This is a genomic window from Xanthomonas sp. NCPPB 3218, from assembly GCF_056725185.1.
This window is the reverse complement of sequence record NZ_CM161516.1, coordinates 2,800,507-3,030,616: the sequence shown is the minus strand read 5'-3', so window position 1 is coordinate 3,030,616 and position 230,110 is coordinate 2,800,507. Positions and strand designations below refer to the sequence as shown.

194 protein-coding genes, 2 tRNA genes and 4 pseudogenes (2 of these 200 running past the window's edge) are annotated in these 230,110 nt (G+C 66.5%); 107 read left to right on the top strand and 93 right to left on the bottom strand.

Annotated features, from left to right (window positions below; all coding sequences use genetic code 11):
• The 5 genes from queA to secF all read left to right on the top strand — a co-directional run.
• Positions 1-499: the final stretch of a tRNA preQ1(34) S-adenosylmethionine ribosyltransferase-isomerase QueA gene (queA, locus tag AC1PLS_RS12495; RefSeq protein ID WP_154832196.1), read on the top strand. Its footprint begins 572 nt before the window's first position; the window shows 499 of its 1,071 coding nt (coding positions 573-1,071); the start codon falls outside the window, past its left edge; the stop codon is at positions 497-499.
• A 69-nt stretch (positions 500-568) separates the two neighbouring features.
• Positions 569-1,714: a tRNA guanosine(34) transglycosylase Tgt gene (gene tgt / locus AC1PLS_RS12490; protein WP_016903293.1), complete on the top strand. Its 1,146-nt coding sequence runs from the start codon at positions 569-571 to the stop codon at positions 1,712-1,714.
• Between the two features lie 131 nt (positions 1,715-1,845).
• Positions 1,846-2,199, top strand: a complete 354-nt coding sequence (yajC, locus tag AC1PLS_RS12485; RefSeq protein ID WP_016903294.1) for a preprotein translocase subunit YajC — start codon at positions 1,846-1,848, stop codon at positions 2,197-2,199.
• Positions 2,200-2,385: 186 nt separating this feature from the next.
• Positions 2,386-4,230 carry a protein translocase subunit SecD gene (gene secD / locus AC1PLS_RS12480; RefSeq protein ID WP_184431381.1) on the top strand — a complete coding sequence of 615 codons (1,845 nt, stop codon included), beginning with the start codon at positions 2,386-2,388 and terminating at the stop codon, positions 4,228-4,230.
• A gap of 112 nt (positions 4,231-4,342) precedes the next feature.
• Positions 4,343-5,311: a protein translocase subunit SecF gene (gene secF / locus AC1PLS_RS12475; protein WP_104537010.1), complete on the top strand. Its 969-nt coding sequence runs from the start codon at positions 4,343-4,345 to the stop codon at positions 5,309-5,311.
• A gap of 479 nt (positions 5,312-5,790) precedes the next feature.
• Here the strand turns inward: secF and AC1PLS_RS12470 are convergent, their stop codons facing one another.
• The 4 genes from AC1PLS_RS12470 to ptsP all read right to left on the bottom strand — a co-directional run bounded on the left by AC1PLS_RS12470 (position 5,791) and on the right by ptsP (position 12,575).
• Complete coding sequence (locus AC1PLS_RS12470; protein WP_184431379.1) at positions 5,791-7,068, bottom strand: carbohydrate porin; 1,278 nt, start codon at positions 7,066-7,068, stop codon at positions 5,791-5,793.
• A gap of 185 nt (positions 7,069-7,253) precedes the next feature.
• Entirely contained in the window at positions 7,254-8,990 is a 1,737-nt protein-coding gene (locus tag AC1PLS_RS12465; RefSeq protein ID WP_440583972.1) for a PTS fructose transporter subunit IIC, read from the bottom strand.
• Between the two features lie 112 nt (positions 8,991-9,102).
• A complete protein-coding gene (gene pfkB, locus AC1PLS_RS12460) occupies positions 9,103-10,059 on the bottom strand; it encodes a 1-phosphofructokinase (protein ID WP_481103745.1) in 957 nt (318 codons plus the stop codon).
• Positions 10,056-12,575, bottom strand: coding sequence for a phosphoenolpyruvate--protein phosphotransferase (gene ptsP / locus AC1PLS_RS12455; RefSeq protein ID WP_184577211.1), 2,520 nt, complete (start codon positions 12,573-12,575; stop codon positions 10,056-10,058). Before ptsP ends, pfkB begins: the two co-directional genes overlap by 4 nt.
• A 162-nt stretch (positions 12,576-12,737) precedes the next feature.
• Here ptsP and AC1PLS_RS12450 point away from each other — a divergent pair, with 162 nt between their 5' ends.
• Positions 12,738-13,727 (top strand): LacI family DNA-binding transcriptional regulator, encoded by a 990-nt coding sequence (locus tag AC1PLS_RS12450; protein WP_126966035.1) that lies wholly within the window; start codon positions 12,738-12,740, stop codon positions 13,725-13,727.
• Here AC1PLS_RS12450 and AC1PLS_RS12445 read toward each other — a convergent pair.
• The 4 genes from AC1PLS_RS12445 to AC1PLS_RS12430 form a co-directional block, all read right to left on the bottom strand.
• A complete protein-coding gene (locus AC1PLS_RS12445) occupies positions 13,724-13,855 on the bottom strand; it encodes a hypothetical protein (RefSeq protein ID WP_481103744.1) in 132 nt (43 codons plus the stop codon). The genes AC1PLS_RS12450 and AC1PLS_RS12445 overlap by 4 nt on opposite strands.
• 452 nt (positions 13,856-14,307) lie before the next feature.
• Entirely contained in the window at positions 14,308-17,478 is a 3,171-nt protein-coding gene (locus AC1PLS_RS12440) for a multidrug efflux RND transporter permease subunit (RefSeq protein WP_065031636.1), read from the bottom strand.
• A gap of 12 nt (positions 17,479-17,490) precedes the next feature.
• Positions 17,491-18,798, bottom strand: coding sequence for an efflux RND transporter periplasmic adaptor subunit (locus tag AC1PLS_RS12435; protein WP_046343141.1), 1,308 nt, complete (start codon positions 18,796-18,798; stop codon positions 17,491-17,493).
• Positions 18,799-18,812: 14 nt separating this feature from the next.
• Positions 18,813-19,472 carry a TetR/AcrR family transcriptional regulator gene (locus AC1PLS_RS12430; RefSeq protein WP_024940186.1) on the bottom strand — a complete coding sequence of 220 codons (660 nt, stop codon included), beginning with the start codon at positions 19,470-19,472 and terminating at the stop codon, positions 18,813-18,815.
• A gap of 289 nt (positions 19,473-19,761) precedes the next feature.
• On the opposite strand from AC1PLS_RS12430, the gene AC1PLS_RS12425 reads away from it, so the two are divergent.
• A complete protein-coding gene (locus AC1PLS_RS12425) occupies positions 19,762-24,771 on the top strand; it encodes an NAD-glutamate dehydrogenase (RefSeq protein ID WP_481103743.1) in 5,010 nt (1,669 codons plus the stop codon).
• Between the two features lie 267 nt (positions 24,772-25,038).
• Here AC1PLS_RS12425 and AC1PLS_RS12420 read toward each other — a convergent pair whose 3' ends face one another.
• The 3 genes from AC1PLS_RS12420 to AC1PLS_RS12410 form a co-directional block, all read right to left on the bottom strand.
• Positions 25,039-26,166 carry an NADP-dependent oxidoreductase gene (locus AC1PLS_RS12420; protein ID WP_311736829.1) on the bottom strand — a complete coding sequence of 376 codons (1,128 nt, stop codon included), beginning with the start codon at positions 26,164-26,166 and terminating at the stop codon, positions 25,039-25,041.
• A gap of 98 nt (positions 26,167-26,264) precedes the next feature.
• The gene (locus AC1PLS_RS12415; protein WP_167764102.1) at positions 26,265-27,053 is read right to left on the bottom strand and encodes an SDR family NAD(P)-dependent oxidoreductase; all 789 of its coding nucleotides are present in this window, start codon (positions 27,051-27,053) and stop codon (positions 26,265-26,267) included.
• 48 nt (positions 27,054-27,101) lie between these two features.
• The gene (locus tag AC1PLS_RS12410; RefSeq protein WP_184431366.1) at positions 27,102-28,184 is read right to left on the bottom strand and encodes an alkene reductase; all 1,083 of its coding nucleotides are present in this window, start codon (positions 28,182-28,184) and stop codon (positions 27,102-27,104) included.
• 131 nt (positions 28,185-28,315) lie between these two features.
• On the opposite strand from AC1PLS_RS12410, the gene AC1PLS_RS12405 reads away from it, so the two are divergent.
• From AC1PLS_RS12405 to AC1PLS_RS12390, 4 genes are all read left to right on the top strand, one after another.
• Positions 28,316-28,891: a TetR/AcrR family transcriptional regulator gene (locus AC1PLS_RS12405; RefSeq protein WP_024940190.1), complete on the top strand. Its 576-nt coding sequence runs from the start codon at positions 28,316-28,318 to the stop codon at positions 28,889-28,891.
• A gap of 140 nt (positions 28,892-29,031) precedes the next feature.
• A complete protein-coding gene (locus tag AC1PLS_RS12400; RefSeq protein ID WP_184625194.1) occupies positions 29,032-29,886 on the top strand; it encodes an oxidoreductase in 855 nt (284 codons plus the stop codon).
• A 180-nt stretch (positions 29,887-30,066) separates the two neighbouring features.
• Entirely contained in the window at positions 30,067-30,423 is a 357-nt protein-coding gene (locus AC1PLS_RS12395) for a hypothetical protein (RefSeq protein WP_481103742.1), read from the top strand.
• Complete coding sequence (locus AC1PLS_RS12390; protein WP_054593010.1) at positions 30,420-30,842, top strand: hypothetical protein; 423 nt, start codon at positions 30,420-30,422, stop codon at positions 30,840-30,842. Before AC1PLS_RS12395 ends, AC1PLS_RS12390 begins: the two co-directional genes overlap by 4 nt.
• A 194-nt stretch (positions 30,843-31,036) precedes the next feature.
• On the opposite strand, the gene AC1PLS_RS12385 is transcribed toward AC1PLS_RS12390, so the two are convergent.
• From AC1PLS_RS12385 to aptA, 6 genes are all read right to left on the bottom strand, one after another.
• Positions 31,037-32,473, bottom strand: a complete 1,437-nt coding sequence (locus AC1PLS_RS12385) for a DHA2 family efflux MFS transporter permease subunit (RefSeq protein ID WP_184613686.1) — start codon at positions 32,471-32,473, stop codon at positions 31,037-31,039.
• A gap of 326 nt (positions 32,474-32,799) precedes the next feature.
• Positions 32,800-33,792: an HD-GYP domain-containing protein gene (locus AC1PLS_RS12380; RefSeq protein ID WP_046343123.1), complete on the bottom strand. Its 993-nt coding sequence runs from the start codon at positions 33,790-33,792 to the stop codon at positions 32,800-32,802.
• Positions 33,793-33,824: 32 nt separating this feature from the next.
• Positions 33,825-37,919 carry a CHASE domain-containing hybrid sensor histidine kinase/response regulator gene (locus AC1PLS_RS12375; RefSeq protein ID WP_184431362.1) on the bottom strand — a complete coding sequence of 1,365 codons (4,095 nt, stop codon included), beginning with the start codon at positions 37,917-37,919 and terminating at the stop codon, positions 33,825-33,827.
• Between the two features lie 152 nt (positions 37,920-38,071).
• Positions 38,072-39,376, bottom strand: coding sequence for a DUF445 domain-containing protein (locus AC1PLS_RS12370; RefSeq protein ID WP_184431359.1), 1,305 nt, complete (start codon positions 39,374-39,376; stop codon positions 38,072-38,074).
• Between the two features lie 145 nt (positions 39,377-39,521).
• Entirely contained in the window at positions 39,522-40,379 is an 858-nt protein-coding gene (locus AC1PLS_RS12365) for a plasmid replication/partition related protein (RefSeq protein ID WP_481103741.1), read from the bottom strand.
• A gap of 111 nt (positions 40,380-40,490) precedes the next feature.
• Positions 40,491-41,843: an omega-aminotransferase AptA gene (aptA, locus tag AC1PLS_RS12360; RefSeq protein WP_481103740.1), complete on the bottom strand. Its 1,353-nt coding sequence runs from the start codon at positions 41,841-41,843 to the stop codon at positions 40,491-40,493.
• 411 nt (positions 41,844-42,254) lie between these two features.
• Between aptA and AC1PLS_RS12355 the strand changes: the two genes are divergently transcribed.
• The 5 genes from AC1PLS_RS12355 (at position 42,255) to AC1PLS_RS12335 (ending at position 49,702) form a co-directional block, all read left to right on the top strand.
• Entirely contained in the window at positions 42,255-43,934 is a 1,680-nt protein-coding gene (locus tag AC1PLS_RS12355; protein ID WP_481103739.1) for an OFA family MFS transporter, read from the top strand.
• Between the two features lie 6 nt (positions 43,935-43,940).
• Positions 43,941-44,786 (top strand): formate dehydrogenase accessory sulfurtransferase FdhD, encoded by an 846-nt coding sequence (gene fdhD, locus AC1PLS_RS12350; RefSeq protein ID WP_184431351.1) that lies wholly within the window; start codon positions 43,941-43,943, stop codon positions 44,784-44,786.
• Positions 44,783-47,131 (top strand): FdhF/YdeP family oxidoreductase, encoded by a 2,349-nt coding sequence (locus tag AC1PLS_RS12345; protein ID WP_481103738.1) that lies wholly within the window; start codon positions 44,783-44,785, stop codon positions 47,129-47,131. The genes fdhD and AC1PLS_RS12345 overlap by 4 nt, the downstream gene beginning before the upstream one ends.
• The gene (locus AC1PLS_RS12340) at positions 47,121-47,399 is read left to right on the top strand and encodes a hypothetical protein (RefSeq protein ID WP_184378383.1); all 279 of its coding nucleotides are present in this window, start codon (positions 47,121-47,123) and stop codon (positions 47,397-47,399) included. The genes AC1PLS_RS12345 and AC1PLS_RS12340 overlap by 11 nt, the downstream gene beginning before the upstream one ends.
• 1,010 nt (positions 47,400-48,409) lie before the next feature.
• On the top strand, positions 48,410-49,702 hold the full coding sequence (locus AC1PLS_RS12335) for an MFS transporter (RefSeq protein ID WP_184456154.1): 1,293 nt from the start codon (positions 48,410-48,412) through the stop codon (positions 49,700-49,702).
• Between the two features lie 59 nt (positions 49,703-49,761).
• Here AC1PLS_RS12335 and AC1PLS_RS12330 read toward each other — a convergent pair whose 3' ends face one another.
• From AC1PLS_RS12330 to AC1PLS_RS12315, 4 genes are all read right to left on the bottom strand, one after another.
• On the bottom strand, positions 49,762-50,223 hold the full coding sequence (locus tag AC1PLS_RS12330; RefSeq protein WP_102581531.1) for a bacteriohemerythrin: 462 nt from the start codon (positions 50,221-50,223) through the stop codon (positions 49,762-49,764).
• 181 nt (positions 50,224-50,404) lie between these two features.
• Positions 50,405-51,703, bottom strand: a complete 1,299-nt coding sequence (locus tag AC1PLS_RS12325; RefSeq protein ID WP_024940515.1) for a diguanylate cyclase — start codon at positions 51,701-51,703, stop codon at positions 50,405-50,407.
• 97 nt (positions 51,704-51,800) lie between these two features.
• Positions 51,801-53,117 (bottom strand): NAD(P)/FAD-dependent oxidoreductase, encoded by a 1,317-nt coding sequence (locus AC1PLS_RS12320; RefSeq protein ID WP_104568327.1) that lies wholly within the window; start codon positions 53,115-53,117, stop codon positions 51,801-51,803.
• Positions 53,117-54,496: a glutamine synthetase family protein gene (locus AC1PLS_RS12315; RefSeq protein ID WP_481103737.1), complete on the bottom strand. Its 1,380-nt coding sequence runs from the start codon at positions 54,494-54,496 to the stop codon at positions 53,117-53,119. The genes AC1PLS_RS12320 and AC1PLS_RS12315 overlap by 1 nt, the downstream gene beginning before the upstream one ends.
• A gap of 289 nt (positions 54,497-54,785) precedes the next feature.
• On the opposite strand from AC1PLS_RS12315, the gene AC1PLS_RS12310 reads away from it, so the two are divergent.
• The 10 genes from AC1PLS_RS12310 (at position 54,786) to AC1PLS_RS12265 (ending at position 67,442) form a co-directional block, all read left to right on the top strand.
• Positions 54,786-55,541: a gamma-glutamyl-gamma-aminobutyrate hydrolase family protein gene (locus tag AC1PLS_RS12310; protein WP_481103736.1), complete on the top strand. Its 756-nt coding sequence runs from the start codon at positions 54,786-54,788 to the stop codon at positions 55,539-55,541.
• Positions 55,542-55,547: 6 nt separating this feature from the next.
• Positions 55,548-56,933: a glutamine synthetase family protein gene (locus AC1PLS_RS12305; protein ID WP_481103735.1), complete on the top strand. Its 1,386-nt coding sequence runs from the start codon at positions 55,548-55,550 to the stop codon at positions 56,931-56,933.
• Positions 56,934-57,133: 200 nt separating this feature from the next.
• Entirely contained in the window at positions 57,134-58,510 is a 1,377-nt protein-coding gene (locus tag AC1PLS_RS12300; protein ID WP_481103734.1) for an aspartate aminotransferase family protein, read from the top strand.
• Between the two features lie 207 nt (positions 58,511-58,717).
• Entirely contained in the window at positions 58,718-59,833 is a 1,116-nt protein-coding gene (locus AC1PLS_RS12295; protein WP_024940509.1) for a polyamine ABC transporter substrate-binding protein, read from the top strand.
• Positions 59,834-60,029: 196 nt separating this feature from the next.
• Entirely contained in the window at positions 60,030-61,232 is a 1,203-nt protein-coding gene (locus tag AC1PLS_RS12290; protein WP_016901634.1) for an HlyD family secretion protein, read from the top strand.
• On the top strand, positions 61,229-62,815 hold the full coding sequence (locus tag AC1PLS_RS12285; RefSeq protein WP_184613708.1) for an MDR family MFS transporter: 1,587 nt from the start codon (positions 61,229-61,231) through the stop codon (positions 62,813-62,815). Before AC1PLS_RS12290 ends, AC1PLS_RS12285 begins: the two co-directional genes overlap by 4 nt.
• Positions 62,816-62,819: 4 nt before the next feature.
• Positions 62,820-64,310: an efflux transporter outer membrane subunit gene (locus tag AC1PLS_RS12280; RefSeq protein ID WP_166764475.1), complete on the top strand. Its 1,491-nt coding sequence runs from the start codon at positions 62,820-62,822 to the stop codon at positions 64,308-64,310.
• A gap of 251 nt (positions 64,311-64,561) precedes the next feature.
• Positions 64,562-65,692 (top strand): ABC transporter ATP-binding protein, encoded by a 1,131-nt coding sequence (locus tag AC1PLS_RS12275; protein WP_184431334.1) that lies wholly within the window; start codon positions 64,562-64,564, stop codon positions 65,690-65,692.
• Complete coding sequence (locus AC1PLS_RS12270; RefSeq protein WP_102251860.1) at positions 65,689-66,597, top strand: ABC transporter permease subunit; 909 nt, start codon at positions 65,689-65,691, stop codon at positions 66,595-66,597. Before AC1PLS_RS12275 ends, AC1PLS_RS12270 begins: the two co-directional genes overlap by 4 nt.
• Entirely contained in the window at positions 66,594-67,442 is an 849-nt protein-coding gene (locus AC1PLS_RS12265; RefSeq protein WP_104626286.1) for an ABC transporter permease subunit, read from the top strand. Before AC1PLS_RS12270 ends, AC1PLS_RS12265 begins: the two co-directional genes overlap by 4 nt.
• A 156-nt stretch (positions 67,443-67,598) precedes the next feature.
• Here AC1PLS_RS12265 and AC1PLS_RS12260 read toward each other — a convergent pair whose 3' ends face one another.
• A complete protein-coding gene (locus tag AC1PLS_RS12260) occupies positions 67,599-68,009 on the bottom strand; it encodes a hypothetical protein (protein WP_102256702.1) in 411 nt (136 codons plus the stop codon).
• Positions 68,010-68,279: 270 nt separating this feature from the next.
• Here AC1PLS_RS12260 and AC1PLS_RS12255 point away from each other — a divergent pair, with 270 nt between their 5' ends.
• Positions 68,280-69,644 carry an NAD-dependent succinate-semialdehyde dehydrogenase gene (locus tag AC1PLS_RS12255; RefSeq protein ID WP_102256701.1) on the top strand — a complete coding sequence of 455 codons (1,365 nt, stop codon included), beginning with the start codon at positions 68,280-68,282 and terminating at the stop codon, positions 69,642-69,644.
• Between the two features lie 177 nt (positions 69,645-69,821).
• On the opposite strand, the gene AC1PLS_RS12250 is transcribed toward AC1PLS_RS12255, so the two are convergent.
• The 10 genes and pseudogenes from AC1PLS_RS12250 to AC1PLS_RS12205 all read right to left on the bottom strand — a co-directional run bounded on the left by AC1PLS_RS12250 (position 69,822) and on the right by AC1PLS_RS12205 (position 78,490).
• A complete protein-coding gene (locus AC1PLS_RS12250; protein WP_016901627.1) occupies positions 69,822-70,823 on the bottom strand; it encodes a magnesium and cobalt transport protein CorA in 1,002 nt (333 codons plus the stop codon).
• Between the two features lie 14 nt (positions 70,824-70,837).
• Positions 70,838-72,109: a lipoprotein N-acyltransferase Lnb domain-containing protein gene (locus tag AC1PLS_RS12245; RefSeq protein ID WP_184456134.1), complete on the bottom strand. Its 1,272-nt coding sequence runs from the start codon at positions 72,107-72,109 to the stop codon at positions 70,838-70,840.
• Positions 72,106-72,984, bottom strand: coding sequence for an HlyC/CorC family transporter (locus AC1PLS_RS12240; RefSeq protein ID WP_024939270.1), 879 nt, complete (start codon positions 72,982-72,984; stop codon positions 72,106-72,108). Before AC1PLS_RS12240 ends, AC1PLS_RS12245 begins: the two co-directional genes overlap by 4 nt.
• A gap of 98 nt (positions 72,985-73,082) precedes the next feature.
• A complete protein-coding gene (locus tag AC1PLS_RS12235; protein ID WP_481103733.1) occupies positions 73,083-73,601 on the bottom strand; it encodes a hypothetical protein in 519 nt (172 codons plus the stop codon).
• Positions 73,601-74,086, bottom strand: a complete 486-nt coding sequence (ybeY, locus tag AC1PLS_RS12230) for an rRNA maturation RNase YbeY (protein ID WP_016901623.1) — start codon at positions 74,084-74,086, stop codon at positions 73,601-73,603. Before ybeY ends, AC1PLS_RS12235 begins: the two co-directional genes overlap by 1 nt.
• Before the next feature lie 24 nt (positions 74,087-74,110).
• Positions 74,111-74,665: a hypothetical protein gene (locus tag AC1PLS_RS12225; RefSeq protein ID WP_481103732.1), complete on the bottom strand. Its 555-nt coding sequence runs from the start codon at positions 74,663-74,665 to the stop codon at positions 74,111-74,113.
• Positions 74,662-75,651, bottom strand: coding sequence for a PhoH family protein (locus tag AC1PLS_RS12220; protein ID WP_481103731.1), 990 nt, complete (start codon positions 75,649-75,651; stop codon positions 74,662-74,664). Before AC1PLS_RS12220 ends, AC1PLS_RS12225 begins: the two co-directional genes overlap by 4 nt.
• Positions 75,652-75,959: 308 nt before the next feature.
• On the bottom strand, positions 75,960-76,373 hold the full coding sequence (locus tag AC1PLS_RS12215) for a hypothetical protein (RefSeq protein WP_481103730.1): 414 nt from the start codon (positions 76,371-76,373) through the stop codon (positions 75,960-75,962).
• A 35-nt stretch (positions 76,374-76,408) separates the two neighbouring features.
• Positions 76,409-77,863 carry a tRNA (N6-isopentenyl adenosine(37)-C2)-methylthiotransferase MiaB gene (miaB, locus tag AC1PLS_RS12210; protein ID WP_026064129.1) on the bottom strand — a complete coding sequence of 485 codons (1,455 nt, stop codon included), beginning with the start codon at positions 77,861-77,863 and terminating at the stop codon, positions 76,409-76,411.
• A 38-nt stretch (positions 77,864-77,901) separates the two neighbouring features.
• Positions 77,902-78,490: pseudogene (locus AC1PLS_RS12205) on the bottom strand (glutathione S-transferase family protein).
• 156 nt (positions 78,491-78,646) lie between these two features.
• Between AC1PLS_RS12205 and AC1PLS_RS12200 the strand changes: the two are divergent.
• The 7 genes from AC1PLS_RS12200 (at position 78,647) to AC1PLS_RS12170 (ending at position 85,222) form a co-directional block, all read left to right on the top strand.
• Positions 78,647-79,615, top strand: coding sequence for a helix-turn-helix transcriptional regulator (locus AC1PLS_RS12200; protein ID WP_184431328.1), 969 nt, complete (start codon positions 78,647-78,649; stop codon positions 79,613-79,615).
• Between the two features lie 49 nt (positions 79,616-79,664).
• The gene (locus AC1PLS_RS12195; protein ID WP_184431326.1) at positions 79,665-80,651 is read left to right on the top strand and encodes a lytic transglycosylase domain-containing protein; all 987 of its coding nucleotides are present in this window, start codon (positions 79,665-79,667) and stop codon (positions 80,649-80,651) included.
• Between the two features lie 375 nt (positions 80,652-81,026).
• Positions 81,027-81,671, top strand: coding sequence for a ubiquinol-cytochrome c reductase iron-sulfur subunit (petA, locus tag AC1PLS_RS12190; protein WP_026064126.1), 645 nt, complete (start codon positions 81,027-81,029; stop codon positions 81,669-81,671).
• Complete coding sequence (locus AC1PLS_RS12185; RefSeq protein WP_024939276.1) at positions 81,671-82,930, top strand: cytochrome b; 1,260 nt, start codon at positions 81,671-81,673, stop codon at positions 82,928-82,930. Before petA ends, AC1PLS_RS12185 begins: the two co-directional genes overlap by 1 nt.
• The gene (locus AC1PLS_RS12180) at positions 82,923-83,681 is read left to right on the top strand and encodes a cytochrome c1 (RefSeq protein ID WP_065031608.1); all 759 of its coding nucleotides are present in this window, start codon (positions 82,923-82,925) and stop codon (positions 83,679-83,681) included. Before AC1PLS_RS12185 ends, AC1PLS_RS12180 begins: the two co-directional genes overlap by 8 nt.
• A gap of 386 nt (positions 83,682-84,067) precedes the next feature.
• A complete protein-coding gene (locus AC1PLS_RS12175) occupies positions 84,068-84,703 on the top strand; it encodes a glutathione S-transferase N-terminal domain-containing protein (protein WP_024939278.1) in 636 nt (211 codons plus the stop codon).
• 78 nt (positions 84,704-84,781) lie between these two features.
• Positions 84,782-85,222 carry a ClpXP protease specificity-enhancing factor gene (locus tag AC1PLS_RS12170; RefSeq protein WP_016901612.1) on the top strand — a complete coding sequence of 147 codons (441 nt, stop codon included), beginning with the start codon at positions 84,782-84,784 and terminating at the stop codon, positions 85,220-85,222.
• Positions 85,223-85,429: 207 nt separating this feature from the next.
• On the opposite strand, the gene AC1PLS_RS12165 is transcribed toward AC1PLS_RS12170, so the two are convergent.
• Positions 85,430-85,810, bottom strand: a complete 381-nt coding sequence (locus AC1PLS_RS12165; protein ID WP_039516191.1) for a DUF3301 domain-containing protein — start codon at positions 85,808-85,810, stop codon at positions 85,430-85,432.
• Between the two features lie 366 nt (positions 85,811-86,176).
• On the opposite strand from AC1PLS_RS12165, the gene AC1PLS_RS12160 reads away from it, so the two are divergent.
• Positions 86,177-90,571: a DEAD/DEAH box helicase gene (locus AC1PLS_RS12160; RefSeq protein WP_481103729.1), complete on the top strand. Its 4,395-nt coding sequence runs from the start codon at positions 86,177-86,179 to the stop codon at positions 90,569-90,571.
• Here the strand turns inward: AC1PLS_RS12160 and AC1PLS_RS12155 are convergent.
• Positions 90,511-91,131 (bottom strand): DNA-3-methyladenine glycosylase, encoded by a 621-nt coding sequence (locus AC1PLS_RS12155; RefSeq protein ID WP_104645864.1) that lies wholly within the window; start codon positions 91,129-91,131, stop codon positions 90,511-90,513. The genes AC1PLS_RS12160 and AC1PLS_RS12155 overlap by 61 nt on opposite strands.
• 300 nt (positions 91,132-91,431) lie before the next feature.
• Between AC1PLS_RS12155 and AC1PLS_RS12150 the strand changes: the two genes are divergently transcribed.
• Complete coding sequence (locus AC1PLS_RS12150; RefSeq protein ID WP_054592737.1) at positions 91,432-93,090, top strand: methyl-accepting chemotaxis protein; 1,659 nt, start codon at positions 91,432-91,434, stop codon at positions 93,088-93,090.
• 11 nt (positions 93,091-93,101) lie between these two features.
• A complete protein-coding gene (locus tag AC1PLS_RS12145) occupies positions 93,102-93,611 on the top strand; it encodes a chemotaxis protein CheW (protein WP_024939283.1) in 510 nt (169 codons plus the stop codon).
• Positions 93,612-93,833: 222 nt separating this feature from the next.
• Here AC1PLS_RS12145 and AC1PLS_RS12140 read toward each other — a convergent pair whose 3' ends face one another.
• From AC1PLS_RS12140 to rnd, 5 genes are all read right to left on the bottom strand, one after another.
• Complete coding sequence (locus tag AC1PLS_RS12140) at positions 93,834-94,913, bottom strand: sensor domain-containing diguanylate cyclase (protein WP_481103728.1); 1,080 nt, start codon at positions 94,911-94,913, stop codon at positions 93,834-93,836.
• A gap of 204 nt (positions 94,914-95,117) precedes the next feature.
• Positions 95,118-95,294: a hypothetical protein gene (locus tag AC1PLS_RS12135; RefSeq protein ID WP_440584004.1), complete on the bottom strand. Its 177-nt coding sequence runs from the start codon at positions 95,292-95,294 to the stop codon at positions 95,118-95,120.
• Positions 95,295-95,456: 162 nt separating this feature from the next.
• Positions 95,457-95,532, bottom strand: a tRNA-Ala gene (locus AC1PLS_RS12130).
• An 88-nt stretch (positions 95,533-95,620) separates the two neighbouring features.
• Complete coding sequence (locus tag AC1PLS_RS12125) at positions 95,621-96,022, bottom strand: H-NS histone family protein (protein WP_024939285.1); 402 nt, start codon at positions 96,020-96,022, stop codon at positions 95,621-95,623.
• Between the two features lie 473 nt (positions 96,023-96,495).
• Complete coding sequence (rnd, locus tag AC1PLS_RS12120; protein WP_104607961.1) at positions 96,496-97,590, bottom strand: ribonuclease D; 1,095 nt, start codon at positions 97,588-97,590, stop codon at positions 96,496-96,498.
• Positions 97,591-97,687: 97 nt separating this feature from the next.
• Between rnd and AC1PLS_RS12115 the strand changes: the two genes are divergently transcribed.
• Together AC1PLS_RS12115 and AC1PLS_RS12110 are read left to right on the top strand one after the other, a co-directional pair.
• Positions 97,688-99,553 (top strand): SUMF1/EgtB/PvdO family nonheme iron enzyme, encoded by a 1,866-nt coding sequence (locus AC1PLS_RS12115; protein ID WP_481103727.1) that lies wholly within the window; start codon positions 97,688-97,690, stop codon positions 99,551-99,553.
• A gap of 244 nt (positions 99,554-99,797) precedes the next feature.
• A complete protein-coding gene (locus AC1PLS_RS12110) occupies positions 99,798-101,054 on the top strand; it encodes an AcvB/VirJ family lysyl-phosphatidylglycerol hydrolase (protein ID WP_481103726.1) in 1,257 nt (418 codons plus the stop codon).
• Positions 101,055-101,288: 234 nt separating this feature from the next.
• On the opposite strand, the gene xseA is transcribed toward AC1PLS_RS12110, so the two are convergent.
• The gene (gene xseA, locus AC1PLS_RS12105) at positions 101,289-102,629 is read right to left on the bottom strand and encodes an exodeoxyribonuclease VII large subunit (protein WP_481103725.1); all 1,341 of its coding nucleotides are present in this window, start codon (positions 102,627-102,629) and stop codon (positions 101,289-101,291) included.
• Between the two features lie 54 nt (positions 102,630-102,683).
• A complete protein-coding gene (gene queG, locus AC1PLS_RS12100) occupies positions 102,684-103,751 on the bottom strand; it encodes a tRNA epoxyqueuosine(34) reductase QueG (RefSeq protein WP_046343068.1) in 1,068 nt (355 codons plus the stop codon).
• A gap of 24 nt (positions 103,752-103,775) precedes the next feature.
• Between queG and AC1PLS_RS12095 the strand changes: the two genes are divergently transcribed.
• From AC1PLS_RS12095 to AC1PLS_RS12070, 6 genes are all read left to right on the top strand, one after another.
• Entirely contained in the window at positions 103,776-105,263 is a 1,488-nt protein-coding gene (locus tag AC1PLS_RS12095) for an NAD(P)H-hydrate dehydratase (protein WP_184431306.1), read from the top strand.
• A complete protein-coding gene (gene tsaE, locus AC1PLS_RS12090; protein WP_054592731.1) occupies positions 105,260-105,760 on the top strand; it encodes a tRNA (adenosine(37)-N6)-threonylcarbamoyltransferase complex ATPase subunit type 1 TsaE in 501 nt (166 codons plus the stop codon). The genes AC1PLS_RS12095 and tsaE overlap by 4 nt, the downstream gene beginning before the upstream one ends.
• A 70-nt stretch (positions 105,761-105,830) precedes the next feature.
• Positions 105,831-107,528, top strand: a complete 1,698-nt coding sequence (locus AC1PLS_RS12085) for an N-acetylmuramoyl-L-alanine amidase (protein ID WP_184431302.1) — start codon at positions 105,831-105,833, stop codon at positions 107,526-107,528.
• Positions 107,529-107,665: 137 nt separating this feature from the next.
• Positions 107,666-109,519: a DNA mismatch repair endonuclease MutL gene (mutL, locus tag AC1PLS_RS12080; RefSeq protein ID WP_184431300.1), complete on the top strand. Its 1,854-nt coding sequence runs from the start codon at positions 107,666-107,668 to the stop codon at positions 109,517-109,519.
• Complete coding sequence (locus tag AC1PLS_RS12075; RefSeq protein WP_184431298.1) at positions 109,519-110,457, top strand: DUF1684 domain-containing protein; 939 nt, start codon at positions 109,519-109,521, stop codon at positions 110,455-110,457. The genes mutL and AC1PLS_RS12075 overlap by 1 nt, the downstream gene beginning before the upstream one ends.
• 28 nt (positions 110,458-110,485) lie before the next feature.
• Complete coding sequence (locus AC1PLS_RS12070; protein WP_184431296.1) at positions 110,486-111,436, top strand: TraB/GumN family protein; 951 nt, start codon at positions 110,486-110,488, stop codon at positions 111,434-111,436.
• 47 nt (positions 111,437-111,483) lie between these two features.
• Here AC1PLS_RS12070 and phaR read toward each other — a convergent pair whose 3' ends face one another.
• From phaR to gluQRS, 3 genes are all read right to left on the bottom strand, one after another.
• Positions 111,484-112,047, bottom strand: a complete 564-nt coding sequence (phaR, locus tag AC1PLS_RS12065; protein ID WP_184431294.1) for a polyhydroxyalkanoate synthesis repressor PhaR — start codon at positions 112,045-112,047, stop codon at positions 111,484-111,486.
• A 158-nt stretch (positions 112,048-112,205) separates the two neighbouring features.
• Complete coding sequence (gene phbB / locus AC1PLS_RS12060) at positions 112,206-112,946, bottom strand: beta-ketoacyl-ACP reductase (protein WP_024939297.1); 741 nt, start codon at positions 112,944-112,946, stop codon at positions 112,206-112,208.
• 84 nt (positions 112,947-113,030) lie between these two features.
• Complete coding sequence (gene gluQRS / locus AC1PLS_RS12055) at positions 113,031-113,930, bottom strand: tRNA glutamyl-Q(34) synthetase GluQRS (protein WP_184431292.1); 900 nt, start codon at positions 113,928-113,930, stop codon at positions 113,031-113,033.
• A gap of 97 nt (positions 113,931-114,027) precedes the next feature.
• On the opposite strand from gluQRS, the gene htpX reads away from it, so the two are divergent.
• On the top strand, positions 114,028-114,906 hold the full coding sequence (htpX, locus tag AC1PLS_RS12050) for a protease HtpX (RefSeq protein WP_184431290.1): 879 nt from the start codon (positions 114,028-114,030) through the stop codon (positions 114,904-114,906).
• Positions 114,907-115,009: 103 nt separating this feature from the next.
• On the opposite strand, the gene AC1PLS_RS12045 is transcribed toward htpX, so the two are convergent.
• From AC1PLS_RS12045 to AC1PLS_RS12030, 4 genes are all read right to left on the bottom strand, one after another.
• Positions 115,010-117,079, bottom strand: a complete 2,070-nt coding sequence (locus AC1PLS_RS12045) for a GGDEF/EAL domain-containing response regulator (protein WP_184431288.1) — start codon at positions 117,077-117,079, stop codon at positions 115,010-115,012.
• 118 nt (positions 117,080-117,197) lie between these two features.
• Complete coding sequence (locus AC1PLS_RS12040; protein WP_039813694.1) at positions 117,198-118,379, bottom strand: BaiN/RdsA family NAD(P)/FAD-dependent oxidoreductase; 1,182 nt, start codon at positions 118,377-118,379, stop codon at positions 117,198-117,200.
• Complete coding sequence (locus AC1PLS_RS12035) at positions 118,376-118,924, bottom strand: YaeQ family protein (protein WP_024939301.1); 549 nt, start codon at positions 118,922-118,924, stop codon at positions 118,376-118,378. The genes AC1PLS_RS12040 and AC1PLS_RS12035 overlap by 4 nt, the downstream gene beginning before the upstream one ends.
• 62 nt (positions 118,925-118,986) lie before the next feature.
• On the bottom strand, positions 118,987-119,466 hold the full coding sequence (locus AC1PLS_RS12030; RefSeq protein WP_184431286.1) for a YaiI/YqxD family protein: 480 nt from the start codon (positions 119,464-119,466) through the stop codon (positions 118,987-118,989).
• Between the two features lie 267 nt (positions 119,467-119,733).
• Between AC1PLS_RS12030 and AC1PLS_RS12025 the strand changes: the two genes are divergently transcribed.
• Together AC1PLS_RS12025 and AC1PLS_RS12020 are read left to right on the top strand one after the other, a co-directional pair.
• Positions 119,734-119,943 (top strand): cold-shock protein, encoded by a 210-nt coding sequence (locus tag AC1PLS_RS12025; protein ID WP_006451993.1) that lies wholly within the window; start codon positions 119,734-119,736, stop codon positions 119,941-119,943.
• Between the two features lie 175 nt (positions 119,944-120,118).
• On the top strand, positions 120,119-120,817 hold the full coding sequence (locus AC1PLS_RS12020; protein WP_024939303.1) for a glutathione S-transferase: 699 nt from the start codon (positions 120,119-120,121) through the stop codon (positions 120,815-120,817).
• A 106-nt stretch (positions 120,818-120,923) separates the two neighbouring features.
• Here the strand turns inward: AC1PLS_RS12020 and AC1PLS_RS12015 are convergent, their stop codons facing one another.
• Entirely contained in the window at positions 120,924-121,799 is an 876-nt protein-coding gene (locus tag AC1PLS_RS12015) for an alpha/beta hydrolase (RefSeq protein ID WP_126966153.1), read from the bottom strand.
• A gap of 169 nt (positions 121,800-121,968) precedes the next feature.
• Between AC1PLS_RS12015 and AC1PLS_RS12010 the strand changes: the two genes are divergently transcribed.
• Both AC1PLS_RS12010 and AC1PLS_RS12005 read left to right on the top strand, forming a co-directional pair.
• Positions 121,969-123,525, top strand: coding sequence for a protein adenylyltransferase SelO (locus tag AC1PLS_RS12010; protein WP_184431284.1), 1,557 nt, complete (start codon positions 121,969-121,971; stop codon positions 123,523-123,525).
• Positions 123,526-123,619: 94 nt separating this feature from the next.
• Complete coding sequence (locus AC1PLS_RS12005; protein WP_024939306.1) at positions 123,620-124,180, top strand: adenine phosphoribosyltransferase; 561 nt, start codon at positions 123,620-123,622, stop codon at positions 124,178-124,180.
• 146 nt (positions 124,181-124,326) lie between these two features.
• Here AC1PLS_RS12005 and dbpA read toward each other — a convergent pair whose 3' ends face one another.
• Positions 124,327-125,703 carry an ATP-dependent RNA helicase DbpA gene (gene dbpA, locus AC1PLS_RS12000; RefSeq protein WP_184431282.1) on the bottom strand — a complete coding sequence of 459 codons (1,377 nt, stop codon included), beginning with the start codon at positions 125,701-125,703 and terminating at the stop codon, positions 124,327-124,329.
• Positions 125,704-125,812: 109 nt separating this feature from the next.
• Between dbpA and AC1PLS_RS11995 the strand changes: the two genes are divergently transcribed.
• Positions 125,813-127,705, top strand: a complete 1,893-nt coding sequence (locus AC1PLS_RS11995; RefSeq protein WP_481103724.1) for an ATP-binding cassette domain-containing protein — start codon at positions 125,813-125,815, stop codon at positions 127,703-127,705.
• A gap of 208 nt (positions 127,706-127,913) precedes the next feature.
• Here the strand turns inward: AC1PLS_RS11995 and AC1PLS_RS11990 are convergent, their stop codons facing one another.
• Together AC1PLS_RS11990 and AC1PLS_RS11985 are read right to left on the bottom strand one after the other, a co-directional pair.
• Complete coding sequence (locus tag AC1PLS_RS11990) at positions 127,914-128,339, bottom strand: barstar family protein (RefSeq protein ID WP_102581562.1); 426 nt, start codon at positions 128,337-128,339, stop codon at positions 127,914-127,916.
• On the bottom strand, positions 128,336-128,785 hold the full coding sequence (locus tag AC1PLS_RS11985) for a guanyl-specific ribonuclease (RefSeq protein WP_184431278.1): 450 nt from the start codon (positions 128,783-128,785) through the stop codon (positions 128,336-128,338). The genes AC1PLS_RS11990 and AC1PLS_RS11985 overlap by 4 nt, the downstream gene beginning before the upstream one ends.
• A 257-nt stretch (positions 128,786-129,042) precedes the next feature.
• Here AC1PLS_RS11985 and AC1PLS_RS11980 point away from each other — a divergent pair, with 257 nt between their 5' ends.
• On the top strand, positions 129,043-129,654 hold the full coding sequence (locus AC1PLS_RS11980; RefSeq protein WP_016904847.1) for a superoxide dismutase: 612 nt from the start codon (positions 129,043-129,045) through the stop codon (positions 129,652-129,654).
• Positions 129,655-130,327: 673 nt separating this feature from the next.
• On the opposite strand, the gene AC1PLS_RS11975 is transcribed toward AC1PLS_RS11980, so the two are convergent.
• Positions 130,328-131,161: an inositol monophosphatase family protein gene (locus AC1PLS_RS11975; protein ID WP_039521909.1), complete on the bottom strand. Its 834-nt coding sequence runs from the start codon at positions 131,159-131,161 to the stop codon at positions 130,328-130,330.
• A gap of 116 nt (positions 131,162-131,277) precedes the next feature.
• Between AC1PLS_RS11975 and AC1PLS_RS11970 the strand changes: the two genes are divergently transcribed.
• From AC1PLS_RS11970 to AC1PLS_RS11960, 3 genes are read left to right on the top strand one after another with little or no spacing between them, the layout of a single operon-like run.
• Positions 131,278-132,045 (top strand): RNA methyltransferase, encoded by a 768-nt coding sequence (locus tag AC1PLS_RS11970; protein WP_054593068.1) that lies wholly within the window; start codon positions 131,278-131,280, stop codon positions 132,043-132,045.
• 51 nt (positions 132,046-132,096) lie between these two features.
• Positions 132,097-133,026, top strand: coding sequence for a phosphate/phosphite/phosphonate ABC transporter substrate-binding protein (locus tag AC1PLS_RS11965; RefSeq protein ID WP_481103723.1), 930 nt, complete (start codon positions 132,097-132,099; stop codon positions 133,024-133,026).
• Positions 133,023-135,140, top strand: a complete 2,118-nt coding sequence (locus tag AC1PLS_RS11960; RefSeq protein ID WP_024940418.1) for a putative bifunctional diguanylate cyclase/phosphodiesterase — start codon at positions 133,023-133,025, stop codon at positions 135,138-135,140. The genes AC1PLS_RS11965 and AC1PLS_RS11960 overlap by 4 nt, the downstream gene beginning before the upstream one ends.
• A gap of 96 nt (positions 135,141-135,236) precedes the next feature.
• On the opposite strand, the gene epmB is transcribed toward AC1PLS_RS11960, so the two are convergent.
• Positions 135,237-136,265, bottom strand: coding sequence for an EF-P beta-lysylation protein EpmB (gene epmB, locus AC1PLS_RS11955; RefSeq protein WP_481103722.1), 1,029 nt, complete (start codon positions 136,263-136,265; stop codon positions 135,237-135,239).
• Positions 136,266-136,368: 103 nt separating this feature from the next.
• Here epmB and efp point away from each other — a divergent pair, with 103 nt between their 5' ends.
• The 6 genes from efp (at position 136,369) to AC1PLS_RS11925 (ending at position 141,392) form a co-directional block, all read left to right on the top strand.
• Complete coding sequence (efp, locus tag AC1PLS_RS11950; RefSeq protein WP_007962665.1) at positions 136,369-136,935, top strand: elongation factor P; 567 nt, start codon at positions 136,369-136,371, stop codon at positions 136,933-136,935.
• Positions 136,936-136,987: 52 nt separating this feature from the next.
• Entirely contained in the window at positions 136,988-137,788 is an 801-nt protein-coding gene (locus AC1PLS_RS11945) for a PA3715 family protein (protein WP_481103721.1), read from the top strand.
• A gap of 18 nt (positions 137,789-137,806) precedes the next feature.
• Entirely contained in the window at positions 137,807-139,144 is a 1,338-nt protein-coding gene (locus tag AC1PLS_RS11940; protein ID WP_184431272.1) for a TRZ/ATZ family hydrolase, read from the top strand.
• A 29-nt stretch (positions 139,145-139,173) separates the two neighbouring features.
• Positions 139,174-139,893: a bifunctional 2-polyprenyl-6-hydroxyphenol methylase/3-demethylubiquinol 3-O-methyltransferase UbiG gene (gene ubiG, locus AC1PLS_RS11935; RefSeq protein ID WP_024940414.1), complete on the top strand. Its 720-nt coding sequence runs from the start codon at positions 139,174-139,176 to the stop codon at positions 139,891-139,893.
• A gap of 115 nt (positions 139,894-140,008) precedes the next feature.
• The gene (locus tag AC1PLS_RS11930; RefSeq protein WP_184431270.1) at positions 140,009-140,674 is read left to right on the top strand and encodes a phosphoglycolate phosphatase; all 666 of its coding nucleotides are present in this window, start codon (positions 140,009-140,011) and stop codon (positions 140,672-140,674) included.
• Between the two features lie 28 nt (positions 140,675-140,702).
• Positions 140,703-141,392 (top strand): isoprenoid biosynthesis enzyme family protein, encoded by a 690-nt coding sequence (locus AC1PLS_RS11925; RefSeq protein ID WP_104607973.1) that lies wholly within the window; start codon positions 140,703-140,705, stop codon positions 141,390-141,392.
• Between the two features lie 175 nt (positions 141,393-141,567).
• On the opposite strand, the pseudogene AC1PLS_RS11920 reads toward AC1PLS_RS11925, so the two are convergent.
• Positions 141,568-141,789: pseudogene (locus tag AC1PLS_RS11920) on the bottom strand (putative acyl-CoA thioester hydrolase); the annotation flags it as partial.
• Positions 141,790-141,821: 32 nt separating this feature from the next.
• Between AC1PLS_RS11920 and AC1PLS_RS11915 the strand changes: the two are divergent.
• Both AC1PLS_RS11915 and AC1PLS_RS11910 read left to right on the top strand, forming a co-directional pair.
• Positions 141,822-142,205: a hypothetical protein gene (locus AC1PLS_RS11915; RefSeq protein ID WP_481103720.1), complete on the top strand. Its 384-nt coding sequence runs from the start codon at positions 141,822-141,824 to the stop codon at positions 142,203-142,205.
• A 263-nt stretch (positions 142,206-142,468) separates the two neighbouring features.
• A pseudogene (locus tag AC1PLS_RS11910) lies at positions 142,469-142,569 on the top strand (transposase); the annotation flags it as partial.
• A gap of 175 nt (positions 142,570-142,744) precedes the next feature.
• Here AC1PLS_RS11910 and AC1PLS_RS11905 read toward each other — a convergent pair.
• On the bottom strand, positions 142,745-142,942 hold the full coding sequence (locus AC1PLS_RS11905; protein WP_164738893.1) for a hypothetical protein: 198 nt from the start codon (positions 142,940-142,942) through the stop codon (positions 142,745-142,747).
• A gap of 65 nt (positions 142,943-143,007) precedes the next feature.
• Entirely contained in the window at positions 143,008-143,877 is an 870-nt protein-coding gene (locus AC1PLS_RS11900) for a tetratricopeptide repeat protein (protein ID WP_184431266.1), read from the bottom strand.
• A 20-nt stretch (positions 143,878-143,897) separates the two neighbouring features.
• Between AC1PLS_RS11900 and AC1PLS_RS11895 the strand changes: the two are divergent.
• The 3 genes and pseudogenes from AC1PLS_RS11895 to AC1PLS_RS11885 form a co-directional block, all read left to right on the top strand.
• Positions 143,898-144,450 (top strand): annotated as a pseudogene (locus AC1PLS_RS11895) (transposase); the annotation flags it as partial.
• A 271-nt stretch (positions 144,451-144,721) separates the two neighbouring features.
• Positions 144,722-145,210: a pyridoxamine 5'-phosphate oxidase family protein gene (locus AC1PLS_RS11890; RefSeq protein WP_024940409.1), complete on the top strand. Its 489-nt coding sequence runs from the start codon at positions 144,722-144,724 to the stop codon at positions 145,208-145,210.
• Positions 145,211-145,386: 176 nt separating this feature from the next.
• The gene (locus tag AC1PLS_RS11885; RefSeq protein WP_046343030.1) at positions 145,387-145,677 is read left to right on the top strand and encodes a hypothetical protein; all 291 of its coding nucleotides are present in this window, start codon (positions 145,387-145,389) and stop codon (positions 145,675-145,677) included.
• Positions 145,678-145,686: 9 nt separating this feature from the next.
• Here the strand turns inward: AC1PLS_RS11885 and eutC are convergent, their stop codons facing one another.
• The 6 genes from eutC to yidD form a co-directional block, all read right to left on the bottom strand.
• Positions 145,687-146,538 (bottom strand): ethanolamine ammonia-lyase subunit EutC, encoded by an 852-nt coding sequence (gene eutC, locus AC1PLS_RS11880; protein WP_481103719.1) that lies wholly within the window; start codon positions 146,536-146,538, stop codon positions 145,687-145,689.
• Positions 146,535-147,944: an ethanolamine ammonia-lyase subunit EutB gene (locus AC1PLS_RS11875; RefSeq protein ID WP_039521883.1), complete on the bottom strand. Its 1,410-nt coding sequence runs from the start codon at positions 147,942-147,944 to the stop codon at positions 146,535-146,537. Before AC1PLS_RS11875 ends, eutC begins: the two co-directional genes overlap by 4 nt.
• Positions 147,941-149,305: an ethanolamine permease gene (gene eat, locus AC1PLS_RS11870; RefSeq protein ID WP_481103718.1), complete on the bottom strand. Its 1,365-nt coding sequence runs from the start codon at positions 149,303-149,305 to the stop codon at positions 147,941-147,943. The genes AC1PLS_RS11875 and eat overlap by 4 nt, the downstream gene beginning before the upstream one ends.
• A gap of 198 nt (positions 149,306-149,503) precedes the next feature.
• Complete coding sequence (locus AC1PLS_RS11865; protein WP_160954545.1) at positions 149,504-150,343, bottom strand: M23 family metallopeptidase; 840 nt, start codon at positions 150,341-150,343, stop codon at positions 149,504-149,506.
• Positions 150,343-151,692, bottom strand: a complete 1,350-nt coding sequence (locus tag AC1PLS_RS11860) for a dihydroorotase (protein WP_046343021.1) — start codon at positions 151,690-151,692, stop codon at positions 150,343-150,345. Before AC1PLS_RS11860 ends, AC1PLS_RS11865 begins: the two co-directional genes overlap by 1 nt.
• A complete protein-coding gene (yidD, locus tag AC1PLS_RS11855) occupies positions 151,689-151,976 on the bottom strand; it encodes a membrane protein insertion efficiency factor YidD (RefSeq protein WP_046343020.1) in 288 nt (95 codons plus the stop codon). The genes AC1PLS_RS11860 and yidD overlap by 4 nt, the downstream gene beginning before the upstream one ends.
• Before the next feature lie 90 nt (positions 151,977-152,066).
• On the opposite strand from yidD, the gene dksA reads away from it, so the two are divergent.
• Positions 152,067-153,110 carry an RNA polymerase-binding protein DksA gene (dksA, locus tag AC1PLS_RS11850; protein ID WP_481103717.1) on the top strand — a complete coding sequence of 348 codons (1,044 nt, stop codon included), beginning with the start codon at positions 152,067-152,069 and terminating at the stop codon, positions 153,108-153,110.
• Between the two features lie 197 nt (positions 153,111-153,307).
• Here the strand turns inward: dksA and AC1PLS_RS11845 are convergent, their stop codons facing one another.
• The 3 genes from AC1PLS_RS11845 to cysS all read right to left on the bottom strand — a co-directional run bounded on the left by AC1PLS_RS11845 (position 153,308) and on the right by cysS (position 156,715).
• Complete coding sequence (locus AC1PLS_RS11845; RefSeq protein WP_481103716.1) at positions 153,308-154,558, bottom strand: MFS transporter; 1,251 nt, start codon at positions 154,556-154,558, stop codon at positions 153,308-153,310.
• Positions 154,555-154,992 carry a SufE family protein gene (locus AC1PLS_RS11840; RefSeq protein WP_016903219.1) on the bottom strand — a complete coding sequence of 146 codons (438 nt, stop codon included), beginning with the start codon at positions 154,990-154,992 and terminating at the stop codon, positions 154,555-154,557. The genes AC1PLS_RS11845 and AC1PLS_RS11840 overlap by 4 nt, the downstream gene beginning before the upstream one ends.
• A gap of 298 nt (positions 154,993-155,290) precedes the next feature.
• The gene (cysS, locus tag AC1PLS_RS11835) at positions 155,291-156,715 is read right to left on the bottom strand and encodes a cysteine--tRNA ligase (RefSeq protein ID WP_481103715.1); all 1,425 of its coding nucleotides are present in this window, start codon (positions 156,713-156,715) and stop codon (positions 155,291-155,293) included.
• Positions 156,716-156,901: 186 nt separating this feature from the next.
• Here cysS and AC1PLS_RS11830 point away from each other — a divergent pair, with 186 nt between their 5' ends.
• From AC1PLS_RS11830 to AC1PLS_RS11770, 13 genes are all read left to right on the top strand, one after another.
• Positions 156,902-157,399 (top strand): glycine zipper 2TM domain-containing protein, encoded by a 498-nt coding sequence (locus AC1PLS_RS11830; RefSeq protein WP_065031573.1) that lies wholly within the window; start codon positions 156,902-156,904, stop codon positions 157,397-157,399.
• Positions 157,400-157,711: 312 nt separating this feature from the next.
• Entirely contained in the window at positions 157,712-158,737 is a 1,026-nt protein-coding gene (locus AC1PLS_RS11825; RefSeq protein WP_104569960.1) for an N-acetylornithine carbamoyltransferase, read from the top strand.
• 71 nt (positions 158,738-158,808) lie between these two features.
• Positions 158,809-160,053, top strand: coding sequence for an argininosuccinate synthase (locus tag AC1PLS_RS11820; protein WP_481103714.1), 1,245 nt, complete (start codon positions 158,809-158,811; stop codon positions 160,051-160,053).
• A gap of 325 nt (positions 160,054-160,378) precedes the next feature.
• Positions 160,379-161,479, top strand: coding sequence for an acetylornithine deacetylase (locus AC1PLS_RS11815; protein ID WP_024940004.1), 1,101 nt, complete (start codon positions 160,379-160,381; stop codon positions 161,477-161,479).
• 49 nt (positions 161,480-161,528) lie between these two features.
• Positions 161,529-162,872 (top strand): acetylglutamate kinase, encoded by a 1,344-nt coding sequence (locus tag AC1PLS_RS11810; protein ID WP_024940003.1) that lies wholly within the window; start codon positions 161,529-161,531, stop codon positions 162,870-162,872.
• A 5-nt stretch (positions 162,873-162,877) separates the two neighbouring features.
• The gene (locus AC1PLS_RS11805) at positions 162,878-163,489 is read left to right on the top strand and encodes a GNAT family N-acetyltransferase (RefSeq protein ID WP_481103713.1); all 612 of its coding nucleotides are present in this window, start codon (positions 162,878-162,880) and stop codon (positions 163,487-163,489) included.
• On the top strand, positions 163,486-164,436 hold the full coding sequence (gene argC / locus AC1PLS_RS11800; protein ID WP_065047278.1) for an N-acetyl-gamma-glutamyl-phosphate reductase: 951 nt from the start codon (positions 163,486-163,488) through the stop codon (positions 164,434-164,436). The genes AC1PLS_RS11805 and argC overlap by 4 nt, the downstream gene beginning before the upstream one ends.
• Before the next feature lie 127 nt (positions 164,437-164,563).
• Positions 164,564-165,859 carry an argininosuccinate lyase gene (locus AC1PLS_RS11795; RefSeq protein ID WP_102581581.1) on the top strand — a complete coding sequence of 432 codons (1,296 nt, stop codon included), beginning with the start codon at positions 164,564-164,566 and terminating at the stop codon, positions 165,857-165,859.
• Positions 165,859-166,212, top strand: coding sequence for a cupin domain-containing protein (locus AC1PLS_RS11790; protein ID WP_181109564.1), 354 nt, complete (start codon positions 165,859-165,861; stop codon positions 166,210-166,212). Before AC1PLS_RS11795 ends, AC1PLS_RS11790 begins: the two co-directional genes overlap by 1 nt.
• The gene (locus AC1PLS_RS11785; protein WP_102251902.1) at positions 166,212-166,472 is read left to right on the top strand and encodes a YciI family protein; all 261 of its coding nucleotides are present in this window, start codon (positions 166,212-166,214) and stop codon (positions 166,470-166,472) included. Before AC1PLS_RS11790 ends, AC1PLS_RS11785 begins: the two co-directional genes overlap by 1 nt.
• A gap of 13 nt (positions 166,473-166,485) precedes the next feature.
• Positions 166,486-167,640 carry a glutamate 5-kinase gene (gene proB, locus AC1PLS_RS11780; RefSeq protein WP_481103712.1) on the top strand — a complete coding sequence of 385 codons (1,155 nt, stop codon included), beginning with the start codon at positions 166,486-166,488 and terminating at the stop codon, positions 167,638-167,640.
• A gap of 158 nt (positions 167,641-167,798) precedes the next feature.
• The gene (locus AC1PLS_RS11775) at positions 167,799-169,043 is read left to right on the top strand and encodes a glutamate-5-semialdehyde dehydrogenase (RefSeq protein WP_481103711.1); all 1,245 of its coding nucleotides are present in this window, start codon (positions 167,799-167,801) and stop codon (positions 169,041-169,043) included.
• A 127-nt stretch (positions 169,044-169,170) separates the two neighbouring features.
• Positions 169,171-171,084, top strand: coding sequence for a CocE/NonD family hydrolase (locus AC1PLS_RS11770; protein ID WP_481103710.1), 1,914 nt, complete (start codon positions 169,171-169,173; stop codon positions 171,082-171,084).
• On the opposite strand, the gene AC1PLS_RS11765 is transcribed toward AC1PLS_RS11770, so the two are convergent.
• From AC1PLS_RS11765 to AC1PLS_RS11745, 5 genes are all read right to left on the bottom strand, one after another.
• Complete coding sequence (locus AC1PLS_RS11765) at positions 171,065-172,291, bottom strand: CynX/NimT family MFS transporter (RefSeq protein WP_481104495.1); 1,227 nt, start codon at positions 172,289-172,291, stop codon at positions 171,065-171,067. The two genes, AC1PLS_RS11770 and AC1PLS_RS11765, sit on opposite strands and share 20 nt — an antisense overlap.
• A gap of 123 nt (positions 172,292-172,414) precedes the next feature.
• Positions 172,415-172,491: transfer RNA gene (locus AC1PLS_RS11760), tRNA-Pro, on the bottom strand.
• Positions 172,492-172,551: 60 nt separating this feature from the next.
• On the bottom strand, positions 172,552-172,662 hold the full coding sequence (gene cydX / locus AC1PLS_RS11755) for a cytochrome bd-I oxidase subunit CydX (RefSeq protein WP_024939993.1): 111 nt from the start codon (positions 172,660-172,662) through the stop codon (positions 172,552-172,554).
• Between the two features lie 92 nt (positions 172,663-172,754).
• A complete protein-coding gene (gene cydB, locus AC1PLS_RS11750; RefSeq protein ID WP_481103709.1) occupies positions 172,755-173,906 on the bottom strand; it encodes a cytochrome d ubiquinol oxidase subunit II in 1,152 nt (383 codons plus the stop codon).
• A 16-nt stretch (positions 173,907-173,922) separates the two neighbouring features.
• Positions 173,923-175,545: a cytochrome ubiquinol oxidase subunit I gene (locus tag AC1PLS_RS11745; RefSeq protein ID WP_481103708.1), complete on the bottom strand. Its 1,623-nt coding sequence runs from the start codon at positions 175,543-175,545 to the stop codon at positions 173,923-173,925.
• 148 nt (positions 175,546-175,693) lie between these two features.
• On the opposite strand from AC1PLS_RS11745, the gene cydD reads away from it, so the two are divergent.
• Together cydD and cydC are read left to right on the top strand one after the other, a co-directional pair.
• Positions 175,694-177,439 carry a thiol reductant ABC exporter subunit CydD gene (gene cydD, locus AC1PLS_RS11740; RefSeq protein ID WP_481103707.1) on the top strand — a complete coding sequence of 582 codons (1,746 nt, stop codon included), beginning with the start codon at positions 175,694-175,696 and terminating at the stop codon, positions 177,437-177,439.
• Complete coding sequence (gene cydC, locus AC1PLS_RS11735) at positions 177,436-179,112, top strand: thiol reductant ABC exporter subunit CydC (RefSeq protein ID WP_481103706.1); 1,677 nt, start codon at positions 177,436-177,438, stop codon at positions 179,110-179,112. Before cydD ends, cydC begins: the two co-directional genes overlap by 4 nt.
• A 57-nt stretch (positions 179,113-179,169) precedes the next feature.
• On the opposite strand, the gene AC1PLS_RS11730 is transcribed toward cydC, so the two are convergent.
• From AC1PLS_RS11730 to ccmA, 11 genes are all read right to left on the bottom strand, one after another.
• On the bottom strand, positions 179,170-179,592 hold the full coding sequence (locus AC1PLS_RS11730) for a DUF1294 domain-containing protein (RefSeq protein WP_184431238.1): 423 nt from the start codon (positions 179,590-179,592) through the stop codon (positions 179,170-179,172).
• Entirely contained in the window at positions 179,586-180,788 is a 1,203-nt protein-coding gene (metX, locus tag AC1PLS_RS11725) for a homoserine O-acetyltransferase MetX (RefSeq protein WP_154832119.1), read from the bottom strand. Before metX ends, AC1PLS_RS11730 begins: the two co-directional genes overlap by 7 nt.
• 576 nt (positions 180,789-181,364) lie before the next feature.
• Positions 181,365-182,378 carry a tetratricopeptide repeat protein gene (locus AC1PLS_RS11720; protein ID WP_481103705.1) on the bottom strand — a complete coding sequence of 338 codons (1,014 nt, stop codon included), beginning with the start codon at positions 182,376-182,378 and terminating at the stop codon, positions 181,365-181,367.
• On the bottom strand, positions 182,378-182,812 hold the full coding sequence (locus AC1PLS_RS11715) for a cytochrome c-type biogenesis protein (RefSeq protein WP_039527010.1): 435 nt from the start codon (positions 182,810-182,812) through the stop codon (positions 182,378-182,380). The genes AC1PLS_RS11720 and AC1PLS_RS11715 overlap by 1 nt, the downstream gene beginning before the upstream one ends.
• Complete coding sequence (locus AC1PLS_RS11710; protein ID WP_024939984.1) at positions 182,809-183,411, bottom strand: DsbE family thiol:disulfide interchange protein; 603 nt, start codon at positions 183,409-183,411, stop codon at positions 182,809-182,811. The genes AC1PLS_RS11715 and AC1PLS_RS11710 overlap by 4 nt, the downstream gene beginning before the upstream one ends.
• Entirely contained in the window at positions 183,404-185,341 is a 1,938-nt protein-coding gene (locus AC1PLS_RS11705) for a heme lyase CcmF/NrfE family subunit (RefSeq protein WP_046342982.1), read from the bottom strand. The genes AC1PLS_RS11710 and AC1PLS_RS11705 overlap by 8 nt, the downstream gene beginning before the upstream one ends.
• A gap of 171 nt (positions 185,342-185,512) precedes the next feature.
• Positions 185,513-185,983: a cytochrome c maturation protein CcmE gene (gene ccmE, locus AC1PLS_RS11700; protein ID WP_481103704.1), complete on the bottom strand. Its 471-nt coding sequence runs from the start codon at positions 185,981-185,983 to the stop codon at positions 185,513-185,515.
• A complete protein-coding gene (locus AC1PLS_RS11695; RefSeq protein WP_024939981.1) occupies positions 185,980-186,150 on the bottom strand; it encodes a heme exporter protein CcmD in 171 nt (56 codons plus the stop codon). Before AC1PLS_RS11695 ends, ccmE begins: the two co-directional genes overlap by 4 nt.
• Entirely contained in the window at positions 186,147-186,899 is a 753-nt protein-coding gene (gene ccmC, locus AC1PLS_RS11690; RefSeq protein WP_104554234.1) for a heme ABC transporter permease CcmC, read from the bottom strand. The genes AC1PLS_RS11695 and ccmC overlap by 4 nt, the downstream gene beginning before the upstream one ends.
• A 94-nt stretch (positions 186,900-186,993) precedes the next feature.
• Positions 186,994-187,689 (bottom strand): heme exporter protein CcmB, encoded by a 696-nt coding sequence (gene ccmB, locus AC1PLS_RS11685; RefSeq protein ID WP_481103703.1) that lies wholly within the window; start codon positions 187,687-187,689, stop codon positions 186,994-186,996.
• A complete protein-coding gene (gene ccmA / locus AC1PLS_RS11680; protein WP_039527017.1) occupies positions 187,686-188,330 on the bottom strand; it encodes a heme ABC exporter ATP-binding protein CcmA in 645 nt (214 codons plus the stop codon). Before ccmA ends, ccmB begins: the two co-directional genes overlap by 4 nt.
• A 198-nt stretch (positions 188,331-188,528) precedes the next feature.
• On the opposite strand from ccmA, the gene AC1PLS_RS11675 reads away from it, so the two are divergent.
• Positions 188,529-189,677, top strand: coding sequence for a pyridoxal phosphate-dependent aminotransferase (locus AC1PLS_RS11675; RefSeq protein ID WP_104574746.1), 1,149 nt, complete (start codon positions 188,529-188,531; stop codon positions 189,675-189,677).
• Between the two features lie 145 nt (positions 189,678-189,822).
• Complete coding sequence (locus AC1PLS_RS11670; protein WP_481103702.1) at positions 189,823-190,623, top strand: amidohydrolase; 801 nt, start codon at positions 189,823-189,825, stop codon at positions 190,621-190,623.
• Between the two features lie 94 nt (positions 190,624-190,717).
• Here AC1PLS_RS11670 and AC1PLS_RS11665 read toward each other — a convergent pair whose 3' ends face one another.
• A complete protein-coding gene (locus AC1PLS_RS11665) occupies positions 190,718-191,488 on the bottom strand; it encodes a glutaminyl-peptide cyclotransferase (RefSeq protein ID WP_481103701.1) in 771 nt (256 codons plus the stop codon).
• A gap of 165 nt (positions 191,489-191,653) precedes the next feature.
• Between AC1PLS_RS11665 and AC1PLS_RS11660 the strand changes: the two genes are divergently transcribed.
• Complete coding sequence (locus AC1PLS_RS11660) at positions 191,654-192,091, top strand: hypothetical protein (RefSeq protein ID WP_016904973.1); 438 nt, start codon at positions 191,654-191,656, stop codon at positions 192,089-192,091.
• A 201-nt stretch (positions 192,092-192,292) separates the two neighbouring features.
• Here the strand turns inward: AC1PLS_RS11660 and AC1PLS_RS11655 are convergent, their stop codons facing one another.
• From AC1PLS_RS11655 to AC1PLS_RS11645, 3 genes are read right to left on the bottom strand one after another with little or no spacing between them, the layout of a single operon-like run.
• The gene (locus AC1PLS_RS11655) at positions 192,293-193,921 is read right to left on the bottom strand and encodes a pseudouridine synthase (protein WP_481103700.1); all 1,629 of its coding nucleotides are present in this window, start codon (positions 193,919-193,921) and stop codon (positions 192,293-192,295) included.
• Positions 193,914-195,179, bottom strand: a complete 1,266-nt coding sequence (gene scpB / locus AC1PLS_RS11650; RefSeq protein ID WP_481103699.1) for an SMC-Scp complex subunit ScpB — start codon at positions 195,177-195,179, stop codon at positions 193,914-193,916. Before scpB ends, AC1PLS_RS11655 begins: the two co-directional genes overlap by 8 nt.
• Positions 195,157-196,062, bottom strand: a complete 906-nt coding sequence (locus AC1PLS_RS11645) for a segregation and condensation protein A (protein ID WP_024940608.1) — start codon at positions 196,060-196,062, stop codon at positions 195,157-195,159. The genes scpB and AC1PLS_RS11645 overlap by 23 nt, the downstream gene beginning before the upstream one ends.
• A 350-nt stretch (positions 196,063-196,412) precedes the next feature.
• Here AC1PLS_RS11645 and AC1PLS_RS11640 point away from each other — a divergent pair, with 350 nt between their 5' ends.
• From AC1PLS_RS11640 to AC1PLS_RS11595, 10 genes are all read left to right on the top strand, one after another.
• Positions 196,413-196,712: a YciI family protein gene (locus AC1PLS_RS11640; protein ID WP_024940607.1), complete on the top strand. Its 300-nt coding sequence runs from the start codon at positions 196,413-196,415 to the stop codon at positions 196,710-196,712.
• Positions 196,709-196,978 carry a BolA family protein gene (locus AC1PLS_RS11635; protein WP_016904540.1) on the top strand — a complete coding sequence of 90 codons (270 nt, stop codon included), beginning with the start codon at positions 196,709-196,711 and terminating at the stop codon, positions 196,976-196,978. The genes AC1PLS_RS11640 and AC1PLS_RS11635 overlap by 4 nt, the downstream gene beginning before the upstream one ends.
• 326 nt (positions 196,979-197,304) lie before the next feature.
• Entirely contained in the window at positions 197,305-198,327 is a 1,023-nt protein-coding gene (locus AC1PLS_RS11630) for a LacI family DNA-binding transcriptional regulator (RefSeq protein WP_046342967.1), read from the top strand.
• Between the two features lie 121 nt (positions 198,328-198,448).
• Entirely contained in the window at positions 198,449-201,427 is a 2,979-nt protein-coding gene (locus AC1PLS_RS11625) for a TonB-dependent receptor (protein WP_102581593.1), read from the top strand.
• Positions 201,428-201,528: 101 nt separating this feature from the next.
• Positions 201,529-203,148, top strand: coding sequence for a glucoamylase family protein (locus AC1PLS_RS11620; protein WP_039527041.1), 1,620 nt, complete (start codon positions 201,529-201,531; stop codon positions 203,146-203,148).
• Between the two features lie 3 nt (positions 203,149-203,151).
• Positions 203,152-204,510 (top strand): sugar ABC transporter substrate-binding protein, encoded by a 1,359-nt coding sequence (locus AC1PLS_RS11615; RefSeq protein ID WP_184431216.1) that lies wholly within the window; start codon positions 203,152-203,154, stop codon positions 204,508-204,510.
• Positions 204,507-205,391: a carbohydrate ABC transporter permease gene (locus AC1PLS_RS11610; protein ID WP_024940601.1), complete on the top strand. Its 885-nt coding sequence runs from the start codon at positions 204,507-204,509 to the stop codon at positions 205,389-205,391. The genes AC1PLS_RS11615 and AC1PLS_RS11610 overlap by 4 nt, the downstream gene beginning before the upstream one ends.
• Positions 205,388-206,224 carry a carbohydrate ABC transporter permease gene (locus AC1PLS_RS11605; protein WP_016904891.1) on the top strand — a complete coding sequence of 279 codons (837 nt, stop codon included), beginning with the start codon at positions 205,388-205,390 and terminating at the stop codon, positions 206,222-206,224. Before AC1PLS_RS11610 ends, AC1PLS_RS11605 begins: the two co-directional genes overlap by 4 nt.
• A gap of 26 nt (positions 206,225-206,250) precedes the next feature.
• Positions 206,251-209,388 carry a discoidin domain-containing protein gene (locus AC1PLS_RS11600; protein WP_481103698.1) on the top strand — a complete coding sequence of 1,046 codons (3,138 nt, stop codon included), beginning with the start codon at positions 206,251-206,253 and terminating at the stop codon, positions 209,386-209,388.
• Complete coding sequence (locus AC1PLS_RS11595; RefSeq protein ID WP_260300017.1) at positions 209,385-210,335, top strand: endonuclease/exonuclease/phosphatase family protein; 951 nt, start codon at positions 209,385-209,387, stop codon at positions 210,333-210,335. Before AC1PLS_RS11600 ends, AC1PLS_RS11595 begins: the two co-directional genes overlap by 4 nt.
• Before the next feature lie 116 nt (positions 210,336-210,451).
• Here the strand turns inward: AC1PLS_RS11595 and AC1PLS_RS11590 are convergent, their stop codons facing one another.
• The 6 genes from AC1PLS_RS11590 to ykgO form a co-directional block, all read right to left on the bottom strand.
• Entirely contained in the window at positions 210,452-211,684 is a 1,233-nt protein-coding gene (locus AC1PLS_RS11590) for a TraB/GumN family protein (protein WP_039515126.1), read from the bottom strand.
• Positions 211,677-212,204 (bottom strand): GNAT family N-acetyltransferase, encoded by a 528-nt coding sequence (locus tag AC1PLS_RS11585; protein WP_054591964.1) that lies wholly within the window; start codon positions 212,202-212,204, stop codon positions 211,677-211,679. The genes AC1PLS_RS11590 and AC1PLS_RS11585 overlap by 8 nt, the downstream gene beginning before the upstream one ends.
• 4 nt (positions 212,205-212,208) lie before the next feature.
• A complete protein-coding gene (locus AC1PLS_RS11580) occupies positions 212,209-213,093 on the bottom strand; it encodes a carbon-nitrogen hydrolase (RefSeq protein ID WP_016904714.1) in 885 nt (294 codons plus the stop codon).
• 80 nt (positions 213,094-213,173) lie between these two features.
• The gene (locus AC1PLS_RS11575) at positions 213,174-214,208 is read right to left on the bottom strand and encodes an agmatine deiminase family protein (RefSeq protein ID WP_184431215.1); all 1,035 of its coding nucleotides are present in this window, start codon (positions 214,206-214,208) and stop codon (positions 213,174-213,176) included.
• Between the two features lie 263 nt (positions 214,209-214,471).
• Positions 214,472-214,801 carry a hypothetical protein gene (locus AC1PLS_RS11570; protein ID WP_039515118.1) on the bottom strand — a complete coding sequence of 110 codons (330 nt, stop codon included), beginning with the start codon at positions 214,799-214,801 and terminating at the stop codon, positions 214,472-214,474.
• A gap of 238 nt (positions 214,802-215,039) precedes the next feature.
• A complete protein-coding gene (gene ykgO / locus AC1PLS_RS11565; protein ID WP_005913193.1) occupies positions 215,040-215,165 on the bottom strand; it encodes a type B 50S ribosomal protein L36 in 126 nt (41 codons plus the stop codon).
• Positions 215,166-215,337: 172 nt separating this feature from the next.
• Between ykgO and cmk the strand changes: the two genes are divergently transcribed.
• The 9 genes from cmk to AC1PLS_RS11520 all read left to right on the top strand — a co-directional run bounded on the left by cmk (position 215,338) and on the right by AC1PLS_RS11520 (position 225,666).
• Positions 215,338-216,021 (top strand): (d)CMP kinase, encoded by a 684-nt coding sequence (gene cmk, locus AC1PLS_RS11560; RefSeq protein ID WP_184431213.1) that lies wholly within the window; start codon positions 215,338-215,340, stop codon positions 216,019-216,021.
• 183 nt (positions 216,022-216,204) lie between these two features.
• Positions 216,205-217,890 (top strand): 30S ribosomal protein S1, encoded by a 1,686-nt coding sequence (gene rpsA / locus AC1PLS_RS11555; RefSeq protein WP_016903550.1) that lies wholly within the window; start codon positions 216,205-216,207, stop codon positions 217,888-217,890.
• Positions 217,891-217,978: 88 nt separating this feature from the next.
• Positions 217,979-218,290, top strand: coding sequence for an integration host factor subunit beta (locus AC1PLS_RS11550; RefSeq protein WP_016903549.1), 312 nt, complete (start codon positions 217,979-217,981; stop codon positions 218,288-218,290).
• Between the two features lie 65 nt (positions 218,291-218,355).
• Positions 218,356-218,661, top strand: a complete 306-nt coding sequence (locus AC1PLS_RS11545) for a lipopolysaccharide assembly protein LapA domain-containing protein (protein ID WP_102256649.1) — start codon at positions 218,356-218,358, stop codon at positions 218,659-218,661.
• Between the two features lie 6 nt (positions 218,662-218,667).
• On the top strand, positions 218,668-219,846 hold the full coding sequence (gene lapB, locus AC1PLS_RS11540) for a lipopolysaccharide assembly protein LapB (RefSeq protein WP_016903547.1): 1,179 nt from the start codon (positions 218,668-218,670) through the stop codon (positions 219,844-219,846).
• Positions 219,846-220,823, top strand: a complete 978-nt coding sequence (locus AC1PLS_RS11535; RefSeq protein WP_104568392.1) for an MraY family glycosyltransferase — start codon at positions 219,846-219,848, stop codon at positions 220,821-220,823. Before lapB ends, AC1PLS_RS11535 begins: the two co-directional genes overlap by 1 nt.
• Positions 220,824-220,836: 13 nt before the next feature.
• The gene (locus AC1PLS_RS11530; protein ID WP_024939212.1) at positions 220,837-222,744 is read left to right on the top strand and encodes a polysaccharide biosynthesis protein; all 1,908 of its coding nucleotides are present in this window, start codon (positions 220,837-220,839) and stop codon (positions 222,742-222,744) included.
• Positions 222,744-223,637 carry a UTP--glucose-1-phosphate uridylyltransferase GalU gene (gene galU / locus AC1PLS_RS11525; protein WP_016903544.1) on the top strand — a complete coding sequence of 298 codons (894 nt, stop codon included), beginning with the start codon at positions 222,744-222,746 and terminating at the stop codon, positions 223,635-223,637. Before AC1PLS_RS11530 ends, galU begins: the two co-directional genes overlap by 1 nt.
• 172 nt (positions 223,638-223,809) lie before the next feature.
• Entirely contained in the window at positions 223,810-225,666 is a 1,857-nt protein-coding gene (locus tag AC1PLS_RS11520; protein ID WP_184431209.1) for a monovalent cation:proton antiporter-2 (CPA2) family protein, read from the top strand.
• 127 nt (positions 225,667-225,793) lie between these two features.
• Here AC1PLS_RS11520 and AC1PLS_RS11515 read toward each other — a convergent pair whose 3' ends face one another.
• Positions 225,794-226,114: a DUF1244 domain-containing protein gene (locus AC1PLS_RS11515; protein WP_016903543.1), complete on the bottom strand. Its 321-nt coding sequence runs from the start codon at positions 226,112-226,114 to the stop codon at positions 225,794-225,796.
• A gap of 49 nt (positions 226,115-226,163) precedes the next feature.
• Here AC1PLS_RS11515 and folD point away from each other — a divergent pair, with 49 nt between their 5' ends.
• The 3 genes from folD to guaA form a co-directional block, all read left to right on the top strand.
• On the top strand, positions 226,164-227,048 hold the full coding sequence (gene folD, locus AC1PLS_RS11510) for a bifunctional methylenetetrahydrofolate dehydrogenase/methenyltetrahydrofolate cyclohydrolase FolD (RefSeq protein WP_054591959.1): 885 nt from the start codon (positions 226,164-226,166) through the stop codon (positions 227,046-227,048).
• A 90-nt stretch (positions 227,049-227,138) separates the two neighbouring features.
• A complete protein-coding gene (gene guaB, locus AC1PLS_RS11505) occupies positions 227,139-228,596 on the top strand; it encodes an IMP dehydrogenase (protein WP_016903541.1) in 1,458 nt (485 codons plus the stop codon).
• 130 nt (positions 228,597-228,726) lie between these two features.
• Positions 228,727-230,110 carry the 5' portion of a glutamine-hydrolyzing GMP synthase gene (gene guaA / locus AC1PLS_RS11500; protein ID WP_024939209.1) on the top strand. The gene runs 182 nt beyond the window's last position, so only the first 1,384 of its 1,566 coding nucleotides appear in the window; the start codon lies at positions 228,727-228,729; the stop codon falls past the right edge of the window.

The following is a 230,110-nucleotide window of genomic DNA, read 5'->3' as shown; positions in this document are numbered from 1 at the left end:
GCGCGAGCGCGGGGTCGAGTTCGGCCATGTCACCTTGCATGTGGGCGCCGGCACCTTCCAGCCGGTACGCGTGGATGCGCTCGATCAGCACGTGATGCACACCGAATGGCTCAACGTCGGCGCCGCGCTGGTCGAGCAGGTGCGCCGCACCCGGGCCCGCGGCGGCCGCGTCATCGCGGTGGGAACCACGGTGGTGCGCTCGCTGGAAAGTGCCTGGCGCACCAGCGATGCCGCGCCCGAGGGCGAACTGCTGCCATTTGCCGGCGAAACCCAGATCTTCATCCTGCCCGGCTACCGCATCCGCAGCGTCGATGCGATGGTCACCAACTTCCATCTGCCCGAAAGCACGCTGCTGATGATGGTCTCGGCCTTCGCCGGCCGCGAGCGCATCTTCGCCGCCTATCAACACGCCATCGAACAGCGCTATCGCTTCTTTTCCTACGGCGATGCGATGTTGCTGTGGAGCAGGGATTGGGGAGTCGGGAGTGGGGATTCGTAACAGCACTCCGCTCGCCGCCTTCTCGCTTTTGCCAATCCCGAATCCCCAATTTCCAATCCCGGCCTTTCAATGTCCCGACTCCAGTTCCAGCTTCAAGCCACCGACGGCCATGCCCGGCGTGGGCGTCTGACCTTTCCGCGTGGCACCGTCGAGACGCCGGCGTTCATGCCGGTGGGCACCTATGGCTCGGTCAAGGGCATCCTGCCCGAGCAGATCCGCGCGCTGGGTGCGGAGATCATCCTGGGCAACACCTTCCACCTGTATCTGCGCCCGGGCCTGGATGTGATCGGCGATCACGGCGGGTTGCATGGGTTTGCGCGCTGGGACGGGCCGATCCTCACCGATTCGGGCGGGTTCCAGGTGTTTTCGCTGGCGCATCGCCGCAAGATCACCGAGCAGGGCGTGACCTTCGCCTCGCCCACCGATGGTGCGCGGGTGTTCCTGGGCCCGGAAGAGAGCATGCAGATCCAGAAGGTGCTCGATTCGGACATCGTGATGATCTTCGACGAATGCACGCCGTACCCGGCCACCGAAGAGGTGGCGCGGCGCTCGATGGAGCTGAGCCTGCGCTGGGCGCAGCGCTCGCGGCAGGCGCATGACGGGCTGGGCAACGACGCGGCGCTGTTCGGCATCGTGCAGGGCGGGGTGCATCCGGACCTGCGCAGCCGCTCGCTGGACGGGCTGCAGGGCATCGGGTTCGACGGCTACGCCATCGGCGGGCTGGCGGTGGGCGAGCCGGAGCATGAGCGCAACGCGATGCTGGAACACCTGCATCCGCGCCTGCCAGCCGACCGCCCGCGTTACCTGATGGGGGTGGGCCGGCCGGAGGACCTGGTCGAAGGCGTGGCACGGGGCGTGGATATGTTCGACTGCGTGATGCCCACACGCAATGCGCGCAACGGGCATTACTTCACCTCCTTCGGCACCGTGCGCATCCGCAACGCCAAGTACGAGCGCGACCTGGACACCATCGAGCCGGGCTGCGGCTGCCATGCCTGCAGCAGCGGCTACACGCGCTCCTACCTGCGCCATCTGGACCGCTGCAACGAGATGCTGGCGCCGATGCTGGGCACCCTGCACAACCTCTGGTACTACGAGAAGTTGATGGCCGACCTGCGTGCGGCGATCGCCTCGGGAACCTTTGCCGAGTTCCGGCGGTCCTTCTATGCGGCACGCGGCGCCATCACGCCGCCGTTGCCGGGGGAAACCAGCTGAGACCGGCCGTCCGCGCCCTTGCGCGGACGGTTTGGAACCTGCATGGCATAATTCCCGGCTGTTCCGCTCCGGCGGTACCTGAATAGCGAGCGGCCGGTTGGCGCGCTGGCACCCAAACTAGGATGCACTGAATGAATCTGCTCGATTTCCTGATCCCCGTCGCCCAGGCGCAGGCCACTGGCGGCGCGCCGGCGCCCGGCCCGATGGGCGGCCTGTCCACCTTCGCGCTGCCGATCATCCTGATCGCGGTCATGTACTTCCTGATGATCCGCCCGCAGATGAAGCGCCAGAAGGAGCACAAGTCGCTGCTGGACAAGCTGGCGCGCGGCGACGAGGTCATCACCTCCGGCGGCGTGGCGGGCGTGATCACCGATATCGGCGACAACTTCATCACCGTGGAAGTGGCCGACAACGTGCGCATCCGCGTGCAGAAGAGTGCCGTGGGCCACGTGCTGCCCAAGGGCACGCTGAAGTCTGCCAACTAAGCGGCAACCAACCCGCTGCGCCCACTGTCAGGTGGGCGCAGTCGGTGCCGCGAACCGGCGCTGAGCGCGCTGCTCCGCGGCACCGCCGCATCCACCTGACGACCGCTGGCGACGTTGTATTGGCCGCCTGAAGTCGTTCTCACTGCTAGGCGCGTCGCCGGGATGGTGTCGCGCGGGACTGTCGCAATGCTTGAATTTCCTCGCTGGAAGTATTTCCTGATCCTGCTGGTGCTGGCGGTCAGCGCGTTGTACGCGCTGCCCAACATCTACCAGAAGGACCCGTCCGTGCAGATCACCGCCAGCCGCGGTGCCCAGCTCGACGACGCCTTGCGCAGCCGCATCGACGCCGACCTCAGGGCCGCCGGCATCACGCCGAAGGCCGTCACCCGGGAAGGCGACAGCCTGATGGTGCGCCTGCCAAACCTGCAGGCACAGACCCGCGCCAACGACGTGCTGCGCCAGCAACTGGGCGAGAACTACACGGTGGCGCTGAATCTGGCCTCGACCGTGCCCGACTGGCTGGCCAAGCTGGGCGGCCGGCCGATGGTGCTGGGCCTGGACCTGGTCGGCGGCGTGCACTTCGCCATGCAGGTGGACCAGAAGGCCGCGCTGGAAAAGCGCCTGGACGGCTTTGCCGAAGACATTCGCACCACGCTGCGTGACGGCCGTATCGCCTATCGCTCGGTCGAGCGCCGCGGCGACAACAGCATCCAGGTCAGCCTGAGCGAGGGCGCCAGCGTCGACGCAGCGCGTACCGCGCTGGCCAAGTCGCAGCCGACCCTGACCTACGACGTCAGCGGCCAGAACATCTCGGTCAAGGTGCCGGAGGCCGAACTCAAGCAGATCGCCAGCGGCGCGATCGAGCAGAACCTCACCACCTTGCGTAACCGCGTCAACGCGCTGGGCGTGTCCGAACCGACCATCCAGCGCCAGGGCGAAGACCGCATCGTGGTCGAACTGCCCGGCCTGCAGGACACCGCCGAGGCCAAGCGCCTGATCGGCGCCACCGCCTCGCTGGAATTCCGTGCGGTGGTCGAAGGCAATGCCGAAGACGCCGTGCGCAGCGGCAGCATCCCGCCCGAAGCCAAGGTCTACCGCGTACGCGATACCGGTGCGCCGGTGCTGCTCAACAAGCGCGCGCTGGTGACCGGTGACCAGATGGTCAGCGCCAGCGTCAGCACCGACCAGAACGGCATGCCGGCGGTGGCGGTGACGCTCAACAACGTCGCCGGCCAGCGCATGCTCGACTACACCAGCGCCAACGTCGGCAAGCTGATGTCGGTGGTCTACATCGAGCGCATTCCCACCGTCAGCATGGTCGACGGCAAGGAAGTGCGCAGCGTGCGGGTCAAGGAAGAGGCGCTGTCGCCGACCCGCATCGCCGGCGTGTTCGGCAAGAACTTCCAGACCACCGGCCTGGAGAAGGTGGAGGCCGAGAACCTGGCCAAGCTGCTCAAATCCGGTTCGCTGGCGGCACCGATGGATTTCGTCGAGGAATACGTGATCGGCCCGAGCCTGGGCGCGGAGAACGTGGAGCGCGGCGTCACTGCGGTGATCTACTCGTTCCTGTTCACGCTGGTGTTCTTCACCGTCTACTACCGCGTGTTCGGCGCGATCACCTCGGTGGCGCTGCTGTTCAACCTGCTGATCGTGGTGGCGGTGATGTCGCTGTTCGGTGCCACCATGACGCTGCCCGGGTTTGCCGGCCTGGCGTTGTCGGTGGGCCTGTCGGTGGACGCCAACGTGCTGATCAACGAGCGTATCCGCGAGGAGCTGCGACTGGGCGTGCCGGCCAAATCGGCGATTGCCGCCGGTTATGAAAAGGCCGGCGGCACCATCCTGGACGCCAACCTCACCGGTCTGATCGTGGCGGTGGCCTTGTACGCGTTCGGCACCGGCCCGCTGAAGGGCTTCGCGCTGACCATGATGATCGGTATCTTCGCCTCGATGTTCACTGCGATCACCGTGTCGCGTGCGCTGGCGGTGCTGATCTACGGCCGCCGCAAGAAGCTGAAGACCGTCGCCATCTGAGATGCGAGTCCGGCCTTGTCCCTGCAGTGCGCTGCTGGGGGCGGGGGATGAATCCCTTCGCAAGCGTTGCGCATCCTGACGGTGCGTAACGTCTAAACGGAAGATCTTTTCCATGAAATTGTTCCCGCTCCATCTCATTCCCAACGACACCAAGATCGACTTCATGCGCCTGCGCAAGCCGGTGCTGATCCTGATGCTGGTGATCGCGGTGGCCTCGGTCGGCGTTATCGTCGGCAAGGGCTTCAACTACGCACTGGAATTCACCGGCGGCACGCTGGTGCAGACCTCGTTCCAGAAGACCGTGGACGTGGACCAGGTGCGCGAGCAGCTGGCCAAGGCCGGCTTCGAGAACGCCCAGGTGCAGAACGCGCGCGGCGGCAACGAAGTGATGATCCGCCTGCAGGCGCGCGAGCAGCACAACAACCGCGACGATGCCGCAAGCAGCGTCGCCGAAGAAGTGCGCAAGGCGGTCAGTACCGCGCAAAACCCCGCCACCGTGCAGCCGGGCGAGTTCGTCGGCCCGCAGGTCGGCAAGGACCTGGCCTTGAACGGCGTGTACGCCACCGTGTTCATGCTGGTGGGCTTTCTGATCTACATCGCCTTCCGCTTCGAGTGGAAGTTCGCCGTGGTCGCCAGCCTGACCGCCTTGTTCGACCTGCTGGTCACCGTGGCCTTCGTGTCGCTGACCGGCCGCGAGTTCGACCTGACCGTGCTGGCCGGCCTGTTGTCGGTGATGGGCTTTGCGATCAACGACATCATCGTGGTGTTCGACCGCGTGCGCGAAAACTTCCGCGCGTTGCGGGTGGAGCCGCTGGAAGTGCTGAACCGTTCGATCAACCAGACGCTGTCGCGCACGGTGATCACCGCAGTGATGTTCTTTCTGTCGGCGCTGGCGTTGTACATCTACGGCGGCGAGTCGATGGAAGGCCTGGCCGAGACGCACATGATCGGCGCGGTAATCGTGGTGATCTCCTCGGTGATCGTCGCAGTGCCGATGCTGAGCATCGGGCCGTTTGCCGTCACCAAGCAGGATCTGCTGCCCAAGGCCAAGGACGTGGAGGCGCTGGCGCGTCGTCCATGATTGGTCATCGATCTTCGATCACGAAAAAAAACCGCGCGCTGCGCGGTTTTTTCGTTTTTGGCGCATCGAGCAGGGCAACGCGACGTATCGTAGGAGCGCGCCTGAGCGCGACGAGGCTTTATCGGTAACGCCTCATCGCGCCCAGGTGCGCTCCTACGGAGCAAGGCGAAGTGCGCTGGCTAAACCCGCCGAAACCAGGTCAGCCATGCAGTGCACTGCGTCGTAGGAGCGCGCCTGAGCGCGACCGGGCTTTATCGGTAACGCCTCATCGCGCCCGGGTGCGCTCCTACCGGGCCAAGCGAGCGGGCTGGCTAAAACCCGCCGGACCCAGCTCAGCCGTGCAACGCAATGCGTCGTAGGAGCGCGCCAGAGCGCGACCGGGCTTTATCGGGAATGCCTCATCGCGCTCAGGCGCGCTCCTACCGAGCTAGGTGAGTGCGCTGCAACGTCCTGCAACGCACGCACCGATCCTCGCGGACTTACAGATTCCAGTCGATCCGCATACCCGCAATCAGCGCATTCTTCAGATCGTTGGTGCGCGTCGGCTCGTTGAACTGGTCGGGGTTGATCACGTAATGCAGGTTCGGCGCGATGCGCAGGCGCTTGGTGACCTGGATGCCGTAGCTCAGCTCCATCATGATCTGGTTGTCGGCCGGGGTGCCGGTGCCGCCGGCCGAGGCGCGGGCCAGGCGCAGGTTTTCGATGGCTTCGTCGCTGTATTTCTGCTGGGTGATCACGAACGCAATGTTGTCCTGCGGGCGGCTGGCGAAGGTACCTTTCTGCACCAGGCCCAGTTGCACGAAGTGGTCCTCGATCGCCTGACCACCGGTGCTCTTGAGGATGGCGCCGAACACGGTCAGGCCGCGGGCGCCGGACGGATCCGGATTGGTGACCTGCTGTTCGAAGCGACCGAACACGCCCGAGCGGCCCTGCTTGTTCTCGTAGCCCATGCCGCTGAGTACGGCCGGGTTGCCGTTGCGGTCGCGCAGCGGGTCGGTGTAGTCGGAGTTGTCCTGCCAGCCGCCCAGTTCGTACATCGCGGCCATGCTGCCGTCGCCGCCCTTGTTCTTGTAGCCGACCGCGTAAGGCACCACCACGCCGGTGGTGTCGTCGGTGCTCCACTTCAGGCCGTGCTGGCCGTCCTGGGCCTGCACCGGGTTCACCTCGTAGGCGCCCACGTGCACATAGACCTTGGGCGTGACCCAGGCGGTGGCATGCGCGGCCCAGCTGGACACCGGCCAGTAGGTGAAGTTGCTGGTGCGGAACACGAAGGTGGGGTTGCCGCAGGCCGAGTTGCCCTGGAAGTACTGGCACAGGTCCGAGCCGAGGAAGTGGATGTTGGCCACGCTGCGGCCGGCTTCCAGTTCCAGGCGGTCGTCGAACAGTTTCTGCAGCAGGGTGAAGTTGGCCAGCCGCGTGCCCTGGCCGCCGTAGATCTCCTGCACCGAGGTGCTGTTGCCGATGCTGCTGTTGGCCAGGTTGGTGCCGTGGCGGTTGGTGACGTACAGCTTGACGGTGGCGCCGCCCCAGCCGAACAGGCGGTCCATGTCGACGTCGGTACCGACCATCAGCTGGCCGGCATAGGCGTCGCCGTTCTTGCGGCCGCCATCGATCATCGAGGCGGCTTCGCCGGTGTAACCCAGCTTGAGCTTGAAGGCATCGGCGGCATCCTGCGCGTGGGCGAGCGGGGTCAGCGCCAGTGCCAGCGACAGGCACAGCAGGCGGGGACGGGCATGGCGGGGGGCGAGGACGGTCATGGCAGGACTCCGAACGAAGGAAGGCGTGGCCGGGTGGCGAACGCGACAGCTAGGGGATGGGCAAGCCGCTGGCCGCGCACGAGGGTGCGCAGCGCAGCGGTGAAACCAGTCAGGGGTGGAGCGGGTCGGCGATCAGGCGTGGCGCATGCGCGGGCGGCAAGCGCCAGTGGTGGGGTGGCCGAAGGTCAGGCGACCACGTCGGCCACCGGCTTCTTGAGCAGGCGCAGTGCCACCGCGGTGACCACCACGCCGACCACCAGGGCCAGCACGTAATTGAGCAGGTGGGTCACCGCGTTGGGGATCAGCAGCACGAAGATGCCGCCGTGCGGTGCCTTCAACTCGGCGCCGGCGGTCATCGAGATCGCGCCGGCCACGGCCGAGCCAATCACCAGTGCCGGGATGGTGCGCAGCGGGTCGCGCGCGGCATACGGGATGGCGCCTTCGGTGACGAAGGCCAGCCCGAGCACGCCGGCGGCCGTGGCCGAGCCGCGTTCTTCCACGGTGAAGCGGTTGCGGAACACCCAGGTGGCCAGCGCGATGCCCAGCGGCGGGGTCATGCCGGCGACCATGGCGGCGGCCATCGGGGTGTAGACCTGGCTGGCGATCAGGCCGGTGGAGAACGCATAGGCGGCCTTGTTGACCGGCCCGCCCATGTCGAAGGCCATCATGCCGCCAAGCAACAGGCCCAGCAGCAACGCGCTGCTGCCCTGCATGCCGCGCAGCCAGGCGGTGAGCCAGGCCAGCAGGTCGGCCACCGGCTGGCCGAACACGTACATCATCGCCAGCCCGACCAGCAGCGTGCCCAGCACCGGCAGGATCAGCACCGGCTTGAGCCCTTCCAGGTTGCGCGGCAGGCGGATGTAGCGGTTGAGCGCGGCCACGCCGTAGCCGGCGATGAAGCCGGCAATGATGCCGCCGAGGAAGCCGGCATTGAGGTTGGCCGCGACCAGCCCGCCGATCATGCCGGGCGCGATGCCGGGGCGGTCGGCGATGGAGTAGGCGATATAGCCGGCCAGCGCGGGCACCATCAGGGTGAAGCCGGCCTTGGCGCCGATCTGAAACAGCGACCAGGCCAGCGTGCCCTGGTGCGCATCGTCGCCGGCATAGATGCCGCCGAGCGCGAACGCCAGCGCGATCAACAGGCCGCCGGCGGTGACGAAGGGCAGCATGAACGACACGCCGGTCATCAGGTGCTTGTAGGCGCCGGTGCGGCCGTTGCCGGTGTTTTCGGCCTTGGCGGCGCCCGCGACCGGCGCTGCGCCGCCGTGCACGCCGGCTTCGGCCAGCGCTTTCTGGATCAAGGCAGGGCCATCGTTGATCGCCGGCTTGGTGCCGCTCTTGAACAGGCGCTTGCCGCCGAAGCGGGCCAGGTCGACCTCGCGATCGGCGGCGATCAGCACCAGGTCGGCATCGCGGATTTCCGCGTCGGTCAGGGCGTCCTGCGCGCCGACCGAACCCTGCGTTTCCACGCGGATCTGGTAGCCGAGTTTCTTCGCGGCCTGCTGCAGGCCTTCGGCGGCCATGAAGGTGTGCGCGATGCCGGTGGGGCAGGAGGTGATCGCAACGATGCGCTTGCTGCCGGCGCCCGCGCTGCCTGCGGCAGCCGATGCATTGGCGGCAGCCGGTGTGGCGAGCTGGTTCACTGCGGCGGCCGGGTCGTCCAGTACCGCGCCCAGGCTCAGCCGCAGCAGCTGCGCGTCGCCGAAGCGGGCGGTGTCGGCATCGGCGTCGCCGATCACCAGCACCTGGCTGGCGGCGCTGGCCAGTTCGCCCGGCAATGCGCCGAGCACGCCCTGGTCGCTGCGGATTTCGATCGTCACGCTGCGCCCGGCGGCGGTGGCCGCGCGGCGCAGCGCTTCGGCCGCCAGGACGGCTTCGGTGCTGCGGTCGCCAGCGGCGATGACCACGATGGAAGAGGACATGCAAATCTCCTGCGTTGTTCGGTCGCCGGCAAGCGCCGGCGGGATACGTGGTGTCTTGCGCAAACATCGGCGCGCTGCGCTGGCGCTGCCAGCGTTCGCGCCGGCGGTGGTGCTACGAGAGCGGGTCGATGACGATCTCGCCGGCGAGCTTGCGCACCTGCTGCGGGTTCAGCCGGCGCGCATCGCCGCTTTCCAGCCGGCTGAGCGAGAACGCGGTCGCCAGCCGTGCGCAGCTTTCCAGATCGGTGGACTCGCCGAGCAGCGCGGCGGCCAGGCCGGCCACCATCGCGTCACCGGCGCCCACGCTGCTGCCCTGCGCCAGGCGCGGCGGACGCGCGATCAGGCGCTGGTCGCGCTGCACGAACAGCGCGCCTTCGGTCCCCATCGAAATGACCACCAGATGGATGCCGCGTGCGATCAGTTCGTGCGCGGCGGCGCTGAGGGCGGCACGGTCGCTCAGCGGGCGGCCGGTCCAGGCTTCCAGTTCGTGCCGGTTCGGCTTGACCGCGTACGGCAGCGCCTGGCGCGCGGCACCGAGTGCGGACACCAGCGGCGCGCCACTGGTGTCCAGCAGCACGCGCGCACCGGCGGCGCTGGCCTGGGCCTGCAGCTGCGCCCAGCTGTCGTCCGGCAGGCCGGCCGGCAGGCTGCCCGACAGCACCACCGGCAGGCCGGGGCGCAGCAGCGGGGCGAGGTGATCGGCCACGCCCTGCAGGTGCGGCTGGCCCAGGCGCAGGCCGGGCAGGTTGATGTCGGTGGTGTCGTTGCTGCGCGCTTCGACCAGCTTGAGGTTGGTGCGGGTCTCGCCGGCCACGCGCTGGCAGTGATCGGCAATGCCGCGCTCGCGGAACAGCGCCTCGAACACGCCGGCATTGCCGACCCCGAGCACGCCGAGCGCGGCGACCTGGCTGCCCCAGTCGGCCAGACAGGCGGCCACGTTGATGCCCTTGCCTCCGGCATCGTTGCGCACGCTGCTGGCGCGATGCACCGCGCCCGGCTGCAGGCTGTCGAGCTGGATGGTCTGGTCGATCGCCGGGTTCAGCGTCACCGTGATGGCGTGCAGGTTCATGCCTGGCCCTCGCGCTGCGCTTCCAGTGCGCGCACCTGTTCAGCGGTTTCGCAGTTCAGCGCCTGCTCGGCGAGCTGTTGCAGCGTGCTCAGCGCGGTGCCGCGCAGGCGTGCCTTGACCGCCGGAATGTCGTTGGGCGTCATCGACAGTTCCTGCACGCCCAGGCCGGCCAGCAGGCTGGCGCCGAACGGATCACCGGCCAGGCCGCCGCACACGCCGACCCAGCGGTCGTGTTTGCGCGCACCTTCGATCGTGCTGCGGATCATGCGCAGCACCGCCGGGTGCAGGCTGTCGGCTTCGGCGGCCAGCTCCGGGTTCTGGCGGTCGATCGCCAGCACGTACTGGGTCAGGTCGTTGGTGCCGATCGAGAAGAAGTCCGCATGGCGCGCCAGCACGTCGGCCTGCGCGGCGGCGGCGGGCACCTCGATCATGATGCCGATCGGCACCTCCGGCGCGTCGAGTTCGGCGCGGATGCGCGCGCAGATGGCGCGCAGGGTGATCAGCTCCGGCACCGAGGTGATCATCGGGAACATGATCGACAGCCGCGCCCCGTCCTTGGCGGCGCGGTACAGCGCACGCAGCTGCGGTTCGAGCAGGTCCGGGCGACGCAGCAGCAGGCGTGCGCCGCGGACGCCCAGGAACGGGTTTTCCTCGTGCGGCAGCTCCAGATGCGCCACCTGCTTGTCGCCGCCGATGTCCAGCGCGCGCACGATCAGCGGGCGGCCATCCAGCGCCTGCGCCATCGCCAGGTAGGTTGCGTGCTGCTCGTCCTCGCTGGGCGTGCTGCCGCTTTCCAGGAACAGGAATTCGGTCCGCATCAGGCCGACGCCTTCGGCGCCCTGGGTCAGCGCCATTGCAACCTGGTCGGGCAGGTTGACGTTGGCGCCGATGTCGATGTGGTGGCCGTCGCTGGTTTCGGCTGGCAAGGCGCGCTGCGCGGCTTCGCGCTCGCGGATCGCCTGCTGCTCGGCGATATGCGTGCGCGCCGCATCCAGGTCCAGCTCGGACGGGTTGATGTACAGCCGCCCACTGCTGCCGTCGATGATGGCGGTGACGCCGTCTTCGATATCCATGAGTTGGCCGCCTGCCGCGACCAGCGCCGGCAGGCCGAGCGTGCGCGACAGGATCGCGGTATGCGAGGTCGGCCCGCCTTGCGCGGTGGCCAAGCCGAGCACGCGTGCGGTGTCCAGGTTGGCGGTGTCCGACGGCGACAGATCGCCGGCCAGCAGGATGCAGGGCTGCTCGGGCAGGTCGGTCAGGCCGGCGCCGGCAGCAGCCGGGTCGAGCTGGGCCAGCACGCGGCGGCCGACGTCGCGCAGGTCGGCCGCGCGGCCGGCCAGCACCGGGTTGCCGAGTGCGGCCAGGCCCGAGGCGATCTGTTCCACCGCCTGATGCCACGACCACGCCACGCCGTGGCCTTCGACCATCAGCTGGCAGGTGCGGGTGATCAGGTCGGTGTCGTTGAGCAGCTCGGCCTGGGCCTTGAAGATCGCCGCGTCCGAGGCGCCGAGCCGGCGCTGGGTGTCGTCCTGGATCGCCGCCAACTGCTGGCGGGTGCGGGTCAGCGCGTCGTGCAGCAGCGCGCCGCCATCGCCCAGGCCGACCGGTTGATCGGCCACCTCGGTCTGCGCCGCGCGCAGCCGGTGCACGATGCCGATCGCCACGCCCGGGCTGGCGCCGATGCCGACGATGGCTGGTTGCGCCTGTGGCGGCGTCCAGCCGGCCACCGGGGCGGCGCGGCGTTGCGCGGCACGCTCGGCATCGGCCTTTTCCTGCGCGGTCAGGCTGTCCATCACTGCGCGCAGGCGCTTGAGCAGCGCACCCGCATCAGTGCCTTCGGCCGAGACGGTGATGCTGTCGCCGGCACGCAGGCCCAACTGCAGCAGGCCGACCAGGCTCTTGGCATCGGCAGCCTGGTCGCCGGCGCGCACCTGGGCGCGCGCCGAGAAACCGCGCGCCGTCTCGGCCCAACGGGTGGCCGGGCGGGCGTGCAGGCCGCTGGGGTAGGCAATGGTCCACTCGAAGGATTCGGCCAGATCGGTGGCCGGCGCGGCGCTGGTGTCGGGTGCGCGGTCGCCGGTCAAGGCCGCCACGATCACGCCGGGGTCGTCGGTGGTGAACAGCGCTTCCAACTGGGCCGGGTCCTGGATCAGGCGGGTCAGCCGGCGCAGCAGGGTGATGTGGGTGTCGGACTGGGCGGCGATGCCGACCACCAGCCGGGTGGTCTGGCCCGGGTTCCACTCCACGCCCTCGGGCAACTGCAGCACCGCGATGCCGTCGCGGCGCACCAGGTGGCGGTCTTCGCCGACGCCGTGCGGGATCGCCAGGCCGTGGCCGAGGAAGGTGTTCGCCAGGCCTTCACGGCGCCGCATGCTGGCGTCGTAGCCCGGCGCCACGCAGCCGGCGGCGACCAGCAACTGGGCGGCCTGCGCGATGGCGTCGTCCTTGTCGCGGGCATGCGCCCGCAGGCGCACAAGTTCGGGGGTGACGGGGGCGGCTGGCGACGGAGAGGACAAGACGGACTCCGGGGGTGGGGACGGGCTGGGCAGTATAGTGGGAACGTTCCCATGTTCCAGGTCAATGTGCGCTGCACAAAAACGTTGTAGTGCTTTCGGGTTAGCATCGAATCAGAGACGGCGCCTGGCCCTAGGTGCGCAAATGGAGCGGGAACGGTCCCAGTGAGTATCAGCATCAATGACGTGGCCCGGGTGGCCGGGGTTTCCAAATCGACGGTCTCGCGCGCGCTGGGCACCGGTCCGGTCAGCGAGGAGGTGCGGGCCAAGGTCGAGGCGGCAGTGCGCCAGACCGGCTACCGGCCCAACCTGATGGCGCGGCGCCTGCGATCCCAGCAGTCCGGCATCCTGGGGGTGATCGTCGCCGACATCCGCAACCCGTACTTCACCGCGTTGATCCGTGCGGTGGAGGAGGTGGCCTACCGCGCCGGCATGCGCGTGACCCTGTGCAATACCGACGAAGACCCCGAGCGCGAGGCGCTGTACCTGCAATTGATGCAGGAAGAACGCATCACCGGGCTGATCTTCGCGCCGACCCGCAGCACGGTCGGGCGCATGCACGAGCTGGTGCTGGACTACCCGACCGTGCTGGTGGACCGCGCCGGCCCCGGCAGCCGCTACGACAGCGTGGTGCTGGACAACGCCGCGGCCATGGGCGAGCTGGTTGCGCATCTGCAGGCGCAGGGGTATCGGCGCATCGGCGGGCTGTTCGGCACCAGTACCACCGCAACCGAGCGTCGCAACGGCTATCTGGCCGCGATGGCGGTGCCGGGGCTGACGCCGGCTTACCGCGAAGTGGCGCCCACCGCCGAAGCGGCGATCGCCGAAGTCGGTCAATGGCTGGCCGGCGCTGACCGCCCCGACGCCATCGTGACCAGTAACAGCCTGTTGTTGATGGGCGCGCTCAAGGCCGCCCGTACCGCCGGTCTGCGCATCCCCGACGACCTGGCCCTGGCCGGCTTCGACAACGAGCGCTGGACCGACCTGGTCGAGCCGGGGATCACCGTGGTCGAGCAACCGGTCGAGGACATGGGCCGCGCGGCGATGTCGCTGCTGCTCGAGCGTTTGAGCAATCCGCAGCTGCCGATCCGCCGCATGGTGATGACCGGCCGCTGCGTGGTCCGCGGCTCCACCGGCACACGCCCGCGCACCTAGCCGCCCTCGTCGTAGGAGCGCACCCGGGCGCGATGGGTGTTACCGGTGAGGCCCATCGCGCCCAGGTGCGCTCCTACGACGGCATGGCGGTTGTCGCGGATCGCGCTGTGCGGGTCCTGTCGAAGCACGCCATGTCACCAATCCCCGCCACTCCGTAGGAGCGCACCCGGGCGCGACGGGCGTTACCGGTGAGGCCTATCGCGCCCAGGTGCGCTCCTACGACGGCATGGCGGTTGTCGCGGATCGCGCTGTGCGGGTCCTGTCGAAGCACGCCATGTCACCAATCCCCGCCACTCCGTAGGAGCGCACCCGGGCGCGACGGGCGTTACCGGTGAGGCCTATCGCGCCCAGGTGCGCTCCTACGACGGCATGGCGGTTGTCGCGGATCGCGCTGCGCGGGTCCCGTCGAAGCACGCCATGTCACCAATCCCCGCCACTCCGTAGGAGCGCACCCGGGCGCGACGGGCGTTACCGGTGAGGCCCATCGCGCCCGGGTGCGCTCCTACGAGACATGACTGCAGCGCAGCCAAAAAAAAGCCCCGGCACTGCCGGGGCTTTTCGTTCTGCGCCATGTCCGGGATCAGCGATCCGGACGATGCGGGCCCGAGTCGTTCTGCGCGAGCAGGTATTCCTTGGACTGTTCGTCCAGCTTGTCGCCCAGCATGCGGCGCACCACCACGAAGAACAGCGGAATGAAGATCACGCCGAGCACGGTGGCGAACACCATGCCGCCGATCACGCCGGTACCGATGGAGTGACGCGAGTTGGCGCCGGCACCGGTGGAGATGGCCAGCGGCAGCACACCTAGGATGAAGGCGAACGAAGTCATCAGGATCGGGCGGAAGCGCAGATGCGCCGCTTCCAGCGTCGCCTCGCGCAGCGTCTTGCCTGCCGCACGCTGCTCCACCGCGAACTCCACGATCAGGATCGCATTCTTCGCCGCCAGGCCGATCACGGTGATCATGCCGATCTTGAAGTACAGATCGTTCGGCAGACCGCGCAGCATCGAGAAGGTGATCGCACCCAGCACGCCGATCGGCACCACCATCAGCACCGCCACCGGAATCGACCAGCTCTCGTAGAGCGCGGCCAGGCACAGGAACACCACCACCACCGACAACGCCAGCAACAGCGTGGCCGCATTACCGGCAATGATTTCCTGGTACGACATGCCGCTCCAGTCGAAACCGAAGCCCGGCGGCAGGTCGTTGTTGACGATCTCCTCCATCGCGGTCATCGCCTGGCCGGAGCTGCCGCCCGGCGCCGGGTTGCCGACGATATTCACCGCCGAATAGCCGTTGTAGCGGTTCAGTGCCGGCGAGGCGTAGGTCCAGTCGGCCTTGACCACATTGCTCAGCGGAATCATTCCCGGCTGACCATCGGCACCGGTGGCCGTGGCGCTGGGGCTGAAGAAGCTGCGCAGCGACTCCGGGCCGGTACGGAACTGGTCGTCGGCACGGATGTTGACGCGCTTGATGCGGCCTTCGGAAAAGTAGTCGTTGATGTAGACAGGCGCCAGCATCAGCTGGATCGAGCTGTAGACGTCGCTGACGTCCAGGCCCATCGACTGCGCCTGCACGCGGTCCACGTGCAACTGCAGCTGCGGCGCGTCTTCCAGGCCATTCGGGCGCACGCCCACCATGGTGTCCTGCTTTTCCGCCGCCTTGCCCAGCACGATGTTGCGCGCCTGGGTCAAAGCTTGCTGGCCTGCGCCGGAGCGGTCCTGCAGCCACATGTCGAAGCCGCCGAACTGGCCCAGGCCCTGCACGGTGGGCAGGTTGACCACGAAGATCTGCGCGCCCTTGATGCCGTAGAAGGCACCGTTGAGCTGCTGGATCAACTGCTCGGCAGTGACGTCACGCTCTTCCCACGGCTTGAGCCGGATGAAGCCCATGCCGACGTTTTCGCCCGAACCCAGGAAGCTGAAGCCGGCGATCTGCAGCATGCCTTCCACGGCCGGCTGCTTCTCCAGCACCGCACGCATCTGCGCGAAGGCCTCGTTGGTGCGGATCTTGGTCGCGCCCGGCGGCAGCTGCACGATGGCCACCGCAAAGCCCTGATCCTCTTCCGGCAGGAAGCTGCCCGGCATGCGGGTGAACAGGAAGCCGCACAGCACCACCAGCACCACGAACACGATCATCCACGGCGGCGAGCGCTTGAGGGTGTGGCCGACCACGCCGACATAGCGATGCGCCAGCTTGTCGTAGTACTTGTCGAAGGTGCGGTAGATCCAGTTCTTCTTGGTCGAATGGGTCGACTTGAGGAACGCGCCGCACAGCGCCGGGGTGAAGCTCAACGCCAGGAACGCGGAGAACCCCATCGACATGGCGATGGTCAGTGCGAACTGCTTGTAGATCGCGCCCGAAGCGCCCGGTTGCAGCGAGGAGGGGATGAACACCGCTGCCAGCACCACGGTGATGGCCACCACCGCGCCGGTGATCTGGGTCATCGCCTTCTGGGTGGCCGCCTTCGGCTCCAGGTGTTCCTCGCTCATGATGCGTTCGACGTTCTCGATCACCACGATCGCGTCATCGACCACGATGCCGATCGCCAGCACCATCGCAAACAGCGTCAGCTGGTTGATGGTGAAGCCGATCATGTACATGCCGAAGAACGTGCCCAGCAGCGCGACCGGAATCACCAGCGTGGGGATCACGGTGGCGCGGAAGTTCTGCAGGAACAGCAGCATCACCAGGAACACCAGCACGATGGCTTCCACCAGCGTATGGATCACTTCCTCGATGGAGATGCGCACGAAGGTGGTCGATTCGTACGGCGCAAACCAGGTCACGCCCTGCGGGAAGGTCGGCTGCAGCTCGTCGAGCTTGGCACCGACCGCCTCGGACACGTTCAGGGCGTTGGCGCCCGGCAACAGCTGGATACCGAAGGCGCCGGTGGGCTTGCCGTTGTACTGGGTGTCGAAGCCGTAGTTGCTCGGCCCCACGGTAACCCGTGCGACGTCCTTCAACCGCACCGTGGCACCGTTGTTGTCGGTGCGCAGGATGATGTTCTCGAACTGGTCCGGCGAGCTGAAGCGGCCCTCGGCCGAGACCGTGGCGGTGAAGCTGATGCCTTCCGGGGTCGGGTCGGCGCCCACCGAACCGGCAGCGAACTGCACGTTCTGGTTGCGCACCGCGGTCAGCACCTGGGTGGCCGACAGGTTGTAGCCCTGCAGCTTCTCCGGGTTCAACCAGATGTTCATCGCGTACTCGGCGCCGAACTGGTTGGTGCTGCCCACGCCGGGCACGCGCGAGATCTGCTCGAGCACGCGCGAGCCGACGATGTCGTTGAGCGCGTCGCGGTTGATCGACGGGTTGTCCGAGCGCAACGCGGCCACCATCAGGAAGCCGGCGTTGGCCTTGGCCACCACCACACCCTGCTGGGTGACTTCCGAGGGCAGGCGCGGCGTGGCCAGCGACACCTTGTTCTGCACCTGCACCTGCGCGATATCCGCGTCGGTGCCGGTTTCGAAGGTCAGCGTGATGGTCACGCGGCCGTTGGCGGCCGAGGACGAGTTGAAGTACAGCAGGTGGTCGATACCGGTGAGCTGCTGCTCGATGACCTGGGTCACCGCTTTTTCGGCGGTATCGGCGCTGGCGCCGGGGAAGTTGGCGGTAACGGTGACCTGCGGCGGGGCGATCGTGGGGTACGACTCGATACCCAGATTCAGGATCGAGATCACGCCCGCAAGCGAGATCAGGATCGCCACCACCCAGGCAAAGACAGGGTGTTCGATGAAAAACTTAGGCATGTCCGGGTTCCGTTACTGCTGCTTGGACTGGGAGTCGGCCGGCTGCGCCGCAGCGTCCGGCTTGGACTGTTCCTGCGCGGCCGGTGCCGCTGCATCGGCCTTGTCGGCCGCCGGTGCGGCCTGCGCGCCGCCGCCCTGGGCAGCGGCGGGAGCCGCGCCCGGTGCGCCGGGCTGGCCGCCCTGCGCCGGCTTGTTCGGATCCCACGGCACGCCCTTGGCCGGCTGGCCTTCCTTCGCCTTCTGCACGCCGTCGACGATCACCTGGTCGCCCGGGGTCACGCCCGCGGTGACGATCCACTGGCCCTTCTGCTGGCCATCGACGGTGAGATTCTTGCGCACCACCTTGCCGTCCTTGCCCAGCACCAGCGCGTAGGCGCCGGTGGCATCGCGCTGCACGGCCTGCTGCGGCACCAGGTAGGCGTTGTTGCGCTGGCCAAGGCTGGCCTTGAAGGTCACGAACGCGCCCGGCAGCAGCGCCTGCTCCGGATTGGGCAGGGTTGCGCGCAGCGACACCGCACCGGTGCTCGGGTCCACCGTCACCGCCGACACATCCAACGTACCAGGGTGCGGGTACTGCGTGCCGTTGCCCAGTTCCACATTGATGGTGGACTTGCCATCGCCGCTGAGCTGCACGTTGCCGCTGCTCTGGGCCTGGCGCAGGGCGGCCAGTTCTTCGCTGCTCATCGCAAAGTTCACGTACAGCGGGTCGATCTGGTCGACCGTGGTCAGCAGGGTCGCCTCACCGGCGCCCACCAGCGCACCTTCGGTCACGCGCTGGATGCCGGCGCGGCCGGTGATCGGCGAGGTGACGCTGGCAAAGCCGAGCTGGATGCGGGCGGACTCGACCTGGCCGCGTGCCTGCTGCACGTTGGCGCCGGAGGAGCGCTCGGTGGCTTCGGCATTGTCGATGTCGGCACGCGACACATATTGCTGCGGAGCCAGGCTGCGCGCGCGCTTGGCGGCGACCTGGGCATTGGCATAGGTCGCCTGGGCGGCGGCCAGCTGCCCTTGCGCCTGCAGCAGCGTGGCCTTCAGCGGCGCCGGGTCGATCTCGAACAGCGGCTGGCCTTCCTTGACGTCGGTACCTTCGGTGTACAGGCGCTTGAGCAGCACGCCGTCCACGCGCGCGCGCACGTCGGCCGAGCGGAACGCCGACAGCCGGCCAACCAGGTCGCGTTCCAGCGGCAGGGTCTGCGGCTTCATTTCCAGCACCGACACTTCCGGCGGCGGCGGCGCCTGCTGTTGTTCGGGCTTGCTGCAGGCAGCCAGCGCCAGGGTGATGGCACAGGCCAGGCCGAATGTGCGGAGCGGGGCGATCATCAGGAGGAACTCCGTTAGGGTCTTGAAGTGAGAAAGGAAAGCGGGGACAGCGAAGGCGTGGCAGCGACCGCGGCAAATGCGCGCAGGAAGGTGTCGACAGCGAATTGCGCCCACTGCTGCCTGGCGGGAAGGCCGGCGCGGTGGGGAACCTGAAAGCGTTGCCGGTCGAAATCCAGACCGACGATCATGCTCAACAGCAGTTCGGCCATACAGTGCGGATCGTCATGGCGCAGCTGGCCGGCCTGCATCGCCTGCTCGAAGCGCTGCGCCAGGCGCTGCTGCATGCCGACGACCCCGTCCTGGAAGATCTGCTGCGACTGATCGGGGAACCGGTGCGATTCGGCTTCCACCAACCGGCAGGTCTGTAACACATCCGGGCGGTTCAGGCGGTCAAGGTGGGCCAGCGCGAAGGCCAGCAGATCCTCGCGCAACTCGCCCGAGGCGGTGCCCAGCGGCACCGTGGCCAGGTGCACATGGTCCTGGAGCACATCGCGCAGCAGGTTTTCTTTACAACCGTAATAACTATAGAGCGTCTGCTTGGAGCAGCCGGCGCGCTCGGCCACCGCGTCCATGCTCAGCCGCATGCCGCGCTCGGCAAGCAGCGTATGCACAGCCGCATGGATGCGGCGATCGCAGTCCGAGCGCCGGGCAGCACGGTGGGAACGGGGGGTCATGGCGGTAGACTATACCGTCCAGTTTAGTTTTTAAACAGGCTTGACGGTCGCAGTTCTGTCTGCGCAACGCCTTGTGGCCCAAGCGCCCGGCCGGACTTTGCCGGTTGTGGCGGTCTGGCGGCTGGCCATGCAGGCGCCAATCCGGCGCCGCTGCAGGAATTACAGTCGGGTAGTGCTTTTGCGCCTCACCGAGGGAGAGCGCCCGACCAGGATTTTGCGCTATGCAGCAAGGCGTCTTCATCCGGCGCCGGTACAATTCAGGTTTTCCACCGAGCATCCCAGCGCTCTCATGACAGCCAAGAAAGCTGCTTCGAAATCGTCCACGACGTCGGTCAAACCGGTCGCCGACCATGCCGTCCCCGTGCTTGCCACCGCGCCGCAGGCGGTCACCCTGGAGCCGGTGTTTGCCGCGTTGCGCAAGCGCTACCCGGCCGCCCGCCAGTCCGAGGTGCAGCTGTTCGCCGCCGACTTCTACCGGCGCATGGAAGAGGACGAGTTCCCCAACCACCCGGCCGAACAGTGGGCGGCCCTGGCGGCGGACATGCTGGAATTTGCGCGCACGCGCAAGCCCGGCACGGTCAACGTGCGGGTGTTCAACCCGACCCTGAAGAGCCACGGTTACGAATCGCCGCACACGCTGCTGCAGATCGTCAACGACGACATGCCGTTCCTGGTGGACTCGGTGAGCATGACGCTGTCGGACCTGGGCATCGGCGTGCACGTGCTCGGCCACCCGGTGCTGCGCATCGCGCGCGACAAGGCCGGCAAGCTGACCGCGGTGGGCGAGGGCAAGAGCGAATCGCTGATGGTGCTGGAGATCGACCGCCAGCCTGCCGAGGACATGCCCAAAGTGGAAGCGGCGGTGCGCAAGGTGCTGGGCGAGGTGCGCGCGATCGTGCACGACTGGGCGTCGATGCGCGAAAAGATGGTGATGCTGGCCGACGACCTGGCCACCCGCCGCCTGCCGATGGACGACATCAGCCGCCACGAGGCGCAGGAGTTCCTGCGCTGGGCGGCGGCCGATCATTTCACCTTCTTCGGCTATCGCGAGTACCGCGTGGAGAAGCAGGACGGCCAGGAAGTGCTGGCGCCGGTGGAAGAAACCGGCCTGGGCCTGATGCGCGGCCGCGACACCTCACCGGCGCGCCCGGTGACCACGCTGGCGGCGCACGGCCTGAACACCTCGGCCAAGCTCAAGGATGCGCTGATCCTGACCAAGACCAATGCGCGCTCGCGCGTGCATCGGGTCGGCTACATGGATTACATCGGCATCCTGGAATTCGATGCCAAGGGCCGCATCGTCGGCGAGCAGCGCTTCCTGGGCCTGTTCACCTCCAGCGCCTACAACCGCCGCCCGTGGGAAATCCCGCTGGTGCGCCAGCGCCACGAATACGTGATGAGCAAGTCGGGGCTGACCCCGAGCAGCCACAGCGGCAAGGCGCTGCGGCACATCCTCGAGACGCTGCCGCGCGAGGAGCTGTTCCAGTCCAACGAGGAAGAGCTGTATCGCACCGCGATCGGCATCCTCGGCCTGCAGGAGCGCGTGCGCAGCCGCATGTTCCTGCGCCGCGACAAGTACAGCCGCTTCATCTCCGCGCTGGTGTACATCCCGCGCGAACGCTTCAACACCGATGTGCGGCTGCGCATCGAGGCCTTGCTCAAGGACGCGCTGCACGGCGAATACATCGATTCCAGCGTGGTGCTGGGCGAGTCGCCGCTGGCGCAGCTGCACCTGATCGTGCGGCCCAAGAGTGGCGAGGCGCTGGAATTCAACACCACCGAACTCGAGGCGCGGCTTGCGCATCTGCTGCGCAACTGGCGCGATGCCCTGCGCGAGGCGCTGGTGGCGCGGCATGGCGAGGTCAATGGCCTGCGCATGGCCGCCAACTTCGGACGTGCGCTGCCGGCCGGCTATATCGAGGACTCGTCGATCGAATCGGCGGTGTCCGACGTCGAGCATCTGGCCGCACTGGACGGCCCGGACGATCTGCACCTGAGCCTGCAGGAGATCCGTCGCGACGACGGCGTGCGGCTGGACGCCGGCGAAGGCCTGCGCCTGAAGCTGTATCGCCAGCTCGACGACATCCCGTTGTCCGACGCGATGCCGATGATGGAGAACATGGGCCTGCGGGTGATCTCCGAGCGGCCGTACCGGCTGCAGGTCGGCGAGACGCCGGTCTACATCCAGGATTTCGAGGTCGAATCGACCTCCGGCAAGATCAACGCTGCCAATGCCGACGCCGGTTTCGGCGAAGCCTTCGAGCGGATCTGGAGCGGCGATGCCGAAAACGACGGCTTCAACCGCCTGATTCTGGCCGCCGGCCTGCACTGGCGCCAGGTCGCGCTGCTGCGTGGCTACTGCAAGTATCTGCTGCAGACTGCGGTGCCGTTCTCGCAGGCCTATGTCGAGGCGACGTTCACCCGTTACCCGCTGCTGGCGCGCCTGCTGGTGGAACTGTTCGAAGCGCGCTTCGATCCGGCCACCGGCAGCGAGACCAAGGCGCAGATCTTCGCCGGGCAGGAACGCCTGCGCGAGGAACTGTCGGTGCTGGCCGGTGACGACGAGGCCACGCTCAAGGCCCTGGAGCCGGTGTTGCAGGCGCGCGGAAGCGACCGCGATGCGCAGCAGGAAGCCACGCGCGCCACGCTGCTGAAGCTGATGGACCGCGTCTCCAGCCTGGACGAGGACCGCATCCTGCGCAGCTTCATCGGTGTGATTGACGCCACGCTGCGCACCAACTATTACCAGACCGACAAGAGCGGCAAGCACGGCCACTGCATCAGCTTCAAGCTGGATTCTTCGATCGTGCCGGACCTGCCCAAGCCGCGCCCGTACCGCGAGATCTTCGTCTACAGCCCGCGGGTGGAAGGCGTGCACCTGCGCTTTGGCGCGGTGGCGCGCGGCGGCCTGCGCTGGTCGGACCGGCGCGAGGATTTCCGCACCGAGGTGCTGGGCCTGGTCAAGGCGCAGATGGTCAAGAACACCGTCATCGTGCCGGTCGGCGCCAAGGGCGGTTTCTACGTCAAGCGCTCGCCGGTCGGCGGCGACCGCGATGCGATCCAGGCCGAAGGCATCGCCTGCTACAAACTGTTCATCCAGAGCCTGCTCGACATCACCGACAACATCGTCGGCGGCAAGATCGTGCCGCCGCCGCAGGTGGTGCGTCACGACCAGGATGATCCGTACCTGGTGGTCGCGGCCGACAAGGGCACCGCCACGTTCTCCGACATCGCCAACGGGCTGGCGCTGGACCACGGCTTCTGGCTGGGCGATGCGTTCGCTTCCGGCGGTTCGGTCGGTTACGACCACAAGGGCATGGGCATCACCGCGCGCGGTGCGTGGGAGTCGGTCAAGCGCCACTTCCGTGCGATGGGGCGCGACTGCCAGAGCCAGGATTTCAGCGTGGTCGGCATCGGCGACATGTCCGGCGACGTGTTCGGCAACGGCATGCTGTTGTCGCGGCATATCCGCCTGCTGGCCGCGTTCGATCACCGGCATATCTTCCTGGATCCCAATCCGGATGCAGCTGCCTCGTTCGCCGAGCGCGAGCGCCTGTTCAAGCTGCCGCGTTCCAGCTGGGCCGACTACGAGGCCAAGCTGATCAGCGCCGGCGGCGGCATCTATCCGCGCACGCTCAAATCCATCGACATCAGCGCGCCGGTGCGCGAGGTCCTGGGGTTGGAATCCAACGTCAAGCAGCTCTCGCCCAACGAGCTGATGAACGCCATCCTCAAGGCCCCGGTGGACCTGTTCTGGAATGGCGGCATCGGCACCTACGTCAAGGCGTCCAGCGAGTCGCACGCCGATGTGGGCGACCGCGCCAACAACGGCCTGCGCGTCAATGGCGGCGAGCTGCGCTGCAAGGTAGTAGGCGAGGGTGGCAACCTGGGCTTGACCCAGCTCGGCCGCATCGAGGCCGCGCAGGCCGGGGTGCTGCTCAACACCGACTTCATCGACAACTCGGCCGGCGTGGACACCTCCGATCACGAGGTGAACATCAAGATCCTGCTCAACGACATGGTGCAGGCCAAGAAGCTCACCTACGACGCGCGCAACACATTGCTCGCGTCGATGACCGACGAAGTGGCCGACCTGGTGTTGTGGGACAACTACCGCCAGAACCAGGCGATCAGCCTGATGGAGCGGATGAGCGTCAAACGTCTCGGCTCCAAGCAGCACTTCATCCGCACATTGGAATTGCAGGGCCTGCTCGATCGCCAGATCGAGTTCCTGCCCTCCGATGCCGAACTGTCCGCACGCAAGGCGCGCGGGCAGGGCTTGTCGCGCCCGGAGCTGTCGGTGCTGTTGTCGTACTCCAAGCTGGTGGCGTTCCAGCAGCTGCTGGAATCGGATATTCCGGAAGACCCGTATCTGTCCAAGGAATTGCAGCGCTACTTCCCGCAGCCGCTGCAGAAAAAGTACGCCGATGCGATGGAGCGTCACCGCCTCAAGCGCGAGATCATCGCCACCGCGGTGACCAACACCACCATCAACCGCATGGGCGCCACCTTCCTGATGCGCATGCAGGAAGACACCGGCCGCAGCATCGCCGAGGTCGCCAAGGCCTACACCATCAGCCGCGAGACGCTGGATGCACGCGCGCTGTGGACGCAGATCGACGCATTGGACGGCAAGGTACCCGAGTCGGTGCAGATCGATGCGCTGGAAGTGATCTGGCGCCTGCAGCGCTCGTTCGTGCGCTGGCTGCTGTTGCGTCCGGGCCAGATGCCGGGCATCACCGCGGCGGTGGAGCGTTACCACGGCCCGTTCAACGACATCCGTGTCGCCTCCGGTGTGCTCTCCGATACGCAGCGCCCGCAGTATGAAGCCAGCGTGCAGGAATGGCAGGACAAGGGCCTACCGCCGCAGCTGGCGCAGCAGTTGTCCGAGCTACGCTATCTGGAACCGGCCTTCGACATCATCGAAACCGCACGCACCCGCAAGCTCAAGCCGGTGGACGTGTCCAAGGTGCATTTCCGCCTGGGCGAAGCGCTGCGTTTGCCGTGGTTGTTCGAGCAGATCGACGCGCTGGAGGTCAACGGCCGCTGGCACGCGGTGGCACGTGGTGTACTGCGCGACGAGCTGGCCGCGCATCAACGCGCATTGGTCGGTCAGGTGCTGACGATGTCAGGCAGCACGGCCGAGGACAAGGTGGCCAACTGGCTGGCACGCGACGATTCCAGCCTGCGCTTCACCCTGGCCATGCTCGCCGATGTGGCCGAGCAGAAGACCCTGGACTACCCGACCGTGTCGGTCGCAGTGCAGCGTCTCGGGCAGCTGGCGGCACACGGGATGTAAGCGTGTGCAGCGAGGTGATGGCGGAGCGAGTGCTTCGTCATCATCCTCGCGGTAGCCGGACGGCAACGTCGTTGTCTTGCATCAAAGAGCCGCCTTTCGGCTTGCTGCTGTGCACCTCAAACGACGCTTGCTGGTGAGTCGAGCGTGCGGTGCCCTCACCGCCCGCGGGACACGTCGTGAATTCGTCCGTGCAGGCTCCTTGGCGGCACCAATGCCGCCAAGGGCCCTGCAGACAAGCCGCAGATTGGGTGCCCTGTATCCTGCTTCTTACTTGATCTTGACGACCACCTTGCCCTTGGCGCGGCCTTGCGCCAGATACTCCAGCGCCTGCTTTGCCTGGTCGAACGCAAACACCTTGTCGATGACCGGGCGGAGGCGTTCGGCTTCGAGCAGTTCGCCGATTTTGGCCAGTTGCGTGCCATTGGGGCGTACGAACAGGAACGAGTAGGCGACGTTGTGCTTGTTCGCTAGACGGATGATCTTGCGGCTCATCATGGCGAAGACGAATTGCAGCACCACATTCAACCGGCGTGCGCGGGCAAAGGCTGCATCCAGCGGCCCGACCAGCGACACGATCCTGCCGCCGGGTTTGAGGATGGCGAGCGATTTTTCGATCGTATCGCCCCGCATCGTGCCAAGCGCGATGTCGTAGCCGCGCAGCACGGTCTCGAAGTCCTGTTGCCTGTAGTCGACCACCTCATCTGCGCCAAGGCTGTTCACCAGCGCGACATTGCCGGTGCTGGTGGTGGTGCCGACGGTGGCGCCGAGGTGTTTTGCCAACTGGATGGCGATGGTGCCGATACCGCCGGAACCGGCAGGAATGAACACTTTCTGGCCAGGCTGCAGGTCGGCACGTTCCTTCAGGGCCTGCCAGGACGTGAGCGCGACCATCGGCAGCGATGCCGCCTGCACAAAATCCAGATTGGCCGGCTTCAGCGCTGCGGCGCTTTCCGGTACCGCGACATACTCGGCGATGGTGCCACGGCCAAGATCGAACACGCTGGCAAAAATCGCATCGCCCCGCTTGAAGCGGATGACGCGGCTGCCGACGTCGATAACGATCCCGGCCACGTCGCTGCCCAGCGTGGCGGGCAGCTCGAACTTCACCACGGGTTTGAAGATGCCGGTGGGAATCATGTTGTCGATCGGGTTTACGCCAGCGGCATGCACCTCGACCAGCAGTTCGTCGGGCTGCAGCGTCGGGCGGGCGCGCTCGCTGAAGCCGATGTCGGGAGATTTGCCATAGCGTTTGAAGGTGAGTGCTTTCATCTGGTTCGGGTCCACTGCTGTCGTTGTCTGGATGCGTGGCCGGGCGCGATGCGATCCCCGGCCGCCTTCACCTGTGCGCTGGCAACTGCGTGCCTGCCGCCTGATCGCCATGTGGGCGGTTTGCATCGATGCATCCATGCAGCAGGGCGAATGCGCGACACATCAGCGCAGGCCCGCAGCGCTCACCCTGGCAAGCGCTGCGGGCAGGTACGCCGCCGGGCCGGTCAGGCCGCTGGCTGATAGCGCTCGGCGGCGGTGGCCTGGCGGATGTCAGACAGCAGCCCCTGGCGCGCGCCATCCAGTGCGTCCCAACGTTCGGCCACGTGCAGCGGCGGGATGGTGACCAGTTCGCGGCGATCAAAACCAACCAGCGCGGCATCGACCAGTTCGCCCACGTCCATCAGATCGCTGAGCGTGTTGACGTCGATACCGGCACGCCCCCAGATCTCGGTGCGCGTACCGGCCGGCAACACGGCCTGCACATACACGCCCTTGGAGCCCAGCTCCAGGTGCAGCCCCTGCGACAGGAACAGTACGAAGGCCTTGGTGGCGCCATAGACGCTCATGCCGAATTCGGGAGCGAAGCCCACCACCGAGCCGAGGTTGACGATCGCGCCGCTGCCGGACTGCGCAAAGCGCGGCGCAACCGCGGCAGACAGGCGGGTCAACGCGGTGACATTGAGCGCCAGCAGGCGGTCGATTGCCTCGGCGTTCTGCTGCAGGATGCCGCCGGACTGCGCCATGCCTGCGTTGTTGATCAGGACGCCGATTTGCGCGTCGTCGCGCAGGCGGGCTTCCACTGCGGTCAGGTCGGCGGGCTGGGTCAGGTCGGCCTGCAGCACGTCGACGTTGACGCCATGTGCAGCGTGCAGACGCGCCGCCAGCGCATCCAGGCGGGCCTTGTCGCGTGCGACCAGCACCAGGTTGTGGCCACGTTGCGCAAAGCGCTCGGCGTAGACGGCGCCGATACCGGTGGAGGCGCCAGTGATGAGGACAGCGGGAAGTGTGGACATGCAGAATTCCTTGATGACAGTGGATGAAAGACGCCAGGCGAGACAGCCTCAGCCGGCGAGGGACGGGTAGTCGATATAACCTTCGGCGCCACCGCCGTAGAGCGTGGCCGGATTCAACGGCGCCAGCGCTGCGCCGGTGTGCAGACGTTCGACAAGATCGGGGTTGCTGATGAACGGGCGGCCGAAGGCCACCAGGTCGACGTTGCCTGCGCGCAACTGGGCGTTGGCCAGTTCCAGGTCGTAGCCGTTGTTGGCCAGATAGGTACGGGTGAACTTGCTGCGCAGCGCGGCATAGTCGAACGGGGCCGCGTCGCGCGGGCCGCCGGTCGCACCTTCGACCACGTGCAGGTAGACGATGCCCAGCGCATCGAGCTGCTCGGCGATGTAGTCGTAGTGCGGCTGCGGATCGCTGCCGGAAATGCCGCTTGCCGGCGACACCGGCGAGATGCGCACGCCAGTGCGATCGGCACCGATTTCCTTGCTTACGGCGGCCACCACTTCCAGCAACAGGCGCGCGCGGTTTTCGATCGAGCCGCCGTAGGCATCGGTGCGCTGGTTGGCGCCGTCCTTGATGAACTGCTCCAGCAGGTAGCCGTTGGCGCCGTGTATTTCGACACCATCGAAGCCGGCGGCAATCGCATTGGCCGCTGCCTGGCGGAAGTCGTCGACGATGCCCGGCAGTTCGTGCAGCTCAAGGGCGCGTGGTTCGGAGACATCGGCAAAGCCGTTGTTGACGAACACCTTGGTCGCCGCGCGGATCGCCGACGGCGCGACCGGTGCGGCGCCGCCCGGCTGCAGGTCGACATGCGACACCCGGCCCACATGCCACAGCTGCATGAAGATGCGCCCGCCCTTGGCATGCACGGCGTCGGTGACTGCTCGCCAGCCGGCGATCTGCTCGGGCGTGTACAGGCCAGGGGTGTCCTGATAGCCCTGGGCCTGGGGCGAGATCTGGGTGGCCTCGGTGATCAGCAGGCCGGCCGAGGCGCGCTGGGCGTAATAGGTGGCCGCCAGTGCGCTCGGCACCAGGCCGGCGCCCGCACGGTTGCGGGTCAGCGGAGCCATCACGATGCGGTTGGCCAGGGTCAGCGCGCCCAGTGCATAGGGTTCGAACAGCGAAGGGTGGGTCATTGGCGGTGCTCGGAATCAGTGGTTGACAAAGATTACGATCAAAATCTAAAGTGTCAACACTTTGATGACGAATGACATCAAAGTAAGCTGCCGCTCTCCCCAGTCCCGCACAAGCACGGAGTGTCCCCACGATGAAAGTGACCAAGGCACAGGCGCAGGCAAACCGGGCGCACGTCGTCGAGACGGCCTCGGTGCTGTTTCGCGAGCGTGGTTACGAAGGGATCGGCATCGCCGATCTGATGGCCGCTGCAGGGTTCACCCACGGCGGCTTCTACAAGCAGTTCCGCTCCAAGGCGGATCTGATGGCCGAATCGGCGGCCTGCGGGCTGGCCAACATCGCCGCGCAGACCGAGCACGTGGACAAGGCGGATTTCGTGAACTTCTATCTGTCGCGCGGACATCGCGACAGCCTTGCCACCGGTTGCACGATGGCGGCGCTGGGCGCCGATGCCGCGCGCCAGCCGGAGGAAGTGCGCGAGGCGTTCGCCACCGGGGTCGAAAACCTGTTGGCCTCGCTCGACCGCAGCGGCGCTGCGCCCGGCACCGCCGAGGCAGCAGCGGAGCGCGCCAGCAACCTGGACATGATGGCGCACGCCATCGGCGCCATCGTGCTGTCGCGGTCGTGCCCGAACGATTCGCCACTGGCCGACGAAATCATCGCGGTGTGTCGCGACCAGATCCTGTCGTCGTTGCAGGCATCCAACTAACCGACAGGCGTGCATCCGCCACACACGTTGTCGAGCTTTCACCGGTAGGACTGCGTTTTTAGCCAAGCCATCGCTTCCCAGTCGCGGCGTGATCGTCAATCGACTGCCGCCCTGTCACTCACTGCACTCAAGGAAATCCAATGACAAGCAAACCCCCTGTTGCGCTGGTGACCGGCGCCTCCTCCGGCATCGGCGAAGCAACTGCCAACGCGCTGGCTGCCGCCGGTTATACGGTGTACGGCACCAGCCGTCGCGGCGCGCAGTCCGGGCAGCGCGCCTTTACGCTGCTGGCGCTGGATGTGACCAGCGACGAATCGGTCGACGCCGCGATCCAGGAGCTCCTGCGACGGGAAGGGCGCATCGACCTGCTGGTCAATAACGCCGGTTTCGGTGTGTCTCCCGCCGCTGCGGAGGAAAGCTCGATCGAGCAGGCCAAGGCCATCCTCGACACCAACTTCCTCGGTGTCGTGCGCATGACGCGCGCAGTGGTGCCGCACATGCGCCGCCAGAGCAGTGGCCGCATCATCAACATCGGCTCGATCATCGGGCTGGTGCCCACGCCGTATGCGGCGCTGTACGCGGCCAGCAAGCACGCGGTGGAGGGTTACTCCGAAGCGGTGGACCACGAGCTGCGCAGCTACGGAATCCGGGTCACGGTAATCGAGCCGGCCTATACCAGGACCCAGTTCGAAGCGAACACTCTCGCCCCGGATGCGCCACTGGAAAACTACCGTCAGGTGCGTACCCAGGTCGGCCAGGTGGTGGCGCAGGCAATGGCAAGCGCAGACGAGCCCTCTGTCGTCGCCGACGTGGTGGTGAAGGCGGCGCGCGCGCAGCAGCCCAAGGTGCGCTACACCGCGGGCAAGATCGCCGGACAGCTGCAGTTCCTGCGGCGGTTTGCGCCGGCGGGTGTGTTCCAGGCGTTGATTCGCAAGAACCTGCAGCTCGATGCGAAGACGCCACCCGAGACCACGACGCCATCCCACGCCGGATAAGCCCGGCCGACAAACCACTGCAAGTGCCGGCCCTGGCGGTGAGCGCAACAGGTTTCAGCTGCGCCACGCCGGGTTGCACTGCTGCACAAACGAGCCGCAGCGACTGCAGTGTGCATGCCGTTACCGATGCGTCGGTGGTGACGCGGTCGCTCGCGGTCTTGACCCCAACAGGAGAAGGCAATGACCTTCGATGCAGTGGTTGCCGCTCAGACCAGCGAGCCGGTGGTTACCAGGCTGGTCCGGTTCAACGAAGACGCGTTGATGCCGGGCGAGGTGAGGGTTGCTGTCGAGAATTCGACCGGCAACTGCCACCACGCGATGGCGGTGGCGGTGGCGGTGAGCAGAGCTGGCCCGATCATTCGCCATCTTCCGCTGATTCCTGGCGTCGATCTTGCCGGTGTGGTCCAAGCGTCCCGCGATGCCGGCATTGCAGTTGCAGACCGGTTGCTGGTCGATGGCCGGGGATTGCATCAGCCCCACTCTGGCGGCGAGGCGCGGAAGGTGCAGGGGCGCACGGTCGTGGAGGTGAACGCATGAGCGCGCCGACTGCATCGCGCGCATTTCGCTACCTGGCCACGCTGTCGGCGTTGTCGTTCTTCGCGTTGGGCGCTGCCTGGCTGCTGGCGCCTGCGGCCATGCTGGCAAATTGGGGCGTGGCCTTCGACAGCGACGCGCTGGGCGTGCTCGGCCGACGCGCCGCACCGCTGTATGCGGCCATCGGCGTCATGCTGCTGCTGGTGCGAACGGCGCCACCGTCGCCAGGGCGCCGTGCGGTGGTTGCGGGCTTTGTCACCGCGTGCCTGTTGTTGGCAGTGCTGGGCGTGGCGGAGTGGGTGGCCGGGCATGTCAACGCCGGCATCTTCGCGGCAGTTGCGATCGAGATCGGCTTTCCGCTGGCGTTCCTGCTGGTGACGCGTGCCGAGGCCGCGTCGCGGCAAAACGACAAGGCGCGATGATGGCAGGCATGGCGGCACCTGTGGGGTGCTGTCATGCGAGTTGGCGGACATGACACGTTGCAAGACTGGTCAACCAAGCAGTGCGAGCAGTTGGCAACTGGATGAGGATGTCGCATGGAAACCACAGTTGCCGGGGCGGTGCACGCCGATTCCAGTCACGGCTATGTAGCTGTGCCGGCTACGCAGCCTTGCTGTCAGCCGCTCGAAGCCCGGTGCCCGCTCATTTCCTGCCCGGCATCCTTGTCGAAACGCACATGCCACCAGGTGGCGCTGAGGGAAATCAGGCTGACCACGCAGAACGCCAGCGAAAAATCGCGTTGCGCAGGCTGGGTGTGATCGCCGGCCAGCATCGCCAGCTTGAGGATCATTGCGCCGGCGCATACGCCGACCGAGAGCATCAGTTGCTGCAAGGTGGTGTACAGGCTGCTGGCGCGGCTCATGCGCGATGCGGGCACGTTTTCGTAGGCGATGGTGTTGTAGGCGGCGAACTGGAACGACATGAACGCGCCGCAGCACAGCAGCAGGCCGAACATCAGCGCCGGCGGCCAGTCGGGCCGGAACAACGCGCAGACCATGTAGCCCAGGCTGGCGAGCACACCGTTGCCGATCAGGCTGTTGCGATAGCCGAAGCGGCGCAGCAACTGCGGGGTGATGCTGCGCATCAGCAGTGCACCGAGCGCGGTGGCCAGGATCAGGCGCCCGCTGTGTGCGGCACTCATGCCGAAGCCGATCTGGAACAGCAGCGGCAGCAGGAATGGATGCGCGCCCTGGGTGATGCGCATCAGCGCACCGCCGATCACCGACAAGCGGAACGAATCGATCCGCAGCAGGCTCAGGTCCAGCAGCGGAGCGGGGTGGTGGCGTGCATGCCCCAGATACCCCAGCGCAGCGCTGCCGCCGATGGCCAGCAGCCAGCTCGCGGTACCGATGCCGTCCTGCTGGCTGACCATTTCCAGGCCGAACAACAGGCAGCCCAACGCGGTGCCGCACAGCACAAAACCGCGCAGGTCGAAACGTGCCGGCGCCGATTCGGTGGGGATTTCCGGGATGAAACGGCGCACCAGCAAAAAGCCGGCAATGCCGATCGGCACGTTGATGTAGAAGATCCAGCGCCAGTCCAGATACGAGACGAAAAATCCGCCCAGCGGCGGGCCGAGCATCGGGCCGATGAAGGCCGGCACCAGCGTCCAGGCCATGGCCGACACCAGGTGACGGCGCTCCACCGTGCGCAGCAGGATCAGCCGGCCGAGCGGGGCCATCATCGCGCCGCCGGCGCCTTGCAGTACGCGCGCGGCGACCATGGTGGGCAGGCTGTCGGCCAGCGAACACAGGATCGAGCCGCCGACGAACACCCAGATCGATGCGCCGAACACGCGGCGCAGGCCGAAGCGGTCGGCGATCGCGCCGCTGGCCGGGATCAGCACCGCCAGCGCCAGCAGGTAGCTGGTCATGGCGATGCTCATCGCCGGCGCGGCAACGCCGAAATCGCGCGCCAGGGTCGGCAGCGCGGTCGCCAGCACGGTGGCGTCCATCTGCTCCATGAAGATGGCGCAGGCCAGGATCAGCGAGATGATGCGGTAATCGGGATAACGCGGCGGCGTGACGCCGGCCTCGGACACGCTGGAGGACATCGGACTCTCGGTTGCGGGGCCGCATCGGTGGCGCGCAGATGGCGATCGGACCGGCCCGCGTCGCACGGTGTTGTGCGGCGCAACATGGCTATTGTCCGCCCGTGCGAAGCGGTGTTCAAGCACGCGCCAGGCAACACTGCGTACGCATCACAGGGCCGATAACACCACCAGCCCACCTGAGAGAGCCGTACGCCCCGAAAGACGGGCGCGAATGCCTTGTGCCAACTCACCCGATCGGCCCAGAAACTGATCAGCCCGTCCCGCGCTCCCCGCTCTTCGATTCCCGATTCCCCAATCCCCAATCCCAATTCCCGATTCCCGGCTCTTCAGGTCCCCGGCGCCGCGCTATCCCAGGCATCCATGATCTGCAGGACCTGCGGCAACGCCTCGCGAAATTGCTGCACCAGGCGCGGTTCCAGTTGCTTGCCTGCCATGCTGTCGAGCTTGCGCATCGCATCGTCCACCGTCCACGGCGCCTTGTAGGCGCGCCGCCCGCACAGCGCGTCGAACACGTCGGCCACCGCCACGATGCGCGCCGATTCGGGAATGGCCTCGCCGGCCAGGCCGTTGGGATAGCCGCTGCCGTCCCAGCATTCGTGGTGATGCAGCGCGATTTCCGCAGCCAGCTGAAACACCGGCCCGCGTCCGTGCCGCAGCAGGTCGTGGCCGACCTGCGGGTGCTGGCGCACCACGGTGCGTTCGTGTTCGTCCAATGCACCGGGCTTGTGCAGGATGTTGCCGGGCACCGCGATCTTGCCGGCGTCGTGCAGGGGCGCGGCATCCTGCAGCAGCTGCGCCCGTTGCGCCGGCCAGCCGACCTGCTCGGCCAGCACCTGCGCATAGGCGGCCATGCGCCAGATATGCGCGCCGGTGTCGGCATCCTGGCCTTGCCCGGCGGTCCCGAGCAGATGGATCGCATCGCGATAGTGCTGCGCCAGGCGCGCGCTTTCGGCCAGCTTCAACTGGGTGGCGATGCGCGCCTTGAGCAGGGCGGGCGAGTAGGGCTTGCTGACGTAATCGGCCGCGCCCGCTTCCAGTCCGGTACGTTCGTCGTGCTCGCTGCTGCGCGAGGTCACGAACAGGATCGGGATGGCCGTGCTGGCGGGCTGCTGCTTGAGCGTGCGCGCCACCGCATAGCCATCCATATCGGGCAGCTCGACATCCAGCAGGATCAACGCCGGCGTGTGGCGGAGCACCGCCTCCAGCGCTTCGCCGCCGGACTTGGCGAACACCAGCGGAAAATCGTCGCGCAGCAGCTGGCGCAGGGTGGCCAGGTTGCTGGATTCGTCGTCGACACACAGCAGGGGACGATGCGGCATGGAGGCTCCTTGCCAGCCGGCGCGGTGAGCGGTCAGCGCAGGTGAGTGGCTTGCCAGTCGCGCAAGGTGGCCTCGGCGCGACGGAAGTCGAAATCTTCCACCGCACGCTGCAGTGCTTCCTGCAGGTTGCGCGGCAGATGCGGCGCGCAGATCAGCAGCGCGTGGTCGATCCTGTCGGCATCGTCGCTGCCCAGGGCCGCTTCCAGGATCTGCACGCTGTCCGCGTCCAGCGCGGCATCGTCATCGCCTGCTTCCGTGTCGCTGTCGCCGTGTTGCAGGAAGGCATGGACCGCCGCGGCGGTACGCTGCATGGTGTCCTTGAGTGCGAGCAGTGCCGAGGTGATGTCGTGTCCCTGCTCGATGCGGGTTTCCAGGTCGCTGGCGGCACCGGCCAGGGCTGGCAATGCCAGCGACCCGGCCGCGCCGCGCAGCTTGTGCGCCAGCGCACCGATCGCCGGCAGCTCGTTGCGGCGCAGATGTTCGGCTGCGGCCTCGGCCGGGTCGGGGTTGTCGCGCAGCAGTTTGAGCAGATAGCGCTCGTACGGTTCGCGCTCGCGCCACAGGCTGCGTGCACGCGCCGCATCCAGCACCTCCGGGTCGGCGTGTTCCCACTCGGGGCCGCCCTGCACAGCGGCCTCGTGCGGCAGCGACGGGATGCGCCGTACACCCGGCTGCAGGAAGTGGCGGATGGCGGTGACCAGTTCCTCCACATTGAACGGCTTGGCGATGAAACCGTTCATGCCCGCTTCCAGCGCTTTCTCCTGTTGCGGGCGAAAGGCGCCGGCAGTCAGCGCGATCACCGGCAGGCTGGCCAGCGCGGGGATCTGCCGCAGCCGCCGCGTGGCTTCATAGCCATCGACCACCGGCATCTGCACGTCCATCAACACCAGCTGGAACAGCTCCGGCGCACGCCGCAGCGTGTTGATGGCCTGTTCGCCGTCGTGGGCGACCGTGACCATGGCGCCTTCGCCTTCGAGAATGCGCTGCGCCACTTCGCAGTTGATTTCGCTGTCGTCCACCAGCAGCAGATGCGCGCCTTCCAGCCGACGCGCCACGAAGGTGGGCGCCACCGGCCGCGCGCCGGGGCGTTCGTGGACCAGTTGCTCCACCAGCCGGTGCAGCGCCGCGCTGGTCACCGGCTTGGTCATCACCGCATCCAGGTCCTGTTGCTCGGGATGCTGCTCCAGCAGCCGGCGCTCGTAGGCGGTGACCATGACGATCACCGGATGCGGGCCGGGCACGGCGCGTGCACGGATCTGCCGCGCGATCGCCACGCCGTCGATATCGGGCATGCGCCAGTCGAGCAGGAAGATGTCGTAGGGCTCGCTGGCCTGCTCGATCGCCTGTAGGGCGGCCTGGCCGCTGGCGACCGCATCCACGCGCCAGCCGAGTTCGCTGGCGATGCGCACCAGGTTGTTGAGCGCCGCATCGTGGTCGTCGGCGATCAACACCCGCGGCATCGCTTCCGGCGGCAGCGTCGGCAGGTCGCGCTGCGCCAGCGGCGGGGCGGATTTTTCCAGCGTCACCACGAAGTAGAACTCGCTGCCGCGGCCGGGCACGCTTTCCACCTCCAGCTCGCCGCCCATCAATTCGATCAGGCGCCGGCTGATGGTCAGGCCCAGGCCGCTGCCGCCGTAGCGCCGGCTGGTGGAGGTGTCGGCCTGCAGGAACGGCGAGAAGATCAGGCTCTGCTTTTCCTTGGAAATGCCGATGCCGGTGTCGCGCACCGAGAACAGCAGCTTGAGCTTGTTCGGATCGCCGCTGGGGAAGCGCCGTACCGACAGCACCACTTCGCCCTGCTCGGTGAACTTGATCGCGTTGCCGACCAGATTGACCAGCACCTGGTTGATGCGCAGCGCATCGCCGAGCAACCAGCGGCAGTCGCGCGGCAGTGGCTCGACGATCATTTCCACCGGTTTGGTGCTGAGCGAGGAACGCATCAGGTCGGCGATGTTGTCGAACAGTTGATTGAGGTCGAACGGTGCGCGTTCCAGATCGATGCGCCCGGCCTCGATCTTGGAGAAGTCCAGGATGTCGTTGATGATCTCCAGCAGCGAGCGCGCGGAGCGGTCGATCTTGGTCACCATGTCCTGCGCCGCACCGGGCAGTTCGCTGCGCTGGAGCAGGTACAGCATGCCCAGGATCGCGTTCATCGGGGTTCGGATCTCGTGGCTCATGTTGGCCAGGAAATCGGACTTGGACTGGTTGGCGCTCTTGGCCGCATCCATCGCTAGGCGCAGTTGTTTCTCGTGCAGTTTCTGCTCGGTCAGGTCCACCGCCATGCCCAGGTAACCGATCACCTGGTCGTTATCGTCGCGCAGGGTGCTCAGGGTCAGCAGCACCGGCAGGCGGCGGCCTTCGTGGCTGACGTAGGTCCATTCGCTGGTGTCGCTGCGGCCCAGGCTGGTCAGCGCGGCGATTGCCTCCAGCGTATGCGCCACCGGCGCGCCGGTCTGCTCGGAGAGCAGGTGCGCGCGCTGCTGCAGTTCTTCCTGCTCGATGAACTGGCCGGCCTTGCGGCGGCCGATCACCTCGTCGGCGTTGTAGCCCAGCAGTTTTTCCGCGGCGCGATTGAACAGCGTGACAAAGCCGCCGGAGTCGGTGGCGATGATGGCAAAGCCGGCGTGTGCCAGGATCGCCCGGTGCAGCGCGGAGAACTTCATCAATTCGCTGGTGCGTTCGGCGACCTGGTGTTCGAGCGATGCATTCAGGTCGACGATGCGCTGATGCGAACGCACCCGCTCGGAGATGTCGCGGAAGAAATGCGAGTGCCCGCTCAGGGTGGCATCGCGTTCGATGATCGGGGCCTTGCTGGCCAGCACATGGACCAGATGCCCATCGCGATGGCGCATGCTCAGCGCGGCCGAGGTATCGACCGAATGGTGCTCGTCGGCGTGCTCGATGTCGGGGATCGCATATGGCTGCGGCGACAGCAGCATCGTCAGGTTCTGGCCGATCGCCTCGTCCGCGCTGTAGCCGAACATCGCTTCGGCAGCGGGATTCCAGTGGGTGATGTGTCCGTCCGGGGTTTCGGCAACGATGGCCTCGCTGGAATGGCTGACCAGTGCCGCCAGCTCCATCTGTTTGCGCAGCACTTCCTCGCGCCGCAGGCCGTTGCTGAAATACAGCACCAGCAATGCCGCCAGCAGCACCGACACGCCCAGCACCAGGCCGCCGGTCAGCCATGGCGAGGTCTGGTTGAGCGAGGCCAGGAAGCTGGCGGTGGGGTGGGCGGTGATGATCCAGGTGCGGCCGTAGATCTGCAGCTGCTGGATCACCGGCGGGCGACGCGCGCTGTCGCTGGACGGCGTGCCGCTGCGAAAGAAGTTGTGAGTGGGCTCGTTGCGGTCGGACAGATCCAGCGCCACGTCGTCACGCTCGCCCAGGGTGCTTTCCACCATCTGTTCGACGCTGAAGGGCGCGTACACCCAGCCGCTGGTCGCGGCCATGCGCTGTTGCGGCGTCTGCAGCGGCATGCCCTCGCGATAGACCGCCAGCAGCACCAGGAATCCGCTCTCGCTGGGAATGCGATAACCGGACAGCGAGATCGGCGAGGTCATGATCGGCACGCCGCTGCGTGCGGCCTGCAGTGCCGCTGCGCGGCGACGCGGATCGGAGGCGATGTCCAGACCGATCGGACGGTTGCCCGAGGACTCCGGTTCGAAATACAGCACGATGTAACGCTCGCCGTCCCAGGGCGCCAACGGCCGGCGCTTGATGTCCGGTGCACCGTCCGCGCGCGCGGACTGCAGGAAGGCCTCTTCGTCGGCGGGCGCAACGCGATGGATGTAGCCGTAACCCAGTACGCCGGGGAACTCGCGCGTGTAATCGCGCGAGCGGCTGTACAAGGTGAAGCGGTCGCGACTGATGACATCCTTGCCGGCGCCGATCAAGGCACCGCGTGCGCCGCGCAACCCGTGTTCGAAGGTATACATGCGCTCGCTGATGTTGCGCGTCAGCGTGCGCACGACATAGTTGAAACGCTGCTCGCGCTCGAGCTCGTTATGTCGCTGTAGCGACAGGCCGGCGAGAATGGCGGCAATCAGACCTGTGGCGAGAATCAGCAGGGCACCGATCGATGCGCGGCGCCCGTATTTTCTGCGCAGATCCCAGCGGCCATTCGGCATTTCTGTTCCTTTGCCTTGCCTGTTGCGTGCCCGGTGTGCTGGCCGACGGCGAGGTCGGTCTCGTGGTGGCGCCTGACGATCATCAGAACCCGTGCAAACTCCCCGGCGTCCGCACGTGCTTCCGGTGGGCGATCAACGTCATTGCCAATGCATCAGAACGCCAGCCAGATCGATAATGCGTGAAGGGCAAGCCCGATCAGTCCGCCCACCAACGTTCCATTGAACCGAATGTATTGCAGATCGCGTCCGACACCCAATTCCAATTGTTCGACGAGGTGACGTTCGTCCCAACTTTTCATCGTCGACGCGATATGGTCGGTCACCGATGCGCGCAGACGCGTGGTGAGTTTGTCGGCGGCCTGCAACATGTGCTGGTTGAGCGCTTCGCGCAGCGAGGGATCCTGCGACAAGGCCTGGCCGAGCGATTGCATGGAGCGCTCCATGTGCGCGGCCATCGACGATTCTTCACGCGCCAGGTCGTTGCGCAGTGCATCGCGGATCTCGCCCCACAGGCCTTGCACGTAGTCCTGCAAGGCCGGATGTTCGATCACGCGTTGCTTGAGCTCCTCCACGCGCTCGGCCATTGCCGGCTCGTCGCGCAGGCGCGCGATGTAGCGTTGCAGCCACGCTTCGTAGTCGAGCCTGATCGGGTGCTCGGGGGTCTTCAGGATGTCCTGCAACTCCTCGATCGCCGCCCGCGCCATGCGGTCGGCCAGGCTGTCGCCGATCTCCTCGATCGGCTTGACCCAGTTCACCGTGCCGACCAGCTTGGGCCACTCGCGCCGTGCGTAGCGCACGATCAAGGCCGAGGCGCGCGTCTTGACCTGCTCCTGATCCAGCCACTCGCCCAGGCGCAGCAGCACCTCGTCCAGCAATTTCTGATGCCGGCCGTCGGTGGTGAGCAGTGCCATCACATCGCCGACGGTGGCGGCGGCATTCCATTTGCGCAGACGGTCGACCACGAAGCGCTGGATCGCGCGGCGCACCGCGGCCTCGTCCAGCAGTTCCAGCGCCTGCAGCATCCAGCTGCGCGCCGTCTGCGCGAGCATGCGCGCCTGTTCGGGTTTGGCCAGCCATTCGCCGAGGCGGCTGGCCGGGTCGAACACGCGCAGTTTGTCCATCAACGCCTCGGGGGCGAGGAACTGGTCGCGCACGAATATCGCCAGGCCGTCGGCCAGACGGTCCTTGCCGCGCGGCAGGATGGCGGTGTGCGGAATCGGCAGGCCCATCGGCCGCCGGAACAAGGCCACTACCGCGAACCAGTCGGCCAGTGCGCCGACCGTGGCCGCTTCGCAGAAGGCCGAGACCCAGGCCCAGACGCCTTGTTCGCCCATCAGGTGGCTGACGACGAAGCCGGCGAACATGGCCAGCAGCAGGGCCACCGCCAACAGCTTCATGCGCTGCAGCTGGGCACGACGGGGATCGACGGGGCGGGGAGTGCTAACGCTTGGTTCCATCTGCGCAGTGTACCCAGTCGCCGGAGCACGGCATGTCCACAGCCGGGCGTGACGGCGCGGTAGGAGCGCGCCTGAGCGCGACGGCGTTACCGGGAAGGCCATGTCGCGCCCGGGTGCGCTCCTACGGTGATGCACCGTCTGGCACTTAGCCGCGCAGGCGCTCCAGCTGCGATTGCAGCGCGGTCACCTTGGCCTGCAGCGCGGCGTTTTCGTTTTCCAGTTCGGTGACGCGGCGTTGCAGGGCTTTCATGTCGCGGCGTTCGGCTTCGCCGCCTTCGGCCTCGTCGGGCTTGGGTTTGCGCTTGGCGTCGCGTACGCGCTTGGCAGCCTGTTTGAGCTCGGCCTTGCCGGCCTGCGCGGCGGCGCGCTGTTCGTCCTCGGACAAGGTGGCCACGGCAGCGGCGGCGCTGATCGAAATCTCGCCGGCCTTGACCGCCTGCACCACTTCCGGGGCGGCCTGCTTGTGGATGCGCTCGATCATCACCACCTGGTTGTTGCTCAGGCGGGCCTCGCGCGCCAGCTCGGCGCGGCTGACCGGGGTGGAGGTCTCTTCCCACGGCGGGCTGTCGTTGTCCGTGGCCGCCGGCGTGGCGTCGTGGTCGACGCCGGTGGCCGGCTGCTCAATGTCGGCAACCGCCGGCGCTTCGGCAGCGGCGTCGGCGTCGCGCTGGCTGCGCTGGCGCGCGGCCAGGATCTCGCGCTTGCGCAGTGCCAGCACGCCACGCTGGAAGTCCGACACGCTGCGCCGGCCCAGGTGCTGCTCGATCATCCACAGCTGCACGTCCTGCATCGACTGGAAGCGCAGGTTCTGCACGGTCTGGAACGGCAGGTCGTGCTTCTGGCAGATGCCGTAGCGGTTGTGGCCATCCACCAGCACGTCGCCCCACAGCACCAGCGCATCGCGGCAGCCCTCGGCCAGCAGGCTGCGTTCCAGCGCCTCGTGCTCGTCGGGCGTCAGCGGGTCGATGTAGGCCTTGAGTTCTTCTTTGACAACGATGTTCATGCGGCAACTGCGGGGAAGTGCGGGGCCGGCATTGTAGTGAGCCTGCCCCGGCTTTGCGCGCTTGACCGCGCCGCGTGCGGGCGTTACGCGCGGGCGCCTGTGCCCTGGTGGTCAGGCGGTGATGCGCAGGATCCTGCCCAGCGTTTCGACCATCTGCCCGATCTGCTCGGGGGTGACGATCAGCGGCGGTGACAGCGCGATGACATCGCCGGTGACGCGCACCAGCAGGCCGCCGTCGTGGAAGCAGCGTTCGAACACCTCGTAGCCGCGTGCGCCGGGCGCGCCGTCGCGTGGCGCCAGCTCGATCGCGCCAATCAGGCCGATGTTGCGGATGTCGATGACGTGCGGCAGCCCGCGCAGGCTGTGCAGCGCGTCTTCCCATTGCGGGCCCAGCGTGATCGCGCGGTCGAACAGGTGTTCTTCGGCGTAGGTGTCCAGCGCGGCGATGGCCGCGGCGCAGGCCAGCGGATGGCCGGAATAGGTGTAGCCGTGGAAGAGCTCGATCGCGTTCTGCGCCCCCTGCATGAAGGCCGCGTGGATCGCATCGGCCACCAGGACCGCGCCCATCGGCACGCTGCCGCTGGTCAGCCCCTTGGCGGCGGTGATCAGGTCCGGCATGACGCCGAAGCGTTGCGCCGCGAACGCATCGCCGACCCGGCCGAAGCCGGTGATGACCTCGTCGAACACCAGCACGATGCCGTGGCGGTCGCAGATGGCACGCAGCCGCTGCAGATAGCCTTCCGGCGGCAGGATCACCCCGGCCGAGCCGGATACCGGCTCGACGAAGACCGCCGCAATGGTGGAGGCATCGTGCAGGGTGATCAGGCGTTCCAGATCGTCGGCCAGTTCGGCGCCGTGCGCCGGCAGCCCGCGCGCGTAGGCATTGCGTTGCAGATCCAGCGTATGCCGCAGATGGTCGGTGCCGGCCAGCAGGGGGCCGAACCATTTGCGGTTGTTGGGCAGCCCGCCGATCGACATGCCGCCGAAGCCGACCCCGTGATAGGCCTTCTCGCGGCCGATGAAGCGGGTGCGCTGGCCCTCGCCGCGCAGGCGGTGGTAGGCCAGCACGATCTTCATCGCGCTATCGACCGCCTCCGAGCCGGAGTTGGTGAAGAACACATGGCCCAGGCCGGGCGGTGCGATCGCGGCCAGCCGCTGCGCCAGCACGAACGGCAGCGGTGAACCCATCTGGAAGGTCGGCGCGAAATCCAGCGTGCCGGCCTGCTCACGGATCGCCGCCACGATGCGCTCGCGGGCGTGGCCGGCATTGCAGCACCACAGCCCGGCGGTGCCGTCCAGGATCTGGCGGCCGTCGACATCGCGGTAGTACATGCCGGCAGCGGAGGCCAGCAGGCGCGGGCGCGCCTTGAACTGGCGATTGGCGGTGAACGGCATCCAGAACGCGTCCAGGTGCGCCGGTGCCTGCAGCGCGTGCGCGCCATCGCGCGGAGGGTGGTCGTGCATGGCGGACTCCGTCGCTGGGAAGCGTCCGACTGTACGGCCACCGCGCGTCGGCCGTCACCCCGGCCGAGCGCGACGGCGAGCACGATTTGCGGACCCGCATGCGCCGATCCGCATGGACTAGTCAATTAGTCGCAACGTCGGCCGCTAAGCTGTGGGAACGCCTTGTGGCGCAGGCCATGACGGGTTTTTGACTGGCTGCGGGGCGTGCCGAAGCATTGCAAAGATTCAACGATCGCCGATGATGCGCCAGACGAGTGCCAGTTGGGCCTGGTAGTCGCCGCTGCCCTTATCGCAACACGTCAATCGATCGCAGCCATCAATCGTTTTCGGAACCACTGACACCGCCTGCATGCAGCCATCCTGTCGGGCGCTCCGGACACACTTCTATCGCACTTTTTTAGGGGAACGGGAATGACACAAGGGTCCACCGTGGCGAGCGCCAACGGCGCAGACGCCGGCCTGCTGTCCAAGGAGCGCATCGTTGCGCGTCCGGGCTTCAATCGTTGGTTGGTACCGCCGGCGGCACTGGCGATCCACCTGTGTATCGGCATGGCCTATGGCTTCAGCGTGTTCTGGTTGCCGCTGTCCAAGGCGCTGGGCATCACCGAGGCGATCGCGTGCCCGGCCGACATGGGCCTGTTCGCGCGCATGGTCGCCACCACCTGCGACTGGAAGATCAGCGAGCTGCAGTGGATGTACACGCTGTTCTTCGTGCTGCTGGGCTGCTCGGCGGCGATCTGGGGCGGCTGGCTGGAACGTGCCGGCCCGCGCAAGGCCGGTGTGGTCTCGGCGCTGTGCTGGTGCGGTGGCCTGGTGATTTCGGCGGCCGGCATCCACTTCCATCAGATCTGGATGCTGTGGCTGGGCTCGGGCGTGATCGGCGGCATTGGTCTGGGCCTGGGTTATATCTCGCCGGTGTCGACGCTGATCAAGTGGTTCCCGGACCGCCGCGGCATGGCGACCGGCATGGCGATCATGGGCTTCGGTGGCGGCGCGATGATCGGCAGCCCGCTGGCCGATGCGCTGATGCGCCACTTCGCCACGCCGACCTCGGTGGGCGTACTGGAAACCTTCCTGGTGATGGCGGCGCTGTACTTCGTCTTCATGATGGCTGGCGCGTTCGGGTACCGCGTGCCGCCGAGCGGCTGGACCCCCGCCGGCTGGACCGCGCCGGTGGCCAGCAACAACGCCATGATCACTGCCAACCACGTGCACGTGAGCAAGGTCTGGGGCATCCCGCAGTTCTGGCTGCTGTGGGGCGTGCTGTGCCTGAACGTGTCGGCCGGCATCGGCGTGATCGGCATGTCCTCGCCGATGCTGCAGGAAGTGTTCGGCGGCCGGTTGATCGGGGTGGATGTCGGCTTCGGCAGCCTGGATACGGCACAGCTGGCCAGCATCGCGGCCATCGCGGCCGGCTTCACCGGCCTGCTCAGCCTGTTCAACATCGGCGGGCGCTTCTTCTGGGCCAGCATGTCCGACAAGCTCGGCCGCAAGAACACCTACACGCTGTTTTTCGTGCTGGGCATCTGCCTGTACGCGGCTGCGCCGTCGGCCGGCGGTGTGGGCGGCATCGCGCTGTTTGCGGGCATCTTCTGCATCATCCTGTCGATGTACGGCGGTGGCTTTGCCACCATCCCGGCATATCTGGCCGACCTGTTCGGCACCCAGATGGTCGGCGCCATCCACGGCCGCCTGCTGACCGCCTGGGCCACCGCCGGCATCCTCGGTCCGGTGGTGGTCGGCTACATGCGCGAGTACCAGCTGGCCCACGGCAGCCCGCCGTCACAGGTCTACAACACCACCATGTACATCCTCGCCTGCATGTTGGTGCTCGGTCTGATCTGCAACCTGTTGGTGCGCCCGGTGGCCGCGCGTCATTTCATGACGCCCGAAGAACTGGCGCGCGAGAAGCAGCTGGCGCACGAGAAGGTGGACCGCAGTGGCAAGGCGGTGCTGCCGCCGGAGCAGATGGCGCGCATCGGGCATGGCGGCAACCCCGCCCTGGTCGCGCTGGCCTGGCTGGCGGTCGGCGTGCCGATGTCCTGGGGCATCTGGGTCACGCTGCAGAAAGCCTTCGTGCTGTTTCATTGAGATGAGATGACACTTTCGTCTTCCCGTTCCGTGCGCGCCGGCAGTGTATTGCGCACGGTTGTCCGCCATCGCGGCGGCCGCAACGCCACGGTGCAGGACATGGTGGCGGCCGAAATGCCGGTCGCCTTCCACTACAACGGCGTGCCGTTCGCGGTGATGATGGCCACGCCGGAAGACCTGGAAGATTTTGCATTCGGGTTCTCGCTGAGCGAAGGCATCGTCGACCAGCCGCAGGATCTGCGGGTGGTGGCGGTGGAGACGTTTCTGGAAGGCGCCTCGCTGCAGATCGAGATCCCGCCCGAACGTGCCGCTGCGCTGGACCGACGACGGCGCAACCTGGATGGCCGCAGCGGTTGCGGGGTGTGCGGCAACGAATCGATTGAGGCGGTGCTGCGTGTGCCGCCGCTGCTGCAATCGGCGTTGCAGATCGATGCGCAGGCCTTGGCGCGTGCGCTGGAAGCGCTGCACGCGCAGCAGCCGATCGCCGCACAGACCGGCGCGGTGCATGCCGCCGGTTGGGCCGATGTGCACGGTGTGGTGCGCTACGTGCGCGAAGACGTCGGCCGGCATAACGCGCTCGACAAGTTGATCGGTGCGCTGGCGCGGGAGCGCGTCGATGCATCGCAAGGGTTTGCGGTGGTCACCAGCCGCGCCAGTTACGAAATGGCCATGAAAGCCGCGCAGGCCCGGATCCCGCTGCTCGCAGCGATTTCGGCACCGACCGCGCTGGCGATCAGCCTGGCCGACAGTGCGGGACTGACCCTGATCGGGTTTGCCCGCGATCACGATTGTGTCGTTTACAGCCATCCGCAGCGCCTGAATCTGGGCGTTGGCGTGGGAGAGCCCGCATGAGCAAGAAGACCATCCAGCAATACGACAATCCCGCCGGCGGCTGGGGCGCATTGCGCTCGGTCGCCAAGCACCTGATGGAACAGGACATCGCGGTGCAGGGCGCCAAGACGCTGCTGCACGCCAACCAGCCGGACGGTTTCGACTGCCCCGGCTGCGCCTGGCCCGACCGCGATCACACCTCCACCTTCGAGTTCTGCGAGAACGGCGCCAAGGCCGTTGCGGCAGAGTCCACGGCGCGACGCGCCGGGCCGGAGCTGTTCGCCTCGCACAGCGTCAGCCTGCTGTCGCAGTACAGCGATTACTGGCTGGAAGGGCAGGGCCGGCTGACCCAGCCGATGCGTTACGACGCGGCCACCGACCACTACGTGCCGGTGAGCTGGGACGAGGCCTTCGCGCAGATCGCCGGGCACCTCAACGGACTGGCATCGCCGGACGAGGCGATTTTCTACACCTCCGGACGCACCAGCAACGAGGCGGCCTTCCTGTATCAGTTGTTCGTGCGAGAGTTCGGCACCAACAACTTCCCCGACTGCTCCAACATGTGCCACGAGCCGTCCGGCACCGCGCTGCGCTCACAGATCGGCGTGGGCAAGGGCACCGTGTCGCTGCACGATTTCGAACTGGCCGATGCGATCTTCATCTTCGGCCAGAATCCGGGCACCAATCACCCGCGCATGCTGGGCGAGTTGCGTCAGGCCTCCAAGCGCGGCGCGGCGATTGCGGCATTCAATCCGCTGCGCGAGCGCGGGCTGGAGAAGTTCGCCGACCCGCAGGACAAGCTGGAGATGCTGCACAACGGCTCCACCCGCATCGCCTCGGATTATTTCCAGCTCAAGATCGGCGGCGATCTGGCCGCGGTCAAGGGCATCATCAAGCATGTGCTGGAGCGCGACGCGCAGGCCCAGCGCGAGGGCACGCCACGGCTGCTGGATCTGGAATTCATCGACGCCCACACCGCCAACTTCGACGCTTTCGCTGCCGAGGTGCATGGCGAATCCTGGGACACCATCGTCGAGGAGTCCGGGCTGGACGAGGTGGCGCTGCGCAAGGCCGGCGAACTCTATCTCAATGCCGAGCGCGTGATCGCCTGCTGGGGCATGGGCATCACCCAGCACAAGCATTCGGTGGCCACCATCCACATGATCACCAACCTGCTGTTGCTGCGCGGCCATCTGGGCCGGCCGGGCGCGGGCGTGTGCCCGGTGCGCGGACACAGCAACGTGCAGGGCGACCGCACGATGATGATCTACGAAAAACCGCCGGCCGCGTTTCTGGACAAGTTGCAGACGCTGTTCGGGTTCGCGCCGCCGCGCGAAGACGGTTTCGACACTGTCGGTGCGATCGAGGCGATGCTGGACGGGCGCGGCAAGGTGTTCTTCGCGATGGGCGGCAACTTCGCTGCCGCCACGCCGGATACCGAGGCCACCCATCGCGCGCTGCGCAACTGCGAACTCACCGTGCATGTCACCACCAAGCTCAATCGCAGCCACCTGGTGCATGGGCGCGATGCGCTGATCCTGCCATGCCTGGGCCGTACCGAAATCGACATCCAGGACGCTGGCTCGCAAGGCGTGACGGTGGAAGATTCGATGAGCATGGTGCACCTGTCGGCCGGCATCAATCCGCCGGCCTCGTCGGAGCTGTTGTCCGAGCCGGCGATCGTGGCGCGGCTGGCCGAGGCGACGCTGGGTACGCGCAGCGCGATCCGCTGGCGTTGGCTGGTGGGCGACTACGACCGCATTCGCGACCTGATTGCCCAGGTGTTCCCCGATTTTGCCGACTTCAACCAGCGCGTGCGGGTGCCGGGCGGCTTCCGCCTGTCCAACACCGCGCGCGATCGCCAGTGGGTGACGCCCGAGAAGCGCGCGGTGTTCAAACCGCACGCGGTGCCGACCGACAACCCGATCCATCGCGCACGCCGCAGCCACACCGAGCAGATGGTGTTTACGCTGGCCACCACGCGCTCGCACGATCAATACAACACCACCATCTACGGGCTGGATGATCGCTACCGTGGCGTGTTCGGCGAGCGCCGCGTGCTCTTCATCAATGGCGCGGATATCGCGGCGTTGAACATGAAGGCCGGCGACTGGGTGGACCTGGAGAGCCTGTGCGAGGACGGTGTGCACCGCAAGGCGCGTCGCTTCCTGCTGGTGGACTACAACATTCCGCGCGGCTGCCTGGCGGCGTACTACCCGGAAACCAACGCGCTGGTGCCGCTGTCCAGCTTCGCCGACGAAGCGCGCACGCCCACCTCCAAGTCGATTCCGGTGATCGTGCTGCCGCACCGCGCCGAAACCGCCGATGCGGCGCCACGCGACATCGGAGCGGTGCTTGTCCGCTGATCCGCAGCTCACCGCGCTGCTGCTTGCCGCGTTGGCCGACACGCCCGAGGGCGTGTCGCTGGCGCGCCTGTGCAAGCAACTGGGCGTGCGCATGAGCGTGCTGCTGCGCACCCTGGCGTGGCTGGGCAGTGCCAGCCTGGATGGTCAACCCGGTCCAGGCTGGATCCAGCTGGAAGACCGCGGCGAGCGCCAATTTGCAGTGCTGACGGATCTCGGGCTGGCAGCGCATGCGCAACGTGCAATGACGCAAACGCAGCCGTGCGACTGAGTAACTTGCTGGTTCTTCCCGGCTGAGGAGAGCAGGAGACTGAAGCCTCTTCACTTGTACGGGAAGCTCGATCAGACGCAACCTGATCCGAACAACGCAGGCTACGCTTTGCTTGCAACCAAACACACCGACCATCTTGACTGGTCCTTGTCCGCTCACCGTCGCGGGACCTTACGCGGCATGGATGCCGCGTAAGAGCCTACATGGACGTACTTGCGGCGTGTCCTGCGATGGTGGGCGGGCAAGGGCCCCGCAGCAAAGTCGCAGACCCGACGCTCTGCAAGCGATCTATCAGCACTATCCGACCACTCCAAGACCCACCGAGCTCTTCAATCGTGGCGCCGTTATGGATGCAGTCTAAGACTTGGGTCAAAAGCCTGGTTGATCGAGCGCGCGGTGCCCTCACCGCTTGCGGGACACGCCGTGAATCCATCCGTGGAGGCTCCTCGGCGGCATCCATGCCGCCGAGGGTCCCACAACCGGCAAGGACACCGCACCAGAGAGTTGGTCGGCTGCTTTCCTCAAAGCTTATTTCTCGGCTTGCGGTGGGAAGATGAGACGTTTGTAAGTCGCGTGTTGAAAGCCTGCCGGTTGCTCGGCCTGCGTCGGGAGCTGATCGGGCGCAAGGTGATACGAACAACGCGCATCACGCACTGCTCTTAACTGCGCACACCGACCATCTTGACTGGTCCTTGTCCGCTCACCGTCGCGGGCTCTTACGCGGCATGGATGCCGCGTAAGAGCCTACAAGGATGTACTTGCGGCGTGTCCTGCGATGGTGGGCGGGCAAGGGCCCTGCAACAAGGCCACAGAGCAGTCGCTCTAACAAGCATCTATCAACACTGCCCGGCGACTCCAACGCAACCGAGATTCCGAAAGACATCAGGCTGCCACTGCCCGAAAGGCAGGCAGTCACGGCTGTAACCTTTCGTGAGCAGGTTGGTCTGCGCAAACCGTTGCTGCAATCTGCCAGAATCGGCTGACTTGTCTTGTCTGGATGCCGATCAACGATGACTGCTGCTGCGCCGCTTGCTGCTCCCATCAATTCGCCCGCGCGCGTGCTGTTCGCCAGTCTGATCGGCACCACCATCGAGTTCTTCGATTTCTATATCTACGCCACCGCTGCGGTGCTGGTGTTCCCGACGCTGTTTTTTCCGGCGGGCGATGGCAGTGCGGCGATGCTGCAGTCGCTGGCGACGTTTGCGGTGGCCTTTATCGCGCGGCCGGTGGGCTCTGCAGTGTTCGGCCATTTCGGCGACCGGATCGGGCGCAAGGCCACGTTGGTGGCGGCGCTGCTGACGATGGGCCTGTCCACCGTGGCGATCGGCTTGCTGCCCAGTTACGCGCAGATCGGCGTGTTCGCACCTGCGTTGCTGGCGCTGTGCCGCTTTGGCCAGGGTCTGGGCCTGGGGGGCGAGTGGGGCGGGGCCGTGCTGCTTGCCACCGAAAATGCACCGCCCGGCAAGCGCGTGTGGTACGGCATGTTTCCGCAGCTGGGTGCGCCGCTGGGCTTTCTGCTGTCCACTGGCACCTTTCTCGGCATGGGCGCGGTGCTCGACGATGCGCAGTTCATGCAATGGGGCTGGCGGGTGCCGTTTCTGGCCAGCGCATTGCTGGTGCTGACCGGCCTGTGGGTGCGCCTGAGCATCACCGAGACGCCGGACTTCCAGAAGGCCCTGGACCGCAAGACGCGCGTGCGCCTGCCGCTGGGGACGGTGATCTCGCAGCACTGGCCGGCGCTGATCATCGGCACGCTGGGCGCATTCGCCACCTTCGTGCTGTTCTATCTGATGACCGTGTTCGCGCTGGGCTACGGGACCAAGACCCTGGGCTACGACAAGGAGCAATTCCTGCTGTTGCAGATGGCCGGGATCGTGTTTTTCGCGATCGGCATCCCGCTGTCGGCCAGGTTCGGCGACCGGCATGGCGCGCCGCTGGCGATGATGCTGGCCAGTGTGGCGATCATCGCGTTCGGGTTGGCGTTCGCGCCGCTGTTCCAGGCCAATCACCCGTTGCAGGTGCTCGCGTTCCTTGCACTGGGGTTCTTCTTCATGGGCCTGACCTACGGCCCCTGCGGCACGCTGCTGGCCGAGCTGTATCCCACCGAGGTGCGCTACACCGGAGCCTCGCTGTCGTTCAACCTGGCCAGCATCCTGGGGGCGGCACCGGCGCCGTACGTGGCCACGCAACTGGCCGCACGCTATGGCGTGCAGGCGGTCGGGCAGTATCTGGGCGCCGCGGCGGTGTTGAGCCTGCTGGCGTTGATCGTGGCCCGCAGATCGCGTCGCCCGGTTGGCGTTTGAAGGCGTACGCGAGTCGGCGTCATCGTTGAGGTGGATTGCGCCCAGGTGCAGAGTGGTCGCTAGCGGAACAGCCGCTTGAGTGTGCGTCCCAGCCAGTTGCCGTGCTGGTGGCTGCGCGCGAACTGGTCCAGATGTGCGATCACCTGCGGCGCATAGGCCTGGTCGTCGCCGCGGATATGGTTGAACAACCAGCGCGAAAGCATGCTGCGGAGTTCGTCGCAGACGTCTTCGCCGGCCTGGAACCGCAGCCGGTACTCGCCGACACGTTTGCCGAAGACCTCGTGCACGCGCTTGTGCGCCAGGCTGAAGGGGTAGCCGGCTTCCTCCATCAGTTCTTCCTCGAAGGCAAAGTGCGACAGCGTGTAGTCGATCAATTCGTCGATCACCTCGGCCACTGCCAGGCGTTGCAGGCTGGTGTGAGCGGCATGCAGCTGATTGATCATTTCCACGATGCGCCGGTGTTGGTGATCGATGACCTCGATCCCGGTGTTGAGGTCGTCCTGCCAGACCAGCAAAGCCATCGTTCGCCCTTGTTCCATACGGTGAGGGCACGATAGGCGCACGTGATCGCCAACGCGTTGATCTGGATCAAATCCAGTCACGGCGCGCGGGCGGCGTGCGTGCTGCGGGGCGATTCTGTGTGCCGGCGATACCGCCGGGTCGGGCGCGCCGCCGGCCGTGCAGCGCACGAACCTGCGCCGCTCAGCTGGCTAGGCGCACCTGGTTGCGGCCGCCGGCCTTGGCCAGATAGAGGTACTTGTCCGCTTCGCCCAGCAGATGGTGCAGCGACTGGCCGTCTTCGGTGGCGATGCAGACACCGATGCTCACCGTCATGCTGAGGGTTTCATCGCCGATCCGCACGCGCAGTGCGCTGATGCGTTCGCGCAGGGTTTCGAAGTAGCTGGTGGCGTTGGCGGCATCCAGCCCCGGTACCAGCAGGCAGAATTCTTCGCCGCCGAAACGCGCTACCAGATCCTGCGGCCGCGCATGACTGGAGACCGACGCGGCCACCGCGCGTAGCGCCTGGTCGCCGGCTTCGTGGCCCCAGGTGTCGTTGATGTGCTTGAAGTGGTCGATGTCCAGCATCGCCGCGGTGACCGTCTGCTCCTGCGACAGCAGGGTGGGGATTACCCGCTGGCTTTGTTCCAGGAAATAGCGCCGGTTGGGCAGGCCGGTGAGGAAGTCGCGGGTGGCCAGGTCCTGCAGCGTGCCGATCAGTTCCAGCTGGTCCACGTTCTGCGACACGCGGCAGAAGAACTCTTCGCGCGAGAACGGCTTGCGCAGGAAATCGTTGGCACCGTTCTTGAGGAAACGCGGGATCAGCGACGAGTCGTTATTGCCGGAGATGCCGATCACCGCGACCTTGTCGCGCGAACGGATCGCACGCAGACGGCGGGTGAATTCCACCCCTTCCATGCCGGGCATTTCCTGGTCGACGATGGTCAGGCGGATGCCAGGGTCGCGCTCGATCGCCTGCAGGCCGGCCGCACCGTCGGCCGCCAGCACCACGCGGTAGCCGTACATCGACAGCAACGCGGCCGCATAGGTCCGTGCGGACAGGGAATCGTCCACCACCAGCGCGGCGATGCGGCGATTGCGCTCCAGGCGTTGCACCAGCCAAGCCAGATATTCGATGCTGCCGGGCGCGTTCTTGAGCACGTAGTCGATGATCTGCTGCTGCAGCACGCGCTGGCGCAGATCCTCGTCATAGACGCCGCTGACCACCACCGTGGGCAGCTTGCGCGAGAGGAAGAATTCCACGACCTTGTCGCGGTCGCCGTCCACCAATACCAGGCCGGTCAGGACCAGAAACCAGCCGTCTTCTTCGTCCAGTACACGGGCGGCTTCCGCCAGCGTCGACACGACCGTGACCGGCAGCTCCACGCGTTGCTCGATGGCCTCGCGCAGCATGCTGGTGAAAGTGCGCGAGTTCTCCACCAGCAACACGCGTTGCGGCAGGACTGCGCTTTCACTATTGCGATGTAGGGTACCTGGGGACATCGGCTGGCCGTGCGGATCGAACCGTCATACCAGCTAACGGCCCTGCTCGCCAAAACTTGAGCGCCGCGTCTCAAAGCGCCCAAGACGGCGCCCTATATCACCACAACGCATCGCGCAGCCGGTACCAACTCATCGCTGCCACCAGCAGCGGCGTGCGCAGCAGACGCCCCCCGGGGAAGGGCCGATGCGGAATGCGTGCGAACACGTCCAGCCGTCGGCTCTGGCCGGCGATGGCCTCGGCGATGACCTGGCCGGCCAGGCCGGTGGCGGCGACGCCATGCCCGGAGAATCCCTGGGCGAAATACACGTTGGGCCCCAGCCGGCCCCAGTGCGGGGCGCGGTTGCGCGAGATGTCCACGTAGCCGCCCCACAGCGTTTGCAGCGGCACGTCGCGCAGTTGCGGGAAGACCGTGTGCATGCGCCGTGTCATCAACCGATCCAGGCCGTGCGGCGGGCGCGAGGAGTAGCTGGCGCGTCCGCCGAACAGCAGCCGGTGGTCGGCGCTGAGCCGGTAGTAGTCCAGCGCCCAGTTGGTGTCGGCGACCGCCATGTCGTTGGCGATCAGCGCGCGTGCACGGGCCTGGCCCAGCGGCGGCGTCGCACCGACATAGGTGCCGACCGGCATGATGCGGCGCTCCAGCGCCGTGGAAATGCCCTGCAGCAGGGCATTGCCGGCGATCACGCCGAACTCGGCGCTGACGCTGCCCTGGTCGGTCTGCATGGTCACGCGCGTGCCGTGCTCTAGCCGCGAGACGGGCGAGGCCTCGTGGATGCGCACGCCGGCCGCCAGCGCTGCGCGCGCCAGGCCCAGCGCATAGGCCAGCGGATGCAGATGGCCGCTGGCCGGATCGAACATCGCGCCCAGGTAGAGCGGGCTGTCCAGCACCTGCCGCGTACGCGCGCGGTCCCACCATTCCAGCGGGTAGTCGTAGCGCTCGGCCATGCGCACGATGCCGTGCTGCAAGGCCTGCACCTGGCGCGGCTTCAGCGGCACATGAGCGTGGCCGTCGCGCCAGTCGCAGGCGATGGCGTGGCGGTCGATGCGCGCGCGCAGCAGGTGCATGCCGTCGCGCGAGAAGTCGAACAGCAGCCGCGCGTCGGCATCGCCGACCAGCGCTTCCAGGGTTTCCTGCTCGCAGCCGTAGCCGACGATGGCCTGGCCGCCGTTGCGCCCGGAGGCGCCCCAGCCGATGCGCCTGGCTTCCAGCACGATGACCTTGTAGCCGGCCTCGGCCAGGGCGAGCGCGGCGGCGAGGCCGGTGTAGCCGGCGCCGAGGATGCAGACATCGGCACGTTGCACGCCCTGCAGGCATGGTTGCTGGGGCAAGGCCGGCGTGCTGCGGGCGTACCAGCTGTCGGGATAGCCGTTACCCGACGGATCGGCAGGCGGCAGCGATGTGGCCGGGCCGTCCATCAGACGATCCGCAGGTACCGGGCGTAATCCAGATCCGGCACCTGCGCCTGGTAGTCGAGCAGCTCGCGCTGTTTCTGCTGGCCGAATACGTGCTGGAACTGGCTGCCGAACTGCGCGCCGACAAAGTCGCTGGCGCCGAATGCATCCACCGCGGCTTGCCAGGTGCGCGGCCGAAAGACCGCTTGCGCATAGGCATTGCCGGTGACTGCCGCGCTGGGCTCGCCGGGATGTTGCAGGCCGTCCAGCATGGCGGCCAGCACGGCGGCGGCAGCCAGGTACGGGTTGGCATCGGCGCCGGCGATGCGATGCTCGATACGGGTGTTGCGTGCATCGCTATGCGGGATGCGCAGCGCCACGGTGCGGTTGTTGAAGCCCCAGCTCGCATCCAGCGGCACGAAGGCATTGCTGACGAACCTGCGGTAACTGTTGGCGTGCGGCGCGAACATCAGCAGCGAGGCATCGGCGTGCCGCTGCAGGCCGGCGATGGCATGGCGCAGGCGGTCGGCGGGTACATCGACGCTGCCGGCAAACACGTTGTGCCCGTCGGCATCGAGCAGGCTCACATGCAGGTGCAGGCCGCTGCCGGCCTGGCCGGGAAACGGCTTGGCCATGAAGCTGGCGAGCTTGCCCTGCTGTTGCGAAATCGCCTTGATGGTGCGCTTGAGCAGGATCGCCTCGTCGCAGGCGGCTACCGCATCGGCGCGATGCTGCAGGTTGATTTCGAACTGGCCGGGTGCGTACTCGGCCACGGCGGTGTCGGCCGGGATGCCTTGCTGGCGACAGGCGTCAGTCACCGCGTCGGTGAAGCTGCGCTGGTCGTCCAGGTCCTGCAAGGAATACACCTGGGTGCTGTCGCTGCGCACACCGGTCTGCGGGTCGCGCGGCGTCTGCGGGCGTCCTTGCGCATCGGGCACCGCATCGAACAGGTAGAACTCCAGTTCCACCGCAATGACCGGGGTCAGGCCGAGCGCAGCAAAACCGTGCAGCACGCGCTGCAAGACCGCGCGCGGCGCGACCTCGAACACGCTGCCGTCCGGCTGATGCATTGCCAGCAGCAGCTGCGCCATCGGCCGCGGTGCCCACGGCACCGGACGCAGCGAGCCGGCAATCGGCCGGCAGATGCGATCGGCATCGCCGATGGCATAGCCCAGCCCGGTTTCCTCGACGGTATTGCCGGTGATGTCGGTGGCGATCAGCGACATCGGCAGGCACACGCCATCGCGATAGACCTTGCTAATGACCTCGGCTGTCACACGTTTGCCACGCAGCACGCCGTTGGTGTCGGGCAGCAGCAGGTCGACCGCTTCGCAGCCATCGATCCGCGCCAGCGTGGCGGCATCGGTGGCGGGCAAGTACGCGACGGAGTTCTCGGAAACCATGGGCACCACCTGCAAGGTCGCCGCTCAGACTAGCAAAGCGCATGTGATCGTTCGCAACTGTGCGCGTGTGGAACCCTGGCAATGCAGGTGGCCGCACGGTAAGTTCGCAGGCATCGGCAACGCAGCCGATCAACCCGTGGCGACCACGCGCTGACAAGTCGTCGCAGTCGGAGCGATGCAGGTGATGCGCAAGCCGCCAGCTGCGCGCCACCTGTGCCCTGTACAGTGCCAGCGCCTGCCCGATGGCAAGCGCACGCGTGATGCAGCCGCGTTCAACCGGGAGATCCGCATGGCTGTCGTTCCACTGGTCGGGTTGCCGACCGATCGCATCCAGCAAGGGCCGCATCCGTTTCTGGCCGCCGGCGAGAAGTACATCCGCGCGGTGGTGGACGCAGCCGGAGCCATGCCGGTGCTGTTGCCGAGCCTGCAGCCCACGCTGGATGCGCGCGGGTGGCTGGATCGCCTGGATGGCCTGTTGCTGACCGGTGCGGTCAGCAATGTCGAACCGCATCACTACAGCGACGAGCCCAGCTGGGAGGGCAATCCGCACGACCCGGCGCGCGATGCCACCAGCCTGGGGCTGATCCCGCAGGCACTGGCGCGTGGCCTGCCGGTGCTGGCGATCTGCCGCGGGCTGCAGGAGGTCAATGTGGCGCTGGGCGGGCGCCTGCATCAACGCGTGCATGACGTGCCCGGCCTGCTTGATCACCGCGAAGATCGCGCCATGCCGCTGGACACGCAGTACGGCCCGGCGCATCCGGTGCAGCTGCATCCCGGCGGCCTGCTGGCTGGCATGAGCGACAGCGCGCAGGTCATGGTGAACTCGCTGCACGGGCAGGGCATTGCACGCCTGGCCGACGGCCTGCTGATCGAGGCGACCGCGCCGGATGGCCTGATCGAAGCCTTTCGCGGCCCCGGGCCGGGCTTTCTGCTCGCGGTGCAGTGGCATCCGGAGTGGCGTGTCACACAGCATCCGTTCTACCGTGCCATCTTCCAGGCCTTTGGCGAGGCCTGTCGCCAATACGCCGCTCGATGCGGTCAGTGAGGTTGCATGTCGATCCGCACCCGTTCGCGCACATCCACGCCCAAGCAGCCCGAGAGCGCGCTGCGCCGCTGGCTCAAGGACCGCCACATCACCGAGGTCGAGTGCCTGGTGCCGGACATCACCGGCAACGCACGCGGCAAGATCATTCCGGCGGACAAGTTTTCGCACGACTACGGCACCCGGCTGCCGGAAGGCATCTTCGCCACCACCGTCACCGGCGATTTCCCGGACGATTACTACGAGCTGACCTCGCCATCGGATTCGGACATGCATCTGCGCCCGGACGCGTCCACCGTGCGCATGGTGCCGTGGGCGGCCGATCCCACTGCGCAGGTCATCCACGATTGCTACACCAAGGACGGCCAGCCGCATGAGCTTGCCCCGCGCAATGTGCTGCGGCGCGTGCTGGACGCCTACGCCGAAGCCAAGCTGCAACCGGTGGTGGCGCCGGAGCTGGAATTCTTCCTGGTGCAGAAGAACACCGACCCGGACTTTCCGTTATTGCCGCCGGCCGGGCGCTCGGGTCGGCCGGAGACTGCGCGGCAGTCGTATTCGATCGATGCGGTCAACGAGTTCGACCCCATCCTGGACCTGATGTACGACTACTGCGATGCGATGGAACTGGATGTGGATACGCTGATCCACGAATCCGGCGCCGCGCAGCTGGAGGTCAACTTCACCCATGCCGATGCGCTCTCGCGCGCCGATCAGGTGTTCCTGTTCAAGCGCACCATGCGCGAAGCGGCGCTGCGGCATGGCGTGTATGCGACGTTTCTGGCCAAGCCGATGGAGACCGAGCCGGGCAGTGCGATGCATATCCATCAGAGCCTGCTGCATGCCGGCACCGGCAAGAACGTGTTCAGCGGCAAACGCGACGGCGGCTTCAGCGACACCTTTGCGCACTATCTCGGTGGCTTGCAAAAATACATTCCGATGGCGATGGGGCTGCTGGCACCCAACGTCAATTCCTACCGGCGGCTGATGTTCGGCGAGGTGTCGCCGAGCAATGTGCTGTGGGGCTTCGACAATCGCACCTGCGGGCTGCGGGTGCCGATCGATGTGCCGCAGAACATGCGGGTGGAAAGCCGCTTTGCCGGCTCCGATGCCAATCCGTACCTGGCGATGGCGGCGACCCTGGCTTGCGGGCTGCTCGGCATCCGCGAGAAGCTCGAACCGACCGCGCCGATCAGCAGCAACGGCAAGGAGCAGGGCTACGATCTGCCGCGCTCGCTGGGCGAGGCGCTGGACGGTCTGGAGGGCTGCGAGGCCTTGCAGGAGCTGCTGGGGCGGCGCTTCGTGCGCGCCTACATCTCGGTCAAGCGCAAAGAGTACGAGACGTTCTTCCGCGTGATCAGTTCGTGGGAGCGGGAGTTCCTGTTGTTGAATGTGTGAAGCGTCTGCGCTCGGCGCAGCGTGCCGCGCCGCTCCCGTCTCCCCTCGGGAGAAGGTGCCCGAAGGGCGGATGAGGGCAGGTCGTCTGGCCATGGTCCAGGCCCACGTGCACTGCAGGCGTCCGATGCGTTTTGCGCCAGCTGCCTTTCGTAACGCCACTGCATTCGCGCCACTGGCGTGAGCCACTTCCGGAGCAAGCCGTGCACCCTACTGTGTTGGAAACCTTGCAGCAGCTCGATGCCGCCCATCACCTGCATCCGTTCAACGACAACGCGGCACTGGCCGAAAAGGGTACGCGCATCCTGACCCGCGGCGAGGGCGTGTATGTTTGGGACGCGCAGGGCAACAAGTTGCTGGATGCGTTCGGCGGCTTGTGGTGCGTGAATGTCGGCTACGGGCGCAAGGAGCTGGCACAGGCGGCGGCGCGGCAGATGGAACAGCTGGCGTACTACAACAGCTTTTTCCAGTGCACCACCGAGCCCACCATCCATCTGGCCGCCAAGCTGGCGGAGCTGACGCCGGGCGATCTGAACCATGCGTTCTTCGCCAATTCCGGGTCGGAGGCCAACGACACCATCCTGCGGCTGGTGCGGCATTTCTGGGCGGTGCAGGGACAGCCGGAAAAACGCATCTTCATCGGCCGTCATGACGGCTATCACGGCACCACCATGGCCGGCGCCAGCCTGGGCGGCATGCGCGGCATGCACAGGCAGGGTGGCCTGCCGATTCCGGATATCCACCACATCGCGCCGCCGTATCACTTCGGCGATGGCGGGGAGATGGATCCAGAGGAGTATGGCTTGCTGGCGGCCAAGCGCCTGGAAGACAAGATTCTGCAACTCGGCCCAGAGAACGTGGCGGCCTTCATCGGCGAGCCGATCATGGGTGCGATCGGGGTGTACATCCCGCCGCGCAGCTACTGGCCGGAAATCGAGCGCATCTGTAAGCGCTACGACGTGCTGCTGGTGGCCGACGAGGTGATCTGCGGGTTCGGGCGTACCGGTGCGTGGTTCGGTGCGGATTATTTCGGCTTCCAGCCCGACGTGATGACGCTGGCCAAGGGCATCACCTCCGGCTATATCCCGTTGGCGGCGGCGATGTTCAACGATCGCGTGGCCGGCGTGCTCAGGGCGCAGGGCGGCGAGCTCGCGCACGGCGGCACCTATGCGGGGCATCCGGTCTGCGCGGCGGTGGCGCTGGAGAACCTGCGCCTGCTGCAGGACGAAGGCATCGTGGACACTGCGCGTACCCGGATCGCGCCGTATCTGGCACAACGCTGGGCCGAGCTGGGCGAGCACCGGCTGGTCGGCGAGGCGCGTATCGCCGGCCTGGTCGGGGCCCTGGAACTGGTGCCGGACAAACGCCGGCGCGGGGTCTATTTCCCCGAACGCGGTCGGGTCGGTGCGCTGTGCCGCGATTTCGCGCTGCGGCGCGGGCTGATCCTGCGTGCCACCTACGATGCGATGCTGCTGTCGCCGCCGTTGATCATCACCTGCGAACAGGTTGATGAGCTGTTCGACAAGGCCTGGGCGGCGCTGGACGATACTGCGCAGGCGCTAGGCATCGTTGCCGCCTAAGCCGGCCGGCGCACGTCAAGCTTTGCCGGTCGCGTACTCGCCAGGGCGGCCGGCAGAGGCGCTTGCGGCGCCGGCCGCGCCGGCCAGCGGGTGCGTACGGTTGGTATCCGCCACGCCGCGCTGTGCAAACACAACCACCATGGGTAGGCTGGCCCTTCGACCGGCCGCATCCCGGCCCGCCCTGATCGCGCTGCCCTGGAGACCCGCATGACGCTGCGACTGCTCGCCCTGACGCTGTCCACCACCTTGCTGGCCGCCTGCGGTGGCAGCAATGCACCCGGCGGTGCCGAGGCGCGGGCCAAGGTGCTCAACGTCTACAACTACTCGGACTACATCGCCGAAGACACCATTCCCGCGTTCGAGAAGAGCACCGGCATCAAGGTCACCTACGACGTGTTCGACAGCGACGAGATGGTGGAAACCAAGCTGCTCGCCGGTGGCAGCGATTACGACGTGGTGGTGCCCACGCTGAACTTCTTCGGCCGGCAGATCCAGGCCGGCGTGTTCCTGCCGCTGGACAAGGCCAAGATCCCCAATCTGGCCAATCTGGACCCGGACATCATGCGGCGCATTGCCGCGCAGGACCCGGGCAACGCCTATGGCGTGCCGTACATGATCGGCACCACCGGCATCGGCTACAACGTGGACAAGCTCAAGGCGATCTTCGGCAACACCGAGGTCGCCAACAGCTGGGACCTGGTGTTCAAGCCGGAAAACCTGTCCAGGTTGAAGGACTGTGGCGTGACCCTGCTGGACACGCCCTCGGACCTGATTCCGATCGCGCTCAATTATCTGGGCCTGGATCCGCACAGCAGCGTGCCGGCCGAGATCGAGCAGGCTGCCGCGCTGATCAAGACGATCCGCCCGTACGTGCAGAACTTTCATTCCAGCCAGTACGTGAGCTCGCTGGCCAACGGCAACACCTGCCTGGCGGTGGGCTGGTCGGGCGACATCATCCAGGCGCGCGACCGCGCGGTGGAAGCCGGCAACGGCATCAAGGTGGCCTATGCGATCCCCAAGGAAGGCGCGCCGCAGTGGTTCGACATGCTGGCCATTCCCAAGGACGCCAAGCATCCCGACAACGCCTACGCCTTCATCAATTATCTGTTGAAGCCGGACGTGGCCGCGGCCAACAGCAACTTCATCCACTACGCCAACCCGGTGCGCACCGCCACGCCGCTGGTGGACGCGGCGATCCGCAACGACCCCACCATCTACCCGCCGCCGGAGGTGACCGCCAAGATGTTCACCTATGCGATCAATCCGCCGGAGGTGGACCGGCTGTATACGCGGCTGTGGACCGAGATCAAGACCGGTCGCTGACCGTCGCAGTCGCTCTTCCAGTTTTGTAAGAGCGCTTGCCAGGCGTGCGCCTGCAAGTCCTAGCGCGCGCTGACTGCGGTCGTCACGCAATCTGTACCGGGCGGTTCAAATAATTGTATGGTTGCGCCGCCTTCGCCGGACCGCTGATGCGGTACGTCGTCGCGCGCGCCTCGCCCACGACACAGGACGCCTCACCTTGAGCAACCACGACCAGCAGTCCAACGACGGCCAGCCTTCGGGCACGGATGCGCAAGGCACCGGCGCGCACAACGAGCAGGAGCCGCCCAAGCCCTCGCCGTTGAAGAACCCAAAGGTCAAATGGACGCTGATCGTGGTCGGGGTGCTGGTGGTGGTGCTGCTGGTGATCTGGCTGGCCTATTACCTGATCAAGGGCCGCTACATGCAGGACACCAACAATGCCTATCTGCAGGCCGACTCGGTGGCCGTGGCGCCGCGGGTCAGCGGCTACGTGACCAAGGTGATGGTGGGCGACAACCAGATCGTGGAAGCCGGCCAGCCGCTGCTGCAGATCGACGACCGCACCTACCAGGCGACCCTGCAGCAGGCCGAAGCCGCGATCGCCGCGCGCCAGGCCGATATCGCCGCAGCCACCGCCAATGTGTCCGGGCAGGAGTCGGCGCTGGTGCAGGCGCGTAGCCAGGTCACCTCGGCAGCGGCAAGCCTGAGCTTCGCCCAGGCCGAGGTGAAGCGCTTCGCCCCGTTGGCCGCCTCCGGCGCCGACACCCACGAACACCAGGAAAGCCTGCAGCACGAACTGCAACGCGCACGCGCCCAGTACCAGGCCGCGCAGGCGCAGGCCAAGGGCGCGCAGAGCCAGATCCTGGCCAGCAACGCGCAGCTGGAGCAGGCCCAGGCCGGTCTCAAGCAGGCCAGCGCCGATGCCGACCAGGCCCGCGTGGCGGTGGAAGACACCTTGCTGACCAGCCGTATCCACGGCCGCGTCGGCGACAAGACCGTGCAGGTCGGCCAGTTCCTCGGGGCCGGCACCCGCACCATGACCATCGTGCCGCAGGAATCGCTGTACCTGATCGCCAATTTCAAGGAAACCCAGGTCGGCCTGATGCGTCCCGGCCAGCCGGCCGAGATCGAGGTCGATGCCTTGTCGGGCGTCAAGCTGCACGGCAAGGTCGAGAGCCTGTCGCCGGGCACCGGCTCGCAGTTCGCGTTGCTGCCGCCGGAAAATGCCACCGGCAACTTCACCAAGGTGGTGCAGCGCGTGCCGGTGCGCATCCGCGTGCTGGCCGGCGACGAGGCGCGCAAGGTGCTGGTGCCGGGCATGTCGGTCGAGGTCACCGTGGACACGCGCTCGGCCAAGGACGCCAAGCAACGGGCCGAGGAGGAATCCGATCGCGTGCAGGCGCAGGAGCGCGCGCGATGAATGCAACGGCAGCCACCGGCCCGCGTGCCGGCGGCAGCGCGCAACGCGAGAAGGCCGAGCCGGGCGCCTGGCTGGCGGTGCTGGCCGGCACCATCGGCTCGTTCATGGCGACGCTGGACATCTCCATCGTCAACGCGGCGCTGCCCACCATCCAGGGCGAGGTCGGCGCCAGCGGCACCGAAGGCACCTGGATCTCCACCGCGTACCTGGTTGCCGAGATCATCATGATCCCGCTGACCGGCTGGTTCGTGCGCACGCTGGGCCTGCGCAACTTCCTGCTGATCTGCGCGCTGATGTTCACCGCGTTTTCGGTGGTGTGCGGGCTGTCGACCTCGTTGACGATGATGATCATCGGCCGCGTGGGGCAGGGCCTGGCCGGCGGTGCGCTGATTCCGACCGCGCTGACCATCGTTGCGACCCGGCTGCCGCCGAGCCAACAAACGATGGGCACCGCGCTGTTCGGCATGACCGTGATCATGGGCCCGGTGATCGGCCCGCTGCTCGGCGGCTGGCTCACCGAGAACGTCAGCTGGCACTACGCCTTCTTCATCAACGTGCCGATCTGCGTCGGCCTGGTGGCCTTGCTGCTGCTTGGCCTCAAGCATGAAAAAGGCGACTGGGCCGGCCTGCTCAATGCCGACTGGCTGGGCATCTACGGCCTGACCGCCGGCCTGGGCGGGCTCACCGTGGTGCTGGAAGAGGGCCAGCGCGAGCGCTGGTTCGAATCCAGCGAGATCAACGCGCTGAGCGTGATCGCGCTCAGCGGATTCGCTGCACTGGTCGTGGGCCAGTTCCGCAAGCGGCCGCCGGTGATCCACCTGTCGCTGCTGCTGCATCGCAGTTTCGGCGCGGTGTTCGTCATGATCATGGCGGTGGGCATGATCCTGTTCGGCGTCATGTACATGATTCCTCAGTTCCTGGCGGTGATCTCCGGCTACAACACCGAGCAGGCCGGCTACGTGCTGCTGCTGTCAGGCCTGCCGACCGTGCTGTTGATGCCGATGATGCCCAAGCTGCTGGAGGTGGTGGACGTGCGCATCCTGGTGATCGCCGGGCTGATCTGCTTTGCCGCGGCCTGCTTCGCCAATCTGTCGCTGACCGCCGACACCGTGGGCATGCATTTTGTCGCCGGCCAGTTGTTGCAGGGCTGCGGCCTGGCGCTGGCGATGATGTCGTTGAACCAGGCGGCCATTTCATCTGTGCCGCCCGAACTGGCCGGCGATGCGTCGGGCCTGTTCAACGCCGGCCGCAACCTGGGCGGCTCGGTGGGGCTTGCGCTGATCTCCACCTTCCAGGAGCGCCGCATGACCTTCCATACCGAAACCATCGGCAGCGCAATCACCGCCAATTCCTCGCGCGCGCAGGACTTTCTTTCCGGGCTGACTGCGCAGATGCAGAGCAGTGCCGGCGGCGAGGCGGTCATTCGCTCGGTCGCGCAGCTGGCGCGCCTGGTGCAGCAGCAGGCCCTGGTGATGACCTATAGCGATCTGTTCTGGATCTTCGGCGTGATCGTGGTCTGCACGATTCCGCTGGCCTTTTTGCTCAAGCCGTTACCCAAGGGGGCGCACCTTGCAATGCACTGATTCCATGCGCCTGATCCGCATGCCCCTGGCGGCGGCGTTGAGCGTGGTTTTGCTCGGCGGCTGCATGCTCGGCCCCAACTACACCAAGCCCCCGGCAGTGGCCGACACGGCGGTGCAGGCGCCGGCCTTGCATCGCGCCGCTGGCGCCGACGTGGTCGCTGCCGCGCCGTTGAATCATTGGTGGGAGGAGCTGCAGGACCCGACCCTCACCCAGCTGGTCACCCAGGCTCTGGCCGACAGTCCCAACCTGCGTGCGGCGCAGGCGCGGCTGCGCGCCAACCGCGCACTGGCCAGCCAGCGCCGTGCCGAGCGCCTGCCCAAGCTCAACGCCAGCGCGGTGTATGCGTATGCCGAGCCGCCGCAGACCATCGTCGATACGCTGGGCGGCTTGCAGAACGGCCAGAACGGCCAGCCACCGGCACAGGGCAGCGAGGCGCTGGATCTGGAAAAGACCCAGATCTACAGCGCCGGTTTCGACGCCAGCTGGGAGCTGGATTTCTTCGGCCGCCGCCGTCGCGCCGCCGAAGGCGCGCTGGCACAGGCGCAGGCCTCGGAAGCCGAGCTGGCCGATGCGCAGGTGCAGCTGGCAGCCGAAGTGGGGCAGGTGTACCTCAACTACCGCGGCTTGCAGGCGCGGTTGGCGATTGCCGATGCAAACCTGGACAAGATCGGGCAGACCCTGCGCCTGACCCAGCAGCGCCGCGAGCGCGGCGCTGCCTCGGACCTGCAGGTCGAACAGATCGCCACGCAAGTGCAGCAGCAACAGGCGCAGCGCCTGCCGTTGGAGATGCAATCGCAGGAAGCTCTGGACCAGCTGGCGCTGATGGTGGGGCGCGAGCCCGGCGCGCTGGACGCGCAGTTGAGCGCGCCGCAGCCGTTGCCGATGCTGCCCACCCAGGTGCGCGTGGACGATGCCGGCGCCCTGATCCGTCGCCGCCCCGATGTGCGCAAGGCCGAGCGCGAACTGGCTGCCTCCAGCGCGCAGATCGGCGAGGCGTTGAACGGGTATTTTCCGCAGGTGAGCCTGCTGGGCGGCCTGAGCTGGGTCGCCGGCTCGCCCAGCGATTTCAATTCCGACGCCTTGACCACGCTGGCGGTGCCGATGCTGCGCTGGTCGATCTTCGACTTCGGCCGCACCAAGGCACAGGTGGAGCAGGCGCGTGCCGGCAACGCCGGGCGCGAGGCGGCGTACGAGGGCGCGGTGCTGGCTGCGTTGCAGGATGCCAATTCGGCATTGGCGCGCTTCGGCTCGGCACGCAAGCAGCTGGTGGTGGCGCGGCAGGCCGAAGCCTCGGCCACCCGCTCGGCCGGCTTGATGCAGCAACGGCGCGATGCCGGTGCCACCTCGTCGATCGATCTGCTCGACGTGCAGCGCCAGCAGCTGTCCGCGCAGGACGCCGCCGCACAGGCACAGGTGCAGTTGCTGGTGAACTACGTCGCGCTGCAGAAGAGCCTGGGTCTGGGCTGGAGCGCGCCGGTGCCGGAGCCACGCTGATCGATGCCCCTTGCGGCGGGCGTCGGCGCTTTGCTCGCGCTAGGGTGTTGCTCTGTCTTCGCAGACACTGTGCTGCTGCAGCGCCCGCGCCGGCAGGCGGTCACCCGATGTAGCAGGTCGTTGTCGGCTCGCTGCAGACGAAACGCTTGGGCGCAAACGGACGAGTGCCGATGTCGCACCAAGCACTGGCGGCGCCGGCGTTCTGAGGTGCACAGTCGGTGCCGGGCCACGCTTTGCAATCGAGAGGATCCATGGCAGTTACCGAGGCCGCAGCGCCGCCGCTTTCCCCTGGCGACAACGCCTATCTGAGCATCAGCGAGGTCCGCAAGGAATTCGATGGCGTCGTCGCGGTCGACGAGGTCAGCCTGCAGATCCGCAAGGGCGAGATTTTCGCGCTGCTGGGCGGCTCGGGCAGCGGCAAGTCCACCCTGCTGCGCTGCCTGGCCGGCTTCGAGCGGCCGACCAAAGGCCGCATCGTGCTCGATGGCCAGCCGATCGACGGGTTGCCGCCGTACGAGCGCCCGATCAACATGATGTTCCAGTCGTATGCGCTGTTTCCGCACATGAGCGTGGAACAGAACATCGCCTTTGGGCTGAAGCAGGAAGCCCTGTCCAAGCCGGCGATCGCGGCGCGCGTGGGCGAGATGCTGGAGCTGGTGCAGCTTGGCAACCTGGCCAGGCGCAAGCCGCATCAATTGTCCGGCGGGCAGCAGCAACGTGTGGCGTTGGCGCGCTCGCTGGCCAAGCGGCCCAAGCTGCTGCTGCTGGACGAACCGATGGGCGCGCTGGACAAGAAGCTGCGCGCGCAGATGCAGCTGGAACTGGTCAACATCATCGAGACCTCTGGCGTCACCTGCGTCATGGTCACTCATGATCAGGAAGAGGCCATGAGCATGGCCACCCGCATCGCGTTGATGGACCAGGGCTGGATCCAGCAGGTCGGCACCCCGGACGAAATCTACGAACAACCGGCCAACCGGTTCGCTGCCGACTTCATCGGCTCGGTCAATCTGATCGATGCGGTGATCGTCGAGGATAAACCGGATTATGTCGCCCTGAAGGCGTCAGCCTTCGGCGCCAATATCCGGATCGGCCACGGCATCACCGGTTTCGAAGGGCAGGCGGTGGCGTTCGCGCTGCGCCCGGAAAAACTCGTCATCGGCAAGGACGAACCGGCCCAGGCCTGCAACAAGGCGCAGGGCGTGATCGAGGACATCGCCTATTTCGGCAGCCATTCGGTCTATCACGTGCGCCTGCCTGGCGGTTTCAAGCTGATGGCCAACTTCGCCAACCGTCAGCGCTGGGCCAGCGAAGCGCTGACCTGGGGCGACACCGTCTGGCTGAGCTGGGGCGAGGACGACGGCGTGGTGCTCACCGCATGAGGCGCCTGATCCGCGCATTGCCGGGCGCGCGCTGGGGCGTGATCGCCGCACCGTATCTGTGGCTGCTGGTGTTCTTCGCCATCCCGTTCCTGATCGTGCTGAAGATCTCCTTCGCCGAGCGTGCCACCGCGATGCCGCCGTACACGCCGCTGTTCGCCGTTGCGGCCGATGGGGCGCTGAGCCTCAAGCTGCATCTGGGCAATTATCTGGTCATGCTGCGCGACAGCCAGTACCTGGCGGCGTATGCGAGTTCGATCAGGATCGCCGCGCTGTCGACCGTGTTTGCGCTGTTGATCGGCTACCCGATGGCCTATGTCATTGCGCGTCTGCCGCTGGCCACGCGCAATGTGGCGATGATGCTGGTGGTGCTGCCGTCATGGACCTCGTTCCTGATCCGCGTCTACGCCTGGATCGGCATCCTCGACGGCAACGGCCTGCTCAATCAGGCGCTGCTGGCGCTGGGAGTGATCCGCCAGCCCTTGCAGTTGCTGTACACGCCGCTGGCCGCCTACATCGGCATCGTGTATTGCTATCTGCCGTTCATGGTGTTGCCGTTGTACGCCAATCTGGTCAAGCACGACCAGCGATTGCTCGAAGCCGCCTACGATCTGGGCGCGCGGCCGTGGCAGGCCTTCGTGCGCATCACCTTGCCGCTGTCGCGCAACGGCATCGTGGCCGGCTGCATGCTGGTGATGATCCCGGCGGTGGGCGAATTCGTGATTCCGGAAATGCTGGGCGGGCCGGACACCTTGATGATCGGCCGTGTGCTGTGGGGCGAGTTCTTCAATAATCGCGACTGGCCGGTGGCCGCGGCGGTGGCTACGGTGATGTTGCTGCTGTTGCTGGTGCCGATCGTGCTGTTCCACCGTTATCAGCAGCGCGAGCTGGAAGGGCGGCTGACATGATGCGCGCCTCTCCCGGCACGCGCCTGCTGGGCGCTGGCGTGCTCGCGCTGGGCTTCGGCTTTCTGTATCTGCCGATCCTGTTGCTGATGGTCTACTCGTTCAACGCCTCGCGTCTGGCGATGGTGTGGGGCGGCTTTTCCACGCGTTGGTACGGCGAATTGCTGCGCGATCGCCAGTTGCTGGAGGCGGCCTGGGTCAGCCTGCAAGTCGCGTTCTGGACCGCCTGTGCATCGACGGTGCTGGGGACGATGGCGGCGCTGGCGATGGTGCGCATGCGGCGTTTTCCCGGCAAGACCCTGTTCGGTGCATTGATCACCGCACCGCTGGTGATGCCGGAAGTGATCATCGGCCTGTCGATCCTGTTGTTGCTGGTCTCGATGGGCGGTGTACTCGGGATCGCACCGCGTGGCGCGGCGGCAATCTGGGCGGCGCATGTCACCTTCACCGTCTCGTTTGTGACGGTGGTGATTTCCTCGCGCCTGCAGGAACTGGATCGCTCGCTGGAAGAGGCGGCGATGGATCTGGGCGCGACACCGCTGAAGGTGTTCTTCCTGATCACCTTGCCGATCATCGCTCCGGCATTGGTATCGGGCTGGCTGCTCGCATTCACGCTGTCGCTGGATGACGTGGTGATCGCCAGCTTTCTGGCCGGGCCCAGTTCGACCACCTTGCCGATCAAGGTGTTTGCGTCGGTGCGGCTGGGCATCAGCCCCAAGATCAACGCGTTGGCCACGTTGATGGTGCTGGCGGTGTCGATCGCCGCAGTGATCGGCTGGTGGCTGCTGGCACGCGGCGAAAAACGGCGTCAGCGCGATGCGCAACTGGCGCTGCAAGCTGCTTCCTGAGCAGGCACCAATATGGGTGTGGCGAATGCATCGCCACCAGCCGCGGCCAGACGGCTGCGAACGCCGACGCCACCGACATCCACGATGGCTGCACGCCGATTGCGGACGCCTGATGCGGCCACCGGACGCCGGGCACGGCAGTTGGTTGGGCCGCTGTTACCTGGCCGGAGGCGTGTACCCGCTGTCCCAGGGCTGCGGCTTGGTCAGGTAGCACTGATACTCGGCGCTGATGTCGTAGCCCTGTTGCTCGACCTTGGGTTGTTCGTCGGCGCGATCCTTGTCCTTGTTCTTTCCGTCGTCCTTGGATTTCTGCTTGCTCGGATAGATCGTGACCATGTTCGGCGACGAGTGCGCGGTAACGAATTGGCGGATGGCAGTGTCCGAGCAGGCCCGCAGTGCCTGTTCCTCGCAGGGTTGGCTGGGATTGGGCAGCGTGTTGGTGCAGCTCACGGTGACAAATCCGTTCGGGCCGGGACGCGGGCCGTGCAGCATGTCCTGCAGGACGGCGCATCCCGGCAGGCAGGCGCCGATGCCAAGTACAACTAGAACAATCAGATCCCGACGCATCGTGGTGGTCTTCCGTGAATGGATGAAGCTGCCAAGTGCCGAATGCTAGAGCATTTTTGTGCGGTGGGACGGTCGGGACAGGGCAGGGGCGCTTTCGTTCGCGTGGCTGGGAGCGTTGTTCCGGTTGCCAGTGATCCGCGAGCGGTGCGATCGAGGTGCGGCATTGCGTCGCGGCGTGGGTAAACACAGCGTTGCAGCGATTTGCCGCGGTTGTGACGCGGCTGCAACTTGCCGACGACTAGCATGGCGGGCCTGTAACAGGAGACCGTCATGTCCTACGACACCGTCAACCCGGCCAATGGCCAGGTCGAACATACCCAGCACACCCTGGACGCCGCCGCCATCGAGGCGCGTCTGGCTGCTTCCGCCAAGGCATTTCCGCAGTGGGCGGCGCTGCCGCTGGCCGAGCGCGGCGCGCTGCTGCGCCGGGTCGGCGAAGAGCTGACCCGGCGGCGCGACGACCTGCAGCGCATCATGACCGCCGAGATGGGCAAGCTGCGCCACGAGGCGCTGGCCGAGGTGGACAAGTGCGCGCAGGGCTGCGCCTATTACGCCGAACATGCAGCCGACTACTTGGCACCGCGCGATATCCCGACCGAGGCGCAGTCCAGCTATGTGCGCTACGAGCCACTGGGCTGCGTGTTTGCGGTGATGCCATGGAATTTTCCGTTGTGGCAGGCGTTCCGTTTCCTCGCCCCGGGTCTGATGGCCGGCAATGTCGCGCTGCTCAAGCACGCCAGCAATGTGCCGCGCTGCGCCGATGCGATGAAGGAGGTGCTGGATGCCGCCGGTATTCCGCCCGGCGTGTTCGATGTGCTGCATATCGACAATGACCAGGCTGCAGACGTGTTGCGTGACGATCGCATTGCCGCAGTGACGCTGACCGGCAGCGAGCGCGCCGGACGTTCGCTGGCTGCAAATGCGGGCGATCAGTTGAAGAAGTGCGTGATGGAACTCGGCGGCAGCGATGCGTTCGTAGTGCTGGAAGACGCCGACCTGGAGCACACCGTCGCCTCCGCCGTGCAGTCGCGGTTCGACAACAGCGGGCAGACCTGCATCGCCGCCAAGCGCTTCATCGTGGTGGACGCCATCGCCGATCGCTTCATCGAACGCTTCGTTGCCGCTGCCTCCCAGCGCGTGCTCGGCGACCCGCAGCAGGAGGGCACCACGCTGGCGCCCATGGCCCGCGCGGATCTGCGCGACGAGCTGCACAAGCAGGTGCAACACAGCGTGGAAAAGGGTGCCAAGGTGCTGCTGGGCGGCGAACCGGTACCCGGTTCGCATGCAGGCTATCCGGCCACCATCCTCGATCATGTCGCCCCGGGCATGCCGGCCTACGAGGAGGAGTTTTTCGGCCCGGTTGCATCGGTCATTCGCGTGCGGGATGAAGCAGAAGCAGTACGCGTGGCCAACGACACCAGCTTTGGCCTGGGCGGCAGCGTGTGGACCTCCGATGCCAAGCGCGGCGAGCGCGTCGCGCAGCAATTGCAGTGCGGCGCGGCGTTCGTCAATTCGGTGGTCAAGAGCGACGTGCGGCTACCGTTCGGCGGCATCAAGCGCTCGGGCTTCGGCCGCGAGCTGGCCGAGCACGGCATCCACGAGTTCATGAACATCAAGACGATCTATGTGGCTTGAGTGCGGGGATTGGGGATTCGGGATTGGGGATTCGTAAAAGCAGGCAGCCTTCCTTCTCCCTCTGGGTGAAGGTGCCCGAAGGGCGGATGAGGGGGCGTGCAGCACGCGCGCCATAGTCACACGTCCAGCTCCAACCAATCCCCAATCCCCACTCCCAAATCCCAGCCGCAAAGCGGCCTAAAGCCACCGCGCTCGCTTGAACAGGCGATACAGCACCAGGCACGAGGCGACCACGCCGGCTACCAGCAGCGGGTAGGCATAAGGTTTGTCGAGTTCTGGCATGTGGGTGAAATTCATGCCGTACCAGCTGGTGATCAGGGTGGGCGCGGCCAGCAGGGCGGCCCAGGCGCCCAGGCGTTTGACGGTTTCGCCCTGGGCCAGGGTCACCATCGACAGGTTGACGCTCAGCGCGGTGCCCAACATTTCGCGCAAGGTGTCGATGGCGTCGTTGATGCGCACGGCATGGTCGAGTACGTCGCGCAGGTAGATGCCGACCTCGTCGTGGATCAGCGAGCCGGGGTTGCGCTTGAGATGCGAGAGCACGTCCTGCAATGGCGCCACGACCAACCGCATCTTGTTGAGTTCGCGCTTGAGCTCGTACAGGCGCACCACGGTTTCGCGCTTGTAGTTGTCGGCGAAGATGTCCTTTTCCAGGCCTTCCAGCGTGTCGCGGAACTCGTCCATGATCGGCAGGTAGTTGTCGACCACGAAGTCGAGCACGCCATACAGGCAGAACGAGGCGCCCATGCGCAGCATCGCCGGTTCGCGTTCGACCCGGTGCCGCACCGGCGTGTACGACAGCGATGCGCCATGGCGCACCGTCAACAGAAAGCGTGCGCCGAGAAACGCGTGCGTCTCGCCGTAGCGGATGCGCTCGTTGACCAGTTGTGCGGTGTTGACCACCACGAACAAGGAATTGCCGTAGCTCTCGGCCTTGGGACGTTGGTGCGCCTTGAGCGCATCCTCGATGGCCAGATCGTGCAGGCCGAACTCATCCTGCAGCTTGTGCAGCACCGACTCCTGCGGCTCGTACAGGCCGACCCAGACAAAGCCATCCGGGCGCTGCAGCACGTCGCTGATCTGCTCCAGGCTGATGTCGTGGCGCTCGCCCTGGCCGTCGTAATAGGCGCAGGTGATGACGCAGGAGGGGTTGTCCGGATGGCGGCCGTGGTGGTTCATGGGCGCATCCTGGATCAGCGCGTGCGGACGGACAAGTCACGCCGCCGCAACGCGATGGCGAGCGCGGCATGGATCGGCAACAGCAGCAGCACCCACTGCAGGTTGTCCTGCGCCTGGAACGACAGCCAGTGGATCAGCAGCGCCAGCAGTGCCGCGGCGGCCACCACCCAGCGCAGCACATCGAACCAGCGCCCGGGCCGGCGCCCGCGCAGCACGGCGATGCCGCCGATCAACAGCAGCACGCACAGCGGGTTGACCAGCAACAGGTTGCGATTGGCCCAGGCCGACTGGTGCGCGGTGAAGCCCCACAGATACACCAGCAAGCCGCCGCCGATCGCGCACAGCAGCCAGTACGGCAGGGCCAGGGCGGCCAGCACGCGTTGCCGGCGACCGAGTGCCAGCACGCCGGCAGCGACGATCAGCCCGGTCAGCAGCCATGGCCACCAGTGGCGCTGCTGTTCGGCCGGCTCCGGTGCGATGCGATGCGGCAGCAGGACCTGGGTGGACTGCACCAGCGGGCGGCCGGCGCTGTTGTGCACCTGGGTCAGGCTGTCGGCCAGGCGCATCGGTACGAAGGCTTCTTCCCAGCGCGACAGCGGGCGGTCCGCATACGGCCCCAGGCCCAGGTCGAAGCCCAGCCACATCCATGGGGCAGGGGAGGCCAGGCGCACCGCTTCGCTGCGGAAGGTGTTGCCGCGCGAGCGCCCGGCCAGTTGCGATTTCAACGCGCCACCCATGGCCCGGTCCAGCGTGTCGCGGACCATGGTGGCGCAGTTGGCCACGAAGTAATCGTAGTGGTAGCGCGCGTTCTCGGGCTGGCTGCGGATGGCCAGCCCGTCAGCCAGCGCGCGCGCCTGGTCCGGTGGCAGGTCCAGCCACTGGATGCTGACGCCGCGGCCGACCGCGCGGTACTGCTGCAGGTCTTCTTCCAGCGGCAACGCGACCAGGTAATACATCATCTCGCCGCGCGCAAAGCGGGGGACGAAATCCGGCTCGCCGGGGTCGAAGAAGCCAAAGTTGTACGAGGTGGCCTGCCCGGTGACGGGATCGACCACCACGATGGCATCGTGGCCGAAGCGCTCGAAGAACACCTCGCCCGGCTGCATGGTGACCACGCCGACCCGCGGTGCCGGCACATTGGGCTGGGCTGGCGCCTGCCCGGTGGCCTGGGCCATGGCGGCAGGTGCCACCAACCACGCCAGCAACAGCAGCAGACACGCTGCCGCCCAGCGCCGGATGCTGCCGCGGCTTGGCGCTGCAGCACTCACGCGGTACCAACGGTTCAAGCGTCGTCCTGCGGGTCTGGCGGCAGAATGGTCACGTGGAAGGCGTGCACGCGCCGCGCATCGGCCTTGGCCACACGGAAGGCAAACCGCCCCAGCGTCAGCTCTTCGCCGGTTTCCGGCAGGTGGCCGATCGCATCGGTGACCAGGCCGCCGACGGTGTCGTACTCGTCGTCGGGGAAGTCGGCACCAAAGCGCTCGTTGAAGTCTTCGATCGGCGTCAGCGCATCGACCACATAGCGGCCGTCGGCCTGGATCGCGATCAGCGAATTCTCGTCTTCGGCATCGTCGTGCTCATCGTCAATCTGGCCAACGATCTGCTCCAGCACGTCTTCGATGGTGACCAGCCCGGCGACGCCGCCGTACTCGTCCACCACGATCGCCATGTGGTTGCGCGACAGCCGGAATTCCTTGAGCAGCACGTTGAGCTTCTTGGACTCGGGGATCAGCACCGCCGGGCGCAGCAGTTCGCGCACGTTGCCGGGGCCGTTGTCGGCAACCACGCCGCGCAACAAGTCCTTGGCCAGCAGGATGCCGAGCACTTCGTCCTTGTTCTCGCCGTGCACCGGGAAGCGCGAATGGCCGGATTCCACCACTTGCTTCATCAGGTCGATGAAGCGCGCCTCCACCGGCAGCGAGACCATCTGCGAGCGCGAGATCATCACATCGCCCACGGTGAGCTCGGACACGGAGATTGCGCCTTCCATCATGCGCAAGGTGTCTGCAGCGATGAGACCGTCCTGTTCGGCGGTCCGCAGCAGCGCGACCAGTTCGTCGCGGGTATGGGGTTCGCCAGAGAAGGCAGCGCTCAGGCGCTCGAGCCAGCTACGGCGTTTTTCGGGTGTTTCTTGGGATTGGCTACTGTCGTCTTCGGACATCGTGACGTGGGACGGCACCCGGCAAACCAGGCGATAGCCGTCAGTCTAACAGGAAGCCGCTAAGGCGCTGTGGACGGGGCCGGGGTGGGCGCTGCGCGTCAGGGCAGGTCCAGGCTGTAGCCGCAGCCGACCACGGTCTTGCCCGGATGCGACTTCACGTTGGAGACGCTGAGCACGATCGATTCGATCATCGCCTCGCCGGTCTTGGGGTTGGTGGTGTCTTCGCTGACCAGCTCGCGGCCATACATGACCTTGTCGGCGTTATCCACGCCCAGTTCCAGGTTCAGTTGTTTGGCTAGCGGGCGGGGGTCGGGCAGGTCCAGCAGCGCCATGACGCTGGCCCCGGAGAACGCGATGTGGGTGGTGCTGTGGCCGAACACGCTGATCGGCGTGTTGAGCGCGTACTCGGTCATGAACAGGTTGGCCTGGTCCAGCGGCGTCCAGCCCAGCGCCACCGCCTTGAGCGGGTCGGCCAGCACCGGTGCCAGCGCGTTGAAGTCGCCAATGCGCTGGCGGCATTCGATCAGGGCCGGCAGATCGGGGCGTGCCGGCGCGGCCTGCGCCCAGGCGCTGGAGCAGGCCAGCAACAGCAACGCGGTGGCGAGGCAGGCCCGCATCAGCGCTCTCCCGCGTACGGGTCGTCGATGCCGAGATCGGCCAGGATCTCGCGTTCGAGTTGCTCCATCGCATCGGCTTCCTTGTCGTCTTCGTGGTCCCAGCCGAGCAGATGCAGCGTGCCGTGCACGGTCAGATGGGCGTAATGCGCGGCCAGCGACTTGCCTTGTTCGGCCGCCTCGCGCGCCACCACCGGCGCGCAGATCACCAGATCGCCGAGCAGCGGCATCTTGACGCCCTTGGGCAGGCCTTCGGGTAAATCGGCCGGGAAGCTCAGCACATTGGTGGCGTAATCCTTGCCCCGGTAATGATGGTTGAGCGAGCAGCCTTCCTTCTCGTCGACAATCCGCACCGCCAGGTCGGCCTCGCGGATGCGTCCCTTCAGCGCAGCGGCCACCCACTTGCGAAAACTCACCGCCGACGGCAGACCGGCGCGCGGCAGCGCATAACTGACAGCGACGTCGAGGCGGACAGGTCCACGGGTCATGGCGAGAGTTTCCTGGGCAGAGGGTCAGCGCGTGCAGGTGATCAGCAGTAGCAACGCAGGCCCGTTGGCCACGCGGTAGCTCGAACTGCCGATCGGGCCCCGCCCGCAGCCGCGATTGTAATCCCGCACCCGCAAGCTTGAAACGAATCCTGGCTGGTCATGCAGCCAGACCGCAGCGATACCGCTTTCCAGGAGTCCGCCGACCAGCGACTGGCTTGAGCGATGCGCGTGCTGGATCGGTGAGCTTTCGCAGCCGCGTGCATCCGTGACCGTTCCCGGTAGATCGAGCAGCCAGCGCGCGCTGCGACCTTGCTGCCAAGCACTGAGTCGTACGCGATCGTTCCCTGCCGGCATATCGCCGCGCCCCTGTTCCGCCATTCTCTGCAAGTGCGCGGTTGGGATGCTGATGCTGGTTTGTTCGGCGGCCAGCGACACACAGGGGGGCGCCACCTGTGTCGCCGGGATCACATCGCGATCTGCGATCGGGATTCCTGGAAGCAGCGGCGCTTCGGTAGCCCCGAGCGATGCCGCCGCGACCAATCCGCTTGCCAACGTCAGGCTGGCAAGGAATAGCCTCATTCAGCGTTGTTCTTGATCGCAGCGTCCTGCTGATCGCGCTTTTCATAGGCCGTGACGATGCGCTGCACCAGCGGGTGGCGCACCACGTCGCGTGCTTCGAAGAAGGTGAAGCTGGCGCCGTCCACATCGCGCAGCACCTCGATTGCGTCGCGCAGGCCGGACTTGACGTGCTTGGGCAGGTCGATCTGGGTCAGGTCGCCGGTGACCACCGCGGTGGAGCCAAAGCCCAGCCGGGTCAGGAACATCTTCATCTGCTCGATGGTGGTGTTCTGCGCCTCGTCCAGGATCACGTAGGCATCGTTGAGCGTGCGGCCGCGCATATAGGCCAGCGGCGCGATCTCGATAACGTTCTTTTCCAGCAGCTTGACCACTTTTTCCACGCCCAGCATTTCGTAGAGCGCGTCGTAGAGCGGGCGCAGGTACGGGTCCACCTTCTGGCTGAGATCGCCGGGCAGGAAGCCCAGCTTCTCGCCGGCTTCCACCGCCGGGCGCACCAGGATCAGGCGCTGTACGCGCGACTCGTTCAAGGCTTCCACTGCGCTGGCCACCGCCAGGAAGGTCTTGCCGGTACCGGCCGGGCCAATACCGAAATTGATGTCGTGCGTGGCGATCGCGTGCAGGTACTTGGCCTGGTTGGCGCCGCGGCCACGCACGGTGCCGCGTTTGACCTTGATCGCCACGTCCTGGGCCACGTAGGAACGATCGACCACCTGCTCGACATTGGCATCGTTCAGGCGCAGGTGGATGGCGTGGTTGTCGAAGGTGGTGGAGGCGGCTTCTTCGTACAGGGCGGTCAGCAGCGTCTGTGCGGCGGTGATCGCCGGCTCCGGGCCGGTGACACGGAAGATGTTGCCGCGGTTGGCGATCTCCACGCCGAGCTTGAGTTCGATCTGGCGCATGTGCGCGTCGAACGGGCCGGCCAGGTTGGCCAGGCGCTCGGTGTCGTCGGGTTCCAGGGTGAAGTCGCGATGTGCAGGTGAGTTCATGGTCGGATCGGACCGCGCACGCATGCGCTGGTCGGTTGGGCGGCAGACGAGGGTAGCGCGCAGCGTGTGATCCCACCAACACGCCCGGCTGCCGCAAGCGCGTGGTCATGGCCGGTCCCCGGCGGTGCGCGCGGGTTTTCCACAATCGCTGTGGAGTCACGCATCACTAACCTGTGGATAAAAATCGTGGCGCCTACTCGCACAAGGTCCGGCAGGGACATGGCGAAAAAATCACCACTGCGGTGGCGGTTGTCCACAAGCGGTGTGGATCGAATCCGGCAAAGCTTGTGGGTAAGTGCTCGTGCGCCTTATGCCGCAAGGCGTTGCAGACAGGTGGTGAAATTTTGATCACTTGCCTTGCGTGCCGTGTGACCAGGGGTAACGGTGTCGTTGTCGAGCGCGATCACGACCATGCCTGGCGTATGAGAATAATCCGCGCCGTTGTCGACCAAGACCGACCACGGCTCGGAAGCGCGCAGATGCCGGAGCGCCGATCGGCGAATGCAGTGCGGCAAGCAACCAGCTGCGTGCTTGCCGACGATCGAGGTGCGAGGCACGACGCGCGTGGCCTCAACGCAATTGCCAGCGTGTTGCACGCACGCAGCTGCGCAAAGCAACGCAACAACAATCGCAGGCAGACGCAGCATCGCGTAGCCGGCCGCAGCACTACGGAAGTAGTGACCAACCAACGCGCACCTTCCAGTCAGCAAGACGCGATGCATGCCGTGGCGCCACGCGCCCCGGCACCTATGCGGTATCAGCTTTCGCTGTCGTCCACCTGGATAAGACCACGCAGCGAATTGCTCATCGCCTCGGTGATCAGGACATCGACGAACTGCCCGATCAGGCGCGGATTGCCGGGGAAATTCACCGGACGCATGTTCTCGCTCTTGCCGGTCAATTCATTCGGATCGCGCCGCGACGGGCCTTCCACCAGTACCCGTTGCACGCTGCCGACCATGGACTGCGAAATGCGCGTGGCGTGCGCGTTGATCTGCGCCTGCAAACGCGCAAGCCGTGCCTGTTTGACGGCTTCCGGGGTGTCGTCCTGCAGGTCCGAAGCCGGCGTGCCGGGACGCCGCGAATACACGAACGAGAAACTCTGGTCGAAGCCCACGTCCTCGATCAGCTTCATGGTCTTTTCGAAATCCGCTTCGGTCTCGCCGGGAAAACCGACGATGAAGTCCGAGCTGATCGAGATATCCGGACGCACCGCGCGCAGCTTGCGGATCTTGGACTTGAATTCCAGCGCAGTGTAGCCGCGCTTCATCGCCGACAGGATGCGGTCGCTGCCGGCCTGCACCGGCAGATGCAGATAATTGGCCAGCTGCGGCACGTCGCGGTACGCATCCACCAGCGAGTCGGAAAATTCCAGCGGATGCGAGGTGGTGAAACGGATACGGCCGATGCCCTCGATCTGCGCGATGGTGCGGATCAACAGGCCCAGATCCGCGTATTGCGCCGCGTCGCCGGCATCGGCGCCGTACGCACCGCGATACGCATTGACGTTCTGGCCGAGCAGATTGATCTCGCGCACGCCTTGCGCGGCCAGCTGCGCCACCTCCACCAGCACGTCCTCGAACGGCCGGCTGACTTCTTCGCCACGGGTGTAGGGCACCACGCAGAACGAGCAGTACTTGGAGCAGCCTTCCATGATCGACACGAACGCCGACGGACCCTCGGCGCGCGGCTCGGGCAGGCGATCGAACTTCTCGATTTCCGGAAAGCTGATGTCCACCTGCGACTTGCCCGACTCGCGCCGCGCGCGGATCAGCTCCGGCAGGCGATGCAGGGTCTGCGGGCCGAACACCAGATCCACATAGGGCGCGCGCTTGACGATGGCCTCGCCTTCCTGCGAGGCCACGCAGCCGCCCACGCCGATGATCACCGGCTTGCCGCCGGCCTTCAGCGCCTTCCAGCGGCCCAGCTGGCTGAACACCTTTTCCTGCGCCTTCTCGCGGATGGAGCAGGTGTTGACCAGCACCACGTCGGCGTCTTCGGGGTTGTCGGTCAGCTCCAGGCCTTCGGAGGCGGCGAGCACGTCGGCCATCTTGGCCGAGTCGTACTCGTTCATCTGGCACCCGTGGGTCTTGATGTAGAGCTTGCCGCGCACCACGGCAGGCGCCGACGGGCGGGCCACCGGCAGCGGCAACAGGGCGGGTGCGTCCACGGCGGTGGCCGCGGACAGGTCGGAAACGGATGTCCCGGGCATGGCGCTTATTCCAGGCGGGTAGAAGATAGCCGCACAGTTTACCCGCTTGCGCCGGGCCCGTCCGATTGGTCAGGCCTTGGCGTTGATGGCCTCGGCACGCGCGAACGCCGGCCGGTCGGCCATGCGGGCGATGTAGGCGCGGGTGCTGGCAGGCGGGTCGATCAGGCCGAAATCGACCATCCAGCCCAGCGCGCCGCCCCACAGCACATCGGCCGCGCTGCAACGCTGGCCCAGGAGATAGTCGCCCTTGGCCAGCTGCGCATCGATCACCTGCAGCACCGTGGCGCAGTCGGCGTAGGGCGAGATCGAGCGCGGCGGCGCATCGCGCTTCATCGCGCGGTCGATGATCGCCGGCTCGAAGGCCGAGCCGTAGAAGGCCAGCCAGCGCAGGTAGGCGCCACGATCGGCATCGCCCGGCGCCGGCGACAGCCCGGCTTCCGGATACAGCTCGGCCAGATACTGGTAGATCGCGCCCTGTTCGGTGACCACGCTGTCGCCGTGCCGGATCGCCGGAAACTTGCCCATCGGGTTGATCGCCAGGTACGCGGGCGCGAGTTGCTCGCCCTTTTCCAGATTGACGATCTGCAGGTCGTAACTGGCGCCGAGCTCTTCCAGCAGCACCAGCACGCCGCGCGAACGCGAACGGGGATTGTGGAACAGGGTGATGTGGCGCTGGTGGGACATTGCGGTTTCCTTGGTGGATGCGGAAGGCGTAAAGAACGAGGTGCCAGGCAATCCTACGCAGCTATTGCGGACAGTTTCCGTCCGCAATACGGTAATGCGATGGCCTCGACCGCTGCCCGCTTGTTGCGTCTGCTTGCGCTGCTGCAGGGCGGCCGCAGTTGGTCGGGCGTGGCGCTGGCCGAGCGGCTGGAGCTGCATCCGCGCAGCGTGCGGCGCGCGATCGAGCGCCTGCGCGAGCTGGGTTACCCGGTGCATGCCGTGCCCGGCGCCGGTGGCGGTTACCGGCTGGGGCAGGGTGCGGCCGCTCTGCCGCTGTTGTTCGAAGAAGACGAGGCGCTGACGGTGGCGATCGCGCTGCGCGCAGCGGCTCCGGCGATACGCGGCATGGATGCGGCGGCGGCGCGGGTGCTGCGCAAGCTCGATCCGCTGTTGCCGCGGCGCAGCGGCCAGCGTGCCAGTGCGGCGCACGCGGCCACCGCCAGCCTGCCGGTCACCGGGGAGGCGGGTGCCCTGGTGGATGCGGCGCTGCTGGCGCAACTGGCCAGCGCCTGCCGCGACCGGGTCACGCTGCGGCTGGACTATCGCCGCCACTCCGGTTTACCGATCACGCGCTGTGTCGAGCCGGCCTTATTGGTGAATTACGGGCGGCGCTGGTATCTGCTGGCCTGGGACTGCGAGCGCCAGGACTGGCGCACCTTGCGCGCCGACCGCATCGACCTGGCCGAGACGACCGGCGCGCAATTCGCCGCTCGCGCACTGCCGGAAGAACCACTGCAACTCCTGCGCAAGGCGATCGGCGAGTCGCCGTTCCCGTGCCGGGCCCGGGTACGCCTGCACGGCGCGCTGGAGGCACTCGCCGCGCGCATCCCGCCCTGGCTGGGCGCGCTGGAAGCCGACGGGCCGGCGCATTGCTGGCTGGGCCTGGGCGCGCCGAGCATGCCAGCGCTGGCGGCCAACCTGCTACTGCTCGATCTGCCGTTCGATGCGATCTGCCCGGACGCCGTGCGCGTGCCGCTGGCCGAGGCGCTGAACGCGTTGCGGACGCGGCTGGAGCCGTTGCCCGGATAACTGCGGCGGCCACTTGGCAAGCCCGGGCCAAGCTGGGACACTCCGCCGCATGAAGGGGATGTCAAGATTGCTGGGGCTGTTACTCGTCACGTTGCCGGCAGCGCCGGTCTGCGCTGGCACCTTGTACAAGTGTGTCAGCGGCGACGGAATCACCAGCTACCTGAGCAAGCGCCAGAGCGGGGCGACCTGCAGCGTCATCAGCAGCTACACCCCGGAGCGATCCGCGCGCCGCGCGCCGCCGTCCATGGCTCGCCCGGCGCAGGGTTTGGTCGCTGGCCCTGCGCGCGCCAGCACCTCGATCGACAGCGGCGCGCCAGCCACCATCATCAGTCAGCCGGTGGGCCAGGCGCCACGCCGCGCTGCCGAAGTCGCCTCGGCGGTGATGCCGCGCGCGCTGCCGGTGGCGGAGACCTCGGTCGTGCAGGCACCCGCCGCCGCGGTCAATCCGCGCCGGGTGGTCAGCGGGCAGGTCTATTCGTATATGAAGGACGGCGTGCGTCACTACACCAGTGCGCGCCCGCGTCAGGTCGCCAGCATCGAAGGCCTGCGCACCATCCATTACAGCTTCATCGAAACCTGCTACGCCTGCGCCGCCAAGCCCGGCGTCAATTTCGGCGCGATCCGGCTCAACACCAATGCCTATCAGCAGGAAATCACCGCAGCCGCGCGCGAGTTCGGGGTCGAGGAAGCGATCGTGCGCGCGATCATCCATGCCGAGTCGGCCTACAACCCGCTGGCACTGAGCCGGGCCGGCGCGCAGGGGCTGATGCAGTTGATGCCCGGCACCGCGCGCCGCTTCGGCGTCAGCGATGCCTATGATGCAACGCAAAATATTCGCGGTGGCGTGCAATATCTTTCGTGGTTGCTGAAGCGCTTCAATGGCGATCTCACGCTCGCCGCTGCCGGCTACAACGCCGGCGAGGGCGCGGTGGATCGCTATGGCGGCGTGCCGCCTTACAGCGAGACCCAGCGCTACGTCCAACGCGTCGGCGTGCTGGCCGGGCGCTATCGTGGGCAGACCACGGCGGCCAACTGAGCCATGTGCTTTGCACGCATTTGCGCGCGCTGCGGCCTGCTTTGACAGTCACCAGTCGAGACAGATGTCATGCGGCAACCAGGCCGCGCAGGCCGCCATCGCACCGGCCCGATAGTGCCGCCAACGCGCAGCATGTCCGCAACTGGCGCGGTCTTTTTGTCAGCACTGGGTCACAGCTGTACTCCTTGTGCAGGCCTGGCGCGTGACGTGATCGAAGCGTGCCTGCATCCAGTGTTTGCACTGCGCCGGTTCGACTGCGTACATTGCGTTGTCTGTGCATTAAGCGTTCCGCTACACTGCGGTCGATTCATCGCGGCTGGACCCCCCGCCAGCCGTTGGCAGCCTCACGCTACCTAATCAAGATCGGAGAGCCGGATGGCCAACGATGGGGTTAACGCACCTGCTGATATCGGGCGTCGTCGGTTCTTGACCGCGACAACGGCCGTGGTCGGTGCGGTCGGAGCAGGATTTGTCGCAGTTCCGTTCGTGAAGTCGTGGAATCCCAGCGCACGCGCCAAGTTGGCCGGTGCCCCGGTGACCGCCGACATCAGCGCCTTGCAGGAAGGGCAACGGCTGGTTCTGGAATGGCGCGGTCAGCCCATCTGGATCGTCAAGCGCTCCAAGGCGATGCTCGACGCACTGCCATCGCTGGATGACCGGCTCAAGGATCCCAAGTCGGAGAACAAGGACCAGCAGCCGGACTATGTGCTGAAGAACCCCGAGTACCGCTCGATCAAGTCCGACATCTCGGTGCTGGTCGGGCTGTGCACGCATCTGGGCTGCTCGCCGGAAATGGTCGCCGAGATCCGCCCCGAGCCCTACGACCCGCAGTGGAAGGGCGGCTACTTCTGCCCCTGCCACAAGTCGCGCTTCGACATGTCCGGCCGCGTCTTCGACGGCGTGCCGGCACCGATCAATCTGCTGGTGCCCCCACACCACTATGTGGACGACAACACCCTGGTGATCGGCGTCGATCCCGACGGTGCCGGTACGTCGGCCAACAGCACGGGGGCTGCCTGATGAGCAATATCCTGGTCCGTACCGCCAACGGTGTGTTCGATTGGGTCAACGAACGCGCGCCCGGGCTGATGCCCATGTACCGCAAGCACGTCAGCGAGTACTACGCGCCGAAGAACTTCAACCTCTGGTACTACTTCGGCTCGCTGGCCATCGTGGTGCTGGTCAACCAGATCGTCACCGGCATCTTCCTGACGATGCACTACAAGACCAGCGCGGCCGATGCGTTCGCCTCGATCGAATACATCATGCGCGACGTGGAGTGGGGCTGGCTGATCCGCTACATGCACAGTACCGGCGCCTCGCTGTTCTTCATCGTGGTGTATCTGCACATGTTCCGTGGGCTGATGTACGGCAGTTACCAGAAGCCGCGCGAGCTGGTGTGGATTCTCGGCATGCTGATCTACCTGGTGCTGATGGCCGAAGCCTTCATGGGCTACGTGCTGCCGTGGGGGCAGATGTCGTTCTGGGGCGCGAAGGTGATCATCTCGCTGTTCGGCGCCATCCCGGTGATCGGCAACGGGCTGACCGAATGGATCATGGGCGACTATCTGCCCGGCGATGCCACGCTCAACCGCTTCTTTGCGCTGCACGTGATCGCACTGCCGCTGGTGCTGTTGCTGCTGATCGTGCTGCACATCGGCGCGCTGCACGAAGTGGGCTCCAACAATCCCGATGGCGTGGAGATCAAGAAGGGACCCAAGGGCAACCGCTGGGACGCGCACAAGCCGGCCGACGGCATCCCGTTCCATCCGTACTACACGGTCAAGGATCTGGTCGGGGTCGGCTTTTTGCTGCTGATTGCGGCCTTCATCATCTTCTTCGCGCCGGCGTTCGGCGGTTTGTTCCTGGAGCACGACAACTTCACCGAGGCCAATCGCCTGGTGACCCCGGAGCACATCAAGCCGGTCTGGTACTACACGCCGTACTACGCGATGTTGCGGGTGGTCCCCAACAAGCTCGGCGGCGTGCTGGTGATGTTCTCGGCGATCGCGATCCTGTTCCTGGTGCCATGGCTGGATCGGGCCAAGGTGCGCTCGATCCGCTACCGCGGCTGGATCTCCAAGGTCGCGCTCGGCGTGCTGGTGGTGTGCTTCGTGTGGCTGGGCGTGATCGGCTCCGGCCCTGGCACCGACGCACACGAAACCTACGTCGGGCGCGTGCTGACCTTCCTGTACTTTGCCTTCTTCATCACCATGCCGGTGTGGACGCGGCTGGACAAGACCAAGCCGGTGCCGGAGCGGGTGACCACCCATGACTAATTCCAACGTGAGGGCATGGACGTCGCGCGTGGTCGCCCTGCTGTGCGGGCTGACCCTGGCCGCAGGGGCGCTGGCAGCCGAAGGCGGAAAGGTGCAGCAGGCCGGCAACGACCTGAGCGACCGAGCCTCGCTGCAGCGTGGCGCGCAGTTGTTCATGAACTACTGCTCCGGCTGCCACTCGCTGAAGTACCTGCGCTATTCGCGCATGGCCAGCGATCTGGGACTGAGCGAAGAAGAGGTCATGACCAACCTCAACTTCACCGGCGCCAAGATCGGCGAACACATCGAAGGCACCATGCCGCACGATGCGGCGACCAAGTGGTTCGGCAAGGCGCCGCCGGATCTGACCTTGATCGCGCGTGTGCGTGGCACCGACTGGGTCTATACCTACCTCAAGTCGTTCTACCTGGATCAGACCCGCCCGCTGGGCTGGAACAACCAGCTGTTTCCGAATGCCTCCATGCCCAACCCGCTGTGGGAGCTGCAGGGCCTGCAGCAGGCGCAGTTCGGCCCGCCCGACAAGGCGACCGGCGACAAGCCGGTGCAGGCGCTCAAACTCGGTCAGCCAGGGCGACAGACGCCGGTCGAGTTTGATCAGACCGTGCGCGATATCGCCAACTTCCTCGAATACGCCGGCGAACCGGCGGCCTTGAAGCGGCAGAGCATGGGCGTGTGGGTGATCCTGTTCCTGGCCTTGCTCACCTTCATGGCCTACCTGCTGAAGAAGGAATACTGGAAGGACGTGCACTGACCGGTCTGCAGGCCGGTCATCGGATGCAGAGCGCATCGGCCATGCATGCGCAAACCATGCAACGGCTGCAGCAAACCGACCGCTGAGCCCCTTTCCCCGCGGGAGAGGGGTGCGGTGAGGGTCGGCAAGCAATCACTGCTTCGGTGGACGACAAATCGCCTCTGCCGCATCCAATGTCGTGCACTAGCAGTCGCGCCGTCACCGCACGCGCACGTGACCGGAAGCTGCATCTCGGCGCAACAAGCGGCCTGTCCGGGCATTAATCGGCCCTATCACTCTTGGCTTTTGCGTGACGTGATTGCACACTCGAAGGACCGTGGTGACGGTCGGCGTTGGGCCGGCCGCGCCGATGCGGCCGGCGGATTCCGGTCGTCGGAGAGCCTTGAATGGCGACGAGTGTGCGTATGCGGAATACCTTGACTTTGTTTTCGTCCAACGACGACGTGTTGTGCCACCGGGTCCGTCTGGTCCTGGCGGCGAAAGGGGTGACCTACGACCTGGTGCCGGTCGACCCGCAAAATCCCCCGGAAGATCTGATCGATCTCAATCCCTACCATTCGGTCCCGACCCTGGTCGAACGCGACCTGGTGCTGTACGCGGCATCGGTGGTCAGCGAATACCTGGACGAGCGCTACCCGCATCCGCCGTTGATGCCGGTCGATCCGCTCTCGCGCGCACGTCTGCGTCTGGCGATGCTGCGGATCGAGCACGACTGGGTGCCGCAGGTGCAGGCCATCCAGCTCGGCAACAAGACCCAGGCCGAGGCCGGCCGCAAGCGCCTGAAGGAACTGCTCACCGCGTCGGTGCCGCTGTTCAAGGCCAGCAAGTTCTTCCTCAATCCGGAAATGAGTCTGGCCGATTGCGCGATGGCGCCGATCATCTGGCGACTGGACGCGTTGGAGATCGGCCTGCCCAAGGACGGCAAGGCGATCGAAGACTACGGCAACCGGATCTTCCGCAATCCCGGCTTCATCCGCAGCCTGACCGATCAGGAAAAGAAACTGCGCGACCTGCCGGGCTGATGCGACGGCTGTATGCCAACAGACCGACGCCCCATCGCGCAGCCGCCGCTGCGGGCCGTGTGCGGGTAAAATGACGTCATGAGCGAAGATTTCCCCCGCATGACCAGCCATCGCCCGTACCTGCTGCGGGCCTTGGTCGAATGGATCAACGACAACGGCATGACCCCGCACGTCCTGGTGGACGCCGGGCTGCCCGGCGTGCAGGTGCCTGCCAGTGCCGTCAAGGACGGCCGCGTGGTGCTGAACATCGCCGAGCGCGCTGTGGTCGGGCTGCAGGTCGACAACGAAAGCGTGCAGTTCACCGCGCGCTTTGGCGGCGTCAGTTACCCGGTGATGGTGCCGATGGCCGCGGTCCTTGCGGTGTATGCACGCGAGACCGGGCAGGGCATGGCCTTGCCGGACGATATCCCCGGCACCAGTACCGAGCCGCCGGATCCGGGTGCACCGCCGCCAAGCGCGCCCACGCCGGACGAGCCGCCGAGCGCGGGCAAGCGTCCGCATCTGCGCGTGGTCAAGTAAGCACACGCACGGACGCGCATCGCGCGTCCGTGCGTTGTTGCGCCATGTACGCGTGTGGTTTGCATCGCACGCGCATCTTTCCACCAGAAGACGCCGTTGCATGTGTGCATCGGCGTTGCGGATCGGCGGCAGCGACGCTGATCTTCGGTCGTACGGCGCTGCATGCAGGCAAGCTGCCTGCAGACGCACACATCGATCCAATCGCGGTCAATTCAGGCGCTGATGGTCCGGGCTCAACGGCGTCACCGTAGCCACCTGCGGTCCGGTGAAGGCGATCAATTGGTCGCCGCGCAGCACCAGGCGACCGCTATGACGGTCGATGCCGTCGTAGGAATACTCGAACCGGAACGTCCGCTCGAAGCCCAGCCAGCCATTGGGCTTGCGGCAGATGCGGATGTTGGTGGAATGCACGCTCTGATCCAGCCATTGCACATCGGCGGCGCGGCAGGCATTGCGGCCGAGGATATCGGCACGTTCGGCCGCTGCGCGCGAGGAGTTCCAGAACGCGTACAGCGCGGCGCCGGCAATCATGAAGAGGATAAGGCTGGGCATGGCGTCAATGTGCCATGGCCTGCGCCCGATCGACAATCGTCGCGCCGGGCCGCAGCGTTGCGTTGATGGCTGGTGGCTGGCGACCCGATGCGCCGGCCGGCATCCGCCACTCGTCCAGGCAGCCCTTCGCTTTACCAGCAACGGCTGTCGTCACGTCGCGCGAGTGCTCGGCATTGCGCCCGTTCGAACTGGAGTTGACGGCAAGGTTGCAGCAGGTCGATCCGGTGCAGCGGACGCACCGGGCTTGGCCGCTGCGCGGTCAGGCCGACAGCCGCTTTAACCATTCACCGCCATTCCCGCGCTCGGCTTGTGTCGGGCGCAGCGCAACCCCATTCATTGGGCTTCGCCCCGTTGAATCCACACGCCGCTTCTGGCCTGGCATCGCGGCCTGCGGCATCGCCTATGCATCCTGTCCTGCAGCAGTTCCATCCTGTCGTGGCTGCGTGGTTTGCGCAGACCTTCGCTGCGCCCACGCCGGCGCAGATTGCCGCGTGGCCGGCGATCCAGGCCGGACGCCACACGCTGGTGGCCGCGCCGACCGGCTCGGGCAAGACGCTGACCGCGTTCTTCGCGGCCATCGATGGGTTGATCCGCGATGGCCTGGCCAATGGCGGCGCGCTGCCGGACGAAACCCGGGTGGTCTACGTCTCACCGCTGAAGGCGTTGTCCAACGACATCCACCTCAATCTGGATGCGCCGTTACAAGGCATCCGCACGGCGCTGGTCGCGAGCGGTCTGCCGGATGTGGCGGTGCGCACGGCGGTGCGTACCGGCGACACCCCGCAACGCGAGCGCGCACAGGCGCGCCGCACGCCGCCGCATATCCTGGTGACCACGCCGGAGTCGCTGTATGTGCTGTTGGGCTCGGCCTCCGGGCGCACTGCGTTGCGGCATGTGCGCACCGTCATCGTCGATGAGATCCATGCGGTGGCGGCGGACAAGCGCGGTAGTCACTTGGCGCTGACCCTGGAGCGATTGCAGCGGCTGGCCGAGCGCCCGATCACCCGCGTCGGGCTGTCGGCCACGCAGAAGCCGATCGAGACGGTGGCGCAGTTCTTGGTCGGGGCGGGCGATGCCGGCCGGCCGCCGCAGTGCGAGATCGTCGATATCGGCTACACCCGCCGGCGCGATCTGGCCCTGGCCTTGCCGCCGACGCCGTTGAGCGTGGTGATGTCCAACGATCAGTGGCTGCAGGTGTATGCCGATGTCGCCACGCTCGCGCAGCAGCATCGCACCACGCTGGTGTTCGTCAACACGCGGCGCATGGCCGAGCGCGCTGCGCGCCATCTTGGCGATCTGCTCGGCAAGCAGCGCGTCGCCGCGCACCACGGCAGCCTGTCGCGCGAAACGCGTCTGCTGGCGGAGCAGCGACTCAAGGCCGGCGACCTTACCGTGCTGGTGGCCACTGCATCGCTGGAACTCGGCCTGGATATCGGCGATGTGGACCTGGTCTGCCAGCTCGGTTCGCCGCGCTCGATCGCCACCTTCCTGCAGCGTGCCGGACGCTCCGGGCATGCGGTTGGCGGCACGCCGAAGGCGCGCCTGTTTCCGCAGACCCGCGACGAACTGGTCGAATGTGCTGCATTGCTGGACAGCGTGCGCCGCGGTGAGCTGGACGCCTTACGCATTCCGCTGGCGCCGATCGATGTGCTTGCACAACAGATCGTGGCCGAGGCCGCGTGCGAGGACTGGGACGAAGATGCGCTGTTCGCCTTGGTGCGCCGCGCCTGGCCGTTCGCGCAGTTGAGCCGCGCGCGCTTCGATGACGTGGTGCGCATGCTGTGCGACGGCTTCAGCACACGGCTCGGGCCGCGTGCAGGCTACCTGCATCGCGATGCGGTGCATCGACGCCTGCATGCGCGCCGCGGCGCACGCATGACTGCGCTGACCTCCGGCGGCACCATCCCAGAAACCGGCGACTACAGCGTGGTGCTGGAACCGCAGGCCGAAAAGATCGGCACGGTGAACGAGGATTTTGCGGTCGAAAGTCTTACCGGCGACGTGTTCCAGCTCGGCAATGCCAGCTACCGCATCCTACGCGTGGATGCCGGGCGCGTCCGGGTGGAGGACGCCAAGGGCGCGCCACCGAACATCCCGTTCTGGCTGGGCGAGGCGCCCGGCCGCAGCGACGAATTGTCGGCGGCGGTGTCGCGTCTGCGTGGCGAGATTGCGCTGCGGCTGGATAGCCCGCCACATCAGGCGGCCTGCGATTGGCTGCACAACGTGCTGGATCTCTCGGTGGAAGCGGCACGCCAGCTGGTCGACTATCTCGCCCATGCCTGCACCGCGCTGGGCGCGATGCCCACCCAGCAGTGCCTGGTGATGGAGCGCTTCTTCGATGCCAGCGGCGGCACCCAGCTGGTGATCCACTCGCCGTACGGCAGCCGCATCAATCGTGCCTGGGGGCTGGCGTTGCGCAAGCGCTTCTGCCGCACCTTCAACTTCGAACTGCAGGCCGCCGCGACCGAGGATGCGATCGTGTTGTCGCTGTCCACCAGTCATAGTTTTGCCCTGGAGGAGGTGGCGCGCTACCTGCATTCGTCATCGGCAGAGCATGTGTTGATCCAGGCCTTGCTGGATGCGCCGCTGTTCGGCGTGCGCTGGCGCTGGAATGCGACCAATGCGATGGCGCTGCCGCGCTTTGCCGGTGGCAACAAGGTCGCGCCGCAACTGCAACGGATGAAGTCGGAAGATCTGCTGGCGACCGTGTTCCCCGATCAGGTCGCCTGCGCGGAGAATCTGGTCGGCGAGCGCGAGGTGCCGGATCATCCGTTGGTGGCGCAGACACTGGAAGACTGCCTGCATCAGTCCATGGACAGCGAGGGCTGGTTGCAGGTGCTGCGCGGGCTGGAGTCGGGCGCGATCACGCTGGTCGCGCGCGATCTGGCGGCACCGTCGCCGCTGGCGGCCGAAGCCTTGAATGCGCGGCCGTACGCATTCCTGGACGATGCACCGCTGGAAGAACGCCGCACCCAGGCCGTGCAAAGCCGTCGCTACACCCCGCAGAGCAGCGACGACCTGGGGCAGCTCGATCCCGAGGCGATCGCCTCGGTGCGCGAACAGGCCTGGCCGCAGCCGCGCGATGGCGAAGAAATGCACGAAGCATTGGTCGGGCTTGGCGTGCTTCCGGCCGATGAAGCGGGCGATGCGCACTGGCAGGCCTGGTTGGCTGCACTTGCAGGCGATGGGCGTGCCAGCTGTCTTGCGTTCGACGGTGTGCCCGCGCTGTGGATCAGTGCCGAGCGCATCGACTGGTTTGCGCCACTGTATCCGCACGCCGTTGCGCTACCGCCGCTACAGGCGCCGGCAGATTGCCGCGTTGCCGACTGGCAGCGCGACTGGGCCGTGCGCGAGCTGCTGCGCGGCCGCCTGTCTGCGGTCGGCCCGGCGCAGGTGCCGGCCTTGGCCGGCGCCTTGCACCTGCCCGAGTCCGAGATCGTGCTTGCCCTGGCCGCCCTGCAGCGCGAGGGCTATGTCATGGCCGGCCATTTCAACGCGCAGGCACAGGCGGAAGAATGGTGCGAACGTCATCTGCTGGCGCGCATCCATCGCTATACCCTGGGACGCTTGCGTCGCGAGATCGAGCCGGTGGCGCAACGCGATTACGCGCGGTTCCTGTTCGAGTGGCAGCACCTCGACAGTGCCAGCCGGGTGGCGGGGCCGGACGCATTGGCTGGCGTGGTCGGGCAGCTGGAAGGTTTCGAGGCGCCTGCGGTGCTGTGGGAGAGCGAGCTGCTGCCGGCACGCGTGCGCGACTATCAACCGGCCTGGCTGGACGAGCTGTGCACCGCCGGGCGCACCGTGTGGGCGCGGCTGCGGCCCGGTGGTGGCCGCAGCGGTGCCGCGTTGCGCAGCACGCCGATCGTGTTGCTGCCGCGTCGCGAGGCGCAACGTTGGAGCGGCCTGGCACGCGATGCCGACGACGCGCCGCTGGGCTCGCGCGCGCAACGGGTGGCGGGGGTGTTGCAGCAGCAGGGCGCCTTGTTCTTCGACGAGATTGCCGATGCGGCCCGCCTGATGGGCACCGAGCTGGAAGATGCCCTGAGCGAACTGGTGATGCGTGGGCGTGCGCATTGCGACAGCTACGCCGGGCTGCGCGCGCTGCTGGTGCCGGCCTCCAAGCGTCCCTCGGCGCTGTCGCGCCACCGGCGCCGCGCCAGCGCGCTGGGCATCCGCGATGCCGGACGCTGGGCGCCGGTGCGCGCGCTGCCGGAGCTGCCGCTGGCCGAAGCCGGCGAGCGCCACCAGGACATGCTCGAACATGTGGCGCATACCTTGTTGCGGCGCTACGGCGTGGTCTGCTGGCGGCTGCTGGAGCGCGAGGCGGCGTGGTTGCCGCCGTGGCGCGAGTTGCTGCGCATGTATCAGCGGCTGGAAGCGCGTGGCGAAATCCGTGGCGGGCGTTTCATCGCCGGGCTGTCCGGCGAGCAGTTCGCGTTGCCGGATGCGATCGCGGCGCTGCGCCGCGTGCGTGCGCAAGCCTTGCCGCAGCAATGGGTGTGCGTCAGTGCGAGCGACCCGAGCAATCTGTTGGGCAGCCTCCTGCCGGGCGAGCGTGTGGCGCGCGTGCCGGGCAACCGTGTGGCGTATCTCGATGGCCTGCCGATGGCGGTGTGGGCGGCAGATCGCTTCCAGCCGCTGCAGGACCTGAGCGACGAACAGGCCGAGCAGGCCTTGCGACTGCTGCAGCGTGGGCCGGGCGCCGCCGAGCAGACGCCGATGGAGCAATGGCTGGCTCAGTCGCCCGGCAGCACCGCGCGTGCGCCGGTCGCACGCGGCAGCGGACGCGACAGATAGGGATTGTTTGGGACCACCCAGCGCCACGGCGCATCCACCGCCTTGCGGATCCCGATGCGCGGCGTCGCCAGCGGCGCGGAGGGCGGCGGCAGGCCATCGTCCTCGATCCACAGGCGTGCGCCGGCGTCGGTCAGATCCAGCCCGTTGTCCGTCGCGCTCACCCCGAACGCCTGGGCCAGGCGACCGGGACCGGTGGTCAAGGTCTTGAGCGGGGCGGCGTTGCGCGCGGCCTGCATGGTGGCGATCCCGGCCAGCGGTTCGAGCGCGCGGATCAGCACCGCATGCCCGGGCGCGCCACCGCACACCGCGTTGATCGCCCAGTGCATGCCGTAGATGAAATACACATACAGATGCCCCGGTGCGCCGAACATCACCTGCGTGCGCGGGGTCATGCCGCGAAACGAATGTGCGGCCGGATCTTCGCTGCCGCAATACGCCTCGACCTCGGTGATGCGGCCGCGGCGTCCGTCCGCGCTGACCAATACCTTGTTGAGCAAGCGCGGCGCGACCTGGCGGGCATCGTGCGCATAGAAGCTGCGTGGAAGTGCTTGCAATGACATGCGCCAAGCCTAACCGCGCAGTCGTGATGTCCCAGCGGACTGTTCCGGACACGGCAGGAACCAGGGGTAGGAATTTTCCGAACGCGGACCGTACGAGCGCGTGACCGGTCACAAAAGCGCATATCCGATGGTGTGAATACGCGGTTAAGTGCCGTTTGCATCTCAAGCGCGTTTTGCCGTCGCCGATAGCCATTAGCGATTGGTTAGACAAGCCGCACACAGTGAGCGGCACCCGCACCAGGCCACCGGGCGACCCTGCAACGCAGGTCGCGCATGCACCACCTTCAAGAGAACTCCCCAATGTTAGGCAACTTCAGAATCGGAACCAGGCTGATCGTGGCGTTCCTGATCGTCTCGGCGATCGGCGCATGCATCGGGTGGGTGGGTTATTCCAACTCCGGTCGTATCAGCGACCTGTCGACCTCGCTTTACGAGCGCGAGCTGCTTGGCTTGTCGAACGTCAAGGAGGCCAATATCAACCTGATCTACGCCGGCCGCGCACGCGCCAACCTGTTGCTGGCCAGCAGCGCCGAAGAGCGCCAGTCGCATGTGCAGAACATCGACAAGTACACCGCCAAGGTGGTCGATTACATGACGCGCGCGCGTTCCAGCTTCCAGACCGAGGAAGGCAGGAACAAGCTGGCGCAGTTCGACCGCGCCTGGCAGAAATACCTGGAAGAGCGCGGCCGCTTCATCGACGCCGCCAACCGCGAAGCCTTGCGCGACGCCAACCCGGAACTGGCCGAACTCTCGCGCGCGGTGCGTGCCAGCTCGGATGAAGTCGATACCTTGATGACCGATCTGAGCGGCCTGCGCGAGCGCAGCGCTGCCTCGGCCAATGCCGAAGCCGGCAGCATCCACGCGCGTAGCTCAAAGCTGCTGATGGCCATCATCTGCGGCGGCGTGCTGCTCGGCGCGGTTCTCGGCGTGGTGATCAGCCGCAGCGTCACCGGCCCGATCCGCCGCGCGGTGACGGTGGCCAACGGGCTGTCCGAAGGCGATTTGACCATGCGCATCGACGTGCATGGCCGCGACGAAACCGCGCAGCTGCTCGAAGCGATGCGCACGATGGTGCAGAAGCTGTCGCAGGTGGTCGGCGAGGTCAACACCAGTGCCGAAACCCTGGCCAGCGCGTCGGAAGAAGTCAGCGCCACCGCACAGTCGTTGTCGCAGGCCGCCAGCGAACAGGCCGCCGGTGTGGAAGAGACCAGCGCCTCGCTGGAGCAGATGACCGCATCGATCAGCCAGAACACCGAAAACGCCCGCATCACCGATGGCATGGCCACGCAGGCCGCGAAGGAGACCATCGAAGGCGGCGAAGCGGTGGTCGCCACCACCCAGGCGATGAAGCAGATCGCGCAGAAGATCGGCATCATCGACGACATCGCATATCAGACCAATCTGCTCGCGCTCAATGCAGCGATCGAAGCGGCGCGCGCCGGCGAACACGGCAAGGGCTTTGCCGTGGTGGCCGCCGAGGTGCGCAAGCTGGCCGAACGCAGCCAGGTGGCCGCGCAGGAGATCGGCGAGGTGGCCAGTTCCAGCGTCGAACTGGCCGATCGCGCCGGCCGTCTGCTCGACACCATCGTGCCCAGCATCAAGCGCACCTCGGACCTGGTGCAGGAGATTTCCGCGGCTTCCGAAGAGCAATCCTCCGGTGTCAGCCAGATCAATTCGGCGGTGGTGCAGCTGAGCCAGACCACCCAGCAGAACGCCAGCGCATCCGAAGAACTGGCCGCCACTGCCGAGGAAATGAGCGCGCAGGCCGAGCAGTTGCAGCAGAGCATGGCGTTCTTCCGCCTGGGCGGGCAGGGGCCGGCGAGCACGCCGCCCAAGCGCGGCAAGGTGGCGGCCGCACGCCCGGCACGTGCGCCCGGTGCGCGCGGCTGGCGCAGTGACGCAGCACCGGCCTATGCGATGTCCGAGGGCCCGGACGAAGGCCAGTTCGCCCGCTTCTGAGAGACCGATCGATGACTGCACAGACCCCCGATGTGATGCCTGGCGACGCCGATGCGGCGGCCCAGTACCTGACCTTCCAGCTGGATGGCGAAACCTTCGCCATCAGCATTCTTGGCATTCGCGAAATCATCCAGTACCGCGCACCCACGCCGGTGCCGTCGATGCCGGCCTGCGTGCGCGGGGTGATCAACCTGCGCGGTGCGGTGGTGCCGGTGGTGGATCTGCAGTCGCGGCTGGGGCGTGCCGACAGCGCGATCGGCAAGCGCAGCTGCATCGTGATCCTGGCCACCGAGCAGGCGCAGGGAACGCAGGTGATCGGGGTGCTGGTCGATGCGGTCAACGCGGTGATCGAACTGGCCGATCAGGACATCGAAGCGGCGCCATCGTTCGGCACGCATATCCGCCGCGACCTGCTGCGCGGCATGGGCAAGGTGGGCGAGCGCTTCGTGGTGCTGCTGGAGATGGAGCAGGTGCTGCAGGTGGACGAAATTGCCGGCAACACCGATGCGCTGGCAGCCTGAGCCTGGCCAAGCGCCGCTGGCGATACGGCTGCCGCCTGGCAGCTGATCGCTACACGCGTTAGCCACGCAAGACAGGCGCGCTGGCGGGTGTGTGTGCACTGCGGTCGTAAGTGGAAAGACTGCAGCCGTACACAGGCATCGATCTAGCGATTCAAAGTTGCGCAGTCGTGTCGATCAGCGCCCTGCTGGCCTACCTCGCCGAGCCCACGCGCGGTCTGCCGCTCAGTCCTGCCGATGCCAGCCATTGAAGCGCTGCACGCGGTTGCGTCCATTGCTGATCGCGCCCTGCAGGGCGTGCCGCGCGCGCGCCAGCAAGGCATTGCTGTCGAGCGAGGCACCGGCTGCCACCTCGACCAGCCCTGCGCTGATCGTCAATGCGCCGGCTGGCCAGCTGGCCGCTTCGATCGCCTTGCGGACAGCTTCGGTCAGCTCCATTGCCTTGGTTGCCGCTGTTTCCGGCAAGGCAATACAGAGTTGATCCCGGCTCAATCGTGCCACCGTGGCGGCATCCGGCAACTGCGCTTCGATCACCCTGGCAGCCTGGATCAGCGTTGCATCCGCCGCCGCCGCGCCCGCCTGCAATCTCAGCCGTTTGAAGCCATCCAGCTCGATCAGCGCCAGGGCGAGCGATGGCGTGGCGGCAGTGGGCGAGCTCTGTGCGTGTGTCTGCAGCGCATGTTCCAGACCGGCGCGGTTCCACATGCCGGTGAGTTCGTCGCGCAGCGCGTCCAGCTCGACCAGCTTGGCCGCACGGCGCAGCTCGATGGTGTCGACGACCTGCCGTGCCAGCGCCTGCAGTGCGTCGCGCTCGGCCGCCGACAGGCGCCGGGGTGTGCGATCCAGCACGCACAGCGTGCCCAGCGCGATCCCATCGGAGGTCAGCAGCGGGGCGCCGGCATAGAAGCGGATCTGCGGCTCGCCGGTGACCAGCGCATTGCCCACGAAGCGCGCATCCTGGTGGGTGTCGCCAACCTCCATCACCTGGTCGGGTTCGAGGATCGCGTGCGCGCAGAACGACAGTTCGCGCGGGGTTTCGCGTGGCGCCATGCCCAGTTTCGATTTGAACCACTGGCGCTGCGTGTCGATCAGCGAAATCAGGGCCATCGGCGTCCCGCAGACCTCGGCCGCGCTCGAGGCGAAGGCGTCGTAGACCGGCTCCGGTGCAGTGTCCAGCAGCTGGTAGTCCTGCAATGCGGCCAGACGTTCGTCTTCGTTCGCCGGCAGTCGCGCCGCAACGGCGGCGTTGCGCGGCAGCAGCGTCGCGTGAAAGAGGTGCAACGCGGACGCGTCAGGAATCTGCATGGATAGACCACCGGAACAAGGCGCCGTCAGGCGATGGATGTGCGCATGGCGATACCGTGTCTTGGACCGTCGCACGCGTTGGTTGGCGCAGACCTCATCCACCCCAGCGGATGACGCCCGTCACCGATCTTGCCACATCGGGCAGGGCAGGTCAGTGGCAGCGACTCCACGCTGACGCGCTGCAGAACCGCCCTGCCTGGCGCCTCATTCGCCCTGGCCGTCGTTACCCTCGGGGCGGCGGGTTTGTTCGTCATGGATCTGCATGTCCTTCTGCCCGGGGCGCTGCTTGGCGGCCTCATCCTGTTTGCGATCCTGCTGGCTCTCCGAGACACCGTGCTGATCGTCGGCGGCCTTGTCGGGCTGGCTCTGCTTGTTGCTCATGGCTTGCGTCCGGGATGGTGATGAAACGGACGTTAGCGCGCGCGATGTGATCCTGGCGACATGGCCGTCGCGCGGATTGGCACCGCGCTGCGCCGACGCTGCTGTCCAATACGCAAAAGCCCCGGAAACGTCGCGTTTCCGAGGCCTTTACGATTGAAGCAATGGTGGAGCGGAAGGGGATCGAACCCTCGACCTTCGCGATGCGAACGCGACGCTCTCCCAGCTGAGCTACCGCCCCACGTGCCTGGATTCTAACCACATGTCGCGCAATTCGCCAAGCAGTCCGGCGACCTGGATCGCCGCCCGCAGGCGCGATCCTGCGGCAATCACTCGCGGACCAGCGGGAACTTGAGGTCCGGGTTCTTGGCCTTCCATTCCTTGTACGACACCGAGCCTTCCCAGGCGGCGAAGGCCTTGGGCGTGCGGCCGCGGCCGGACCAGGTCTCGCCGGTGTGCGGCAGTTCGTACTTCGGCTTGACTTCGCTACGGCCGCTCTTGACCACTTCCTTGCGTGCAGGGGTGGTACCCAGGTAAGCGGCAATATCGTTGCGCTGCTTGGTGTTGAAATGGCCGGCAAACTGCTCGAGCAGCGAGACGATGGTGGCATGCGCAGAGGATGCCTCGCTCGCGCGCTCGGTCTTTTCCTGTTCTTCCAGCTTCTGCAGCTCGTCCAGCAGCTTGGCTTTGGCTTGCGCGATGGAATCCAGTTTGGAGGTGGTATTGCTCACAGAGGTATGGCCTCGGAATAAGGGGGTGGAGACGTTGCCCAATGGGCGCGCGTCATTATGGCATGTGGCCCGGGGGCGGCCGTTGCGCGTGCGCGTGCCTGCACGCGGCATGGCCAGGCCTTTCACAGCGTCTGGTCACGCGTTTGCAGTGTCCTGGCGAGGTCGCCGAGCATGCTTGCGCAGGCGGCGACCCCGGCCGTAACGATACAGCAGCAGGCCAGGCGGGATGACATCTCCGTGCAGCGCCGGCCAGAGATTGACTGCATGATGGCCAACCCTGTCCTGATCGACTGCGCCGGTTTCGATAGCGCGCTGTGCAAGGGCAGATGCGGCAATGAAAGAGGATGCTGCTCGAATTTCTGGTCTGACCCACGGCCGGCGATGTGCAGACGCAGCTGGCGTACGGCCGTCTGCGCCTTGCCCGCATCACTACGGCCGCGTGGGATGCGTGGCCTAGCGACCACTGCATCACGTCACTGCGCCGTGGCGTCTTCCAGCAGCGGCGTCAGCTGCGCTTCCAGCGCGTCGCGGCGCCATTGCCCCAGCGGTGCGGGCCAGCTGCGCTGTTCGATCAGGGTTTCCAGATGCCGGCGCGAGGCCAGGATGCCGTCGGGCAATCCCAGCTCGCGGCTGCGCTGGGCCACCGCATCCTGCAGGCGCTTGAGCACGGCCTTGTTGCCGTCGGTGGCGGCTTGCGCCAGCGGTGCATGGTCCTCGTCGGGCAACGGCGTGCTGAGCGCTTCCCACACTGCGGCGGCGAGCTTGCGCGGCGCCTTGGGAAACTTGTCGAACTGGCGCAGCAAGGCATCCAGATCGGCGGGCGGAAAGCGCGCCAGCTGGCTGGCCAGTTCGTTGTCCAGGATCCAGCTGCGCGGGCGGTCGCTCTGGCGCGCCTGCAGGTCGCGCCAGCGCAACAGGCGCAGCAGGCGGCGCTGCGCCGCAGGCTCGAGGAATTGCGCGGTGCGCAGGCTCACATGCGGCCAGCGCTCGCCATCGTCGTGCTCCACCGTGGCGAGCAGGCGCTCGGCGTCCTCGGCCAGCCAGCCCAGGCGATCCTGCTCGGTCAGGCGGCGGGTGAGTTCGTCGTGGATGGCGAACAGATAACGCACATCGTCGGCGGCGTATTCCAGCTGCGCCGGCGACAGCGGGCGACGCATCCAGTCCGAGCGGGTCTCGCCCTTGGTCAGCAAAGTGCCGGTCACTTCCTGCACCAGTTTCTGGTAGCCCATGCCACCCCCCACACCTGCCAGCGCGGCGGCGATCTGGGTATCGAACAATGGCCGCGGCAATACCCCGCACGCACATTTGAAGGTGACCAGATCCTCGCTGGCGCTATGCATTACCTTGACGATGTCGGTGGCGGTCAACCATTCCCTGAGCGCCTCGTTCATGCCCGGGATCAGCGGGTCGATCAGCAGGATCTCCTCGCCGATGGCCATCTGCACCAGCGCCAGTTGCGGCCAGTAGGTGCGTTCGCGAATGAATTCGGTATCCAGGCCAATGCGGGACGGACGCGATGCCTGCAGGCGTTCGCTCAGCTCGGAGGGGTGGGTGATCCAATGGGGCACGTGATTTCCGTCGACAGCAAGGGTTTGCGCAGAACGCGCAGAATAGCCTAACGTCGCGATCGCCTGTCGTGCGGCAGAGCACTGGAAGGAGCAGGTGGTGGGTGAGTGCGGTAACCGGATCGCAGCGTGGGCATTGGTTGCGCTAAGCGTGTGCGCCTGTTCGCGGACACCGACGCCAGCGCCTGCCGCTGCGCCGCAACCCGCTGCCGCCGCCGCGGTGCCGAGCAAGCCGAATGTGTCCATCGGTGGCGAAGAATCCGCCGAAACCGTGACGCAATGGCAGCCGCCGCCAGTGGACCTGGGCGATGAGCCGCTGGCGCAGGTGCGCAAGCGCGCCGACCAGGCATTGAAGGACGATCGGCTCTATCGCGACGCCGACGATGCGATTCCGCTGTATCTGGCAATCCAGCAACGCGCCGACGGCAAGGACGCGGCCAGCCGGCGCGGACTGGAGCAGGCGCGGCGCCGGTTGATCGAGCGCGGCCAGGCGCTGATCGCGCAGACCGACCGTCAGGACAGCGCGTTGGAACAGGCGCGTGAGCTGGCCATCGTGGCGCTGGCGCTCGCTCCGCAGGACCCGACGGTGCGCGCACTGCAGCGCGCAGTGGAAACTGCGCAGCGGGTGCTGAGCTTCAACCGTGCCGGCGAGGAGGATCTGCGTGGCGGCCGCCTGGGCGAAGACGGCAACGGGGCGCTGGTGAACTTTCGCGATGCGGCGCAGCTGGATCCGGACAACCCGCGCACGCGCCAGGGGCTGGCTGCAGTGGAAAGCGGCCTGCTGGCACGCGCCGAGCAGGCGGCCGAGGCGAGCGACTTCATCGGCGCACGCTACTGGTTGCAGATGGCCGGGCAGGTGCGTGAGCGCGCACCGACCATTGCCGATGCACGTGCGCGCATCGAGCGCATGCGTCGTGCCCAGATCGCCGCCCTGCACGACGCCGCCCTTCACGATCTCACCTCGCCCCGCGGCCTCAAGGCGGCTGGCGAAACACTGGCCGAGGTGCTGCGCATCGCCGACCCGGGCGATGCGGTGGCCGGCGATCTGCGGCGGCGGCTGGAACTGGCCACCCATTACGGCAGCTTCCGCCCCGGGCAGGTGTTCACCGACGGGCTCAAGGTCGGCGGGCGCGGTCCGCAGATGATCGTGGTGCCGCATGGCGCGTTCCAGATGGGCGCCGGCGATGCCGAGCCCGGCGCCTCCGATAACGAGCGCCCGGCGCATTATGTGCGTTTCGCGCGCGGGTTTGCGTTGTCGATCACCGAAGTGACGGTTGCCGAATTCCGCCAGTTCGTCGAGGCGACCGGCGCGCGTCCGCGTGCCACCCGGCGCGGGCACTCGGTGGTGTACGACGAGCGCAGCGGCAACTTCATCCGCCGCAGCGGGGTGGATTGGCAGTCCGACTACAACGGTGCGCAGGCCGCGCCCAACAGCCCGGTGATGCACGTCAGCATCCGCGACGCCGAAGCCTATGCGAGCTGGCTGTCGGAACAGACCGGCCGCCACTACCACGTGCCCAGCGAGGCCGAGTTCGAATACGCGGTGCGCGCCGGCACCACCGGGCGCTATCCCTGGGGCAATGCCGGCTCGCCGCCGCTGGATGCGGGCAACTTCACCGGCGGCAACGATGTCTCGCGCAGCGGCCGGCACTGGAACAACGGCTTTGTCGGCTATGGCGACGGCTTCTGGGGCCCGGCGCCGGTCGGCAGCTTTCGCGCCAATGCCTGGGGGCTGCACGACATGGGCGGCAACCTCAGCGAATGGGTGGCCGACTGCTGGCATGCCAGTTACCGTCGCGCGCCGGCCGACGGTGCCGCCTGGTTCAACCCCGGCTGCCGGCAGCGCATGATCCGCGGCGGCAGCTGGGCCAACTCGCCGCAGCAGACGCGTGCGGCCTGGCGGCAGTCGCAGGATTCGGACAGCACCAGCGCACGGATCGGCTTCCGCGTAGCGCGCGGGATCTAGGGCGCATCTGCAAGTCCGTGCGCATGCGCGTGTTGCGCCGGCACGCAGATCGATCGCCGTGCCGTCCGGGTGGCTTGCGCCCCCCGCAGTGCCCGTCGGCCGCAACGGCCTAGGCAGGGCCTAGCCTTTACCGCTGCAGGACCAGGACGCGCAGGCTTAACCGCAGCGAACGCTGCCTGCAATCGCCATGGAACCGGCCGCCTCGGCCGCGGTCCAAGCGCCAGCGCTTGCGAGGATTGCGGTGATGGACTGGGGAATCAAGGTGTTTCGTTGGGTCATCGCTGCACTGCTGATCGGCGGCAGTGGCTACGCCGTGGCGCGTCATCTGCAGGACGGAAATACTGCCGGGCATTACCGCTCGGTGGAGGTGCTGCGTCCGGAAGGCACGCCGAAGGCCATGGTGGTGCTGTTGCCCGACAGCGGCCATGCGCAGGACGGCCAGCGGCTTGCCGAGATGCTGAGCAACGACGGCGCGCTGGTCGCGGTGGTCGATACCGCCAGCTATCGCGAACGGGTGCGCGCGCATCACGCAGCCTGCAGCTCCCTGGCCGACGATGCCGAGCGATTGGGCAAGAAGTTGCTGCGCGCCGAGCATGTCGACGCGTTCCTGCCGCCGGTGCTGGTGGGGCAGGGCGATGGCGCGGTGCTGGCGCGGCAGGCGCTGGCCTCGGCCGCGCCCGACGTGCTGGGCGGCGCGGTTGTCGCCGATGGCGACGCCAGCGACGCCAGCGATGGCGGCCTGGCCTGCTCGCGCGACGTGCCCGATGCCAATCAAGGCTTCCTTGACGACCTGGTCGACGCTGCCAGCCCCATGCAGATCGCTGCGGCCACCCGGGGCCATTTCCTGACGGCCCAGGCGCAGGGCGTGGGCGATCTGCCGCTGGTCGAACTGCATGCGCCCGGCAGCGACCGCATGGTGGTCATGCTGTCCGGCGACGGCGGCTGGCGCGAACTCGATAAGGGCATTGCCGCGCGACTGCAGCAGCAGGGCGTGTCGGTGGTGGGCTGGAACAGCCTGCGCTACTTCTGGGCCAGCCGCACGCCGCAGCAGGTCGGGGCGGACCTGGATCGGGTGATTGCGACCTATCAACAGCGTTGGCATATCCACCATGTCGCGCTGGTGGGCTACTCGTTCGGCGCCGATGTGCTGCCGTTTGCCTATCCCGAGCTGTCGCCGCAGCAGCGCGCATCGGTGCAGTTTGTCAGCCTGCTCGGCCTTGCCCATCAAGCCGATTTCAAGGTGCGTGTCGGTGGCTGGCTTGGCTGGCATAACGATGCCGAGCGCGATGTGGAGCCGGCGATCCAGTCGCTGGACGCGCATCGCCTGCAATGCATCTATGGCGATCAGGAAAAGGACACGCTGTGCCCGGAGTTGCGCGCGCGTGGCGTGCAGGTGGTGGCGCGTCCGGGCGGGCATCACTTCGACCATGATCCGGTGGTGCTGGCCGGGCTGCTGCTGCAGGGCTGGCAGCAGGCGGCGCAGACGCCCAGTCATAGTTAGAGAGCCGGTGATGCCCTCTGATCTGCACGCGGAACGGTCTGCGGCGGGTTGAAGGGTTGATCCAGGCTTGGTTCGCCTGGGCGAAGCGGATATCGCCGCCCAGGCGCGCCCTTTGTGCCAATCAACGACGCTGCTCGGGCGACCGCCCTGCAGCTCATCGTTATCGCGACAAAGCGATGCGTGTGCGCTTGCTGATCGCCCGCGTCAACCAGGCAGCACGCGTGGTTACCGCCGTCAGTCGTCGTTGCCTGGTTCGACCCGCACTTCGATGCTGCCATCGGCCAGCTGCGCACGCAGGCGCTCGCCGGCGCTGACCTCGGCGGCGCTGCGCACCACGCTGCCATCGGCGGGGCGGGTCACGATGGCATAGCCACGCGCGACGGTAGCGAGCGGGCTGACCGCTTCCAGCGAGCGTGCCAGGCTGCGCAGCCGCAGTTGGTCATGCTGCATGCGCCGCTGCATCGCTGTCTGCGGATGCAGTGCGCGCAGTCGTTGCTGCAGCCTGGCCAGATCACGTTGCGGGTTGTGCGCGTGCAGGCGCGCCTGCGTCCGTTGCAGGCGTGCCTGCAGACGCTCCAGCACCTGGGTCATGCGCGCGCGCAGCTGGCGGCCGGCGTCCTGCTGCCGGCGTTGCAGCAATTGCAGCCGCGCCTGCGGGCTGTGCGCACGCAGGCGCAGGGCGAGCCGGTCGGCGCGCTGCATCGCATTGCCCAGCGCGTGCTGCTGCAGCTGGGCCATGCGGGCGCGCGCACGCCGCACGCGCGCGACCAGCTCGCGCTGATCGGGCACCAGCAGCTCCGCCGCCACCGAGGGCGTGGGCGCGCGTACGTCGGCCACGAAATCGCTGAGGCTGAAGTCGGTCTCGTGCCCGACCGCCGACACCACTGGCGTGTGCGCGGCGGCAATCGCGCGGGCCAGGCGTTCGTCGTTGAAAGCCCACAGGTCTTCCAGCGAGCCGCCGCCGCGGGTGATCAGAATGACGTCGTAGCGCCCGGAGGCATCGGCGCGCTGCAGCAATGAGGTGATCTGCGCCGCGGCGCTGTCGCCCTGCACCAGTGAGGGCAGCAGGTCCACTTCCAGCAACGGGAAGCGGCGCGCCAGGACGCTGAGCACGTCGCGCACCGCCGCACCGCTGGGCGAGGTGATCACTGCCAGCCGCCGCACATGCGCCGGTAACGGCTGCTTGCGCTCGGCGTCGAACAGACCCTCGGCGGCCAGGCGCGCACGCAGTTCGTCGAAGGCCCGGCGCAGGGCGCCTTCGCCAGCCTCTTCCATGTGGTCGAGTACCAGCTGGTAGTCGCCGCGCGCTTCGTACAGCGTGAGACGTCCGCGCGCGAGCACGCGCAGCCCTTCGCGCGGCTGGAACTTCAGCCAGGTGCTCTTGGGCTTGAACATCGCGCAACGGATCTGCGCGCGCGCGTCCTTGAGCGTGAAGTACAGATGGCCCGAGGAGGGGCGCGTGACGCTGCTCAGCTCTGCCTCCACCCAAACCAGCGGAAAGCTGCCTTCCAGCAGGTCGCGTGCCAGCGTATTGAGCTGGCTGGGGGTGAGGATCTGTTCGTTGCGGTCGGCCATCGCCGCATTATCCCGCAGCGGCGATGCGCATGCGTGAGCGCATCGGGCGGGACCTCACAAGCCGTGTTGCGCCAGCGCCCAGCCCACGTGTTCGCGCACCAGCTCCGAGGCGTCGTGGCGGCGCGCTTGCAGCGCCGCCAACACCTCCGGCGTACCGGGCGCATTGCCCAGGCCGACCGCGATGTTGCGCAGCCAGCGTTGATGGCCGCTGCGACGGATCGGGCTGCCTTCGGTGCGGCGCAGGAACTCGTCTTCGTCCCAGGCGAACAGCTGCGGCAGCGTCGCCACATCCAGCTCGTTGCGGGCGCGGAAATCGGCTTCGTCGGTGCGCTGGGCGAACTTGTTCCACGGGCAGACCAGCTGGCAGTCGTCGCAACCGAAGATGCGGTTGCCGATCGGCTTGCGCATCTGCTCGGGAATCGCGCCGTCGTGTTCGATGGTGAGATAGGCGATGCAGCGGCGCGCATCCAGCCGGTACGGGGCGATGATGGCCTGGGTCGGGCAGACGTCGATGCAGCGCGTGCAGGTGCCGCAATGCGCAGTGGCCGGGGTGTCGATGGGCAAGGGCAGATCGAGGTAGATCTCGCCCAGGAAGAACCATGAGCCGCCATTGCGATCGATCAGGCAGGTGTGTTTGCCGATCCAGCCCAGCCCGGCATTGCGCGCCAGTGCGCGCTCCAGCACCGGTGCCGAATCCACGAAGACCCGATAGCCGAACGCGCCGACTTCGCCCTGGATACGCTCGGCCAGTTTCTGCAGCCGGTTGCGCATCAGCTTGTGGTAATCGCGCCCCAGCGCATAGCGTGCCACGTAGGCGCGGCGGCCGTCGTGCAAGGTGTTCCAGGCCTCAGTGTCGTCCTTGCGGCCGTAGTCCATGCCCACCGACAGCACGCGCAAGGTGCCCGGCACCAGCTCCTGCGGGCGCGAACGCTTGTCGCCGTGCTGGGCCATCCAGTGCATGGTCCCGTACAGGCCTTCTTCCAGCCAGCTGCGCAGATGCGCCTCGTCTTCGCCGAGCTCGATGCCGGTGATGCCGCAGCGTTGGAAGCCCGCCTCGCGCGCGAGCGCACGGATGCGCGCGGCAGCGTCGGTGGGGTCGGGGCGGGCAAGGACGGCAGACATGGCGACAAGTATAGAATTCCCGGCATGTACGCACCGCTCGATCTTTACGACACCGCTGCCGCGCGCAGGCTGGACACGCAGGCCACCACGCTGCTCGGCGGCGACGGCTACATCTTGATGCAGCGCGCCGGGCAGGCCGCCTGGCAGCATCTGCTGGAACGCTGGCCGCAGGCGCGCCGCATCGTGGTGGTCTGCGGCACCGGCAACAACGGCGGCGATGGCTATGTGCTGGCACGCCTGGCGCAGCGGGCCGGGCGCCAGGTGCAGGTGGTGCATCTTGCCGAGCACGGCCCGGCATCGCCGCTGGCGCAACGTGCTTGTACCGACTATCTGGGCGTGGGCGGTGCGATCGAGCTGTTTCCCTCGTCGCTGGCGCAGGCCGATGTGATCGTCGATGCGCTGTTCGGCATCGGCCTCAACCGCGCGCCCGACGCCGAGACCACCGCCTTGATCGACGCCATCAACGCCGCCGGTGTGCCGGTGCTCGCACTGGACGTGCCCAGCGGCATCGATGCCGATCATGGCGTGGCCTTCGGTGCCGCGGTGCGCGCGCAGGCCACCTTGCAGTTCATCGTGCCGCACCTGGGGCTCTATACCGGTGATGCGCTGGAGCATGCCGGCACGCGCGCAACCGCGTCGCTGGACGTGCCGGATGCCGCATTCGACGGCCTGGCGCCGGCCGCGCACAGCTGGGACATCGACGCACTGGCCGCGCAGTTGCGCCCGCGGCGACGCAATACGCACAAGGGCGAGTCCGGTCGCGTGCTGTGCGTCGGCGGCAACCTCGGCAGCGGCGGCGCGGTCATGCTCACCGCCGAAGCGGCCCTGCGCAGCGGGGCAGGGCTGGTGCAGGTCGCCACCCGCGCCGAGCACGTCGCGCCGCTGCTGGCGCGTTGCCCGGAAGCGATGGTGCGTGCGGTGCAGGCCGACGACGACATCGCCGCGTTGGCTGACGCCGCCGACGTGGTCGCGCTGGGTCCGGGCCTGGGCCAGGACCCCTGGGCGCAGCGGTTGTGGCGTGCGGTGCTGGCCTCGGACCGCGCTCTCGTCATCGATGCAGATGGCCTGAATCTGCTGGCTGCCAACCCGGTGCCGGCGCGCGGCCCGCGTTTGTTGACCCCGCATCCCGGCGAGGCTGGACGTCTGCTGGGGATGTCGACCAGGCAGGTTCAGCAGGATCGACTGGCTGCCGCAGACGCATTGGCCAAACGTTTCGATGCAGTGGTGGTGCTCAAGGGCGCCGGCAGCGTGATCGCCGCGCCGCACGCAGTGCCGCGCATCATCGATGCCGGCAATCCGGGCATGGCGGTCGGCGGCATGGGCGACCTGCTGACTGGCGTGATCGCGGCCTTGCTGGCCCAGGGCTGGTCGCCCTTCGATGCCGCCAGCCTGGGCGCCTTGTTGCATGCCTGTGCCGGCGATGCAGCTGCGCGCGCGGGCGAGCGCGGCCTGCTGCCGACCGATCTGCTGCCCGAACTGCGCCGCCTCGCCAATGCCGGAGCCATTGCATGAGCCAACTCAGCGCACACCTGGTCGATGCGCAGGCCACCGAAACCCTGGGACAGGCCCTGGCCGCGGTGCGGCCCACCCGCGCGATGGTGCAACTGCACGGCGATCTCGGCGCCGGCAAATCCACACTGGCGCGCGCCCTGCTGCGCGCACTCGGCGTCACCGGGCCGATTCGCAGCCCCACCTACACGCTGGTCGAGCGCTATCCGCTCGGCACTGGCGACGAGGCCTGGCACCTGGATCTGTACCGCATCGGGCAGGCCGGAGAACTGGATTTTCTCGGGCTCGACGAAGGCAGCGCCAGCCTGTGGCTGGTCGAATGGCCGGAACGCGGCGCTGGTGCATTGCCGCCGGTGGATCTGGACGTGGAACTGGCAGTCGACGGCGAGGGGCGCAGCGTGACGTTGCTGGGCCGCAGCGAAACCGGCCGCGACTGGCTGAGGCGGCTGTCGGACTTGCCTCAGTTGCAGTCCCTTTGTGCCAGCTCACAGGAAGAATGAACGCCAGGTTGTGGATTATTAAGGGAAATCACCTTGCAATTCCTACGTTTGGGTGATTGAATCCAGCGCCATGACACCGGGGTTCCGCCAGTTCTGTGTTTCCACCGTGACCGCCAGCCTCAGCCTGGCGGTTTTTGCTGCGTGGGCCGGCGAAATCAAGGGCGTAGGCGTCAGCACCGGTGCCACCGGCACGCGCGCGGAGATCCAGCTCGCCGGTAGCGGCGGATTCAAGACGCTGTCGCTGGCCAACCCCAATCGGCTGGTGGTGGACTTTCCCGATTCCTCGGGTGTGCGTGGCCTCAAGCTGCCGCCGGCTGCCGGCCTGGTGACGTCGGTGCGTACCGGTCAACCGGTACCGGGCACCTTCCGGGTGGTATTCGAGCTGGCAACGCCGGTGACGCCGTTGAAGCCGCAGATGCAGACGCTGGGCAGCGCATCCACCCTGGTGATCGAGTGGCCGGGCGATCCGCCGGCTGCCGGCACGGTGACCGCCGCCGCGCCTGCCGCGCCGCCGCCGCGCCCGGCCAATGCACAATCGGAAGCCGCCCGCGCAACCGCTGCGTTGGCGGCGTCCGCGCAGCGCGCGTCGGTGGTGCCGCCTGCTCCGGCGCCCGCACCGTATGTGCCTGCGTCGGCCATGCCCAGCGTGACTCCGGCACCGGTACCGACCACGGTCGCCACCGGCGTGCCGACACCGCGTCCAGGCACCGCCACGACCGCGGTGACGACCAGCACGGCCGCGTCAGCAAGCACCGCCGGCACCCCGAACCGCGTCACCGTCTCCACCGCCGGTGCCGCGCCCGGCTCGGCGCTGCCAGGCAACGCCGCATCGCCGGCTGCGATCCTGAATGGCGGCAACGCGCCGCTGGGTGCTGCATCCGCCAATGCCATGGCTGCCATGCCGAATGCGGCTGCCGGCAGTATGGCCTCGGCGGACAGCGATGACCTGCCGCCGCGTCCGGTGCTGCCCAGCGAGGCCTCGCGGATCAAGATGGCACCGGGCATGCGGCCGCTGATCGTGGCCATCGATCCGGGACACGGCGGCCAGGATCCCGGCGCCATGGGTCCCACCGGCAAGCGCGAAAAAGACGTCACCCTGGCAGTCGGCCGCGAACTGGCGCGCCAGATCAATGCCACGCCCGGCATGAAGGCCTACCTGACGCGCGATACCGACGTGTTCATTCCGCTGCCGATGCGCGCGCAGAAGGCACGCGCCGCCAAGGCCGACATCTTCATCTCCATCCACGCCGACGCTGCCGAAAACCGCAGTGCGACCGGCTCGTCGGTCTATGTACTGTCGACCAAGGGCGCCTCCTCGCAGCGCGCGCGCTGGCTGGCCGACAAGGAAAATGCCGCCGACCTGGTCGGCGGGGTGCGTCTGCAGCAGACCGAAAGCACGCTGGCCAACGTGTTGCTGGACCTGGCGCAGAGCGGCCACATGAAGGCCTCCGAAGATGCGGCAGGGCACGTGCTCGGCGGCCTCAAGCGGATCGGCAACAATCACAAGCCGCAGCTGGAACGCGCCAACTTTGCGGTGCTGCGCACCTCCGACATGCCGGCGATGCTGGTGGAAACCGCCTTCATTTCCAATCCGGACGAAGAGCGCCGGCTGATCGATCCGGCCTACCAGCGCAAGATCGCCTCGGCCGTGCTGGATGGCATCGATACCTTCTTCACCCGCCAGCCGCCGCCGGGCACCCTGTTTGCCGCGCGCGCGCAGGCCGAAGCCGATGCCAGCGCTGGCACCGTGGCCGGCGGCAGCCGCTGAGCCGCTCGGCTATCATTCCGCACTGATTCCTTGATGACGGCGCCCGCGCGCCGCCGGATTGCCGTGCCGACGTCTGTCTTGCCTGTGACACCCCCGATGCGCTCCGCAGTCTGCGTCCAGCGCGAGCGCCTGTACTGATGGCGATCCGTCAGCTCCCCGAGATCCTGATCAACCAGATTGCCGCCGGCGAAGTCGTCGAGCGACCTGCGTCGGTGGTCAAGGAACTGGTCGAAAACGCACTCGATGCCGGCGCCACCCGCGTGGATATCGAGCTGGAAGAGGGCGGCGTGCGGCTGATCCGTATCCGCGACAATGGCGGCGGCATCGCTCCCGACGAACTGCCGCTGGCGGTGTCGCGGCATGCCACCAGCAAGATCGCATCGCTGGACGATCTGGAGACCGTGGCCACGCTCGGATTCCGCGGCGAAGCCCTGCCGTCGATCGCCTCGGTCAGCCGTTTCACGCTGATCTCGCGGCGCCACGATGCCGAACATGGCTCCGCACTGGAGATCGATGGCGGGCGCCTGAGCGAGGTGGTGCCACGTGCACACGCGCCCGGCACCACGGTCGAAGTGCGCGAGCTGTTCTTCAACGTGCCGGCGCGGCGCAAGTTCCTGCGTGCCGAGCGCACCGAGCTGGGGCATATCGAAGAATGGCTGCGCTCGTTGGCGTTGGCGCGCCCGGATGTGGAATTGCGGGTCTCGCACAACGGCAAACCGTCGCGTCGCTACAAGCCGGGCGATCTGTATTCGGATGCGCGGCTGGGCGAAACCCTGGGCGAGGATTTCGCGCGGCAGGCCTTGCGCGTCGATCACAGTGGCGCCGGCCTGCGGCTGCATGGCTGGGTCGCGCAGCCGCATTACTCGCGCGCCAGTACCGACCAGCAGTATCTCTACGTCAATGGCCGCTCGGTGCGCGATCGCAGCGTCGCGCACGCGGTCAAGATGGCCTATGGCGATGTGCTGTTCCATGGTCGCCAGCCGGCCTACGTGCTGTTCCTGGAACTGGATCCGGCGCGCGTGGACGTCAACGTGCATCCGGCCAAGCACGAGGTGCGTTTCCGTGAGGCGCGGCTGATCCACGACTTCGTCTACCGCACCTTGCAGGACGCGCTGGCGCATACGCGTGCCGGTGCGATGCCCAACAGCCTCGGCACCGAGGGCGCCAGCGACGCGGTTGCGGCGCCGGGCGGCATGCTCGACCGACCAAACTACGGTGGCGGTGGCGGCGGTGCCGGCTACGGTCAGTGGACGCCATCGCAGACTCCACTGGGCCTGCGCGTGGACGAGGCGCGTGCGGCCTACAGCGCGCTGTATGCGCCGCCGTCCAGTGGCACGCAGCAGCAGTCTGCCGCCTTGCCGGAGGGCAGCGGGATGGGCCTGCCGGCGACTGCCGCGGACAGTGGCGTGCCGCCGCTGGGGTATGCCGTCGCGCAGTTGCACGGCATCTACATCCTGGCCGAGAACGCCGAAGGCCTGATCGTGGTGGACATGCATGCCGCGCACGAACGCATCGGCTACGAGCGGCTCAAGAACGCGCACGACAGCATCGGCCTGCACGCACAACCGCTGCTGGTGCCGATGACGCTGGCGGTAGGCGAGCGCGAGGCCGACACCGCCGAGCGCGAGGCCGACACGCTGGCCAGCCTGGGCTTCGAGATCACCCGCGCCGGCCCGCAGTCGCTGCATGTGCGCAGCATTCCCGCGCTGCTTGCCAATGCCGATCCGGAGGCGTTGTTGCGCGATGTGCTCGGCGATCTGCGCGAGCATGGCCAGAGCCGGCGCATTGCCGGTGCGCGCGACGAACTGCTCTCCACGATGGCGTGCCACGGCGCGGTGCGCGCGAACCGGCGCCTGACCGTGCCGGAAATGAACGCACTGCTGCGCGATATGGAAGTCACCGAGCGCTCGGGCCAATGCAACCATGGCCGACCGACCTGGGCACGGTTTACGCTGGGCGAAATCGATCGCTGGTTCCTGAGGGGGCGCTGATGGCTGTATTGCACATGGGGAACCGCTGGCTGCTCGGCATGCTGGTGTGTGCGGCGCTGGCCGGCTGTGGCAAGGATGCATCGCCACCGGCAGCGCCGGCCGCACTCGACAAGGCCTTCCTGGCCGACAACGCGGCCTGGCGCGAAGCGCGCCTGACCGAGTTGCGCGCGCCCGATGGCTGGACCAGCCTGGTCGGCCTGCACTGGCTGTCGCTGAAGGCGCATTACATCGGCAGCAGTGCCGACAGCGGCATCAGGCTGGCGGTCGGGCCACCCAAGATGGGCATGGTCGCGACCGAGGCCGATACGGTCTGGTTCGTGCCCGAGCGCGGCGCAGCATTGACCGTCGACGGCAAGCCGCTGACCGGCAGGATCCGCTTCCAGTCCGATCGCGACCCGCAGCCGACCTTCATCCATTTCGATGGCGGCAAGGGCGTGTTGAGCCTGATCCATCGCGGCGACCGCAACGCGCTGCGGGTCAAGCATGCCGACGCGCCATCGCGCAGCCACTTCGCCGGGCTGGACTACTGGCCGGTCGATCCGTCCTGGCGCATCAGCGCGCGCTATGTGCCCAACGATGTCGGCAAGACCATTCCGATCGTGGACATCGTCGGCATCAGCAGCGAACAGCCCAACGCCGGGGCAATCACCTTCGAGCGCGATGGCAAGGCGTATCGGCTGGAGACCATCGGCGAACCCGGGCGGCCGATGTTCGTGGTGTTCGCCGACCGCACCAGTGGGCACGGCAGCTATCCGGCCGGGCGCTTTCTCGACCTGGACGTGCCCGACGCCTCCGGGCATGTGGTCGTCGATTTCAACCGTGCCTACAACCCGCCGTGCGCGTTCACCCCGTTTGCGACCTGTCCGCTGCCGCCACCGGAAAACCGCATCGACCTGGCGGTGTCAGCCGGCGAGAAGACCTACAAGGTGCCGCACTGACGTGGAGACCAACGTGGTGAAGGCAAGCATGCGCGCCCGGTTGATAGCCTGGTCCAGCAGTGCGGTCATCGCTCTGGCGTTATGGAGCGGAGCGGTCGCGCCGACCTGGGCGCGCGCCGGCAGCGATGCGCCGGCCGGTCCGCCGGTGCCGCTGTTGTGGAAGGTCGATGGCAAGGGCGGCACGCTGTATCTGCTGGGTTCGTTCCATGTGCTCAAGCCCAGCGATTACCCGTTGTCGCCGGATGTGATGCAGGCCTTCGCCAAGGCCGACCGGCTGGTGTTCGAACTGCCGCCCTCCGATGCGCAATCGCCCGAACTGGCCGGCCGCATGCTGCAGGCGGCGCGGCGCAGCGACGGGCGTCGCCTGCAGGAAGTACTGGATCCGAAGACCTGGCAGGCGCTGACCACCTATGCCCGCAAACACGGGATGCCGGTGGACAGCTTGCAGACCCTGGAACCCTGGTTCGTGGCACTGACGATCAGCCTGGCGGAGATGGGCCGGCAAGGCATGGACCCGAACGCCGGTCTGGACCATTACCTGATGGCGCAGGCACAGACCGGTGGCAAACCGGCCGATGGGCTGGAGCGTGCCGAAGAGCAGATTGCCTTGCTCGATGGCATGTCGCCCACCGAACAGCATCAGCTGCTGGAGGAATCGCTGGACGATGCCGGCGCCAACGATCAGCTACGTGAGCTGCACGCGGCCTGGCGCAGTGGCGATGTGCGTACCCTGTCCACGCAGATGGCCGAAGAAATGCGGCAGCACTACCCGGCGCTGTACCAGGACATCAATGTCGAGCGCAATGCGCGCTGGGTGCCGCGGCTGGAGCAGCGGCTGGGCAAGGGCAGCGGGACCACGCTGGTGGTGGTCGGTGCGCTGCACCTGCTGGGAAGCGATGGCGTGGTGGAGCGTCTGCGCGCACGGGGCTATCACGTGGAGCGGATCTGCTCGGCCTGCGCGGGGCAGGCAAGCCGCTGATCGGTGGCGCCGCGGAGCGTGTCACGGCTCCCGGCGCCGCGCGTGGGTTACCCGCGGTTGCGGGCCTTGCCGGCGCTGCCGGCAGTGCCGTGCGTGCCGGTGCCCATCGGGCCGCTGCCCATGCCGCTGGCAGCCGGCGGGGTCGGCGGCGTGCCGGGGCCGCCCGGACGGCCGAAGCCGGCGCCAAAGTTGCGCTGGAACTCCTGCCACAACTCCAGGTTGCGCTCGGTCAGCTGGTTCATCATCGCCCACGGGGTCTGCCCGAGCAGGTTGCCCATCTGTTGGCGGAACTGCTGCTGCTGATCCAGGAACACCTGCATGCTGCGCTCCAGGTAGTTGCCCATGAAGCCCTGCAGCGAGTCGCCGTAGAAACGGATGATCTGACTCAGCAACTGGGTCGACAGCATCGGCTCGCCGTCCTGTTCACGGTCGGCAATGATCTGCAGCAAGACCGCGCGGCTGAGGTCTTCGCCGCTCTTGGCGTCGCGTACCTCGAATTCTTCGCCGTCGATGATGAGCTGACGCACATCCTCAATGGTGATGTAGCTGGAAATTTCCGTGTCGTAGAGACGGCGATTGGGATACTTCTTGATGATGCGAAGTCCGGCCATGGAACGTTCACTCACAACGATAGTGCGCGCAGGATGGCGCACCGCAGCAGCCCTTGCAACCGCCACAAGGCCTTATTTTCTTAAGTAGACACATAAAAAATGTTGCGCAGCATGATTTTCAAGGGTTTTTATGCTGCATCGCAAAGTTGCAGCAAAGCTCACCAGCCCATGTGGTGGCCGCCGTTGATATCCAGGTTGGAGCCGGTGATCCAGGCGGCCTCTTCCGCGACCAGGAATGCGACCGCATAGGCGATTTCTTCCGGCCGGCCCAGGCGGCCGGTGGGGATGTCGGCAACGATCTTGGCGCGCACCTCTTCAGGGACCGCCATCACCATGTCGGTGGCCACATACCCCGGCGACACGGTATTGACGGTCACTCCGAACGCGGCATTTTCGCGTGCCAGGGAAATGGTGAAGCCATGCATGCCGGCCTTGGCGGCCGCGTAATTGGCCTGCCCGTACTGGCCCTTCAGGCCGTTGATCGAACTGATCTGGATCACCCGTCCCCAGCCGCGCTGGCGCATGCCCTCGATCACCGGGCGGGTGACGTTGAACACCGAGTTGAGATTGGTGTTGATGACGTCATGCCATTGCTCGGCAGTCATGCGATGGAAGGTGGTGTCGCGGGTGATGCCGGCGTTGTTGACCAGTATTTCGATCGGCCCCAGCGCTGCCTGGACGTCCTCGACCAGGCTGCGCGCATGTTCGGAGGACGCCACATCGCCGCGGAACAGGGCGATATCGTAGCCCTGGGTCTGCATGCGCTGCTGCCACGCCTGGGCTTTTTCGGCATTGCGGAAGTTGCTGGCCACCCGGTGGCCCTGGTCGGCTAGGCGCTTGCAGATGGCGGTGCCGATACCGCCGGTGCCGCCGGTGACCAATACGACGCGAGATGTCATGACGACTCCAATGGACAGGTAAGACTGGGGGCGGGCGGGGCACAGGCGCGCTGCCTGGCCCGACGCCGGTGCCGGGGCGCAATTCTAGTCACGCCGGGGCTGCGATGCGCATCCGTCCGCGTCCAGATGCAGGTGCCGGGGCAACCGCTGTGGCGAAAAATGCTGCACCGCATGCTGCAGCAAGGTGTCCAGCGCCGCCCGGCGCGGCAAGGCTGCCGGCTGCTGTCCCAGCACGGCCCAGGCGGCGTGCAGGGCCGGTTGCGGATCGGCATCGTCCAGCGCGGGCGCAGCGTGCGACTTGGACAGCTTGCGGCCGGTGTGATCCAGGATCAGCGGCAGATGCAGGTAGCGCGGTTGCCGCAGGCCCAGCGCGCGCTGCAGCAACAACTGGCGCGGGGTGGAGTCCAGCAGGTCGGCGCCGCGCACGACATCGGTGATGGCCTGCGCGGCATCGTCGACCACCACCGCCAGCTGGTACGCCCAGTAGCCATCGGCGCGGCGCAGCACCACGTCGCCGACCTCGGCATGCACGTCCTGCACCACATGGCCCTGCAGCGCGTCGTCGAAGCCGACCGGCGGCTGTGGCGGCACCCGCAGGCGCACCGCGCGGCGGGCGCCCAGCGGCGCCACGCAGGCGTGGTGGATGCCGCCCATGCCGGCAAGGTCGGCCCGGCTGCAGCTGCATTCGAACGCCAGTCCCGCCTCCAGCAAGGTGGTGACGGCGGCGTCGTACTGTGCGTGGCGCCCGGATTGATACAGCACCGGCAGGTCCGAGTGCAGGCCGAAGGCGGCCAGCGTGCGCAGTTGGCGTGCGGAGGCGCCGGGTTCGGCACGCGGTGGATCGATGTCTTCGATGCGCACACACCACTGACCGCCGGCATGCCGCGCCAGCAGCCAGCTGCCGAATGCCGCCAGCAGGGAGCCGAAGTGCAGCGGGCCGGTCGGGGAGGGCGCGAAGCGGCCGCGGTAGGGGAGAGCTGGCATGGTCGGCTGAATCGTCGGTCAGGTGATCGCTTGATTTCAAGCGCTGACGACCGCAGATCCGCTGCAGTCCATCCTGCTCGCGTGGAGTCGTCGCACCATGTTCAACCGCATTTTCCTGTTCCTGCTGACCAATTTTGCGGTGCTGATGCTGGCCGGCATCATGATGTCGGTGCTGGGCGTCAATCCCGCGCAGATGAGCGGCCTGCTGGTGATGGCGGCCGTGTTCGGGTTCGGCGGCTCGTTCATCTCGTTGCTGCTGTCCAAGTTCATGGCCAAGCGCAGCACCGGCGCGCAGGTGATCAGCGAGCCGCGCACGCCAACCGAGCGCTGGCTGCTGGCGACGGTGCGGCGCCAGGCCGAGGCGGCCGGCATCGGCATGCCGGAAGTGGCGGTCTACGACGGCCCGGAGATCAATGCCTTCGCCACCGGCGCCAACCGCAACAACGCGCTGGTGGCGGTGTCCACCGGGCTGCTGCAGAACATGAGCCAGGACGAGGCCGAGGCGGTGCTAGGCCATGAAATCGCGCATGTCGCCAATGGCGACATGGTCACCATGGCCTTGCTGCAGGGCGTGCTCAATACCTTCGTGATCGTGCTGGCGCGCGTGGTCGGCGGCGTCATCGACAGCGCCATGTCGGGCAACCGCGACGGTGGCCGCGGCTTTGCCTACTACATCATCGTGTTCGTGCTGGAGATGGTGTTTGGCCTGTTCGCGACGATGATCGCGATGTGGTTCTCGCGGCGCCGCGAATTCCGTGCCGATGCCGGTGGCGCGCAACTGGCGGGCCGCGGCAAGATGATCGCCGCATTGGAACGCCTGTCGCTCAACCATGGCCAGAACAGCCTGCCTTCGCAGGTGCAGGCGTTCGGCATTTCCGGCGGTGGTGGCGATGGGTTGCGCCGGCTGTTCCTGAGCCACCCGCCGCTGTCCGAGCGTATCGCCGCGCTGCGCGCCGCCAACGGTGCGGCGATGTAAGACGGTAGCGCCAACCGATGCGTGCCGCCCAACAAAAACCCGCGTCCTGCGGGTTTTTTGTTGGCTGGAGCGCGGCGGCAGTGATGCGCTACGGCTGCAGGTCTCAGCCGAACTCGTAGTTCATCAACGGCCCGGTCGGGGCGACGAAATCGCCTTGCACATAGTCCACCCCGGCGCTGAAGAAGGTGCTCATCGACTGCGCATCGGCCACGAACTCGGCCACGGTGAGGATGCCGGCCGGCTGCGCGCGCGAGGTGATCTCGCGGATCTTCTCCTGGCTTTCGCGCGCCGAGGCCACCTCGCCGGTGATGCCGCGATCGAGCTTGAGGAAGGCCGGCTGGAAATGCGCCAGCAGCTGGAACGAGTCCAGGCCCGAGCCGAACTGTTCCAGCCCGACCTTGCAGCCCATCGCCGACACCGCCGCCAGGAACTGCTGGGCATTGCGCAGATGGGTGAACACCTTCGATTCCGGCGTCTGCAGCCACAGCCGTTCGCCCGGCACGCCGTACACGGCCAGCTGCTCGCGGATGATGTCGATCATCTGCGGATCGGAGAACGAGTTGGGCCCGATGCGTACCAGCAGGTGCGTCCTGTGTCCCGCACGTTGCCGCTCGCCGAGCTGGCGGATCGCGCGTGCCACCACCCAGCGGTCGATCTCGGTGATCAGATCGTGTTCTTCGGCGATCGCCATGAAGGCGTTCGGCGACATCATCTCGCCGTTGCGCTCCAGCCGCAGGAAGGCCTGGTACAGCTCCAGCGGCTCGCCCTGCAGGTTGAGCACCGGCTGGTAATGCAGCAGGAAGCCGTCGCCGACCAGCGCCTCGCGCAGTTGCTGCACCCAGCGCTCGATGCGTTCCTCTTCAGCCCGGTCGGCTGCTGCCGGGTCGTAGATGCTGACCGCATTGCCGCCGAGCTCGGCGGTGGTGCGCACTGCCTCGGTGCCACGGTTGAGCACATGGCCGATGCTGGCGATCTTCTCGCCGATCTGCACGCCGCCGATGCTCACCGTCACCGTGGCCGAACGCGCGCCGATGCTGAAGACGTGCTGCGCAAAGGCGTCGCGTACCAGCTCCGCCAGTGCATGCGTGCGCGCGTAATTGCCGTCCATCAACAACGCAAAGCTGTGCTCGCCGAAACGTGCGGCGACCACGCTGTCATCGCTCACGCTGGCCACGTGCGCGGCCAGCGCGGCGATCAGCGCATCGGCCGAATCCAGGCCGATCTCGGGCAGCAGGCGCGCATAGTGGTCGGGCTCGATCAACAGGAAGCCGGACTGGCCTTCGCTGCGGCCGGCGCGCGCCACCGCCTGTTCCAGCGCCACCATGAAGGTGGGGCGGTTGAGCAGGCCGGTGACCTGGTCGCGCTGGCGCAGGTCCTCGACCTCGCGCGCCAGCTCCGGGTCGAATTCCTCGCGACGGCGGAACACCACCTGGATGCACGGCTCGCCTTCGTAGGTCGCGGTGGCGAACTCCATCGTCGCCGGGAAGGTGTCGCCTTCGAGCCGGCGCGCGTCGACCTTGTACTGCGCCGGCGGCGGCTCACCCTTGGACATGGCCTTGAGCAGCTGCTTGAAATCGTCGACGTACTGGGCGGCAATCATGTCCAGCAGCGACACACCTTCGACATCGTCGAACGACTCGAAGCCGAACATGTCCAGATACGCCTCGTTGGCGCGGATGTGCATGCCTTCGTGCACGTAGGCGATCGGGTCGCGCGAGGAGGCGATCAGGGCGTCGCAGCGCCGCTCGGTCTCGCGCATCTGTGCCTCGATGCGGCGCAGGCCACGGCGTGCCTGCAGGTCAGCCCATTCCGAGCGCACCAGCGACAGCAGGTGTTCGGGGCGATGACGCAGCGCGATGGCGCGAATGCCATGCGCTGCGGCCTCGACCAGCGCGTTTTCCTCGATCCGCTCGGCCAGCAGGATGATCGGAATATCCTTGCCGCTGCCGGCGATCTGCTGCCGCAACGCGCTCATCGGGATCTGCAGCGCCTGCCCGTGCAGGGCCAGGTCGATCTGTCCCGACAGCATGCTGGCGAGCTCTTCCGGTGTCTGCGGCCGCGACGGACGCACTGCGATGCCGCCGTTGCGCAGCGCGGTCACGATCGCCTCCGCGCTTTCGACACTGTCGTCGACGATCATCAGGCGGAGGGTGAGATCTTTGCCTTTTTGCATGCGCGTTTCCCTAGCGACGGGCTTTAATACACGAAGGAACTCGGCTGCGTCCATGTCTGTGGACACGGCCGCATCCGGGGTGAGACTCAGGCCACGTTTCCACGTGTCGAAGCCGACATCAGGCGACGCTCCCGGCGGCATGGCCGGACGCCCACGCCCACTGAAAGTTGTAGCCGCCCAGCCAGCCGGTCACGTCCAGCACCTCGCCGACGAAGTACAGGCCGGCCACCAGGCGCGACTCCATGCTCGCACTGGAGACCTGGTTGGTATCGACACCTCCCAGCGTTACTTCAGCGGTGCGATAGCCCTCGGTTCCACTGGCGATCAGCGGGAAGGCGGCCAGCAGGTCCGCTGCGGCCTGCAACTGCGGTGGGTCGAGCTGGCGGACCGGCTTGTCCGGCAACCACACCTCGCACAGGCGCTGGGCGAACCGCCGCGGCAGCACGTCGGCCAGCACGTTGCGCAGTTCGGTGGCGCCACGCTGATTTTTCTGGTCGCGCAGCCAGGCCGCGGCATCCTGGCCTGGCAGCAGGTCCAGGCGCAGGTCGTCGCCGGGCTGCCAGTACGAGGAGATCTGCAGGATGGCCGGGCCGCTGACGCCGCGGTGGGTGACCAGCATGAAGTTGCGGAAGCTGACCCCGTTGCACTGCGCCTGGACCGGTAGCGCCAGCCCGGACAGGTCCTGCAGCCGTTCCTGGTGCTTGCCGCTCAGGGTCAGCGGCACCAGCCCGGCACGCGTCGGCAACAGGGTGTGGCCGAACTGCTGGGCCAGCGTGTAGCCGAAGCCACTGGCGCCCATGCTCGGAATCGACAGCCCGCCGGTTGCCACGATCAGCGACTGCGCCTGCACGCGTCCCTGGCTGGTCTCCACGCTGAAGCCGTCGCTGCCGCGCTGCACCGATTGCACCTTGCAGTCGGTACGCACCTGCACGCCCGCCGCCTCGCACTCGTCCAGCAGCATGCGCACGATCTGCTTGGACGAGATGTCGCAGAACAGCTGGCCCAGCTCTTTCTCGTGATAGGCAATGCCGTGGCGCTCGACCATCTCCACGAAATCCAGCGGGCTGTAGCGGGCGAGGGCGGACTTGCAGAAGTGGCGGTTGGCCGAGAGGAAGTTGCCCGGTGTGGTGCCGGTATTGGTGAAGTTGCAGCGGCCGCCACCGGACATCAGGATCTTCTTGCCGACCTTGTTGGCATGGTCGATCACCAGCACCTGGCGGCCGCGCCGGCCTGCGGTGAAGGCACTCATCAGTCCGGCCGCGCCGGCACCGATGACCAGCACGTCGCAACGCATGCTCATTCGGCCGGGGCTTGCCGCACCATCGGGGTCAGGGTGACGCTGCCGTGGTCGGCCAGCATCTGCACCTCGCCGTCCTGGATGATCACGTCGAAGCGCATGCCGCGCTGGATCAGCGCGCCCAGCGCCTCGGTGGCCTGCGAGTCCAGCTCGATCACGCGCAGGTTGCGCTGGCGGCTAAGCGCGTTGGCCTGCTTCTTCCACCAGGTTTCGGTGGCCTGGCCGCCATAGCCGATCACCACCGCCTCGCGCGACCGATTGCAGGCCTTGCGCACCCGGCTTTCGTCCGGCTGGCCGAGGTCGATCCACAGGTCCGGGTCGCCGGTGTAGTCGCGCCGCCACAGGTCGGGTTCGTCCTCGTTGCTGAGGCCGCGACCGAATTCCAGGCGGTCGTCGGCAAACAGCGCGAACGCCAGCAGCCGCACCATCAGGCGCTCGTCGGTTTCGGAGGGGTGCTGGGCCAGGGTCAACGAATGGTTGGCGTAGTAGCCACGGTCCATGTCGCTGATCTGGAGTTCCGCCCTGCGGACGGTGGCGGTAAGGGCCATCAGGATGCCGGTTGCAAAGGGCACTTATGATACGCCCCCGTTGCAATGCCGGCGTGTTGCGGTCAGCGCCGCGCCATCTCGGCCAGCCAACGGTCCAGCTGGGCGGCAAATGCCTGGCGGTCGCGCGGGTGCAGGGCCGCCGGTCCACCGGTGACCAGGCCGGCACCGCGCAGTTGCTCCAGAAAGCCGCGGACCGACAGGCGCTCGTTGATGTTGTCGCGGGTAAACGGTTCGCCACGTGGGCTGACGGCGGCCGCTCCCGCCTCCAGTACGCGAGCGGCCAGCGGAATGTCCTGGGTGACGACCAGGTCGCCTGCGGCCACCCGTGCGGCAATGGCATCGTCGGCCGCGTCCGCGCCTCCAGGCACCTGCAGCGCTCGCACGTGGGCCAGGCGAGGGGTGGGCAGGAAATGATTGGCGACCAGCATCACCGCCGTGCCGGTACGTGCGGCGGCGCGGAAAAGGATGTCGCGGATGACTGCGGGGCAGGCATCGGCATCGACCCAGATATGCGGGCGGGACGGCAGGGGAGGCGTATTCATGTGCTGAAATCGAGAGGGAAGGGGCCTGACAGGTGGTCGGATTCGGCCTGACAGTAAAAAATTTGACGCAAGGTGTCGCTTTTTGCTGGGAACGCGAGTACTGTGCACGCACTGTGTTTGCAAGGGTCACCGTGAATCGTGGCCTGATGCAGCCGGATCGTTACAGATCTCGCTTCATCGTTCCGCTTTACCAACGCCTGCAACTCAGTCTCAGCTCCGGCTTTTCGGACGCTGCGATTTATCCATCTATAGTTCAGGAGTTTGTAAATGTCAGATCGTCAGAGCGGTACCGTGAAGTGGTTCAACGATGCCAAGGGCTTCGGCTTCATCACCCCGGAAAGCGGCCCGGACCTGTTCGTCCACTTCCGTGCCATCCAGGGCACCGGCTTCAAGTCGCTGCAGGAAGGCCAGAAGGTGACCTTCGTCGCCGTGCAGGGCCAGAAGGGCATGCAGGCTGACCAGGTGCAGGCGGTCTAATCCGTCTGCAACCGTAAGGTTGCCAAAAACGCCGGTTGCGCAAGCGACCGGCGTTTTTTATTGGGCGCGGTTTGATCAGTGCAATAGAGAGTGCGGGCGATTCGACCCGCCCAGGTGAGCGCAGCGACGACACGCCAATCGGTAGCATGTGCGTTTTCCGCGTGCAGCCTCTTCCATGATCACTGTCCACCATCTCAATAATTCCCGTTCCCAGCGCGTGCTGTGGCTGCTGGAGGAACTGGCGCTGCCGTACCAGATCGTGCGGCATGAGCGCGACCCCAAGACCATGCTGGCGCCGGCGGCATTGCGTGCCATCCACCCGCTCGGCAAGTCGCCGGTGGTTGTCGACGGCGAGCTGACCGTCGCCGAGTCCGGCGCGATCCTGGAGTTCCTGACCGAACGCTACGACACCGAATGCGCGCTGTCGCCACCACCGCGTCCGCTGGAGTCGCCGGAGCGCCTGAAGTTCCGTTACTGGATGCATTACGCCGAAGGCTCGGCAATGCCGCCGTTGCTGATGACACTGATCTTCGGGCGGATTCGCAGTGCGCCGATGCCGTTCTTCGCCAAGCCGATCGCACGTGCGATCGTGGACAAGGCCATGTCCGGCTTCGTCGGTCCGCAGCTCAAGCTGCATCTGGACTGGATGGAGCAGTCGCTGCAGGCAAGCGAATGGTTTGCCGGTGAGCGCTTCACTGCAGCCGACATCCAGATGAGCTTCCCGGTGCAGGCCGCCGCCGCACGCGGCGGCGGGCTGGAGAGCTATCCGCGCCTGCGCGCGTTTCTCGCGCGCATCGAAGCGCGTCCGGCGTACCAGGCCGCGCTGAAGAAGGGCGGCCCGTTCGAGCTGATGGGGCGCAAGCCCGCCGAGTGACGTTGCGGTATGCGCCCAGGGAAGCTACAGGTCACCGTGCCTTGACGGTGTCCTGCCAGGGTTTGGCGAATCCCCAATCCCGACTCCCCAATCCCGTTTCGCCCAATCAAGGCGCCCGACATTGCCGCAGGAACTGCAGCGTGTCGCGCAGCACGGGCGAGCGCTCGGGCGGTTTGCGCAGCGCCAGCACGATGCCGAGATGGCCCATGCCCGGGTAGACCTTCAACTCGGCCGTGCCGCCCTTGCGTTGCAGGGCGTGCTGCAACGAGGTGCTGTTCTGCAGCTCGACCACGCGATCGGCATCGCCGTGCAGCAGCAGCATTGGCGGTTCGTCGCCGCCGACGTAGTGCACCGGCTGCGATTGTTGCTGTGCGGCCGGTGCCTTGCCGAAGATCTCGATCAGCTCCGGATCGGTCAGCGGCAGGAAGTCGTAGGGCCCGGCCAGACCCACCACCCCGCACAGTTGCCGGGGTTGCAGGCCTTGCACCTGCAGCCAGCGTGCGTCGGTACCCAGCAGCGCGGCCATATGCGCGCCTGCAGAGTGGCCCATCACCGCCAGGCGCGTCGGGTCGCCACCGTAGTCGTGCGCATGCCGATAGCTCCAGGCGGTGGCGCCGGCAGCGTCGGACATGAAGCCCTGCAGGCCGACCTGCGGATACTTGCGGTAGTCGGCCACCATTGCCACCACGCCCTGGCGCGCGAGCGCGCGTCCGACCCAGCGATAGTTGGCGCGCGTTCCGCGCTTCCAGGTGCCGCCATAGAAGAACACCACCACCGGTGCATCCACCGCGCCGCGCGGCTGATAGACGTCCAGGGCCAGACCATGCGCCGGATCGAACACCTGGTCGCGGTGCTCGACAATGCCGTCGCGGCTGGAGGCGGCATTGATGCCGCCGAAGAACACGCTGCTGCAGGCGGTCAGTGTCAGCGAGCCGAGCAGCAGCAGGGCGGGGCGAAACCAGCGGGAAGCGCGCGAGGGCATGGGCGATGTCATGTGAGGGTCGGGGAGGAATAACGCTAAGGCTGTCGCCAACGTGTGCAGGACGAGCCCGTTTGCTGGCGGCCAGCTGCTCGAAGATACGGTACGTGCGCAACGCCGGATGCGTGGTTGCCCATGCGAAGTTCACTGTCGTTGGCCTACGCTGGCACGCATGACGACTCTGCAGTTTGACAACCGCCTGCGCCAGCAGCTGCCCGGTGATTCCGAACAAGGTCCACGCCGCCGCGAGGTACACGCGGCATGGTCGACGGTGATGCCGACGCCGGTGGCCGCGCCGCGCCTGCTGGCGTATTCGGCCGATGTCGCCCAACGGCTGGGGCTGGATGAGGCCGAGATCGGCAGCGCGCACTTTGCCGAGGTATTCGCCGGCAATGCGCTGTACCCGGGCATGCAGCCGTGGGCGGTCAATTATGGCGGGCACCAGTTCGGACATTGGGCCGGCCAGTTGGGCGATGGCCGGGCGATCTCGCTGGGCGAGGCAATCGGGGTCGATGGCGGTCGCTACGAGTTGCAGCTCAAGGGTGCCGGCCCGACACCTTATTCGCGCGGTGCCGATGGCCGGGCGGTACTGCGCTCGTCCATTCGCGAATTCCTGTGCAGCGAAGCGATGCATCACCTGGGCGTGCCGACCACGCGTGCGCTGAGCCTGGTCACCACCGGCGATGCGGTGGTGCGCGACATGTTCTACGACGGCCGGCCGCAGCGCGAGCCGGGCGCGATCGTGTGCCGGGTGGCGCCGTCGTTCATCCGCTTCGGCAACTTCGAGCTGCCCGGTGCGCGCGGCGATCTGGCGCTGCTGCGGCAATGGGTGGACTTCACCATCGCGCGCGACTTCCCGCAGCTGGAAGGTGCTGGCGAGGCGCTGTACGCAGCCTGGTTCGCACAGGTCTGCGAGCGCACGGCGGTGATGGTGGCGCACTGGATGCGGGTGGGCTTCGTGCATGGGGTGATGAACACCGACAACATGTCGATCCTGGGCCTGGCCATCGACTACGGCCCCTACGGCTGGGTCGACGACTACGACCCGGACTGGACGCCGAACACCACCGATGCGCAGGGCCGTCGCTATCGCTTCGGCACCCAGCCCCAGGTCGCGTATTGGAACCTGGGGCGCCTGGCGCAGGCGCTGGCGCCGCTGTTCGCCGACCAGGCGCAGCTGCAGCAGGGACTGGACCGCTTCCGCGATACCTACCTGGCCTGCGACCGCCACGACACCGCCGCCAAATTGGGTCTGGCTGACTGCCGCGACGAGGATCTGCAACTGATCGATGCGCTGCGCGCGCTGATGCACAACGCGGAAATGGACATGACGCTGACCTTCCGCAGCCTGATCGCATTTGCGCCGGAGCATCCGGATCCCGATCTGTTGCGTGAGGCGTTCTACGACCAGGACAAGCGCCTCGCGCATGCCGCGCAGCTGCAGGAATGGCTGCAGCGCTACGCTGAGCGGCTGCAACAGGACACGCTGTCGCCGGATGCGCGGCGCGAACGCATGCGCCTGGCCAACCCGCGTTACGTGCTGCGCAATTATCTGGCGCAGCAGGCGATCGACCTGGCCGAGCAGGGCGATCCATCCGGCGTGCAGGAGTTGCTGGAGGTCATGCGTCACCCGTACGACGAGCAGCCGGGCCGCGAGGCGTTTGCCGCACGGCGACCGGACTGGGCGCGCGACCGCGCCGGCTGCTCGATGCTGTCCTGCAGTTCCTGACGCGCTCAGATGCAGGTATGTCGTAAACGCGGCACCGCAAGTCCGCGCAGCCTAGAATAGGGTGGTCCCCACCGGCCTAGACGCCACCACCACCATGACTGACTGCACCCGCTGCGCCGGCACCAATTCTTCCGGACCCAACCAATGGTCCGAGCGAATCCGCGACATCGCCGATTTTCCCAAGCCGGGCATCGTCTTCAAGGACATCACGCCGCTGCTGTCCGATGGCCCGGACTTCGCCTCGGCGCTGGATGAAATGGCGCAGCCCTGGCGCACCACGCCGCTGGATGCGGTGCTGGGCATCGAGGCGCGCGGTTTCATCCTGGGGTCGGCGCTGGCGCGCGAACTGCGCACCGGCTTTGTGCCGGTGCGCAAGCCCGGCAAACTGCCTGGGCGTACGCTGGTCCAGGAATATGCGCTGGAATACGGTACCGACCGCATCGAAATGCACGAGGACGCGTTGCCACGCGGCGCGCGCGTGTTGATCGTCGACGACGTGCTTGCCACCGGCGGTACGCTGCGCGCGGCCCTGAGTCTGGCCGCACAGTTGGAGCTGGAAGTGGTCGGTGCGGCGGTGCTGGTCGAGCTGCTGGCGCTGCAGGGCCGTGAGAAGTGGGCCAATGACGTGCCGTTGCTGGCTACCTTGAGCTACTGACCCAGGCAGCTTGCCGATCGAGCAGCTTGCCGATCAGGCTTTCTGGCAACAGGAATGCGCAAGCATGCGCATCCCTGTGGATCGAGCGGCAGGCGCTATCGCTGCCGCTCGAGCGGTTGGTCGGCAGGGTCGCTGCCGCGCGTTGATTACAGCTTGCTGACCCGGAACCGGCGTCCCTTGATCTTGCCCGCATGCAGATGCGCCAGCGCTTTGGCGACCTGCGCGCGGGCGATGGCGACATAGGAGCGGGTGGGGTAGATCGCGATCTTGCCGATCGCCGCGCCTGCCAGTCCGGCTTCGCCGGTCAGTGCGCCGAGGATGTCGCCGGCACGCAGCTTGTCGGTCTTGCCGCCGTCGATGCGCAGCGTGGTCATGGCCGCCTGCGGCAGCTGCGCCGGGCGGGCGGTGGCCAGGGGCGCGCGCGACCACTTCAGCGGCTGGCCCTGTTCGGCTTCCAGCGCCTGCGCGCGGCCGGTCTCGCGCGGGGCCACCAGGCTGAGCGCCAATCCGCGTTTGCCGGCGCGCGCGGTGCGGCCGATGCGGTGGCGGTAGGTTTCGGTATCGGTGGGCAGCTCGTAATTGACCACTGCCGACAGGTCTTCCACGTCCAGCCCGCGTGCAGCCACATCGCTGGCCACCAGCACGTTGCAGCTGCGGTTGACGAAGCGCACCAGCACTTCGTCGCGGTCGCGCTGTTCCATGTCGCCGTGCAGGGCGAGCGCGGAGAAGCCGAACTCCTGCAGCGAGCCGGCCACCTCGTCCACTTCCTTGCGGGTATTGCAGAACACCACGCTGGATTCGGGATTGAAGCGCAGCAGTAGGCCGGCGACGGCCTTCTGCCGGTAGGTCGGGTCGACCTCGAAGAACTGCTGGTCGATTTCTGGCGCGTTGTCGGCGCCTTCGACGGTGATTTCGACCGGGTCCTTGAGGATCTCGCGCGCCAGCGTGCGGATGATGTCCGGGAAGGTGGCCGAGAACAGCAGGCTCTGGCGGTGCTTGTCGCAGCGGCTGGCGATCTCGCGGATGGGTTCTTCGAAGCCCATGTCGAGCATGCGGTCAGCCTCGTCCAGCACCAGCGTGCGCACCCCGCCCAGATGCAGGGCGCGCTTGCGGGCCAGTTCCTGGATGCGGCCGGGCGTGCCGACCACCACTTGCGGGTCGTGCGCTTCCAGCGAGGCCAACTGCGGGCCGAGCGGCATGCCGCCGGTCAGCACCACCAGCTTCATGTTGGGGATGCCGGTAGCCAGCTTGCGCAACTGCTTGCCGACCTGATCGGCCAGTTCACGGGTGGGGCACAACACCAGCGCCTGCGCGCGGGTCAGCGCCGGGTCGAGCTTCTGCAGCAGGCCCAGCCCGAAGGCGGCGGTCTTGCCGCTGCCGGTCGGCGCCTGGGCGATGACGTCCAGCCCTTGCAGGATCGGCGGCAGGCTCTGCGCCTGGATGGGAGTGAGGACGGTGTAGCCAAGGGCGTCGATGCCGGGGGCCAGGGCCGGCGACAGCGGCAGCGCGGAGAATTCGTTCATGGCGCATTTTAGCCGGGATTGGGGAGTAGGGATTCGGGATTCGTCACCGTGGCAGCGTGCGCTTGTGCCAATCCCGAATCCCCAATCACCAATCCCGTACAATTACGCCATGCCTTTAATCACTCTGCAAAGCGTCGACTACAGCGTCGGCGGCCCCTTGTTGCTGGAAAAAACCGACCTCACGATCGAGCCGGGCGAGCGTATCGCCCTGATCGGCCGCAACGGCGCCGGCAAATCGACCTTGATGAAACTGATTGCCGGCGAGCTCAAGCCCGACGATGGCGAAGTGCGCGTGCAACAGGGCGTGCGCATCGCGCGGCTGGAGCAGGAAGTGCCGCAGGGTACCGGCGGCAGCGTGTTCGATGTGGTGGCCGACGGCCTGGGCGAGCTGGGTCACTGGCTGGCCGAGTTCCATCAACTCAGCCATGCCGAGGTGTTCGATGCCGACGCGTTCGGCAAGGTGCAGGCCAAGATCGACGCGGCCGACGGCTGGGCGCTGGATCAGCGCGTCAGCGAGACGCTGACCAAGCTGGAACTGGACGGCGATGCGGAGTTTGCGCGGTTGTCCGGCGGCATGAAGCGGCGCGTGCTGCTGGCGCGCTCGCTGGTGTCCTCGCCGGATGTGCTGCTGCTGGACGAGCCAACCAACCACCTGGACATCGAAGCCATCGACTGGCTGGAGTCGTTCCTGAAGAACTGGAACGGCAGCGTGTTGTTCGTCACCCATGACCGGCGCTTCCTGCGTGCGTTGGCCACCCGCATCGTCGAGATCGATCGTGGTCAGGTCACCAGCTGGCCGGGCGACTGGGCCAATTACGAGCGTCGCCGCGAAGAGCGGCTCAATGCGCAGGCGCAGGAAAACGCGCGCTTCGACAAGATGCTGGCGCAGGAAGAAATCTGGATCCGTCAGGGCATCAAGGCGCGGCGTACCCGCGACGAAGGCCGCGTACGGCGTCTGGAATCGATGCGCAACGAGCGCGTGCAACGCCGCGACCTGACCGGCAACGTGCGCATGGAAGTCTCGCAGGGCGAGTCCTCCGGCAAGAAGGTGATCGAGGCCAAGGAAGTCGGTTTCGCATTCGGCGCGCGCACGATGGTCAAGGATTTTTCGACCATCATCCAGCGCGGCGACCGCATCGGGCTGATCGGCCCCAACGGCAGCGGCAAGACCACCTTGCTGAAGTTGCTGCTGGGCGATCTGCAGGCGCAACAGGGCGAGATCCGCATCGGCACCAATCTGCAGATCGCCTACTTCGATCAGTACCGTTCCACGCTACGCGAGGACTGGAGCGCGATCGAGAACGTGGCCGAAGGCCGCGACTTCATCGAGATCAACGGCAAGCGCAAGCATGTGCATGCGTATCTGCAGGACTTTTTGTTCACCCCCGAGCGCGCACGTGCGCCGATCACCCGGCTGTCCGGCGGCGAGCGCAATCGGCTGCTGCTGGCCCGCCTGTTCGCGCAGCCGTCCAACCTGCTGGTGATGGACGAACCGACCAACGATCTGGACGTGGAAACGCTGGAGCTGCTGGAAGAGCTGCTGGGCGAGTACACCGGCACCTTGTTGCTGGTCAGCCATGACCGCGACTTCCTCGACAACGTGGTGACCTCCACCCTGGTGATGGAGGGCGAGGGCCTGATCGGCGATTACGTCGGCGGGTACAGCGATTCGCTGCGTCAGCGTCGCACCCCGGCGCCCAATGCGATGGCGGTTGCCAAGGCATCGGCGACGGCGGCGGCAACCACGCCGGTGGCGGCTGCGCTGCCGGCCGATGCCGCGCCCAAGCGCAAGCTCAGCTACAAGGACGCGCGTGAGCTGGAGCAATTGCCGGCCTTGATCGAAACCCTGGAGCAGCAGGTCGCGGCATTGACCGAGGCGATGAACGACCCGGCCTTCTACCAGCGCGACAGTGCGGCGATGGCCGCGCATACGGCCGAATTGGGCGATGCGCAGGCTCGGCTGGATGCGGCGTTCGCGCGCTGGAGCGAACTGGATAGCTGATGGTCGGGCCGGTGCCCGACTGCGTGCCGGCCTTGTGGATGTGTGGAGCGATAACTGGCACCACGCCTCCCACTACAGGGGTGGCAGCCGTGGGGCAGCGCGTTGCGTGAAACACGCGCTGGACACGCACCGGTGATCACCGACCACCACCACGCCGTGTTGATCGTGCTGTGTCCGGCGAGTGCGGGATGCGTCTTGCAGGCAGCGCCTAGTCGCAGGCGCTCGCAGGCGCCACGAATGCCGCAAACGTGAGCCCGCGCGCGGCCCAGGCGGTGGCCGCTTCGTCGAGGATGTCCAGCAAGGTGTCGCGGTCGTTCGGCGCAGTGCGGGCCAGCGCATCGGCGCCGTCGATCAGCAGCGCATAGCCATGCGACGCTGGCAGCCATGCCAGATCGCGCAAGGCATCGGAGAGCGCGTCCCAGTTGCGGCCGAAGCCGGCAGGGAAGTCCAGTTGGGTGGCCAGACGCATCAGCAGCCTGTGCTTGTCGCTGCAGCTGGCCAGGTCCACGCGCAGGATGTGCAGGCCGGCATCGCGGGCAAGCGCGGCCATGGTGTCCAGATCTTCGGTCTCGGCTTGGTAGACGCCCGATTGCTGCGGGTCGGACAGGTCCAGTGCGAAGTCGCCTGCGCTCATGGCGCCTGCTCCGGAGCCGGGCCCTGGAACGATCTGAAACTCTGGTAATGATCGTCGCTGTAGTACCACGCCTGCGGCGGGGTACCGCCGGTGACGATGCGGCGCGCACCGCGATCGGGACTGCCTGAGGTTTCCACGGTGTATTCGTGGTAGTAGCCGCGCGGACGCTCGGGCAGGCGCTGCTCACGATTGCCGAACACGCTGCCGTCCTGCGGATGCGGAAATGGCCCGCCGCGCTGGATCAGCACGATCGTGGCCATGGCCTCGGTCGGCAGAAATCCCGGCAACGCTTGCTGCTGCGGTGAGCGTTCGACCGGTGCTGCTGCGGCGATCGGCGCGCTGAGCTGCGGCGCGAAGTGCGGCTTGGGTGTCTGCATCGCGCGCATGCCCCACAACCCGGCGACGAGCAGCACGATGGCGACGATCAGCAAAGCGGGCTTGCGCATGACGGTTCCGGAAACAGGGTGTTGGGACGGCAGAGCAAGTATGCCGTTGCGCGACTGTGTCGACTTTGAACGCGCCGGGCTGCAGGACGGTTCACGCCCGAGTAACCGGGGCATGGTGCAAGGTATGCAGCGAACACGACGCGGCATGCGATGGGATGAAGTTTCCCTGCCAATACCCTTGGTAAGCGCCGCCGCCGTCCTTACCATCTACCCCGCAACGCCCGGTCTTCGCCGGGCGGCAAGTCCAGGAGACACGCATGGCTTACACCCTCCCGCAGTTGCCCTACGCCTACGACGCGCTGGAACCCAACATCGATGCGCAGACGATGGAAATCCATCACACCAAGCATCACCAGACCTATATCAACAACGTCAACGCGGCGCTGGAAGGGACCGAGTACGCCGACCTGCCGGTGGAAGAGCTGGTGTCCAAGCTGAAGAGCCTGCCGGAAAACCTGCAGGGCCCGGTGCGCAACAACGGTGGTGGCCACGCCAACCATTCGCTGTTCTGGACCGTGCTGTCGCCCAATGGCGGCGGTGAGCCCAAGGGCGAGGTCGCCAAGGCGATCGACAAGGACATCGGTGGTTTCGAGAAGTTCAAGGAAGCCTTCACCAAGGCCGCCGTCAGCCGTTTCGGCTCGGGCTGGGCCTGGTTGAGCGTGACCCCGGACAAGAAGCTGGTGGTGGAAAGCACCGCCAACCAGGACAGCCCGCTGTTCGAAGGCAACACCCCGATCCTGGGTCTGGACGTGTGGGAACACGCGTACTACCTGAAGTACCAGAACCGTCGTCCGGAATACATCGGCGCGTTCTACAACGCGGTGAACTGGGAAGAAGTCGAGCGCCGCTACCACGCTGCGATCGCCTGAAGTCGTGCATCAGCGCTAGGTTCCACGTAGCGCTTTGACAGCTGCACCCAACGCACAAGGCCGGGAGCGATCCCGGCCTTGTGTGTTTTGCTGCGCGCTGTTGTAGGAGCGACCCTGGTCGCGAGGGGCTTTGCCGGGAAAGCCCCGTCGCGCTCGGGCGCGCTCCTACGTTGTGTGGCGCTTATGGGCTTGGCGTCGCGCTGAAACGCACAAGGCCGGGAGCGATCCCGGCCTTGTGTGTTTTGCTGCGCGCTGTCGTAGGAGCGACCCTGGTCGCGAGGAGCTTTGCCGGGAAAGCCCCGTCGCGCTCGGGCGCGCTCCTACGGTGTGTGGCGCCGATGGGCTTTGCATCGCGCTGGAACGCACAAGGCCGGGAGCGATCCCGGCCTTGTGCGTTTTACTGCGCGCTGTTGTAGGAGCGACCCTGGTCGTGAGGAGCTTTGCCGGGAAAGCCCCGTCGCGCTCTGGCGCGCTCCTACGATGTGTGGCGCCGAATGGCTTGGCGTCGCGCTGAAACGCACAAGGCCGGGAGCGATCCCGGCCTTGTGTGTTTGCTGCGCGCTGTCGTAGGAGCGACCCTGGTCGCGAGGGGCTTTGCTGGGAAAGCCCCGTCGCGCTCGGGCGCGCTCCTACGGTGTGCGGGCGTCGGTCAGAACTTGCGCTCGGGGAGCGATCAGAACTTGGCGTCGAACTCGCGGGCGTAGCCGGTGTTGACGATGACCTTCTGCAGCGCGTCGCTGATCTTGATGTTGCCGGCCACGATCTGCTGCGTTTCCGGGCCCATGTTGTCCATGCGCGGCGGGGTGGCACCCTTGTAGTCGCAGACGCGGCCACCGGCTTCGCGCACCAGCAGCACGCCGGCCGCGATGTCCCACGCTTTGACGCCGGCCTCGAAATACGCATCGGCGCGGCCGCAGGCCACGTAGGCCAGGTCCAGCGCGGCAGAACCGGTACGACGCACGTCCTCTGCCTGCACGAGCAACGCATCGACGCACTTCAGCTGCGCACTGGTGCGTGCGCGCTCGCGCGGCGGGAAGCCGGTGTGGACCATCGCGCCTTCCAGGTCCTTGCGTTCGGCGATGCGGATGCGGCGGTCGTTGAGCACCGCGCCGGCGCCGCGGCTGGCGGTGAACAGCTCGTTGCGCAGCGGGTCGAAGATCACCGCGTCGGTGGGCTCGCCGTTTTCCACCAGCGCGATCGACACGCAGTAATGCGGGAAGCCGCGCAGATAGTTGCTGGTGCCGTCCAGCGGGTCGATGACCCAGGTGTAGCGGCCACTCTTGCCACCTTGCACGCCGCCTTCTTCGCCGAACACGGCGTACTCGGGGTAGCCGCGTTTGAGTTCCTTGATGATGACCTTCTCGGCATCGGCATCGACTTCGCTGGCGTAGTCCATGCGGCCTTTCTGCACCACGTTGAGCGCATCGAGCTTGTTGATACCGCGCAACAGCACATTGCCGGCGAGGCGGGCGGCTTTGACCATGACGGTGACGGCGGGTTTCTGCATGGTTAAAGCTCCCGTGAAGGCAGAATCGAAAATGGCGAAGGTAAAAGAGCGGTCCGGCACCAAAGCCGGCCGCGCAGTTTACCATCTACGACCGAATCGCTCCCCAATCTCCGTTCATGTCCGTCAGCCAGCGCATCCGTTTCGTTCTTGTCGGCACCCAGCATCCAGGCAACATCGGCGCCGCCGCGCGCGCGATGAAGACGATGGGCGTGTCGCGCCTGGTGCTGGTGGCGCCGGAGCGTGCGCTCGACGAAGACGCCTATCGGCGTTCGGCCGGTGCCGAGGACGTGCTCGGCGAGGCGCCGATCTTCGCCACCCTGGCCGAGGCAGTGGCCGATTGCACCCTGGTGATCGGCTGCACCGCGCGTGCGCGCCGGGTCGCGCTGGAAGAGTTGCCGCCGGACGAGGGCGCGCGCCGTGCCTGGGCCAAGGCCGGCGAACCGGCCGAGGTGGCGATCGTGTTCGGCCGCGAGCGCACCGGCCTGACCAACGACGAACTGCAGCTCTGCCATGCGGCGCTGCATATCCCGTCCGATCCGGCGTTCAGCTCGCTCAACCTGGCGGCGGCGGTACAGGTCGTGGCGTACGAGGTGCGGCTGGCGCAGCTGGCGGCTGGCGAAGCGGAGGTTGCGCCAGCCGCGGCGGCCGGCGCGCTGCGCGAGGGCCCGGCCAGCCATGCCCAGCTGGAAGGCATGTTCGGCCAGTTGGGCCAGACCCTGGACGAGATCGACTTCCACAAGGGGCGGGCGCCGGAGTCGGCGATGCGCAAGCTGCGGCGGCTGCTGTTGCGCGCGGACATGAGCGAGCAGGAAGTGCGTTTGCTGCGCGGCATTCTGTCGGATGCGCAGCGCATGGCCATGCTGGCAAAGCGCAACGGAAACTGACGTCTGTCACATCTGGAAAGATTCGGCTAGGCTGTCGGCGGCTCTAGGGGAGTGTCCGTTTTGCGCGGTCTACGATGGTGTCTGATTGCCTGCGGGCTGTTGGCCGGGGCAGGCTTGGCCGCGACGGCGACAGCGGCGCCTTCCCCGGTATTGGTGCTTGGACGGATCAGCGACGATCCCGCCACCCATTACGCGCAACTCAAGCCCCTGCTGGACTACGTGGTGCCGCGCATGCACGAGGTCGGTATCCGCCGTGGCGAAATCCTGATGGCGCCGGACGCACGGCAGATGTCCAGTTACCTGCGGCGTGGCCGCGTCGACTGGGTCAGCGAAACCACCGGTGCGGCAATGCTGCTGGAACAGCGCGGCAGTGCGCACCCACTGGTGATGACCGAGCGCGCCGGCCTGCGCGAGTTCCATACGGTGTTCTTCGTCCGCCGCGACAGCCCGATCCAGTCGCTCAAGCAGTTGCGCGGCCACACCCTGGCGTTGCAGAACGCCTCCTCCACCAGCGGCTATCTGCTGCCGATGCTGGAGCTGGTGCGCAACGGCATCGCCTGCGATGTGCTGCTGTCGCCGAATGACAGCCAGGTGCCGGGCTCGGTGGGTTACCTGATGGTCGGCTCGAAATTGAATATCTCCGCCCTCGTGCATCAGCACCTGATCGATGCGGGCGCTTTCAGCAACGCCGACTGGGACGACGAACGCCATCTGCCGCAGGTGTTCAAGCGCGACTTCCGTATCGTGCATCGCAGTGCGCCGGTGCCGCGCGCAGTGGAGATGGTGCGCACCGGCATGGATCCGGCGGTGGAACGGCGGCTGCGCGTGGTGCTGCTGCAGGCGGCCTCCGACCCCAAGGCCGGGCCGGCCCTGAAGCGCTTCTTCGGCACCACCGCCTTCCACCCGCTGGATGCTGCCAGCCGCCGGCGCCTGGATGCGCTGAGCGCTGGCTTGCACCGTGTCAGGGACCAAGTGGAATGACTCAGGTGCGCTTCGGGTTGCAGGCACGCTTCTTGTTGGTGATGGCGCTGACGCTGCTGCTGGTCGGTGCGATCCTGGCGTCGCTGCTGCAGCGCCAGAGCGCGATGCAACGCGAGGTGCGCGGGCTCAGCGCGCAGATCCTGCACGAGCTGTTCGATCGCAGCCTGCGCACGCGTGGCGAGACCCTGGCCACCGAACTGGCGAACGGCCTGGCCAATCCGTTGTACTACTCCGACCTGGGCACGGTGGGTGCGCTGGTGCGCAACGCCTCGCGGCAGCAGGTGGTGAGCTACGTGCTGGTGTTCGATCGACGCGGCCGGCTGGTGCACGATGGCTCGCCCGATCTGCAGCATTACGGCCAGCCCATGACCGACCCGCTCGCGGCCAGGGCGGTGACCGCGCGCGCCATGCTGTCGCAGTCCTCGCCGGAAGTGCTGGACGTGACGATGCCGATCAAGATCGGCGACCAGCGCATCGGCGGGGTGCGGGTGGGCATGTCGCGCGAGCGGGTGCGCAGGGTCGAATCCGGCGCCAACCTGACCCTGGTGCAGAACCTCAACGCGATCGGCAAGCGCGATCTGGGCTGGCTGCTGGTGCTGCTGGCCGCGCTGGTGGCGCTGGGGGTGCTGTTGGCCATCTACGTGCAGCGCACTCTGGTGGCACCGGTGCGGCTGCTGGCGGCTGCCGCGCGCCAGATCGAGCGTGGCGACTATGCGGTGCAGCTGCCGCCGCATCCGCGCAACGACGAGATCGGCGAGTTGATTTCCGCCTTCGGCCGCATGAGCGAGAGCATCGCCCGGCACGATCGCGAGGTGCGCCACATGGCCTACACCGACGCGCTGACCGGGCTGACCAACCGGCTGGGGTTCCGCGAGGGCCTGGACCATCTGCTCAACACCGCCCGCAGCACCGACAGCAAGCTGGCGCTGCTGTTCGCCGATATCGACGACTTCAAGCGCGTCAACGACACGCTGGGGCACGAAGCCGGCGACGAGGCGCTGCTGCAGTTCGCCAGCCGCATCAGCCGCGCGGTCGGTGCATTGGGCGGCGACGACGCGATCCTGGCGCGCTTTGGCGGCGACGAGTTCGTGATCCTGCTGCAGAACGGCGATGTCAGCCTGCTTGCCGCCCAGCTGGCGGACCGGCTGGTGCACGAATTAAGCCGCCCCTTGAACGTGCAGGGCCGGGAGGTGTTCCTGGGCACCTCGATCGGCATCACGCTGTTCCCGGACGATGCCAGCAATGCCACCGCGTTGCTGAAGAACGGCGACATCGCGATGTACCAGGCCAAGGTCGCCGGCAAGAACTGCCATCGCTTCTACAGCCGCGCCGCCGATCATGCGGTGGAGCGGCGCGTGCACATGGAGCACGAGCTGCGCGGGGCCTGGGAGCGCGACGAGCTGCGGCTGGTCTATCAGCCGATCTACCGTACCAGCGACCGGGTGCTGGTGGGGGTGGAAGTGCTGTTGCGCTGGCAGCACCCGGCGCTGGGCACGATTGCGCCGTCCACCTTTATCGACATCGCCGAGCAGAGCGGCCTGATCGAGGTGATCGGCCCCAAGGTGCTGCGCGCGGCCTGCCTGGAAGCAGCGCAATGGCCGGTGGTGGGCGAGGGCTTGTTCATCTCGGTCAACGTCTCGCCGCGTCAGCTGCGCAGCGGCGACCTGATCGACACCGTGGCCGAGTGCCTGGCCGAGTCCGGCCTGCCGGCCGCGCGCTTGCACCTGGAGCTGACCGAAACGGCGGTGATCGGCGACGAAATGATGGCCGCCAGCCTGCTCGATCAATTGCACCGCACCGGCGTGAAGGTGTGGCTGGACGACTTCGGCACCGGTTTCTCCGGCTTGAGCCATCTGCGCCAGGTGCCGGTGGACGGGGTCAAGATCGACAAGAGTTTCATCGCCGACCTGCAGCGCGACCCGGACGATCTGGCGCTGACCACGGCCATCATCGGCATGGCGCATTCGCTGGGCATCACGGTGGTGGCCGAGGGGATCGAGCAGGAAGCGCAGTTCAACCTGCTGCGCGAGCGCGGCTGCGACCTGGGCCAGGGCTACTGGTTCAGCCGCCCGCTGAGCCCGGCCGACATGGTCAAGCTGATCGCCGCGGGCTGAGCAGCGTAGGAGCGCACCCGGGCGCGACGGGTGTTACCGGTCATGCTTCGTCGCGCCCGGGTGCGCTCCTACGATCCGGTGTGTTCGAGCTGGTGGTTACAGCGGACGTTTGCCGGTGTCGCCGGGAATTTCGCGCACCAGGCGCGGCACCAGGTAGCCGGACAGGCGCGCGGCCAGCTCGGTGTGCAGCGCGCGCGCGCGCGCATCGTCCACTTCGAAATGCGCCACGCCGGCCACCCGGTCGAGCTGATGCAGGTAATACGGCAGCACGCCGGCGGCGAAGCTGCGTTCGCTCAGGGCCGCCAGCGCGTCCACGCTGTCGTTGACGCCGCGCAGCAGCACGGCCTGGTTGAGCAACTGCGCGCCGGCCCCGCGCAGGGCGCGCATGGCATCGTCCACGGCGGTATCGAATTCGTTGGCGTGGTTGGCATGCACCACGAAGGCCACCGGCCACGGCAGGCTGCGCAGCCAGGCCAGCAGCGGCGCGTCGACGCGCTCGGGCAGCACGATCGGCAGCCGGCTGTGGATGCGCAGGCGCTTGATGTGGCCGATGGCAGCCAGCGCGTCGGTGAGTTCGGCCAGCTTGCCGGTGGCCAGCGACAGTGGGTCGCCGCCGGACAGCAGCACTTCGTCGATGCCAGGGTCGGCCGCGATCGCGGCGACCGCGTCGCGCCAGCCGTCGCGCGCGGCGGTTTCCTCGGCATACGGGAAGTGGCGGCGGAAGCAGTAGCGGCAGTGCACCGCGCAGCTGCCGGTGGCGATCAGCAGCGCGCGGCCGCGGTATTTCTGGATCACCCCGTCGGCGGTCTTGGCGGCGCCATCGCCGACCGCATCCAGGCCGAAGCCGGGCACCGGCCGCATTTCATCGTCCAGCGGCAGCACCTGGCGCAGCAGCGGGTCGTGCAGGTCGCCACGGCGCATGCGCGCCACGAATGCCTGCGGCACCCGCAGCGGGAACTGCGCGGCGGCCGCGTCGCTGATCCCGGCCGCCTGCGTGTCCAGGCCCAGCAGCGCCAGCAGCGCGCGCGGGTCGCGCACGGCGTCGCGCCACTGTTGCTGCCAGCGCGGCGGTTGCAGGGTGGGCGGCGGAGATGGCTGCAAGGCGAGGGGGGCTGCGGGTATCATGTGCGGTCACAAAACCAATGCCCGCCGGTTGCGGCGGGCGCCCCATTCTAATCCGACCTGCCACGGCCTGTGGCAGGTCGTGGTCTTATCGAGGAGCTGCACCATGGCCACTGTTGGCATGAACGACGTCAAGAACGGCATGAAGATCCTGGTCAACAACGAGCCGGCGGTCATCACCGAGACCGAATACGTCAAGCCGGGCAAGGGCCAGGCCTTCACCCGCATGAAGTACCGCTTCATCAAGTCCGGCCGCGTGGTCGAAATGACCATGAAGGCGACCGACGACGTGGAAGTGGCCGACGTGGTCGATACCGACATGCGCTACCTGTACAGCGACGGCGAGTACTGGCACTTCATGGACCCGGAAACCTTCGAGCAGGTGCAGACCGACAAGGCCGGCATGGGTGGCGCCGACAAGTGGCTCAAGGGCGAGGAAGACTGCATCGTGACGCTGTGGAACGGCACGCCGATCTGGGTGCAGCCGCCGAACTTCGTCGAGCTGAAGATCACCGAGACCGATCCGGGCGTGCGCGGCGATACCTCCGGCGGCGGCGGCAAGCCGGCGACGCTGGAAACCGGCGCGGTGGTGCGTGTGCCGCTGTTCGTTAACCAGGACGAAATCATCAAGGTCGACACCCGCTCGGGCGAATACTCGGCGCGCGTCAAGTAAGACGATGCGTCCGGGACACTGGCCTGATCGAGCGGGACGCGGTGCCAGTGTCGTGTTGGGGCTGTGGGGTGCGCTGCTTGCGTGCCCGGCGTTTGCGCAATCGGCTGCCGCAACCTGCGATGCCGATGACGTGGCCGCCGTTGCGGCCATTGCAACCTCCGGCGTCGTGGGCGGCGCTGCTGCCACGGTGCCGGCCGACCGTCTGGTGGCCCAGAGCTGCAAGCCGTGGCCGAACGATGCGGCGATCCGGCTGGCGGCAATCGCATTTGCCGGCGACGCGGAGACCGTGCCTGGCGAGCGCGACCTCGAGTTGCGCGTGGCCATGCTCGATGCCGCCAGCGGCAAGGTGCTGGCGTTCTACGCGCAGGCAATGGGCGAGGACGCCGCCTTTGAACTGGCTGCCGACAGCCTGCGCCTGGACACCGCGCGCTACGACCTGGCCACGGGCGTGCGTGCGATCGGCGTGGTGGTGCGCAGTGCCGCGCGCGGGCCCAGCTGCCCGGATTTTTACAGCAATCAGGCATTGACCCTGCTGGTGCGCGAGGGGCGCAGCCTGCGCCCGGTGCTGCAACGCGATCTCTATGCGTGGCAACGTGTGAAAGGCGAGCCGTGCAGTCTGGGCAAGGACGATGTGATCACCGAAGTGGCCAATCTGAGCGTGAGCATGGCGCCGCAGGTACACGCCGGCTACGCGGACATCGTGCTGACAGCCAACGTGGCTACCGTGGAGAGCGCCGCTGGCAGCGACACCGATACCGAACGCACCCGTCGCGTGCGCCAGATGCTGCGCTACGACGGCCAGCGCTATGTGCCTGTGGCCGGTGGCGATCCCAGCTGGCCGTTCGACAATTAACCTTTTATGGATCCGCTCATGACCAATGCCCCTCCCGAAGTCTGCGACCTGTTGATCGAAGCCGGTTACGTCGTGCCGATCGAGCCGCATGCGGTGGTGCTCGACGATCACGCGGTGGCGGTGCACAACGGCGTCATCGTGGCGATCCTGCCGACCGCCGAGGCGCGCCTGCGGTTTGCGCCGACGCAGACCGTCTCGCGCCCGGAGGCGGCCCTGATCCCGGGCCTGGTCAATGCGCATACGCACAACCCGATGACGCTGCTGCGTGGCGTTGCCGACGATCTGCCGCTGATGGTATGGCTGCAGCAGCACATCTGGCCGGTGGAGGCGGCGGTGATCGGGCCGGAATTCGTCGCCGACGGCACCACGCTGGCGATCGCCGAAATGCTGCGTGGCGGTACCACCTGCGTCAACGAGAACTACTTCTTCGCCGATGTGCAGGCGGCCGTGTACAAGCAGCACGGGTTCCGTGCGTTGGTCGGCGCGGTGATCATCGATTTCCCTACCGCCTGGGCATCATCGGACGACGAATACTTCGCACGGGCCGGCGAACTGCACGACCAGTGGCGCGACGATCCGCTGATCAGCACCGCCTTCGCGCCGCATGCGCCGTACACGGTCAACGACGCCAACTTCGAACGCGTGCGCATGCTGGCCGACCAGCTGGATCTGCCGGTGCATCTGCACACGCACGAAACCGCGCAGGAAGTGGCCGATTCGGTTGCCCAGTACGGGCAGCGCCCGCTGGCGCGGCTGGACCGCCTGGGGCTGGTCAACGACCGCCTGATCGCCGTGCACATGACCCAGCTCACCGAGGCGGAAATCCACCTGTGCGCCGAGCGCGGCGTCAGCGTGGTGCATTGCCCGGAGTCCAACCTCAAGCTCGCTTCGGGCTTTTGCCCGGCCTGCGCGCTGCACCGTGCCGGCGTCAACCTGGCGATCGGCACCGACGGCTGCGCCAGCAACAACGACCTGGACATGTTCAGCGAGAACCGCACGGCGGCGATCCTGGCCAAGGCAGTGGCCAACGATGCCACCGCACTGGATGCGGCGACCACGCTGCGTGCGGCCACACTGGGCGGCGCGCGCGCGTTGGGCTTCGGCGACAGGATCGGCTCGATCGAAATCGGCAAGCAGGCCGATCTGGTCTGCGTGGATCTGTCCGCACTGGAGACCCAACCGCTGCATCATGTGCTGTCGCAACTGATCTACGCTGCCGGCCGTCATCAGGTCACCGATGTGTGGATCGCCGGCAAGCCCAAACTGGTGCAGCGCGAGCTCATCGACATGGACACCGCTGCCCTGGTCGCCAATGCGCGGCAGTGGCGCGAGCGCATCCGCACCGTCCGCGCCTGAGCGCGCGTCACCCCATCACGGAGCTCCGCATGAATCCGAATCCCCAATCCAATTCCAGCAACTTCCATCAGAGCGAGCTGGACAAGTTCGCGGCGCTGGCCAACCGCTGGTGGGATGCCGACGGCCCGCAGAAGCCGCTGCATGCGCTCAATCCGGTGCGCCTGGACTACGTGTCCGCGCGGCTGGGCCTGGCCGGCGCGCGCGTGCTCGATGTCGGCTGCGGCGGCGGTCTGCTCAGCGAGTCGATGGCGCGCCTGGGCGCCCAGGTCACCGCGATCGACCTGGCGCCGGAGCTGGTCAAGGTGGCGCGCCTGCACAGCCTGGAATCGGGCGTCCAGGTGGATTACCGCGTGCAGTCGGTGGAAGACCTGGCCGCCGAACAGCCGGGCAGTTTCGATGCGGTGACCTGCATGGAAATGCTCGAACACGTGCCGGACCCGACCGCGATCATCCGCGCCTGCGCCAGCCTGCTCAAGCCGGGCGGCAAGCTGTTTTTGTCCACGCTCAACCGCACCCCGGCCGCGTTCGCACTGGCGGTGGTCGGCGCCGAGTACATCGCGCGGCTGCTGCCCAGGGGCACGCATCACTACAAGGATTTCATCAAGCCGGCAGAGCTTGCGGCGTGGTTGCGCAGTGCCGAACTGCAGCTGGAAGACGTCAGCGGCATGGTGTACGAGCCGTGGCGCAATCGTGCGCGCCTGTCGTCGCGGACCGAGGTCAATTATCTGGCTTATGCGGTGAAGCCGTGACGGGCGGGGATTGGGCAGTGGAGATTCGGGATTCGCAACGGCACGTGCGTGTTTGATGTCGGCCGAATCGCAATTTACCGATGACCGCAGGCAAGCGCAGAGTAGCGGGGCGTCAATGAAGTTTCCGCGTGCGGTGTTGTTCGATCTGGATGGCACCTTGCTGGATAGCGCGCCGGACATGCTGGCGACCGTCAACGCGATGCTGGATGCGCGTGGGCGTGCGCCAATCGCCTTGGCGCAGTTGCGTCCGGTGGTGTCCAAGGGCGCGCGCGCGATGCTGGCGGTGGCGTTTGCCGACCTCGATGCGGTCGAGCGCGATGCCTTTGTGCCGGAATTCCTGCGTCGTTACGAGGCCTTGATCGGCACGCAGTCGCAGCTGTTCGACGGTGTCGAAGAACTGCTGCTGCGGCTGGAGCGTGCCGGTTGCATCTGGGGCGTAGTCACCAACAAGCCCGAATATCTGGCCCGGCTGATCCTGCCGCAACTGGGATGGGAGCAGCGCTGCGCGGTGCTGATCGGCGGCGATACGCTGGCCGAGCGCAAGCCGCATCCGCTGCCCTTGCTGACCGCGGCCGAGCGTATCGGCGTTGCGCCGGCGCACTGCGTCTACGTCGGCGACGACGAGCGCGACATCCTGGCCGCGCGCGCGGCGGCGATGCCGTCGGTGGCGGTGTTGTGGGGCTATCGCCTGCATGACGACGAGCCGTCGCGCTGGCAGGCCGACGTCCTCGTCGCGCAGCCGCAGACGCTGTGGGATGCCGTGGCGTGGCCGCAGACCTGATCTTCTTTCGTTTTCTTCCGGACCCGCCATGAGCCAATCCAGCGCTCTCGACAGTTTTCTCGACAAGTGGCGCACGCGCTGGCCGGAATGGTCGGTTGCCGAGCCCTTCATTCCCGAGCCGCAGCGACGCCTCACGGCGGCCTGGTTTGCGCTGCTGCAGGAATGGGAAGACATCATGAACATCGCCGGCGACCCGTTGCCGGCCGACGCCAAGCTGGCATGGTGGCAGCAGGAGTTGCGCGACTGGTCGCAGCAGCGTTCTCGCCATCCGCTGGGGCGCGTGCTGGAGCCGGTGCCTGCGCCATGGGCGCAGTTGGCCGACACCTTGCCGGCCATGCAGGACGCCCGTGCGCAGCCGCAAGCGTTGCAGCAGGCGTTGGCGAGATTGCGTGCCTTCGCCGAGGCCGTGGTCGGCGTGGAAGCCGCGCTGTTTGCGCGCACCCAGCCTGGCGATGCCACCGCGGTGGCGCTGCAATGGCTGGACGCACGCCAGCGTGTGGCCGGCGACAGCGCCGCACCCGGCGACATGACGCTCGCCGCATGGCGCACGCAATTGCTGCGCGCCTGGCCGCGCAAACCGGCGTTGGCGCGCCCGCACCGGGTATGGTCGCGGCTGGCGCGCCTGCGCCTGCAGCGCGAGCTTGCCGGCAAGGCCGCCTATCCACCGCCCGTGCAGCAGTTGTGGCATAGCTGGCGTGCTGCCAGCGGCGCGGACTGAGCGCGCGGATCTGGTTCCGTTAGTGCACGACCAACGACGTGGCGAAGGTGCCGCAATCGCAGGAAACGACAACGCCTGTCGGCGTAACGCATCACACGGCTTGCCGACAGGCGGGGGTGGCAACGTCTACGCGCTGCGATCCGGCGACGCGGATGGCCTGGTGTGGCAGCCGTCGGTCCGCGCTGCCGGCACCGCTATTGCCGTATTCGTAGAAACGGTTGGCCGAATTGACACAGGTGCTGCTGCAGTACGGGCGGCTGACGGTGGATGCATTGCATGGTGCGGTCTTGCAGATGTGGCTGCCCAGGCTGGAATTGCGCACCGTGACCTGGCCATTGGGCGAGTTTCCGTTGACGTAGGCGGACAGGCTGCCGATGCCCTCGTCCCAGGCGCGCCCTGGGTTGGCGCGATGCATTTATTTATATAAAGGTGAAAATGCATTTTTTAACTGAAACGCCATTTATCATCGGCATTTTAATGACTGCCATTGGTTTGTTCGTAATGCTTTCAATCTTCAAGCCTAATAAAGACGAGTTGGTGAATATAAAAAACTGGAAGACCAAGGGGGAGTGGCATGGTGAGATAATTACTACCGAGCCTAAAAGCTGGTCGCCAACAGGCGCCAAGTATGGTGATGAATTCTTCTATAATTTCAAGGTATCACTTAATGTTGCTGGAAAACCGAATCTATATACTGCGAAAGGGTTGGTAAGGCCAAATGACATTCATAAATTAAAGAGAGGCATTAAAGTCATTGTTAAATATAGTGAGGGTAAGTCGCCAAAAGTCGCTGTAGTTGATGTGTTGTATTAGTCCTTTTTAACTGTGCCGTAGATAGGTTAGGCAACTTGTTATTTGCTTTAAGTTGCGGTAGCGAGGGTGGCTAGGTTTACGTATTCCAAAGTGGTGGAGTTATTGGAGTGGCAAGTCCCTGACATGTATTGGGTTGGATATAACATGTAAAAAGCTATTCGCAAATAGCAGCGCGGAAATTTCATCCTCTAAGCACCGACGTCCCCCGATTTTGAGTAGCACCGCAGTTTGTAGTCCAATTCCCTAGCCGAAGGAGATTGGACGTGAAGAAGCGCTTTTCCGAAGAACAGATCATTGGCTTCCTGCGCGAAGCCGAAGCGGGCGTGGCGATCAACGACTGTGCCGGCGCCATGGCTTCAACGAACACTGGTTCCCGACACTGCTGCACGCACGTATGCCCCACAGCTGGCGGCACCGATATCATCAACCCCGGACTCTAAACCCGGCCGCTACTCAGGACGGGCGGACGTCGTGATCAGGGCGGCAAAGAAAGGACACAAAAGAGGTCCTTGAGGCGCTATCCGCCGATCTGCGCTGTCCTACATCAGGCCGGCGGCGCGGGTGCAGCCGCCCACATGCACGGCCAACTTCGGCGCCAGCTTGGTGAGCTGGGTGGCGATGCTGGTGTACGGGATACGGTGGCGCATCGCGTACTTCGCCGGATGTGTCGACACATCGTGGGTCAGCACGGCAATCCCGCTAATCTGCAGATCGGGCGGCAGGCCCAGATCACCCATATGGCTGCATTACCCCAGCGCCTCTCTCAAGAGCCGTTGAGGATTCTCCGCAAGGTCATCGCGATTCAGATCAGCAAACGATCGATCAACGCCTGCTCGTAATCGTTGAGAGGCTGATTTTCGTAGAGCTTGTCGGAGGCGTCGACTAGCGCCCGGCCCTCGACTTCACGCCCACTTTCGCCATACACGTGGCCGAGGTTCTCCAGCGACTGCAGGTTGCCGTGCTTGGAGAAGGAAATCAGATACCAGCGCTCGGCCGCCTCGAGTTCGCTCAGGCGGTGGTAGGCCACCGCCAGATTGTGCTGGGCGTAGACGTGATCGGATTCCAGCGCCTGCAACAACGCCTGCCTGGCCTGTTGGTAGTCCTCGAGCTGCAGGTACAGCAGGCCGAGGTTGTTGTAGCCGTCGATATTCCCCAGCTCGGCAGCGCGCCGATAGGCCTGCTCGGCCTGCGGGTAGCGCTTGGCGTGCAGATGGACGTCGCCAAGCAGGTTCAGCGCCTCCGCATGATCGTGGCGCACTGCGTTGTCGAGGTGCTCGACGGCGGCGTCGTGATCGCCGTCCTGATAGGCCATGCTGCCGAGGTAGAAGTGGCTGCGGGGGCAATCGTACGCGGCGGCTTTCTGGAAGTATTGGCGGGCGGCGTCGTGATCACCGTCCTGATAGGCCAAGATGCCGAGGTTGTAGTGGCCGCCGGGATAATCGTGCTCGGCGGCCATCTGGAAGTGTCGATGAGCGTCGGCGTGATCTTCACGCGCCAGGCTCACGGCGCCAACGCCGTTCATCCAGCGCGGGTCGGCGGGGCACGCCTTGGCAAGGGTCTGGAAGTACTCCAGCGCGGTGTCCAGATCCTGCTCGCGAAACGCCGCCCACGCCTGCTCACTGAGCGCGGTCGCCTGCTCGTCACTGAGGTTTTTTTTATTCATGAACCACATGATGTTTCCTGCCTTGCGAGCAGGTCAAGGATGTGTGCCGTGAGCCGGGTATTTCCGATGCGACGTACTACGTCTGGAAGTCCAGGTACGGCGGCACGGAAGCCTCGGACGTGCCGCGGCTGCGTGATGTTGAGGCCGAGCACGCCAAGCGCAAGCGGATGTATGCCGCGTTGGCGATGGACAACCATGCGTTGAAGGATCTAACCGCAAAAAAGCTGTAGACCCTGCGTATAAGCGTCCGTTTCTTGCCTGGCTCATTGAGCAGCATTGTTGGAGCGCGCGCCGTGCCTGTTCAGTGGTTGGCGCGGCTCGCTCAACGGCGCGCTATCGGCGTTGTCCCGATCGCGACGTGGAGGGCATTGCATTGTTGTCCGAAGTGGCCGAGCGCTTTCCCGAGCGTGGTTTTGGAAAGCTCTTTCCAGATTATCCGCCGTCGCGGACAGGTGTGGAACCACAAAAGGGCCTGGCGCGTGTATTGTCCTGATGAAGCTCAATCAGCGTCGTCGCAGCAGGCGCCGGGTCCCTACGCGCTATCCCCAACCGTTGGCGTGCGGAGCATGCCCCAATGCCGGGCGGCCTGGCAGGCGAGCTTACTGACATGGGTGCTACAGCTGCCCGGTGTCGAGGCGCAATGTTCAAGGGCTTTGCTGGCATCACGCTCTGCAAGGTGACTGCGTCGCAAACACGCCGCATGGGTGGTCGCCATTTATACAGGTGCACCATTGCAGAGGGGGCGATCGCGTTGCCGCCGTGTGCAGGCAGGAGTGCGCATCGTCACATGCCGTGGGCGGGGAGACTTCCAGACTGAGTCACCCGCGTAGACACGCGCATGTGAGACATCGAGATGGCAGACCCCAAAGAGCTGCAGGAAAAATTCTGGAAAGCCCTGAAATCCGATCGCACCGTGATGCTGGGCCTGGATGGCGTGGAAGACGGGCATGCCCGCCCGATGACCGCGCAGATCGAAGGCGATAGCGGTGGTCCGATCTGGTTCTTCACCTCTAAGGACAATGCGTTGATTGCCATGCTGGGGCAGGGCCGCCGCGTCATCGGCGCCTTCAGCAGCAAGGGGCACGACCTGTTCGCCAGCATCAGCGGCTCGTTGCGCGAAGACACCGATCCGGCCGTGGTTGAGCGCCTGTGGAACCCGCATGTGGCTGCCTGGTACGAAGGCGGCAAGGACGATCCCAAGCTGGCGCTGCTGCGTCTGGACACCGATCACGCGCAGATCTGGCTCAACGGTTCCAGTCTGCTGGCCGGTATCAAGGTGTTGTTCGGCGTCGATCCGAAAAAGGATTACCAGGACAAGGTGGCGGACGTTCCGCTGCGCTGAGGCCTGCTGCACGCCTGCACGATCTTCGAGATGGTGCAGGCGTTCTCATTTCACTGCTGTCGCTTGCGCAAGCGCCGATCCAGTCGTAAGGCTGGATCGGCGTTGTCAGCCTGGATTGCAGACAAGAACGTTCATGGCACTGCGCGTTCACGCGCTGCCTGACAGAGGAGAAAAAGATGCAACAGATCGAAATCGGCCAGATGGTGTTTCTGCGCGACGGCGAAGTCGGCGTCGGTGCCGTCCGCGAGGTGCGCAAGGATGGCGCGGAGCTGGTCATCAATATCGAAAACGGGGGCGACTTCGTGCTGCCTGCGTCGGTGGTGCGTGATGTGCATTCCGGCAAGGTGATGCTGGATGTCGCGCAACTGCCGGAAGAGGTACGCAACGCCTTGCGCCATCCGCACGACAACGAGTTGCCAACCAGCACCTATGCGGCCAGCGATCCGCACGATGGCGCGCTTACCTAAGTAGGTTGGCTAGCCGCACCCAGCTTCAGAGTCTGGTGGCGCGCCATCAGGAAGCAGAAACGTCCGCGGCGCGGCGTCGGACGCGCCCGCCGACGGCAGCGCCGGTTGCTCGGCCTCGTCCTTGAGCTGTACGCCGGACAGCTTGCGCCGGAACGATTCGCGCAGCAGGTACGCAAGCTTGTGCGTGGCTTCGGCGTAACTCAGTCCTTCGGCGCGGATATTGGAGATGCAATTGCGCGCGGCGTCGGTCAGGCCGACGCGCGGGGTGTAGGTCAGATACAGGCCCAGGCTGTCGGGCGAGCTCAGCCCTGGTCGCTCGCCGATCAACACGATCACCAGACGCGCCTTGAGCAGTTCGCCGACTTCGTCGCCGATGGCGACGCGGCCTTGCGCGATCAACGCTACCGGCGCCAACGACCAGCCTTCGTGCGCAGCCAGCGCGTCGATATGCTCCAGCATCTGCGCTGCGTGTCGATGCACCGCCAATGCAGAGAGTCCGTCGGCGACCACCACCGCGATATCGTGCCCGCCGCCGTGGACCGCAGTCAGGCCACGCAGGTGCGCGGCCGCATCCTCGCCCAGGCGCCGGCCCAGATCCGGACGTTGCAGATAGGTGTGCCGGTCCACCGCTGCGCTGTGCAGCAGAATGCTGTCCCGCCCGCGCTGTTGCAGCGCTGCCTGCAGCGGCTGTGGGTCGAGTGCCAGATGCACCGCATCGCGCGCCTGCGCATGCGCAAGCTGGAAATCCAGATGTGCCGCGGTCGGCAGGCTGGTGCCGACGCGCCCCAGCGCAATGCGCGCCGGTGTGAGCTGACGCAGCTGCGCCCAGGCATCGCGCGGAGGGGTGGTGGGGCTGCTCATTGCACGCTGCCGGCGTTCAATTGCTCCAGCGCACGCCGGAACGGTGCGGGAAGCTCGCTGCCGAGTTCGAAGCGGCCATCGCGCAGGCGCAGGATGCCCTGCTGTTCCAGCCAGTGCTCGAACTCGGGCGCAGCGCGCAGCCCGAGCGCCTGGCGCGCATACAGCGCATCGTGGAACGAGGTGGTCTGGTAGTTGAGCATCACATCGTCGGAGCCGGGAATGCCCATGATGAAGTTGATGCCGGCGGTGCCGAGCAGGGTCAGCAGCACGTCCATGTCGTCCTGGTCGGCTTCGGCATGATTGGTGTAGCAGATGTCGCAGCCCATCGGCACGCCCAGCAGCTTGCCGCAGAAGTGATCCTCCAGCCCGGCACGGATGATCTGCTTGCCGTCGTAGAGATATTCCGGGCCGATGAAGCCCACCACGGTGTTCACCAGCAGCGGCTTGAACTGCCGCGCCACGGCATAGGCACGTACCTCGCAGGTCTGCTGATCGACGCCATGATGCGCATTGGCTGATAACGCGCTGCCCTGGCCGGTCTCGAAATACATCACGTTGTCGCCGACGCTGCCACGCCGCAGCGACACCCCGGCGTCATGGCCTTCCTGCAGCAGCGCCAGATTGATGCCGAAGCTGGCGTTGGCCGCTTCGGTGCCGGCGATCGACTGGAACACCAGGTCCACCGGCACACCGCGGTTGATCGCGTCGATGGTGGTGGTGATGTGCGCCAGCACGCAGGACTGCGTGGGGATCTGGTAGCCGGTGATCACCGCATCGAGCATGCGCAGCAACGCGGTGGTGGCGGCCAGGCTGTCGCTGGCAGGATTGATGCCGATCACCGCATCGCCGTTGCCGTACAACAGGCCATCGAGCACGCTGGCGGCGATGCCGGTGGCATCGTCGGTAGGGTGGTTGGGCTGCAGGCGCGTGGACAGGCGGCCACGCAAGCCCAGCGTATTGCGAAAGCGCGTGACCACGCGCGTCTTCTGCGCGACCAGGATCAGGTCCTGCACGCGCATCAACTTCGAGACTGCCGCCACCATCTCCGGTGTCAGTCCGGGCGCCAGTGCGGCCAGTGCCGCTTCGTCGGCCTGCGCACTCAACAGCCAATCGCGAAAGCCACCGACGGTGAGATGCGCCACCGCGGCAAATGCGGCCGCATCGTGCTGGTCGACGATCAGGCGGGTGACCTCGTCCGATTCGTACGGCACCACCGCTTCATCGAGGAAGTGACGCAGTGGCAGGTCCGCCAGCGCCATCTGCGCGGCCACCCGCTGCAGCCCGGAGTCGGCGGCGAGCCCGGCCAGTTGGTCGCCCGAGCGCGGCGGCGTGGCCTTGGCCAGCAAGGTCTTGAGATCGGCAAACTGGAAGCGCTCGCCGCCGGCGGTAAACGCGAACCCGCTCATCTGGCATTGGCCGCAGGCGTGGCCTGGCTGCGCAAGCTCAGCACGCAACACAGCGCACCGAACAGCAGCAGGCCCACGAAGATCAGCGCCACGATCGGGTTGAACCAGACCATCGCCACCAGACACACCAGCGCCAGCAGCAGCGCGATTGCCGGTACCACCGGATAGCCCGGCGCGCGAAAGCTGCGCTCCAGCCCGGGTTCGGCGCGGCGCAGCTTGAACAGGCTGAGCATGCTCATCACATACATCACGATCGCGCCGAACACCGACATGGTGATCATCGCCGCGGTCAGCGACATGCCCTGGATCTTGACCACGCTGTCGCTGCAGATCGCTGCGATGCCGATCGCGCCGCCGGCAAGAATCGCGCGATGCGGCGTGCGAAAGCGCGACAGCCTGGCCAGCCCGTGCGGCAGGAACCCGGCACGCGCCAACGCGAAGAACTGCCGCGAATAGCCCAGGATGATGCCGTGGAAGCTGGCCACCAGGCCGAACAGGCCGATCCACACCAGCATATGCAGCCAGGTCGAGCTGTTGCCGACCACGGCCTTCATCGCCTGTGGCAACGGGTCGTTGATGTTGGAGAGCTGACGCCAGTCGCCGACCCCGCCCGCAAACACCATCACGCCCAGCGCCAGCACCACCAGGGTGAGGATGCCGGCGATGTAGGCGCGCGGAATCGTGCGCTTGGGATCCTTGGCCTCTTCGGCCGCCATCGCCGCGCCCTCGATCGCCAGAAAGAACCAGATCGCAAACGGAATCGCGGCAAAGATGCCGGAAATGGCAGCCGGGCCGAACACATCGTTACCGGCCCAGCCATTGGCGGCAAAGCGCGCAACGCTGAAGCCCGGCGCCACCACGCCCATGAACACCAGCAGCTCGATCACCGCCAGCAAGGTCACGATCAGCTCGAAGGTGGCGGCGATCGCCACGCCGACGATGTTCAAGCCCATGAAGATCGCATACGCGCCGATCGCGGCGATGCGCGGGTCCAGGGTCGGGAACTGCACGTTGAGATAGGCGCCGATTGCCATCGCGATGGCCGGCGGCGCGAACACGAATTCGATCAGCGTGGCCAGGCCCGCCAGCATGCCGCCGTAGGTCCCGAATGCGCGCAGGCTGTAGGCGAACGGCCCGCCCGCATTGGGGATGGCGGTGGTCAGCTCGGTAAAGCTGAAGATGAAGCAGGTGTACATCACCGCGACCAGCAGCGTGGTCACCAGAAAACCCAGCGTGCCGGCGGTGCCCCAGCCGTAGCTCCAGCCGAAATACTCGCCGGAAATCACCAGACCCACGGCGATCCCCCACAGTTGCCAGGTACCCAGGGTGGGTTTGAGTTGCTCGTTGCGCATGTCGCACATCTCCTGCGGTCGGGGGAGGGGAGATGACGCAGGTCCGGCGGCTAGGCACCGGACCGACGGCCAGTGACCGATCGTCCACCGTTGCCCGGTGACGATCGACGGTCGTCCCGGTTATACCCCAAAGCCCTGCGGCGAACACAAGCGCAACGGGTGGGTCGCAGACACCATGCCGCCGTGGCGGCACACGGCGCGCGCTAGCTATTTGCTGCGCTCAAGCACCAGCAGCGGATCGATGCGTACATCGAACCAGTTCATCCCCCAATGCAGATGCGGCCCGGTCGCGCGCCCGGTGGCACCGACTGCCGCAATCACCTGGCCTTGCTCCACGCGGTCGCCCACCTTCACGTCGATGCGCGACAGGTGCAGAAAATTCGAACTCACCCCGAAGCCATGGTCCAGCAACACCGTGCCGCCGGTCAGATACAGGTCCGGCGCGGCAAAGGTCACCACGCCGGCAGCCGGTGCCTTGACCGGCGTGCCGGTGGGCACGGCGATGTCCATGCCCGAGTGGCCGGCACCGGGCTGGCCGTTGTAGACGCGCGCGTTGCCGAAGCGCCCGCTGATGCGGCCCTGCACGGGCCAGATGAAGGCCTGGGCGAAATCGGTGCGGGCATCGTCGCGGTCACGCGCGGCGGTGACCTGCGCCTGCTCGCGCTTGATCCGCTCGGCGATCGCCGCAGGCGGATTGACCGTCTTGGGCGGCACGCCGTTGACGCGCTCCACCGGCCAGTCGCGCGGCGTCACTGCGATGCTGGCGGTCTGTTTGCTGCCATCTGGCCGGGTGATCTGCACCTGCAACGGTCCGCTGGCATCGCGGCCGATGCCGAACACCACGCTGCCATAGCCACTGACCCGCAAGCTGCGGCCGGCGTACTGCACCTGGCTGCCCGCCGGCACCTTGCCGATCACCAGCGCGCCCTGCGAAGCGCTTTGCGGAAATACCACCTCCGCGGCGTCGGCGGACTGCGCAGCGACGCTGCCGGCAGCGAGCGAGAGCGGCGCCAACGCAAGCCAGGCGCCAACCATGGCTGCGCGCATCAGCGGTCGAAGGTCAGGCGCTGACCGGCGGCAGCGCCAATCAATTGTTCGCCATCCCACACCTGCTGGCCGTTGACCCAGGTCGCGGCGATGCGCGAGCGGAACGTGGTGCCCTCGAACGGCGACCAGCCGCACTTGGACAGCACCTGCTCGCGCTTCACGGTGAACGGGGTGTTGTCGATCATCACCAGGTCGGCGAAATAGCCCTCGCGCAGGAAGCCGCGCTCTTCCACATCGAACAACTGTGCCGGCGCATGCGCGAACTTCTGCACGATACGGGTGATCGGCAGCTTGCCCTCGTGCACCAGCTCCAGCGCAGCGACCAGCGCGTACTGCACCAGCGGCAGGCCGGAGGGCGCCTGTGCGTAGGGCTTCTGCTTTTCTTCCCAGGTATGCGGCGCGTGGTCGGTGGCGAGCACGTCGATGACGTCCTCGGCCAGCGCCTGGATCAGTGCCAGGCGGTCGTCGGCGTCCTTGATCGCGGGGTTGCACTTGATCAGGTTGCCCAGCCGCGCGTAGTCGCTGCGGTCGAAGCGCAGGAAGTGGATGCAGGTCTCGGCGGTGATGCGCTTGCGCAGCTTGCCCTCGGCATCGACCAGCGGGCCGGCTTCGAACAGCGCCAGCTCGTCGGCGGTGGAGATATGCAGCACGTGCAGGCGGGTGTTGTGCTTGCGCGCCAGCGACACCGCCAGCAGCGAGGATTTCAGGCAAGCCTCGCGCGAGCGGATGTCCGGATGCATCTCCGGGGTCAACGCGTCGCCGTACTTCTCTTTGTACTGCGCCAGCGTCGCATCGATGGTGGGGGTGTCTTCGCAGTGGGTGATGATCGGCGTCGGCGCGTCGCGGAAGATCGCGTCCAGCGTCTCGGGGTTGTCGACCAGCATGTTGCCGGTGGAGGCGCCCATGAACACCTTGATGCCCGGGGCGGTCTTCGGGTCCAGCGTCTGGATCGCGGCCAGATTGTCGTTGCTGGCGCCCATGTAGAAGCCGTAGTTGGCCCAGGCGCGCCCGGCTGCCGCGTCGTACTTGGCCTGCAGTGCGGCCGCGTCCAGGGTCGGCGGGTTGGTGTTGGGCATGTCCATGAAGCTGGTCAGGCCACCGGCCACCGCGGCGCCGGATTCGGTCGCGATATCGCCCTTGTGGGTCAGGCCCGGCTCGCGGAAGTGCACCTGGTCGTCGATCATGCCCGGCAACACCCAGCGTCCGGCCGCGTCCACCACGGTGTCGCCTGCGGCTGGGGCGATCTTGCTGGCGATCTTGGCGATGCGGCCGGCTTCGATCAGCAGATCGGCGTCGAATTCCTTGCCTTCATTGACCAGGCGGGCGTTGACGATGAGGGTTCGGCTCATGGATGAGGTCCTTTGCAACTGCAGGAAGGGGAAGCGGGCGAGGACGCGGGCGCGTCGGGGACGGGATCGAACCCGCCCGGATGAAAGGGATGGCAGCGGCCAAGCCGGCGTGCGGCCAGCCAGCAACCGCGCAGCGGGCCGAAGCGGCCGATCGCGGTCATCGCATATTCCGAGCAACTGGGCGCGAAACGGCAGCGCGGCCCCAGCAGGGGGCTGATGAACCGCTTGTAGAAGCGCAGCAGCGCGATGAGCAGGCGTGAGATCACTTGCCAATGATATGCCACTTGGATTAATACGTGGTTGCCGGGGGTCCGTGGGGTAAGCTATAAAGGCCCGCTTTCCCGGGCCCCGGGGGAACCAAGGATGAGCGTTTCGTGGCTGCTAAAAAACCTGCAAAAAAGGCCGTAGAGGCCGCCAAGAAGTCCGCCAAACCCGTTGCGAAGAAGGCAGCGGCGCCTGCCGCTGCAAAATCGGCCGCCAAGCAGGTCAAGCCAGCTGCCAAGCAAGCGGTTGCCAAGAAGGCAGCTGCGAGCAAGACCGCGGCCAAGCCGGCGCCGGTCGCCAAGACCGCAGCGTCCAAACCCGCGGCCGCCAAACCTGTAAAATCTTCTGTCGCCAAGCGTGCTGCCAAGCCGGCGGCGAACAAGGCAGCTCCGGCTGCCGCCAAACCGGCCGCCAAGCCGGTGGCGCCCAAGTCCGTACCGAAGCCGGCTACCAAGTCGACTCCGGCCAAGTCAGTCCCGGTCAAGGCTGAAAAGCCCGCGCCCGCACCGGCCTCCAAGGCCGCCCCTGCGAAGCCGGCAAAGCCTGCGACCCCGTCACTCAAGAATCCCGTGCCCGTTTCGAAATCTTCAGCAAAAACGCCAACCAAAACCGAAGCCCCCGCCAAGCCCGCCGCGACCCGTCCGGTCGGCAAGGTGGCCGTGGCCGTGACCTCCAAGCCGTCCAGCCCGACCCCCAAGACCAAGTACAAGGTGGTCGAGTACAAGACCGATGAGGCCACCGGTCGTCCGATCCTGCCGCAGGGCTACAAGCCTGCAGCCGATGAGGAGTACATGAGCAAGCTGCAGCAGGAGTACTTCCGTCAGCGTCTGCAGAGCTGGCGCAACGACCTGATCGAAGAGTCCAAGCAGACCATCGAAAACCTGCGCGAAGAAGTGCGCGACATCGGCGACGAAGCCGAGCGTGCAACGCGCGAGACCGAGAACTCGCTGGAGCTGCGCACCCGCGACCGTCACCGCAAGCTGATCGGCAAGATCGACAGCACGCTGAAGCGTCTGGAAGACGGCGACTACGGTTACTGCGTGGACACCGGCGAAGAGATCGGCCTGGACCGGCTGGAAGCGCGCCTGACCGCCGAACGCACCATCGACGCCCAGGAGCGTTGGGAGCACCTGCAGAAGCAGCAGGGCGACTGATCGTTCGACAAGGTCCAGGCCTTGTCCGTCGACTGAAAGACCCCGCCATGCGCGGGGTTTTTTATGCGCATCGTGCAAGCGCAACGGACGTTGCAGTGGTCGACACGCCTGGCGCGTGTCATGCGGCCAGGCAGGCATCGATCAGGTGATATCGATCAGACCTGCGGGCACCGTCGCAGACTTCACTGCCGCAGACCTCACTGCAGGTCGCGCAGATCCAGCTTGCGCAGCTTGGGCGCCTTCCACGCGGTGGTGGCGACCACGACCAGGGTCACGCAGCCGCCGATCACCACGGCCGGCACCAGGCCGACCAGGCGTGCCATCACCCCGTCGTAGAACGCACCCAGCTCGTTGGACGAGCCGATGAAGATGCCATTGATCGACGACACCCGGCCGCGCATCGCATCGGGCGTGGCCAGCTGCAGGATGGTCTGGCGCACCACCACCGACACCCCGTCGCACATGCCGTAGACCAGCAGGATCGCCGCCGACAGCCAGAAATGCCGCGACAGGCCGAACGCGATGGTGCACAGCCCGAAGCCGGCCACCGACAGCATCAGGATGCGCCCGGCATTGCGCTGCAGCGGGTGCCGCGCCAGCCACACGCCGACCACGATCGAGCCCAGTGCCGGGGCGCCGCGCAGGATGCCCAGCCCTTCCGGGCCGTAATGCAGGATGTCGTGGATGAAGGCCGGCAGCATCGACACCGCGCCGCCCAGCAGCACCGAGAACATGTCCAGCGCCATCGCGCCCAGCATGATCTGGTTGGACAGCACGAACTGCGCACCTTCGGCGATGCTGCGGAAGATCGGCGCACGCGGGCCTGTATTGACCGGCTCGCTGACACGCAGCAGCGCCAGCGCCAGGATCGCCACCAGCGCCACGCCGGCAGCCACGCCATAGGCCAGGCCCTTGCCGCCCCAGCCGACCAGTACGCCGCCCAGCGCCGGGCCGATCACCATGCCGGCCTGGAAGGTGACGCTGCCGATGCTGGCGCCGCGCGCGAACGCCTCGCGCGGCAGCGCACGCGCGAACAGCGCGTTGTAGACCGGCGACAGGAACGAGCGCGCCGCACCGGTCAGCGCGATGGCCGCGTAGATCGGCCACACGCCCTGCACCGGCAGCCAGCCATGGGCGATGGCCAACAGCAGCAACGCAGTGGCGACCAGGCCCAGCACCGCGACCATGCCGAGGCGTCGGCGCGGCAGATGATCGACCAGATAGCCGGCAAACGGCGCGATGCAGAAGAACGGCAGGATCTCCGCCAGGCCGATCAGCCCGAGCGAGAGCGGATTGCGGGTGATCTCGTAGATATGCCAGCCGACCGTGACCGCGACGATCTGGTACGACAGCATCGCCGCCACGCGATACAGCAGCACCAGGCCGAAGCCGGGGTGGGCGAGCAGCGTACGCAGCGAAGCGGCGGGCGAGGGCGTCGGCGTGCTCACTGCTGGGCGCGGGCGGTGTCGCGGATGAAAGCCAGCATTGCCGCCACGCCGTTGCTGCGGGTCGGCGACAGATGCTTGGCCAGCCCGATGCCGGCGATGTAGTCCGGCTCGGTGGCCAGGATTTCCTGCGCACTACGCCCGGAGTACACGCGCAAGGCCAGATAGATCAGCCCGGAGACGATCGCCGAGTCGCTGACGGCGTGGAAGTCCAGTCGCTCGGCATTGCCCTCGGGCACGATCCACACCATCGACTGGCAGCCATGCAGGCGGTGTTCTTCGGTCTTCCACTGTTCGGGGAAGCTGGGCAGCTTGCGGCCCAGGTCGATCAGGTACTGGTAACGCTCGGACCAGTCGCCGAAGAAGGAGAACTCCTCGGCAATGGCGGCCTGTGCGTCGACGGCGGTGGGTTCAAGCGGGAAGGGGGTGGTGGTCATCAGAAAATCCAGATTCGGTCGGTGGTAGCGCTGCCCGGCGACACCGCAATGGCGCCCCTCACGTGCCGGGGCGAGAAGGCGCGGTTTGCGCGCCATGGGCGCGCGTGCCTTGGAGCGCCCGCGCCGCCAGCGCGGGCCGGGGCGCGGAGCGGGGGTTGGGGCGAGGGTACGGGCAAAGCCTCGCTGGAATTCGATGCGGGTGGCTTCGCCCTTACCGCAAGGAAGGTGCATGTGGCTGCGCTCGCACCCTGATCCGCCCCTACGGGGCACCTTCCCCCAAAGGGAGAAGGGAGGAGGGTCATGCGCGCTTCCAGCGCACGCCTTGCGGAGTGTCTTCCAGCACGATGCCTTCGTCGGCCAGCTGCGTGCGGATGGCGTCGGCGCGGGCGAAGTCCCTCGCTTTCTTGGCGGCATTGCGTTCTTCGACCAGCGCCGTGATGCGCGCATCGTCGCCGGCGTCGGTGCCGCGCGAGAACCAGGCGGCCGGATCCTGCTGCAGCAAGCCCAGCGCCAGGCCTGCGCCGAGTAGCCGCGACTTCAGGCCGGACAGCGCGGCAACACCTGCCGATGCGTCGCCGCCCTGTGCGAGTTGGGTGCGCAGCGCGCGGGCCTCGGAGGCAATGCTGGCGATGACCGACAATGCAAGCGGGGTGTTGAGGTCGTCGTCGAGCGCGGCTTCCACCTCGTCGGGAATCGTGGCCGGCTGCGCGGGGGCGATCCCGGCAGCGTGTTCGGCCGCGGCCAGGTCGCGCAAGGTGCCGTACAGCCGGTCCAGCGTGTTCTTGGCCTGGTCGATCAGGCCATCGGACCAGTCCAGCGGCTGCCGGTAATGCGCGCTCAGCAGTGCGTAGCGCAGCGCCTCGGGCGGGTGGCGGGCGATCAGGTCGTGCACGGTCTCGATGTTGCCCAGCGACTTGCTCATCTTGGCGCCGCTGAAATTGAGCATGCCGTTGTGCAGCCAGAACCGCGCAAAGGTCGCCCCGCCATGCGCGCATTCGCTCTGCGCGATCTCGTTCTCGTGATGCGGGAACTGCAGGTCCACGCCGCCGGCATGGATGTCGATGGTCGGGCCCAGGTGCGCGGCAGCCATCGCCGAGCATTCGATATGCCAACCCGGGCGGCCGCGGCCCCAGGGCGAGTCCCAGCCGGGCAGCTCGTCGCTGGAGGGCTTCCACAGCACGAAGTCGCCGGGGTCGCGCTTGTACGGCGCCACGTCCACGCGCGCGCCGGCCAGCATCTCGTCCGGGTCGCGGCGCGAGAGCTTGCCGTAGTGCGCAAAGCTGGCCACCGCGAACAGCACATGGCCTTCGGCGGCATAGGCATGTCCGTTGGCAATCAGCTGCTCGATCATCGCCACGATCTGCGGGATATGCGCGGTCGCTTCCGGTTCGATGTCCGGCGGCTGCACGCCGAGCGCGGCCATGTCCTGGCGGTAGATCGCGGCGAAGCGGTCGGTGATGGTCGAGATCGGCACACCCTGCGCCTGCGCGGCGGCGTTGATCTTGTCGTCCACGTCGGTGATGTTGCGCGCGTAGCGCAGCGCGCCGTAGCGCCGGCGCAGCAGGGCGGCCAGCACATCGAACACGACCGGGCCGCGGGCGTTGCCGATATGCGCGTAGTTGTAGACGGTGGGGCCGCACACATACAGGGTGGGGCTGGACGGATCGAGCGGTGCGAACGGCTCGACCCGCCGCGTCAGGTTGTTGTGCAGGCGCAGGCTCATCGGCATCTGAAAAAGGATAACCGGGCGATTCTAGCCGGTCGCGGCGATGTGGCGAACCAACCGCACGCGCGCAGCAGCGCCGGTGACCGGATGGGCTGCGTTCAGCCCAAGGGATCGCAAGCTCCATACACTTACGTATTGCCTGGCTGCGCCCTCCTGGTACTGATGCGACCTTCCCCGTTCTTCCTGCTGCTCTGTGTGTTCGCCTGGCAGGCATCGTCAGCGCACGCGGCGGAAACCGATCCCAAGAACCGGGTGGTGGTGATCGAGAACGTGAAGCTGGATTACGCGCAGGTGCTCAATGTCGAGCCGGTCTATCAGACCCTGCGTGCCACCCGCATGGAGGAACAGTGCGAGGCCGAGCAGGTCGCCCCGGTGGCAGCGGCACCGGTCGATGACGAAGGCCGTATCAACCGGATGGTGGATTCGGTCAAGGAGATGTTCTCCCGTCGCCCCGAGCCGGCGTCCGTGCCAATGGCGGTGCCGCCGACCAGCACACGGCGCAACTGCCGGGTGGTGGAAGTGCCGCGCGAGTTCCGGCGGCCGATCGCCTTCGATGTGGATTACGTCTACAAGGGCACCAAGTACCGTTCGCGGCTGCCGGAAGACCCGGGTAACCGGCTGCGCGTCCGCGTGTCGGTCACCCCCTATATCCCCGACGCCATCGTCGCGCCGCCGCGCTGAGCCGCGCGGCGGTTGCGCCGTGCCCGCATGCATGCGAGGATTCGCGCCCTATGTACGCAAACGCCTTTCAGCACGACACCAGCGCCGCCCGGATGGCCTCCGGCATGACCTCGCGTGCCCGCCGACCGGAATCCCACATTTTCGCTGGGTAACCGGAGCGTTTTGCTGTTCCGCCGTTGAAAACCCAGCCCGCAGGCTGGGTTTTTTCGTTTTGACGTCACAAAAGTTTCAACCGCAAGAAACGCGCATGTCGCGCACCCCGCCGCTCCTGGCGGACCACGCAGCAGAAGCACGCAGCACAAGGATCGATCGATGTCACTGAAGCACTTCTTGAACACCCAGGACTGGAGCCGCGCCGAACTGGACGCGCTGTTGACCCAGGCCGCGTTGTTCAAACGCAACAAGCTGGGAAGCGAGCTGAAGGGCAAGTCGATCGCGCTGGTGTTCTTCAACCCGTCCATGCGCACCCGCACCAGCTTCGAGCTGGGCGCGTTCCAGCTGGGCGGGCATGCGGTGGTGCTGCAGCCGGGCAAGGACGCCTGGCCGATCGAGTTCAATCTGGGCACGGTGATGGATGGCGACACCGAGGAGCACATCGCCGAAGTGGCGCGGGTGCTGGGCCGTTATGTCGACCTGATCGGCGTGCGCGCGTTCCCGAAGTTCGTCGACTGGTCCAAGGACCGCGAGGACCAGGTGCTCAGGAGCTTCGCCAAGTATTCGCCGGTACCGGTGATCAACATGGAGACCATCACCCACCCGTGCCAGGAGCTGGCGCACGCGATGGCGTTGCAGGAACACTTCGGCACCCAGGATCTGCGCGGCAAGAAGTACGTGCTGACCTGGACCTATCACCCCAAGCCGTTGAACACCGCGGTGGCCAATTCCGCGCTGACGATCGCCACCCGCATGGGCATGGACGTGACCCTGCTGTGCCCGACGCCGGACTACATCCTGGACCCGCGCTACATGGACTGGGCAGCGCAGAACGTGGCCGAAAGCGGCGGCTCGCTGCAGGTCAGCCACGACATCGACAGTGCCTACGCCGGTGCCGACGTGGTGTATGCCAAGAGCTGGGGCGCGTTGCCGTTCTTCGGCAATTGGGAGCCGGAAAAGCCGATCCGCGACCAGTACCAGCACTTCATCGTCGACGAACGCAAGATGGCGCTGACCAACAACGGCGTGTTCTCGCACTGCCTGCCGCTGCGTCGCAACGTCAAGGCCACCGACGCGGTGATGGATTCGCCCAACTGCATCGCCATCGATGAAGCCGAGAATCGCCTGCATGTGCAGAAGGCGATCATGGCTGCCCTGGTGGGCCAGGGCAGCCGGGATTCGTGATTGGGGATGTGGGATTCGCAACGGCGAACCCGGCTCCCGACCCAACCTAGTCAACTTCTAAAGAGACCCCCATGTCGCAGCAGACCGCTTCCACCAATCCCGAATCCCCACTCTCCAATCCCGGCACAAAGAAGGACATCGTCCTGGCGTTTTCCGGTGGCCTGGATACCAGCTTCTGCATTCCGTATCTGCAGGCGCAGGGCTATGCGGTGCACACCGTGTTTGCCGATACCGGCGGGGTGGATGCCGAGGAGCGTGATTTCATCGAAAAGCGCGCGGCCGAACTTGGTGCCGCCAGCCATGTCACCGTCGATGGCGGTCCGGCCATCTGGCAGGGCTTCGTCAAGCCGTTCGTGTGGGCGGGCGAGGGCTATCAGGGCCAGTATCCGTTGCTGGTGTCCGACCGTTACCTGATCGTCGATGCCGCGCTCAAGCGCGCCGAGGAACTGGGCACGCGCAGCATCGCGCACGGTTGCACCGGCATGGGCAACGACCAGGTGCGTTTCGACCTGGCAGTGAAGGCATTGGGCGATTACCAGATCGTGGCGCCGATCCGCGAGATCCAGAAAGAACACACCCAGACCCGCGCCTACGAGCAGAAGTACCTGGAAGAGCGCGGCTTCGGCGTGCGCGCCAAGCAGCAGGCCTACACCATCAACGAGAACCTGCTCGGGCTGACCATGTCCGGCGGCGAGATCGACCGTTGGGAAGCGCCGGGCGAAGGTGCGCGTGGCTGGTGCGCGCCGCGCAGCGAGTGGCCGGTCGAGCCGCTGAACGTCACCCTGAAGTTCGTCGAAGGCGAGGCCGTTGAACTCAATGGCAAGGCGCTGCCGGGCGAGCAGATCCTGGCCCAGCTCAACAAGCTGTTCGCGCCCTACGGCGTGGGCCGTGGCGTCTACACCGGCGATACCGTGATCGGGTTGAAGGGCCGCATCGTGTTCGAAGCGCCGGGCCTGATCTCGCTGCTGACCGCGCACCGCGCGCTGGAAGATGCGGTGCTGACCAAGCAGCAGAATCGCTTCAAGCCGGATGTGGCGCGCAAGTGGGTGGAGTTGGTGTACGAAGGCTTCTATCACGACCCGCTCAAGACCGACATCGAGGCGTTCCTGAAGTCGTCGCAGGCCAAGGTCAATGGCGAGGTCACGCTGGAAACCCGCGGTGGCCGCGTCGATGCGGTGGCGGTGCGTTCGCCGCACCTGCTCAACACCAAGGGCGCGACCTATGCGCAGTCGGCCGACTGGGGCGTGGAAGAAGCGGAAGGCTTCATCAAGCTGTTCGGGATGAGCTCGACGCTGTATGCCCAGGTGAATCGCTGAAGTTTCAGGGCACGTATGCAAAGCCCCTCTCCCCCGGGGCGAGAAGGCACGGCTGACGCGCCGCTAGCGCGCGTGCCTTGGAGCGCCCGCGCCGCAAGCGCGGGCCGGGGCGCGCAGCGGGGGTTGATGTGAGGGTACGAGCGAAGCTCCCGCAGGATGCGGTGCACTCGGCTTCGCCCGTCCCCTCATCCGCCCCTTCGGGGCACCTTCTCCCGGTGGGAGAAGGATGGCCTGGATGCGCTGTAGGTGTTGTTTGCGCAACCTCGCACCACGGTGCAGTTGTGACTTTTGTTAGCCGCCACTTCGGACCATTGATCAAGCCGACATGACCGATCTACTTGCCTCCACTCTCGAACACCTGGAACAGCTGGTGTCCTTCGACACCCGCAATCCGCCGCGGGCGATCGCTGCCGAGGGCGGCATCTTCGATTATCTGCGCGCGCAGCTGCCCGGTTTCCAGGTCGAGGTGATCGACCACGGTGCCGGTGCGGTCAGCCTGTATGCGGTGCGCGGCACGCCCAGCTACCTGTTCAACGTGCATCTGGACACGGTGCCGGATTCGCCGCACTGGAGCGCCGATCCGCACGTGATGCGGCGTACCGACGATCGCGTGATCGGCCTGGGCGTCTGCGACATCAAGGGTGCGGCAGCGGCGCTGGTGGCAGCGGCCAATGCCGGGCAGGGCGATGCGGCCTTCCTGTTTTCCTCCGACGAGGAAGCCAACGACCCGCGCTGCATCGCTGCGTTCCTGGCGCGCGGTGTGCCGTATGAGGCGGTGCTGGTCGCCGAGCCGACCATGAGCGAGGCGGTGCTGGCGCATCGCGGCATCAGCTCGGTGCTGATGCGGTTTGCCGGGCGTGCCGGGCATGCCTCGGGCAAGCAGGATCCTTCCGCCAGTGCGTTGCATCAGGCGATGCGGTGGGGCGGCAGGGCGCTGGACCATGTCGAGTCGCTGGCGCATGCGCGTTTCGGCGGCCTGACCGGCCTGCGCTTCAACATCGGTCGGGTCGAGGGCGGCATCAAGGCCAACATGATCGCGCCGGCGGCCGAGCTGCGTTTCGGCTTTCGTCCGCTGCCGTCGATGGACGTGGACGGTTTGCTGGCGACGTTTGCCGGATTTGCCGATCCACACGCGGCGCATTTCGAAGAAACCTTCCGCGGCCCCAGCCTGCCGTCCGGCGATATCGCGCGGGCTGAAGAACGCCGCCTGGCCGCACGCGATGTGGCCGATGCGCTGGACCTGCCGATCGGCAATGCAGTGGATTTCTGGACCGAGGCCTCGCTGTTTTCGGCCGGCGGTTACACCGCCCTGGTCTATGGCCCCGGCGATATCGCCCAGGCGCACACCGCCGACGAGTTCGTGACGCTTGCGCAGCTGCAGCGTTACGCCGAGTCGGTACATCGCATCATCAACGGCTCAAACTGAAGCCGCGTTCCGCGCCCAGGCGCGGCCATTCCTCTCTTCGATCACGGCAATGTCCCTCTCCGCACAGCCCCACAAACAGACCCGCCAGACCATCGTGCGCCTGCTTTCGAGCATGGCCAGCGCCAAGGAAATCAGCCAGTACCTCAAGCGTTTCTCGCAGCTGGATGCCAAACGCTTTGCGGTGGTCAAGGTGGGCGGCGCGGTGCTGCGCGACGACCTGGACGCGCTGACCTCGTCGCTGTCGTTCCTGCAGGAAGTGGGGCTGACCCCGATCGTGCTGCATGGCGCCGGCCCGCAGCTGGATGCCGAACTGTCGGCGGCCGGTATCGAGAAGCGCACCGTCAACGGCCTGCGGGTGACCTCGCCGGAAGCGCTGGCGATCGTGCGCAAGGTGTTCCAGGCCTCCAACCTCAAGCTGGTCGAGGCGCTGCAGCAGAACGGCGCGCGTGCGACCTCGATCACCGGCGGCGTGTTCGAAGCGCAGTATCTGGACCGCGACACCTACGGCCTGGTCGGTGAAGTCAAGGCGGTCAACCTGGCGCCGATCGAAGCCAGCCTGCAGGCCGGCTCGATTCCGGTGATCACCAGCCTGGGCGAGACGCCGAGCGGGCAGATCCTCAACGTCAACGCGGATTTTGCCGCCAACGAACTGGTGCAGGAGCTGCAGCCGTACAAGATCATCTTCCTCACCGGCACCGGCGGTCTGCTGGATGCCGATGGCAAGGTGATCGACTCGATCAACCTGTCCACCGAGTTCGACCATCTGATGCAGCAGCCGTGGATCAACGGTGGCATGCGGGTGAAGATCGAACAGATCAAGGATCTGCTCGATCGCCTGCCGCTGGAGTCGTCGGTGTCGATCACCCGGCCGGCGGATCTGGCCAAGGAACTGTTCACCCACAAGGGCTCGGGCACGCTGGTGCGACGCGGCGAGCGCGTGCTGCGTGCGACCTCCTGGGACGAACTGGACCTGCCGCGGCTCAGGACGCTGATCGAATCCAGTTTCGGCCGCACGCTGGTGCCCGATTACTTCAGCAACACCAGGTTGCTGCGCGCCTATGTCAGCGAGAACTACCGCGCCGCGGTGATCCTCACCGACGAAGGCATGCTGGGTGCAAGCGCGCTGATCTACCTGGACAAGTTCGCCGTGCTCGACGACGCCCAGGGCGAAGGCCTGGGCCGTGCAGTGTGGAACGTGATGCGCGAGGAAACCCCGCAACTGTTCTGGCGCTCGCGTCACAACAACCAGGTCAACATCTTCTACTACGCCGAGTCCGACGGCTGCATCAAGCAGGAGAAGTGGAAGGTGTTCTGGTACGGGCTGGAGAACTTCGAGCAGATCCAGCACTGCGTGGCGCATTGCGCGACGCGTCAGCCGACGCTGCTGGGCTGAGTACGATGGCGCCCGTCGCATTGCCAGCGCTTTGGCGCGAGCTGCCCACGCTACGCGGGCAACACGCAACACTGGAACCATTGCGGGCTGCGCATGCCGATGGTCTGCGCGCTGCGTTGGGCGATGGGGCCTTGTCGCGGCTGTGGTACACCGGCGTGCCGGCACCGGCGCAGGTGGACGACTACGTGGGCGCGGCCCTGGATGCGCAAGCCGACGGGCGGGTACTGCCTTACGTGGTATGCGATGCGGCCGGCGAGATCGTCGGCTGCACACGCTATTACGGGCTGGATGCGACAGTGCCCAAGCTGTCGATCGGCTACACCTGGTACGCGCCGCGCGTGCAGCGCAGCGGCGTCAATACCGACACCAAGCGGATGCTGCTGCAGCACGCCTTCGAGACGCTGGGCTGTCTGAGCGTGGTGTTCGAGACCAGTTGGTTCAATCACACCTCGCGCGCGGCGATTGCGCGGCTCGGTGCAAAGCAGGACGGCGTGCTGCGCAATTACACCCGTCACCCTGACGGCACGCCGCGCGACACCGTGGTGTTCTCCATCATCGATACGGAATGGGCCGGGGTCAAACGCCACCTGCAGTTCCGCCTGGAAGCAAACGCATGACTGTTCAAACAACGACCATCGGCATCGTCGGGGCCCGCGGGCATACCGGATCGGAATTGATCAAGCTGGTGGCGGCACACCCGCATCTGCAGCTGCTGTTCGTGTCCTCGCGCGAGCTGGCCGGGCAACCGGTGGCCGAGCACAACGCGGCGTATCGCGGCGAGCTGCGCTACGAGAGCCTGGATGCCGATGCGGTGGCCGCCAAGGCCGCCGACGTGGTGATCCTGGCATTGCCCAACGGCAAGGCCGAGCCCTTCGTCGCGGCGATCGACTCGGCCAGGCCGCAGACGCTGCTGATCGATCTGTCGGCCGATTACCGCTTCGATCCGGCCTGGTATTACGGGCTGCCGGAGCTGACGCGCGGCAGCTACGCCGGGCAGCGACGCATCAGCAATCCGGGCTGCTATGCCACCGCGATGCAGCTGACGATCGCGCCCTTGCTCGACCAACTGGCCGGCCCGCCGCAGTGTTTCGGCGTGTCCGGGTATTCCGGCGCGGGCACCACGCCGTCGGACAAGAACAACCCCGAGTTGCTGGCCGATAACCTGATGCCGTATGCGCTGACCAACCACATGCACGAGCGCGAAGTCTCTGCGCAGCTCGGCGTGCCGGTAGAGTTCATGCCGCATGTGGCGCCACATTTCCGTGGCATCACCATGACCGTCAACCTGTGGCTGCAGCAAGCGCTGACGCGCGAGCAGGTCCAGGCGCGCTACACGCAGCGTTACGCCGACGAGCCGTTGATCGAGATCGTCGATGAAGCGCCGTGGGTCAGCCGCATCGCCGGCAGGCATGGCGTGCAGATCGGCGGCGTGACGCTGGCGCCAGGCAACAAGCGCGTGGTGGTGGTGGCAACGCTGGACAACCTGCTCAAGGGCGCGGCGACGCAGGCGATGCAGAATCTCAACCTGGCGTTGGGCTGGGACGAATTGACTGCGATTGGCTGATGATGCGAGTCCCTCGCAAGAGCCCACACATCCTTGTGCGGGGATTCAAAGATGCGAGTCCCTCGCAACAGCCCGCACCTCCGTGTGCGGGGATTTAAGCTGACAATTTATTTCGAGACGCTTTCCGATGACCAATCTGTTGTGGCAAAAACCCGGCGTGGCGGTGGACGCCAAGATCCAGAGCTTCCTGGCCGGCGACGACGTCATCCTGGACCGCGAGTTCTTCCTGTACGACATCGCTGCCAGCAAGGCGCATGCGCAGGGACTGCAGCACATCGGCATCCTGTCGCTGCAGGAGCTGGGCGGACTGAGCGAGCAGCTCGACCTGCTGGCGGCCGATTTCCGCAGTGGCGCGTTCGTGCTGGACGAGCGCTACGAGGATTGCCATTCGGCGATCGAGGCGCGCCTGACCGAACGGCTGGGCGATGCCGGCCGCAAGATCCACACCGGGCGCAGCCGTAACGACCAGATCCTGGTCGCCACTCGCCTGTGGTTGAAGGACAAGCTGCAACGCGTGGCCGAGCTTGGCGCGGAGATCGCCAAGGTGGCGCTGGACCGCGCGCAGGCAGAAGCCGCGTTGCCGGTGCCGGGCTATACGCATATCCAGCGTGCGGTGGTGTCCTCGGCCGGCATGTGGTGGGCGGGCTGGGCCGAGGCCTTTATCGACGACGCGGTGCGTGCGGCCGATACCTTGCGCCTGGTGGACAGCAATCCGCTCGGCACCGCCGCCGGTTATGGCGTCAACCTGCCGCTGGACCGTACGCATACCACTGCCGAGCTGGGCTTTGCACGCCTGCAGGTGTCGCCGATCTATGCGCAGCTCTCGCGTGGCAAGTACGAACTGGCCGCGCTCGAGGCGCTTGGCAGCGCAACGCTGGACCTGCGCCGGATCGCCTGGGATCTGTCGTTGTTCACCAGCGGCGAGTTCGCCTTCGTCGCGTTGCCGGCGCAATACACCACCGGCAGCTCGATCATGCCGAACAAGCGCAACCCCGATGTGATCGAACTGATGCGCGCCACCCACGCCAGCGTGGCCGCGGCGCGGACCGAGATCGAACAGCTGCTGTCGCTGCCATCGGGCTATCACCGCGACCTGCAGAGCAGCAAGGGCGCCATCGTGCACGGCTTCGGGCGTGGCCTGGCGGCACTGGAACTGCTGCCGGCCCTGCTGGCCAATCTGGAATGGCGCCCGGACAAGCTGCGTGCGGCGATCGATTCGGGCATGTACGCCACCGACGTGGCGGTGGAAGCGGCGGTTGCCGGCGTGCCGTTCCGCGAGGCCTACAAGGCGGCCGCGGAATCGGCCGACACCGCAGGGCAGGGGCGCACGCCGGAAGGCAGCCTGGCCGCCCGCGTCTCGCCAGGCGCCGCCGCAGACCTGCAGCTGGACGTCCTGCGTGCCCGCTGGCAGGCGCTGGTCTGATGGCCGCGATCAGCACCGACACCGCCGAGCACTACCCCTGGGGCGAAGCCAGCGACGGCTGGCACCTGTTGCGCGACCCCAACCTGAGCGTGCTCGAAGAGCACATGCCGCCCGGCGCGGCCGAGCTGCGTCACCGGCACAGCCGCGCGCGGCATTTTTTCTATGTGCTGGCCGGCGAGGTGATGCTGCAGCTGGATGGCGAGCAGCATGTGCTCGGGGTCGGGCAGGGCCTGCATGTGCCACCCGGTTCCACCCATCAGATGCACAACCTGTCCGAGATGGAAGCGCGCTTTCTGGTGATTTCCACGCCGTTCGGCCGTAGCGAGGCGACACCCGACAAGGAGGCAGGCTGATGGCGACACGCTATCTGGTGCTGGCGATGCGCAAGCCGGATTTTCCGGCCGATGTGGTGCAGCCGCACCGTGCATTTCTCGAGACGCTGCGGGCGGCCGGGCAGCTGGAACTGACCGGCGGCTTCAGCGATGGCAGCGGCGGCGCGTACGTGTTGATCAACGTCGCCAGCCTGGAAGACGCACAGCAGATCGTCGCGCGCGACCCATTGGCGCTGCGCGATGCCTCCACGCTGACCGTCCATGAGTGGAACACGCACTGAGCAGGTTGTCGCCATGAGCACGCCCATCGCCGCCGCTGCGTCATTTACCGAGCAGGCGCTGCCGCCGTGGCGACGCGCGGTGCTCAAGGTCGGCAGCAGCCTGCTCGCCGCCGATGGCGGTGGCCTGTCGCCGCGCTTTGCGCTGGGGCTGGCGCAGTTCGTCTCGGCCAACCTGATGGCCGGGCGCGAGCTGGTGATCGTGTCGTCGGGTGCGGTGGCCGCCGGCCGCGCGATCCTGCCGAAGGCTGCCGAGGCCGGTGCGCCGATCGCCGCGCGCCAGGCGCTGGCTGCGCTGGGGCAGGCGCAGTTGATCGCGCTCTGGCAGCGCTTCTTCGAGCGCCCGGTGGCGCAGGTGTTGCTCACCCACGACGACCTGCGTAACCGCCGCCGCTATCTCAACGCACGCGCCACCCTGGGCGAGTTGTTGCGGCTGGGCGCGTTGCCGGTGATCAACGAAAACGACACCGTGTCGGTGGACGAGCTCAAGCTGGGCGACAACGACAACCTGGCCGCGATCGTCGCCGCCCTGGTCGATGCCGATGCCTTGTTCATCGCCACCGATATCGACGGGTTGTACAGCGCCGACCCGCGCAGCAATCCGCTGGCGCGGCCGCTCGACGAGGTGGCCGAACTTACCGCCGAGGTGCTGGCGATGGCCGGCGGCAGCGGCAGCAGCGTGGGCACCGGCGGCATGCGCACCAAGCTGGAAGCCGCCGCAAAGGCCGGCGCGGCCGGCATCGAAACCTATCTGTTCAACGGCCGCAATGGCGATGTGGTGCGTGCCCTGGCGCAGGATCGCCTGCACGGCACGCGTATCCACGCCGCACGCACGCGCATTGCCGCCCGCAAGTACTGGCTGCGGCATGCGCCGGTGGAAGCGGGCGCGATCCTGATCGATGCCGGTGCCGCCGCCGCACTGACCGACAAGGGCGCCTCGCTGCTGCCGGGTGGCGTGGCCGGTGCGCAGGGCGACTTCCGGCGTGGCGACATGGTGGAGATCCACCTGCGTGACGACGCCGGCGAGCGCTGCCTGGCACGCGGCGTCAGCCAGTATTCGGCGGTGGATATCCGCCGCATCGCCCGCCGCCACTCGCGTGAGATCGAGCCCGTGCTCGGTTACAGCTACGGCGAGAATGTGGTGCATCGCGATGATTTGGTGCTTTTGTAGCGGGGATTGGGGAGTCGGGATTGGAGATTTGCAAACGCGTATGCACCGCGTCTGCCCAACGTTGCCTCCGTGTCCCGACGACTGATTCCCTGTGGTGATAAAACGGTATTGCCGCTTTTGCCAATCCCCAATCCCGACTCCCCAATCCCGGCCCTCCAATGACCATCAAAACCCTAGCCCTGCAATGCCGTGATGCCGCGCAAGTGCTGTCGCAACTGTCCGCGTCTGCCAAGCAGGCCTTGCTGGAGGCGATGGCGGCCGCGCTGGAACAGGATGCGGCGGTGATCCTGGCGGCGAATGCGCGCGATCTGGAGGCGGCGCGTGAGAAGGGGGTTGGTGCTGCGATGCTCGATCGTCTGGCGCTGGACACAAAGCGCCTGGACGGCATCGCAGCCGCGCTGCGCGAGGTGGCGCAACTGCCCGATCCGGTCGGGCAGGTCACGCGCGAGGATGTTCGCCCCAATGGCATCGTCGTGCAGAAGGTGCGGGTGCCGCTGGGGGTGATCGCGATGATCTACGAAGCGCGCCCGAATGTGACCGCCGATGCGGCAGCACTGTGCATCAAGGCCGGCAATGGCGTGATCCTGCGTGGCGGCTCGGAAGCAATCCACTCCAACACCGCGATCGCGCGCGCCCTGCAGCGCGCCTTGCGCGAGGCCGGCGTGCCGGAAGCGGCGCTGACCCTGGTCGAGGATCTGCGCCGCGAGACCATGCTGGAGCTGCTGCAGCTCAGCGACATTGTCGATCTGGCGATTCCGCGTGGTGGCGAAGGGCTGATCCGCTTCGTGGCCGAGCATGCGCGCGTGCCGGTGATCAAGCATTACAAGGGCGTGTGCCATCTGTTCGTGGATGCATCGGCGGACGTGGATCTGGCGGTGCGTCTATTGGTCGATGGCAAGGCCAGCCGGCCGTCGGCCTGCAATGCGCTGGAGACCTTGCTGGTGCATGCCGATATCGCTGCGCGCTTTCTGCCGCTGGCCGCGCAGGCCCTGCGCGAGCGCAAGGTGGAGCTGCGTGGCGATGCGGCCACGCGCGCACTGTTGCCCGACATCGCAGCTGCCAGCGACGACGACTACGCCGCCGAATTCCTCGACCTGATCCTGGCGATCCGCGTGGTGCCGGATCTGGGCACCGCGCTGGCGCATATCCGCCAGTACGGCTCGGACCACACCGAGGTGATCGCCACCCAGGACGCCGCCAACGCGGAGAACTTCGTGCAGTCGCTGCGCTCGGCGGTGGTGATGGTCAACGCCTCCTCGCGTTTCTCCGATGGCGGCGAGCTTGGCCTGGGCGCGGAGATCGGCATCTCCACCACGCGCCTGCATTCCTACGGCCCGATGGGCCTGGAGGCGCTGACCGTGGAGCGCTTCGTGGTGCGGGGCCAGGGCCAGGTACGGCACTGATCGGCGATACGCAGGCCAGCCACCCGGCAATCACGACCTACCCGGCAACCACGACCTTTGACACTCCCCCGGCAGGCCGCGCTCTGCCTACAGTCGACGACTGCCCCCGCACGTTCCGGAGTCGTCGATGCGCCGTTTTGCCGCCTGCCTGCTCGCCACCGCCATTGCCGCCACCACCGGCAGCGCGCTGGCGCAAACCTCGCCGATGACGCCGGACATCACCGGCAAGCCGTTCGTGGCAGGTGATGCCGCCAACGACTACATCAAGCGCGAGGTGATGATTCCGATGCGCGACGGGGTCAAGCTGCATACGGTGATCGTGCTGCCCAAGGGCGCGCGCAATGCGCCGATGGTGCTGACGCGCACGCCGTACAACGCCAGCGGCCGCACCGAGCGCATGGCCTCACCGCATATGAAGGACCTGCTCGCACAGGGCGACGACGTGTTCGTGGAAGGCGGCTATATCCGCGTGATCCAGGACGTGCGCGGCAAGTACGGCTCCGAAGGCGATTACGTGATGACCCGGCCGCTGCGTGGTGCGCTCAATCCCAGCGAGGTCGACCATGCCACCGATGCCTGGGACACCATCGACTGGCTGGTGAAAAACGTCAAGGAATCCAACGGCAAGGTCGGCATGATCGGCTCGTCCTACGAAGGCTTCACCGTGGTGATGGCGTTGACCAACCCGCACCCGGCGCTCAAGGTCGCGGTGCCGGAAAGCCCGATGATCGACGGCTGGATGGGCGACGACTGGTTCAACTACGGCGCGTTCCGCCAGGTCAACTTCGACTATTTCACCGGCCAGCTCACCCAGCGCGGCAAGGGCAGCGGCATCGCGCGCCAGGGCCATGACGACTACAGCAACCTGCTGCGCGCCGGCTCGGCCGGCGATTTCGCCAGGGCCGCCGGCCTGGAACAGCTGCCGTGGTGGCACAAGCTCACCGAACACGCCGCCTACGATACGTTCTGGCAGGAGCAGGCGCTGGACAAGGTGATGGCGCGCACCCCGCTCAAGGTGCCGACCATGTGGTTGCAGGGGCTGTGGGACCAGGAGGACATGTGGGGTGCCATCCATAGCTACGCTGCGATGGAGCCACGCGACCGCAGCAATACGCTCAACTACCTGGTGATGGGGCCGTGGCGGCACAGCCAGGTCAACTACGACGGCAGCGCGCTGGGCGCATTGAATTTCGACGGTGATACCGCGCGCCAGTTCCGCCACGACGTGCTGCGCCCGTTCTTCGATCAATACCTGGTCGATGGCGCGCCCAAGGCGAGCACGCCACCGGTGTTCATCTACAACACCGGAGAGAATCATTGGGACCGTCTGCAGGCCTGGCCGCGCAGCTGCGCCAAGGGCTGTGCGTCGAGCAGCAAACCGCTGTACCTGCAGGCCGGCGGCAAGCTGTCGTTCCAGCGGCCGGCGGCAGGCCAGCCGGGTTTCGAGGAGTACGTGGCCGACCCGGCCAAGCCGGTACCGTTCGTGCCGCGCCCGGTGGACTTCGGTGATCGCAGCATGTGGACCACCTGGCTGGTGCAGGACCAGCGCTTCGTCGACGGCCGCCCGGACGTGCTGACCTTCGTCACCGAGCCGCTGACCGAACCCCTGCAGATCGCCGGTGCACCGGAAGTGCATCTGCAGGCCTCCACCAGCGGCAGCGACAGCGACTGGGTGGTGAAACTGATCGACGTGTATCCGGACGAGATGGCGTCCAGTCCCAAGATGGGCGGCTACGAGCTGCCGGTGTCGCTGGCGATCTTCCGCGGCCGCTATCGCGAGAGTTTCAGCACGCCCAAGCCGCTGGCGTCCAATCAGCCGCTGGCGTTCCAGTTCGGCCTGCCGACCGCCAACCACACCTTCCAGCCGGGCCACCGGGTGATGGTGCAGGTGCAGTCCAGCCTGTTTCCGCTGTACGACCGCAATCCGCAGACCTACGTGGACAACATCTTCTTCGCCAAGCCCGGCGATTATCGAAAGGCCACCCAGCGCGTCTATGTGAGCCCCGAGCAGCCCAGCTATATCAGTCTGCCGGTACGTTGACCGCGCGGGCGCCGCGTGGCGACGGCGCCCAGACGTCTTCCAGCAACTGCGGACGGCAGGCCACCCAGGCGGCCGCCAGCTGCACCAGGATGCAGATCACCAGGAAGACGAACGGCGAGGTCCAGCCGCCGTGGTGCGCATGCAGCCAGCCGAACAGGAACGGCCCCAGGCAGCTCACCGCATAGCCCATGCCCTGCGAGAACCCGGACAGGGCCGCCGAACCGGCTGCGGTGCGGCTGCGTTGATTGACCAGCACCAATGCCAGCGGGAACGTGCTCGGCCCCAGGCCGAGCAGGGTCACCCACAGGATCGGCGCAGCCAGCGGCGCCCACCACAGCCCGGCAAACGCGACCAGGTGGCAGGCCGCGCACAGCAGCACGATCGGAAACGGGTTGCGCATGCGCACAGCCAGCGCCGGCATGGTCAAGGCGCCGACCATGCCCAGTGCCGCGAACAGCGCCACCATGGTGCCGCCGAACGCGGGCGAGGCGCCGGCTTCGCGCAGCAGCGTCGGCAACCAGGTGAACATCGAATAGGTGACCAGCGAGGTCATGCCGAAGGTCACCGCCATGCTCCAGCCCAGGGCGGTGCGTGCTACGCGGCCCTCGGCCTCGGGCGTGGGCGTGACCGGTGCCGGCCCGGTCGCGCGGATGCGGCGGTGGCTGGTGTGCACCATGGCCCAGGCCGCCAATGCCAGCAGTGCCGGCAACACCCACACCACCATCGAGCTGCGCCAGCCCAGCGCATCGGCCACCGGTACCGCCAGCAGTGCCGGCAGCAGGGTGCCGACCTGCAGCACGGTGATGTAGAGCGTGCTGACGCCGCCGACGCGATCGCCGAAATAGCGCTTCACCAGTGGCGGCAACACCACGTTGCCCATGCCCATGCCGGCGAGTGCCACCAGCGAACCGATCAGCAGTCCGGCAGTGCCCGGCAGCAGCGGGCGCAACACCAGGCCGACAGTGGCCAATGCCATCGACAGCAGCGCGGTGCGCAGCAGGCCGAAGCGGCGCAGCAAGGCCGGCGTGGCCACACCGGTCAGTGCGAATGCAGCCGTCGGCAACATGCCGAGCGCACCCATGGTGGGCGCGCCGAATGCGTACTCGTCGGCAATGCGTTCCAGCAGCGGCGTCAGCGACGTCACCGCAGTACGCAAGTTGAAGGCGGACAACAAAATGGCAGCCAGCACCAGGCCACGACCACGCAACCGGGCGGACGGGGAGGCAGCGGCAATGACAACAGACATGACAGACCATCCGCACTGCGCGCATGCATGCGCCAGCGCCTGAAAACACAAAACCGGCACGAGGCCGGTTTTGTGTTTTGAAACTGGTCGGGGAGACAGGATTCGAACCTGCGACCTCTACGTCCCGAACGTAGCGCTCTACCAGACTGAGCTACACCCCGAAGGAGCCGCGTATGTTACATAGGGAATGCGGAATCGGCAAGTATCTAGCGAAAATAATTTTACTGATGCGGTTGGCCACGCTCCGGCTCGCGTGCTTCGAACCACATGCCGTTGAGCACGGCCGCCAGTGCGGCCAGACCGGTGCCGAGGATCCAGGCGAAGTACCACATTGTCGTTCTCCTTGAGTCGTTGAAGCAGGTGCGAGGTTGAGGCCTGCTGCGAGCGCGATGCAGCTGTGCATTGCAACGCGCAGCGGGCATGCTCAGTAGGCGTTTGGATTGGCCGAGAGTTCGTCGGCAGTGACCTTGCCCTTGAGCACGCGATAGACCCAGCTTGTGTAGGCCAGCACGATCGGCATGAACAGCGTGGTCGCCAGCAGCATGATCCACAGCGTCAGGCGGCTGCTGGAGGCATCCCACAGCGTCAGGCTTGCGCTCGGTGCGGTGGACGAGGGCAACAGGAACGGGAACAACGCAAAGCCGACGGTAAAGACGATGCCGACGATGGCGTAACCCGAGGCGATGAACGCCAGGCCGCCGCGACGCACACGCAACAGCAGCGCATTCATTGCCAGCCCGACCAGGCCGATCAGCGGTGCCATCAATGTGGCCGGCATGCTGCTGTAGTTGTGCAGCCAGCCGCCGGCCGCGGTGAGTGCGGCGGTCTTGCCGAGCGGATTGGTCGGCGCATCGGTGGCCAGGAGCGAGGTCACTGCATAGCCCGGCAGACCCAGCGCCACCCATGCACCGGCGGCGGCAAACAGCGCCACCGCGCAGAGCGCGGCGATGCTGCCGAAACGCGCCGCACGCTCGGCCACCGGTCCGTCGGTCTTGAGTACCAGCATCGCCGCGCCGTGCGCCATCAACATCGCCACGCTGAGCAGGCCGGCGAGCAGCGCGAACGGCGTCAGCAGCCCGAACAGATTGCCGGTGTAGAAAATGCGCATGCTGTCGTCGAAGTGGAACGGCACGCCGAGCAGCACATTGCCGACCGCCACGCCCATGATCAGCGCCGGAATGCAGCCGCCGACGAACAACGCCCAGTCCCAGTTGCTGCGCCAGCGCTGGTCGGCCAGCTTGCCGCGGAACTTGAACCCGACCGGGCGCAGGATCAGTGCGAACAGGATCAGGAACATCGCCAGATAGAACCCGGAAAAACTCACCGCATACAACGGCGGGAATGCGGCGAAGATCGCGCCGCCGCCCAGGATCAACCAGACCTGGCTGCCTTCCCAGACCGGGCCGATGGTGTTGATCACCAGCCGGCGTTCGGCATCGTTGCGGGCAACCAGCGGCAGCAGGGTGCTGACGCCCAGATCGAAGCCGCCCATCACCGCGTAGCCGGACAGCAATACGCCGAGCAACAGCCACCAGATCACGCGCAATGTGGTGTAGTCGAGCAAGATGAAATCCATGGTTGTCTCTCCTGGCTTACGGTGCGCCGCCGGCCAGCGCGCCGGTGCTCAATGGGGCGTCGGGTGAGGACGCGTGGGGCGAGCTGTTGTGTGGCGACGGGGTGCGTTGGCTCGGTGGGAACAGCGCATCCGGGCCCTTGCGGATGGTCTTCAGCGACAGCTTGATCGCGATCACCAACAGCGTGGTGTACAGCGCGGTGAAGCCGACCAGGGTCAACACGATTTCGTACAGATCCAGTCCCGAGGCGGCATAGAAAGTCGGCAGCACGCCTTCCACCGCCCACGGCTGGCGGCCGTACTCGGCCACGAACCAACCGCACTCGATCGCGATCCACGGCAGCGGCAGGCTCCACAGCGCCAGGGTCAGGAACCAGCGTTTTTCCTGGAAGTTGTGCTTGCAGGCGAACCAGAACGCGATGGCGAAGAAGGCGATCAGGTAGATGCCGATGGCGGCCATGATGCGGAAGGTCCAGAACAGCGGCAGCACCCGCGGCACGGTGTCCATCGCGGCCTGGGCGATCTGCTGCGGCGTGGCATTGCCGATATCGTCGCGATAGCGCTTGAGCAGCAGGCCGTGGCCCAGATCCTGCCAATGCGCCTCGAAGACCTTGCGTGCTTCGGCATCGTCCTTGTTGGCGCGGATGCGTTGCAGCGCGCCGTAGGCGATCTGGCCGCCGCGGATGCGATGCTCGGCACGGCCGACCAGTTCCAGGATGCCGGGGATCGGCTGGTCCAGCGAACGTGTGGCGATCAAGCCCATCAGGTACGGGATCTTGACCGCGTAGTCGTTGCGATGGGTCTGCTGGTTGGGAATGCCGAATGCGGTGAAGTCGGCCGGCGCGGCTTCGGTTTCCCACATCGCCTCGATCGCCGCCAGCTTCATCTTCTGGTGTTCGTTGGCGGCATAGCCGCTCTCGTCGCCGAGCACCACCACCGACAGCGAGGACAACAGGCCGAACGCGGCAGCCACCGCGAACGAGCGCCGCGCCATCTCCACATGGGTGCCGCGCAGCAGATAGAACGCGCTGATCGCCATCACGAACACCGCGCCGAGCACGTAGCCGGCGCTGACGGTGTGCACGAACTTGGCCTGTGCCACCGGGTTGAACAGCACCGCCATGAAATCGACCACTTCCATGCGCATGGTGTCCGGGTTGAACACCGCGCCGGTCGGGTTCTGCATCCAGCCGTTGGCGATCAGGATCCACAGTGCCGAGAAGTTGCTGCCCAGCGCCACCAGCCAGGTGGTGGCCAGGTGCTGCACCTTGCTCAGCCGGTTCCAGCCGAGAAAGAACAGGCCCAGGAAGGTCGCTTCCAGAAAGAACGCCATCAGGCCTTCGATCGCCAGCGGCGCACCGAAGATGTCGCCGACGTAATGGCTGTAGTACGACCAGTTCATGCCGAACTCGAATTCCATCACGATGCCGGTGCCCACGCCCATGGCGAAGTTGATGCCGAACAGCACGCCCCAGAACATGGTCATGCGCCGCCAGATGTCCTTGCCGGTCATCACATAGACGCTTTCCATGATGCCGAGCAGGAACGACAGGCCCATGGTCAGCGGCGGAAAGATGAAGTGGTACATCGCGGTGACTGCGAACTGCAGCCGCGACAGTTCAACAACTGTCGAGTCGATCATGGCGGGTGGGCCTGGTTGGGTGTCGATGAAGGAATGCAGCCGATCATCTGCGCTTGCCGCGACACGCGCGTTGATCCAGATCAATGCCGAGGCGGGCGGGTGCGGCACAATGCGCAGCCCGTAGCGGGAAGTGGCGACTTACAATCGCTTGCAACACGATGTCTTCCTTGAGAGCGATGTGAGCCAGCCCAGCGTGCGAGCCAGCGAAACGCCAGCCCAGCGCCGTCAACGCGGCCAATGGCTGGATGCACTGGCGGCCCCGGCCACGCGTGCGCGGCGTCTGGCCGGCGTGGCGGTGGCGGTGTCTGGGGTACTGCTGCTGGCGCAGGCGGCGGCGATCGCGTGGTTGCTGCAGGCGGTGCTGGTGCAGCATCTGGCGCTGGCGCAATTGCGCGACGTGGGGGCGGGGCTGGTCTGTGCGCTGGTAGGGCGCGCGCTGCTCAATGCCTGGGCGCAGTCGCTGACCGGCGAGGTGGCCGATGTGGCCAGGCGCGAACTGCGTGCCCGCATCGCGCGCCGCCTGGTGCAGCATGGGCCGGTGTGGCTGCGCCGGCAGCGCAGCGGCGAACTGGGCGAATTGAGCCTGGCGCATACCGATGCGCTGGAGGGCTACTTCGTCGGCTACCAGCTCGCACGCACCGAGATGCTGCTGGTGCCGCCGCTGATCCTGGTCGCGGTGTTTTCGGTCGACTGGGTGGTGGGCCTGGTGTTGCTGCTGACCGCACCGCTGATTCCGTTCTTCATGATGCTGGTGGGCTGGGGCGCCGAAGCCGCCGGGCGCGACCAGCTGAGCGAACTGGCACGCATGGGCGGGCACTTTGCCGATCGCCTCAAGGGCCTGGGCCTGCTGCGCGTGTATGGCCGCGGCGAGGCCGAGTTGAGCGGCATTGCCGCCGCGGCCGAAGGCGTGCGCGAGCGTTCGCTCAAGGTGCTGCGCATCGCCTTCCTGTCGTCCACGGTGCTGGAATTCTTCGCCTCGGTGAGCGTGGCGATCGTCGCGCTGTACTTCGGCCTGACCTATCTGGGCATGCTCGATCTGCACGGCTTGCCGACGCTGGGCGCGGGCATGTTCTGCCTGCTGCTGGCGCCGGAATTCTTTGCGCCGTTGCGGCGGCTGGCGGCGCATTACCACGACCGTGCCAATGCGCTGGCGGCGGTGGCCGAAGCCGAGCGCCTGCTGGAAGGTTTCGCGCCGTCATCGGCAGCGCTACCGGTGACAGTGCCGCCCCTGCGCGCACTGGAACCGGCGCAGGCACACGCCCCGCTGCTGCAGGCGCGCAATCTTGCGCTACGGCCGCCGGGCGCACCGCACACGGTGGTCGCGCATTTTTCGCTGACCTTGCAGCCCGGGCAGCGCGTGGCGGTGATCGGTGCCAGTGGCAGCGGCAAGAGCACCTTGCTGGAGGGCCTGGCCGGCTGGCTGGCGCCGGAGGCCGGCAGCGTGGTGCTGCGGCCGGGGACCCGCATCGGCTATGCCACGCAGCGGCCGTATCTGTTTCACGGCAGCATCGCCGACAACCTGCGCCTGGCCGATCCGCAGGCCGGCGCTGCGCGCCTGCACGCGGTGGCCGACGCCGCACAGGTGCTGCGCTTTGCCGCGCAGCTGCCTGCGGGCCTGGACACGCAGATCGGCGAGCGCGGCTTCGGCTTGTCCGGTGGCGAAGCGCGGCGCGTGGCCCTGGCGCGGCTGTTGCTGCGTGAGCCGGACCTGTTGCTGCTGGACGAACCCACTGCCTTCCTCGATCCGGACACCGAAGCGGAGTTGCTGCGCACCCTGGGTGTGTTCGCACGCGGCCGCGCGGTGGTGCTGGCCACGCACAGCGCCGCGGTGATGCGCTGGGCCGACACGGTGATCGACCTGCGCGGCGCCACCGTCACAGCGGAGCTGCCATGAACGACACACAGCCCGACCGTCTGCGCGATGTGTTTCGCCGGCATGCCTGGCGCCTGCTGCTGTCGGCGCTGTTGGTGCTGGTCACCATGCTGGCCGGCGTGGGCTTGCTCGGCCTGTCCGGCAGTTTCCTGACCGCCGCTGCTTTGGCCGGTGTCGCCGGCATGGGCAGCGGCTTCAATTTCTTTTCGCCCTCGGCCGGCATTCGCGCGCTGACCTTCGCGCGTATCGTCTCGCGTTATGGCGAAAAATTGATCGGCCACGATGCCACGCTGCGCATCGCCCGCGATCTGCGCGTGTGGTTCTTCCGCCGCGCGTTGCCGCTGGCGCCGGGCCGCCTGTCGGCCACGCGCACCGGCGATCTGCTGGCGCGGCTGATGTCCGACATCGGCGAGGTCGATGGCGTGAGCGTGCGCGCGCTGGCGCCGTTGAGCGCATTGCTCGGCATCTGGGTGGCCGGCGTGGCGGCAGCGGCGCTGATCTATCCGCCGGCTGGCGTGTTGCTGGTGGTGCTGGGCGTGGTCATCGGCGGTGTGGTGCCGTGGCAGGTGGCGCGCGGCGGTGCGCAGCGCGAACAGCTGCGCGCCCGGCAACGCACCGCCTTGCGCACGCAGGCGTTCGAGGGCCTGGAAGGTGCTGCCGATCTCGCTGCGGTGGATGCGCAAGGTGCCTGGCTGCATCAGGTCGATGCAACGGCGGCGGCGGTGGTCGATGGCGATCGCCTGCAGCGCCGTCGCCTGATCGGCGGCAACCTGCTGCATGCGGTCTGCGGCGGTATCGGTCTGGCCGGCATGTTGTGGCTTGGGTTGAGCGCGGCAGAACGTGGATTGATTGCTGCGGAAATGGCGGCTGGGCTAGTGTTCCTGACCATGGCATTGCTGGAGGTCTGGGCCGGCGCCGGGTTCGCCTTGCAGGCGCTGCAGAGCGCGCGCGTTGCGGCCAGGCGCCTGCAGTCCATCGTCGATCAGGCGCCGTCGGTCGTCGATCCGTCGCAGCCAGTGGATGCGCCACGCAGCGGCACGCTGCGCCTGCAACAGGTCAGTTTTGCGTGGCCGGGCAGTGGACGCCCGCTGCTGCAGGCGCTCGATCTGAGCCTGGCGCCTGGCGAGCGCATCGCCATCAGCGGCGACAGCGGCAGCGGCAAGAGCAGCTTATCCGCAGTGCTGTTGCGGCTGTGGGACCCGCAGGCCGGGCAGGTGAGCTACGCCGATATCGACCTGCGCCACTTCGCGCAGGCGCAATGGCATCAACGCATCGCCTGGCTGCCGCAGAATGCCCCGGTGTTTACCGGCACGGTGCGCGACAACCTGCGCATCGGCGATGCCGGCGCAGGCGATGCGGCCATGTGGAACGCGCTGGACCAGGTGCGTCTGCGCGCCTGGGCCACCGCGCAAAACGGTCTGGACACCTGGGTCGGCGAAAACGGCGCCACGCTCTCGGCCGGCCAGGCGCGCCGGCTGGCGCTGGCGCGCGCCTTGCTGCGCGAGGCGCCGATCCTGCTGCTGGACGAACCCACCGACGGCCTGGATGTGGATACCGCGCACGCCTTGCTGCTGGATCTAGCTGCCGCGCTGGGCGAGCGCAGCCTGGTGATGATCACCCACGACAGCGTGCCCGATGGCGTGGTACAGCGACGCTATCGCCTGCGGGCCGGTGCGCTGGAGCCGTTGGCCTGAGGATGCTGTTGCCGGTTCGCACTGACCGGTTGCGCGCATGTATCACGCAGGCGCCGCTCACCCCAGCAATGCGTGGAGTGCTGCCATCAGCGCAGGTTGGCGGCATGCCCAGTACAAGGCGGCGACGTTCGCTACGACAGTGATCCAGAACCGCAGCTGGAAGGCTGCCTTGCTGGATTTATGCCGGAACAGCGCCTGCGCCAGCAACGCGCCCGGCCAGCCGCCGAGCAGTGCGATGAGGTGCAGGGTGGCTTCCGGTGTGCGTTGCCGGCCGCGTTGGGCTGCGCTCTTGTCGAGCCGGTAGATCAGCATCGCCAGCAAGCTTGTAGCCGCGTACCACAGCGCCAGCAGCGCCGGCAGGTGGCCTGCAACCACCATGGCAGTCATGCCGATCAGGAACAGCAGGGCGAGCGTCTTGCGCGGCAGGCTCTGCTGCTGGGACGTGCCGCGACGCCGTTGCGCAGGTCTGGAAATCAGCAAGCATCCAGGAAGTTGCGTACCGCTGGCCCGAAGCGCGCAAAATCGACCAGGAAGGCATCGTGGCCTTGTGGCGAATCCAGCCCGATGAAGTGTGCCTCGGCACCGCCGGCGCGCAGGCCTTCGGCGATCTGTTCCTGTTGCTGCACCGGGAACAGGATGTCGGTGTTGGCACCGATCGCCAGCGCCCGCGCGATGCGGATCTGCGCCAGTCCGGCCAGCACCGTGGCGTCGGTCGAGATGCCTGTATCCGGCCTGGCGGCGACCGCGGCGTTGTCGGCTTGCGTGCCATCGACACGCGCGTCGATGGCCATGCTGTCGTCGACATACTCGGCCAGATCGAACCAATCCATCGAGCGGCTCAGATACAGGTAGCAGTTGGGATCGAAGAAGCGCACGAAGCGGCGCGCATGGCCTTCCAGATAACTTTCGACCTGGAATTCCAGGCCAAACGGATCGTCGGCGGCCTGTTCGGAATCCAGCCGCACGCGGCCGAAGCGGCCGTCCCATTCCAGTGCCGAGCGGTAGGTGATCACGCCGAGCTTGCGCGCCATGCGCATGCCCGATTCCGGGTAATGCGTGTCGTCGTAATGGCCGCCGTTCCAGTGCGGGTCCAGGCGGATGGCTTCGCGCTGCAAAGAGCGGATCGCGATCGAGAACGGCAGCGCCTGCGCACTGCCGGAGATATTGATATGGCTGCGCGCGATGCCGGGGTGGCGCAGCAACAACGCCAGTGCGGTCATGCCGCCCATCGAGTTGCCGATCAGGCAGGCCAGTTGCTCGATGCCCAACGCGCGCACCACGTCGGCTGCGGCATCGGCCACATCTTCGATCGACAGTTCCGGGAAACCCAGGCGATACCGCGTGCCGGTGGCAGGGTCGATCGACGCCGGGCCGGTCGAGCCCTTGCAACTGCCCAGGGAATTGACGCAGACCACGAACCAACGTTCGGTATCGATTGGCTTGCCAGGCCCGAGCATCGCTTCCCACCAGCCCGGCTCGGGATTGGCCGGATTTGCCGCGGCATGCGCATTCGGCGACAGACCAGTGACGATCAACACCGCATTGCTGCGATCGGCTGCCAGCGTGCCCCAGGTTTCGTAGGCGACACGCGCCTGCAGCAGCACACCACCGCGCTTCATCGGAAACGGCGAGGGCAGCGCGTGGAACAGCGTGCCGGGGGGAATGAATTCGGTCATGCGGCAATTCTATCTGCCATGGCAGGTGCCGGGGGGCAGGATGGGATTGGGGAATCGGGAATCGGGAATCGGTTTGAGTCGTTGCTCTGTGTGATGCCACTCTGCAGAGCGGCGGATCTGCGGTTTGGTTGCAGGGTCCTTGCCCTCGATGTTGCGAGTTTGCTGCAGGGCCCTTGCCCGCCCACCGTCGCAGGACACGCCGCAAGTACGTCCTTGTAGGCTCTTACGCGGCATCCATGCCGCGTAAGGTCCCGCGACGGTGGGCGGGCAAGGACCAGTGGAGATGGTCGGTGTGCGTGGTTTTTAGCAAAGCAATCAGCACACTGTCTGGTGCGGTGTCCTTGCCCTCGACGTTGCGAGTTTGCTGCAGGGCCCTTGCCCGCCCACCCTCGCGGGACACGCCGCAAGTACGTCCATGTAGGCTCTTACGCGGCATCCATGCCGCGTAAGGTCCCGCGACGATGGGCGGGCAAGGGCCAGTGGAGATGTTGAGTGTGCATGGTTTTCAACACCGCGGCCGACTCACTCCGGTGCGGCGTCATCGTTGATTGCGTCGCGTCGACACGTGGCGGGCAATCAGCGACCGATTACCAGCTCCACCGGCGCGGCAGTGGGCAGTTCCACCATCAACGGCACGCTTTCGACGTCATCGGCCTGGCGCATTGCGTTGCCGCTGCGCGATAGCCGTGCCAGCACCTGCACGGTGTCCAGCGACGACAGCCGGCGCGTCGGCATCGGGCTGTCGCCGTCGTCCAGGGTGATGGTCAACGGCAGCTCGCGCAGCGCGTGTTTTTCCACCGCCACCGGCATCGGCGTGTCGGCGGCGCGCGCAATCACGAAGACGCTGGTGTCGCCCGGCAACCCGGCGCGTTTGGCGAACTCGGCATCCAGCGTCACGCGTACCTGGATGCGTTTGCCGCTGGCTGCATCGGCGGCAGGCGTAGCCGGCGTCTGGATCGGCGCCAGCCTGGCTTCCTGGCGCGCGGCGTTGATCTGTTCCAGCAGGCCGGGGCGGGTAGAGGCATCCACCACGCGCAGCAACGGCTCCCAGGTCTCGCTGGCCTTGGCCGGCTGACCGGCCTGGCGCTGCACCACGCCCAGGAACCAGCGTGCGCGTTGATGGTCCGGTTGCACCGCCAGCGCATGTTCCAGCAGGCGCATGGCCTGCGGATCCGGGCGCCCGCTGTCGTCGGCGAGCATGCGCGACTGCGCGGCAGCCACCAGCACATCCGGCTCGTCCGGACGCAGCGCGACCGCGCGCGCAAACGCATCGCGCGCTTCGGCGAATTTCTGTTGGCTGGACAGCGAGCGCCCCAGCAATACCCAGCCTTCGGCCTGATCGGGATTGCGCGCCAGTGCGGCGCGCAGTTGCACGATGGCCTCATCCAGCGAGCGTGGCGTGGCCGGCCGCTCGGCCGGCGCCTGAATCGCGCTCGGCGTGCCGACCAGCCAGTACAGCGCTGCGCTCGCCGTCAGCAGCAACACCGCGATGCTGGCGGTCAGCCCGCGCGCCTCGCGCCACAGCGGCCGCAGCGCCACGCCGAAGACGAGCAGGGTCAGCACCACCACCGCACTGACGAAGCCGACCATCACCACTCCTGCTCATCGGCGGGCAGGGCAGGCGCAGCCACGCTGCGTCGGCGCACCAGCAGCACAATGGCGCCAGCGCCCAGCAACAACACCAGCAGCGGGCCGAACCACAGCAGCCAGGTGCGCGATTCCACGCGCGGGCGGTACAGCACGAACTCGCCATAGCGCGCGACCAGGAACTGGCGGATCTGCGCATCGCTGCGGCCTTCGTGCATCAGCGCCAGTACTTCGCGGCGCAGGTCCTGGGCGATCTGCGCATTGGAATCGGCCAGCGACTGGTTCTGACACTGCACGCAGCGCAACTCGGCGGTGAGCGCATGGAAGCGCGCCTCTTCTTCGGCCGAGGCGTAGCGTAGCGGCGCCGGGTCGCCGACCGGCTGGGCCAGGGCCAGCCAGGGCAACAGCAGCAGCGTCAGCAGCCAGGCGCGCATCATTGCTTGGCGTGCAGGTCCGGTGCGGCACTGGGCGAGCGCTCGATCTTGCTCAGCACCGGAATCAGCTGCGTGTCGATGATGGATTGGGTGAGCATGCCGCTGTACTTCCAGCGCACCACGCCGCGCCCGTCGACCAGAAAGGTCTCCGGTGCAGCAGCGATGCCGAAGTCGATCGCGGTACGGCCGTCTTTGTCGGCGACCACCAGCAGGTAGGGGTTGCCCAGCTGTTCGAGCCAGCGTAGCGCATCGTTGCGCTCGTCCTTCCAGTTGTAGCCGATCACGCGCACGCGCTTGGTCAGCGCAAAGCGGCTCAGCACCGGGTGCTCCTCGCGGCAGGCCGGGCACCAGCTGCCCCACACGTTGATGATGTACGGCGCGCCGCGCAGTTCGCGCGCATGCACCACGATGCTGGGGTCGTGCAGCAGCGGCAGCGCGAACTCCGGCGCCGGCTTGCCGATCAGCGCAGAAGGCAAAGCATCGCGATCGTCCTGACCGGAGCGCACCACCGCATAGACCAGCAGCGCTGCCAGTGCGAGCAGCAGCACGATGGCACCTACCAGAACCGCAGTAGGCAGGCGGGGTGAACGTGACTCAACCATCTTGGATCTCCGGAGAACGACGAAAACGCCGGTCGGCCGCGGTGACCAGGCCGCCAAGCGCCATCAGCAGCGCCCCCAGCCAGATCCAGCGGACGAACGGTTTGAGGTGGACGCGGACCGCCCAGGCCTGATTGCCCAGGGGTTCGCCAAGCGCGACATACAGGTCGCCGAACGGGCCGGGACGGATCGCCGCCTCGGTCAAGGTCTGCCCGCCGCTGGCGTAGCGGCGTTTTTCCGCATGCAGCAGGCCGACCGGCGCATCGTCCTTGAACACCTGCAGATTGGCACGGTCGGAGACGTAATTGGGCCCGCGCAGTTCTTCGACATTATCGAAGTGCAGCGCGTAGCGGCCGATCTGCATCTGCTGCCCGGGCGCCAGTGCGACCTCGCGCTGCAGGCTCAGTGATTCCACCAGCAACGCACCAGCCAAAAACACCGCCACGCCCAGGTGCGCCAGCAGCATGCCCAGCATTTCGGCAGTGAGCTTGCGGCCCTTGGCCGCGCGCCGCGTCCACAGGAAACGCAGCGTGCCCAGCAGTACCCAGGCCGCGCCGGCCACGCCGAGTGCCGCCTTCCACTGGCCCTGCGGCGCGGCGAACCAGGCCAGCACGCCTGCGGCAACCGCCAGGCCTGCCCATGGTGCGAGCATCGCCAGCGGACGCGAGGCCTGCTCGCGCTGCCAGCGGGTGAGCGGGCCGAACGGCAACAGCGCCACCAACGGCGCCATCAGCACCAGGAACAAGGTGCCGAAGTAGGGCGGCCCCACCGACAGCTTGCCCAGGCCCAAGGCGTCGGCCAGCAGCGGATACAGCGTGCCCAGCAACACCATTGCGCAGGCGCAGGCGAGCAGCAGGTTGTTCAACAGCAGCAAGGTTTCGCGCGAGCTGCCGGCGAACGCGCGGCGCGGGTCATCGACCAGCGACAGGCGCGGCGCACGCAGTGCGTACAGCAGCAGCGAACCACCGACCACCGCCAGCAGGAACACCAGGATGAACAGGCCGCGCGACGGGTCGGCCGCAAACGCATGCACGCTGGTCAGCACGCCCGAGCGCACCAGGAAGGTGCCCAGCAACGACAGCGAAAAGGCGGCGATCGCCAGCAGCAAGGTCCAGCTGGCGAAGCTGCCGCGCTTTTCGGTGACCGCCTGCGAATGCAGCAAGGCGGTGCCCACCAGCCACGGCATGAAACTGGCGTTTTCCACCGGGTCCCAGAACCACCAGCCGCCCCAGCCCAGCTCGTAATACGCCCACCAGCTGCCAAGTGCGATGCCGACGGTGAGCATGGCCCAGGCCACATTGGTCCATGGCCGTGTCCAGCGCAGCCAGCGCGCATCCATGCGGCCTTCCAGCAACGCGGCGATGGCGAAGGCGAACGGCACCGCGAAACCGACATAGCCGCAATACAGCATCGGCGGATGGATGATCAGCCCCGGGTCCTGCAATAGCGGATTCAGGTCGGCGCCTTCCAGCGGCACCGGCAACAAGCGCGCGAACGGATTGGAGGTGAACAGCAAAAACGCCAGGAAGCCGATGCTGACCAGCGCCATTACCCCCAGCACGCGCGCCACCACCTGCGCGGGCAACTGCCGCGACCACAGCGCCACCGCCCCGGTCCACAGCGCCAGCACCAGCGTCCACAGCAATAATGAGCCTTCGTGCGCACCCCATACCGCCGAGTAGCGATACATCACCGGCAGCAGGCTGTTGGAATTCTCGGCGACATAGCGCACCGAAAAATCCTGCACCAGGAAGGCATGCGTCAGCAGCGCGAAGGCCGCTGCGATCAGGCCCAGCTGCAGCAACGCGGCCGGCCGCGCGACCGCCATCCAGCTGCTGCGCCCACGCTGCGCACCGGCCAGCGGTAGCGCGGCCTGCACCAGGGCCACCAGCAAGGCCAGAATCAGCAGGAAGGTGCCGAGCTCAGGCAGCATCGGGTTGGCGCGTTGGCGGGCAGGCAGTGGTGCGACGCTTGCCGGCGCAATGCAGGGGCGACATCCGGGCAGCGTCTGCATGCGCCTGCCCAGGCATCGCGACATCGTCGGCCACGCAGGCAAGCTGCAAGCGATCACAGCGCAGCAAGGCGAACGTTTTGACCCCTGCCATCAACGCAGCGCTCCGGCTTGGTCTGCGGCCGCCGGCACATCGTGCTTGCGGTGCGCGCTGCCCATCTTGTCGGCGACTTCCTTCGGCATATAGGTCTCGTCGTGCTTGGCCAGCACATCTTCGGCAACGAAGACGCCGTTCTGCATGCGTCCGGTCGCCACCACCGCCTGTCCCTCGCGAAACAGGTCCGGCAGGATGCGGTCGTAGCGCACCGGCAACTGTGCATCGCCATCGGTGACGTGGAACTGCGCTTCCAGCGAACCGGACGCACGTTGGAACGAGCCTTTCTCCACCATGCCGCCGAGCCGGAAGCGCGCATGCTCGCCGGCGTCGCCGCGCAGCACTTCCGACGGTGTGTACAGATAAGCCACATTGCGCTGCAGTGCCATCGCCACCAGCGCGGTCGCCAGGCCACCGGCCAGCACCAGCGCGATCACCAGCCAGATCCGGCGGCGCCGTTGCAGGTTCACCGGATCAGCTCCGCATCGCTGGGCACCGCGCGCTTGCGCTCGCGCAAACGCCGCGCCTGCGCGATCTTCAACGCGCGGCGCAGCTGCCAGCGGCCGGCGATCAGGTCCCACAGCAGCACCAGCACGAATACCGCGTAGGCGGCGATGACGTAGGGCAGGTAGCTCATGCCGCGTGCTCCGGCGCATCGCGCACGATCCAGGCCTTGCCGGCCTCGCGGCGCAGGTTGTCGGCACGCGCACGCGTCAGCAGCGAACCGGCGAACCAGAACTTGGTGCCGATCACCATCAGCCACAGCGGCAGCAGCATGCTGGCATCGATGCTGGAGGGGCCGAGCAGGCGGATGCTCTGGCCCTGATGCAGCGAATTCCACCACACCACCGAATAGCGGATCACCGGCAGCAGCGCCACGCCGACGATCGCCAGCAAGGCGGCCGCGCGCGCGGCCTGACGGCGATCGTCGATGGCCTGGTACAGACCGATCACGCCCAGATACAGGAACAGCAGGATCAGCTCGGTGGTCAGGCGCGGGTCCCAATCCCACCAGGCGCCCCACATCGGCTTGCCCCAGATGCTGCCGGTCAGCAGGGTGATCACGGTGAACGCCGCGCCGATCGGCGCGCAGGCCATGGCCAGGATTTCGCAGATCTTGATGCGCCAGATCAGCGCGATCGCCGCGTACACCGCCATCAGCCCGAACACGAACAGGCTCATCCACGCGCTCGGCACATGGATATACAGAATGCGGAAGCTATCGCCCTGCTGGTAGTCGGCCGGGACCGCAAACAAGGCCTGCCAGATGCCCACGCCCAGCAACACCGCGGCCAGCGCGTAGCACCACGGCGCCCAGCGCGCAGTGAAACGGTCGAAGATCGGAGGCGAGGCGAGTTGGTGGAACCAGCGGGCGACGACGTTCATGCGATGGCAGCAGCCTTTGGAATGGCATTGGCTCTCGAAACAGCAACAACGCAATGAGTGGAGCGTCTTGTCGACAGCGTATCGACCGCAGGGCTCAACTCAAGGAAATCCGGATTGCGGCAGCCGCAGCCAGCGGTGCCAGCACCACGCCGATCACCAATCCGGCGCCCAGCAACAACAACGCACCCACCGCATCCTGTCCTTGTCCGCTGGCCGCGACACTGCCGGCACCGAACACCAGCACCGGCACGTACAACGGCAACGCCAGCAACGCCACGAGAATACCAGAGCGTTTCATCGTCACCGTCAGCGCCGCGACCACGGCACCAAGCAGACTCAGAAGCGGTGTGCCCAGCGCCAACGATGCCAGCAGCACCGGTAGTTGGTCATGTGGCAGGTGCAGCAATTCGCCCAGCAGCGGCGTCACCGCGATCAACGGCAGCGCGCTGGTCGCCCAGTGCAGCAGCACGCGCACCGCGATCAGCCACGCCAGCGGCACCGGCGCCAGCAGCCATTGCTCCATCGAGCCGTCTTCCACGTCGCTGCGGAACAGCGCATCCAGCGACAGCAGGCCGGCCAGCAGCACCGACAGCCACAGCACCGCCGGTGCGGCCTGCGCCAGCAGGTCCGGGCGACCGCCCAGGCCCAGCGCGAACAACGCCACGATCAGCAGGGCGAACAGCGCCGGCTGCAAGGCATCGCTGCGACGGCGCCACAGCAGCTGCAGGTCGCGGCTGAGCAGCGCGCGCGCGGCCTGCCACAGCGAGGGTTGTGGCGAATGCAGGCTCATGCCGCCGCCTCCAGCGTGAGCATGCGCGTGCGCACCGGCGGCGCCGCATAGGCGCCGTGGGTGGTGACCAGCGCCGCGCCACCGCCTCGCAGGTGCGCGGAGATCATCCTGTTGACCAGGGTGATGCCGTCCAGGTCCAGGTTGGCGTAGGGCTCGTCCAGCAGCCACAGCGGGGCCGGCGACAACCACAGCCGCGCCAGCGCCAGGCGCTTGCGCTGGCCGGCCGACAGCTGCCGCACCAACGCATCCTCGTAGCCGGCCAGGCCGACGATGGCCAGCGCACTGCCGGGCATCTGTTTGGCGCGGCGGCCATGCAGGCCGCACAGGAAGTGCAGGTTCTCCAGCGTGCTGAGATCGGCCTTCAGCCCCGGCAAATGGCCCAGATAGGCCATGAAGCGGCTGCGGTCGCCGCGCCGCGCGGTCTTGCCGTCGATCTCGATCTGCCCGCGCTCCACATGCAGCAGTCCGGCCAGTACCCGCAGTAGCGTGGTCTTGCCGGCGCCGTTGTCGCCTTGCACCAGCAGCGCCTCGCCGGCATCGACATGGAAATCCAGCGGGCCGAACACCGGCTCCTCGTTGCGGCTGAAAGCCAGCGCGCGCGCCGCCAGCAGCGGTGGCGCAGTGTGCAGCGGTTCGATCATCGGCGCAGCGGGCTCCCGTCGCAGGACGGCATGGGGTGGGCGAGGCAGGGCGCGCATTGTAGCGACGATGGCGCGCTGCCGGGGGCGCGTTCGGCGGCGTGATGTGTCCGGGAACGCTGTTTTGCATCGCCCGGGCGCAACCGCCTGGCGGCTTTGCGTACACTCGCGGTCCCCCCGTTTGTTGCCCGGACAGGCCCGATGCCCCTCACGACCAAGCTGCCCAAGGTGGGCACCACCATCTTCACCGTCATGTCGCAGCTGGCGGCCGAACACGGCGCGGTGAATCTGGGCCAGGGTTTTCCCGATTTCGCGGTGCCGCAGCGGCTGGTCGATGAACTGGCCAAGGCCATGGCGGCCGGCCACAACCAGTACCCGCCGATGACCGGCGTTGCGGCCTTGCGCCAGGCCATCGCCGGCAAGGCGCAGCGCTGTTACGGCGCGCAGGTCGATGCCGACAGCGAGATCACCGTCACCAGCGGGGCCACCGAGGCGATCTTCAACGCCATCCACGCGGTGGTGCGCGCAGGCGAGGAGGTCATCGTGCTGGACCCAGCCTACGACTGCTACGAGCCGGCGATCGACCTGGCCGGCGCGCGCGCCGTGCACGTGTCGCTGGACCCGCAGACCTTCGCCATCGATTGGCCGGCGCTGCGCGCGGCGATCACGCCGAAGACGCGCCTGCTGATGATCAACTCGCCGCACAATCCCTCCGGCGCGATGCTGTCTGCCGATGACATGCAGCGCTTGACCGAGCTGCTGCGCGGCAGCGACATCTTCCTGCTCTCGGACGAGGTGTACGAACACATCGTGTTCGACGGCCGCCGCCACGAATCGGTGTTGCGCTGGCCGGAACTGCGCGAGCGCGCGTTCGTGATTTCCAGCTTCGGCAAGACCTATCACTGCACCGGCTGGAAGATCGGCTACGCCATCGCGCCGCCGGCACTGAGCGCCGAGTTCCGCAAGGTGCACCAGTACAACACCTTCACCAGCTTCGGCCCGGCCCAGCATGCATTCGCCGCGATGATTCGCGACGAACCCGAACACGACGAACACCTCGGCGCGTTCTACCAGGCCAAGCGCGACCGTTTCCGCGAACAGTTGCTGACCACGCGCCTGAAGCCGTTGCCGGTGCCCGGCGGCTACTTCCAGCTGGTCGACTATTCGGCGATCAGCGACCTGCCCGACACCGAGTTCGTGAAGTGGCTGACGGTGGAAAAGGGCGTGGCCGCGATTCCGCTGTCGCCGTTCTACGAGACCGCGCCGCAAGGGCAACGACTGGCGCGGCTGTGCTTCGCCAAGAACGATGCGACGCTGGATGCGGCGATCGCGCGGTTGCAGCAGCTCTGAAGAGCTGGGAATCGGGAATCGGGATTGGGGAATCGTAACGGCGGTTGGTCGTTTGTTGACGAGTTCGCAGAATGCCGATGACAGGAAGCCACCCGAAACCCGCCGTTCGAATCCCAAATCCCCACTCCCGAATCCCGAGCCTTTAATGCACGACCTGCGCATCTCCCTGATCCAAGGCGACACCCGCTGGCATGACCCGGCCGGCAATCGCGACTATTACGGTGCGTTGCTGGAGCCGTTGGCCGGGCAGACCGATCTGGTGATCCTGCCGGAGACCTTCACCAGCGGGTTCTCCAACGACGCCATCGACAAGGCCGAGGACATGCACGGGCCGACCGTGGCCTGGGTGCGTGCGCAGGCGGCGCGGTTGGGTGCGGCCGTCACCGGTAGCGTGCAATTGCGCACGCCCGAAGGCGTGTTCAACCGGCTGCTGTGGGCCACGCCGGACGGGGCGCTGCAGTATTACGACAAGCGCCATCTGTTCCGCTTCGGCAACGAGCACCTGCGCTACGCGGCCGGGCGCGATCGCCTGACGGTGGAGTGGAAGGGCTGGCGGATCAATCCGCAGGTCTGCTACGACCTGCGCTTTCCGGTGTTCTGCCGCAATCGCTTCGATGTCGAGCGGCCGGGCCAGCTGGATTTCGATCTGCAACTGTTCGTCGCCAACTGGCCGTCCGCGCGCGCCTATGCCTGGAAGACGTTGCTGCGCGCACGCGCGATCGAGAACCTGTGCTTTGTGGCAGCGGTCAACCGCGTCGGCGTCGACGGCAATCAGCTGCACTACGCCGGCGACAGCGCCGTGATCGATTTCCTCGGCCAGCCGCAGGTGGAAATCCGCGAGCAGCCACAGGTGGTCACCACCACCCTCAGCGCTGCCGCCCTGGCCGAACACCGCGCACGCTTCCCGGCGATGCTGGATGCGGATGGCTTTGTGATTCGGGATTAGGGATTAGGGATTAGGGATTGGTAAAAAGCAGGCAAGGCACCGCTCTTTGCTTGCCCGCCGTTGCGAATCCCCAATCCCGAATCCCCAATCCCGGCTACTCACCCAACTTGATCTCGTAGATCTTCGGCCACCGCTTGCCGGTGACGAACAGACGATCGTGCTCGGCGTCGTAGGCGATGCCGTTGAGTACATCGTTGCTTGGGTCGCTCAGGGTGTCGGCGTCCGGCAACAGCGCCTTCAAGTCGATCCAGGCGATGACCTTGCCGCTGGCCGGGTCGATGCGTGCGATGCGGGTGGTCAGCCAGACGTTCGCCAACAGCTCGCCGTTGACCCATTCCAGCTCGTTGAGATTGTCCAGCGCCCTGCCGCCGGCAGTGACCTTGATGCTGCCGACCTGCTGCAGCGTCTGCGGATCCAGCCGTCGAATGCGGGCAGTGCCATCGCTCATGTACAGGCTGCTGTCGTCGCGGGTCAGCGCCCAGCCCTCGCCGGAATAACTGAACTGCGTGCGCGGCGTCAGCGTGGCCAGGTCGTAGACAAACCCGCGCTGGTTGCGCCAGGTCAGCTGAATCAGGCGGTCGTGCCAGGCCACGATGCCTTCGCCGAAAAACGGCGCCGGTGTCGAGGCCTGCTGCAGGACGCGGCCGGTCTCCAGCTCGACCTTGCGCACGCTGGACTGGCCCAGTTCGCCGGTGCTCTCGTACAGGTAGCCGTCGAGATAGAACAGGCCTTCGGTAAAGGCGGCGGTGTCGTGCGGATACGTGCGCACGACGGTATAGCCCTGGGTCGGGATGGTCTCGCTGCAGTGGGCGAGGGTGGGCAGCAGCAGGGCGGCGAAGAGCAGGCTGTAGGCGGTGCGTGGCATACCGCAATCATCCCATGCCGCCATCGCAGACTGTGGCGGCGCAGGCCGCCGGCCGGCGAAATAATGATTCGCTGAACGGTCGCATGCGTGGTGCCGGCATGTTGTCGCGGCTGCCACATCGGCGCTGCTAGGCTCGGCGCCACGTTCACCAACCGGAATGCCCGCATGATCAAGTCCCTTTCCCTCTTCGCGCTGCTGGGCGCCGCAACGCTTGCACCGCAGGCGCAGGCCGCCGGCAACATCGACTGCCAGCTGTCGTTCAACCTGTCGGGCTGGTCGGTGTTCTACAAGACCGCCAGCGGCACCGGCACCATCAAGTGCGACAACGGCGCGGTGATCCCGGTCAAGATCTCCAGCAAGGGCGGCGGCCTGACCGTCGGCAAGTCCAAGATCGTCGGCGGCCGCGGCACCTTCTCCGGCGCCTACAGCCTCAATGATCTGTTCGGCACCTACGCGGCGGCCGAAGCGCATGCCGGCGTGGTCAAGTCCAGCACGGCACAGGTGGTCACCAAGGGCGACATTTCGCTGGCCCTGGCCGGCACGGGCGAGGGCGTCGATCTGGGCGTGGCGGTGGGCAACTTCGTCATCGAGCGTCGCAAGTAAGACGCTGTGCATGCAGCGCAGGCGTCGCCAATGGTCGACGCCTGCGTGAACGCGCAGCGCCCCCAGACAGTGGGCTCTGCGCTGTTGCTGTACGAACTCGGTGTCGCTGCTGTTTCCAGCAACTGCGACGCCGGGCGCGAACGGAAACACCAATAAAAAACGGCCCTTTGCAGGGCCGTTTTTTATTGCGCGTGCCGCAGCTTAGCGACCGCGATTACCGCCGCCTGGCGGACGACGATTGCCGCCACCCGGCGGGCGACCACCCGGTCCACGCGGCGCGCCGCCCGGACCACCCGGACCGCGATTGCCGCCCGGACCACGGTTGCCACCGGGGCCACCCGCGCGTGCGCCGGTCGGGCGACCGGCCGCCGGACGTGCCGCGCCATACGGGCTGAAACCCGGGTTGGCGTGATCGGACGGAAAGCTCGGCGCATTGCCCGGATGACCGTACGGGTGCTTGCGCTGACCCTGGCCCTGCGACTGGCCCTGTCCGCCACCGGCGCCGCCACGTGCCGCGCCGCCCGCGCCAGGGCGTGCATTGCCCGCGCCGCCACCTGGGCGTGCACCGCCCGGACCCTTCTTCGCGTACGGGCGCGCCTGGCCGGTGCCAGGGCCACCGGGGCCGGCATTGCGGTGGCCGCTCGGGCCGGTGCTCACGCCATCGGGCACGTACCAGCTGCGGAACGCGGCCGGGTTGCCGTCCGGAAGGCCGCGGTCGCCCTTGGCGGGGGCGCGTTGCTTGAATGGGCGCTGCTGCGACTGCTTGGCCGCCGCTTCGCCGCTGACGGTGAGGCCGCCGCGGAAACCGCCCGGCTTGCCACGGCCACGGCCGCCGCGATCTTCGCGCGGGTTGTCGAAGCGGCGCAGTTCGCGTCCTTCGTCGGCGCCTGAGGTCTGGCCGTTGACGTAGGCATTGCTGCGGCCATCGCGCGAGACGTGCACGGTGGACTTGGCGGCGCGGCGCTGGCCGATCACCGGCTGCAGCGTCAGCGCCGACGGCGCGCCTTCTTCCAGCTTGAGTTCGGCACGCAGGCTGTCGACCTTGTCCTGCGCCACTTCGATGGACTGCCCACGCAGCAGTTCGCGCGGCAGCGAGATCTTGCCGTAGCGGCTGCGCTTGAGGCGACTGACCTGGCAGCCCTGCGACTCCCACAGGCGACGCACTTCGCGGTTGCGGCCTTCCTTGACCACCACGCGGAACCAGTCGTGCGAGTCGGTGCCGCCGATGCGTTCGATCTCGTCGAACTTGGCGCCGCCGTCTTCCAGCAGCACGCCGCGCGACAGGCGCTCGATGATGGCGTCGGAAACCTTGTCCTCGCCTTCCGGGGCGCGTACGCGCACCACGTATTCGCGCTCGACCTCGTAGGAGGGATGCATCATCGCGTTGGCCAGCTCACCGTCGGTGGTCAGCAGCAGCAGGCCGGTGGTGTTGATGTCCAGGCGGCCGATGGCGATCCAGCGCGAGCCCTTCAATGCCGGCAGCGACTCGAACACGGTCGGGCGGCCTTCGGGGTCTTCGCGGGTGGTCACTTCGCCTTCGGGCTTGTTGTAGATCAGCACGCGCGAGGGCTCGGTCAGCGCGCTGGCCACGAAACTGCGGCCATCCAGCTCGATCTTGTCGCCGCTGCGCACCGACATGCCGGTCTGCGCGACGGCGCCATTGACCTTGATCAGGCCATCGGCAATGCGCTGTTCCAGCGCGCGGCGCGACCCCAGTCCGGCTTGGGCCAGCACCTTGTGCAGGCGCTCTTCCAGCTTGGGCGCTTCGGGCGCGCTGTCGCGCTTGAGGGAAAGCTTGTTCAACGACAGCTTGCGGGGGGTGTCACTCATGTGTCTGGCTCCGGCCGACGCGTTCTGGGTCGGCCTCTGGGTCGGAATCGGCTTCGTCAACAGCCACGGTCGTCGTCGCGACGGCGTTGTCTTCGTCTTCGTTCACTGCGTCCGCGCGCGTTCCCGGCGCGGTGTCGGGGTCGCCCTCACGGGCGTCATCTGGGTTCAACGGTTTTGGGTCCTGCGCCGAGGCATGCTCGGGGTGTTGCGGTGTGTCGTTACTGGATTCATCGGCGCTGGCGTGGTCATCGACCGCGTCGGCGTGGTGTTCGTGTACGTCGTCGACTGCAGTGCCTGGGCTGGCGATCTGGTCGCTGTCGTCTACATCACTATCGGCATCGCCATCGGCATCAACGGCCATCTCGGTATCGGCATCGCCATCGGCGTGCGTTGCGTCGTCGCTGTCGCTGGTTGCATCGGTGGTGCTGTCCGATGCCGGCAGCACCTCCTCGGCATCGCGGTGTTCTGGCGCGGCGTCGCCCGGGTCGGCATCCACGTCAGCACCTGCATCCGACGCCGCGTCAGTCCGGGCGGCAATCGCCGCATCGGCGCCGGCGCCATCTGCATCCGCCCTATCCGGGTGTGGATCCGTATCCAGACCCGCTTCAGCATGCTCCGCACCCATCGCCGCCGACGCCGGCACCGCGCCATCCAGTTGGCCGTCGCGGTCCAGCGGCAGCTGCGGTTCCAGCTCGGCAATGTCCTTCAACTCAGACAATGGCGGCAGTTCGTCCAATCGCTTGAGCCCGAAGTAATCCAGAAAGCCCTTGGTGGTGCCGAACAGGGCCGGCTTGCCGGGCACATCGCGGTGGCCCACCACGCGGATCCACTCGCGTTCTTCCAGCGCCTGGATGATGTTGCTGCTGACCGCCACGCCGCGCACCTGCTCGATCTCGCCGCGGGTGATCGGCTGCCGGTAGGCGATCAGCGCCAGGGTTTCCAGCGTGGCGCGGGTGTACTTGGTGCGGCGCTCGGTCCACAGCCGGGCGACCCAGCCATGCACGTCCGCCTTGACCTGGAAGCGGAACCCGGAGGCCACCTCGACCAGCTCCACGCCGCGCTCGGCGCAGCCGTCGCGCAGCAGTTCCAGCGCGCGCTCGACGCTGCCAGGGGGCGCCGGTTCTTCTTCCGGAAACACCCCCTGCAGCTGCGCCAGCGTCAGCGGCTGGCTGCTCGCCAGCAGGGCGGCTTCGATAATGCGGGTGATCAACGCTTGATCCATTCGGTGATCGGCTTCAGAGGGGTTCGTTGGCGGCATCGCTGTCGTCGAATTCGCTGGAGAATTGCAGCGGCGCATTGGTATTGCCCAAGGCCAGCGACTTCACGTAGATCGGCGCCAGCGGCGCCTCCTGCACGATGTCCAGCAATTGCTCCTTGGCCAGTTCGAGCAGCGCCAGGAAGGTGACCAGCACGCCGAGCTTGCCTTCTTCGGCAGTGAACAGCGATTCGAAACGGTAGAACCTGCCATCGTCCAGGCGGCTCAGCACATCGCCCATGCGCTGGCGCACGCTCAGCGCCTCGCGCTTGATCGCATGGCCGGTGAACAGTTCGGCGCGTTTGAGCACGTCGTACAGCGCCATCAGCATTTCTTTCAGTTCCACCGGCGGCGGCAGCTTGACCGCGGCGCGCTCCGGCAGATGCGCCTGCACCGGCGCGCTGTCGCGGCCCATGCGCGGCAGGGTGTCCAGATCCTCGGCAGCCTGCTTGAAGCGTTCGTATTCCTGCAGCCGGCGCACCAGCTCGGCGCGCGGATCGTTTTCTTCGCCTTCCTCGCTGGGCGGGCGCGGCAACAGCATGCGCGACTTGATCTCGGCCAGGATCGCGGCCATCACCAGATATTCCGCCGCCAGTTCGAAGCGCAGCTCCTGCATTACGTTGATGTAATCCACGTACTGCCGGGTGATCTCGGCGACGGGGATATCCAGGATGTCCAGATTCTGCCGGCGGATCAGATACAGCAGCAGGTCCAGCGGACCTTCGAAGGCATCCAGGATGACTTCCAGCGCGTCCGGCGGAATATACAGATCCTGCGGGATCTGCAGCACCGCTTGCCCATGCACCACCGCCAGCCGCATTTCCTGCTGCTGTGGCGGCGCGCTCGTGGCTGGCGGATTCGCGTCGTGCGCGAGTTCGGAATTCATCAGGTCGACATCGGGTCTTACGGTCGCCGGCCACGGTCGGAGCCGCGCCTGCAGGGCTTTGCCTTGAGTTATTGCGATCAATGTCGTGCCCGTGCCGGCACGATCCTACAAATCCACATACAACGTGCGCCGCGTGGCATGCGGCGACGGAACAGCGAGGAGGTCGTCTACGCGGGTCGGCGGTGGGCAGCGAATCGGTCGTCGAGGAGGCGTGGGGCCTGGGCCGACGGGCCGCTGCGTCCGATTGCGTGTGCAGTGGTGGCAAGGGTAATGCGTGCGCGGGGGCGGTGTCCAGCGCCGAGGCGGCTAGAATCCCGGGGCTGTTCTTCACGTCTTGGGCGAGGTGGCCTATGTGGTACGTAATCGAGGGGTATGACCGGGCCGACGCACTGGCGGCCCGGCAGCAGGCGCGACCGGCGCATCTGGCCCGTTTGCAGACGCTGGCGGCGGCAGGGCGCCTGCTGGTGGCCGGGCCATGTCCGGCGATCGATGCCGAGGATCCGGGCCCGGCCGGTTTCAGTGGCAGCGTGGTCATCGCCGAATTCGACGCGCTGGATGACGCCCGCGCCTGGGCCGATGCCGATCCGTATGTCGAGGCGGGCGTCTACGTGCGCACCGAGGTGCGTCCGTTCCGCCGGGTGCTGCCATGAGCCGGGTCGAGCGGATCCGCACCGCGCTGCAGGCGGCGCTGGCGCCGACCGAGCTGGAGGTGGTGGACGACAGCCATCGCCATGCCGGGCATGCCGGCGCGCGCGACGGGCGTGGGCATTTCAATGTGCGCGTGGTCAGCGCCGCCTTCGCCGGCAAGCCGCCGCTGGCGCGGCACCGCGCGGTCTATGCCGCGGTGGGCGAGATGATGCAGACCGATATCCACGCGCTGTCGATCGAGGCGATCGCGCCCGGCGAGGCGGGCTAACAGGCCAATCAAGCCGCCGTCGTAGGAGCGCACCCGGGCGCGACTGCCTTATCCCATAGCCACCGTCGCGCCCGGGTGCGCTCCTACGCGGGGGACCGTTCCCTCCGGAGCGCCAAACCGCCCAACCGTGATCGCCGTCGACCTTCATCCGTGGACACATGGGCGATATTTGTTGCGTCGCAACACATGGCTTCACGTATTCATCACTTGCAGATGCTTGATCTGTAAGCGTTTTCACGGGCGTGAAGACAGGGGTTTACGCCTTCGTATGAAAACGCTTACAGTCCGCGCCAGTTTTGGGAACTCGGTCGCGGAGGGCGACACGAATGGCCAAGGGTGCGGTCACCATCAAAGATGTCGCCAGGGAAGCACAGGTCTCCGTTGCAACGGTGTCGCGTGCGCTTAATGGGCATGACAACGTCGCCGGGCCGGTGCGCCAGCTGGTGCAGGACGTGGCCGCGCGGCTGCGCTACAGCCCGCATGCGGCAGCCCGCAGCCTCAGCAGCCGACGCACCCAGACCCTGGGCGTGGTGCTGCCCGATCTGTATGGCGAATTCTTTTCCGAGCTGATCCGCGGTATCGATGGTGCGGCGCGTGCCGCCGGCCAGCATCTGCTGGTGTCCAGTTACCACGGCGACCCGGAAGCGCAGGGCAGGGCATTGCAGTCCATGCGCGGGCGCGTGGATGGTCTGCTGGTGCTGTCGCCGTATGCCGAGCAGCCCGGGTTCCTCACCGACAACCTGCCGCAGGCGCTGCCCACGGTATTGATCAACGCGCATCTCCCCGGCGACGCCTATCCGGTGCTGAGCATCGACGACCATGCCGGCGCGATGGCGATGACCGAACATCTGTTGTCGGCCGGACATCGGCGCATCGCCTTCATCGGCGGGCCAGCGCTGAATTTCGATGCGCGCGAACGCCTGCGTGGCTTCCGCGATGCGATCGCCGCCCACGGCGATACCGCGCAGGGCATCGAATTCACCGGCGACTTCGACGAGGCCTCAGGCCACCGCGCCGGCCAGGCGATGCTGGCCGGCGGCACGCTGCCCGATGCAGTCTTCGCCGCCAACGACATGACCGCGCTGGGCTGCCTGTACGCATTTGTCCAGGCCGATGTCTCGGTGCCCGGCGATGTGGCACTGGCCGGTTTCGACGATATTCCGCTGGCCCGTTTCGTCCATCCGGCGCTGACCACGATGCGGGTCAGCATCGCGCGCCTGGGCGAGCAGGCGATGTCCCGGCTGATGCGGCTGGTGGACCAGCCCGGCCGCGACGACGGCATCCGCCAATTGCTCACGCCCGAGCTGGTGATCCGCGCCTCCTGCGGCGCCGGCGAGCCCGGCCCCTGAGGTTTCCTGCCCGCTGACCCTTTTCGCGGACGTTCTGTCCGCTCCCGCTGCCCCCCGCAGCGGTCGTTCCTGCAAGTCGCAACGCCACAACAACAATCTGTACCGATCCCTGGAGGGACCAATGCGCCACCACTACCCCCATTCCGCCAGTCCGGCGCGCAAGCTGCTCAGCTGCGCCCTGGCCAGTTGCCTGTTGCTTGGTGCCGCACCGGCCTTTGCGCAGAGTGCTGCGGCGACCATCCGCGGCCAGGTCACCGTCGACTCGGCGCCTGCCAGCCAGGCCCAGGTCACCGCGACCAATCTCGCCACCGGCCTGACCCGCACCGTGCAGGTCAGCAACGGCGGCTACTCGCTCGGCGGCCTGCCGCCGGGTTCGTACCGCCTGGACGTCACCGCCAACGGCCAGACCACCTCGCAGAACGTCACCGTGCAGGTCGGCCAGACCGCGACCCTGAACCTGGGCGTCGGCGGCGAACCGGCCACGGCTGACGGTGGTAACGCCACCACGCTGGACGCGGTGCAGGTCAAGGCCCCGCCGGTACTGGTGGAAACCCGTACCTCCGAGAACGCCACCTATATCTCCAACGTGCAGATCCAGAACCTGCCGCGTGCCACGCGCAACTTCCTGGAACTGGCCGACACCGTGCCGAACGTGCAGTTCACCCGCGAGGCCAACGGCACCACCAAGGTGCGCTCGGGGGCTACCTCGGCCGAAGGCACCAACGTCTACATCGATGGCGTGAGCCAGAAGAACTACGTGCTGACCGGCGGCGTCAGCGGCCAGGATTCCAGCCGCGGCAACCCGTTCCCGCAGTCGGCGATCGGCGAGTACAAGGTCATCACCTCCAACTACAAGGCCGAGTTCGACCAGGTCAGCGGCGCGGCCATCGTGGCCTCGTCCAAGTCCGGTACCAACGATTTCCACGGCAGCTTCTTCTGGGATACCAGCAACGACAGCTGGCGCGAAGAAAGCCCGCTGGAAAAGCGCGCCGGCGTGCGTGACGACTTCGAGGAAACCCAGTACGGCGCCACCTTCAGCGGCCCGATCCTCAAGGACAAGGCGCACTTCTTCGTCGCCTATGAAGCCAAGGAATACACCACCCCGAACGTGGTGATCCCCGGTTCGATCTATTCGGACCGCGTCGATCAGCTGCCTACGCAGTTGCAGCCGCTGGTCGCCACCTACAGCACGCCGTTCAAGGAAGACCTGTACTTCGCCAAGATCGACTGGACCATCGGCGACAACAGCCTGTTCGAGCTAAGCGGCAAGTACCGCAAGGAAGACGAGCTCAACGACGTCGGCGGCACCTCGACCCTCGAGCACGGCAGCATCAACGGCCAGGAAGAAAAGCGCGCCAACCTGCGCTGGCAGTACAGCGGCGCCAACTTCCTCAACGAAGCCAACCTCAGCTACGAGAGCGCGTTCTGGAACCAGGCGCCGATCAACAACGGCAACGGCTACATCCTCAGCTACACGCCCAACCGCGGTAACGAGACCGACGTGCTTGCCGCAGGCGCCGGCAGCAGCTTCCAGCGCAAGGGTCAGAAGGGCTGGACCTTCCAGGACGATTTGACCCTGAACAGCCTGGAATGGCACGGCGCGCACACCGTCAAGATGGGCGTGAAGTTCAAGAGCATCGATCTGGATTCCACCCAGTTCAATCCGGCCAACCCGCAGTACTACTACAACATCCTCAGCGATGTCGAAACGCCGTACCGGGTGCGCTTCGGTGCGCCGCTGGTCGAAGGTGGCGGTTCGGTGGTGTCCGAGAACAAGCAGTACGGCATCTACCTGCAGGACGACTGGGAGGTCAACGAGCACTGGACCCTGAACCTGGGCGTGCGCTACGACTACGAAGAAACCCCGGCGTTCCTGGACTTCGTGACCCCGTCCGATGTCGCCGGTGCGCTGCAGAACTGGACCAACCTGCGCAACGCCAATTACGACATCAACAACTTCATCAGCACCGGCAACAACCGCAAGGCATTCAAGAACGCCTGGCAGCCCCGCCTGGGTGCCTCCTATGACCTGTTCGGCGATCAGGCGCATGTGATCTATGGCGGTGCCGGCCGTGCCTACGACCGCAACATCTTCGATTACTTGGCGCTCGAGCAGCTCAACAACTCGTTCAACTCCTACAGCTACTACTTCACCAGCGCCAATAACCCGGCCTGCCTGGGCGACCCGTGTACCGCATGGAATCCGGCCTACAACACCCAGGAGGGCCTGAACACGCTGACAGCTAGCAGCAGTGGCGGCGGCGGTCGCGAGGTCTACCTGATCGACAACAACATCAAGACCCCGTACTCCGATCAATTCAGCATCGGCATGCGCAACATGGTGCCGCTGTGGGGCCAGGACTGGTTCACCGACGTGACCCTGAGCCGCATCGAAAGCCATGACGGTTTCGCGTTCGTGCGCGGCAACCGTCTGCCGGACGGGTCGTTCTTCCAGCCGGGCACCACCTCCGGCTCGCCGACCGACGGCCCGGATGGCTACAGCGCCATCGTGCTGGGGACCAACGGCGTGGAAACCCGCAACAACCAGCTCGCCCTGCAGGTCGAAAAGCCGTTCGACGAGGAGTCGGGCTGGGGCCTGACGGTGGCCTACACCTATTCCGATGCCAAGGAGAACCGCCAGTTCGGCGAGCATTACGCCCTGGATCGCGAACGCATCGAGGACTACGGCTGGCGCGAGGCCGGCGGCATTCCGAAGAATCGCCTGGTGGTCACCGGCATCTACGAGCTGCCGTACGAGATCAAGCTGTCCGGCAAGCTGTCGCTGGCCAGCCAGACCGCGCGTTACGGGCAGAACTGCCTGGCCGGCAACGACCAGTGCTACATCGTGCAGTTCAAGCCGGACGGCACGCTGGGCTACAAGGAGTTCAGCATCGCCGCCAATAAAGAGTGGGATACCGGCGCAGGTGTCAAATTCAACGTGCGTGCGGATATCCTCAACGTGTTCAATTGGGTGAACTACGCCAACTTTAACGGCGAGACCGGGACACTCGGAGACTTGAACACGGCTTACGGCACCCCGACCGGTGTGCTGGCGTCGCCGATGCGTACCTTCCGTCTGGCCTTCGGCCTGAACTGGTGAGGTACTCGACCGTCCCGGCAGTTGCCGGGGCGGTCGAACTCGGCGCTTGGATAGGGTAGGTTGGCGTGCGAGATGTAATCGATTACACACGTGGGGGGCGGATGAACAGGGGCAGGACTTCGTATTGGTTGACGATTCCACTATTGCTGGGTGCGCTGGTGCTGGCGTCCTGCAAGCAGGCCGAGGAGCCCAAAGTGGCCGAAAAGAAGGCACCGGTGAAAGTCATCCTGGTGGAAGCGCAGCTGCCACCCAAGCCGGTCAAACCCGCGCTGCCACCGCTGTTCTCGGACATCGAGCGCCGCACCTTCCAGTTTTTCTGGGACACCACCAACGAACTCAATGGGCTGTCGCCGGACCGGTTTCCGTCACGTCCGTTCGCCAGCATCGCCTCGGTGGGGTTCGCGCTGACCGCGTACCCGATCGGCATCGAGAACGGCTGGGTCAGTCGCAATCAGGCGATCGACCGCACCCTGACCACACTCAAATTCTTCCGCGATGCGCCAATGGGGCCGCAGCGGACCGGTAGGGCCGGGTATAAGGGCTTCTACTACCACTTTCTGGACATGCAGCAGGGCAACCGTTACGACAGCTGGGTCGAGCTGTCGAGCGTGGATACCGCGCTGCTGATGATGGGCGTGTTGTTCACCCAGTCGTATTACGACGGCGACGACCCGCGCGAAAAGGAGATCCGGCAGATCGCCGATGCGCTGTACAAGCGCGTGGACTGGCGCTGGCTGCAGCAGCGCGCGCCGCTGATCTCGATGGGCTGGTTCCCCGAGAGCGGCTTCATCGACCACGACTGGATGGGCTACAACGAGGCGATGATGCTGTACATCCTCGCGCTCGGCTCGCCGACCCACGGCGTGGACGTGGATGCCTGGACCAGCTGGACCCGCACCTACAACAACGACTGGGGCGTCTACCAGGGCCAGGAATACCTGTCCTTCGGTCCGCTGTTCGGTCACCAGTACAGCCATGTCTGGATCGATTTCCGCGATATCCAGGACCAGTACATGCGCGAACGCGGCATCGACTATTTCCTCAACAGCCGCCGCGCCACCCTGGCCCAGCGCGACTACGCCATCGACAACCCGATGAAGTGGAAGGACTACGGCGAGAACGTCTGGGGCCTGACCGCGGGCGACGGCCCGCAGAACACCAGCCAGGAATACCGTGGCGAGCAGCGCCAGTTCCGTCACTACTCCTCGCGCGGCGCCGGCCTGCGCGAGAACTTCGACGACGGCACCATCGTGCCGTCGGCGGCGATCTCCTCGATCGTGTTCGCCCCGGAAGTGGTGATCCCGGCCACCGAGGAAATGCACAAGCGCTACGGCGACTTCCTGTATTCCAGCTACGGCTTTCTGGACTCGTTCAATCCCAGCTTCAACTACGACATCCCGCTCAAGACCGGGCGCATGGTGCCGGACCGTGGCTGGGTGGCCAGCGACTACATCGCCATCGACCAGGGCCCGATCCTGGCGATGATCGCCAACTACCAGAACGAATTCGTCTGGACCGTGATGAAGAAGAATCCCTACATCCGGGCCGGTCTGGAACGCGCCGGCTTCACCGGCGGCTGGCTCACCCCCGAAGGCGAGCCGCAGCCGGCGCCGCAGAAGGACGAGCAGAAGGCCGCCGCCCGCGCGCTGGGCATGGCCGAGTCGCGTGCCGCCGCCGCCCAGGCCCAGCAAGACCCCTCGCAACGCCAAAAACCCGAGTAATCCGTGCGCCTTTTGAAACTGTTGATGATCTCCGCCGCACTGTGTCTGGGTGTGGCGGGATGCGAACGCTCCGACCCCGGCAAGACCACCGTGCGCTTCTGGGCCATGGGCAAGGAGGCCGAAGTGGTCGCCGAGCTGGTGACCGACTTCGAGAAGCAGAACCCCAACATCCACGTGGATGTGCAGAACATCCCGATGACGGCGGCGCACGAAAAACTGCTGACCGCCTTTGCCGCCGATGGCTTGCCGGACGTGTGCCAGCTCGGCAACACCTGGCTGCCGGAGTTCGCCCTGCTGGACACGCTGGAACCGATGCAGCCGTATGTGGCGCGTTCCAGGATCGTCGACCCGCAGGATTATTTCCCCGGCGTGTGGGACACCAATCTGGTCGACGGCACCCTGTATGGCGTGCCGTGGTATGTGGACACCCGGCTGCTGTTCTATCGCAAGGACCTGCTGCGCGAGGCCGGCTATAGCGAGATGCCCAAGACCTGGGCCGAGATGGAACAGGTGATGGCGGCGATCAAGCGCAAGGTCGGCCCGGACCGCTACGCCATCCTGATGCCGCTCAACGAGTTCGAGCAGCAGCTGTCGTTCGCGCTGCAGCAGGACGACCGCCTGCTGCGCGACCATGACAACTACGGCAACTTCCGCGGCGAGGGCTTCCGCAAGGCGCTGGGCTTCTACGACACCATGTATCAGAAGGGCTGGGCGCCGAAGGTCTCCGAGACCCAGGTCTCCAACGTCTGGTACGAGTTCTTCAACGGCTATTACGCGTTCTATCTGTCCGGCCCGTGGAACGTGCGCGAGTTCAAGCTGCGCCAGCCGCCGGGCATGGAAGGCAAGTGGGGCACTGCGCCGCTGCCGGGGCCCAACGGCCTGGGCGCGGGCATTGCCGGCGGTTCCAGCCTGGTGATCTTCAAGTCGTCGCAGCACAAGGACGCCAGCTGGAAGCTGATCGAATACCTGTCGCAGCCGCAGGTGCAGGCGCGCTTCCACGCCATCATCGGCGACCTGCCGCCGCGTCGCAGCACCTGGAAGTTGCCCTCGCTGGCCAACGACGAACTGGCGCATGCCTTCGGCGACCAGCTGGAGCGGGTCAAGGCCACGCCCAAGGTGCTGGAGTGGGAGCGCATCGTGCAGGAAATGCGCCTGGTGACCGAGCGCGTGGTGCGTGGCGGCCAATCACATGAGGCCGCCGTGCAGGAACTGGATAAGCGCGTGGACGAGATTCTGGCCAAGCGCCGCTGGATCTTCGAACAGGAGGGCGGACATGTCGGTCCGGCGGGTGAAACGGCAACGCCTGCGGCGACACCTGCCGCAGCGCCAGCACCGGCAGCGGGCGAGGGAGCGGCACGATGATGAAGCGTAATTCCGTCGCCGGCTGGGTGTTCGCCGCGCCGTCGATCCTGGTGCTGGGCATGTTCTTCGGCGTGCCGGTGTTCGCCGCGCTGGTGCTCAGCGTCACCGACTTCGATCTGTACGCGCTGGCCGACAGCGGCCATCTGCGCTTCGTCGGCCTGGGCAACTACATCGACCTGCTGCAGACGCCGCTGTTCTGGAAGTCGTTGTGGAACACCACGTATTTCGTGCTGCTGGGCGTGCCGATGTCGATCGGCGTGTCGCTGGGCGCGGCATTGCTGCTCAATGCCAAGGCCTCGCGCTTCAAGGCGTTGTTCCGTACCGCCTTGTTCGCCCCGGTGGTGACCACGCTGGTGGCGGTGGCGGTGATCTGGCGCTATCTGTTCCACATCAAGTACGGCCTGGTGAACTTCGGCCTGAGCCATCTGGGCATCGCCCCGATCGACTGGCTGGGCGACCCGCGCTGGGCGATGCCGACCATCATGCTGTTCGCGGTGTGGAAGAACTTCGGCTACAACATGGTGATCTTCCTGGCCGGGCTGCAGGCGATCCCGCAGGACCTGTATGAGGCCGCGCGCATCGATGGCGCCTCGCGCTGGAAGCAGTTCCTGCATATCACCCTGCCGATGCTCGGCCCGGTGCTGATGGTGGTCGGGGTGATCACCATCTCCGGCTATTTCCAGCTGTTCGCCGAGCCTTACGTGATGACCCGCGGCGACCCACTGCAAAGCACCGTGAGCGTGCTGTATTTCATGTTCGAGGAAGGCTTCAAGTGGTGGAACCTCGGCCGCGCGTCGGCGGTGGCGTTCCTGTTGTTCCTGATCATCCTGGCGGTGACCACCGTGATGCTGCGCTTTGGCCGCAAGAGGGATTTGATATGAGTCGTGATGTCGGCCAATCGCGCTGGAATGGCGTGCTGATCAACGGTGGCCTGCTGCTGCTGGCGCTGGTCAGCCTGGCGCCGCTGTTGTGGATGCTGTCGGTGTCGTTCATGCCCACCGGCGAGGCCAGCCGCTTCCCGCCGCCGATGCTGCCCTCGGCGTTCACCACCGCCAACTACCACGAGCTGTTCGCGCGTACCGGCATGGCGCGCAACTTCGCCAACAGCCTGATGGTGTCCGGGCTGATCACGCTCGGCTCGCTGCTGATCAACACCATGGCCGGCTATGCGTTCGCCAAGCTGCAGTTCGTCGGCCGCGAGCGCATCTTCAAGATCCTGATGGCGGCGCTGGTGATTCCGGCGCAGGTGGCGATGCTGCCGCTGTTCCTGTTGATGAAGCAGCTGCATCTGGTCAACAACATCGGCGGGGTGGTGGTGCCGGCGCTGGCGACGGTGTTCGGCATCTTCCTGGTGCGCCAGTACGCGCGCAGCATTCCCGATGAACTGATCGAGGCCGCGCGCATCGACGGCGCCAGCGAGATGCGGATCTTCTTCCAGATCGTGCTGCCGATGCTCAAGCCGGTGCTGGTCACCCTGACCATCTTCACCTTCATGGGCTCGTGGAACGATTTCATGTGGCCGCTGATCGTGCTGACCGACCAGGAGCAGTACACCTTGCCGGTGGCGCTGGCCGCACTGTCGCGCGAGCACATCATGGACGTGGAGCTGATGATGGCCGGCGCAGTGGTGACGGTGATTCCGGTGCTGCTATTGTTCGTCGCGCTGCAGCGCTACTACATCCAAGGTCTTCTGCTGGGGAGTGTGAAGGGGTGAAGCCAATGTTCCTGCGATTGTTTGCCATGACCGCTGTTGCCACCTCTGCGGTCACGGCGCAGGCGCAGGAACGCGTGCTCGACGGCTTCAACGACATCGGCGCCTGGCGCCTGGTGGTGTCCAACCAGGTCAGCGGCTCGCTGCGGCCGGTCGCCACCAGTGCCGGCGGGCATGCGCTGTGCCTGGACTACAACTTCAACGGCGTGTCCGGCTATGTCGGCATCCGCCGCAACCTGCCGATCGACTATCCGGACAATTACCGCATCGGCTTTGCGCTGCGCGGCGACTCGCCGTCCAACGACCTGCAGGTCAAGCTGATCGATGCCAGCGGCGACAACGTGTGGTGGGTCAACCGGCCCGGCTTCAACTTCCCGAAGAACTGGACCACCGTCGGCTATCGCAAGCGCAACATCGAAAAGGCCTGGGGCCCGGGCCAGGACAAGCAGCTGCGCAGCAGCGCGGATGTCGAGTTCACCATCTACAACAAGGTCGGCGGCAAGGGCACGGTGTGCTTCGACCGTCTGACGCTCACGCCGCTGCCGCCGGAAGACACCTCGCCGTTGAAGGCCGAGGCCATCACCGATACCGCGCCCGCACTGGAACAACGCCTGGCCGACGGCAAGCCGGAGACCTTCTGGCTCAGCGGCGCGGTCAAGCAACAGACCGTCACGCTGGACCTGGGCAAGGTGCGCGAATTCGGCGGCGCGGTGGTGCAGTGGGTCCCCGGCCTGCAGGCCTCGCAATATGTGGTGCGCGCGTCCAGCGACGGGCGCGGCTGGCGCGACCTGCGCACCGTCACGGCCGGTGCCGGCGGCACCGATTGGCTGGCGCTGCCGGACACCGAGGCGCGATACCTGCGCTTCGATCTCAAGGACGGTCCCAACTGGCGCTATGGCATCAAGGAAGTGCAGCTGCAGCCGCTGGCGTTTGCGGCGACGCCGAACGACTTCATCAAGTCGCTGGCCGCGCAGATGCCGCGCGGCAGCTATCCACGCGGTTTCTCCGGCGAGCAGCCGTACTGGACCATCCTGGGTCTGGACGGCGGCACCGAGCAGGGCCTGATCGGCGAGGACGGCGCGGTGGAAGTGGGCAAGGGGGGCTTCAGCATCGAGCCGTTCGTGGTCACCGGCGGCAAGCTGCTGCACTGGTCCGACGTCAGCAGCGAACAGAGCCTGCAGGACGATTACCTGCCGATTCCCAGCGTCGACTGGCACCACGACCTGATGAACCTGCGCGTGACCGCATTCGTGCAGGGCACCCCGGATCAGGCGCAACTGGTTGCACGCTATCAGCTGCACAACACCGGCAAGGAGGCGCGCGACTTCACCCTGGCGTTGGCGGTGCGGCCGTTCCAGGTCAACCCGCCGGCGCAGTTCCTCAATACCCTGGGCGGCGTGAGCCGGATCGAACAACTGGCGGTGGAGGGCGCGCAGGTCAGCGTCAACGGCAAGCCGCGGGTATTCGCCGCACAACGTCCGGATGCCGGCTTTGCCAGCGCCTTCGACAGCGGTATGGATGTCAGCCATCTCACCGCCGCCACGCCGCCGACGATCACCCAGGTCAAGGACGACACCGGCCTGGCTTCGGGCGTGCTGCTGTATCGCTGGAAGCTGGAGCCCGGCCAACAGCGCGAGGTGGCGCTGGTGATTCCGCAGACCGGCACCGCGCAACTGCCGGCCGGCTTCGATGCCGACAAGGCGCAGCAGCAGGTGGCCCAACAGTGGCGCAGCAAGCTCGATCGCGTGCGCATCAGAGTGCCGGCCGAAGGCAAGCCGGTGGTCGACACCCTGCGCACCGCGCTGGCGCACATGTTGATCTCGCGCATCGGCCCGCGCCTGCAGCCGGGCACGCGCTCGTATTCGCGCAGCTGGATCCGCGACGGCGCGATGATTTCCGAAGGCCTGCTGCGGCTCGGCCGCGAAGACGTGGTGCGCGAGTACGTCGACTGGTTCGCCCCGTATCAGTTCGCCGACGGCATGGTGCCGTGCTGCGTGGACGACCGCGGCAGCGACCCGGTGCCCGAGAACGACAGCCATGGCGAGCTGATCTTCAACATCGCCGAGTACTACCGCTACACCGGCGACAAGGCGTTCCTGGAAAAGATGTGGCCGCACGTGACCGGCGCCTACGACTACATGGAAAAGCTGCGCGCCAGCGAACGCACCGAAGACAACTTCATGCGCAATCCGGCCTTCTACGGAATGATGCCGGTGTCGATCAGCCACGAAGGCTATTCGGCCAAGCCGGTGCATTCGTACTGGGACAACTTCTGGGCGCTGCGCGGCTACAAGGATGCGGCGATGCTGGCCGGCGCGCTCGACAAGCCCGACGAGGTCGCCCGCTTCAGCGCCGCACGCGACGAATTCAGTGGCGACCTGGTCGCCTCGCTAGGCGCTGCGGTGCGCCAGCACAGTCTCGATTTCCTGCCCGGCTCGGCCGAGCTGGGCGACTTCGATGCGACCTCGACCACCATCGCGCTGGCCCCGGGCGGCGAGCAGCAACGCCTGCCGCAGGACCTGCTGACCAATACCTTCGAGCGCTACTGGAAGGAGTTTTCCGACCGCCGCGACGGCAAGCGCGCATGGAAGGACTACACGCCCTACGAATGGCGCAACGTGGCCGCGTTCGTGCGCCTGGGCTGGCGCGACCGCGCCTGGGACGCCACCGCGTTCTTCTTCAAGGACCGTGCGCCGCAACCCTGGAACCAATGGGCGGAAGTGGTCTCGCGCACGCCGCGTACGCCGTTCTTCGTCGGCGACCTGCCGCATGCCTGGGTTGCCTCGGATTTCGTGCGCTCGGTGCTGGACATGTTCGCCTACGGACGCGAATCCGACGCCAGCCTGGTCATCGCTGCCGGCACGCCGACGCGCTGGTTCGAGGGCAAGGGCATCGGCATTGCCGAACTGCGCACACCGTACGGGCGCCTCAATTACACCTTGCAGCGCACCGACAAGCAGCTGGTGCTGCAACTGCAGCCGGGCCTGATCCTGCCGCCGGGCGGCGTGGTGTTGCCGTGGCCGTACCAGGGCACGCCGGGCAAGGCCAGCATCAACGGTGAATCTGCCGAGTGGCAGAACGGCGAACTGCGGATTCAACAGCTGCCGGCCAACGTGCAGATCGATGTGCCCAGCGCGGTGCGGCGGGCCGAGCGCGCCTCGCAATGAAAGACGCGGCTCGACCGACCCGGGCAGCGCCGGTGCGGCGCTGCGGCGGGTGGCCGGTCGCGTGGCTGGCGCTGCTACTGTGCTTTGTCGCTGTACACGCCACGCAGGCCGCGCAACCCGCACAGCTCAACCAGACCGAACAGGCAGCACACGCATCCCCGGCAGTGCAGTCGCCGGGCGCGGCGCAGCGCGAGATGACCCTGGTCACGCTCAACCTGCATCACGACCGCGAAGACTGGCCGGCGCGTCGCGCCTATATCGCCAGACAGCTCAAGCAACTGGCGCCGGACGTGATCGCGCTGCAGGAAGTGATCGAGCGCCGCGGCAGCGTGGAGAACCAGGCCGCCTGGTTGGCGCGCAAGCTGGATTACGACTACACCTTCGCCTCGGCAGATCCGGTCGGCGCGCCCAAGCGCTACGGCAACGCGTTGCTGAGCCGGCGCACGGTGCTGGCCCGGCATCAGCGCCTGCTGCAGCCGCTGGACGACTACCGCGTAGCCGCGCATCTGCAGGTCGATGTCGACGGCCAGCCGATCAATGTCTACGTCACCCACCTCAACGAACGTGCCGATGCGCGTGGCACGGCCACACGCACGCGTCAGGTCGCCGACCTGCTGGACTTCATTGCCTCCAACAGCGAGCAGGCACCGGTCGTGATCGCCGGCGATTTCAACACCGCCGCCGACGCCCTGGATCTGGAAGCGCTACGCAAGGGCTACGGCGACAGCTACGGCAGCGTGCATCGCAACAGCGATGCCACCGTCAGCACCTTGAACCTGCATGTGTTCGACACGCCGGCGCGGATCGACCACGTGTTCTTCCAGCAAAACCGGCTACTGGCGCGCGAAGCGCGCATCCTGTTCGACACCCCGTATGCCGAAGGGCGCTGGGCATCGGATCACTACGGCGTCTGGGTGCGCCTGCAGCTCGCGCCCGATCAGCCGTAACTCGACCCCTACATCAACCACGTAGGAGCGCACCCGGGCGCGATAGGGCATTACCGGTAACGCCCCATCGCGCCTGGGTGCGCTCCTACGAGCAGCAGATTGCAGCGCCGCCACGCTCACCCATGCAGGCGATTGAAGATCTGCACACCGGCCAGCCACACGCCGGCCATGCTGCCGACGTTGGTCAGCAGGAAGGTCAGCACCACGCGCGAGACGCGATTGCGGTACCAGCCGCGCAAGGTCTGCGCATCGTCGCGCAGCGACAGGAAGTCGCCATAGGCCGGCTTGCGCATATGCACTTCGACCAGGGCGGCGAACGCACCGGTCGGCACGCTCAGACGGAACGGTTTGAACGGCGCCACGACCGCCGCGGTGAGGATGCTCAACGGGTGGCTGCCGGCCAGCAGGCAGCCCAGCGCGGCCAGTCCGCCGGTATACATCGCCCACTGCAACAACAGGTCCGCGCCCATGCTCAGGCCGCCGCGCCAGAAGCCGATGCCGATGCCGGTGATGATGACCGCCAGGATGCCCAGCGTGATCCACGGAATGCGCTTGCGCTGCTGCACGAATTCCAGCGACTCGCGCAACGGGCCGGGTGCGGCGGTGTCCTGCTCCAGGTGGCGTGCAAGACCGGCCAGATGTCCTGCACCGACCACCGCCAGGATCTCGCGCTGATCGGTGGTGGCTTCCTCGCGCAGGCGCGTGGCCATGTACTGGTCGCGCTCGGCAATCACGGTCTCGTACAGCTCCGGGCTTTCGCTGGCAAAGTCGCCGAAGCTCGCCTCCAGCATGTCGCCCTGCTTGAGCTTTTCGATTTCCTCTTCGCCCACCTCGTCAGCCGCGAACAGACCGCCGAGCAGGCCGCCGGCCAGTTTCATCTTGCCGAAGAATCCCAGCCGCCCGGACGCGCGCTTGAAGGTCAGGCCGACCTCGCGATCGATCAGGTGCACCGGCAGGCCTTGCGCGCGCGCCAGATTCACCGCTTCCTTCAATTCCGCGCCCGGCTCGATACCGAGCTGCTTGGCCAGGCGGCGCTGGTAGGCGGCCAGGGCGAGGTTGGCCGCAAACAAGGCCACCCGGCCCTTGCGAATCACCTGCACCAGGTCCAGGCGGGCGAGGGCATCGGGGTCGCTGAGCGCCTGCAGGCGCTGCGCGTCCAGTTCCACCGCTACCGCATCGTAGCGGCCGCTGCCGATCGCCCGCTGCACCGCAGCCACGCTGGCCAGCGAGACATGCGCGGTGCCGAGCAGGGTATAGCGCACGCCATCGCGTTCGACGATGCGATGCGGCTGGCCGGACAGCGCATCGTCCAGAACGTGGGTGGTTTGCTCAGTCATGGGGTCATTCATCAGAAGGAGGGGCGGTGTCACCGGAGCCGAGCGCGCGTTGCATCTGCACGCCGTCCAGCCAGCGACCATGCTTGCGGCCGATACCGGTGAACACTCCGACCGTGCGAAAACCAAAACGTTCATGCAGCCGTCGCGATGCCAGGTTGTCGGCATCGCCGATCACCGCAATCATCTGTCGATAGCCGCGCTGTTGGCAGCGTGCGATCAGCTCGCCGAGCAAGGCCTTGCCGATGCCGTGGCCCTGTGCGGCGCTGGCGAGATAGATCGAATTCTCGACTGTCCAGCGGTAGCCGGCGCGTGCGCGATAGGCGCCGACGTAGGCATAGCCCACCACCACGCCATCGCGCTCGGCAACAAGATAGGGGTAGCCGGCATCCACACTCGCGCGCACCCGTGCAGCCATCTCATCGCGCGATGGTGCGCTGTATTCGTAGCTGTTGACCCCGGCAATCTGCTCCGCATAGATCGCGGTGATGGCCGGGATGTCCGTGTCGCGGACTTCGCGCAACTCCACTGGCATGCGGTCAGTCGATGTAGCGCTTGAGCAGGTCGCCATACGCATCGATACGGCGATCGCGCAGGAACGGCCAGATGCGGCGCACGTGTTCGCTACGCTGCAGGTCGACGTCGCAGACCAGCACCGTCGGGTCCTGTCCGGCTTCGGCGATGAATTCGCCCTGCGGCCCCAGCACATGGCTGTTGCCCCAGAACTGGATGCCCGACGCGCCCAACGGCGAGGGCTCATGGCCGACGCGGTTGCACGACAGCACCGGCACCCCGTTGGCGACCGCATGGCCGCGATGGCTGAGCACCCAGGCATCGCGCTGGCGCTCCTGCTCCGGTTGCTGGTCATCCGGATCCCAGCCGATCGCGGTGGGGTAGAGCAGCAGCTCCGCACCGGCCAGCGCCATCAGGCGCGCCGCTTCGGGGTACCACTGGTCCCAGCACACCAGCACGCCGAGGCGGCCGACCGAGGTATCGATCGGCGCAAAGCCCAGATCGCCCGGCGTGAAATAGAACTTTTCATAGAAGCCGGGATCGTCCGGGATGTGCATCTTGCGGTACTTGCCGAGCAGGCGGCCGTCCTTTTCGAACACGACCGCGGTGTTGTGATACAGCCCGGCCGCGCGGCGCTCGAACAGCGAGGCCACCAGCACCACGCCGTGCTGCTTGGCCAGCGCGCCCAGCCGCTCGGTGCTGGGGCCGGGGATCGGCTCGGCCAGGTCGAATTCGTCCACCGACTCGTGCTGGCAGAAATACGCACCGTTGTGCAGTTCCTGCAGCAGCACCAGCTTGGCGCCCTGTGCGGCGGCTTCGGCCACGCGCGATTCGATGATGGCCAGATTGGCCGCGGCGTCGCCGTGGTTGCGCTCCTGGATCAGCGCGACGGGAAGGAGATGACGGGTCATGGCGATTCGTCCAGCGAAGTGGCGCACTAAGGTAGCGCGCGATGGTGTAACACCGGCCTGCCGGCCGGAACAGGAGTGACTCAGGCAGCCAGCAGACCGGCGGGCAGCTGCATGGTCAGACAGTGCAGGCTGCCGTTCTGCCAGATCAATGGGCGGCACGGCACCGGCACGATGACGTGCTGCGGAAACGCCTCGGCCAGTACCGCCTGCGCGCTCGCATCGGCCTTGTCGCCGTAAGCCGGCATCAGCACCGCCCCGTTGACGATCAGGAAGTTGGCGTACGAGGCGGCCAGACGCCGGCCCTGGTCCAGGATCGGCTCGGCCCACGGCAACACGAACAGCCGATACGGCTGCCCATCGGCCTTGCGCAACGCAGCCAGTTCGGCGCCCATCGCCTGCAGTTCGGTGTAATGCGAATCGCTGGCCACATCGCAGCCCTGGTAGACGATCGCATCCGGGCCGGCGAAGCGCGCCAGCGTATCGATATGCGCGTCGGTGTCGTCGCCTTCCAGATAGCCGTGATCCAGCCACAGCACGCGGTCCTGCGCCAGCCACGCGGCAAGATCGGCACTCAGCGAATCGCGCGTGCGCTGCGGATGCCGCTCGTGCAGGCACTTCCAGGTGGTCAGCAAGGTGCCCGCACCATCGGTCTCGATCGCGCCGCCTTCCAGCGCAAAGTCCACCGTCTGCACCTGCGAGGGCACGAATACCTGCGCCGCATCCAGCGAGGTGACCAGCTGATCGTCCAGGCTGGCCTCGAACTTGCCGCCCCAGCCGGTGAAGCGGAAATCCATCAGGCGGAAACCGCCGTCCTGGCGCAGTGTGATCGGGCCCGAATCGCGCAGCCAGGTGTCGTTGTAGGCCGCAACCACGAAGCGCACCTGCGCCATGTCCACCCGTGCCGAGCGCAGCCGCGCTTCCGCGTAGATCTGCAGGTCGTCATCGGCCACGCACACGATCACCGGCTCGAAGCGGGAAATCGCCGTGACCAGCGCGATATAGGTGTCTTCCACCTCGGCAAGACGCTCGGCCCAATCGGTGCCCGCATGCGGCCACGCAATCAACACGGCGGACTGAGATTCCCACTCGGCAGGAAAGCGAACGCTATCGGTCATAACTTGCAACTACCTAATCAATGCCAGGCAACGCCGGGCCGTTAATTCAATCCCCGCACATGGATGTGCGGGCTCTTGCGAGGGACTCGCCTTAAGTCGGCTCTTGCGAGGGACTCGCGTTGAATCGGCTCTTGCGAGGAATTCGCGTCGAATCGGCTCTTGCGAAGGACTCTCCTTACCGACTCGCAGCGATCGCTTCCCGCACACCATTGGATCAAACCACTGTTGCAGTCACCCTCCGATGGAACCCGAACAACCCGCGATCACTTGATCGGCGGCTTGGGCCCGATCTCGTTGGCATCGGCCTGGTTGGCTACCACGTCGATCACCCGGCTCTTTTCGAAGTACACGGTGAAGGCCGGATATACCCAGCGATGGATGGTCGGCCACTGGCGCTTCTGGCCACCGCGCGGCGCCAGCTTTTCCTGCGGCGCGCCATAACGGCCTTCGACCTGGCTCATGCTGTCGCCGCGCAAGGGCAGGGCAGCGGCAGGCTTCTGCTGTGCGCGGTCGATCAGCAGCGTATCGGCCGACGCAGCGGCACTGATCCCCATCAGCGCGATCAGCGGCAGGACAAACAAACGGTTGCGCATGTCATCTACTCCCCAGTGGACAAGATTCGGATGGTGATTACAGCAAAACCAGGGCCGGCGTGCTTGCTGATCGGTGGTACCCAACGCCGCGGCGTATGCCTGCCAGCGCAACCGTTACGCGGAGCCGGGCGGGCATCCGCGCAGTCCAGCCTGCATCAGGCAATCGTCGGCGCGAGCATCGGCCAAGAAAAAGCCGCCCGGAGGCGGCTTTCTCGGGTCTTGCACGCGCGGCGAAAGCTTAGCGCTGACGCGCCTTGAAACGCGGGTTCGACTTGCAGATCACGAAGACCTTGCCGCGGCGGCGGACCACCTTGCAGTCGCGGTGACGGGTCTTCGCAGACTTCAGGGAGGACAGGACTTTCATGGCACACCTCGGCGTAAACGGTTGGATTCGATGGAAGAGTGCCCGCAATCGAGGGTGCACCCGGAATTAAGCCGGCAATTCTAACCGGCTTTTCGTCGTGCTTTCAAGTGGTTGCATCGCAATCCCCGCGAGCGGCGCTACACTACCGCCTGATGACCTTCCGGAAACCTGAATGACCGACCTTTCGCCCGTCCTTACCATCGATGGTCCCTCCGGCGCCGGCAAGGGCACCGTGAGCCGGATCGTGGCCGCCCGGCTGGGCTGGCATTACCTCGATTCGGGCGCACTGTATCGCGCGGTGGGCGTGGCAGCGAGCTGGGCCGATCTGGATGTCTCCGATCCGGCTGCGCTGGTGCGCTGCACCTTCGACACCAAGGTGGAGTTCGACGATGCCGGCGAGGCAGGGCTGCGGGTGCTGGTCAATGGCGTGGACGCCACCGGCGAACTGCGCCTGGAGACCACCGGCGCACTTGCCTCGGCGATTGCGGCCATTCCCGAGGTGCGCGGCGCGTTGAAGGAACGCCAACGCGCATTCAGGCAGGCCCCCGGCCTGGTCGCGGACGGGCGCGACATGGGCACGGTGATCTTCCCCGATGCCGCCTTCAAGGTGTTTCTGACCGCCAGTGCCGAAGAACGTGCGGGCCGTCGCCATAAACAGTTGATGGAAAAGGGTGTTTCGGTTATCTTTGACGACCTGCTGCGCGAGATCATGGCTCGAGATGCCCGTGATGCGCAGCGGGTGGTGGCGCCATTGCGGCCGGCCGAAGACGCCGTGCTGATCGATACCAGCGGAATGGGGATCGAGGATGTCGTCCAACGTGTGGTCGGGTTGTTGACCGTTCGCGCGTCGTCGTAAGCGTTCCGCAAGCGGGCATGTCCCGCCGACCGTAAGGCGTTCCAAGGCTCCGTCGCACATCCCGTGTGGCGGTTCTACTACTACTTAACCGACTCGCTGTCCGGAGTCGACCAACAGGCTGGGCGCTTGGCATCTGTCGCATTCGACGATCAACGCCCGTGTGTTCAACTGAGTAAAATTCAAATGACAGAATCTTTTGCTGAACTGTTCGAAGCCAGTCAAGCCAATCTGGCGAAGCTGAAGCCGGGCTCCATTGTCACCGGTACCGTCGTGGAAGTGCGCGGCGACGTGGTGGTGATCAACGCTGGCCTGAAGTCCGAAGGCATCGTGCCGATCGAGCAGTTCCGTAATGACGCTGGCGAGATCGATGTCGGCGTAGGCGACCAGGTCAAGGTTGCCCTCGATTCCATCGAGAACGGCTTCGGTGAGACCGTGCTGTCGCGCGAGAAGGCCAAGCGCGCAATGGTGTGGGACGAGCTGGAAGAGGCGTTGGAAAAGAACGAAACCATCACCGGCCGCATCAGCGGCAAGGTCAAGGGTGGTTTCACAGTGGACATCAAGGATGTCCGCGCGTTCCTGCCTGGTTCGCTGGTGGATGTGCGCCCGGTGCGCGACCCGGCCTACCTGGAAGGCAAGGAACTCGAGTTCAAGCTGATCAAGCTGGACCGCAAGCGCAACAACGTGGTGGTTTCGCGTCGTGCCGTGGTCGAGAGCGAGCACTCGGAAGAGCGCGAGCAGCTGATGGACAAGCTGCAGGAAGGCGCGATCCTGAAGGGTGTCGTCAAGAACCTGACCGATTACGGCGCGTTCGTGGACCTGGGCGGTATCGACGGCCTGCTGCACATCACCGACATGGCCTGGAAGCGCGTGCGCCATCCGTCCGAAGTCGTCAACGTCGGCGACGAGCTGGACGTGCGCGTGCTGAAGTTCGATCGCGAGCGTAACCGCGTCAGCCTCGGCCTGAAGCAGCTGGGCGAAGATCCGTGGGACAACATCGCACGTCGTTACCCGGCCAACAGCCGCGTGTTCGGCAAGGTCTCCAACGTCACCGATTACGGCGCATTCGTCGAGATCGAGCCGGGCGTCGAAGGTCTGGTGCACGTCTCCGAGATGGATTGGACCAACAAGAACGTCAACCCGTCCAAGGTTGTGCAGGTGGGTGACGAAGTCGAAGTGATGGTGCTGGATGTCGACGAGGAGCGTCGCCGCATCTCGCTGGGCATGAAGCAGGTTGCCGCCAATCCGTGGGAAACCTTCGCTGCCACCCACAAGAAGAACGACAAGGTGTCCGGCCAGATCAAGTCGATCACCGACTTCGGCATCTTCATCGGTCTGGACGGCGGCATCGACGGCCTGGTCCACCTGTCCGACATCAGCTGGAACACCACCGGCGAAGATGTCGTGCGCAACTACAAGAAGGGCGACACGCTGGAAGCCGTTGTGCTGGCAGTCGATCCGGAACGTGAGCGCATCAGCCTGGGCGTCAAGCAGCTGGAGCAGGATCCGTTCGGCCAGTACATGGCGTCCAACCCGAAGGGTTCGAAGGTCGAAGGCGTGGTGCGTGAAGTGGATGCCAAGGGCGCCACGATCGACCTGGCCGACGGCATCGAAGGCTACGTCGCTGCACGCGACATCGCCAACGAGCGTGTGGACGACGCGACCCAGCACCTGAAGGTCGGCGACAAGATCGAAGCCAAGTTCGTGGGCATGGACCGCAAGGGCCGCACCCTGCAGCTGTCGATCAAGGCCAAGGACGATGCCGAAATGCGCGAAACGCTGGAGGAATACCAGTCTTCGGCCGCATCCGGTGGCATGACCCAGCTGGGCGCGCTGCTGCGTGCACAGTTGAACAGCAACAAGTCCGAGTAAGCGCGTAGCGCTCGCAAGAGCGTGATGGATCGGCCCGGGCTTGCCCGGGCCGATTCCGATGTGTCAGTCGAAAAAAGCAAGTCTTCCCATGACCAAGTCCGAATTGATTGAAATCCTGGCGCGACGTCAAGCGCATCTGAAGGCGGACGACGTGGATCTGGCAGTCAAATCGCTGCTGGAAATGATGGGGCAGGCGCTCTCCGATGGTGATCGGATCGAAATCCGCGGGTTCGGCAGCTTCTCGCTGCATTACCGCCCGCCACGTCTTGGCCGTAATCCGAAGACCGGCGAGTCGGTCGCGTTGCCGGGCAAGCATGTTCCGCATTTCAAGCCTGGCAAGGAATTGCGCGAGCGTGTCAGCTCCGTGGTCCCGGTCGATCTGCTGGATGCGGCTGACTGAGGTCATTCTGCCGCTGCGTTTATGTCGGCTCGGTTAAGCTAAGCCTCTTTCGACGGAGTCTGGCCATGAAGGTGTTTCGCTTGCTGGTGATGTTGGCCTTCCTGCTGGTCGGTCTGATCATCGGTGCGGTCAATTCCCAGGACGTCACTCTCGACTTCCTTTTCTCTAGTGTGCACACGACCTCCGGAATCGCGATCATCGTCGCGCTGCTGGTCGGTGTGTTGATCGGCGCCGGCATGGTGCTGGTCAGTGTGGTCATTCCCCTCTATTCCAAACTGCGCCAGGCCAACAAGGCGGTTGCAGTCAGTCGCGCCGACACCAGGCCCATTGCGCCTGCCGCAGTCGAGCCGCGCCCCTTTGATGGACTGTAAGCGCGTATGGACTTTCTGACCGAGTGGATCTGGTTCTTCCTGTTCGTGCCGTTGGCAGCGCTGGGGGGCTGGGTCGTTGGCCGCCGCGGTGGTCAACGCCACGGCGATACCCAGGTCAGTCGCCTGTCCAGCACCTACTTTCGTGGCCTGAACTATCTGCTCAACGAGCAGCCGGACAAGGCGATCGAGCTGTTTCTGCACATCGCCGAACTGGACAAGGAGACCTTCGAGACCCAGGTTGCGTTGGGGCATTTGTTCCGTCGCCGCGGTGAGGTCGACCGCGCGATCCGGCTGCATCAGGGCCTGGTGCAACGCGCCGACCTGACCGATCAGCAGCGCGTGCAGGCCTTGCTGGCGCTGGGCGAGGACTACATGAAGTCCGGCCTGCTGGATCGCGCCGAGACCGTGTTCACCGAACTGGCGCAACTGGATCAGCGTGCGCCGCAGGCGCTGCGTCACCTGATCGGCATCTATCAGGCCGAGCGCGACTGGGAAAAGGCGATCGACAACGCCACCCGTTACGAAGAAGTCACCGGCGAGCCGATGGGCAAGCTGATTTCGCAATTCGAGTGCGAGCTGGCCGACCGCTATCGTGGCCTGAGCAAGCCCGACGAAGCATTGCAGGCGATCGCGCGCGCCTACCAGGCCGATGGCACCTCGGTGCGCGCCGGCATTCTGGAGGGACGCATCGAAGCCGAGCGCGGACACGACGAAGCGGCAGTGCGCGCGTTCGAGCGCGCTGCGCGGCACGATCCGGAATACCTGCCGGAGATCATTCCCGCATTGATGGCGGCCTATCGCCGGGTCGGCGATATCGCCGGCGCACGTAATTTCCTGTCCGAGATGACCGAGCACTATCGCGGCATCGCCCCGGTGCTGGCATTGACCCAGTTGATGGAAGCCCAGGACGGTGTGGCACCTGCGTTGGCCTACCTGGGTCGCCAGCTCAAGGACCGGCCCTCGGTCCGCGGCGAATCGGCGTTGATCGACCTGACCCTGGCCGAAGGCAGCGACCCGGTCGGCACCTTGCAGGACCTCAAGCACATCACCGACCAGTTGCTGGTGCGCAACCCGAGTTACCGCTGCACCCGCTGCGGCTTCGGCGCCAAGACCCATCACTGGCAATGCCCGAGTTGCAAGGAATGGGGCACGGTCAAGCCGCTGTTGAACTACGCGGTGGTCTGATGCCGCAGGCCTGGCTGTGGTGGTGTCTGTTGCACCTGACGGTCGCGGCACTGGGAACCTGGTTGTTGCGACGTTACGCGCTGCATCGGCGGCTGCTCGATCATCCGGGTGAACGCCGCAGCCATGTGGTCGCGACCCCACGTGGCGGTGGCATGGCAATCGTGGCGGCGCTGCTGTCCGGGTGCGTGGCAGCCGGCGTGATCTGGCCGGCTGCAGGCCCGATTCTTGGTTGGTTCGCGGCCGGGCTGGTGCTGGTGGCCGGCGTGGGTTGGTGGGACGACCATCGTCCGCTCTCGGCCAGGCTGCGTTTTGCGATCCACCTATTGGCGTCGGTCATGCTGGGCTGGCTGGTCAGCCATTACACCGGCAGGCTCTGGGATGGCGTGCTCACCGCCATGGCGTCGGTAGTGTTGATCAACGTCTGGAACTTCATGGACGGCATCAACGGCCTGGCCAGCAGCCAGGCGGCCCTGGCCGCGCTGGCGTTTGCTGCGGTCTTGCCTGGTGCCTGGGCCTGGGCCGGTCTTGCCGTCGCCGCGTCCTGCCTGGGATTTTTGCCGTTCAACTTTCCGCGTGCGCGCATCTTTCTGGGTGATGGCGGCAGTGGTGCGTTGGGATATGTGCTGGCTGCGCTGCTGGCGCTGACGGTGGCCAGCGGCCAGGTGAGCTGGTGGATCAGTTGGTTGCCACTGACAGCATTTCTTGTAGACGCCGGCTTCACGCTGCTGTCTCGCATGCTCGCCGGGCAACGGTGGTGGGAGCCACACGCCCAACATCTCTATCAGCGTCTGGCACGCAGGCTTGAGACGCACGTTCCGGTAACCGGTATTTATTTCGCTTTCAGCGTCGCCGTCGTCTGCTTGTATGTGTTACTTCGTCATGATGCAACTTGGCTGCAGGTATCCGGAGCCCTGGTATGGGGACTGGGTGCCACCGCAATCTGGCACTTCCTGCGCGATGGATTGCGCAATTCCTGAGTAACGGACTTTTATGATTTCCTGGCGTGACCGTTTGACCAAGGCCCTGCCGCAAGCAGCGGTGGTGCTGCATGACCTGTTGATGGTGTGGGTGTGCTGGCAGTTGCTGCATGCAGGCCGCTACTCCATGCTGCGCGAGGCTCCCGATCTGCCGTTATGGGATTGGCGCACCGCGGTGGTCCTGGTCGCGCAAGGCCTGGTGTTCTGGAAGATGGGCCTGTATCGCGGGCTGTGGCGGTTCGCCTCGGTGCCGGACTTGTGGAACATCTTCAAGTCGAGTTTTCTCGGCCTGGTCGCGATCGTGCTGGCGCTGTCCTATGACCGCCTTGATGGTGTGCCGTTGTCGGTGCTGGTCGTCTATCCGTTCGCTCTGTCGGCGCTGCTGGGTACGCCGCGGCTGCTGTATCGGGCCTGGAAGGATTACCAGATCGCGCATTCCGGCGATGCCGCGCAGCGCGTCTTGATCCTTGGCGCGGGCCGTGCCGCCGAAGGTCTGGTCCGTGATCTGCGCCGCACCGGCGCATTCGTGCCGGTCGGCTATCTGGACGATGCCAACAATCTGCATGGCGCCAAGATCCAGGGCCTGAATGTGCTGGGCAACCTGGACCAGGCTGCAGCCATCGCCAAGGAGACGGCGGCCAAACTGCTGGTCATCGCGATCCCGTCGCTGGATGCCTCGGGCATGCAGCGCGTGGTGGCCATCTGCGAAAGTACCGGGCTGCCGTTCCGCATGGTGCCCAAGCTGATCAACGTGCTGGAAGGGCGCTCGTTACCCGGCGAGTTGAAGGAGGTCGCGATCGAGGACCTGCTCAACCGCAAGCCGGTTACCCCGGATTGGCGCCTGATTCGCGACTGGTTGACCAACAAGACGGTGATGGTGACCGGCGCGGGTGGTTCGATCGGGTCGGAAGTCTGCCGCCAGTGCGCCCGGCACGGTGCGCGCCGCATCGTGCTGCTGGAAATCGATGAGCTGGCGCTGCTGACCGTCGATTCGGACCTGCGTCGGTTGTTCCCCGATATCGAGGTGGTGCGTGTGCTTGGCGATTGTGGCGACCCGGCGGTGGTCGCGCATGCCTTGAACACCGCGCTGCCGGATGCCGTCTTTCATGCCGCCGCCTACAAGCAGGTGCCGCTGCTGGAAGAGCAGTTGCGCGAGGCGGTACGCAACAACGTGCTGGCCACCGAAAACGTGGCGCGCGCATGCCAGCGCGCACGCATCGAGACCTTCGTCTTCATCTCCACCGACAAGGCGGTCGAGCCGGTCAACGTGCTGGGCGCGAGCAAGCGCTATGCGGAGATGATCTGCCAGAGCCTGGACGCGCGCGATGCGCCAACGCGCTTCATCACCGTGCGTTTCGGCAACGTGCTGGATTCGGCCGGCAGCGTGGTGCCGTTGTTCCGCGAGCAGATCCGCCAGGGGGGCCCGGTCACGGTGACCCATCCGGATGTGACGCGTTACTTCATGACCATTCCGGAAGCCTGCCAGCTGGTGGTGCAGGCCGCGGCCTCTGCCTCGCATGGCGCGATCTATACATTGGACATGGGTGAGCCGGTGCCGATCCGCCTGCTCGCCGAGCAGATGATCCGTCTTGCCGGCAAGCAACCCGGCAAGGATGTGGCGATCCTCTATACCGGTCTGCGTCCGGGCGAGAAGCTGCACGAAACCCTGTTCTATTCCGACGAAGACTATCGCCCAACCGCGCATCCCAAGATTCTGGAAGCCGGTGTGCGCGAGTTCTCGCACGAGCAGGTGTTGCAGCTGGTGACGCGCTTGCGTGAGGCGGTTAACCGTTACGACATCAAGGCGATGGAGACTGTGCTGGGCAGTCTGATGCCGGATTTTGCGGCTGCTCGACGGAAAGTCGACGCGCGATCTGATACGGTCGTTCCATTCCCCGCACGTGAGGTCAGAAGACTTTAATGAGCAAGCGTATTCGCAAGGCCGTATTCCCCGTCGCAGGTCTTGGGACCCGCTTTCTTCCGGCAACCAAGACGGTGCCGAAGGAAATGCTGCCAATCATCGACAAACCTTTGATCCAGTACGCCGTCGACGAGGCCATCCAGGCCGGTTGCGACACGCTGATCTTCGTGACCAATCGCTACAAGCACTCGATCGCCGACTACTTCGACAAGGCCTACGAGCTGGAGCAAAAGCTCGAGCGCGCCGGCAAGCTCGAACAGCTGGAGCTGGTGCGGCATGCCTTGCCGGAAGGCGTGCGCGCCATTTTCGTGACGCAGGCCGAAGCGCTCGGCCTGGGGCACGCCGTGCTGTGCGCCAAGGCCGTGGTCGGTGACGAGCCGTTTGCGGTGTTGCTGCCGGACGATCTGATCTGGAACCGGGGTGCCGGTGCGCTGACCCAGATGGCCGATGTGGCCGAAGCCTCGGGCGGCAGCGTCATCGCCGTGGAGGATGTGCCGCACGACAAGACCGCCAGCTACGGCATCGTGGCCACCGATGCATTCGATGGTCGCAAGGGGCGCATCAACGCCATCGTCGAAAAGCCCAAGCCGGAAGTGGCACCGAGCAATCTAGCCGTGGTCGGCCGGTATGTGCTCAACCCGAAGATCTTCGAACTGCTCGAAGAGACCGGCGCCGGTGCCGGTGGCGAAATCCAGCTGACCGATGCGATTGCCGGACTGCTGCAGCAGGAAACCGTCGACGCCTACCGCTTCGAGGGCCGTCGTTTCGATTGCGGCGCGCATATCGGCCTGATCGAGGCCACCGTGCATTTCGCGCTTGAGCACGAGAAGCATGGCGGGCCGGCCAAGGAAATCCTGCGCACCGCATTGGCCGAGGCCGACGCGCGCGGCTGATTGCCTGGCCATCGCCTGCATCCACGAACGACGCCATCCGGCGTCGTTCGTCGTTTGGGGCCTCGCTGGGCGAGAACGCCGTACCGCTGGCTGATCGACACGTCAGGCGGCTTTGCTAGCGTGGCACGCTGGTGCAAGTCCGTGGTACGCGCCTGCGGCTAGAATCCTCGGCATGAGCCAGCCTGCCGAATCCAGCGAACTGATCAACGTGGTGGCCTTGCTGGGCGCTGCCGTGGTCGCCATCCCGCTGTTTCGACGTCTGGGCCTGGGTTCGGTACTGGGTTATCTGGCCGCGGGTCTGGCGATCGGTCCGTTCGGCCTGGGCCTATTCGATGACCCGCAGGCGATCCTGCACGTGGCCGAGTTGGGCGTGGTGATGTTCCTGTTCGTGATCGGGCTGGAAATGCGGCCGTCCCACCTGTGGAGCCTGCGCAAGGAGATCTTCGGCCTGGGGACGCTGCAGATCGCAGTGTGCGCGCTGGTGCTGACCGGCATCGGCCTGTTGCTCGGCTTCGCGCCGCCGGTGGCATTCGTGGCTGCATCCGGCTTCGTGCTGACCTCCACGGCGGTGGTGATGCAGTTGCTGGCAGAGCGGGGCGATGTCGCCTTGCCGCCGGGCCAGAAGATCGTGGCGATCCTGTTGTTCGAGGACCTGTTGATCGTGCCGCTGCTGGCGATCGTGGCCTGGATGGGCGCCAACGGCGACCCGCAGGCGGCGACGCAACGCTGGCAGGACATCGGCATCGGTCTGGCCTGCATCGTCGGCCTGGTGGTGGCGGGGCGCTGGCTGCTCAATCCCTTGTTCCGCATCCTGGCCGCGTCCAAGGCGCGCGAGGTGATGACGGCGGCGGCATTGCTGGTGGTGCTGGGCGCGGCGCTGTTGATGCAGGTCGGTGGGCTGTCGATGGCGATGGGCGCGTTTCTGGCCGGTGTGCTGCTGTCCGAATCCACCTTCCGGCATCAGATCGAGGCGGATATCGAGCCGTTCCGCGGCATCCTGCTGGGGCTGTTCTTCCTGGGCGTCGGCATGAGCCTGGACCTGCATGTGGTTGCGGCCGACTGGCGGCTGATCGTGGCCGGTGTGCTGGCCCTGATGCTCGGCAAGGGCGTGTGCATCTACGCGGTGGCGCGGCTGATGCGCAGCGACCATCGCCAGGCGCTGGATCGTGGCGTGCTGATGGCGCAGGGCGGCGAGTTCGCCTTCGTGCTGTTCGCGGCGGCATCGGCGTCCGGCGTCATCGACGCGCAGGTCAACGCCAGCCTGACGGCAATCGTGGTGTTGTCGATGGCGCTGACGCCGCTGTTCGTGCTGTTGCAGCGACGGCTGACGCCGGCCGCCCAGCCGTCGCTGGAAGGCGTGGAAGCCGTCAGTGGCCAGACCGGCAGCGTACTGATCATCGGGTTCGGGCGCTTCGGGCAGGTTGCCAGCCAGTCGCTGCTGGCGCGCGATGTGGATGTGACCATCATCGATAACGACATCGAGATGATCCAGAGCGCGGAACAGTTCGGCTTCAAGATCTACTACGGCGACGGCACCCGGCTCGATGTGCTGCATGCCTCCGGTGCGCACAGCGCACGCGCGATCGCGATATGCATCGACAACCGCGAGGCGGCCAATCGCATCGTCGAGCTGGCAACGCGCGAGTTCCCGCACGCCAGGTTGCTGGTGCGCTCGTTCGACCGTGAGCATTCATTGCAGTTGGTCGCTGCCGGGGTGGACTACCAGATTCGCGAGACCTTCGAGTCGGCGGTGGCGTTCGGGCAGGCGGCCCTGGTCGAGCTGGGCGTGGACGAGGACGAGGCGGTCACCATCGCGCGCGCGATCCGGCGTCGCGATGCCGAGCGGTTCGAACTGGAGATTGCAGCCGGCAATACGCGTGCCGGTGCGGTGGCAGGGCTGATGTACGGCAATCTCACGCCCACCGTGCCCAAGCCCACGCCGTTCACCCCGCCGCGGCGGGAGAGCCGCACGCTCAATCCCGATGCGGTACCGCAGGCCACTCAGCCCGAAGCCGTGACCCGCGACTGAGTCGTGTGTGGCTGGCGAGCACCGCAGCGGGTTCGGCGCTGGGATTGCCTCGGCTGGTCGAGAAAAAACCTGGGGTGATAGAGCGGCCGGCACCAAGCTGCCGGCCTGAGCTGACAAGTCGACCGGCTCAGCCGTGCCGGCGTTGAGCGGCCGCGAAGGCTTCCAGTTGCTCGGGCGTGGCGTCTTTCTGGTGCTGCTGTTTCCAGTCGGCAAACGGCATACCGTAGACCGCTTCGCGTGCCTGCTCCTTGCTCATCGGCTGGCCGTGCGCTTCGGCGGCTTCGCGGTACCAGTCGCCCAGGCAGTTGCGGCAGAAGCCGGCCAGGATCATCAGATCGATGTTCTGCACATCCGGGCGCTGCTGGTTGAGATGCTGCAACAGACGGCGAAATGCGGCCGCTTCGATGGACGTGGTGATGGAATCGGGTGTCGAGGTGGTGTCGGTCATGACGGAATCGGGGACAATAGACGGCCTTCGACTCTACACCTGACGCCCCATGACCGTTTCCGCGCCAGCTGCCTCTGCTCCGGCCCGCCTTCTCGATGGTCGCCGCATCGCCGAGGAACTGCTCGACGGGCTGAAGCTGCGCGTGGATGCGCGCCTGGCCGCCGGCAAGACGCGCCCCGGGCTGGCGGTGGTGCTGGTCGGCGGGGATCCGGCCTCGTCGGTGTATGTGCGCAACAAGCGGCGTGCCGCGGAAAAGGTTGGCATCGAGGCCTTCGATTACGACTTGCCGCAGGGCACCAGCGAGGCGGAGTTGGCGCGGCTGATCGACCAGCTCAATGCCGATTCCAAGATCCACGGCATCCTGATCCAGCTGCCGTTGCCGGGCATCCCCGATGCCAATCGCCTGATCCAGCGCATTGATCCGCGCAAGGACGTCGACGGCTTCCATCCGCAGAATGTCGGGCACCTGGCGCTGCGCGAGTTCGGCCTGCGTCCGTGCACGCCGCGCGGCATCGTGACCTTGCTGGGGCACACCGATCAGCCGGTGCGCGGCCGCAACGCGACCATCGTGGGCGTGAGCAATCACGTCGGCCGGCCGATGGGCCTGGAGCTGCTGATCGCCGGTTGCACGGTCACCAGCTGCCACAAGTTCACCCCGCCCGAGGTGCTGGAAGCCAGCGTTCGCAATGCCGACATCCTGGTGGTGGCGGTCGGTCGCCCGGGCCTGATTCCGGGCGAATGGGTCAAGCCGGGCGCAGTGGTGATCGATGTCGGCATCAATCGGCTGGACGACGGCCGCCTGGTCGGCGATGTCGGTTTCGACGCAGCGGTGCAACGTGCGGCCTGGATCACGCCGGTGCCGGGTGGAGTCGGGCCGATGACGGTCGCCACGCTGATGCAGAACACGCTGGAAGCGGCCGACGCGGCTGGCTGAGGCGCGTGTAACGCTGCATTGCAGTCGCGTTGTGTCTTCGTGAAGGCTTTCAGGGTAAAATGCCGCGCTTCCCCAAACTCGGGTCCGCCGATGCTCCGCATCCAGGCTGAAGCTCTCACCTACGACGACGTTTCCCTCGTCCCCGCTCATTCGATCGTCCTGCCCAAGGACGTCAGCCTGGAAACCCGGCTGACCCGCGATCTGCGCCTGAAACTGCCGATTCTCTCGGCCGCGATGGACACAGTGACCGAGCACCGCCTGGCGGTGGCCATGGCCCAGCTGGGCGGCATCGGCATCATCCACAAGAATCTGACCCCTGCGCAGCAGGCGGGCGAAGTTGCCCGGGTCAAGAAATTCGAATCCGGCGTCATCACCGAGCCGTTCACGGTGAGCCCGGACACGACCATCGGCGAGGTGCTCAAGCTGACCCGCGCGCGCAACATCTCCGGCGTGCCGGTGGTGGATGGCAGCGAACTGGTCGGCATCGTCACCAGCCGCGACATGCGCTTCGAGAAGAAGCTCGACGATCCGGTCCGCCACATCATGACCAAGAAGGATCGCCTGATCACCGTGCGCGAAGGCGCCAGTGACGAGGAAGTGCTGGAGCTGCTGCACCGCAACCGCATCGAAAAGATCCTGGTGGTCAACGACAGCTTCGAGCTGCGCGGCCTGATCACGGTCAAGGACATCCAGAAGAAGACCGACAACCCCAACGCGGCCAAGGACGGGTCCACGCGCCTGCTGGTCGGCGCGGCGGTCGGCGTGGGCGGCGACACCGAACAGCGCATCGAACTGCTGGCTGCGGCCGGCGTGGACGTGGTCATCGTCGATACCGCGCACGGCCACTCGCAGGGCGTGATCGATCGCGTCGCCTGGGTCAAGAAGGCGTATCCGCAGCTGCAGGTGATCGGCGGCAACATCGTCACCGGCGATGCCGCGCTGGCACTGATGGACGCCGGTGCCGATGCGGTCAAGGTCGGCGTGGGCCCAGGGTCGATCTGCACCACGCGCGTGGTCGCCGGTGTCGGCGTGCCGCAGATCACCGCGGTGGACATGGTCGCCGAGGCGCTGCAGGACCGTATTCCGCTGATCGCCGATGGCGGCATCCGCTACTCGGGCGACATCGGCAAGGCGCTGGTCGCCGGCGCCTCCACGGTGATGGTCGGCGGCCTGTTCGCCGGCACCGAGGAAGCCCCGGGCGAGGTCGAGCTGTTCCAGGGCCGCAGCTACAAGAGCTACCGCGGCATGGGCAGCCTGGGCGCGATGGAGAAGGGGTCCAAGGACCGCTATTTCCAGGATTCCAGCGATGCCGACAAGCTGGTGCCGGAAGGCATCGAAGGGCGCGTGCCGTATCGCGGCCCGGTCGGTGGCATCGTCCATCAGCTGATCGGCGGCCTGCGCGCCACGATGGGCTACGTGGGCTGCGCGACCATCGAGGAAATGCGCACCAAGCCGAAGTTCGTCACCATCACCGGTGCCGGCCAGCGCGAAAGCCATGTCCACGACGTGCAGATCACCAAGGAACCGCCGAATTACCGCATGGGCTAATGCCTCCACGCGGGATAGGGGATTCGGGATTGGGGATTGGTATTAGCCCGCCGCATCTCCTTCGGCAGGGCGCATCGCCGCCATCCCGCTGTTGCCAATCTCCAATCCCGAATTCCCAATCCCGGCGCCAATGACCAACATCCACAGCGACAAGATCCTCATCCTCGATTTCGGCGCGCAGTACACCCAGCTGATTGCGCGGCGCATCCGCGAGATCGGGGTGTATTGCGAGATCTGGGCCTGGGATCATGACCCGTCGGAGATCGCCGGTTTCGGCGCCAAGGGCATCATTCTGTCCGGTGGTCCGGAGTCGACCACCTTGCCGGGTGCGCCGGTCGCGCCGCAGGAAGTGTTCGACAGCGGCTTGCCGGTGTTCGGTATCTGCTACGGCATGCAGACGCTGGCTGCGCAGCTGGGTGGTGCGACCGAGGCGGCGGACCAGCGCGAATTCGGTCATGCCGAAGTCGATGTGGTGGCTGCCGATGCCTTGTTCGCAGGGCTGACCGATCACGCCGGCGCGTCGCGTCTCAATGTGTGGATGAGCCACGGCGACCACGTGTCGCAGGTGCCGCCGGGCTTCACCGTCACCGCGGTGACCGACCGCATCCCGGTGGCGGCGATGTCCAACGAGGACAAGCGCTGGTACGGCGTGCAGTTCCATCCCGAGGTCACCCACACGCTGCAGGGCCAGACCTTGCTGCGCCGCTTCGTGGTCGATGTCTGCGGCTGCCAGACGCTGTGGACGGCGGCCAACATCATCGACGACCAGATCGCGCGCGTGCGCGAGCAGGTGGGCGATGACGAAGTGATCCTGGGCCTGTCCGGCGGCGTCGATTCGTCGGTGGTCGCCGCGCTGCTGCACAAGGCGATCGGCGACAAGCTGACCTGCGTGTTCGTCGATACCGGCCTGCTGCGCTGGCAGGAAGGCGACCAGGTGATGGCGATGTTCGCCGAGCACATGGGCGTGAAGGTGATCCGCGTCAACGCGGCCGATCGTTACTTCGCCAAGCTCGAAGGCGTCAGCGACCCGGAAGCCAAGCGCAAGATCATCGGCAACCTGTTCGTGGATATCTTCGACGAGGAATCCAACAAGCTGGCCAATGCCAAGTGGCTGGCGCAGGGCACGATCTATCCGGACGTGATCGAGTCGGCCGGCAGCAAGACCGGCAAGGCGCACGTGATCAAGAGTCACCACAACGTCGGCGGCCTGCCCGAGCACATGAAGCTGGGCCTGGTCGAGCCGTTGCGCGAATTGTTCAAGGACGAAGTGCGCCGCCTCGGTGTCGAACTCGGCCTGCCGCGCACGATGGTGTACCGCCATCCGTTCCCGGGCCCGGGCCTGGGCGTGCGCATCCTGGGCGAAGTGAAGCGCGAGTACGCCGAATTGCTGGCCAAGGCCGATGCGATCTTCATCGACGAACTGCGCAAGGCCGATCTGTACGACAAGACCAGCCAGGCGTTTGCGGTGTTCCTGCCGGTCAAGTCGGTCGGTGTGGTCGGCGATGCACGCGCCT

Coding starts and splice junctions, on each gene's coding strand:
- tgt (WP_016903293.1), top strand. CDS start 569: ATGTCCCGACTCCAGTTCCAGCTTCAAGCCACCGACGGCCATGCCCGG.
- yajC (WP_016903294.1), top strand. CDS start 1,846: ATGAATCTGCTCGATTTCCTGATCCCCGTCGCCCAGGCGCAGGCCACT.
- secD (WP_184431381.1), top strand. CDS start 2,386: ATGCTTGAATTTCCTCGCTGGAAGTATTTCCTGATCCTGCTGGTGCTG.
- secF (WP_104537010.1), top strand. CDS start 4,343: ATGAAATTGTTCCCGCTCCATCTCATTCCCAACGACACCAAGATCGAC.
- AC1PLS_RS12470 (WP_184431379.1), bottom strand. CDS start 7,068: ATGACCGTCCTCGCCCCCCGCCATGCCCGTCCCCGCCTGCTGTGCCTG.
- AC1PLS_RS12465 (WP_440583972.1), bottom strand. CDS start 8,990: ATGTCCTCTTCCATCGTGGTCATCGCCGCTGGCGACCGCAGCACCGAA.
- pfkB (WP_481103745.1), bottom strand. CDS start 10,059: ATGAACCTGCACGCCATCACGGTGACGCTGAACCCGGCGATCGACCAG.
- AC1PLS_RS12440 (WP_065031636.1), bottom strand. CDS start 17,478: ATGCCTAAGTTTTTCATCGAACACCCTGTCTTTGCCTGGGTGGTGGCG.
- AC1PLS_RS12435 (WP_046343141.1), bottom strand. CDS start 18,798: ATGATCGCCCCGCTCCGCACATTCGGCCTGGCCTGTGCCATCACCCTG.
- AC1PLS_RS12430 (WP_024940186.1), bottom strand. CDS start 19,472: ATGACCCCCCGTTCCCACCGTGCTGCCCGGCGCTCGGACTGCGATCGC.
- AC1PLS_RS12425 (WP_481103743.1), top strand. CDS start 19,762: ATGACAGCCAAGAAAGCTGCTTCGAAATCGTCCACGACGTCGGTCAAA.
- AC1PLS_RS12420 (WP_311736829.1), bottom strand. CDS start 26,166: ATGCAAACCGCCCACATGGCGATCAGGCGGCAGGCACGCAGTTGCCAG.
- AC1PLS_RS12415 (WP_167764102.1), bottom strand. CDS start 27,053: ATGTCCACACTTCCCGCTGTCCTCATCACTGGCGCCTCCACCGGTATC.
- AC1PLS_RS12410 (WP_184431366.1), bottom strand. CDS start 28,184: ATGACCCACCCTTCGCTGTTCGAACCCTATGCACTGGGCGCGCTGACC.
- AC1PLS_RS12405 (WP_024940190.1), top strand. CDS start 28,316: ATGAAAGTGACCAAGGCACAGGCGCAGGCAAACCGGGCGCACGTCGTC.
- AC1PLS_RS12400 (WP_184625194.1), top strand. CDS start 29,032: ATGACAAGCAAACCCCCTGTTGCGCTGGTGACCGGCGCCTCCTCCGGC.
- AC1PLS_RS12395 (WP_481103742.1), top strand. CDS start 30,067: ATGACCTTCGATGCAGTGGTTGCCGCTCAGACCAGCGAGCCGGTGGTT.
- AC1PLS_RS12390 (WP_054593010.1), top strand. CDS start 30,420: ATGAGCGCGCCGACTGCATCGCGCGCATTTCGCTACCTGGCCACGCTG.
- AC1PLS_RS12385 (WP_184613686.1), bottom strand. CDS start 32,473: ATGTCCTCCAGCGTGTCCGAGGCCGGCGTCACGCCGCCGCGTTATCCC.
- AC1PLS_RS12380 (WP_046343123.1), bottom strand. CDS start 33,792: ATGCCGCATCGTCCCCTGCTGTGTGTCGACGACGAATCCAGCAACCTG.
- AC1PLS_RS12375 (WP_184431362.1), bottom strand. CDS start 37,919: ATGCCGAATGGCCGCTGGGATCTGCGCAGAAAATACGGGCGCCGCGCA.
- AC1PLS_RS12370 (WP_184431359.1), bottom strand. CDS start 39,376: ATGGAACCAAGCGTTAGCACTCCCCGCCCCGTCGATCCCCGTCGTGCC.
- AC1PLS_RS12365 (WP_481103741.1), bottom strand. CDS start 40,379: ATGAACATCGTTGTCAAAGAAGAACTCAAGGCCTACATCGACCCGCTG.
- aptA (WP_481103740.1), bottom strand. CDS start 41,843: ATGCACGACCACCCTCCGCGCGATGGCGCGCACGCGCTGCAGGCACCG.
- AC1PLS_RS12355 (WP_481103739.1), top strand. CDS start 42,255: ATGACACAAGGGTCCACCGTGGCGAGCGCCAACGGCGCAGACGCCGGC.
- fdhD (WP_184431351.1), top strand. CDS start 43,941: ATGACACTTTCGTCTTCCCGTTCCGTGCGCGCCGGCAGTGTATTGCGC.
- AC1PLS_RS12345 (WP_481103738.1), top strand. CDS start 44,783: ATGAGCAAGAAGACCATCCAGCAATACGACAATCCCGCCGGCGGCTGG.
- AC1PLS_RS12335 (WP_184456154.1), top strand. CDS start 48,410: ATGACTGCTGCTGCGCCGCTTGCTGCTCCCATCAATTCGCCCGCGCGC.
- AC1PLS_RS12330 (WP_102581531.1), bottom strand. CDS start 50,223: ATGGCTTTGCTGGTCTGGCAGGACGACCTCAACACCGGGATCGAGGTC.
- AC1PLS_RS12325 (WP_024940515.1), bottom strand. CDS start 51,703: ATGTCCCCAGGTACCCTACATCGCAATAGTGAAAGCGCAGTCCTGCCG.
- AC1PLS_RS12320 (WP_104568327.1), bottom strand. CDS start 53,117: ATGGACGGCCCGGCCACATCGCTGCCGCCTGCCGATCCGTCGGGTAAC.
- AC1PLS_RS12315 (WP_481103737.1), bottom strand. CDS start 54,496: ATGGTTTCCGAGAACTCCGTCGCGTACTTGCCCGCCACCGATGCCGCC.
- AC1PLS_RS12310 (WP_481103736.1), top strand. CDS start 54,786: ATGGCTGTCGTTCCACTGGTCGGGTTGCCGACCGATCGCATCCAGCAA.
- AC1PLS_RS12305 (WP_481103735.1), top strand. CDS start 55,548: ATGTCGATCCGCACCCGTTCGCGCACATCCACGCCCAAGCAGCCCGAG.
- AC1PLS_RS12295 (WP_024940509.1), top strand. CDS start 58,718: ATGACGCTGCGACTGCTCGCCCTGACGCTGTCCACCACCTTGCTGGCC.
- AC1PLS_RS12285 (WP_184613708.1), top strand. CDS start 61,229: ATGAATGCAACGGCAGCCACCGGCCCGCGTGCCGGCGGCAGCGCGCAA.
- AC1PLS_RS12280 (WP_166764475.1), top strand. CDS start 62,820: ATGCGCCTGATCCGCATGCCCCTGGCGGCGGCGTTGAGCGTGGTTTTG.
- AC1PLS_RS12275 (WP_184431334.1), top strand. CDS start 64,562: ATGGCAGTTACCGAGGCCGCAGCGCCGCCGCTTTCCCCTGGCGACAAC.
- AC1PLS_RS12270 (WP_102251860.1), top strand. CDS start 65,689: ATGAGGCGCCTGATCCGCGCATTGCCGGGCGCGCGCTGGGGCGTGATC.
- AC1PLS_RS12265 (WP_104626286.1), top strand. CDS start 66,594: ATGATGCGCGCCTCTCCCGGCACGCGCCTGCTGGGCGCTGGCGTGCTC.
- AC1PLS_RS12260 (WP_102256702.1), bottom strand. CDS start 68,009: ATGCGTCGGGATCTGATTGTTCTAGTTGTACTTGGCATCGGCGCCTGC.
- AC1PLS_RS12255 (WP_102256701.1), top strand. CDS start 68,280: ATGTCCTACGACACCGTCAACCCGGCCAATGGCCAGGTCGAACATACC.
- AC1PLS_RS12250 (WP_016901627.1), bottom strand. CDS start 70,823: ATGAACCACCACGGCCGCCATCCGGACAACCCCTCCTGCGTCATCACC.
- AC1PLS_RS12240 (WP_024939270.1), bottom strand. CDS start 72,984: ATGTCCGAAGACGACAGTAGCCAATCCCAAGAAACACCCGAAAAACGC.
- AC1PLS_RS12235 (WP_481103733.1), bottom strand. CDS start 73,601: ATGCGGGCCTGCCTCGCCACCGCGTTGCTGTTGCTGGCCTGCTCCAGC.
- ybeY (WP_016901623.1), bottom strand. CDS start 74,086: ATGACCCGTGGACCTGTCCGCCTCGACGTCGCTGTCAGTTATGCGCTG.
- AC1PLS_RS12225 (WP_481103732.1), bottom strand. CDS start 74,665: ATGAGGCTATTCCTTGCCAGCCTGACGTTGGCAAGCGGATTGGTCGCG.
- AC1PLS_RS12220 (WP_481103731.1), bottom strand. CDS start 75,651: ATGAACTCACCTGCACATCGCGACTTCACCCTGGAACCCGACGACACC.
- AC1PLS_RS12215 (WP_481103730.1), bottom strand. CDS start 76,373: ATGCATCGCGTCTTGCTGACTGGAAGGTGCGCGTTGGTTGGTCACTAC.
- miaB (WP_026064129.1), bottom strand. CDS start 77,863: ATGCCCGGGACATCCGTTTCCGACCTGTCCGCGGCCACCGCCGTGGAC.
- AC1PLS_RS12200 (WP_184431328.1), top strand. CDS start 78,647: ATGGCCTCGACCGCTGCCCGCTTGTTGCGTCTGCTTGCGCTGCTGCAG.
- AC1PLS_RS12195 (WP_184431326.1), top strand. CDS start 79,665: ATGAAGGGGATGTCAAGATTGCTGGGGCTGTTACTCGTCACGTTGCCG.
- petA (WP_026064126.1), top strand. CDS start 81,027: ATGGCCAACGATGGGGTTAACGCACCTGCTGATATCGGGCGTCGTCGG.
- AC1PLS_RS12185 (WP_024939276.1), top strand. CDS start 81,671: ATGAGCAATATCCTGGTCCGTACCGCCAACGGTGTGTTCGATTGGGTC.
- AC1PLS_RS12180 (WP_065031608.1), top strand. CDS start 82,923: ATGACTAATTCCAACGTGAGGGCATGGACGTCGCGCGTGGTCGCCCTG.
- AC1PLS_RS12175 (WP_024939278.1), top strand. CDS start 84,068: ATGGCGACGAGTGTGCGTATGCGGAATACCTTGACTTTGTTTTCGTCC.
- AC1PLS_RS12170 (WP_016901612.1), top strand. CDS start 84,782: ATGAGCGAAGATTTCCCCCGCATGACCAGCCATCGCCCGTACCTGCTG.
- AC1PLS_RS12160 (WP_481103729.1), top strand. CDS start 86,177: ATGCATCCTGTCCTGCAGCAGTTCCATCCTGTCGTGGCTGCGTGGTTT.
- AC1PLS_RS12155 (WP_104645864.1), bottom strand. CDS start 91,131: ATGTCATTGCAAGCACTTCCACGCAGCTTCTATGCGCACGATGCCCGC.
- AC1PLS_RS12150 (WP_054592737.1), top strand. CDS start 91,432: ATGTTAGGCAACTTCAGAATCGGAACCAGGCTGATCGTGGCGTTCCTG.
- AC1PLS_RS12145 (WP_024939283.1), top strand. CDS start 93,102: ATGACTGCACAGACCCCCGATGTGATGCCTGGCGACGCCGATGCGGCG.
- AC1PLS_RS12140 (WP_481103728.1), bottom strand. CDS start 94,913: ATGCAGATTCCTGACGCGTCCGCGTTGCACCTCTTTCACGCGACGCTG.
- AC1PLS_RS12135 (WP_440584004.1), bottom strand. CDS start 95,294: ATGAGCAACAAGCAGAGCCAGCCCGACAAGGCCGCCGACGATCAGCAC.
- AC1PLS_RS12110 (WP_481103726.1), top strand. CDS start 99,798: ATGGACTGGGGAATCAAGGTGTTTCGTTGGGTCATCGCTGCACTGCTG.
- xseA (WP_481103725.1), bottom strand. CDS start 102,629: ATGGCCGACCGCAACGAACAGATCCTCACCCCCAGCCAGCTCAATACG.
- queG (WP_046343068.1), bottom strand. CDS start 103,751: ATGTCTGCCGTCCTTGCCCGCCCCGACCCCACCGACGCTGCCGCGCGC.
- AC1PLS_RS12095 (WP_184431306.1), top strand. CDS start 103,776: ATGTACGCACCGCTCGATCTTTACGACACCGCTGCCGCGCGCAGGCTG.
- tsaE (WP_054592731.1), top strand. CDS start 105,260: ATGAGCCAACTCAGCGCACACCTGGTCGATGCGCAGGCCACCGAAACC.
- AC1PLS_RS12085 (WP_184431302.1), top strand. CDS start 105,831: ATGACACCGGGGTTCCGCCAGTTCTGTGTTTCCACCGTGACCGCCAGC.
- mutL (WP_184431300.1), top strand. CDS start 107,666: ATGGCGATCCGTCAGCTCCCCGAGATCCTGATCAACCAGATTGCCGCC.
- AC1PLS_RS12075 (WP_184431298.1), top strand. CDS start 109,519: ATGGCTGTATTGCACATGGGGAACCGCTGGCTGCTCGGCATGCTGGTG.
- AC1PLS_RS12070 (WP_184431296.1), top strand. CDS start 110,486: ATGCGCGCCCGGTTGATAGCCTGGTCCAGCAGTGCGGTCATCGCTCTG.
- phaR (WP_184431294.1), bottom strand. CDS start 112,047: ATGGCCGGACTTCGCATCATCAAGAAGTATCCCAATCGCCGTCTCTAC.
- phbB (WP_024939297.1), bottom strand. CDS start 112,946: ATGACATCTCGCGTCGTATTGGTCACCGGCGGCACCGGCGGTATCGGC.
- gluQRS (WP_184431292.1), bottom strand. CDS start 113,930: ATGCCAGCTCTCCCCTACCGCGGCCGCTTCGCGCCCTCCCCGACCGGC.
- htpX (WP_184431290.1), top strand. CDS start 114,028: ATGTTCAACCGCATTTTCCTGTTCCTGCTGACCAATTTTGCGGTGCTG.
- AC1PLS_RS12045 (WP_184431288.1), bottom strand. CDS start 117,079: ATGCAAAAAGGCAAAGATCTCACCCTCCGCCTGATGATCGTCGACGAC.
- AC1PLS_RS12040 (WP_039813694.1), bottom strand. CDS start 118,379: ATGAGCATGCGTTGCGACGTGCTGGTCATCGGTGCCGGCGCGGCCGGA.
- AC1PLS_RS12035 (WP_024939301.1), bottom strand. CDS start 118,924: ATGGCCCTTACCGCCACCGTCCGCAGGGCGGAACTCCAGATCAGCGAC.
- AC1PLS_RS12030 (WP_184431286.1), bottom strand. CDS start 119,466: ATGAATACGCCTCCCCTGCCGTCCCGCCCGCATATCTGGGTCGATGCC.
- AC1PLS_RS12025 (WP_006451993.1), top strand. CDS start 119,734: ATGTCAGATCGTCAGAGCGGTACCGTGAAGTGGTTCAACGATGCCAAG.
- AC1PLS_RS12020 (WP_024939303.1), top strand. CDS start 120,119: ATGATCACTGTCCACCATCTCAATAATTCCCGTTCCCAGCGCGTGCTG.
- AC1PLS_RS12015 (WP_126966153.1), bottom strand. CDS start 121,799: ATGCCCTCGCGCGCTTCCCGCTGGTTTCGCCCCGCCCTGCTGCTGCTC.
- AC1PLS_RS12010 (WP_184431284.1), top strand. CDS start 121,969: ATGACGACTCTGCAGTTTGACAACCGCCTGCGCCAGCAGCTGCCCGGT.
- AC1PLS_RS12005 (WP_024939306.1), top strand. CDS start 123,620: ATGACTGACTGCACCCGCTGCGCCGGCACCAATTCTTCCGGACCCAAC.
- dbpA (WP_184431282.1), bottom strand. CDS start 125,703: ATGAACGAATTCTCCGCGCTGCCGCTGTCGCCGGCCCTGGCCCCCGGC.
- AC1PLS_RS11995 (WP_481103724.1), top strand. CDS start 125,813: ATGCCTTTAATCACTCTGCAAAGCGTCGACTACAGCGTCGGCGGCCCC.
- AC1PLS_RS11990 (WP_102581562.1), bottom strand. CDS start 128,339: ATGAGCGCAGGCGACTTCGCACTGGACCTGTCCGACCCGCAGCAATCG.
- AC1PLS_RS11985 (WP_184431278.1), bottom strand. CDS start 128,785: ATGCGCAAGCCCGCTTTGCTGATCGTCGCCATCGTGCTGCTCGTCGCC.
- AC1PLS_RS11980 (WP_016904847.1), top strand. CDS start 129,043: ATGGCTTACACCCTCCCGCAGTTGCCCTACGCCTACGACGCGCTGGAA.
- AC1PLS_RS11975 (WP_039521909.1), bottom strand. CDS start 131,161: ATGCAGAAACCCGCCGTCACCGTCATGGTCAAAGCCGCCCGCCTCGCC.
- AC1PLS_RS11970 (WP_054593068.1), top strand. CDS start 131,278: ATGTCCGTCAGCCAGCGCATCCGTTTCGTTCTTGTCGGCACCCAGCAT.
- AC1PLS_RS11960 (WP_024940418.1), top strand. CDS start 133,023: ATGACTCAGGTGCGCTTCGGGTTGCAGGCACGCTTCTTGTTGGTGATG.
- epmB (WP_481103722.1), bottom strand. CDS start 136,265: ATGATACCCGCAGCCCCCCTCGCCTTGCAGCCATCTCCGCCGCCCACC.
- efp (WP_007962665.1), top strand. CDS start 136,369: ATGGCCACTGTTGGCATGAACGACGTCAAGAACGGCATGAAGATCCTG.
- AC1PLS_RS11940 (WP_184431272.1), top strand. CDS start 137,807: ATGACCAATGCCCCTCCCGAAGTCTGCGACCTGTTGATCGAAGCCGGT.
- ubiG (WP_024940414.1), top strand. CDS start 139,174: ATGAATCCGAATCCCCAATCCAATTCCAGCAACTTCCATCAGAGCGAG.
- AC1PLS_RS11930 (WP_184431270.1), top strand. CDS start 140,009: ATGAAGTTTCCGCGTGCGGTGTTGTTCGATCTGGATGGCACCTTGCTG.
- AC1PLS_RS11925 (WP_104607973.1), top strand. CDS start 140,703: ATGAGCCAATCCAGCGCTCTCGACAGTTTTCTCGACAAGTGGCGCACG.
- AC1PLS_RS11905 (WP_164738893.1), bottom strand. CDS start 142,942: ATGGGTGATCTGGGCCTGCCGCCCGATCTGCAGATTAGCGGGATTGCC.
- AC1PLS_RS11900 (WP_184431266.1), bottom strand. CDS start 143,877: ATGTGGTTCATGAATAAAAAAAACCTCAGTGACGAGCAGGCGACCGCG.
- AC1PLS_RS11890 (WP_024940409.1), top strand. CDS start 144,722: ATGGCAGACCCCAAAGAGCTGCAGGAAAAATTCTGGAAAGCCCTGAAA.
- AC1PLS_RS11885 (WP_046343030.1), top strand. CDS start 145,387: ATGCAACAGATCGAAATCGGCCAGATGGTGTTTCTGCGCGACGGCGAA.
- eutC (WP_481103719.1), bottom strand. CDS start 146,538: ATGAGCAGCCCCACCACCCCTCCGCGCGATGCCTGGGCGCAGCTGCGT.
- AC1PLS_RS11875 (WP_039521883.1), bottom strand. CDS start 147,944: ATGAGCGGGTTCGCGTTTACCGCCGGCGGCGAGCGCTTCCAGTTTGCC.
- eat (WP_481103718.1), bottom strand. CDS start 149,305: ATGTGCGACATGCGCAACGAGCAACTCAAACCCACCCTGGGTACCTGG.
- AC1PLS_RS11865 (WP_160954545.1), bottom strand. CDS start 150,343: ATGCGCGCAGCCATGGTTGGCGCCTGGCTTGCGTTGGCGCCGCTCTCG.
- AC1PLS_RS11860 (WP_046343021.1), bottom strand. CDS start 151,692: ATGAGCCGAACCCTCATCGTCAACGCCCGCCTGGTCAATGAAGGCAAG.
- AC1PLS_RS11840 (WP_016903219.1), bottom strand. CDS start 154,992: ATGACCACCACCCCCTTCCCGCTTGAACCCACCGCCGTCGACGCACAG.
- cysS (WP_481103715.1), bottom strand. CDS start 156,715: ATGAGCCTGCGCCTGCACAACAACCTGACGCGGCGGGTCGAGCCGTTC.
- AC1PLS_RS11825 (WP_104569960.1), top strand. CDS start 157,712: ATGTCACTGAAGCACTTCTTGAACACCCAGGACTGGAGCCGCGCCGAA.
- AC1PLS_RS11820 (WP_481103714.1), top strand. CDS start 158,809: ATGTCGCAGCAGACCGCTTCCACCAATCCCGAATCCCCACTCTCCAAT.
- AC1PLS_RS11815 (WP_024940004.1), top strand. CDS start 160,379: ATGACCGATCTACTTGCCTCCACTCTCGAACACCTGGAACAGCTGGTG.
- AC1PLS_RS11810 (WP_024940003.1), top strand. CDS start 161,529: ATGTCCCTCTCCGCACAGCCCCACAAACAGACCCGCCAGACCATCGTG.
- AC1PLS_RS11805 (WP_481103713.1), top strand. CDS start 162,878: ATGGCGCCCGTCGCATTGCCAGCGCTTTGGCGCGAGCTGCCCACGCTA.
- argC (WP_065047278.1), top strand. CDS start 163,486: ATGACTGTTCAAACAACGACCATCGGCATCGTCGGGGCCCGCGGGCAT.
- AC1PLS_RS11795 (WP_102581581.1), top strand. CDS start 164,564: ATGACCAATCTGTTGTGGCAAAAACCCGGCGTGGCGGTGGACGCCAAG.
- AC1PLS_RS11790 (WP_181109564.1), top strand. CDS start 165,859: ATGGCCGCGATCAGCACCGACACCGCCGAGCACTACCCCTGGGGCGAA.
- AC1PLS_RS11785 (WP_102251902.1), top strand. CDS start 166,212: ATGGCGACACGCTATCTGGTGCTGGCGATGCGCAAGCCGGATTTTCCG.
- proB (WP_481103712.1), top strand. CDS start 166,486: ATGAGCACGCCCATCGCCGCCGCTGCGTCATTTACCGAGCAGGCGCTG.
- AC1PLS_RS11775 (WP_481103711.1), top strand. CDS start 167,799: ATGACCATCAAAACCCTAGCCCTGCAATGCCGTGATGCCGCGCAAGTG.
- AC1PLS_RS11770 (WP_481103710.1), top strand. CDS start 169,171: ATGCGCCGTTTTGCCGCCTGCCTGCTCGCCACCGCCATTGCCGCCACC.
- cydX (WP_024939993.1), bottom strand. CDS start 172,662: ATGTGGTACTTCGCCTGGATCCTCGGCACCGGTCTGGCCGCACTGGCG.
- cydB (WP_481103709.1), bottom strand. CDS start 173,906: ATGGATTTCATCTTGCTCGACTACACCACATTGCGCGTGATCTGGTGG.
- AC1PLS_RS11745 (WP_481103708.1), bottom strand. CDS start 175,545: ATGATCGACTCGACAGTTGTTGAACTGTCGCGGCTGCAGTTCGCAGTC.
- cydC (WP_481103706.1), top strand. CDS start 177,436: ATGAACGACACACAGCCCGACCGTCTGCGCGATGTGTTTCGCCGGCAT.
- metX (WP_154832119.1), bottom strand. CDS start 180,788: ATGACCGAATTCATTCCCCCCGGCACGCTGTTCCACGCGCTGCCCTCG.
- AC1PLS_RS11720 (WP_481103705.1), bottom strand. CDS start 182,378: ATGGTCGGCTTCGTCAGTGCGGTGGTGGTGCTGACCCTGCTCGTCTTC.
- AC1PLS_RS11715 (WP_039527010.1), bottom strand. CDS start 182,812: ATGATGCGCGCCTGGCTGCTGACGCTGCTGCTGTTGCCCTGGCTGGCC.
- AC1PLS_RS11710 (WP_024939984.1), bottom strand. CDS start 183,411: ATGGTTGAGTCACGTTCACCCCGCCTGCCTACTGCGGTTCTGGTAGGT.
- AC1PLS_RS11705 (WP_046342982.1), bottom strand. CDS start 185,341: ATGCTGCCTGAGCTCGGCACCTTCCTGCTGATTCTGGCCTTGCTGGTG.
- AC1PLS_RS11695 (WP_024939981.1), bottom strand. CDS start 186,150: ATGAGCTACCTGCCCTACGTCATCGCCGCCTACGCGGTATTCGTGCTG.
- ccmC (WP_104554234.1), bottom strand. CDS start 186,899: ATGAACGTCGTCGCCCGCTGGTTCCACCAACTCGCCTCGCCTCCGATC.
- ccmB (WP_481103703.1), bottom strand. CDS start 187,689: ATGAGCCTGCATTCGCCACAACCCTCGCTGTGGCAGGCCGCGCGCGCG.
- ccmA (WP_039527017.1), bottom strand. CDS start 188,330: ATGATCGAACCGCTGCACACTGCGCCACCGCTGCTGGCGGCGCGCGCG.
- AC1PLS_RS11675 (WP_104574746.1), top strand. CDS start 188,529: ATGCCCCTCACGACCAAGCTGCCCAAGGTGGGCACCACCATCTTCACC.
- AC1PLS_RS11670 (WP_481103702.1), top strand. CDS start 189,823: ATGCACGACCTGCGCATCTCCCTGATCCAAGGCGACACCCGCTGGCAT.
- AC1PLS_RS11665 (WP_481103701.1), bottom strand. CDS start 191,488: ATGCCACGCACCGCCTACAGCCTGCTCTTCGCCGCCCTGCTGCTGCCC.
- AC1PLS_RS11660 (WP_016904973.1), top strand. CDS start 191,654: ATGATCAAGTCCCTTTCCCTCTTCGCGCTGCTGGGCGCCGCAACGCTT.
- AC1PLS_RS11655 (WP_481103700.1), bottom strand. CDS start 193,921: ATGAGTGACACCCCCCGCAAGCTGTCGTTGAACAAGCTTTCCCTCAAG.
- scpB (WP_481103699.1), bottom strand. CDS start 195,179: ATGCCGCCAACGAACCCCTCTGAAGCCGATCACCGAATGGATCAAGCG.
- AC1PLS_RS11645 (WP_024940608.1), bottom strand. CDS start 196,062: ATGAATTCCGAACTCGCGCACGACGCGAATCCGCCAGCCACGAGCGCG.
- AC1PLS_RS11640 (WP_024940607.1), top strand. CDS start 196,413: ATGTGGTACGTAATCGAGGGGTATGACCGGGCCGACGCACTGGCGGCC.
- AC1PLS_RS11635 (WP_016904540.1), top strand. CDS start 196,709: ATGAGCCGGGTCGAGCGGATCCGCACCGCGCTGCAGGCGGCGCTGGCG.
- AC1PLS_RS11630 (WP_046342967.1), top strand. CDS start 197,305: ATGGCCAAGGGTGCGGTCACCATCAAAGATGTCGCCAGGGAAGCACAG.
- AC1PLS_RS11625 (WP_102581593.1), top strand. CDS start 198,449: ATGCGCCACCACTACCCCCATTCCGCCAGTCCGGCGCGCAAGCTGCTC.
- AC1PLS_RS11620 (WP_039527041.1), top strand. CDS start 201,529: ATGAACAGGGGCAGGACTTCGTATTGGTTGACGATTCCACTATTGCTG.
- AC1PLS_RS11610 (WP_024940601.1), top strand. CDS start 204,507: ATGATGAAGCGTAATTCCGTCGCCGGCTGGGTGTTCGCCGCGCCGTCG.
- AC1PLS_RS11605 (WP_016904891.1), top strand. CDS start 205,388: ATGAGTCGTGATGTCGGCCAATCGCGCTGGAATGGCGTGCTGATCAAC.
- AC1PLS_RS11600 (WP_481103698.1), top strand. CDS start 206,251: ATGACCGCTGTTGCCACCTCTGCGGTCACGGCGCAGGCGCAGGAACGC.
- AC1PLS_RS11595 (WP_260300017.1), top strand. CDS start 209,385: ATGAAAGACGCGGCTCGACCGACCCGGGCAGCGCCGGTGCGGCGCTGC.
- AC1PLS_RS11590 (WP_039515126.1), bottom strand. CDS start 211,684: ATGAATGACCCCATGACTGAGCAAACCACCCACGTTCTGGACGATGCG.
- AC1PLS_RS11585 (WP_054591964.1), bottom strand. CDS start 212,204: ATGCCAGTGGAGTTGCGCGAAGTCCGCGACACGGACATCCCGGCCATC.
- AC1PLS_RS11580 (WP_016904714.1), bottom strand. CDS start 213,093: ATGACCCGTCATCTCCTTCCCGTCGCGCTGATCCAGGAGCGCAACCAC.
- AC1PLS_RS11575 (WP_184431215.1), bottom strand. CDS start 214,208: ATGACCGATAGCGTTCGCTTTCCTGCCGAGTGGGAATCTCAGTCCGCC.
- AC1PLS_RS11570 (WP_039515118.1), bottom strand. CDS start 214,801: ATGCGCAACCGTTTGTTTGTCCTGCCGCTGATCGCGCTGATGGGGATC.
- ykgO (WP_005913193.1), bottom strand. CDS start 215,165: ATGAAAGTCCTGTCCTCCCTGAAGTCTGCGAAGACCCGTCACCGCGAC.
- cmk (WP_184431213.1), top strand. CDS start 215,338: ATGACCGACCTTTCGCCCGTCCTTACCATCGATGGTCCCTCCGGCGCC.
- rpsA (WP_016903550.1), top strand. CDS start 216,205: ATGACAGAATCTTTTGCTGAACTGTTCGAAGCCAGTCAAGCCAATCTG.
- AC1PLS_RS11550 (WP_016903549.1), top strand. CDS start 217,979: ATGACCAAGTCCGAATTGATTGAAATCCTGGCGCGACGTCAAGCGCAT.
- AC1PLS_RS11545 (WP_102256649.1), top strand. CDS start 218,356: ATGAAGGTGTTTCGCTTGCTGGTGATGTTGGCCTTCCTGCTGGTCGGT.
- lapB (WP_016903547.1), top strand. CDS start 218,668: ATGGACTTTCTGACCGAGTGGATCTGGTTCTTCCTGTTCGTGCCGTTG.
- AC1PLS_RS11535 (WP_104568392.1), top strand. CDS start 219,846: ATGCCGCAGGCCTGGCTGTGGTGGTGTCTGTTGCACCTGACGGTCGCG.
- AC1PLS_RS11530 (WP_024939212.1), top strand. CDS start 220,837: ATGATTTCCTGGCGTGACCGTTTGACCAAGGCCCTGCCGCAAGCAGCG.
- galU (WP_016903544.1), top strand. CDS start 222,744: ATGAGCAAGCGTATTCGCAAGGCCGTATTCCCCGTCGCAGGTCTTGGG.
- AC1PLS_RS11520 (WP_184431209.1), top strand. CDS start 223,810: ATGAGCCAGCCTGCCGAATCCAGCGAACTGATCAACGTGGTGGCCTTG.
- AC1PLS_RS11515 (WP_016903543.1), bottom strand. CDS start 226,114: ATGACCGACACCACCTCGACACCCGATTCCATCACCACGTCCATCGAA.
- folD (WP_054591959.1), top strand. CDS start 226,164: ATGACCGTTTCCGCGCCAGCTGCCTCTGCTCCGGCCCGCCTTCTCGAT.
- guaB (WP_016903541.1), top strand. CDS start 227,139: ATGCTCCGCATCCAGGCTGAAGCTCTCACCTACGACGACGTTTCCCTC.